229 protein-coding genes, 3 tRNA genes, 4 rRNA genes and 2 pseudogenes (2 of these 238 running past the window's edge) are annotated in these 227,689 nt (G+C 53.0%); 158 read left to right on the top strand and 80 right to left on the bottom strand.

Going from position 1 to position 227,689, the window contains the following annotated elements; genetic code table 11:
• The 9 genes from gntR to glgP form a co-directional block, all read left to right on the top strand.
• Positions 1-859, top strand: partial view of a gluconate operon transcriptional repressor GntR gene (gntR, locus tag AC6I4B_RS01620; RefSeq protein WP_497769012.1) — the 3' portion only. It extends 137 nt beyond the left edge of the window; only the last 859 of its 996 coding nucleotides appear in the window; its start codon lies off the left edge, out of view; the stop codon is at positions 857-859.
• Between the two features lie 146 nt (positions 860-1,005).
• Positions 1,006-1,539, top strand: coding sequence for a gluconokinase (gene gntK, locus AC6I4B_RS01625; protein ID WP_497769014.1), 534 nt, complete (start codon positions 1,006-1,008; stop codon positions 1,537-1,539).
• Positions 1,536-2,876 (top strand): gluconate transporter, encoded by a 1,341-nt coding sequence (gene gntU / locus AC6I4B_RS01630; protein ID WP_497769015.1) that lies wholly within the window; start codon positions 1,536-1,538, stop codon positions 2,874-2,876. The genes gntK and gntU overlap by 4 nt, the downstream gene beginning before the upstream one ends.
• A 281-nt stretch (positions 2,877-3,157) precedes the next feature.
• The gene (asd, locus tag AC6I4B_RS01635) at positions 3,158-4,264 is read left to right on the top strand and encodes an aspartate-semialdehyde dehydrogenase (RefSeq protein WP_497769017.1); all 1,107 of its coding nucleotides are present in this window, start codon (positions 3,158-3,160) and stop codon (positions 4,262-4,264) included.
• Positions 4,265-4,520: 256 nt separating this feature from the next.
• Positions 4,521-6,707 (top strand): 1,4-alpha-glucan branching enzyme, encoded by a 2,187-nt coding sequence (glgB, locus tag AC6I4B_RS01640; protein ID WP_497769018.1) that lies wholly within the window; start codon positions 4,521-4,523, stop codon positions 6,705-6,707.
• A gap of 2 nt (positions 6,708-6,709) precedes the next feature.
• On the top strand, positions 6,710-8,686 hold the full coding sequence (gene glgX / locus AC6I4B_RS01645; protein WP_497772313.1) for a glycogen debranching protein GlgX: 1,977 nt from the start codon (positions 6,710-6,712) through the stop codon (positions 8,684-8,686).
• A 14-nt stretch (positions 8,687-8,700) separates the two neighbouring features.
• The gene (gene glgC / locus AC6I4B_RS01650; protein ID WP_497769020.1) at positions 8,701-9,996 is read left to right on the top strand and encodes a glucose-1-phosphate adenylyltransferase; all 1,296 of its coding nucleotides are present in this window, start codon (positions 8,701-8,703) and stop codon (positions 9,994-9,996) included.
• A complete protein-coding gene (gene glgA, locus AC6I4B_RS01655; protein ID WP_497769021.1) occupies positions 9,996-11,429 on the top strand; it encodes a glycogen synthase GlgA in 1,434 nt (477 codons plus the stop codon). Before glgC ends, glgA begins: the two co-directional genes overlap by 1 nt.
• A 16-nt stretch (positions 11,430-11,445) precedes the next feature.
• On the top strand, positions 11,446-13,893 hold the full coding sequence (gene glgP / locus AC6I4B_RS01660; protein ID WP_497769023.1) for a glycogen phosphorylase: 2,448 nt from the start codon (positions 11,446-11,448) through the stop codon (positions 13,891-13,893).
• A 63-nt stretch (positions 13,894-13,956) separates the two neighbouring features.
• Here glgP and glpD read toward each other — a convergent pair whose 3' ends face one another.
• Entirely contained in the window at positions 13,957-15,465 is a 1,509-nt protein-coding gene (gene glpD, locus AC6I4B_RS01665) for a glycerol-3-phosphate dehydrogenase (protein ID WP_497769024.1), read from the bottom strand.
• Between the two features lie 201 nt (positions 15,466-15,666).
• Between glpD and glpE the strand changes: the two genes are divergently transcribed.
• From glpE to AC6I4B_RS01680, 3 genes are all read left to right on the top strand, one after another.
• Positions 15,667-15,996, top strand: coding sequence for a thiosulfate sulfurtransferase GlpE (gene glpE / locus AC6I4B_RS01670; protein WP_497769026.1), 330 nt, complete (start codon positions 15,667-15,669; stop codon positions 15,994-15,996).
• 114 nt (positions 15,997-16,110) lie between these two features.
• Positions 16,111-16,941: a rhomboid family intramembrane serine protease GlpG gene (gene glpG / locus AC6I4B_RS01675; RefSeq protein ID WP_497769027.1), complete on the top strand. Its 831-nt coding sequence runs from the start codon at positions 16,111-16,113 to the stop codon at positions 16,939-16,941.
• Positions 16,942-16,958: 17 nt separating this feature from the next.
• Complete coding sequence (locus AC6I4B_RS01680) at positions 16,959-17,717, top strand: DeoR/GlpR family transcriptional regulator (RefSeq protein ID WP_497769028.1); 759 nt, start codon at positions 16,959-16,961, stop codon at positions 17,715-17,717.
• Positions 17,718-17,911: 194 nt separating this feature from the next.
• Here AC6I4B_RS01680 and malT read toward each other — a convergent pair whose 3' ends face one another.
• Positions 17,912-20,617 (bottom strand): HTH-type transcriptional regulator MalT, encoded by a 2,706-nt coding sequence (gene malT, locus AC6I4B_RS01685; RefSeq protein WP_497769030.1) that lies wholly within the window; start codon positions 20,615-20,617, stop codon positions 17,912-17,914.
• Between the two features lie 623 nt (positions 20,618-21,240).
• Between malT and malP the strand changes: the two genes are divergently transcribed.
• Together malP and malQ are read left to right on the top strand one after the other, a co-directional pair.
• Positions 21,241-23,631 carry a maltodextrin phosphorylase gene (gene malP / locus AC6I4B_RS01690; RefSeq protein WP_497769031.1) on the top strand — a complete coding sequence of 797 codons (2,391 nt, stop codon included), beginning with the start codon at positions 21,241-21,243 and terminating at the stop codon, positions 23,629-23,631.
• A gap of 10 nt (positions 23,632-23,641) precedes the next feature.
• Positions 23,642-25,723 carry a 4-alpha-glucanotransferase gene (gene malQ, locus AC6I4B_RS01695; RefSeq protein ID WP_497769033.1) on the top strand — a complete coding sequence of 694 codons (2,082 nt, stop codon included), beginning with the start codon at positions 23,642-23,644 and terminating at the stop codon, positions 25,721-25,723.
• 56 nt (positions 25,724-25,779) lie between these two features.
• Here the strand turns inward: malQ and gntT are convergent, their stop codons facing one another.
• The 3 genes from gntT to gntX all read right to left on the bottom strand — a co-directional run bounded on the left by gntT (position 25,780) and on the right by gntX (position 28,796).
• Entirely contained in the window at positions 25,780-27,096 is a 1,317-nt protein-coding gene (gntT, locus tag AC6I4B_RS01700; RefSeq protein ID WP_497769034.1) for a gluconate transporter, read from the bottom strand.
• A 391-nt stretch (positions 27,097-27,487) separates the two neighbouring features.
• Complete coding sequence (gene nfuA / locus AC6I4B_RS01705; RefSeq protein ID WP_497769035.1) at positions 27,488-28,063, bottom strand: Fe-S biogenesis protein NfuA; 576 nt, start codon at positions 28,061-28,063, stop codon at positions 27,488-27,490.
• A 58-nt stretch (positions 28,064-28,121) separates the two neighbouring features.
• Positions 28,122-28,796, bottom strand: coding sequence for a DNA utilization protein GntX (gntX, locus tag AC6I4B_RS01710; protein WP_497769037.1), 675 nt, complete (start codon positions 28,794-28,796; stop codon positions 28,122-28,124).
• A 38-nt stretch (positions 28,797-28,834) separates the two neighbouring features.
• Between gntX and bioH the strand changes: the two genes are divergently transcribed.
• Together bioH and AC6I4B_RS01720 are read left to right on the top strand one after the other, a co-directional pair.
• Positions 28,835-29,611, top strand: a complete 777-nt coding sequence (bioH, locus tag AC6I4B_RS01715; RefSeq protein ID WP_497769038.1) for a pimeloyl-ACP methyl ester esterase BioH — start codon at positions 28,835-28,837, stop codon at positions 29,609-29,611.
• Positions 29,612-29,727: 116 nt separating this feature from the next.
• A complete protein-coding gene (locus AC6I4B_RS01720; RefSeq protein WP_497769040.1) occupies positions 29,728-29,997 on the top strand; it encodes a YdgH/BhsA/McbA-like domain containing protein in 270 nt (89 codons plus the stop codon).
• Positions 29,998-30,045: 48 nt separating this feature from the next.
• Here AC6I4B_RS01720 and feoC read toward each other — a convergent pair whose 3' ends face one another.
• The 4 genes and pseudogenes from feoC to AC6I4B_RS01740 form a co-directional block, all read right to left on the bottom strand.
• Positions 30,046-30,282 carry a [Fe-S]-dependent transcriptional repressor FeoC gene (gene feoC, locus AC6I4B_RS01725; protein ID WP_497769041.1) on the bottom strand — a complete coding sequence of 79 codons (237 nt, stop codon included), beginning with the start codon at positions 30,280-30,282 and terminating at the stop codon, positions 30,046-30,048.
• A gap of 8 nt (positions 30,283-30,290) precedes the next feature.
• Positions 30,291-32,609: a Fe(2+) transporter permease subunit FeoB gene (gene feoB / locus AC6I4B_RS01730; RefSeq protein ID WP_497769043.1), complete on the bottom strand. Its 2,319-nt coding sequence runs from the start codon at positions 32,607-32,609 to the stop codon at positions 30,291-30,293.
• A 28-nt stretch (positions 32,610-32,637) separates the two neighbouring features.
• On the bottom strand, positions 32,638-32,865 hold the full coding sequence (gene feoA, locus AC6I4B_RS01735) for a ferrous iron transporter A (protein WP_497769044.1): 228 nt from the start codon (positions 32,863-32,865) through the stop codon (positions 32,638-32,640).
• A 486-nt stretch (positions 32,866-33,351) separates the two neighbouring features.
• Positions 33,352-33,510 (bottom strand): annotated as a pseudogene (locus AC6I4B_RS01740) (hypothetical protein); the annotation flags it as partial.
• On the opposite strand from AC6I4B_RS01740, the gene AC6I4B_RS01745 reads away from it, so the two are divergent.
• Positions 33,489-33,803, top strand: coding sequence for a hypothetical protein (locus AC6I4B_RS01745; protein ID WP_497772322.1), 315 nt, complete (start codon positions 33,489-33,491; stop codon positions 33,801-33,803). The pseudogene AC6I4B_RS01740 and the gene AC6I4B_RS01745 overlap by 22 nt on opposite strands.
• A gap of 206 nt (positions 33,804-34,009) precedes the next feature.
• On the opposite strand, the gene AC6I4B_RS01750 is transcribed toward AC6I4B_RS01745, so the two are convergent.
• Together AC6I4B_RS01750 and greB are read right to left on the bottom strand one after the other, a co-directional pair.
• Positions 34,010-36,343, bottom strand: coding sequence for a Tex family protein (locus tag AC6I4B_RS01750; protein WP_497769046.1), 2,334 nt, complete (start codon positions 36,341-36,343; stop codon positions 34,010-34,012).
• A 98-nt stretch (positions 36,344-36,441) separates the two neighbouring features.
• On the bottom strand, positions 36,442-36,915 hold the full coding sequence (gene greB, locus AC6I4B_RS01755) for a transcription elongation factor GreB (RefSeq protein ID WP_497769047.1): 474 nt from the start codon (positions 36,913-36,915) through the stop codon (positions 36,442-36,444).
• A 231-nt stretch (positions 36,916-37,146) separates the two neighbouring features.
• Between greB and ompR the strand changes: the two genes are divergently transcribed.
• Both ompR and envZ read left to right on the top strand, forming a co-directional pair.
• Positions 37,147-37,866 carry an osmolarity response regulator transcription factor OmpR gene (ompR, locus tag AC6I4B_RS01760; RefSeq protein WP_001157751.1) on the top strand — a complete coding sequence of 240 codons (720 nt, stop codon included), beginning with the start codon at positions 37,147-37,149 and terminating at the stop codon, positions 37,864-37,866.
• Positions 37,863-39,215 carry a two-component system sensor histidine kinase EnvZ gene (envZ, locus tag AC6I4B_RS01765; protein ID WP_497769048.1) on the top strand — a complete coding sequence of 451 codons (1,353 nt, stop codon included), beginning with the start codon at positions 37,863-37,865 and terminating at the stop codon, positions 39,213-39,215. The genes ompR and envZ overlap by 4 nt, the downstream gene beginning before the upstream one ends.
• Positions 39,216-39,259: 44 nt before the next feature.
• On the opposite strand, the gene pckA is transcribed toward envZ, so the two are convergent.
• On the bottom strand, positions 39,260-40,876 hold the full coding sequence (gene pckA, locus AC6I4B_RS01770; protein ID WP_497769050.1) for a phosphoenolpyruvate carboxykinase (ATP): 1,617 nt from the start codon (positions 40,874-40,876) through the stop codon (positions 39,260-39,262).
• A 377-nt stretch (positions 40,877-41,253) separates the two neighbouring features.
• Between pckA and AC6I4B_RS01775 the strand changes: the two genes are divergently transcribed.
• Positions 41,254-42,972 (top strand): DUF4153 domain-containing protein, encoded by a 1,719-nt coding sequence (locus AC6I4B_RS01775; RefSeq protein ID WP_497769051.1) that lies wholly within the window; start codon positions 41,254-41,256, stop codon positions 42,970-42,972.
• 97 nt (positions 42,973-43,069) lie between these two features.
• On the opposite strand, the gene hslO is transcribed toward AC6I4B_RS01775, so the two are convergent.
• From hslO to AC6I4B_RS01795, 4 genes are all read right to left on the bottom strand, one after another.
• Positions 43,070-43,948 (bottom strand): Hsp33 family molecular chaperone HslO, encoded by an 879-nt coding sequence (gene hslO / locus AC6I4B_RS01780; protein ID WP_497769053.1) that lies wholly within the window; start codon positions 43,946-43,948, stop codon positions 43,070-43,072.
• 23 nt (positions 43,949-43,971) lie between these two features.
• Positions 43,972-44,373, bottom strand: a complete 402-nt coding sequence (gene hslR / locus AC6I4B_RS01785; RefSeq protein WP_497769054.1) for a ribosome-associated heat shock protein Hsp15 — start codon at positions 44,371-44,373, stop codon at positions 43,972-43,974.
• 2 nt (positions 44,374-44,375) lie between these two features.
• A complete protein-coding gene (gene yrfG, locus AC6I4B_RS01790) occupies positions 44,376-45,053 on the bottom strand; it encodes a GMP/IMP nucleotidase (protein WP_497769055.1) in 678 nt (225 codons plus the stop codon).
• Positions 45,054-45,118: 65 nt separating this feature from the next.
• Positions 45,119-47,266: an intracellular growth attenuator family protein gene (locus tag AC6I4B_RS01795; protein WP_497769057.1), complete on the bottom strand. Its 2,148-nt coding sequence runs from the start codon at positions 47,264-47,266 to the stop codon at positions 45,119-45,121.
• Between the two features lie 303 nt (positions 47,267-47,569).
• Between AC6I4B_RS01795 and nudE the strand changes: the two genes are divergently transcribed.
• Positions 47,570-48,130: an ADP compounds hydrolase NudE gene (gene nudE / locus AC6I4B_RS01800; RefSeq protein ID WP_497769058.1), complete on the top strand. Its 561-nt coding sequence runs from the start codon at positions 47,570-47,572 to the stop codon at positions 48,128-48,130.
• Between the two features lie 77 nt (positions 48,131-48,207).
• Here the strand turns inward: nudE and mrcA are convergent, their stop codons facing one another.
• Positions 48,208-50,760 carry a peptidoglycan glycosyltransferase/peptidoglycan DD-transpeptidase MrcA gene (gene mrcA / locus AC6I4B_RS01805; RefSeq protein ID WP_497769059.1) on the bottom strand — a complete coding sequence of 851 codons (2,553 nt, stop codon included), beginning with the start codon at positions 50,758-50,760 and terminating at the stop codon, positions 48,208-48,210.
• Between the two features lie 117 nt (positions 50,761-50,877).
• Between mrcA and AC6I4B_RS01810 the strand changes: the two genes are divergently transcribed.
• The 12 genes from AC6I4B_RS01810 (at position 50,878) to trpS (ending at position 60,902) form a co-directional block, all read left to right on the top strand.
• Entirely contained in the window at positions 50,878-51,678 is an 801-nt protein-coding gene (locus AC6I4B_RS01810) for a pilus assembly protein (RefSeq protein ID WP_497769061.1), read from the top strand.
• Positions 51,662-52,198 carry a PilN domain-containing protein gene (locus tag AC6I4B_RS01815; RefSeq protein ID WP_497769063.1) on the top strand — a complete coding sequence of 179 codons (537 nt, stop codon included), beginning with the start codon at positions 51,662-51,664 and terminating at the stop codon, positions 52,196-52,198. Before AC6I4B_RS01810 ends, AC6I4B_RS01815 begins: the two co-directional genes overlap by 17 nt.
• Positions 52,185-52,637, top strand: coding sequence for a HofO family protein (locus tag AC6I4B_RS01820; protein WP_497769064.1), 453 nt, complete (start codon positions 52,185-52,187; stop codon positions 52,635-52,637). Before AC6I4B_RS01815 ends, AC6I4B_RS01820 begins: the two co-directional genes overlap by 14 nt.
• Positions 52,624-53,064, top strand: coding sequence for a HofP DNA utilization family protein (locus AC6I4B_RS01825; RefSeq protein WP_497769066.1), 441 nt, complete (start codon positions 52,624-52,626; stop codon positions 53,062-53,064). Before AC6I4B_RS01820 ends, AC6I4B_RS01825 begins: the two co-directional genes overlap by 14 nt.
• A complete protein-coding gene (gene hofQ / locus AC6I4B_RS01830) occupies positions 53,015-54,172 on the top strand; it encodes a DNA uptake porin HofQ (protein ID WP_497769068.1) in 1,158 nt (385 codons plus the stop codon). Before AC6I4B_RS01825 ends, hofQ begins: the two co-directional genes overlap by 50 nt.
• 280 nt (positions 54,173-54,452) lie before the next feature.
• Positions 54,453-54,974, top strand: coding sequence for a shikimate kinase AroK (gene aroK, locus AC6I4B_RS01835; RefSeq protein WP_035892101.1), 522 nt, complete (start codon positions 54,453-54,455; stop codon positions 54,972-54,974).
• A gap of 57 nt (positions 54,975-55,031) precedes the next feature.
• Positions 55,032-56,126, top strand: a complete 1,095-nt coding sequence (aroB, locus tag AC6I4B_RS01840; RefSeq protein WP_497769070.1) for a 3-dehydroquinate synthase — start codon at positions 55,032-55,034, stop codon at positions 56,124-56,126.
• A gap of 84 nt (positions 56,127-56,210) precedes the next feature.
• Positions 56,211-57,500, top strand: a complete 1,290-nt coding sequence (gene damX / locus AC6I4B_RS01845; RefSeq protein ID WP_497769072.1) for a cell division protein DamX — start codon at positions 56,211-56,213, stop codon at positions 57,498-57,500.
• Between the two features lie 105 nt (positions 57,501-57,605).
• Positions 57,606-58,439, top strand: coding sequence for an adenine-specific DNA-methyltransferase (dam, locus tag AC6I4B_RS01850; protein WP_497769073.1), 834 nt, complete (start codon positions 57,606-57,608; stop codon positions 58,437-58,439).
• A gap of 34 nt (positions 58,440-58,473) precedes the next feature.
• On the top strand, positions 58,474-59,151 hold the full coding sequence (gene rpe / locus AC6I4B_RS01855; protein WP_497769075.1) for a ribulose-phosphate 3-epimerase: 678 nt from the start codon (positions 58,474-58,476) through the stop codon (positions 59,149-59,151).
• The gene (gene gph, locus AC6I4B_RS01860) at positions 59,144-59,905 is read left to right on the top strand and encodes a phosphoglycolate phosphatase (RefSeq protein ID WP_497769076.1); all 762 of its coding nucleotides are present in this window, start codon (positions 59,144-59,146) and stop codon (positions 59,903-59,905) included. Before rpe ends, gph begins: the two co-directional genes overlap by 8 nt.
• Positions 59,898-60,902 carry a tryptophan--tRNA ligase gene (trpS, locus tag AC6I4B_RS01865; protein ID WP_497769078.1) on the top strand — a complete coding sequence of 335 codons (1,005 nt, stop codon included), beginning with the start codon at positions 59,898-59,900 and terminating at the stop codon, positions 60,900-60,902. Before gph ends, trpS begins: the two co-directional genes overlap by 8 nt.
• A gap of 66 nt (positions 60,903-60,968) precedes the next feature.
• Here trpS and AC6I4B_RS01870 read toward each other — a convergent pair whose 3' ends face one another.
• The 5 genes from AC6I4B_RS01870 to tsgA all read right to left on the bottom strand — a co-directional run bounded on the left by AC6I4B_RS01870 (position 60,969) and on the right by tsgA (position 67,203).
• Positions 60,969-61,142 carry a DUF4223 family protein gene (locus AC6I4B_RS01870; protein ID WP_497769079.1) on the bottom strand — a complete coding sequence of 58 codons (174 nt, stop codon included), beginning with the start codon at positions 61,140-61,142 and terminating at the stop codon, positions 60,969-60,971.
• A gap of 230 nt (positions 61,143-61,372) precedes the next feature.
• Entirely contained in the window at positions 61,373-62,746 is a 1,374-nt protein-coding gene (cysG, locus tag AC6I4B_RS01875) for a siroheme synthase CysG (protein ID WP_497769081.1), read from the bottom strand.
• Between the two features lie 148 nt (positions 62,747-62,894).
• Complete coding sequence (gene nirD, locus AC6I4B_RS01880; protein ID WP_497769083.1) at positions 62,895-63,221, bottom strand: nitrite reductase small subunit NirD; 327 nt, start codon at positions 63,219-63,221, stop codon at positions 62,895-62,897.
• The gene (gene nirB, locus AC6I4B_RS01885; RefSeq protein WP_497769084.1) at positions 63,218-65,761 is read right to left on the bottom strand and encodes a nitrite reductase large subunit NirB; all 2,544 of its coding nucleotides are present in this window, start codon (positions 65,759-65,761) and stop codon (positions 63,218-63,220) included. The genes nirD and nirB overlap by 4 nt, the downstream gene beginning before the upstream one ends.
• Positions 65,762-66,021: 260 nt before the next feature.
• Positions 66,022-67,203, bottom strand: a complete 1,182-nt coding sequence (gene tsgA / locus AC6I4B_RS01890) for an MFS transporter TsgA (protein WP_497769085.1) — start codon at positions 67,201-67,203, stop codon at positions 66,022-66,024.
• Positions 67,204-67,478: 275 nt separating this feature from the next.
• On the opposite strand from tsgA, the gene ppiA reads away from it, so the two are divergent.
• The 3 genes from ppiA to argD all read left to right on the top strand — a co-directional run bounded on the left by ppiA (position 67,479) and on the right by argD (position 70,017).
• A complete protein-coding gene (ppiA, locus tag AC6I4B_RS01895; protein WP_497769087.1) occupies positions 67,479-68,051 on the top strand; it encodes a peptidylprolyl isomerase A in 573 nt (190 codons plus the stop codon).
• Positions 68,052-68,151: 100 nt separating this feature from the next.
• The gene (gene pabA / locus AC6I4B_RS01900; RefSeq protein ID WP_497772314.1) at positions 68,152-68,715 is read left to right on the top strand and encodes an aminodeoxychorismate synthase component 2; all 564 of its coding nucleotides are present in this window, start codon (positions 68,152-68,154) and stop codon (positions 68,713-68,715) included.
• A gap of 84 nt (positions 68,716-68,799) precedes the next feature.
• Positions 68,800-70,017: a bifunctional acetylornithine/succinyldiaminopimelate transaminase gene (argD, locus tag AC6I4B_RS01905; RefSeq protein ID WP_497769088.1), complete on the top strand. Its 1,218-nt coding sequence runs from the start codon at positions 68,800-68,802 to the stop codon at positions 70,015-70,017.
• On the opposite strand, the gene AC6I4B_RS01910 is transcribed toward argD, so the two are convergent.
• The gene (locus AC6I4B_RS01910; RefSeq protein WP_497772315.1) at positions 70,010-72,085 is read right to left on the bottom strand and encodes a YccS/YhfK family putative transporter; all 2,076 of its coding nucleotides are present in this window, start codon (positions 72,083-72,085) and stop codon (positions 70,010-70,012) included. The two genes, argD and AC6I4B_RS01910, sit on opposite strands and share 8 nt — an antisense overlap.
• Before the next feature lie 48 nt (positions 72,086-72,133).
• Entirely contained in the window at positions 72,134-72,766 is a 633-nt protein-coding gene (crp, locus tag AC6I4B_RS01915) for a cAMP-activated global transcriptional regulator CRP (protein WP_000242758.1), read from the bottom strand.
• Positions 72,767-73,070: 304 nt separating this feature from the next.
• Here crp and AC6I4B_RS01920 point away from each other — a divergent pair, with 304 nt between their 5' ends.
• Positions 73,071-73,475 (top strand): OsmC family protein, encoded by a 405-nt coding sequence (locus tag AC6I4B_RS01920; RefSeq protein ID WP_497769090.1) that lies wholly within the window; start codon positions 73,071-73,073, stop codon positions 73,473-73,475.
• Between the two features lie 49 nt (positions 73,476-73,524).
• Here the strand turns inward: AC6I4B_RS01920 and AC6I4B_RS01925 are convergent, their stop codons facing one another.
• The 3 genes from AC6I4B_RS01925 to AC6I4B_RS01935 form a co-directional block, all read right to left on the bottom strand.
• Complete coding sequence (locus AC6I4B_RS01925; RefSeq protein ID WP_497769091.1) at positions 73,525-74,394, bottom strand: phosphoribulokinase; 870 nt, start codon at positions 74,392-74,394, stop codon at positions 73,525-73,527.
• Positions 74,395-74,456: 62 nt separating this feature from the next.
• Complete coding sequence (locus AC6I4B_RS01930) at positions 74,457-74,675, bottom strand: YheU family protein (protein ID WP_497769093.1); 219 nt, start codon at positions 74,673-74,675, stop codon at positions 74,457-74,459.
• Positions 74,672-75,694 (bottom strand): hydrolase, encoded by a 1,023-nt coding sequence (locus AC6I4B_RS01935; protein WP_497769094.1) that lies wholly within the window; start codon positions 75,692-75,694, stop codon positions 74,672-74,674. Before AC6I4B_RS01935 ends, AC6I4B_RS01930 begins: the two co-directional genes overlap by 4 nt.
• Positions 75,695-75,942: 248 nt before the next feature.
• On the opposite strand from AC6I4B_RS01935, the gene mdcA reads away from it, so the two are divergent.
• From mdcA to mdcH, 8 genes are all read left to right on the top strand, one after another.
• The gene (gene mdcA, locus AC6I4B_RS01940; protein WP_497769096.1) at positions 75,943-77,598 is read left to right on the top strand and encodes a malonate decarboxylase subunit alpha; all 1,656 of its coding nucleotides are present in this window, start codon (positions 75,943-75,945) and stop codon (positions 77,596-77,598) included.
• Positions 77,598-78,455, top strand: coding sequence for a triphosphoribosyl-dephospho-CoA synthase (locus AC6I4B_RS01945; protein ID WP_497769097.1), 858 nt, complete (start codon positions 77,598-77,600; stop codon positions 78,453-78,455). The genes mdcA and AC6I4B_RS01945 overlap by 1 nt, the downstream gene beginning before the upstream one ends.
• Positions 78,456-78,464: 9 nt before the next feature.
• A complete protein-coding gene (gene mdcC / locus AC6I4B_RS01950) occupies positions 78,465-78,764 on the top strand; it encodes a malonate decarboxylase acyl carrier protein (RefSeq protein ID WP_497769098.1) in 300 nt (99 codons plus the stop codon).
• Positions 78,757-79,590: a biotin-independent malonate decarboxylase subunit beta gene (locus AC6I4B_RS01955; protein ID WP_497769100.1), complete on the top strand. Its 834-nt coding sequence runs from the start codon at positions 78,757-78,759 to the stop codon at positions 79,588-79,590. Before mdcC ends, AC6I4B_RS01955 begins: the two co-directional genes overlap by 8 nt.
• Positions 79,590-80,390, top strand: coding sequence for a biotin-independent malonate decarboxylase subunit gamma (gene mdcE / locus AC6I4B_RS01960; protein ID WP_497772317.1), 801 nt, complete (start codon positions 79,590-79,592; stop codon positions 80,388-80,390). The genes AC6I4B_RS01955 and mdcE overlap by 1 nt, the downstream gene beginning before the upstream one ends.
• 174 nt (positions 80,391-80,564) lie before the next feature.
• Entirely contained in the window at positions 80,565-81,524 is a 960-nt protein-coding gene (locus AC6I4B_RS01965; protein WP_497769101.1) for an AEC family transporter, read from the top strand.
• Positions 81,525-81,527: 3 nt separating this feature from the next.
• Positions 81,528-82,145, top strand: coding sequence for a malonate decarboxylase holo-ACP synthase (locus AC6I4B_RS01970; protein WP_497769103.1), 618 nt, complete (start codon positions 81,528-81,530; stop codon positions 82,143-82,145).
• On the top strand, positions 82,146-83,042 hold the full coding sequence (gene mdcH, locus AC6I4B_RS01975) for a malonate decarboxylase subunit epsilon (RefSeq protein ID WP_497769104.1): 897 nt from the start codon (positions 82,146-82,148) through the stop codon (positions 83,040-83,042).
• Between the two features lie 86 nt (positions 83,043-83,128).
• Here mdcH and AC6I4B_RS01980 read toward each other — a convergent pair whose 3' ends face one another.
• Positions 83,129-84,061, bottom strand: coding sequence for a LysR family transcriptional regulator (locus AC6I4B_RS01980; RefSeq protein WP_497769106.1), 933 nt, complete (start codon positions 84,059-84,061; stop codon positions 83,129-83,131).
• A 17-nt stretch (positions 84,062-84,078) separates the two neighbouring features.
• Positions 84,079-85,983: an ABC transporter ATP-binding protein gene (locus AC6I4B_RS01985; RefSeq protein ID WP_497769107.1), complete on the bottom strand. Its 1,905-nt coding sequence runs from the start codon at positions 85,981-85,983 to the stop codon at positions 84,079-84,081.
• Positions 85,984-86,153: 170 nt separating this feature from the next.
• Between AC6I4B_RS01985 and kefG the strand changes: the two genes are divergently transcribed.
• The 4 genes from kefG (at position 86,154) to slyD (ending at position 89,416) form a co-directional block, all read left to right on the top strand.
• A complete protein-coding gene (kefG, locus tag AC6I4B_RS01990) occupies positions 86,154-86,708 on the top strand; it encodes a glutathione-regulated potassium-efflux system ancillary protein KefG (protein ID WP_497769109.1) in 555 nt (184 codons plus the stop codon).
• The gene (kefB, locus tag AC6I4B_RS01995) at positions 86,708-88,513 is read left to right on the top strand and encodes a glutathione-regulated potassium-efflux system protein KefB (RefSeq protein WP_497769110.1); all 1,806 of its coding nucleotides are present in this window, start codon (positions 86,708-86,710) and stop codon (positions 88,511-88,513) included. Before kefG ends, kefB begins: the two co-directional genes overlap by 1 nt.
• A 10-nt stretch (positions 88,514-88,523) precedes the next feature.
• Positions 88,524-88,724: a YheV family putative zinc ribbon protein gene (locus AC6I4B_RS02000; RefSeq protein ID WP_497769112.1), complete on the top strand. Its 201-nt coding sequence runs from the start codon at positions 88,524-88,526 to the stop codon at positions 88,722-88,724.
• Positions 88,725-88,819: 95 nt separating this feature from the next.
• Positions 88,820-89,416 carry a peptidylprolyl isomerase gene (slyD, locus tag AC6I4B_RS02005; RefSeq protein WP_497769114.1) on the top strand — a complete coding sequence of 199 codons (597 nt, stop codon included), beginning with the start codon at positions 88,820-88,822 and terminating at the stop codon, positions 89,414-89,416.
• 111 nt (positions 89,417-89,527) lie between these two features.
• On the opposite strand, the gene AC6I4B_RS02010 is transcribed toward slyD, so the two are convergent.
• On the bottom strand, positions 89,528-89,746 hold the full coding sequence (locus AC6I4B_RS02010; protein WP_106925167.1) for a protein SlyX: 219 nt from the start codon (positions 89,744-89,746) through the stop codon (positions 89,528-89,530).
• 231 nt (positions 89,747-89,977) lie between these two features.
• On the opposite strand from AC6I4B_RS02010, the gene fkpA reads away from it, so the two are divergent.
• The 11 genes from fkpA to bfr all read left to right on the top strand — a co-directional run bounded on the left by fkpA (position 89,978) and on the right by bfr (position 98,183).
• On the top strand, positions 89,978-90,799 hold the full coding sequence (fkpA, locus tag AC6I4B_RS02015) for an FKBP-type peptidyl-prolyl cis-trans isomerase (RefSeq protein WP_497769115.1): 822 nt from the start codon (positions 89,978-89,980) through the stop codon (positions 90,797-90,799).
• Positions 90,800-90,964: 165 nt separating this feature from the next.
• Positions 90,965-91,687 (top strand): helix-turn-helix transcriptional regulator, encoded by a 723-nt coding sequence (locus AC6I4B_RS02020; protein ID WP_213749766.1) that lies wholly within the window; start codon positions 90,965-90,967, stop codon positions 91,685-91,687.
• Positions 91,687-92,073 (top strand): sulfurtransferase complex subunit TusD, encoded by a 387-nt coding sequence (gene tusD, locus AC6I4B_RS02025; RefSeq protein ID WP_497769117.1) that lies wholly within the window; start codon positions 91,687-91,689, stop codon positions 92,071-92,073. The genes AC6I4B_RS02020 and tusD overlap by 1 nt, the downstream gene beginning before the upstream one ends.
• Complete coding sequence (gene tusC, locus AC6I4B_RS02030) at positions 92,073-92,432, top strand: sulfurtransferase complex subunit TusC (RefSeq protein ID WP_497769118.1); 360 nt, start codon at positions 92,073-92,075, stop codon at positions 92,430-92,432. Before tusD ends, tusC begins: the two co-directional genes overlap by 1 nt.
• Before the next feature lie 7 nt (positions 92,433-92,439).
• A complete protein-coding gene (gene tusB / locus AC6I4B_RS02035; protein WP_497769120.1) occupies positions 92,440-92,727 on the top strand; it encodes a sulfurtransferase complex subunit TusB in 288 nt (95 codons plus the stop codon).
• Positions 92,728-92,850: 123 nt separating this feature from the next.
• Positions 92,851-93,225, top strand: coding sequence for a 30S ribosomal protein S12 (gene rpsL / locus AC6I4B_RS02040; protein ID WP_000246815.1), 375 nt, complete (start codon positions 92,851-92,853; stop codon positions 93,223-93,225).
• A 95-nt stretch (positions 93,226-93,320) separates the two neighbouring features.
• Positions 93,321-93,791 carry a 30S ribosomal protein S7 gene (rpsG, locus tag AC6I4B_RS02045; RefSeq protein WP_013364441.1) on the top strand — a complete coding sequence of 157 codons (471 nt, stop codon included), beginning with the start codon at positions 93,321-93,323 and terminating at the stop codon, positions 93,789-93,791.
• Between the two features lie 96 nt (positions 93,792-93,887).
• The gene (gene fusA / locus AC6I4B_RS02050) at positions 93,888-96,002 is read left to right on the top strand and encodes an elongation factor G (RefSeq protein WP_497769210.1); all 2,115 of its coding nucleotides are present in this window, start codon (positions 93,888-93,890) and stop codon (positions 96,000-96,002) included.
• A 70-nt stretch (positions 96,003-96,072) separates the two neighbouring features.
• Positions 96,073-97,257 (top strand): elongation factor Tu, encoded by a 1,185-nt coding sequence (gene tuf, locus AC6I4B_RS02055; protein ID WP_003031109.1) that lies wholly within the window; start codon positions 96,073-96,075, stop codon positions 97,255-97,257.
• Positions 97,258-97,439: 182 nt separating this feature from the next.
• Complete coding sequence (gene bfd, locus AC6I4B_RS02060) at positions 97,440-97,634, top strand: bacterioferritin-associated ferredoxin (RefSeq protein ID WP_035894970.1); 195 nt, start codon at positions 97,440-97,442, stop codon at positions 97,632-97,634.
• A 72-nt stretch (positions 97,635-97,706) separates the two neighbouring features.
• Positions 97,707-98,183: a bacterioferritin gene (gene bfr / locus AC6I4B_RS02065; RefSeq protein WP_497769213.1), complete on the top strand. Its 477-nt coding sequence runs from the start codon at positions 97,707-97,709 to the stop codon at positions 98,181-98,183.
• On the opposite strand, the gene AC6I4B_RS02070 is transcribed toward bfr, so the two are convergent.
• A complete protein-coding gene (locus AC6I4B_RS02070) occupies positions 98,167-98,640 on the bottom strand; it encodes a prepilin peptidase (RefSeq protein ID WP_497772318.1) in 474 nt (157 codons plus the stop codon). The genes bfr and AC6I4B_RS02070 overlap by 17 nt on opposite strands.
• Positions 98,641-99,023: 383 nt before the next feature.
• Here AC6I4B_RS02070 and rpsJ point away from each other — a divergent pair, with 383 nt between their 5' ends.
• From rpsJ to AC6I4B_RS02225, 31 genes are all read left to right on the top strand, one after another.
• Complete coding sequence (rpsJ, locus tag AC6I4B_RS02075; protein ID WP_001181005.1) at positions 99,024-99,335, top strand: 30S ribosomal protein S10; 312 nt, start codon at positions 99,024-99,026, stop codon at positions 99,333-99,335.
• 32 nt (positions 99,336-99,367) lie between these two features.
• Positions 99,368-99,997: a 50S ribosomal protein L3 gene (gene rplC / locus AC6I4B_RS02080; RefSeq protein WP_332696875.1), complete on the top strand. Its 630-nt coding sequence runs from the start codon at positions 99,368-99,370 to the stop codon at positions 99,995-99,997.
• Between the two features lie 10 nt (positions 99,998-100,007).
• Positions 100,008-100,613 carry a 50S ribosomal protein L4 gene (gene rplD, locus AC6I4B_RS02085; RefSeq protein ID WP_000424395.1) on the top strand — a complete coding sequence of 202 codons (606 nt, stop codon included), beginning with the start codon at positions 100,008-100,010 and terminating at the stop codon, positions 100,611-100,613.
• Positions 100,610-100,912 (top strand): 50S ribosomal protein L23, encoded by a 303-nt coding sequence (gene rplW / locus AC6I4B_RS02090; protein WP_000617546.1) that lies wholly within the window; start codon positions 100,610-100,612, stop codon positions 100,910-100,912. The genes rplD and rplW overlap by 4 nt, the downstream gene beginning before the upstream one ends.
• A gap of 17 nt (positions 100,913-100,929) precedes the next feature.
• Entirely contained in the window at positions 100,930-101,751 is an 822-nt protein-coding gene (gene rplB, locus AC6I4B_RS02095) for a 50S ribosomal protein L2 (RefSeq protein ID WP_049033778.1), read from the top strand.
• A gap of 16 nt (positions 101,752-101,767) precedes the next feature.
• Positions 101,768-102,046, top strand: a complete 279-nt coding sequence (rpsS, locus tag AC6I4B_RS02100) for a 30S ribosomal protein S19 (protein ID WP_001138115.1) — start codon at positions 101,768-101,770, stop codon at positions 102,044-102,046.
• A 14-nt stretch (positions 102,047-102,060) separates the two neighbouring features.
• Positions 102,061-102,393: a 50S ribosomal protein L22 gene (gene rplV, locus AC6I4B_RS02105; protein WP_497769215.1), complete on the top strand. Its 333-nt coding sequence runs from the start codon at positions 102,061-102,063 to the stop codon at positions 102,391-102,393.
• 17 nt (positions 102,394-102,410) lie between these two features.
• Entirely contained in the window at positions 102,411-103,109 is a 699-nt protein-coding gene (rpsC, locus tag AC6I4B_RS02110; protein WP_006817277.1) for a 30S ribosomal protein S3, read from the top strand.
• Between the two features lie 12 nt (positions 103,110-103,121).
• Positions 103,122-103,532: a 50S ribosomal protein L16 gene (rplP, locus tag AC6I4B_RS02115; RefSeq protein ID WP_035894979.1), complete on the top strand. Its 411-nt coding sequence runs from the start codon at positions 103,122-103,124 to the stop codon at positions 103,530-103,532.
• Entirely contained in the window at positions 103,532-103,723 is a 192-nt protein-coding gene (gene rpmC, locus AC6I4B_RS02120; RefSeq protein WP_002919754.1) for a 50S ribosomal protein L29, read from the top strand. Before rplP ends, rpmC begins: the two co-directional genes overlap by 1 nt.
• A complete protein-coding gene (gene rpsQ / locus AC6I4B_RS02125) occupies positions 103,723-103,977 on the top strand; it encodes a 30S ribosomal protein S17 (protein WP_497769217.1) in 255 nt (84 codons plus the stop codon). The genes rpmC and rpsQ overlap by 1 nt, the downstream gene beginning before the upstream one ends.
• Positions 103,978-104,142: 165 nt before the next feature.
• Positions 104,143-104,514 carry a 50S ribosomal protein L14 gene (rplN, locus tag AC6I4B_RS02130; RefSeq protein WP_000613954.1) on the top strand — a complete coding sequence of 124 codons (372 nt, stop codon included), beginning with the start codon at positions 104,143-104,145 and terminating at the stop codon, positions 104,512-104,514.
• 10 nt (positions 104,515-104,524) lie between these two features.
• Positions 104,525-104,839 carry a 50S ribosomal protein L24 gene (rplX, locus tag AC6I4B_RS02135; protein WP_003031122.1) on the top strand — a complete coding sequence of 105 codons (315 nt, stop codon included), beginning with the start codon at positions 104,525-104,527 and terminating at the stop codon, positions 104,837-104,839.
• 14 nt (positions 104,840-104,853) lie between these two features.
• The gene (gene rplE, locus AC6I4B_RS02140; RefSeq protein ID WP_064541635.1) at positions 104,854-105,393 is read left to right on the top strand and encodes a 50S ribosomal protein L5; all 540 of its coding nucleotides are present in this window, start codon (positions 104,854-104,856) and stop codon (positions 105,391-105,393) included.
• Between the two features lie 14 nt (positions 105,394-105,407).
• Positions 105,408-105,713, top strand: coding sequence for a 30S ribosomal protein S14 (rpsN, locus tag AC6I4B_RS02145; protein ID WP_497769219.1), 306 nt, complete (start codon positions 105,408-105,410; stop codon positions 105,711-105,713).
• 33 nt (positions 105,714-105,746) lie between these two features.
• Positions 105,747-106,139, top strand: coding sequence for a 30S ribosomal protein S8 (gene rpsH / locus AC6I4B_RS02150; RefSeq protein ID WP_497769220.1), 393 nt, complete (start codon positions 105,747-105,749; stop codon positions 106,137-106,139).
• 12 nt (positions 106,140-106,151) lie between these two features.
• Positions 106,152-106,685: a 50S ribosomal protein L6 gene (gene rplF, locus AC6I4B_RS02155; RefSeq protein ID WP_000091939.1), complete on the top strand. Its 534-nt coding sequence runs from the start codon at positions 106,152-106,154 to the stop codon at positions 106,683-106,685.
• Positions 106,686-106,694: 9 nt separating this feature from the next.
• Complete coding sequence (gene rplR, locus AC6I4B_RS02160; protein ID WP_000358960.1) at positions 106,695-107,048, top strand: 50S ribosomal protein L18; 354 nt, start codon at positions 106,695-106,697, stop codon at positions 107,046-107,048.
• Positions 107,049-107,062: 14 nt separating this feature from the next.
• Positions 107,063-107,566, top strand: a complete 504-nt coding sequence (gene rpsE / locus AC6I4B_RS02165; protein WP_015962744.1) for a 30S ribosomal protein S5 — start codon at positions 107,063-107,065, stop codon at positions 107,564-107,566.
• A gap of 3 nt (positions 107,567-107,569) precedes the next feature.
• Positions 107,570-107,749 carry a 50S ribosomal protein L30 gene (gene rpmD, locus AC6I4B_RS02170; RefSeq protein WP_003863301.1) on the top strand — a complete coding sequence of 60 codons (180 nt, stop codon included), beginning with the start codon at positions 107,570-107,572 and terminating at the stop codon, positions 107,747-107,749.
• A gap of 3 nt (positions 107,750-107,752) precedes the next feature.
• Positions 107,753-108,187, top strand: coding sequence for a 50S ribosomal protein L15 (gene rplO, locus AC6I4B_RS02175; RefSeq protein WP_497769227.1), 435 nt, complete (start codon positions 107,753-107,755; stop codon positions 108,185-108,187).
• Positions 108,188-108,194: 7 nt separating this feature from the next.
• Positions 108,195-109,526 carry a preprotein translocase subunit SecY gene (gene secY / locus AC6I4B_RS02180; protein WP_035894987.1) on the top strand — a complete coding sequence of 444 codons (1,332 nt, stop codon included), beginning with the start codon at positions 108,195-108,197 and terminating at the stop codon, positions 109,524-109,526.
• Between the two features lie 31 nt (positions 109,527-109,557).
• The gene (gene rpmJ, locus AC6I4B_RS02185) at positions 109,558-109,674 is read left to right on the top strand and encodes a 50S ribosomal protein L36 (protein WP_000868187.1); all 117 of its coding nucleotides are present in this window, start codon (positions 109,558-109,560) and stop codon (positions 109,672-109,674) included.
• A gap of 146 nt (positions 109,675-109,820) precedes the next feature.
• Positions 109,821-110,177, top strand: a complete 357-nt coding sequence (rpsM, locus tag AC6I4B_RS02190) for a 30S ribosomal protein S13 (protein ID WP_052284892.1) — start codon at positions 109,821-109,823, stop codon at positions 110,175-110,177.
• Between the two features lie 16 nt (positions 110,178-110,193).
• A complete protein-coding gene (gene rpsK, locus AC6I4B_RS02195; protein WP_025491959.1) occupies positions 110,194-110,583 on the top strand; it encodes a 30S ribosomal protein S11 in 390 nt (129 codons plus the stop codon).
• A gap of 33 nt (positions 110,584-110,616) precedes the next feature.
• Positions 110,617-111,237 (top strand): 30S ribosomal protein S4, encoded by a 621-nt coding sequence (gene rpsD, locus AC6I4B_RS02200; protein WP_038158499.1) that lies wholly within the window; start codon positions 110,617-110,619, stop codon positions 111,235-111,237.
• Between the two features lie 25 nt (positions 111,238-111,262).
• Entirely contained in the window at positions 111,263-112,252 is a 990-nt protein-coding gene (locus AC6I4B_RS02205) for a DNA-directed RNA polymerase subunit alpha (protein WP_001162092.1), read from the top strand.
• Between the two features lie 40 nt (positions 112,253-112,292).
• On the top strand, positions 112,293-112,679 hold the full coding sequence (rplQ, locus tag AC6I4B_RS02210) for a 50S ribosomal protein L17 (RefSeq protein WP_002919206.1): 387 nt from the start codon (positions 112,293-112,295) through the stop codon (positions 112,677-112,679).
• 107 nt (positions 112,680-112,786) lie between these two features.
• On the top strand, positions 112,787-113,155 hold the full coding sequence (locus AC6I4B_RS02215; RefSeq protein ID WP_497769229.1) for a DnaJ family domain-containing protein: 369 nt from the start codon (positions 112,787-112,789) through the stop codon (positions 113,153-113,155).
• 2 nt (positions 113,156-113,157) lie between these two features.
• On the top strand, positions 113,158-113,583 hold the full coding sequence (gene zntR, locus AC6I4B_RS02220; RefSeq protein WP_497769230.1) for a Zn(2+)-responsive transcriptional regulator: 426 nt from the start codon (positions 113,158-113,160) through the stop codon (positions 113,581-113,583).
• A 58-nt stretch (positions 113,584-113,641) separates the two neighbouring features.
• On the top strand, positions 113,642-113,857 hold the full coding sequence (locus tag AC6I4B_RS02225) for an alternative ribosome-rescue factor A (protein ID WP_497772320.1): 216 nt from the start codon (positions 113,642-113,644) through the stop codon (positions 113,855-113,857).
• Here the strand turns inward: AC6I4B_RS02225 and mscL are convergent, their stop codons facing one another.
• The 5 genes from mscL to def form a co-directional block, all read right to left on the bottom strand.
• Positions 113,858-114,271: a large-conductance mechanosensitive channel protein MscL gene (mscL, locus tag AC6I4B_RS02230; protein ID WP_497769232.1), complete on the bottom strand. Its 414-nt coding sequence runs from the start codon at positions 114,269-114,271 to the stop codon at positions 113,858-113,860. It lies immediately after the preceding gene.
• A gap of 150 nt (positions 114,272-114,421) precedes the next feature.
• Entirely contained in the window at positions 114,422-115,798 is a 1,377-nt protein-coding gene (gene trkA / locus AC6I4B_RS02235) for a Trk system potassium transporter TrkA (protein WP_497769233.1), read from the bottom strand.
• A 21-nt stretch (positions 115,799-115,819) separates the two neighbouring features.
• Complete coding sequence (gene rsmB / locus AC6I4B_RS02240; protein ID WP_497769235.1) at positions 115,820-117,109, bottom strand: 16S rRNA (cytosine(967)-C(5))-methyltransferase RsmB; 1,290 nt, start codon at positions 117,107-117,109, stop codon at positions 115,820-115,822.
• Positions 117,110-117,162: 53 nt separating this feature from the next.
• Positions 117,163-118,110 (bottom strand): methionyl-tRNA formyltransferase, encoded by a 948-nt coding sequence (gene fmt, locus AC6I4B_RS02245; protein ID WP_497769236.1) that lies wholly within the window; start codon positions 118,108-118,110, stop codon positions 117,163-117,165.
• Positions 118,111-118,124: 14 nt separating this feature from the next.
• A complete protein-coding gene (gene def / locus AC6I4B_RS02250; RefSeq protein WP_497769237.1) occupies positions 118,125-118,634 on the bottom strand; it encodes a peptide deformylase in 510 nt (169 codons plus the stop codon).
• Between the two features lie 130 nt (positions 118,635-118,764).
• On the opposite strand from def, the gene dprA reads away from it, so the two are divergent.
• From dprA to AC6I4B_RS02280, 6 genes are read left to right on the top strand one after another with little or no spacing between them, the layout of a single operon-like run.
• Positions 118,765-119,889: a DNA-protecting protein DprA gene (dprA, locus tag AC6I4B_RS02255; protein ID WP_497769239.1), complete on the top strand. Its 1,125-nt coding sequence runs from the start codon at positions 118,765-118,767 to the stop codon at positions 119,887-119,889.
• On the top strand, positions 119,861-120,334 hold the full coding sequence (gene smg / locus AC6I4B_RS02260) for a DUF494 family protein Smg (protein WP_497769240.1): 474 nt from the start codon (positions 119,861-119,863) through the stop codon (positions 120,332-120,334). The genes dprA and smg overlap by 29 nt, the downstream gene beginning before the upstream one ends.
• Positions 120,335-120,360: 26 nt before the next feature.
• Positions 120,361-120,915 (top strand): DNA topoisomerase family protein, encoded by a 555-nt coding sequence (locus AC6I4B_RS02265; protein ID WP_497769242.1) that lies wholly within the window; start codon positions 120,361-120,363, stop codon positions 120,913-120,915.
• On the top strand, positions 120,908-121,480 hold the full coding sequence (tsaC, locus tag AC6I4B_RS02270) for an L-threonylcarbamoyladenylate synthase type 1 TsaC (protein WP_497769244.1): 573 nt from the start codon (positions 120,908-120,910) through the stop codon (positions 121,478-121,480). Before AC6I4B_RS02265 ends, tsaC begins: the two co-directional genes overlap by 8 nt.
• A 3-nt stretch (positions 121,481-121,483) precedes the next feature.
• Positions 121,484-122,302: a shikimate dehydrogenase gene (gene aroE, locus AC6I4B_RS02275; protein WP_497769245.1), complete on the top strand. Its 819-nt coding sequence runs from the start codon at positions 121,484-121,486 to the stop codon at positions 122,300-122,302.
• Positions 122,299-122,556: a DUF1488 family protein gene (locus AC6I4B_RS02280; protein ID WP_497769247.1), complete on the top strand. Its 258-nt coding sequence runs from the start codon at positions 122,299-122,301 to the stop codon at positions 122,554-122,556. Before aroE ends, AC6I4B_RS02280 begins: the two co-directional genes overlap by 4 nt.
• Here the strand turns inward: AC6I4B_RS02280 and AC6I4B_RS02285 are convergent.
• The gene (locus tag AC6I4B_RS02285) at positions 122,532-123,086 is read right to left on the bottom strand and encodes a gamma carbonic anhydrase family protein (protein ID WP_497772321.1); all 555 of its coding nucleotides are present in this window, start codon (positions 123,084-123,086) and stop codon (positions 122,532-122,534) included. The two genes, AC6I4B_RS02280 and AC6I4B_RS02285, sit on opposite strands and share 25 nt — an antisense overlap.
• A gap of 470 nt (positions 123,087-123,556) precedes the next feature.
• Here AC6I4B_RS02285 and AC6I4B_RS02290 point away from each other — a divergent pair.
• The 6 genes from AC6I4B_RS02290 (at position 123,557) to rrf (AC6I4B_RS02315) (ending at position 128,838) form a co-directional block, all read left to right on the top strand.
• Positions 123,557-125,096 (top strand): 16S ribosomal RNA (locus tag AC6I4B_RS02290).
• A gap of 85 nt (positions 125,097-125,181) precedes the next feature.
• A tRNA-Glu gene (locus AC6I4B_RS02295) sits at positions 125,182-125,257 on the top strand.
• A 219-nt stretch (positions 125,258-125,476) separates the two neighbouring features.
• Positions 125,477-128,382, top strand: a 23S ribosomal RNA gene (locus AC6I4B_RS02300).
• 94 nt (positions 128,383-128,476) lie between these two features.
• A 5S ribosomal RNA gene (gene rrf / locus AC6I4B_RS02305) occupies positions 128,477-128,592 on the top strand.
• Between the two features lie 14 nt (positions 128,593-128,606).
• Positions 128,607-128,682 (top strand) — tRNA-Thr (locus AC6I4B_RS02310).
• 40 nt (positions 128,683-128,722) lie between these two features.
• Positions 128,723-128,838, top strand: a 5S ribosomal RNA gene (gene rrf / locus AC6I4B_RS02315).
• Together the 16S, 23S and 5S rRNA genes with 2 tRNA genes alongside form the textbook arrangement of a ribosomal RNA operon.
• 439 nt (positions 128,839-129,277) lie before the next feature.
• On the opposite strand, the gene AC6I4B_RS02320 is transcribed toward rrf (AC6I4B_RS02315), so the two are convergent.
• The 3 genes from AC6I4B_RS02320 to AC6I4B_RS02330 form a co-directional block, all read right to left on the bottom strand.
• Entirely contained in the window at positions 129,278-129,499 is a 222-nt protein-coding gene (locus AC6I4B_RS02320; protein WP_035891258.1) for a lipoprotein, read from the bottom strand.
• 318 nt (positions 129,500-129,817) lie between these two features.
• On the bottom strand, positions 129,818-132,928 hold the full coding sequence (locus tag AC6I4B_RS02325; RefSeq protein ID WP_497769249.1) for an efflux RND transporter permease subunit: 3,111 nt from the start codon (positions 132,926-132,928) through the stop codon (positions 129,818-129,820).
• Between the two features lie 12 nt (positions 132,929-132,940).
• Positions 132,941-134,080: an efflux RND transporter periplasmic adaptor subunit gene (locus AC6I4B_RS02330; protein WP_497769250.1), complete on the bottom strand. Its 1,140-nt coding sequence runs from the start codon at positions 134,078-134,080 to the stop codon at positions 132,941-132,943.
• Positions 134,081-134,139: 59 nt separating this feature from the next.
• Between AC6I4B_RS02330 and AC6I4B_RS02335 the strand changes: the two genes are divergently transcribed.
• From AC6I4B_RS02335 to AC6I4B_RS02345, 3 genes are all read left to right on the top strand, one after another.
• Positions 134,140-134,280, top strand: a complete 141-nt coding sequence (locus AC6I4B_RS02335) for a hypothetical protein (protein WP_497769252.1) — start codon at positions 134,140-134,142, stop codon at positions 134,278-134,280.
• 157 nt (positions 134,281-134,437) lie between these two features.
• Entirely contained in the window at positions 134,438-135,073 is a 636-nt protein-coding gene (gene envR / locus AC6I4B_RS02340) for an acrEF/envCD operon transcriptional regulator (protein ID WP_497769253.1), read from the top strand.
• A 121-nt stretch (positions 135,074-135,194) separates the two neighbouring features.
• On the top strand, positions 135,195-136,037 hold the full coding sequence (locus AC6I4B_RS02345) for an MBL fold metallo-hydrolase (protein ID WP_497769254.1): 843 nt from the start codon (positions 135,195-135,197) through the stop codon (positions 136,035-136,037).
• Positions 136,038-136,108: 71 nt separating this feature from the next.
• Here AC6I4B_RS02345 and fis read toward each other — a convergent pair whose 3' ends face one another.
• From fis to AC6I4B_RS02380, 7 genes are all read right to left on the bottom strand, one after another.
• Positions 136,109-136,405 carry a DNA-binding transcriptional regulator Fis gene (gene fis / locus AC6I4B_RS02350; RefSeq protein WP_000462905.1) on the bottom strand — a complete coding sequence of 99 codons (297 nt, stop codon included), beginning with the start codon at positions 136,403-136,405 and terminating at the stop codon, positions 136,109-136,111.
• 24 nt (positions 136,406-136,429) lie between these two features.
• Positions 136,430-137,395, bottom strand: a complete 966-nt coding sequence (dusB, locus tag AC6I4B_RS02355) for a tRNA dihydrouridine synthase DusB (protein ID WP_497769256.1) — start codon at positions 137,393-137,395, stop codon at positions 136,430-136,432.
• A gap of 360 nt (positions 137,396-137,755) precedes the next feature.
• Positions 137,756-138,637, bottom strand: coding sequence for a 50S ribosomal protein L11 methyltransferase (gene prmA, locus AC6I4B_RS02360; RefSeq protein WP_497769257.1), 882 nt, complete (start codon positions 138,635-138,637; stop codon positions 137,756-137,758).
• Between the two features lie 11 nt (positions 138,638-138,648).
• Positions 138,649-140,100, bottom strand: coding sequence for a sodium/pantothenate symporter (gene panF / locus AC6I4B_RS02365; RefSeq protein WP_497769259.1), 1,452 nt, complete (start codon positions 140,098-140,100; stop codon positions 138,649-138,651).
• Entirely contained in the window at positions 140,090-140,332 is a 243-nt protein-coding gene (locus AC6I4B_RS02370) for a YhdT family protein (RefSeq protein WP_497769260.1), read from the bottom strand. The genes panF and AC6I4B_RS02370 overlap by 11 nt, the downstream gene beginning before the upstream one ends.
• Before the next feature lie 91 nt (positions 140,333-140,423).
• The gene (locus AC6I4B_RS02375) at positions 140,424-141,362 is read right to left on the bottom strand and encodes a sugar kinase (RefSeq protein ID WP_497771903.1); all 939 of its coding nucleotides are present in this window, start codon (positions 141,360-141,362) and stop codon (positions 140,424-140,426) included.
• Positions 141,363-141,393: 31 nt separating this feature from the next.
• On the bottom strand, positions 141,394-142,227 hold the full coding sequence (locus tag AC6I4B_RS02380; protein WP_497771905.1) for a DeoR/GlpR family DNA-binding transcription regulator: 834 nt from the start codon (positions 142,225-142,227) through the stop codon (positions 141,394-141,396).
• Between the two features lie 335 nt (positions 142,228-142,562).
• Between AC6I4B_RS02380 and AC6I4B_RS02385 the strand changes: the two genes are divergently transcribed.
• The 6 genes from AC6I4B_RS02385 to AC6I4B_RS02410 are packed head-to-tail and all read left to right on the top strand — an operon-like array spanning position 142,563 to position 148,919.
• Positions 142,563-143,417, top strand: coding sequence for a tagatose bisphosphate family class II aldolase (locus AC6I4B_RS02385; protein ID WP_497771906.1), 855 nt, complete (start codon positions 142,563-142,565; stop codon positions 143,415-143,417).
• 34 nt (positions 143,418-143,451) lie between these two features.
• Positions 143,452-144,342 (top strand): substrate-binding domain-containing protein, encoded by an 891-nt coding sequence (locus AC6I4B_RS02390; protein ID WP_497769262.1) that lies wholly within the window; start codon positions 143,452-143,454, stop codon positions 144,340-144,342.
• A 60-nt stretch (positions 144,343-144,402) separates the two neighbouring features.
• On the top strand, positions 144,403-145,902 hold the full coding sequence (locus AC6I4B_RS02395) for a sugar ABC transporter ATP-binding protein (RefSeq protein WP_497769263.1): 1,500 nt from the start codon (positions 144,403-144,405) through the stop codon (positions 145,900-145,902).
• Positions 145,903-146,892, top strand: a complete 990-nt coding sequence (locus tag AC6I4B_RS02400) for an ABC transporter permease (protein WP_497769265.1) — start codon at positions 145,903-145,905, stop codon at positions 146,890-146,892.
• Positions 146,893-146,913: 21 nt separating this feature from the next.
• Positions 146,914-147,876: a sugar kinase gene (locus AC6I4B_RS02405; protein WP_497769266.1), complete on the top strand. Its 963-nt coding sequence runs from the start codon at positions 146,914-146,916 to the stop codon at positions 147,874-147,876.
• Positions 147,873-148,919: an aldose 1-epimerase family protein gene (locus AC6I4B_RS02410; RefSeq protein WP_497769268.1), complete on the top strand. Its 1,047-nt coding sequence runs from the start codon at positions 147,873-147,875 to the stop codon at positions 148,917-148,919. Before AC6I4B_RS02405 ends, AC6I4B_RS02410 begins: the two co-directional genes overlap by 4 nt.
• An 86-nt stretch (positions 148,920-149,005) precedes the next feature.
• Here the strand turns inward: AC6I4B_RS02410 and accC are convergent, their stop codons facing one another.
• From accC to acuI, 6 genes are all read right to left on the bottom strand, one after another.
• Positions 149,006-150,355, bottom strand: a complete 1,350-nt coding sequence (accC, locus tag AC6I4B_RS02415; RefSeq protein ID WP_497769270.1) for an acetyl-CoA carboxylase biotin carboxylase subunit — start codon at positions 150,353-150,355, stop codon at positions 149,006-149,008.
• Positions 150,356-150,365: 10 nt separating this feature from the next.
• Positions 150,366-150,821, bottom strand: a complete 456-nt coding sequence (accB, locus tag AC6I4B_RS02420) for an acetyl-CoA carboxylase biotin carboxyl carrier protein (RefSeq protein ID WP_497769271.1) — start codon at positions 150,819-150,821, stop codon at positions 150,366-150,368.
• A 22-nt stretch (positions 150,822-150,843) separates the two neighbouring features.
• Positions 150,844-151,296: a type II 3-dehydroquinate dehydratase gene (gene aroQ, locus AC6I4B_RS02425; RefSeq protein WP_497769273.1), complete on the bottom strand. Its 453-nt coding sequence runs from the start codon at positions 151,294-151,296 to the stop codon at positions 150,844-150,846.
• 234 nt (positions 151,297-151,530) lie between these two features.
• A complete protein-coding gene (gene msrQ / locus AC6I4B_RS02430; RefSeq protein ID WP_497769274.1) occupies positions 151,531-152,130 on the bottom strand; it encodes a protein-methionine-sulfoxide reductase heme-binding subunit MsrQ in 600 nt (199 codons plus the stop codon).
• Positions 152,130-153,128, bottom strand: coding sequence for a protein-methionine-sulfoxide reductase catalytic subunit MsrP (gene msrP, locus AC6I4B_RS02435; RefSeq protein WP_497769276.1), 999 nt, complete (start codon positions 153,126-153,128; stop codon positions 152,130-152,132). The genes msrQ and msrP overlap by 1 nt, the downstream gene beginning before the upstream one ends.
• A 76-nt stretch (positions 153,129-153,204) precedes the next feature.
• On the bottom strand, positions 153,205-154,179 hold the full coding sequence (gene acuI, locus AC6I4B_RS02440) for an acrylyl-CoA reductase (NADPH) (RefSeq protein WP_497769278.1): 975 nt from the start codon (positions 154,177-154,179) through the stop codon (positions 153,205-153,207).
• Positions 154,180-154,398: 219 nt separating this feature from the next.
• On the opposite strand from acuI, the gene csrD reads away from it, so the two are divergent.
• The 8 genes from csrD (at position 154,399) to tldD (ending at position 166,697) form a co-directional block, all read left to right on the top strand.
• Positions 154,399-156,339, top strand: coding sequence for an RNase E specificity factor CsrD (csrD, locus tag AC6I4B_RS02445; RefSeq protein ID WP_497769280.1), 1,941 nt, complete (start codon positions 154,399-154,401; stop codon positions 156,337-156,339).
• Positions 156,340-156,641: 302 nt separating this feature from the next.
• Positions 156,642-157,685, top strand: coding sequence for a rod shape-determining protein MreB (gene mreB, locus AC6I4B_RS02450; protein ID WP_000913396.1), 1,044 nt, complete (start codon positions 156,642-156,644; stop codon positions 157,683-157,685).
• 67 nt (positions 157,686-157,752) lie between these two features.
• Positions 157,753-158,763 carry a rod shape-determining protein MreC gene (gene mreC / locus AC6I4B_RS02455; protein ID WP_497769311.1) on the top strand — a complete coding sequence of 337 codons (1,011 nt, stop codon included), beginning with the start codon at positions 157,753-157,755 and terminating at the stop codon, positions 158,761-158,763.
• Positions 158,763-159,251 (top strand): rod shape-determining protein MreD, encoded by a 489-nt coding sequence (mreD, locus tag AC6I4B_RS02460; RefSeq protein ID WP_497769313.1) that lies wholly within the window; start codon positions 158,763-158,765, stop codon positions 159,249-159,251. The genes mreC and mreD overlap by 1 nt, the downstream gene beginning before the upstream one ends.
• 7 nt (positions 159,252-159,258) lie before the next feature.
• Complete coding sequence (locus AC6I4B_RS02465; protein ID WP_497769315.1) at positions 159,259-159,852, top strand: Maf family protein; 594 nt, start codon at positions 159,259-159,261, stop codon at positions 159,850-159,852.
• Positions 159,842-161,311 (top strand): ribonuclease G, encoded by a 1,470-nt coding sequence (rng, locus tag AC6I4B_RS02470; RefSeq protein ID WP_497769316.1) that lies wholly within the window; start codon positions 159,842-159,844, stop codon positions 161,309-161,311. Before AC6I4B_RS02465 ends, rng begins: the two co-directional genes overlap by 11 nt.
• Positions 161,312-161,344: 33 nt before the next feature.
• Positions 161,345-165,151 carry an AsmA2 domain-containing protein YhdP gene (yhdP, locus tag AC6I4B_RS02475; RefSeq protein WP_497769318.1) on the top strand — a complete coding sequence of 1,269 codons (3,807 nt, stop codon included), beginning with the start codon at positions 161,345-161,347 and terminating at the stop codon, positions 165,149-165,151.
• A gap of 100 nt (positions 165,152-165,251) precedes the next feature.
• Positions 165,252-166,697 (top strand): metalloprotease TldD, encoded by a 1,446-nt coding sequence (gene tldD, locus AC6I4B_RS02480; protein WP_497769319.1) that lies wholly within the window; start codon positions 165,252-165,254, stop codon positions 166,695-166,697.
• A gap of 72 nt (positions 166,698-166,769) precedes the next feature.
• Here the strand turns inward: tldD and aaeR are convergent, their stop codons facing one another.
• Entirely contained in the window at positions 166,770-167,711 is a 942-nt protein-coding gene (aaeR, locus tag AC6I4B_RS02485; RefSeq protein WP_497769321.1) for an HTH-type transcriptional activator AaeR, read from the bottom strand.
• A 131-nt stretch (positions 167,712-167,842) separates the two neighbouring features.
• On the opposite strand from aaeR, the gene aaeX reads away from it, so the two are divergent.
• The 5 genes from aaeX to AC6I4B_RS02510 all read left to right on the top strand — a co-directional run bounded on the left by aaeX (position 167,843) and on the right by AC6I4B_RS02510 (position 172,826).
• The gene (aaeX, locus tag AC6I4B_RS02490) at positions 167,843-168,046 is read left to right on the top strand and encodes a p-hydroxybenzoic acid efflux pump operon protein AaeX (RefSeq protein ID WP_497769322.1); all 204 of its coding nucleotides are present in this window, start codon (positions 167,843-167,845) and stop codon (positions 168,044-168,046) included.
• Between the two features lie 7 nt (positions 168,047-168,053).
• Positions 168,054-168,986 (top strand): p-hydroxybenzoic acid efflux pump subunit AaeA, encoded by a 933-nt coding sequence (gene aaeA / locus AC6I4B_RS02495; protein ID WP_497769324.1) that lies wholly within the window; start codon positions 168,054-168,056, stop codon positions 168,984-168,986.
• 5 nt (positions 168,987-168,991) lie between these two features.
• Positions 168,992-170,959: a p-hydroxybenzoic acid efflux pump subunit AaeB gene (aaeB, locus tag AC6I4B_RS02500; RefSeq protein WP_497769326.1), complete on the top strand. Its 1,968-nt coding sequence runs from the start codon at positions 168,992-168,994 to the stop codon at positions 170,957-170,959.
• A 110-nt stretch (positions 170,960-171,069) separates the two neighbouring features.
• Complete coding sequence (locus AC6I4B_RS02505; protein WP_497769327.1) at positions 171,070-172,524, top strand: NAD-dependent succinate-semialdehyde dehydrogenase; 1,455 nt, start codon at positions 171,070-171,072, stop codon at positions 172,522-172,524.
• Between the two features lie 26 nt (positions 172,525-172,550).
• Positions 172,551-172,826 carry a barstar family protein gene (locus AC6I4B_RS02510; RefSeq protein WP_497769329.1) on the top strand — a complete coding sequence of 92 codons (276 nt, stop codon included), beginning with the start codon at positions 172,551-172,553 and terminating at the stop codon, positions 172,824-172,826.
• Positions 172,827-172,879: 53 nt separating this feature from the next.
• On the opposite strand, the gene yhcN-B is transcribed toward AC6I4B_RS02510, so the two are convergent.
• The 3 genes from yhcN-B to argR all read right to left on the bottom strand — a co-directional run bounded on the left by yhcN-B (position 172,880) and on the right by argR (position 174,365).
• Entirely contained in the window at positions 172,880-173,146 is a 267-nt protein-coding gene (gene yhcN-B, locus AC6I4B_RS02515; protein WP_497769331.1) for a DUF1471 family stress response protein YhcN-B, read from the bottom strand.
• Between the two features lie 111 nt (positions 173,147-173,257).
• On the bottom strand, positions 173,258-173,521 hold the full coding sequence (yhcN, locus tag AC6I4B_RS02520; RefSeq protein WP_497769332.1) for a peroxide/acid stress response protein YhcN: 264 nt from the start codon (positions 173,519-173,521) through the stop codon (positions 173,258-173,260).
• 373 nt (positions 173,522-173,894) lie between these two features.
• Complete coding sequence (argR, locus tag AC6I4B_RS02525; RefSeq protein WP_497769334.1) at positions 173,895-174,365, bottom strand: transcriptional regulator ArgR; 471 nt, start codon at positions 174,363-174,365, stop codon at positions 173,895-173,897.
• Positions 174,366-174,998: 633 nt separating this feature from the next.
• Between argR and mdh the strand changes: the two genes are divergently transcribed.
• Positions 174,999-175,937 (top strand): malate dehydrogenase, encoded by a 939-nt coding sequence (gene mdh, locus AC6I4B_RS02530; RefSeq protein ID WP_497769335.1) that lies wholly within the window; start codon positions 174,999-175,001, stop codon positions 175,935-175,937.
• Between the two features lie 55 nt (positions 175,938-175,992).
• On the opposite strand, the gene degS is transcribed toward mdh, so the two are convergent.
• From degS to zapG, 3 genes are all read right to left on the bottom strand, one after another.
• Positions 175,993-177,060 carry an outer membrane-stress sensor serine endopeptidase DegS gene (gene degS, locus AC6I4B_RS02535; protein ID WP_497769337.1) on the bottom strand — a complete coding sequence of 356 codons (1,068 nt, stop codon included), beginning with the start codon at positions 177,058-177,060 and terminating at the stop codon, positions 175,993-175,995.
• Between the two features lie 158 nt (positions 177,061-177,218).
• Positions 177,219-178,580 carry a serine endoprotease DegQ gene (degQ, locus tag AC6I4B_RS02540; protein WP_497769338.1) on the bottom strand — a complete coding sequence of 454 codons (1,362 nt, stop codon included), beginning with the start codon at positions 178,578-178,580 and terminating at the stop codon, positions 177,219-177,221.
• A 138-nt stretch (positions 178,581-178,718) separates the two neighbouring features.
• Positions 178,719-179,117, bottom strand: coding sequence for a Z-ring associated protein ZapG (zapG, locus tag AC6I4B_RS02545; protein WP_497769340.1), 399 nt, complete (start codon positions 179,115-179,117; stop codon positions 178,719-178,721).
• A gap of 198 nt (positions 179,118-179,315) precedes the next feature.
• Here zapG and zapE point away from each other — a divergent pair, with 198 nt between their 5' ends.
• The 11 genes from zapE (at position 179,316) to nanQ (ending at position 188,665) form a co-directional block, all read left to right on the top strand.
• The gene (gene zapE / locus AC6I4B_RS02550; RefSeq protein ID WP_497769342.1) at positions 179,316-180,440 is read left to right on the top strand and encodes a cell division protein ZapE; all 1,125 of its coding nucleotides are present in this window, start codon (positions 179,316-179,318) and stop codon (positions 180,438-180,440) included.
• A gap of 291 nt (positions 180,441-180,731) precedes the next feature.
• On the top strand, positions 180,732-181,160 hold the full coding sequence (gene rplM / locus AC6I4B_RS02555; RefSeq protein ID WP_103779803.1) for a 50S ribosomal protein L13: 429 nt from the start codon (positions 180,732-180,734) through the stop codon (positions 181,158-181,160).
• A 15-nt stretch (positions 181,161-181,175) separates the two neighbouring features.
• A complete protein-coding gene (gene rpsI, locus AC6I4B_RS02560) occupies positions 181,176-181,568 on the top strand; it encodes a 30S ribosomal protein S9 (RefSeq protein WP_000829815.1) in 393 nt (130 codons plus the stop codon).
• A 367-nt stretch (positions 181,569-181,935) separates the two neighbouring features.
• Positions 181,936-182,574 (top strand): stringent starvation protein SspA, encoded by a 639-nt coding sequence (gene sspA, locus AC6I4B_RS02565; RefSeq protein WP_497769344.1) that lies wholly within the window; start codon positions 181,936-181,938, stop codon positions 182,572-182,574.
• A gap of 4 nt (positions 182,575-182,578) precedes the next feature.
• A complete protein-coding gene (sspB, locus tag AC6I4B_RS02570; RefSeq protein ID WP_497769346.1) occupies positions 182,579-183,076 on the top strand; it encodes a ClpXP protease specificity-enhancing factor in 498 nt (165 codons plus the stop codon).
• Between the two features lie 93 nt (positions 183,077-183,169).
• Positions 183,170-183,961, top strand: a complete 792-nt coding sequence (gene nanR, locus AC6I4B_RS02575; RefSeq protein WP_497769347.1) for a transcriptional regulator NanR — start codon at positions 183,170-183,172, stop codon at positions 183,959-183,961.
• 132 nt (positions 183,962-184,093) lie between these two features.
• Positions 184,094-184,987, top strand: coding sequence for an N-acetylneuraminate lyase (gene nanA / locus AC6I4B_RS02580; protein WP_497769349.1), 894 nt, complete (start codon positions 184,094-184,096; stop codon positions 184,985-184,987).
• Positions 184,988-185,102: 115 nt separating this feature from the next.
• Complete coding sequence (locus AC6I4B_RS02585; protein WP_497769350.1) at positions 185,103-186,587, top strand: MFS transporter; 1,485 nt, start codon at positions 185,103-185,105, stop codon at positions 186,585-186,587.
• A 52-nt stretch (positions 186,588-186,639) separates the two neighbouring features.
• On the top strand, positions 186,640-187,329 hold the full coding sequence (locus AC6I4B_RS02590) for an N-acetylmannosamine-6-phosphate 2-epimerase (RefSeq protein ID WP_497769352.1): 690 nt from the start codon (positions 186,640-186,642) through the stop codon (positions 187,327-187,329).
• Positions 187,326-188,201: an N-acetylmannosamine kinase gene (gene nanK, locus AC6I4B_RS02595; RefSeq protein ID WP_497769353.1), complete on the top strand. Its 876-nt coding sequence runs from the start codon at positions 187,326-187,328 to the stop codon at positions 188,199-188,201. The genes AC6I4B_RS02590 and nanK overlap by 4 nt, the downstream gene beginning before the upstream one ends.
• Complete coding sequence (gene nanQ, locus AC6I4B_RS02600) at positions 188,198-188,665, top strand: N-acetylneuraminate anomerase (protein WP_497769355.1); 468 nt, start codon at positions 188,198-188,200, stop codon at positions 188,663-188,665. The genes nanK and nanQ overlap by 4 nt, the downstream gene beginning before the upstream one ends.
• A 59-nt stretch (positions 188,666-188,724) precedes the next feature.
• Here nanQ and AC6I4B_RS02605 read toward each other — a convergent pair whose 3' ends face one another.
• The 4 genes and pseudogenes from AC6I4B_RS02605 to gltB all read right to left on the bottom strand — a co-directional run bounded on the left by AC6I4B_RS02605 (position 188,725) and on the right by gltB (position 196,136).
• On the bottom strand, positions 188,725-190,005 hold the full coding sequence (locus tag AC6I4B_RS02605) for a cytosine deaminase (protein WP_497769356.1): 1,281 nt from the start codon (positions 190,003-190,005) through the stop codon (positions 188,725-188,727).
• A pseudogene (gene codB / locus AC6I4B_RS02610) lies at positions 189,992-190,141 on the bottom strand (cytosine permease); the annotation flags it as partial. The gene AC6I4B_RS02605 and the pseudogene codB, both read right to left, overlap by 14 nt.
• Before the next feature lie 106 nt (positions 190,142-190,247).
• Positions 190,248-191,666 (bottom strand): glutamate synthase subunit GltD, encoded by a 1,419-nt coding sequence (gene gltD, locus AC6I4B_RS02615; protein ID WP_497769358.1) that lies wholly within the window; start codon positions 191,664-191,666, stop codon positions 190,248-190,250.
• Between the two features lie 9 nt (positions 191,667-191,675).
• The gene (gene gltB / locus AC6I4B_RS02620; protein WP_497769360.1) at positions 191,676-196,136 is read right to left on the bottom strand and encodes a glutamate synthase large subunit; all 4,461 of its coding nucleotides are present in this window, start codon (positions 196,134-196,136) and stop codon (positions 191,676-191,678) included.
• Between the two features lie 683 nt (positions 196,137-196,819).
• On the opposite strand from gltB, the gene mnmL reads away from it, so the two are divergent.
• The 3 genes from mnmL (at position 196,820) to mtgA (ending at position 201,218) form a co-directional block, all read left to right on the top strand.
• On the top strand, positions 196,820-197,746 hold the full coding sequence (gene mnmL / locus AC6I4B_RS02625; protein ID WP_497769362.1) for a tRNA modification radical SAM protein MnmL/YtqA: 927 nt from the start codon (positions 196,820-196,822) through the stop codon (positions 197,744-197,746).
• Between the two features lie 188 nt (positions 197,747-197,934).
• Positions 197,935-200,274: an aerobic respiration two-component sensor histidine kinase ArcB gene (gene arcB, locus AC6I4B_RS02630; RefSeq protein WP_497769363.1), complete on the top strand. Its 2,340-nt coding sequence runs from the start codon at positions 197,935-197,937 to the stop codon at positions 200,272-200,274.
• A 230-nt stretch (positions 200,275-200,504) separates the two neighbouring features.
• Positions 200,505-201,218, top strand: coding sequence for a monofunctional biosynthetic peptidoglycan transglycosylase (gene mtgA, locus AC6I4B_RS02635; protein ID WP_497769365.1), 714 nt, complete (start codon positions 200,505-200,507; stop codon positions 201,216-201,218).
• 98 nt (positions 201,219-201,316) lie between these two features.
• Here the strand turns inward: mtgA and npr are convergent, their stop codons facing one another.
• From npr to AC6I4B_RS02690, 11 genes are read right to left on the bottom strand one after another with little or no spacing between them, the layout of a single operon-like run.
• Positions 201,317-201,589 carry a PTS phosphocarrier protein NPr gene (npr, locus tag AC6I4B_RS02640; RefSeq protein ID WP_497769366.1) on the bottom strand — a complete coding sequence of 91 codons (273 nt, stop codon included), beginning with the start codon at positions 201,587-201,589 and terminating at the stop codon, positions 201,317-201,319.
• Entirely contained in the window at positions 201,586-202,440 is an 855-nt protein-coding gene (gene rapZ / locus AC6I4B_RS02645; protein ID WP_052283607.1) for an RNase adapter RapZ, read from the bottom strand. Before rapZ ends, npr begins: the two co-directional genes overlap by 4 nt.
• 33 nt (positions 202,441-202,473) lie before the next feature.
• On the bottom strand, positions 202,474-202,962 hold the full coding sequence (gene ptsN, locus AC6I4B_RS02650) for a PTS IIA-like nitrogen regulatory protein PtsN (protein ID WP_497769368.1): 489 nt from the start codon (positions 202,960-202,962) through the stop codon (positions 202,474-202,476).
• 56 nt (positions 202,963-203,018) lie between these two features.
• A complete protein-coding gene (hpf, locus tag AC6I4B_RS02655) occupies positions 203,019-203,306 on the bottom strand; it encodes a ribosome hibernation promoting factor (RefSeq protein ID WP_497769369.1) in 288 nt (95 codons plus the stop codon).
• Between the two features lie 22 nt (positions 203,307-203,328).
• Positions 203,329-204,762: an RNA polymerase factor sigma-54 gene (rpoN, locus tag AC6I4B_RS02660; RefSeq protein ID WP_497769371.1), complete on the bottom strand. Its 1,434-nt coding sequence runs from the start codon at positions 204,760-204,762 to the stop codon at positions 203,329-203,331.
• A gap of 45 nt (positions 204,763-204,807) precedes the next feature.
• A complete protein-coding gene (lptB, locus tag AC6I4B_RS02665) occupies positions 204,808-205,533 on the bottom strand; it encodes an LPS export ABC transporter ATP-binding protein (RefSeq protein WP_035891167.1) in 726 nt (241 codons plus the stop codon).
• A gap of 6 nt (positions 205,534-205,539) precedes the next feature.
• Entirely contained in the window at positions 205,540-206,094 is a 555-nt protein-coding gene (gene lptA, locus AC6I4B_RS02670) for a lipopolysaccharide ABC transporter substrate-binding protein LptA (RefSeq protein WP_497769373.1), read from the bottom strand.
• The gene (gene lptC, locus AC6I4B_RS02675; RefSeq protein WP_497769375.1) at positions 206,063-206,638 is read right to left on the bottom strand and encodes an LPS export ABC transporter periplasmic protein LptC; all 576 of its coding nucleotides are present in this window, start codon (positions 206,636-206,638) and stop codon (positions 206,063-206,065) included. The genes lptA and lptC overlap by 32 nt, the downstream gene beginning before the upstream one ends.
• On the bottom strand, positions 206,635-207,201 hold the full coding sequence (gene kdsC, locus AC6I4B_RS02680) for a 3-deoxy-manno-octulosonate-8-phosphatase KdsC (protein WP_497769377.1): 567 nt from the start codon (positions 207,199-207,201) through the stop codon (positions 206,635-206,637). The genes lptC and kdsC overlap by 4 nt, the downstream gene beginning before the upstream one ends.
• Before the next feature lie 15 nt (positions 207,202-207,216).
• The gene (kdsD, locus tag AC6I4B_RS02685; protein WP_497769378.1) at positions 207,217-208,203 is read right to left on the bottom strand and encodes an arabinose-5-phosphate isomerase KdsD; all 987 of its coding nucleotides are present in this window, start codon (positions 208,201-208,203) and stop codon (positions 207,217-207,219) included.
• A gap of 14 nt (positions 208,204-208,217) precedes the next feature.
• A complete protein-coding gene (locus AC6I4B_RS02690; RefSeq protein WP_497769379.1) occupies positions 208,218-209,192 on the bottom strand; it encodes a calcium/sodium antiporter in 975 nt (324 codons plus the stop codon).
• 188 nt (positions 209,193-209,380) lie between these two features.
• Between AC6I4B_RS02690 and mlaF the strand changes: the two genes are divergently transcribed.
• The 7 genes from mlaF to murA all read left to right on the top strand — a co-directional run bounded on the left by mlaF (position 209,381) and on the right by murA (position 214,203).
• Positions 209,381-210,193: a phospholipid ABC transporter ATP-binding protein MlaF gene (mlaF, locus tag AC6I4B_RS02695; protein WP_497769381.1), complete on the top strand. Its 813-nt coding sequence runs from the start codon at positions 209,381-209,383 to the stop codon at positions 210,191-210,193.
• Positions 210,194-210,200: 7 nt separating this feature from the next.
• Complete coding sequence (gene mlaE / locus AC6I4B_RS02700; protein WP_497769383.1) at positions 210,201-210,983, top strand: lipid asymmetry maintenance ABC transporter permease subunit MlaE; 783 nt, start codon at positions 210,201-210,203, stop codon at positions 210,981-210,983.
• A gap of 4 nt (positions 210,984-210,987) precedes the next feature.
• On the top strand, positions 210,988-211,542 hold the full coding sequence (mlaD, locus tag AC6I4B_RS02705; RefSeq protein WP_497769385.1) for an outer membrane lipid asymmetry maintenance protein MlaD: 555 nt from the start codon (positions 210,988-210,990) through the stop codon (positions 211,540-211,542).
• A gap of 18 nt (positions 211,543-211,560) precedes the next feature.
• Positions 211,561-212,196 (top strand): phospholipid-binding protein MlaC, encoded by a 636-nt coding sequence (gene mlaC, locus AC6I4B_RS02710; RefSeq protein ID WP_497769387.1) that lies wholly within the window; start codon positions 211,561-211,563, stop codon positions 212,194-212,196.
• On the top strand, positions 212,196-212,486 hold the full coding sequence (gene mlaB, locus AC6I4B_RS02715) for a lipid asymmetry maintenance protein MlaB (protein WP_497769388.1): 291 nt from the start codon (positions 212,196-212,198) through the stop codon (positions 212,484-212,486). The genes mlaC and mlaB overlap by 1 nt, the downstream gene beginning before the upstream one ends.
• Positions 212,487-212,623: 137 nt before the next feature.
• Positions 212,624-212,878 carry a BolA family iron metabolism protein IbaG gene (gene ibaG, locus AC6I4B_RS02720; RefSeq protein WP_497769390.1) on the top strand — a complete coding sequence of 85 codons (255 nt, stop codon included), beginning with the start codon at positions 212,624-212,626 and terminating at the stop codon, positions 212,876-212,878.
• Positions 212,879-212,943: 65 nt separating this feature from the next.
• Positions 212,944-214,203: a UDP-N-acetylglucosamine 1-carboxyvinyltransferase gene (gene murA / locus AC6I4B_RS02725; RefSeq protein WP_497769391.1), complete on the top strand. Its 1,260-nt coding sequence runs from the start codon at positions 212,944-212,946 to the stop codon at positions 214,201-214,203.
• Positions 214,204-214,255: 52 nt separating this feature from the next.
• Here murA and sfsB read toward each other — a convergent pair whose 3' ends face one another.
• Positions 214,256-214,528: a DNA-binding transcriptional regulator SfsB gene (sfsB, locus tag AC6I4B_RS02730; RefSeq protein WP_497769392.1), complete on the bottom strand. Its 273-nt coding sequence runs from the start codon at positions 214,526-214,528 to the stop codon at positions 214,256-214,258.
• 189 nt (positions 214,529-214,717) lie between these two features.
• Positions 214,718-215,689 (bottom strand): octaprenyl diphosphate synthase, encoded by a 972-nt coding sequence (ispB, locus tag AC6I4B_RS02735; protein WP_497769393.1) that lies wholly within the window; start codon positions 215,687-215,689, stop codon positions 214,718-214,720.
• 256 nt (positions 215,690-215,945) lie between these two features.
• Between ispB and rplU the strand changes: the two genes are divergently transcribed.
• The 4 genes from rplU to cgtA all read left to right on the top strand — a co-directional run bounded on the left by rplU (position 215,946) and on the right by cgtA (position 218,792).
• Positions 215,946-216,257 carry a 50S ribosomal protein L21 gene (rplU, locus tag AC6I4B_RS02740; protein WP_000271401.1) on the top strand — a complete coding sequence of 104 codons (312 nt, stop codon included), beginning with the start codon at positions 215,946-215,948 and terminating at the stop codon, positions 216,255-216,257.
• Positions 216,258-216,276: 19 nt separating this feature from the next.
• Positions 216,277-216,534 (top strand): 50S ribosomal protein L27, encoded by a 258-nt coding sequence (rpmA, locus tag AC6I4B_RS02745; RefSeq protein WP_497769430.1) that lies wholly within the window; start codon positions 216,277-216,279, stop codon positions 216,532-216,534.
• Positions 216,535-216,632: 98 nt separating this feature from the next.
• On the top strand, positions 216,633-217,598 hold the full coding sequence (locus AC6I4B_RS02750; protein WP_497769432.1) for a DMT family transporter: 966 nt from the start codon (positions 216,633-216,635) through the stop codon (positions 217,596-217,598).
• A 15-nt stretch (positions 217,599-217,613) separates the two neighbouring features.
• Entirely contained in the window at positions 217,614-218,792 is a 1,179-nt protein-coding gene (gene cgtA / locus AC6I4B_RS02755; protein ID WP_497769434.1) for an Obg family GTPase CgtA, read from the top strand.
• A 130-nt stretch (positions 218,793-218,922) separates the two neighbouring features.
• Here the strand turns inward: cgtA and dacB are convergent, their stop codons facing one another.
• Complete coding sequence (gene dacB, locus AC6I4B_RS02760) at positions 218,923-220,356, bottom strand: serine-type D-Ala-D-Ala carboxypeptidase (protein ID WP_497769435.1); 1,434 nt, start codon at positions 220,354-220,356, stop codon at positions 218,923-218,925.
• Between the two features lie 245 nt (positions 220,357-220,601).
• Here dacB and greA point away from each other — a divergent pair, with 245 nt between their 5' ends.
• Positions 220,602-221,078 carry a transcription elongation factor GreA gene (gene greA, locus AC6I4B_RS02765; RefSeq protein WP_497769437.1) on the top strand — a complete coding sequence of 159 codons (477 nt, stop codon included), beginning with the start codon at positions 220,602-220,604 and terminating at the stop codon, positions 221,076-221,078.
• Positions 221,079-221,232: 154 nt separating this feature from the next.
• On the opposite strand, the gene yhbY is transcribed toward greA, so the two are convergent.
• A complete protein-coding gene (gene yhbY, locus AC6I4B_RS02770) occupies positions 221,233-221,526 on the bottom strand; it encodes a ribosome assembly RNA-binding protein YhbY (RefSeq protein WP_497769438.1) in 294 nt (97 codons plus the stop codon).
• A gap of 126 nt (positions 221,527-221,652) precedes the next feature.
• On the opposite strand from yhbY, the gene rlmE reads away from it, so the two are divergent.
• From rlmE to AC6I4B_RS02800, 6 genes are all read left to right on the top strand, one after another.
• Entirely contained in the window at positions 221,653-222,282 is a 630-nt protein-coding gene (rlmE, locus tag AC6I4B_RS02775) for a 23S rRNA (uridine(2552)-2'-O)-methyltransferase RlmE (protein WP_123651659.1), read from the top strand.
• 100 nt (positions 222,283-222,382) lie between these two features.
• Positions 222,383-224,317: an ATP-dependent zinc metalloprotease FtsH gene (ftsH, locus tag AC6I4B_RS02780; protein WP_497769440.1), complete on the top strand. Its 1,935-nt coding sequence runs from the start codon at positions 222,383-222,385 to the stop codon at positions 224,315-224,317.
• Positions 224,318-224,411: 94 nt separating this feature from the next.
• Positions 224,412-225,260, top strand: a complete 849-nt coding sequence (folP, locus tag AC6I4B_RS02785) for a dihydropteroate synthase (protein ID WP_497769441.1) — start codon at positions 224,412-224,414, stop codon at positions 225,258-225,260.
• Positions 225,253-226,590, top strand: coding sequence for a phosphoglucosamine mutase (gene glmM, locus AC6I4B_RS02790; protein WP_497769443.1), 1,338 nt, complete (start codon positions 225,253-225,255; stop codon positions 226,588-226,590). Before folP ends, glmM begins: the two co-directional genes overlap by 8 nt.
• 225 nt (positions 226,591-226,815) lie before the next feature.
• Complete coding sequence (gene secG / locus AC6I4B_RS02795; RefSeq protein ID WP_497769444.1) at positions 226,816-227,148, top strand: preprotein translocase subunit SecG; 333 nt, start codon at positions 226,816-226,818, stop codon at positions 227,146-227,148.
• A gap of 13 nt (positions 227,149-227,161) precedes the next feature.
• Positions 227,162-227,248, top strand: a tRNA-Leu gene (locus tag AC6I4B_RS02800).
• 211 nt (positions 227,249-227,459) lie between these two features.
• Here AC6I4B_RS02800 and argG read toward each other — a convergent pair.
• On the bottom strand, positions 227,460-227,689 hold the 3' portion of the coding sequence (argG, locus tag AC6I4B_RS02805) for an argininosuccinate synthase (protein WP_497769446.1). Its footprint extends 1,114 nt past the window's final position; 230 of the gene's 1,344 nt are visible here — the last part of the coding sequence; its start codon lies beyond the right edge, outside the window; the stop codon is at positions 227,460-227,462.

Here is a 227,689-nt window from a genome sequence, read left to right on the forward strand (position 1 = left end):
TTTGGGTTACATCCCCAATCGGGCTCCCGATATTCTCTCTAACGCCACTAGCCGCGCTATTGGTGTGCTTTTACCGTCGTTAACCAACCAGGTTTTTGCCGAAGTGCTGCGTGGCGTAGAAAGCGTCACCGATGCCTACGGCTACCAGACCATGCTGGCGCACTACGGCTATAAGCCGGAAATGGAACAGGAACGCCTGGAGTCGATGCTCTCCTGGAATATTGACGGTCTTATCCTCACCGAACGTACCCACACCCCCCGCACCCTAAAGATGATTGAAGTCGCCGGTATTCCGGTGGTTGAGCTGATGGATAGCCAATCTCCGTGTCTCGATATTGCGGTAGGCTTTGATAACTTTGAAGCGGCGCGGCAGATGACAGCAGCGATTATCGCGCGCGGTCACCGCCATATCGCCTATTTAGGGGCGCGTCTTGATGAACGTACTATCATCAAACAGAAAGGCTACGAGCAAGCGATGCTGGACGCTGGGTTAACGCCTTACAGCGTGATGGTTGAGCAGTCGTCGTCGTACACTTCGGGTATCGAACTGATGCGCCAGGCTCGACGCGAATTTTCGCAGTTGGACGGCATTTTCTGTACCAACGATGACCTGGCCGTTGGCGCGGCGTTTGAATGCCAGCGTCTGGGGCTTAAAATTCCAGACGATATTGCTATCGCGGGTTTCCACGGTCATGACATCGGTCAGGTGATGGAACCGCGTCTCGCCAGCGTATTGACGCCGCGTGAACGTATGGGGCGCATTGGCGCAGAGCGCCTGCTTGCCCGCATCCGTGGTGAAACAGTTACGCCAAAAATGTTAGATTTAGGTTTCACTTTGTCACCGGGCGGTTCTATTTAGCCCTAACAAATTTGAACTAGATCACACAAATTCATTTATAAATCCCTGGTGGCACGTTTGGTGATTGCTTATCCATTTACTCAGCATGACAATGTTACCGATAACAGTTACCCGTAACAAATTTTAGTGCCCAACAGGAGGACGCCTTGAGCACGACTAACCACGATCACCATGTCTATGTACTGATGGGCGTATCTGGCAGCGGAAAATCTGCCGTCGCTAGCGAAGTTGCACATCGCTTAAATGCGGCATTTCTGGACGGCGACTTCCTGCATCCGCGCTGCAACATCGTCAAAATGTCCTCTGGCGAACCGCTGAACGACGACGATCGTAAACCGTGGTTGCAGGCGCTGAACGACGCGGCATTTGCGATGCAACGTACTAACAAAGTTTCGCTGATTGTTTGCTCCGCGCTGAAAAAAGCGTACCGCGACATTCTGCGTGAAGGTAATCCGAATCTTTCTTTCGTGTACCTGAAAGGGGATTTCGAGGTGATTGAAAGCCGCCTGAAGGCGCGTAAAGGTCACTTCTTCAAAACTCAGATGCTGGTGACTCAGTTCGAAACGCTGCAAGAGCCAGACGCTGACGAACGTGACGTGCTGGTGGTTGATATCGATCAGCCGCTGGATGGCGTCATTGAGAGCACGATTGAAGTCATTAACAAAGGCAGCCACGCGTGACAACTCTAACCCTGGTTTTAACAGCGGTCGGTTCAGTATTGCTGCTGCTGTTTTTAGTCATGAAGGCGCGTATGCACGCCTTCCTGGCGCTGATGGTGGTTTCTATTGGTGCTGGCCTTTTCTCTGGGATGCCGCTGATTAAGATCGCGCAGACCATGGAAAAGGGGATGGGCGGTACGCTGGGCTTCCTGGCTATCGTCGTCGCGCTGGGCGCGATGTTCGGCAAAATCCTGCATGAAACGGGCGCCGTTGATCAGATTGCCGTCAAGATGCTCAAATCCTTCGGGCATAGCCGTGCGCACTTCGCGATTGGCCTTGCGGGGCTTATCTGTGCGCTGCCGCTGTTCTTCGAAGTGGCTATCGTACTGCTGATTAGCGTCGCTTTCTCAATGGCGCGCCATACAGGGACGAACCTGGTTAAGCTGGTTATTCCACTGTTTGCGGGTGTTGCAGCGGCGGCGGCGTTCCTGTTGCCTGGGCCTGCGCCGATGCTGCTGGCATCGCAGATGCACGCTGATTTTGGCTGGATGATTCTGATTGGCCTGTGTGCGGCGATTCCTGGGATGCTGATTGCCGGGCCGCTGTGGGGCAACTTCATTGGTCGCTACGTTGAGCTGAACATTCCTGACGATATTACTGAGCCGCACCTGGGCGAGGGTAAAATGCCGTCTTTCGGCTTCAGCCTGTCGCTGATTCTGCTGCCGCTGGTGCTGGTTGGTCTGAAAACTATCGCTGCGCGCTTCGTTGCCGAAGGTTCTGAAGTTTATCAGTGGTTTGAGTTTATCGGTCACCCGTTCACTGCGATTCTGATTGCTTGTCTGGTGGCTATCTATGGCCTGGCGTTCCGTCAGGGGATGCCGAAAGATAAAGTCATGGAAATCTGCGGCCACGCGCTGCAACCTGCGGGCATCATCCTGCTGGTTATCGGGGCTGGTGGCGTGTTCAAGCAGGTGCTGGTTGACTCTGGCGTTGGCCCGGCTCTGGGCGAAGCCTTAACCGGTATGGGCCTGCCGATTGCGCTGACTTGCTTCATCCTGGCAGCCGCCGTGCGTATTATTCAGGGTTCTGCAACGGTCGCCTGTCTGACGGCGGTGGGTCTGGTCATGCCGGTGATTGAACAACTGAACTATAACGGTGCTCAGATGGCCGCGCTGTCTATCTGTATCGCGGGTGGGTCTATCGTGGTCAGCCACGTGAACGATGCCGGTTTCTGGCTGTTCGGTAAATTTACCGGCGCAACCGAAGCACAAACGCTGAAAACCTGGACCATGATGGAAACCATCCTGGGAACCGTGGGTGCGATTGTGGGCATGGTGGCATTCTCGCTGCTGAGCTAGGTTTGACTGAATCACGTTTAAAAAAGGGCTTCCATCTGGAAGCCTTTTTTGTTGGGAAAATGCCGGTAGCGCTGGGGAAATGCTCTTGATGGTTATCAGGAAAAGCGGCGTTCGATAAGAAGAAATGCGGCTCTCAAGGCAGGGGGAATAAGTTGCATTTCTGATTGCTTTGTCATCATTGATTAATTTCACTTGCGACTTTAGCTGCTTTTTGTAATGTGAAGGGATGCCCAGTGGAACTGGTAAGCACAAACAGCACACTTTTTGCAGGAAAACACGCTATGAAAAATGTTGGTTTTATCGGCTGGCGCGGTATGGTCGGCTCTGTACTCATGCAACGCATGGTGGAAGAGCGAGACTTTGACGCCATTCGCCCGGTCTTTTTCTCTACTTCCCAGCTCGGGCAAGCCGCACCAACATTCGGTGGTACTAGCGGTGGTACACTCCAGGATGCCTTTGATCTTGAGGCGCTGAAAGCACTCGATATTATCGTCACCTGCCAGGGCGGCGACTACACCAATGAAATTTATCCTAAGCTGCGCGCAAGCGGCTGGCAGGGCTACTGGATTGACGCCGCGTCTTCGCTGCGCATGAAAGATGACGCCATTATCATCCTCGACCCCGTCAACCAGCAGGTGATTACCGACGGTCTCAACAATGGCATTAAAACCTTTGTCGGCGGCAACTGTACGGTAAGCCTGATGCTAATGTCGCTGGGCGGCCTGTTTGCCAATGACCTGATCGAGTGGGCGTCTGTCGCCACTTATCAAGCGGCCTCCGGCGGCGGTGCGCGCCATATGCGTGAACTGCTGACCCAAATGGGGCAACTGCATCACCACGTGGCTGATGAGCTGGCGAACCCGGCATCGGCGATTCTGGATATCGAACGCAAAGTCACCGCGCTGACCCGCAGCGGCGACCTGGCGGTGGATAACTTTGGCGTGCCGCTGGCAGGCAGCCTGATCCCGTGGATCGACAAACAGCTCGATAACGGCCAGAGCCGTGAAGAGTGGAAAGGTCAGGCCGAAACCAACAAAATTCTCGCCACTTCGTCCGTTATCCCTGTTGACGGCCTTTGCGTGCGTGTCGGCGCATTGCGCTGCCACAGCCAAGCATTCACCCTGAAATTGAAAAAGGATATTTCCATTCAGTCAGTGGAGGAATTACTGGCAGCGCACAACCCGTGGGCGAAAGTTGTGCCTAACGATCGCGAGATCAGTATGCGTGAATTAACCCCTGCGGCAGTCACCGGCACACTGACCACGCCGGTTGGGCGCTTACGCAAGCTGAACATGGGGCCGGAATATCTGTCGGCGTTTACCGTCGGCGACCAGTTGTTGTGGGGCGCTGCGGAGCCGCTACGGCGTATGCTACGTCAGTTGGCTTAAACATTTAGTCATTTATGGGGGGTGGATCACCACCCCTTTTTTTTGCGTAATGCGTAATACAAGGAGTAAACGCAGCTACGCCTAATTTTATCTCAGGAGTCTGGCAAAGCGTTGACTATGCTTTAATCAAGGTCTGTCACCTTGACTGAAGGTTGAATGGAGCTGAGAGAGCACAAGGTTTAGTGCTGCACCGTTCAGGTCACATTTATCGCCATTACAGTGGATTGAGGCGATACAAAACTAAGGATGATGAAGCATGTCTGATCGTATTGATAGAGACGTGATTAATGCGCTGATTGCTGGCCATTTTGCAGACCCTTTTTCCATATTGGGAATGCACAGAACGGATTCTGGACTGGAAGTCCGGGCGTTATTGCCAGATGCTACCGATGTTTGGGTGATTGAACCTAAAACCGGGCGCAAAATCGGCAAGTTAGAGTGCATGGATGCGCGCGGTTTCTTTTGTGGTGTTCTGCCGCGTCGTAAGAATTTCTTTCGTTACCAGTTGGCTGTCATTTGGCATGGCCAACAAAATCTGATTGATGATCCCTACCGTTTTGGCCCATTGCTTCAGGAAATGGACGCCTGGCTGCTGTCTGAAGGGACGCATTTACGCCCGTATGAAAAACTGGGTGCACATGCGGACACAATGGACGGCGTAACCGGTACGCGTTTTGCCGTATGGGCACCGAATGCGCGCCGCGTTTCGGTCGTTGGGCAATTTAACTACTGGGATGGTCGCCGCCACCCGATGCGTCTGCGCAAAGAAACCGGCATTTGGGAGCTGTTTGTCCCTGGGGCGCACAACGGGCAGCTTTATAAATTTGAAATGGTGGATGCCAACGGTGCGCTGCGAGTCAAAGCCGACCCATATGCTTTTGAAGCGCAAATGCGCCCGGAAACCGCGTCGCTGATTTGCGGCTTGCCGCCGAAGGTTAAGCAGAGCGAGGAGCGGAAAAAGGCCAACCAGTTTGACGCGCCTATCTCTATCTACGAGGTGCATCTGGGTTCCTGGCGCCGCCATACCGACAACAACCACTGGCTGAGCTACCGCGAGCTGGCTGACCAACTCGTGCCCTACGCCAAATGGATGGGCTTCACCCATCTGGAGCTGTTACCGGTTAACGAGCACCCGTTCGACGGCAGTTGGGGTTATCAACCCACGGGGTTGTACGCGCCAACTCGCCGCTTTGGTACGCGCGAAGACTTCCGCTACTTCATCAACGCCGCCCATGCGGCAGGCCTGAACGTCATTCTTGATTGGGTTCCGGGGCACTTCCCATCGGACGATTTCGCCCTTGCCGAGTTTGATGGCACTAACCTGTACGAGCACAGCGACCCGCGCGAAGGCTATCACCAGGACTGGAATACCCTGATTTACAACTATGGCCGCCGCGAAGTGAGCAACTTCCTCGTCGGTAATGCGCTGTACTGGGTGGAACATTTCGGTATTGATGCGCTGCGTGTCGATGCCGTTGCTTCGATGATTTACCGCGACTACAGCCGCAAAGAGGGCGAATGGGTACCTAATGAGTTTGGCGGGCGCGAAAACCTTGAAGCCATTGAGTTTCTGCGCACCACCAACCGTGTGCTGGGCGAGCAAGTGCCCGGCGCGGTGAGTATGGCGGAAGAATCGACCGACTTTGCGGGCGTCTCGCGCCCAGCGGATATCGGCGGCCTGGGCTTCTGGTTTAAGTGGAATCTGGGCTGGATGCACGACACCCTCGATTACATGTCACTCGACCCTATCCACCGCCAGTATCACCACGACAAAATGACCTTCGGTATGCTCTACAACTACACGGAAAACTTCGTGTTGCCGTTGTCGCATGACGAAGTGGTTCATGGCAAAAAATCCATTCTTGACCGTATGCCTGGCGACGCATGGCAGAAATTTGCCAACCTGCGCGCCTATTACGGCTGGATGTTCGCCTTCCCGGGCAAAAAGCTGCTGTTCATGGGCGATGAATTTGCCCAAGGGCGCGAATGGAACTTTGACGGCAGCCTCGACTGGCATCTGCTCGACGGCAATGATAACTGGCATCACGGCGTACAGCGCCTGGTGCGCGACCTTAACCATACCTATTGCCACCACAAAGCCATGCATGAGCTGGATTTCGACCCTTACGGCTTTGAATGGCTGGTGGTAGACGATCACGCTCGCTCGGTGCTGGCTTTTGTGCGCCGCGATAGCGCCGGTAATGAAGTCCTTGTGGTGAGCAACTTTACGCCGGTTCCGCGCCATGATTATCGCCTCGGCATCAACCAGCCAGGGCGCTGGCGTGAAGTGTTAAACACAGACTCGACGCATTATCACGGCAGCAATGCCGGTAACGGTGGCGCGGTGCACAGCGACGACATTGCCAGCCACAACCGGCCACAGTCGTTGAGCCTGACCTTACCGCCGCTCTCAACGCTTTGGCTTATCCGGGAAGGGGAATGAGTATGGTGTCACTTGCCGTTGGGAAACCTGCGCCACTGGGCGCTAGCTATGACGGCGAGGGGGTGAACTTTACGCTTTTCTCGGCTCATGCGCAGCGCGTTGAACTCTGTCTATTTGATCAACAAGGCAATGAGTCGCGCTACGACTTACCCGCCCGTAGCGGTGATATCTGGCATGGCTATTTGCCACAGGCGCGTCCGGGCTTGCGCTACGGTTATCGGGTGCACGGCCCGTGGCAGCCGCAGCAAGGGCATCGTTTTAACCCTGCGAAATTGCTGCTCGATCCTTGTTGTTTCCAGGCGCAAGGTGACCTGCCCGACGACCCGCGTTTTCACGGCGGTTACGATGCGCCAGACCCACAGGACACCGCTGATATCGCGCCTAAATCCGTGGTTGTCGCGCTGGATTACGACTGGCAGGACGACGCTCCGCCGCGCACTGCGTGGGGCAAAACCGTTATCTATGAAGCGCATGTCAAAGGGCTGACCTATCGGCATCCTGGGCTGCCGGAGGAGATTCGCGGCACTTACAAAGCGCTCGGTCATCCGGTGATGATTGACTACTTCAAACGGCTGGGGATCACCGCGCTGGAGCTGCTACCGGTGGCGCATTTTGCCAACGAAGTGCGGCTGCAACGGATGGGGCTGAGTAATTACTGGGGCTACAACCCGCTGGCGATATTTGCGCTGGCGCCGCGCTATGCTTGCGCGCCAGAGCAGGCGTTGGATGAGTTTCGCGATGCCGTCAAAGCGCTACATCAGGCGGGCATTGAGGTGATCCTGGATATCGTGCTGAACCACAGCGCCGAGCTGGATTTGCATTGCCAGACCTTCTCGCTGCGGGGGATCGATAACCGTAGCTATTATTGGTTAAGAGACGATGGCGACTATCACAACTGGACGGGCTGCGGTAACACGCTGAATCTCAGCCATCCTGGTGTGGTGGAGTATGCCCGCCAGTGCCTACGCTTTTGGGTCGATGTATGCCATATCGACGGTTTTCGTTTTGACTTAGCCTCTGTGATGGGTCGCACGCCGGGATACCGGCAGGATGCGCCGCTGTTTAGCGCCATCCACGCAGACCCCGTGCTGTCGGCGGTCAAACTGATTGCCGAGCCGTGGGATATTGGCGAAGGCGGCTATCAGGTGGGCAATTTTCCGCCTACGTTTATGGAGTGGAACGATCATTTCCGTGACGCCATACGCCGCTTTTGGCTTGAAGAATCGCTCTCGCTGGGGGATTTTGCCCAGCGTTTCGCCGCCTCAAGCGATCTGTTTCAGCATCAGCAACGTCGCCCCAGCGCCGCGATTAACCTGCTCACTGCGCACGACGGTTTCACCCTGCGTGACTGTGTCAGTTTTAACAATAAACACAATGACGCCAACGGTGAGGAAAATCGTGACGGAACGAACAATAACCATGCTAATAATTATGGTACAGAAGGATTAGAAGCCAGCCCTGATGTCATGGCGCGTCGGCAGGCAAGCGCTCAGGCGCTGCTAACTACGCTATTGCTTTCGCAGGGGACCCCGATGCTGCTGGCTGGTGATGAACACGGTCACAGCCAGCAGGGGAACAACAATGCGTATTGTCAGGACAACGCATTGACCTGGCTTGACTGGGACAGTGCAGACGTTGCGTTGACGCAGTTTACCGCCGCCTTAATCCATTTACGCCAGCAGATCCCGGCATTAACCGACGATCGCTGGTGGCAGGATGCAGACGGCAACGTGCAGTGGCTCAATCAGGATGGGCAGCCGCTGTGCGCTGAGGAGTGGCAGCACGGCCTTCACCGGATGCAGATTCTGCTTTCCGGGCGTTGGCTTCTTACGCTCAATGCGACGCAAGACGTGGCGAACCTGACATTACCCGAGGGGGAATGGCGTGCCGTTGCCCCCTTTACCGCAGATGATAATCCGGCGGTAAGTACTGTCTGGCACGGGCCCGCGCACGGAGTGTGCGTATTTCAAAGGTCATAAAAAAGGAGTTGATTATGGTTGGGTTAGAAAAACACGATCCGTTGATGTTGGCACGTCAGTTGCCCATCAAGTCCGTCGCCCTCATTCTTGCCGGTGGACGAGGCTCTCGCCTGAAGGATTTAACCAATAAACGTGCCAAGCCAGCGGTTCACTTTGGCGGCAAATTTCGCATTATCGATTTTGCATTATCCAACTGTGTGAACTCCGGGATTCGCCGCATTGGCGTTATTACGCAATATCAATCGCATACATTAGTACAGCATATTCAACGGGCATGGTCGTTCTTCAATGTAGAGATGAACGAATTCGTTGATCTTTTGCCTGCCCAACAGCGCATGAAAGGGGAAAAATGGTACAGCGGAACCGCTGATGCGGTTACCCAGAACCTCGATATTATTCGCCGTTACAACGCTGAGTATGTGGTGATCCTCGCCGGTGACCACATCTACAAGCAAGACTACTCGCGAATGCTTATCGACCACGTCGAAAAAGGTGCGCGTTGTACCGTGGCTTGTATGCCCGTGCCAATTGAAGAAGCCAGTGCGTTTGGCGTGATGGCGGTCGATGAAAATGAAAAAATTATCGATTTTGTCGAAAAACCGGAAAACCCACCGGCCATGCCGCACGATCCAAGCCGATCGCTGGCCAGTATGGGGATCTACGTCTTTGATGCGGATTATCTGTATGAGTTGCTGGGTGAAGATGATGGCAATAACAAGTCCAGCCATGATTTCGGCAAAGATTTGATCCCAAAAGCGACTCGCGATGGTTTCGCGTATGCGCATCCTTTCCCGCTCTCCTGCGTACAGTCAGATCCTGACGCTGAGCCTTATTGGCGCGATGTTGGAACTCTGGAAGCGTACTGGAAAGCGAACCTTGACCTGGCGTCTGTCGTCCCTGAATTGGATATGTACGATAAAAGATGGCCAATTCGTACCTATAATGAATCATTACCGCCAGCGAAGTTTGTTCAGGATCGCTCCGGTAGCCACGGCATGACGCTCAACTCGCTGGTTTCGGGGGGCTGTGTTATCTCGGGATCGGTGGTCGTGCAATCTGTTTTGTTCTCGCGCGTCCGCGTGAATTCATTCTGTAACATTGATTCGGCAATTTTATTACCTGAGGTCTGGGTGGGTCGTTCCTCGCGCTTGCGCCGCTGTGTTATCGACAGAGCCTGTGTCATCCCGGAAGGTATGGTGATTGGCGAGGATGCACAAGAAGACGCGCGCCGTTTTTACCGCTCAGAAGAGGGGATCGTGCTGGTAACGCGCGAGATGTTGCGCAAACTGGGGTACCAACAGGAGCGATAATGCGGGTTTTACACGTTTGTTCTGAGATGTTTCCGTTATTAAAAACGGGTGGTCTTGCTGATGTGATTGGCGCGCTACCGGCGGCACAAATTGCCGAAGGTACTGATGCGCGTGTGTTATTGCCTGCGTTCCCGGATATTCGCCGTGGAATAAAAGACGCTCAGGTTGTTAGCCGTCGCGACACCTTTGCTGGGCGCATTACGCTACTGTTCGGTCACTACAACGGTGTCGGTATTTATTTAATTGATGCCCCGCATCTCTACGATCGCCCCGGTAGCCCGTATCACGATGGCAACCTCAACAGCTATGCGGACAACGTGCTGCGCTTTGCGCTGCTAGGCTGGGTGGGCAGTGAAATGGCCTGTGGCCTTGACCCATTCTGGCGTCCAGATGTGGTACATGCCCATGACTGGCACGCAGGGTTAGCTCCGGCTTATCTGGCGGCGCGCGGCAACCCAGCCAAATCGGTCTTTACCGTGCATAACCTGGCGTATCAGGGGCTGTTTTACGCCCATCATATGGAAACGCTCCAGCTTCCAGCCTCCTTCTACAATATGCACGGGCTGGAATTTCATGGGCAGATCTCATTCCTGAAGGCGGGGCTTTATTACGCCGATCACATTACGGCGGTCAGCCCGACTTACGCGCGTGAAATTACCGAACCGCAGTATGCGTATGGCATGGAAGGCTTGTTGCGTCAGCGGCATCAGGAAGGGCGCCTGTCGGGCATCCTGAACGGCGTTGATGCCAACATCTGGAGTCCAGAAAAGGACATGCTGCTGCCAGCGCGCTATGACCGCGATACTTTAGAACTGAAAGCCGAAAACAAACGCCAACTGCAAACGGCGATGGGGTTGAAAGTGAGCGATACCGCGCCGCTGTTTGCCGTGGTGAGCCGTTTAACCAGCCAAAAAGGGTTGGATCTGGTGCTGGAAGCGTTGCCGGGCTTGTTAGAGCAGGGGGGGCAACTGGCGCTACTGGGCGCGGGTGATCCTGTACTACAGGAAGGTTTCCTGGCCGCGGCGGCGGAGCATCCGGGGCAGGTCGGCGTTCAGATTGGCTATCACGAAGCATTCTCCCACCGCATTATCGGTGGCGCGGATGTCATTCTGGTGCCCAGCCGCTTTGAGCCATGCGGCTTAACGCAACTCTACGGTCTGAAGTATGGCACGCTGCCGCTGGTGCGTCGTACCGGTGGTTTGGCGGATACCGTTGCGGACAGCTCTCTGGAGAACTTAGCTGATGGCATGGCCAGCGGCTTTGTCTTTGAAGACAGCAATGCCTGGTCGCTGCTCAGAGCTATCCGTCGTGCTTTCGTATTATGGTCTCGTCCATCACTTTGGCGTTATGTACAGCGCCAGGCGATGAACATGGATTTCAGTTGGCAAGTTGCGGCGCACTCATACCGTGAACTTTACCAACGCCTGATATAACAACTGGGCCCTCATTATGAATGCACCTTTTACCTATGCATCACCGACGCTGAGCGTCGAAGCGCTGAAGCACTCTATTGCCTATAAGCTGATGTTCACTATCGGGAAGGATCCGGCAGTCGCCAACAAACACGAATGGCTGAACGCCACTTTGTTCGCCGTTCGCGATCGCATGGTAGAGCGCTGGCTGCGCTCTAACCGCGCACAGCTTTCCCAGGAAACGCGGCAGGTTTACTACCTGTCAATGGAGTTTCTGATTGGTCGTACGCTGTCCAATGCGTTGTTATCGTTAGGGTTGTATGACGACGTGAAAGATGCGCTCGATGGGATGGGGTTAGACCTTGAAGAACTGATCGACGAAGAAAACGACCCTGGTTTAGGCAACGGTGGTTTAGGTCGACTGGCGGCCTGCTTCCTCGACTCTTTAGCAACGCTTGGCTTGCCGGGGCGTGGCTACGGTATTCGCTATGACTATGGGATGTTCAAACAGAACATTGTTAATGGTCAGCAGAAAGAATCGCCAGATTACTGGCTGGAATACGGCAACCCGTGGGAATTTCCTCGCCATAACAAACGCTATAAAGTCCGTTTCGGCGGGCGTGTGCAAATGGAAGGCAAAACCAGCCGCTGGCTGGAAACCGAAGAGATTATCGCAGAAGCGTACGATCAAATCATTCCTGGCTATAACACTGACGCGACCAATACGCTGAGGCTGTGGAACGCGCAAGCCAGCAACGAAATCAACCTGGGGAAATTTAACCAGGGGGATTACTTTGCGGCGGTAGAAGATAAAAACCACTCGGAAAACGTTTCCCGCGTGCTGTACCCAGACGACTCCACCTATTCAGGGCGTGAGTTGCGTTTGCGCCAGGAGTATTTCCTGGTTTCCGCGACGGTTCAGGATATTCTCAAGCGCCATTACCAATTACATAAAACGTATGACAACCTGGCGGATAAAATCGCCATCCACCTTAACGACACGCACCCCGTGCTGTCGATTCCTGAACTGATGCGCCTGCTGATTGATGAGCACAAATTCAGTTGGGATGATGCGTTTATGGTGGCGTGTCAGGTCTTCTCCTACACCAACCACACCTTGATGAGTGAAGCGTTGGAAACCTGGCCGGTGGACATGCTGGGCAAAATTCTGCCGCGCCATCTGCAAATTATCTTCGAGATTAACGACTACTTCCTGAAAGTGGTGCAGACCCAATATCCTGGCGATACTGGGCTGTTGAGCCGCGTGTCGCTGATTGATGAATCCAATGGCCGCCGTGTACGCATGGCGTGGCTGGCGGTGGTGGTGAGCCATCGGGTTAACGGGGTATCTGAACTGCACTCCAACCTGATGGTGCAGTCGCTGTTTGCCGATTTTGCCCGCATTTTCCCAACGCGTTTTACCAACGTGACCAACGGTGTGACGCCACGCCGCTGGCTGGCGCTGGCGAACCCGGCGCTCTCCGACGTGCTGGATGAAAATATCGGCATGACCTGGCGTTCTGATCTCAGCCAAATCGGTGAGCTAGAGCAGCATATTGATTATCCAAAGGTTAATCAGGCGGTACACCACGCCAAGCTGGAAAATAAAAAGCGCCTCGCGGCGTTTATTGCCCAGAACCTGAACGTGGTGGTGAACCCTCACGCGCTCTTTGATGTGCAGATTAAACGTATTCACGAGTACAAACGCCAGTTGATGAATGTGCTCCATGTGATCACCCGCTATAACCGCATTAAGGCGGATCCTGAAGCGGAATGGGTGCCACGAGTGAATATTTTCGCCGGTAAAGCGGCCTCGGCGTATTACATGGCGAAGCACATTATTCACCTGATCAACGATGTTGCTGATGTCATCAACAACGATCCGCAAATTGGCGACAAGCTGAAAGTGGTGTTTGTCCCGAACTACAGCGTAAGTCTGGCGCAGATGATTATCCCGGCGGCGGATCTCTCCGAACAGATCTCTCTGGCGGGGACAGAGGCTTCCGGCACCAGTAACATGAAGTTTGCGCTTAACGGCGCGCTCACCATTGGTACGCTGGACGGGGCTAACGTCGAGATGCTGGAGCATGTCGGGGCAGATAACATCTTCATCTTTGGCAACACCGCTGAAGAGGTCGAGGAGCTGCGCCGTCAGGGCTACAAACCGCGTGATTACTACGACAAAGACGAAGAGTTGCACCAGGTGCTGACGCAAATCGGCAGTGGGGCATTCAGCCCTGGTGAGCCTGGGCGCTACCGCGACCTGGTCGATTCACTGATTAACTTTGGTGACCACTATCAGGTGCTGGCAGACTACCGTAGCTACGTTGACTGTCAGGATAAAGTAGACGCGCTGTATTGTGAGCCTGAAGAGTGGACGACCAAAGCGATACTCAACATCGCGAACATGGGTTACTTCTCTTCTGACCGCACGATTCAGGAGTACGCCGACAATATCTGGCATATCAAGCCGGTCAGGCTGTAAGCGGATAAAGACGACAAAAGGGGCCAAATGGCCCCTTTTTTACTGCGGCTAGCGGTGCGAATTTTATGACGCCAGCGACAGCTCAGACTTTCCCAGCGTATTCACCAACCATTCGCTAATCCGTGATTGCTGCTCGGCATTCAGCCACATCCCCTGTTTGGTACGACGCCAGATAGCATCGTCCAGGCGGCGAACCCATTCATGTTTGACCAAATAACGCAGTTCAGCTTCGTAAAACTCATGGCCGAAATCTTCGCCCAGCCCGGCAAGATCGCGCGCCTCGCCGATAACCAACTCGCTATTGCTCCCGTAGGTGCGGGCATAGTGGCGCGCCAGCGACTCGCTGATAAACGGATAACGGCGGCGCAGTTTTGCTGCGTAGTCGTCACGGTCATTGCCAATCTCCCCGCCGGGTAACACCGCGCCTTTGGTCCATGCCGGGCCAACGCCGCTGTAGTACGGAGCCAGTTTTTCCAGCGCGTGTTCCGCCAGTTTGCGATAGGTGGTGAGCTTGCCGCCAAATACCGACAATAGCGGGGCTTTGCCGTTTTCATCGTGAATATCGAGGGTGTAATCACGGGTGATGGCCTGTGGAGAGTCAGATTCATCATCACACAGCGGGCGCACGCCGGAGTAAGTCCAGACGATATCTTCACGATTAAGCTGCTTTTTAAAGTGGCCGTTGTAGACCTTCAGCAGGTAATTGATTTCGCTCTCTTCAATTTCGACATTTTTCGGATCGCCGTGATATTCCACGTCGGTTGTACCGATTATCGAAAACTCGTCCATCCACGGAATCACAAACACAATACGCTTGTCTTCGTTTTGCAGGATGTAGGCCTGTTTCTGGTTGTGCACGCGTGGCACGACAATATGGCTACCTTTGATCAGGCGAATGCCGTACGGCGATGGCAAATGCATACCGTCGTCAAAGAACTGTTTCACCCACGGGCCGGTGGCGTTTACCAGCCCACGCGCCTGCCAGTGGAATTTCTCGCCGCTGTCGATATCTTCGGCCTCAACAATCCACAGGCCGTTTTCCCGTTTTGCCGAGATAGCGCGCGTTCGGGTTCGAACTTCACCGCCTTTTTGCACCACCATCTGAGCGTTAGCCAGCACCAGGCGCGCATCGTCTACCCAGCAGTCGGAATATTCGAAACCGCGCACGATTTCAGGTTTCAGCACCGACTCCGCGCCAAAACGCAAACCGCTAGAGGCGGGCAGGCTGGTGCGTTTACCCAGATGATCGTACATAAACAGACCGGTGCGAATCATCCACGCGGGGCGCAAATGCGGGCGATGCGGTAGGCGAAAGCGCATCGGGATCGCAATATGTGGCGCCATTTTCAGCAACACTTCACGCTCAGCCAGCGCTTCGCTCACCAGGCGGAATTCATAGTGCTCAAGGTAGCGCAGGCCGCCGTGGATCAATTTCGAGCTTGCGCTGGAGGTAGCGCAGGCCAAATCTCTGGCTTCCAGCATCAGAACGGATAAACCCCGCCCAGCGGCGTCTGCCGCAATGCCCGCACCGTTAATGCCGCCACCTATCACAATCAGATCTTTGGTTTCCATTATTGCTACCTCAGGGACTTTCGTTATAGCTCATTAATGTTCGATATCGCTCATAATAGCAAGTAAACGCGCTTTTGGTAACATAGAAAAAACATTTTAGAGTGATGCGCATAACATATTGGCGTTTACGTGCCGTGAAGACGTACACTTGACGCTAAAATGCCGTCAGCAAGACACATGCCATAACGATAAGAGAAGACCATGGATCAGTTTGAATGTATTAACGTAGAACAGGCGCACCAGAAGCTACAGCAGAACAACGCTGTGTTGGTGGATATTCGCGACCCGCAGAGCTTTGCTATGGGCCACACGCCGGGCGCGTTTCATCTGACCAACGATACGCTGGGTGCGTTTATGCGCGATAACGATTTTGAAACGCCAGTGATGGTGATGTGCTATCACGGCAACAGCAGCAAAGGCGCCGCACAGTACCTGCTGCAACAGGGCTACGACCAGGTTTACAGCGTCGATGGCGGCTTTGATGCCTGGCATCGTCATTTCCCGGCCGAGGTCGAACACGCCGCTTTCTGAGGCGACTGCGGATGCCGCCTCTTTGTAGGCGGAGATTGCGCGCCGCTGCAACCTATCCGTAAGGGTTTGGGTATATACTGTCCCCTTTTGTGTGGAATAGAAGCGACCTGCTGTATGTTGATGATCACCTCTTTTACTAACCCTCGCGTGGCCCAGGCCTTTGTTGACTATATGGCGACGCAGGGCGTTATTCTGACTATCCAGCAGCATACGCGTAGCGATGTCTGGCTTTCCGACGAAACGCAGGAAGACCGCGTTCGTGCGGAGCTGGAGCGTTTCCTGGATAACCCCGCCGACCCGCGATATCTGGCGGCGAGCTGGCAGTCCGGGCAGACCAACAGCGGCCTGCACTACCGTCGATTCCCCTTCCTCGCCACGCTAAAAGCGGGCGCAGGCCCGGTGACAATAGGCGTGATGGCGGCCTGCATTCTGGTGTTCATCCTGATGAACGTGATAGGCGATCAGCCGGTGATGCTGTGGCTAGCCTGGCCGTACGATGATTCGCTGAAATTTGAGTTCTGGCGCTACTTTACCCACGCGCTAATGCATTTCTCATTCGTCCATATCCTGTTCAACCTGCTATGGTGGTGGTATCTCGGCGGCGCGGTTGAGAAGCGTATTGGCAGCGGCAAACTAGTGGTTATCACCATTATCAGTGCATTGCTCAGCGGTTTTATCCAGCACCAGTTTAGTGGCCCGTGGTTTGGTGGGTTGTCCGGTGTCGTTTACGCTCTGATGGGTTACGCCTGGCTGCGCGGTGAGCGCGACCCACAAAGCGGTATTTACCTGCCGCGCGGGTTGATTATGTTCTCCCTTATCTGGCTGGTGGCCGGGTGGTTTAATGTTTTTGGTATGTCGATTGCGAACGGCGCACACATCACCGGGCTGGTGATAGGTTTGGCAATGGCCTTCGTCGATACGCTTAATGTGAGAAAACGAGCATAATTTTCCAGGGATTCATCATGAAACAAACACAACGTCATGACGCGATAATCGAGCTGGTAAAACTACAGGGTTACGTCAGCACCGAGGAGCTGGTAGAGCATTTCTCCGTCAGCCCGCAGACCATTCGTCGTGATTTAAATGACCTTGCGGATCAAAAAAAGATCCTCCGCCACCACGGCGGCGCGGCGCTGCCTTCTAGCGCGGTCAATACTCCCTGGCATGACCGCAAGGCCACGCAAACCGCAGAGAAAGAGCGTATCGCGCTGAAAGTGGCAAGCCAGATTCCGAACGGTTCTGCGCTGTTTATTGATATTGGTACGACGCCGGAAGCCGTCGCTCATGCGTTGTTGAACCATAGCGACCTGCGGATTGTGACCAATAACCTGAACGTCGCCAACACGCTGATGGTAAAAGAGGATTTCCGCATTATTCTGGCGGGCGGCGAGTTACGCAGCCGGGACGGCGGAATTATTGGTGAAGCGACGCTCGACTTTATTTCTCAGTTCCGCCTGGACTACGGCATTCTGGGGATTAGCGGCATTGATAGCGATGGCTCGCTGCTGGAGTTTGACTACCACGAGGTTCGCACCAAGCGCGCGATTATCGACAACTCTCGCCATGTCATTCTGGTGGTGGATCACTCGAAGTTTGGCCGTAACGCGATGGTGAATATGGGCAGTATCAGCATGGTGGATGCGGTGTACACCGATATTTTGCCACCGCCGGGCGTGATGCAGGTGATTGCCGAAAATGACGTGCAGCTTGAGCTGTGCTGACCGATAGCCACACGTTCAGATACCCCATGACGACATGAATATACCGTCGCCTTTTCATCGCCGGATGGCGGCTGCGCCTTATCCGGCCTACGGTTGTGATGTGCGGTGTTGCCGGATGGTGGCTAACGCCTTATCCGGCCTACGGGGAATGAGCTTGTAGGCCTGAGAAGCGCAGCGCCATCAGGCAATGGTAACTAAACCCCGTATCCCATCATCTTCAGCAATTCTTGCGCGTGCTGAACGGCATCCTGACGGTGTGCGACGCCCAACTTCTGATACAGATTGCGGATATGCGTTTTGATGGTCGTCGCCGCCACGTCCAGCTCCCCGGCAATCTGCTCGTTGCTGTAGCCGGAGTAGATAAGCCCCAGCACCTGCCACTCGCGCTGAGTCAACGGGCTGGTGCGGATAAGCTCCGGCACTTCCGGGTGGTTTAAGAGCCGCTCAACAAAACTTTCATCGAAGTGGGCAAATTTATGCCGATGATGCTGATTAATCTCACGCAGAATGCGCTGCGCGCGGTGCTGGTCAAGCTCTGGCAACGTATTCAGCTGAATTAACTGGCGTAACTGTTGCGCCACCGCCTCACCTTCAATCACAAAATGGCTGATAAAACCGGTGCGATTAGCGAGCTGAAGTGCCTCCAGTAACATCCGCTGGGCTTCATTTTTATTGCCCGCTTGCCAGTGCAACTGGTTGAGCAACAGCAGGTTACGGTTGAGATCGCTCATCAGACGCAGCGCTCTGGCGTTCTCGTTGAGTTCTTCAAGCACCATCTCCGCTGAATCAAACTCACCAAGCAGAATCTGGGCGCGGGCAATATTACGCCACTGGCCTTGCAGGAAATGGTTGTTAGCAAATTCTGGTTTTGGCGTGTGATGTAACCAGTTTGCCGCCGATTTTTTATCACCGACCATCTGCCAGTAAATCACCCGCACTTTATCGGCGTTGGAAACCCAATCGTTGTGATAAGCGCCGTTGCCAAGCAAATTCTCAAGGCGATTTAAATGGTTACGCGCGTTATCCAAATCACCGCGCGCCAGCGAACACTGCACCAACAACGTCAGACACTGTAGCTGCTGCTGTGGCTGGTAGCCGCTCAGCACTTCAATACCGGTACGCGCGGTGGTTTCGGCTTCATCAAGACGCGCCCACGCCCAGAGCAGTTGAGCACGAATACGCAGCAGAAATTCATGCATCGGCAACTGTTCAAGATGCTGATTGCGAATCAGCTGGAAGCCTTTTTCCTGGCTCTCCCAGGCGGCTTGCAGGAAGCCCTGGGCAAATAAAATTTCGCTCTGCTGGATAAGACTCCACAGCGCGTAGTGCCAGATATCGTGGCGGCGCGCCATCTGCTCGGTTTGTTGCATGACCGCAATCGACTGACTTAGCAACCCTTTGCAGTGCAGCACTTCACCGTGTACGGAGGTCGCAACGATACGGCTATAAAAATTGGCCAGCGGCAGCTCTTCAAGCGCGACCGTAGACAGACGCTCGGCTTCATCCTGGTCGCCGTCGTTAATTGCCACCTGGGCGCGCAGGGCGTTGAAATCACCGTGCAGCGAGGTGTCCATCTCGAAGGTCATCTCTTGCTCGGCGCGCGCCAGCAGAGTGTTTACCTCACTGTAGCGGTGCTGGCTTTGCATCAGCCAGGCCTGCAATAACACCAGGCGCGGGTTTTCCAGCAGGCTTTCCCACGGCAGCGCGGAGAGCGACTCTTCGAGTAGCGCAAGTTCGCTGTGGTGGAACAGCCCCCAGGCGTGGTTGAGCAGGATATCGCGCAGCATTTTCGGATCACCTGCGGCAAGCGCATGGTGAATGGCTTCGCTTGGGAAACCTTGCGCCATCCAGCTTTCAGCGGCGGCGCGGTGGATTTCTGGCAGTTCAGCCGCCAGCTCCCATTGGCAGCGCTGGCGCAGGAAGCTGCAAAACAGCGGATGATAGTTGAACCACTCGCCGGAGTTGTCCATGCGCTGGATAAATAGCCCCTGGCGCTCGATTTCTTCGAGGCGCATTTGGCCGTTTTCTTCACCGGTCACTCGCGCGATGAGCGAATCGTTCATCGAACGCAGCAGCGAGCTTTTGAGCAGGAAGTTACGCGTGTTGGAGTCAACGTTATCCAGCACTTCATCAACCAGATAATCCGACAGATGGCTGGCGTTGATACCGGCCAGGCGGCGCGCGGAATGCTGAGTCGCGTTGTTGCGTTGGCGTGCAGACAGCGCAATCAGTTGCAGCGCCGTCGCCCAGCCCGCCACGTCGTCGCACAGGCGGCTGCTTTCGGTGGCCTCGATGGGCGATGCCAGGCGGCAGTCGAAAAATTGTTTGGTTTCTGCGTGCGTAAAGGAAAGCTGTTGGCTGCCCACTTCGAGTAACTGGTCGCGAACTCGCAGGTTGGCGATACCCAACTGCGGCAGGTTGCGCGACAGCACGACGAGCGTCAGGTTTTCCGGCTGGTGGCGCAGGAAAAAGCGCATTGCATCGTGGATCACCGGGCTGGTAATCAGATGGTAGTCATCGATGACTAAATAAAGCGGGCGCTGCCATTCGCTAAGCTCAAAAAATAGCTGCGAGAAAAGCGAGCTAAGGCTAGCGTACTGGCGCTTTTGCACCATATTTTCGCTGGCTTCGCAATGACCGCCCGTCGCCTGCTGAATCGCGGCGATAAGGTAACTGGCAAAGCGCTCTTGCTGGTTATCACCTTCATCAAGCGAATACCATCCGAGGCCACTCATCCCAGCCGCCCATTGTGAAATAAGCGTTGTCTTTCCATAGCCAGCCGGGCTGGTTATTAGCGCCAGACGGTAATTGTTCGCGCCTGAAAGCTTCGCCAACAGCCGCTCGCGAACCACCGTGTGTTCAAGACGTACGGGGCGACTTAGTTTAGACGGAATCAACATAGCTAATCACTTCACTGTGAGGATTGGAAAATTTAGATTTTTTTTGCGCTTCGTAATTAATACATACAAAGGTCGGTCAAATAGCTATGTATTGCAAGTTATGTCCTGTTTTGATGTTTGCGAATTTGCTATATGTCACAGTTTTCTTAATTTAATACTATCTGTGTATAAAACCTCGCAGGGCGCGTCAGCTCTGGTGTTCGTAACGCTTTGTTGTGGCAGATTAAATAGAAATATGTTGATTTAGCGAATAACCGCCATTTAATCATCTTATATGCCCGATAAATTTCTTTAGAAACAATACGTATTAAATTGTTGCTTATTTTCGCGGCGTAATCATTTCCTTATTTACCTATTTTCGGCAAAACACCATTTCATTTTATGACATAGCGCGGAGATCTCTTTGCCGGGATCCGCGACACTCATTTCAGTACCAGGGATGGTGTGTGCGCGATGAAAACTGAGCGATTGTGCCGCCAGCGGCTAACGTTAAAGTGGCGACGATCACACTTTTCGCTCATCCCTGCGACTCCTCCCCGGCTAATCCTGGACGGGATGAGGAAGTCGCGCATTCAGCCAGGCACACTAATGCTAACGTTTATGCAAAAGGATTCGATTTCGCTATGTCACAGCCTACTTTCAATCTCGATTCATTCCAGGCTGCCCTGACGCGTCAGTGGCAGCGATTTGGTTTACAGACCGCTTGTGAAATGACGCCCCATCAATGGTGGCAGGCTGTGAGCGGCGCGCTGGCGGAACAGCTTTCCGCGCAGCCGGTAGCCAAGCCAGCGAAAGGCCAGCGCCATGTGAACTACATTTCGATGGAGTTCCTGATTGGCCGCCTGACCGGCAATAACTTACTCAACCTCGGTTGGTATGACGGTGTTAGCGACGCGCTGAAAGCGTATGACATCAACCTGAGCGACCTGCTGGAACAAGAAACCGACCCAGCGCTGGGCAACGGCGGTTTAGGGCGTCTGGCGGCCTGTTTCCTCGACTCGATGGCGACCGTCGGGCAGTCTGCGACAGGTTATGGCCTGAACTACCAATACGGCCTGTTCCGCCAGTCCTTTGTCGAGGGACACCAGATGGAAGCGCCCGATGACTGGCAGCGCGGCAGTTACCCGTGGTTCCGCCACAATGCGGCGTTAGATGTGCAGGTCGGTATTGGCGGGAAAGTGGTAAAAGGCGAATGGCAGCCTGCGTTCACGATGACCGGCGAAGCGTGGGATCTGCCGGTGCTTGGCTATCGCAATGGCGTCGCGCAGCCGCTGCGCCTGTGGCAGGCCAAACACGCCCAGCCGTTTAACCTGACTAAATTCAACGATGGCGATTTCCTGCGCGCGGAACAGCAAGGCATCGACGCCGAAAAACTGACCAAAGTGCTGTACCCGAATGACAACCATACCGCCGGTAAAAAGCTGCGCCTGATGCAGCAATATTTCCAGTGCGCTTGCTCGGTGGCCGATATTCTACGCCGCCATCATCTGGCGGGGCGTAAGCTGGTTGAGCTGGCGGATTATGAAGTGATCCAACTGAACGACACTCACCCGACGATTGCTATTCCTGAGCTGCTGCGCGTACTGCTTGATGAGCACCAGATGAGCTGGGACGATGCGTGGGCGATTACCAGCAAAACCTTCGCTTACACCAACCATACCCTGATGCCAGAAGCGCTGGAGTGTTGGGATGAGAAGCTGGTGAAAGCGCTACTGCCGCGTCACATGCAGATTATCAAAGAGATTAACGACCGCTTTAAAACGTTGGTGGATAAAACCTGGCCGGGCGATGACGCCGTATGGGCGAAACTGGCGGTGGTGCACAACAAACAGGTGCGCATGGCAAACATGTGTGTGGTCAGTGGCTTTGCTGTTAACGGCGTGGCGGCACTGCACTCTGACCTGGTGGTGAAAGACCTGTTCCCTGAATATCACCAACTGTGGCCGAACAAATTCCACAACGTCACCAACGGCATCACGCCGCGCCGCTGGATCAAACAGTGCAACCCCGCACTTGCCGCACTGCTGGATAAATCGCTGAAAAAAGAGTGGGCTAACGATCTCGACCAGCTTATCAACCTGGAAAAATACGCCGACGACGCCAAATTCCGCCAGCAATACCGCGACATCAAACTGGCGAATAAAGAACGGCTGGTGAAGTTTGTGAAAGCGCGCACTGGGATTGAAATCACCACTAACGCTATCTTTGATATTCAGATCAAACGCTTGCACGAGTACAAACGCCAGCACCTCAACCTGCTGCACATTCTGGCGCTGTATAAAGAGATTCGCGAAAACCCGCAGGCTGACCGCGTACCGCGCGTGTTCCTGTTTGGCGCGAAAGCTGCGCCGGGCTACTACCTGGCGAAGAATATCATTCTGGCTATCAATAAAGTGGCGGCGGTTATCAACAACGACCCGCAGGTGGGCGATAAGCTGAAAGTGGTGTTCCTGCCGGATTACTGCGTGTCGGCGGCAGAAATGCTGATCCCGGCGGCAGACGTTTCTGAGCAGATTTCCACTGCGGGTAAAGAAGCCTCCGGTACTGGCAACATGAAACTGGCGCTGAACGGTGCGTTGACCGTCGGTACGCTGGATGGCGCGAACGTTGAGATTGCCGAGAAAGTCGGTACTGAAAACATCTTTATTTTCGGCCATACCGTCGAGCAAGTTAAAGCGCTGAAAGCGAAAGGTTATGACCCGCTGAAATGGCGTAAAGCCGACAAACTGCTGGATGCGGTACTCAAAGAACTGGAGAGCGGTAAATACAGCGATGGCGATAAACACGCCTTTGACCAGATGCTGCACAGCATGGGCAAGCAGGGCGGCGACCCGTATCTGGTGATGGCGGATTTTGCCGCCTATGTTGAAGCGCAAAAGCAGGTAGATGTGCTGTACCGTGACCAGGAGGCCTGGACACGCGCCGCTATCCTGAACACCGCGCGCTGTGGCATGTTCAGCTCCGATCGCTCCATTCGCGATTATCAACAACGCATCTGGCAGGCTAAACGCTAAGGACACGCCAATGGACAGCAAACGTCTTGATAACGCCGCGCTGGCGGCGGGCATTAGCCCAAACTATATCAATGCCCACGGCAAACCACAGTCTATCGGTGCGGATACCAAGCGGCGTTTGCTTGATGCCATGCACTCTGTCGCCGCGCCAGCGGCGGCAACACCGCTGCCTAATGTGCAGGTGTGGACATACGGTAAAAAAATGGCTCTGACGGTTGATGGCAACGGTGAATTTAACTGGCTGCTGACGACCGAAGAGGGCAAACAGCATCAGGGGCAGGTCACTGGCGGTAAAACGCTGGTTCTGCCGTCACACTTGCCGGAAGGCTACCACTCGCTAACGTTGACGCAAGGTGAGCTGCGCTGGCACTGCCGGGTGATTATCGCCCCTGAACGCTGCTATGAACCCCAGGCGTTGAAAGAGGCGAAAAAACTGTGGGGAGCCTGCGTTCAGCTCTATACCCTGCGCTCCGAGCGCAACTGGGGGATTGGCGATTTTGGCGACCTGAAAGCGATGTTGCCAGAAATTGCTCACCGTGGCGGCGCGTTTATCGGCCTCAACCCGATTCACGCGCTGTATCCGGCGAACCCGGAAAGCGCCAGCCCGTATAGCCCGTCATCGCGCCGTTGGATGAACGTGATTTACATCGACGTGAACGCGGTAGAAGACTTTACGCTCAGCGATGAAGCGCAAACCTGGTGGCGCAAACCGGCGACGCAGCAAAAGCTCAAGGCGGCGCGTGACGTTGAGCAGGTGGACTACAGCGCCGTAACTGAACTCAAAATGACCGCGCTGCGCATGGCCTGGAAACACTTTGCTAAGCGCCGCGATGAACAGATGGCGGCATTCCGCGACTTCGTGGCAACCGAAGGCGAAAGCCTGTACTGGCAGGCGGCATTTGACGCGCTGCACGCCCATCAGGTGAAGGAAGATAAGCTGCGCTGGGGCTGGCCGGTTTGGCCGCAAGCCTACCAGAATATCGACAGCCCTGAAGTTCATGCATTTTGTAAAAAGCACGCCGACGAGGTCGATTTCTATCTTTGGCTGCAATGGTTGGCCTATACCCAATTTGCGGATTGCTGGGAAACCAGCCAGCGTGATGCCATGCCGATTGGTCTGTACCGCGACCTGGCGGTGGGTGTCGCTGAAGGGGGCGCAGAAACCTGGTGTGACCGTGAACTGTATTGCCTGAAGGCTTCCGTTGGCGCGCCGCCGGATATTCTTGGCCCACTGGGGCAAAACTGGGGGCTGCCGCCGATGGATCCGCATATCATCGTTGCACGCGCCTATGAACCGTTTATCGACCTGCTCCGCGCGAACATGAAAAACTGCGGCGCGTTGCGTATCGATCATGTGATGTCTGTGCTGCGCCTGTGGTGGATCCCGTACGGCGAAACCGCCGATCACGGCGCTTACGTGCAGTATCCGGTGGATGCGCTGCTGTCTATTCTGGCGCTGGAAAGCAAGCGCCATCGCTGCATGGTGATTGGTGAGGACTTAGGCACAGTGCCGGTCGAAATTGTCGGCAAGCTGCGCAAAAGCGGTGTCTACTCGTACAAAGTGCTCTATTTTGAGAACGACAGCGAGAAAACTTTCCGTTCGCCAAAAGCGTACCCAGAGCAGTCGATGGCGGTGGCGACAACGCATGACTTACCCACGCTGCGGGGTTATTGGGAAAGCGGTGATCTGACGCTGGGCAATGAACTGGGCTTGTACCCTGATGCCGATGTGCTGCGCGGGTTGTATCAGGATCGCGAGCGGGCAAAACAGGGGTTGTTGGATGCCCTGCATAAATACGGCGCGTTGCCAAAACGGGCAGGGCATAAGGCCGCGTTGATGTCGATGACCGCGACGCTCAGTCGGGGTATGCAGCGCTATATCGCCGACAGCAACAGTGCGCTGCTGGGGTTACAGCCGGAAGATTGGTTGCAGATGTCTTCGCCGGTGAATATCCCGGGCACTAGCACCGAGTACCCAAACTGGCGGCGCAAACTCTCCACCCCGCTTGAGGCGATGTTTGCCGATGATACGGTGAACAAGCTGATTAAAGATTTGGACAAGCGCCGTAAGGCAGCGGGTAAGAAGAAGTAAGACACCAATAAAAACGCCGGGGCAAGCCCCGGCGTTTTTATCTACTGGCGTGGGGGTTAAACCACCATGCCCAGCAACAGACAACCGACCAGACCGCAAACCGAGATAATGGTTTCCAGCATCGACCAGGACTTAATTGTCTCGCCGATAGTCAGGTTGAAATACTCTTTGAACAGCCAGAAACCGGGATCGTTCACGTGAGAGAAGATAACGGAACCGGAACCGACCGCGATAACCATCAGCTCTGGGCTAACGCCAGTGGTAGCAATCAGCGGTGCTGCGATACCACCTGCGGTGATAGCGGCAACGGTTGCAGAACCCAGCGCGATACGCAGTACTGCGGCGATAGACCAGGCCATGAACAGCGGAGAAACGTTGGACTCATGCATGATAGACGCAATGTACTTGTCCACGCCGCTATCAACCAGCACCTGCTTAAAAGCACCGCCGCCGCCGATGATTAACAGCATCATGGCGATAATTTTGATGGAGGAGGTCAACGTATCGTTGATTTGGTCCATGTTACGGCCACGGTTCAGGCCGAAGGTGAAGATAGCGATCAGGACGGCAATCAGCGTAGCCATCACTGGGTCGCCGAAGAATTCAGCGGCTGGCAGTAACGCGTGGCCTTTTGGCAGCACCATTTCTGCCACGGCACGCAGTGCCATCAGGATAACCGGAACCAGAGAAGTCCAGACGCTCACGCCGAAAGATGGCATCTCTTCATCGGTGAAGGTTTTCGGGTTATGCAGACCTTCCGGGATTGGCTTATCAATGCCTTTCAGGCAACGCGCGTAAACCGGGCCTGCCAGAATAACGGTAGGAATCGCCATCAGCGTACCGTACAGCAGGGTTTTACCCATATCGGCGTGGAAGATGGTCGCGATAGCCGTTGGGCCTGGGTGCGGCGGCAGGAAACCGTGAGTGACGGACAGCGCGGCAGCCATTGGCACACCTACATACAGCAACGGAATACGTGCAGAAGCGGCGATGGTAAATACCAGCGGCAGCAACAGAACGAAGCCCACTTCATAGAACAGCGCGAAGCCAACGGTGAAACCGGTCAGAACCACAGCCCATTGGATGTGCTTGCGACCGAATTTGTCGATAAGGGTGGTGGCAATACGCTGAGCGCCGCCGCAGTCGGCAAGCATTTTACCGAGCATTGCGCCGAAGCCCATGATTAGCGCCAGGCTGCCAAGAGTGCCGCCAACGCCGTTTTTAATCGAGACGATAACTTTGTCCAGGGGCATTCCCTGCATTAAACCGACGGCAAGTGCCACCAGGACCAAAGCGATAAATCCGTTCATTTTGAAACGGATCATCAGCAGGAGTAAGAGGATAACTCCGACAGCTACGATGATTAATGGCATAAATTTTCCAGCCTTTAATGTGTTATGGGTAACGTCACTGTTTCAACGACAACGTCCAATTGTCCCTACAGAGGGAATAGGTACTTACTTTTTCACGCCAACGTTAGGTTGTAAGAATTAGTCAAAGCGTAATTGGCTATTTTGTAACTCGCTGGCGTATGCCGCGAATGATACGGGTAACATTGGGTGATTGAGAATATCCCTGACAAAGTAAATGTTAAATATGCGACATCAGTCAAATTATTGCGGGGTTTTAGGCTGGTTTCAGAACAGGGAAATGACCGTCATGTTGCCCGGTAACATCATTTAAGGCGAAAAAAAACCGGATTCGGCGCAATTATGCGCCGTCCGGCTTATTTTACGACATCCGCGTGGCGGTTTTTGCCGTAACTTAGTAGTAAGAGTGCTCGCCGCGCTGGTGTTCAGTAAGGTCACGAACCCCTTTCAGTTCTGGGAATTCAGTCAGCAACTGCTTCTCAATACCTTCTTTCAGGGTGACGTCAACCATCGAACAGCCGTTACAGCCGCCGCCAAATTGCAGAATCGCGTAGCCTTCGTCGGTGATTTCCATCAGTGACACACGGCCACCGTGGCCCGCCAACTGTGGGTTGATCTGCGACTGCAACATGTACTCAACGCGTTCCATCAGCGGCGCATCGTCAGCCACTTTACGCATTTTGGCGTTCGGCGCTTTCAGCGTTAGCTGTGAACCGAGCTGGTCGGTGACAAAATCAATTTCCGCATCTTCCAGATACGGAGCGCTCAACTCATCGACATAGGCGGTAAGCTGTTCAAATTTCAGGGCAGTATCACTTGCTTCCACCGCATCCGGCGGGCAATAAGAAACGCCGCATTCTGCGTTAGGCGTACCGGGGTTAATCACAAATACCCGGATTTGTGTCCCTTCTTCCTGATTAAGCAGAAGTTTGGCAAAGTGCGCTTGTGCAGCATCGGAAATACGGATCATAGATTTGACCTAATAGTTGACTACTTTAGTTGGTTATAATACGCCCATAGATAGGGGTCTACAAGGTGCGACACAGACACCATACCTGAACGCTTGCCGCGCCATTTTGCAAAAGAAGGCGGGAAATCTCGGCAACAGTGCTGCCCGTCGTGACAACATCATCCACAATAACCATATGGCGTCCTTTGACGGGTAATTCAAGTTGGAACGCATTTTTCAGGTTGTGCTTACGCAGCCTGGCGCTGAGCTGACGCTGTGCGGCTGTCGGGCGGATGCGCGTTACCGCTTGCGATGAATAACGGCAGGGCAGCCATTTTGCCAGCGCCCGGCACAGCAACTCACTTTGATTATAGCCGCGCCGCCAGTGACGCCGCCGCCACAGCGGCACGCTGACGAATTGTTCGGGCGGCGGCAGCCCCGACGTGCGACGAGCTGCCAACAGTAGCAGGCGCGCCAGCGCCGGGGCCAGCTCCGCTTTACCGCTGAACTTAAAGTGATAAATCAACTGGGTGAGCGGCGGTTGATAATCGTTAACCGCCACTAGCCGCAGCCAGGGTGGAGGCTTTTGCAAGCAGCGCCCGCATGGCGTACCGATATCCGACGATGGTAATCCGCACTGTGGGCAGGTGTTTATCCGCTTAAATAGCGAGCCAGTACAACGCGAGCAGATGCCCCACGCGGGCAGCGCCAGCGGCATTTTGCATAGCCAGCATAAGCCGTGGACTGTTAGCATAATCCCCCCTTGAAACCATAAAACGAGAACGATAGCTGATGAACGACATCTGGTGGCAAACTACGGGCGAAGGCGATTGTCATCTTGTGCTGCTGCACGGATGGGGGCTGAATGCTCAGGTCTGGGATTGCATTACGCCGGAATTAGGCGCGCATTTTACATTGCATCGGGTGGATTTACCGGGCTATGGCCGCAGCGTGGGTTTTGGCGCGTTATCGCTTAACGAAATGGCCGAACGCGTGGTAGAAAAAGCGCCGCCGCAGGCTATTTGGTTGGGCTGGAGTTTGGGCGGGCTGGTGGCAAGCCAGGTTGCGCTTAGCCATCCGCAGCGGGTGCAAGCGTTGGTCACCGTGGCGTCGTCGCCTTGCTTTAGCGCTCACGACGAGTGGCCGGGCATTAAACCTGAAATCCTCAGCGGTTTTCAGCAGCAGCTTAGCGAAGATTTTCAGCGTACGGTTGAGCGCTTTCTGGCGCTGCAAACGCTGGGGACAGAAAGCGCGCGACAGGATGCGCGTGCGCTGAAGCAAACGGTGTTATCGCTGCCGATGCCCTCATCCGAGGTGCTAAACGGTGGGCTGGAGATCCTTAAAACGGCAGATTTGCGCCAGCCGTTGAGCGCGCTCAAGATGCCATTCCTGCGCCTGTACGGGCGGCTTGATGGCCTGGTTCCGCGCAAGATTGTGCCGATGCTGGATGCGCTGTGGCCGGAAAGTGAATCGCACATATTTGATAAGGCCGCCCACGCGCCGTTCATCTCGCATCCGCAGGCTTTTTGCGAGGCGCTGGTGGCGCTGAAGGCGCGGCTGAAGAATTAATTACGGGGCGACGTGGTAAAAAAGGCATTCATAGCAATACTTAAGCTGTCACGGCAGGTGATTGTTCCTCGCGGCCTCCGTGACGAATAAAAACAACCTTAAGGAGAGTACAGGCTATGAAATTTGTTACAGGTATTGTTGCATCTCTGGTGATTGGCTCGCTGTCTTTTGGTGCGTTTGCGGCGAAAGAGATTCAGAAAGATGATGTCGCGAAGATGAAGCTGACGGAAATAGGGTCGATCACGACGTCCAGAACCACCTCGCCAATGGATGCGAAGCGCGATCTGTCTAAAAAAGCGGATGAATTGGGCGGGAAGTACTACGTCATCATTGCGGGTGAGAAAAACGAAAGAACCGTTCACGGTAACGCGGACGTCTATAAATAATCGGTAGTGGATTACCCCGGCGCAAAAGACAGCGCCGGGGTATCGTATTTAACGCAATGCCCACCACTCTCGCAGACAGGCTTTACCTTCTGGGCAGCTTTTGCAGCTACCGGAAAGGCAGCCATCGGCGTCTTCGTTAATCTTCACCACTTTACCCATGGCTTCCAGGCGGCTGAGCATGGCGTTAATCATCGCTTGCGGCGTGTGCAATTGGGCGCTGAGCTGTGTGGCCTCCATGCGCCCTTGCAGGGCCAACATATCGCGAACTTCGATTAATGACGCCATAACAACTCCTAGTGGCAATCGCCAGTCGGGCTTGAGCAACAGGTTGTTGGTGTTTTACGCGTTGCCAACAGAGCCACATCGACACGGCTACGTGCACGGCGCAACAGGCCCAGCAGCACGATGTTGAACAACAATACCGCCAGAATACACACCAGGCTGTAGCGCGGATGCTGGTTAAAGCTCACCACCTGGTAGTACAGCGTAGACAGCGAGTAAGCAATGTCCAGACCCCACAGAATGGAGAATGACATCCAGCCTCGGCTGGATTCGCGGGCGATAGCCCCCATCACCGAGATGCACGGCACGTAAAGCAGAACGAAAATCAGGTAGCTGTATGCGGCGGCAGCGCTGCCAAACTTGCTGCTCATCACGCCCATCGCACCGGTTTCCATGACGCCGTCGCCTTTGCTGGCCTCAATTGGGTTTGCCAGTACGCTCAGGCTGAAGGTGTCTTTCAGGCTCTGCCAGGTTTCATCCGCAGCTTCCAGCAGTTCTTCACCGAGGTGGTATTCCTGCGGGTTGAACTCTTCGTTCTGGATATTTTCGGCGGTGTACAGGGTGTTCAGCGTACCGACCACCACTTCTTTCGCCATCGCTCCGGTAAACAGCCCGACGGTTGCCTGCCAGTTATCTTCATGCACACCAATTGGTTTAAATACCGGGGTGATGGCACGGCTGACGGAGGCCAGCGCCGAGTCATTGATGTTATCGACAATCTTGCCGTTGAGCGAGAAGCTGTTCAGCGCACTCAGGAAAATACTCACGATAACAATGACTTTACCTGCGCGCAGTACAAAGCCTTTCAGGCGTTGCCAGGTTTGGATAAGCAGGCTTTTAATGTGTGGCACGTGATAAACCGGCAGCTCCATCACGAACGGAGAGGCTTCGCCGCGCATAATCGTGTGTTTGAGCATCAGGCCGGTCAGGATAGCGATAACGATACCCAGCACATACAGCGAGAAGACCACCAGTGCGCCGCCCTGGCCAAAGAAGGCCGCAGCAAAGACCGCAAAGATAGCCAGACGCGCGCCGCAGGACATAAACGGAGCCATCATGATGGTCATCAGACGTTCGCGTGGCGCATCCAGCGTTCGAGCGCCCATCACCGACGGCACGTTACAGCCGAAGCCGACAATCAGCGGCACGAAGGATTTACCCGGCAGACCCAGCGATTGCATCAAACGATCCATCACGAAGGCGGCGCGCGCCATGTAACCGGAGTCCTCAAGGAAGGAGAGGAACAGGTACATCATGCCGATTTGCGGCACTAATGGCAGCACGGTGTTGATACCACCACCGATACCTTGCGCCAGGAACACGGTCAGCCAGTCCGGGAGATGCAGCATATAGCCGAGCCATTGCAGGCCGTGAACAAAGATAGCCACTGAACCACCGTCGAAAATCGGCTGCAACGCGCCACCGATGTTGATAGCCAGCAGGAACATCAGATACATAACAAACAAGAACACCGGCAGACCGAGAATGCGGTTGAGGACAATTTTGTCCAGCGCGGCGGTAAAGCGGCTTGGCTCAGCGGTCAGCGTGTTGCTGACGGCGTCGCAAATCGCGGCAATGCTTTGATAACGCGCATCAGCGATATGCAGCGCTGGATCTTCCATCTCGCCGCTCAGGTTCGCCAGAGCAATATCCAGTTTGTGTTCAGCCTCGCCGGAGTAAGCGCGGCTGTAGATATCGCCTTCCAGCATTTGCATACCCAGCCAGTGGCGTTGACGTTCAGGAATCTCCTGGGACATCTCTTTTGCCAGATTGTCGGCTTCGCGCAGCAGTGGCTGCGGATAATGCACTAACTCTTTCTCTTGATTACCCTGATGGCGGTCAATCGCGATTTTCAGCGCTTCAATGCCGCGCGCGCGAGTGGACACCAGCGGCACGACCGGGCAGCCAAGGCGAGCGGCGAGGGCATCGATATCAATACGGATTTGCTGCTTCTCAGCAATATCCAGCATGTTCAGCGCAACAATGCAGGGAATGCCCAGCTCAAGCAATTGCAGCGTCAGGTATAGGTTGCGTTCCAGATTGGAGGCATCGACCACGTTAATCAGCAGGTCGGCATCGCCGCTAAGAATATAGTGGCAGGCGATTTGCTCATCCAGCGAGGTCTGCGAGGAAATGGTGGTGAGAGAGTAAGTGCCAGGCAGATCGACCAGCGTGACCTGATGGTCTGTGGTGGCGAAAGCCCCCTCTTTACGCTCAACCGTAACCCCCGACCAGTTACCTACGCGCTGACGTGAGCCAGTGAGTTGGTTAAATAAGGTTGTCTTGCCGGAATTCGGGTTTCCTATTAGACCGATGGTTAATTTTTTCATATTTCAGACTCTTAGTACCGGGCCGGGGTTATTTTGCGACGGCTTCTAATTCAATTAGCGCGAGATCTTTTTTACGCAGAACCAGGCTAACGCGACGGGTTTCGATATGAATAGGATCGCCAAGCGGCGCAACGCGAACCACATTAAATGACGATCCCGGTAGCATCCCCAGTGACAGCAGTTTCTGACGATAAGCCGGGCTAATTTCGCGGGAGAAACCGACAATCTTCCACGCAGTATCAGGTGTAAATTGCATAGAACCTACTTGTATATCGCTAGCTGAACGAGGGAATACCCCGCGCACGGATGACAGCGGCAGGGATATCGTCAACGAATGAAGAGGAAATACTCATTGATGCAATGATAATGAGAATTGTTTTTATCAGCAATGCATAACATGCTATTGGACGTATTTTTGCCGAAAAATTTCACTTTTTTTTGATATGACTCAAGCTACTCATTGTAGCTATAAATGCATTAAACAATAATTTTCTCACTTAATGTTTAATTAAGGTTTCATTGGTTAACGAAATAAAACAAAGTGCGGCGAATTATTAAACGCAAATAAGAATTGGTATCGGTTAGAGGTGGTGAATTACGTATATTGCTGGATGGTAACGTGAAAATTTATCAGATCTGTGGATGTTATGTGGCAGGGTGCGATGTGTTGCCGGGTGGCGGCAACTGTGCCACGCCAAATATTGGCGTACAAACCCACGTAGGCCTGATAAGCGCAGCGCCATCAGGCAGAACGGTGCAGATTGCCGGATGGCGGCGTAAACGCTTTATCCGGCCTACAAACCTGTGCGATGCCAAATGGTGGCGTGCAAACCCGCGTAGGCCTGATAAGCGCAGCGCCATCAGGCAGAACGGTGCAGATTGCCGGATGGCGGCGTAAACGCCTTATCCGGCCTACAAACCTGTGCGATGCCAAATGGTGGCGTGCAAACCCGCGTAGGCTTGATAAGCGAAGCGCCATCAGGCAGAACGGTGCAGATTGCCGGATGGCGGCGCAAGCGCCTTATCCGGCCTACAAACCAGCGCCATGCCAAATGGTGGCGTGCAAACCCGCGTAGGCTTGATAAGCGAAGCGCCATCAGGCAGAACGGTGCAGATTGCCGGATGGCGGCGCAAGCGCCTTATCCGGCCTACAAACCAGCGCCATGCCAAATGGTGGTGTGCAAACCCACGTAGGCCTGATAAGCGTAGCGCCATCAGGCAGAATGGTGCAGATTGCCGGATGGCGGCGTAAACGCCTTATCCGGCCTACAAACCTGTGCGATGCCAAATGGTGGCGTGCAAACCCGCGTAGGCTTGATAAGCGAAGCGCCATCAGGCAGAACGGTGCAGATTGCCGGATGGCGGCGTAAACGCTTTATCCGGCCTGCGGGGTTGTGCAGTTAGCGTTTTTTGCCCATTGCGGCGGCCAACGCATCCATCATGGCGCTGTTGCCGGAAGGCTGAGCATCACGACCGCGCGGTTTCGCCGCTTTAGCCGCCGGGCGGTTATTGCCCTGGCTACGCTCGTTACCGCCGCCGCGACGGGCGTTGGTTTCGCCTGGCTGCTCGTCCAGACGCATGGTCAGCGCGATACGTTTACGCGGCAGATCCACTTCCAGCACTTTGACTTTGACGATATCGCCCGCTTTCACCACGGTGTGGGGATCTTCGACGAACTTATCCGCCAGCGACGAAATGTGTACCAGGCCATCCTGATGCACGCCGATATCCACAAACGCGCCAAAGTTGGTGACGTTTGTCACCGCACCTTCGAGGATCATCCCCGGCAGCAGGTCATTCATGGTTTCGACGCCATCAGCGAACTTCGCGGTTTTAAACTCAGGACGCGGGTCGCGGCCTGGTTTTTCCAGCTCTTTGATGATGTCGCTTACCGTTGGCACACCGAAACGCTCGTCGGTGAAGTCAGTCGCTTTCAGGTTCCTTAGCTCGCTGCTGTTGCCCATCAGGTCTTTCAGCGCCTGTTGGGTTGCGGCAAGAATGCGCTCTACCACCGGATATGCTTCCGGGTGAACGGTTGACGCATCCAGCGGGTTATCACCGTGGTTAATACGCAAGAAGCCTGCGCACTGCTCGAATGCTTTTGGCCCCAGACGGCTCACTTTCAGCAACTGTTGACGGTTCTGGAACTGGCCGTTCTCATCGCGCCAGGCAACGATGTTTTGCGCCATCATGCGGGTCAGACCGGCAACGCGGGTTAACAACGGCACGGAGGCAGTATTGAGGTCAACGCCGACGGCGTTCACACAGTCTTCGACGACGGCATCCAGTTTACGTGCTAACTGAGCCTGGCTAACGTCGTGCTGATACTGACCGACACCGATGGATTTCGGGTCGATTTTCACCAGTTCCGCCAGCGGGTCTTGCAGACGACGGGCGATAGACACCGCACCACGCAGGGAGACATCGAGATCCGGGAATTCCTGCGCCGCCAGTTCAGACGCCGAGTACACGGATGCGCCCGCTTCGCTGACGATAACTTTCTGCGCCGTGACTTGCGGGAACTGCTTTTGCACATCAAGGAAGAAGCGTTCAGTTTCGCGCGATGCCGTACCGTTACCGATAGCCACCAGCTCAACGTTGTGCTTCTCACACAGCGCGGCGACGACCACTGCGGCTTTGGCGGCTTGCCCCGTGTGCGGATAAATCGTGTCTGTCGCGACCAGTTTACCCGTGCCATCGACCACCGCGACTTTTACGCCGGTACGCAGGCCAGGGTCGAGGCCCATCGTTGCGCGCAGGCCAGCCGGTGCGGCCATCAGCAGGTCGTGCAGGTTACGGGCAAAGACGTTAATCGCTTCATCTTCTGCGCGTTCGCGCACAGTGCCCATCAGCTCGGTTTCGAGGTGCATCAGCACTTTGATGCGCCATGTCCAGCTCACCACGGCCCGACGCCAACTGTCTGCCGGCGCGTTGTTCAGGCGCAGACCCAGGTGGTCGATAATAATTTGCTCGCAGTAGCTCTCTTTTGGCGGCTCATCGAACTGAGGATCGGCATTCAGTGAGAGCTGCAAAATACCTTCATTGCGGCCACGGAACATCGCCAGCGCGCGGTGTGACGGCGTGGTGGAAATCGGTTCGTGGTGGTCGAAGTAGTCGCGGAATTTCGCGCCTTCCTCTTCCTTACCCGCGACAACGGTGGAAGTGATGTGGGCGTTTTTCCACAGATAATCACGCACTTTCGCCAGCAGCGCCGCGTCTTCTGCGAAACGCTCCATCAGAATGTAGCGTGCGCCATCAAGCGCGGCTTTGATGTCTGCAACGCCTTTATCGGCATCAATGAATTTGGCCGCTTCGGTTTCCGGGGTATGTTCTGGCGAGTTCCACAGCAGGTCTGCCAGCGGCTCCAGCCCGGCTTCGATGGCGATTTGCCCACGAGTGCGGCGTTTTTGTTTGTACGGCAGGTAGAGATCTTCCAACTCGGTCTTGCTGAGCGTGCCATTGATGGCTTTCTCCAGCGACTCGGTCAGTTTCCCTTGTTCGGTAATGGACTTGAGAATGGTCTGGCGACGGTCTTCTAGTTCACGTAAATAGCCCAGTCGGGTTTCCAGATTACGCAGCTGCGTGTCATCCAGACCGCCGGTGACTTCCTTACGATAACGTGCAATAAACGGCACGGTATTTCCATCATCAAGCAGTCGAACGGCGGCTTCCACCTGTTCGGCTCTGGCCTGAAGTTCACCCGCAATAATGCGGCAGAGCGAATCATTCATCATGTTTATGTCATCTGTTGGGTCAAAAAAATCAGGGGATAGTTATACGGATTGACTGGCAGAAATGCCAGTCATCAGCAGGGGCTTCGGATTGTTCCGGCTTATTTCACGTATTCAATCTCGTTGACGTACCAACTGGCTTCACCCGCAGGGGTGTTCACCACCGCCAAATCACCGACCTCTTTTTTCAATAGCGCGCGGGCCATCGGCGAGTCGATAGAGATGTAATCCTTGCGGCCAAAGATTTCATCGTAGCCGACAATGCGAAAACGCTTGGTGTCACCGTCGTCGTTTTCAATTTCAACCCAGGCGCCAAAGAACACTTTGCCTTCCTGCTGTGGCGAATAATCGACTATCTTCAGGTTCTCAAGGCATTTGGTTAAATAACGGACGCGGCGATCAATCTCTCTTAAGCGCTTTTTATTATACTGATAGTCAGCATTCTCACTGCGATCGCCAAGGCTCGCAGCCCAGGTCACTTTTTTGGTGACTTCCGGGCGCTCTTGACGCCAGAGATAATCCATCTCTTGTTTGAGCTTTTCGTACCCTTCGCGGGTGATTAAAGGTGTTTTCATCTTTAGCGTCTTACCTGGCTGCCGTGGACTGAATGCGCACGATACGTATTACGTAGGTGGACCGACAGAATAAATAATGTGAATTCAGATTCATTGTATACTTAACTCGCTGTTAAATATGCTTTGTAACAATTTAGCCTGGAATTTATACCAGATTTTGCTGGTGACCTGCTCAGGCTTTTTTGAGAATAGATGCTTATTAATTGTTGCGAACCTTTGGGAGTAAAAACAATGCAAGAGAATTATAAGATTCTTGTTGTGGATGACGATATGCGCCTGCGCGCGCTGCTAGAACGTTATCTGACCGAGCAGGGTTTCCAGGTTCGAAGCGTCGCTAACGCCGAACAGATGGACAGGTTGTTAACCCGCGAGTCGTTCCATCTGATGGTGCTGGATTTAATGCTGCCAGGCGAAGATGGTTTGTCTATCTGCCGCCGTCTACGCAGCCAGAGCAACCCGATGCCGATCATTATGGTGACGGCGAAGGGTGAAGAAGTTGACCGTATCGTTGGCCTGGAAATCGGTGCCGATGACTACATTCCTAAGCCGTTTAACCCGCGTGAACTGCTGGCCCGCATCCGTGCGGTACTGCGTCGCCAGGCTAACGAACTGCCGGGCGCGCCGTCACAGGAAGAGGCCGTGATTGCCTTTGGTAAATTCAAACTGAACCTCGGCACTCGCGAAATGTTCCGTGAAGATGAGCCGATGCCGCTGACCAGCGGTGAGTTTGCCGTATTAAAAGCGCTGGTGAGCCACCCGCGTGAACCGCTGTCACGCGATAAGCTGATGAACCTGGCGCGTGGCCGTGAATATTCCGCGATGGAACGCTCCATCGACGTACAGATCTCCCGCCTGCGTCGCATGGTGGAAGAAGATCCAGCGCACCCGCGTTATATTCAGACCGTTTGGGGGCTGGGCTACGTATTCGTACCGGACGGCTCTAAAGCATGAGGCGATTGCGCTTCTCACCACGAAGTTCGTTTGCTCGCACACTGCTGTTGATTGTCACCTTGCTGTTCGTCAGCCTGGTGACAACCTACCTGGTGGTGCTGAACTTTGCGATTCTGCCTAGCCTGCAACAGTTTAATAAGGTCTTAGCCTACGAAGTCCGTATGTTGATGACCGATAAACTGCAACTGGAGGACGGTACGCAGCTCGTCGTGCCGCCGGCGTTTCGTCGTGAGATTTATCGTGAACTGGGGATTTCCCTCTATTCCGATGAAGCAGCCGAAGACGCCGGTCTTCGCTGGGCGCAGCACTACGAGTTTTTAAGCCAACAGATGGCCCAGCAGTTGGGTGGGCCGACTGAAGTTCGCGTTGAAGTCAATAAAAGCTCCCCGGTGGTGTGGTTGAAAACGTGGCTGTCGCCCAATATTTGGGTGCGCGTGCCGCTGACGGAAATCCACCAGGGGGACTTCTCCCCGTTATTCCGATACACCCTGGCGATTATGCTGCTGGCGATAGGCGGCGCGTGGCTGTTTATCCGCATCCAGAACCGACCCTTAGTCGATCTGGAACATGCGGCGCTTCAGGTTGGTAAAGGCATTATTCCTCCGCCGTTGCGTGAATATGGGGCGTCGGAAGTGCGGTCGGTGACGCGTGCTTTTAACCATATGGCGGCGGGCGTAAAACAGCTTTCGGATGACCGAACTCTACTGATGGCAGGCGTGAGCCATGACCTGCGCACACCGCTCACGCGTATTCGTCTGGCGACCGAGATGATGGGCGAGCAGGATGGTTACCTTGCGGAATCTATCAATAAAGATATTGAAGAGTGCAACGCCATCATTGAGCAGTTTATTGATTACCTGCGTACCGGTCAGGAGATGCCGCTGGAATGCATCGACCTCAACACGGTGCTCGGCGAGGTGATTGCGGCAGAGAGCGGCTATGAGCGTGAAATTGATACCGACCTGCTCGACGAAGAGATCCCGGTGCGAGTGCATCCGTTATCCATCAAACGCGCGCTCGCCAATATGGTGGTGAACGCGGCGCGTTACGGCAACGGCTGGATTAAAGTCAGCAGTGGTCGTGAAGCGCATCGAGCCTGGTTCCAGGTTGAAGATAACGGCCCGGGCATTAAGCCTGAACAGCGTAAGCATCTGTTCCAGCCGTTTGTCCGTGGCGATAGTGCGCGCACCATTAGCGGCACTGGGCTGGGGCTGGCGATTGTGCAGCGCATTATTGATAACCACAACGGGCTAGTGGAGCTGGACACCAGTGAACGCGGCGGGCTATTGATTCGCGCCTGGCTACCGATACCGGTGACTCGCGTGCAGCATTCCACGAAAGAGGCATAAAAAAACGGGAGGCGATTAAGCCTCCCGTTTTTATGACGGGGTGATTACAGCTTTGGCCCCGCACTCACCAGTGCAGCACCGGCTGGCGTGTCGGTGTACTTCTCGAAGTTTTCAATAAACAGCTTCGCCAATTTCTCGGCTTTTTCCTGCCATTGCTCCAGTGAACAGTAGGTGTTACGCGGGTCAAGGATATGGGTATCAACGCCTGGCAAGGTGGTTGGGGTTTGCAGATTAAACATCGGCAGGGTGAAGGTTTCTGCGTTATCCAGAGAACCGTTGAGAATGGCATCGATAATCGCGCGCGTATCTTTAATGGAGATACGTTTGCCAGTGCCGTTCCAGCCGGTGTTGACCAGATACGCCTGCGCGCCTGCGGCCTGCATACGTTTAACCAGCACTTCTGCGTATTGCGTTGGGTGCAGCGACAGGAATGCCGCGCCAAAGCAAGCGGAGAAGGTTGGGGTCGGTTCCGTGACGCCGCGCTCAGTACCAGCCAGTTTAGCGGTAAAGCCAGACAGGAAGTGGTACTGCGTTTGGTCGGCGGTAAGGCGCGACACCGGCGGCAGAACCCCGAACGCATCAGCGGTCAGGAAGATGACTTTTGTGGCATGACCCGCTTTTGACACCGGCTTAACGATATTGTCGATGTGATTAATTGGGTAAGACACTCGCGTATTTTCGGTTTTGGAACCGTCGTCGAAATCAATTGTTCCGTCAGCCAGTACCACGACGTTTTCCAGCAGTGCATCGCGGCGAATCGCGCGGTAAATCTCAGGTTCAGCGGCTTCGGAAAGTTTAATGGTTTTCGCGTAGCAGCCGCCTTCAAAGTTAAACACGCCGTCGTCGTCCCAACCGTGCTCGTCATCGCCAATCAGGCGGCGTTTCGGGTCAGTGGAGAGGGTGGTTTTACCCGTACCGGACAGGCCGAAGAAGACCGCAACGTCGCCTTTTTCGCCGACGTTAGCCGAACAGTGCATGGAAGCAATGCCCTGCAACGGTAGCAGGTAGTTCATAATAGAGAACATCCCTTTTTTCATTTCGCCGCCGTACCACGTGCCGCCAATCAACTGGATACGCTCTGTCAGGTTAAAGGCGACAAAGTTTTCCGAGTTAAGGCCTTGCTCTTTCCACTGCGGGTTGGTGCACTTCGCGCCGTTCATTACGATGAAATCAGGCTCGAAGGTTTTCAGTTCTTCATCCGTAGGGCGGATAAACATGTTCTTCACAAAGTGCGCTTGCCAGGCCACTTCGGTAATAAAACGGACGGATAAACGGGTGTCCGCGTTCGCGCCGCAGAAGGCGTCAACGATGAACAGGCGTTTACCGGAAAGCTGTTGTGAAACCAGGCCTTTAAGATGTTGCCAAATTTCAGGTGACAGGGGTTTATTGTCGTTTTTACCATTACCCTTATCAGACCACCATACCGTATCGCGGGTTGTATCATCGCGGACGATATATTTATCTTTTGGGGAACGGCCGGTAAAAATACCGGTATCGACAGAAATTGCACCTAAGTTCGTCAGTACGCCGCGCTCATAACCTTCCAGGTTAGGGTCGAGTTCTTCTTGATACAATGTATCGTAATCGGGGTTGTAGACGATATCCTGTACGTCGTTGATACCATAAGCCTTGAGGTCCTGCGGGGTTAAACCGTTACGCATTTCACTGCTCCTTAGCCAATATGTATTGCCACAGATTCTATGGGGTTTTCAGGGATGTTGACCGCGACCAGGCTCATAGATTTACGTATCCCGACAAACGTCTTACTTACGAAAACATTGTGACTCCTGTCACGAAGCGACAGGGATTATGACAGGAAAAACCGCATATTTGGCGCGAATGTTCTTAAATGGTTACAAAATGGTTTAATGAACGGCATAAATGTGAAATTAATCGCATTTATGAAAGAAAGTTACGTAAGGCTTTCAGGAAATAAATCGATTCACCACGCTGGGCACTTTTCTGATTTTTACACATGATGACCGCAGCTTAAGGCAAAATGTGATGATCGCGAACCCGACTTTTAGTGGATACCAACATGGATAACGTTGAACTCTCTCTACCCACTCGCTGGGGAATGGTGGCTACTGGCTTAGTGCAGGGGCTGGCGTGTTATCTGCTGATAAGCTGGCTTTCGCCAATACAAAGTGACTGGATTTTCTATGGCATTCCGACCACGGTCGCCATCTCCTCCGTCCTTCTGTTTAGCGTTGTCTCATTTAAGCAAAAACGGTTATGGGGCTGGCTGGCTATTGTGGGCGCTGCGGTGTTAGCCATGAGTATTTGGCTGAAACGGCAGTCCACCGGAATGGATGCATGGGGAGTCGATAGCGTACTTTGGAATTACGGCAGCAGTTTGCTGCTGATGTCGATGTTACTGCTGCCGTGGATACAGCAACACCTTAACCCGCGTGAGCACACAAATCGCTATACGCAGTTTTACGGCTATATGTGGCAAAACGGGCTGACGCTACTGGTCATTTTTATCGCCAATCTATTGGTATGGCTGGTGCTGCTGTTGTGGGGCGAGCTGTTCAAATTAGTGGGCATTACCTTCTTTAATAACCTCTTTTTTGAAACGGATAGCTTTATTTGTATCGCGACAAGCCTGATTACGGCGGTGGCTGTTATTTTGGCGCGCACACAATTGCGGTTAATGGTGTCGATACAAAAGCTGCTGACGTTGATTGCCACCGGTCTGCTGCCGCTGGTATCACTGCTGACGCTGTTGTTTATCGCTACCTTGCCGTTTACCGGTGTCAGCACGATTTCCCGCCATGTTTCCGCCGCTGGTTTGCTCTCGACGCTGGCATTTTTGCTGCTAGCGCTGATGGCGGTTGTGCGTGACCCGCAAAAAAACTCGCTGCCGTATACCGGGGCATTACGCTGCTTGATTAAAACATCGCTGCTGGTTTCGCCGGTTTATGCATTGATTGCGGCCTGGGCGCTGTGGCTACGGGTGAGCCAATATGGCTGGACGCCGGATCGCCTGCACGGTGTACTGGCGGTTGCGGTGCTGTTGGTATGGTCGCTGGGCTATTGCATCAGCATGGTGCGGCGCAAAAAGCATAACCCACTGCGGCTACAGGGCTATGTGAATCTCACGGTTTCGCTGCTGGCGTTGGTGATTTTGGTGCTGTTGCATACCCCGCTGCTGGATAGCTGGCGCATCAGCGTTAACAGCCATATGGCGCGGTATCACAGCGGCAAAATTAAAGCCGATGACGTCACGCTGTCTATGCTGGAATACAGTGGACTCCCTGGCCGTGCTGCGCTGGAGTCGCTAAAGAACGACGCGCAGTTTATGCAAGATGCGAAGCGTAAGCGGAACCTGCTGATGGCGTTAAACGGCGGGCGAGAGCCTGTCTCGCAGATGTCTGCGGAGGTGCTTGCAAAACGTGTGCTGATTGCGCCAGGCAGCACGTCACCTGATATCGCATTCTGGCGTGTTGCGCTGGCATCTGGTGGCATTCAGAGAGCCTGCGAGGAGGGTAAATCTTGCATGCTGGTGAGCCAAGACTTAAACGACGACGGTCAGCCTGAGCAGATCCTATTTACCTTTACTGACGGCTTGGGTGCGGTGTTCGCTTATGATTCTGAGAAAAAAGCATGGAGCAGAAAAGCATCGACAAGTTTGCCTGAAGGGATGACGAAAGAGACATTGCTGCGCGCGATAAACGCCGGGGAACTGGAAGCGAAAGTGAAGCCGTGGCGCGACCTTTCCATTGGCGGTGAAAGGCTCGACATTCATTACTGATAGGGGCTAAAAAGCCCGGCGGCGCGATGGCGCTTACCGGGCCTACTGTTTACGTAAGCTGAACGCCGCCATCTGGCGGCGTAAGCGGGCTTGCGTATTAATGCACCTGCTGGTCAGCCGGAGAGGCGTCGTTACGGATCTCCGCGATATCCATCGCGTTGAACACGTAATGGCTGCCGCAGTAATCGCAATGCATGTCGATTTCGCCTTCTTCCGCCAGGATGCTGTTGATCTCTTCATCCGGCAGCGTTTTCAGCGCACCCGCGCAGCGTTCGCGAGAACAGGTACATTTGAACTCAACGCCCTGTGGTTCGTACAGGGTGACTTCTTCTTCGTGGTACAGACGCCACAGCACATCGTTTGCCGGTAGCGTAAACAGCTCCTCGGCTTTGATGGTGTCGGTCAGAGCCGCCAGGTGTTCGAAATCTTGCGCCTGTGCGTCCTGCGCTGGCATTACCTGCAACAGCATCCCGCCAGCCGCTGGTTTACCGTCGGACTCGCCGGTACGGATAACCAGACGGGTTGGTAGCTGTTCTGAACGCTGGAAGTAATCTTCCAGACATGCCGCCAGCGTATCGCCTTCCAGACCGACAACACCCTGATAACGCTCACCTTCCTCCGGAGAAATGGTGATAACCAGATAACCGTTACCGACCAGTGTTTTCAGGTCAGCGTCAGCCGGAACGTCGCCCTGCACGCGTGCAACACCGCGCAGTTGCTGGTGGTTGTTACCGTTAATCACGGCCAGCGTCATTGGGCCATCGCCTTGCAATTGGACGGTGATATCACCTTCGAACTTCAGGGTTGCGGTCAGCAGGCTGGTGGCAACCAGCAGTTCCGACAGCACTTTTTTGACCGGCTGCGGATAATTATGGTTAGCCAGAATCTGTTCGAGCGTTTCGGATACGGTGACCAGTTCGCCACGCACGGCATAGTTTTCAAACAGATAACGATGTAATTGATCGTGTTGAGTCATAATTTTCTCTCTTGGGGTGGCAGTTATTCACTGTCGCCGTATTTAAATCTCATCAGGTCGCGCCGCTCTTTTTTGTCCGGCCTTCTGTCCGGGTGCGGCATGGTCAGCGCATTAAGTTTGCGCGCCAGCGCGACTTTCTCGCGCTTTTCGATACTGTCCGCCGTCTCTTCATACAGCGCAGCGGCTTCGGTTGCTGGCCGCCGCTGCTCGGTGATGGCTTTAATCACCACGGTGCGCTCATCATTTCCCTGGCGAAGCGTGAGCTGTGCGTTCAGTTCGACCACTTTACTGGGCTTGCTGCGCTGCCCGTTATAGTGGACTTTACCGCCTTCAATCATCTCTCGTGCCAGAGCGCGGGTTTTATAAAAACGCGCAGCCCAGAGCCACTTATCCAGCCTGACGCCTTCGGTGGACTTCTCTTTCATGGTCACTCCTTCACGTTAAGTGAGGGGATCAAACGACGGTAATCGTTAAGCGCGGGATGACGCAGATACTGCTTTTCCGCAAGGCCCGAGTCGGGGTTGGTGACGCCGAGACAATAACGGATTCCGAATTGGGCGGCGGCATCCAGAATCGGTTCGCTATCGTCGATAAACAACGTGCGTTCGGCTTCCAGACCCGTATGTTCCGCTACTGCCCGCCATAACCGCTGATCCTCTTTCGGATAACCAAATGTATGGGTGGAAAGTAATAAATCAAGGTGTGCGTCGAGGCCGGTATGTTTCAGCTTCACCGCCAGGTTATGCGGATGCGCGTTGGTCAGCAGAATGCGCCGTTTACCGCAGGCCTTGAGGGCATCAAGAAATGGTACGGTATCGTCGCGCAGCACCGCGCGCGGGCCTTGCTCGCTGGTCATTGAGCAGATATCCAGCCCCAGACGTTCGCTCCAGTAATCCAGACAGTACCAGTTTAGCGTATGTTGCACCGCGTGGTACTCCTGGCGAATGGCTTCCTGCGCCGCCTGTGGGCTAATACCGTGCTTTGCGCCATAGGTTTCCGGCACCAGCTTTTGCCAAAAATAGTTATCGAAAGCGAGGTCGAGCAGCGTACCGTCCATGTCCAGAAGAACGGTATCTACCTCGCGCCAGGCGATATCAAAATGCATGGTGAGTCTCCAGACGGAAGAAATGCGCGACAGAGTAGCATACCTGTCGCGCAGTGTGATGGGGCTTAGTTCGCCGGGAAATCGGAGTTAAAGTTGTCCGGCGTTGAGAGCAGCACCGGGTTCGTGCAGCTTTCGTAGTATTTGTGGATTTGGGCTAAACGCTCGCGGTTGCGGCGATAGCGGCGCAGCGCCTGCACGCCGTTGTAAATGGCGCACACAATCATGGCAATCATCAGCAAAGTGGTAGCCAGATAATGCCACAGCCCGTTGCTGTCCGGCATCCGGTGCAGGTTAATGTGCTGTGTCCCGTTGGCGTCGGTAAAAATATTGGTGACGATACCTTCCGCGTGGAACGGCGTGCGCAGTAGCATTCCGGCCAGGCGCTGGAACTCGGCCCACTGCTCACGCGCTGGGTAATCATACAGGTTGGCGGTAGGGTAAGGCTGGGTGACCAGGTCGCTGCCTTCATCGCTGGTTATCAGGAAGCCACCGGGCGCAGGGCTGTTCAGTGACTGCGCCGCGCGAGCCGTTTCACGCAAAATAAACGGGGCGGTAGACGTATCAACCAGGTTATCCAGTGACTCGGCGCTCACTGGGCGCAATAGCACGTTTACGCCGTCGAGTTTGCCTGAGCTGGCGCGCTTTACCAGCGCATCCCAGTCGCGCGTGTTACCCAAATTCACCAACGCATTTTTCAGCCGCACACAATCATCAGCGGCAGAGCACAGATCTTTGGTTTTCAGCACGATATCGGCAAAGTCATCCAGCAGTACCATCCCGGATTTTTGAATCGCGGAGCGCAAGGCGGGGCTAACGCGCGAGTCATCATCAGGCGATGGATGTAATTGCCGACTGACCGCTTGCACCAGCGCGGTGGCTTTGTTGACGGTTTCAGACTCTGGTAACGGCAGGCGAGGGGCGTTGTTCCAGATGATTTGTGAGCAGTCAAACGGCAGGAATGGCGAGTTTTCCTGTGCCGTCCAGGTGCCTGGCGAATGGATATTACACATCCCGATGCCGCGAAGATGCAGCGTATCACCGACACGCACACCCGCCTGTTCTAACTGGCGCACGTTGGTAGCTTCGATAGTTTGCGCGCCTTTCAGCCACGACAACGTAAATTTAAATGGCATGTTCAGCGGCACGCTGACCCACATCATTACCACAATCAGCAGTGCGCCACCGGCGATAACCGTGCTACGCAGCCAGTGTTGCAGTGGGAAATTTTTGACTTCATCGTGCAGCGACAGGAAGCGGCCTTGACGGACAACATGCCGGTCGAGGTAGATATCAATATCGGTTTTTTGCCCCAGATCCTGGGCGACAAACGGCTGCCAGTGGCGTGGATAGATAAGGTCAATAATCCCCAACGAAATATTGTTGATCTGCTCCTGGTCGTTCTCGCCAAACAGCCCCCAACGCTTCGGAGTACCGCGCAAGCAGTGGATCTCGCGCAGTGACGATTTGGTCGGTGGCGCAAACAGCCCCCACAACCCCGCGCACAGCAAGAGCACCGCGCCGCCAATCACCCAGGGCGTAAAAACGGCAGGAGAGATCAGACTGCAATAAAACAGCAGGAATGCCGCGATAACCAGCACCGCTTCACGCAAGCCATCAGGGCGGCCAAGGGCGTGCTCTTCGTGCGTCTCCTGACGAATATTAAGCAGCTCAATTTGCTCGCTTTCTTCGCCGCGAATCGATGCCTGAGTCGAGGTTGTTGACTCCAGCGCGAACAATTTGTTTTCTTGCGAATAGGCTTTGAGCGTATGGCCATTCAGCGCGATGACCAGCGGCATATCGTCAGTGACAATCAGCTCAATGCTGTTTTCATCGGTAATGTACTGTTCCCAAAACGGCGGCAGATGCACTTCCACTGAATCGAGGAAGTAACGCCATTTATTGGGATCGTCAGTGGTGATGCCGTAGCGCGTAATGGATCGAACCAGCGTAAAAACGGTGTGGCTCTGGGCGTTTAGCGTCAGTACCGCAGGCGCAATGGTTGCGCCGGAGGCCGGAACCTGCCTGTCGCGGTTAAGATCGTCAAGATAATTTTCAACCCCCTGGCGCTCTTCGTCGCTGAGCTTACGCGTGGTAGCGCCCGGGAACAGGTGCAGCCACGGCAGATTCAGCCGTTTAGTGCGCCTGTGAAGTAGCCAACCGACCAACACGGCGCAGATCAGTATCGCTACGGTAGAGATCATCAGTGTGCCCATGCTTTTCCCATCATTCTAATTCTAGCGGTCTCTTGAGTTGCCTACTTTTGCCTACACCATTGGCATAAAATACAGTGCTCTCCCAGGGAGTCCATAGACTTTCGCAACCTATAAGCATATCAAACTCAAGATGCGCTAAGTATCAGTTAATTCCCAATTGTAATTCAACCTCTTGACATTTATCCATAAATGAGAGATGAGAACCAGTAAGTTACAGCAATGTAAATATAACGCTTTATACATTGCTGGAAGCGCATACCTATCGCACAATAATAAGAGACACTACTGCAAAGACCCGGCCCAATGAGCAAATCATTACAGAAACCCACCATTCTCCATGTTGAAACCGTCGCGCAGTCACGCCTTTTTAATGTCGAAAGCGTCGATTTAGAGTTCAGCAATGGCGTACGTCGTGTTTATGAACGTATGAAACCTTCCTCGCGCGAAGCGGTAATGATTGTGCCGATTGTTGACGATCATATTATTTTAATTCGCGAATACGCGGTGGGCACTGAGTCCTATGAACTCGGCTTCTCAAAAGGGCTTATCGATCCCGGCGAAACGGTGATGGAAGCGGCGAACCGCGAGCTGAAAGAAGAGGTCGGTTTTGGCGCGCATCAGATGGTGTTTCTCAAAAAGCTGAGTATGGCTCCGTCTTACTTTTCCAGCAAAATGAATATCGTGGTGGCGGAAAACCTCTATCCCGAATCGCTCGAAGGCGACGAACCGGAACCGCTGCCGCAGGTGCGCTGGCCGCTGGCGGACTTGATGGCGCTACTGGATGACCCCGATTTTACCGAAGCGCGCAACGTCAGTGCGCTGTTCCTGCTGCGCGAATGGTTGCAGCAGCAGGGAAGGCTGTAACCGGTTGGTCTGATACGCAAAACGCCATCAGGCACAGGCAATAAAAAAGGCACCGTCGGTGCCTTTTTTATTTTCTGTCAGAACAGTTCGTGGGTTTCCCCGTTATCGATAACCTCGGTTCCGACTTCGTGCACCGCCTGTTGTGTCGGCTGAGTGCCCTCGATGAAGTACTCCTGACGGCTGTTGCCACCGCTGGCTAACTGTCCGGTACTACGGTCGATATTCACCGTGACGATACCCGGCGGCGGTGTCAGTGGCTGTTCAGGCACACCGTCCAGCACGCTTTTCATAAACGCATCCCACGCTGGCTGTGCGCTTTTCGCGCCGCCTTCGTAGCCGGAAATCTGATCTTTAATCGCCCCGGATGCGGTTGTCCGTCCCAGGTTGCGACGGTGATCGTCAAAACCTATCCACACTGAAGTCACCACGTCAGGGCCGTAACCGGAGAACCACGCATCTTTTGAACTGTTGGTCGTACCGGTTTTCCCGCCGATATCACGACGCTGCAAATCGCGCCCAGCGCGCCAGCCTGTGCCTTGCCAGCCTGGTTCACCAAAGATATTGCTGTTCAACGCGCTTTTAATCAGGAACGACAGCGGCGTGTTGATAACGTGCGGGGCATATTCCTGCGCGCCGGTCTGCGCCACGAGCTGCTGATTCGCCGGTTCAATCGCGGGCATTGGCACGGTGGCGTTGTGCGGCTCTTGTGAAACGGCCACGTCTTCAACGTCGTTGTTATCCAACACGTTAGACTTCGGCGTGTCGCCGTAAATCACCGGAATATTACAGTTAGCACAGGCGATTTTAGGCTTCGCTTCAAACAATACGCCGCCCTGGTCGCTTTCAATCTTGCTGATGTAATACGGATCAACCAGGAAGCCGCCGTTCGCCATTACCGCATAGCCGCGTGCAACCTGGAGCGGTGTAAACGAGGCAGAACCCAGCGCCAGCGACTCGGTATGAACGATATTCTCCGCCGGGAAGCCAAAACGTTGCAGGTATTCCGCCGCGTAATCGACGCCCATTGCGCGCATCGCACGAACCATTACCACGTTTTTAGACTGCCCCAGCCCTTGACGCAGGCGAATGGGGCCAGCGTACTGCGCGGGGGAGTTCTTCGGTTGCCAGTCAGAACCCGCACCGGGGTCCCAACGCGAAATAGGCACATCGTTCAGGATGCTTGCGAGAGTTAAGCCCTTATCCATCGCGGCGGTATACAGGAACGGTTTGATGTTTGAACCCACCTGGCGCAGCGCTTGGGTAGCGCGGTTAAACTTGCTCAGGTTGAAGTCGAAACCGCCGACCAGCGCAATAATGGCGCCGTTTTGCGGGTTAACCGACACCAGCGCGGAGTTGACGTCAGGCACTTGCGCCAACCACCAACTGTCGCCGTTCTGGCGTACCCAAATTTGTTGCCCCGCCTGTACCACATCGTTAACCCGGCGTGGGGTTGGCCCTTGCGCCGTGTCAGAACGGTAAGGGCGCGCCCAGCGAACCCCTTCCATGGTCAACAGCACTGATGTGCCATTGGCCAGTTGTGCGGTAGCTTCCTGCGCGTTCGCAGCGGTAATCACGGCTGGCAGCAGTGGGCCGTAAGACGGCAGGGCGCGTAACGATGCACGAATCTTTTTGCTGTCCCACGGTGCTTCGCCCACTCTCCACAGCACATTCGACGGGCCACGGTAGCCGTGACGCATGTCGTAATCCATCACGTTATTGCGCAGCGCCTGTTGGGCGGCTTGCTGATTTTTACGGGTGATGGTGGTGTAAATGCGGTAACCGTCTTCGTAGGCCTGCTCGCCGTAGCGTTTCACCATATCCTGACGCACCATTTCCGTTAAATACGGAGCCGAGAACGCAATCTCCGGCGCATGGTAGTTGGCATCAATCGCTTCACTGCGCGCTTCAAAAAACTGCGTCTGGGTGATGTAGCCTTCGCTCAACATACGTGACAGCACCACATTGCGACGTGCGGTGGCGCGATCCAGCGAGTACAGAGGGTTAAAGGTTGATGGCGCTTTTGGCAGGCCAGCAATCACTGCGATTTCACTCAGCGTGAGTTGGTCTGCCGGTTTGCCAAAATAGACCTGGGCGGCAGCGCCCACGCCGTAAGCGCGGTAGCCGAGGTAAATCTTGTTCAGATACAGCTCAAGGATTTCGTCTTTACTCAGCAACTGCTCAATGCGGATAGCCAGGAACGCTTCCTTAATTTTACGCATCAGCGTCTTTTCCGGGCTAAGGAAGAAGTTACGCGCAAGCTGTTGGGTGATGGTACTCGCCCCCTGCGAAGCGTGACCAGAGAACAGTGCCACGCTTGCCGCACGGAAAATACCAATGGGATCGATACCGTGATGCTCGTAGAAACGGCTGTCCTCGGTGGCAATAAATGCCTTCACCATGACCGGCGGAATTTGGTCCAGTGTCATCGGAATACGACGTTTCTCGCCGTATTGCGCAATTAACTCGCCTTCCGCGCTATAGACCTGCATCGGCACCTGAAGGCGCACATCTTTGAGCGTAGCGACGTCAGGTAGCTGCGGCTCAATATACTTGTAGAGGCCATAAATCGAGCCTGCTCCCAGCAGAATGCAACAGACAGCAAGGATTAATAAATACTTTACGAACTTCACCGGAGAATTCCCATTGAGTGTCATTTGGGCAGTTTATAAACAAACGCGCGGTAGTATAAAGGCAAGCCTGATTCATTGATATAGCCGTTATTCTGGCGGCTTAAGGATAATCGTGAAATGGCTTTCAGATGCTGGCAACTGGGACTTCATCTTCAACAAGACAATGTCTTGATCGTCGCGCTTCAGGCAACCCGCCGTGGCTGGGCGCTAAAGCGCTGGTGGCAACTGCCCTTACCGCCAACTATTTCAGTCGCGCAGAGTGATGACGCCCTGCTTGCCGTGCTGACGCCGTGGCGGCGAGAACTGCCCTGGCAGCACTCTGCCAGCATCGCCTTTCCTGCCAGCCGAACGTTGCAAAAAAGCCTGCCCTGCGCGGCGATGTCGCTAGGCGAAAATGAACAAGCTCAGTGGATTGCCAGCGCGATGGCACAGCAGCTGGAGATGGCCAGTACTGCGCTGTGCTTTGATTATCATCTGGCGGAACCGCAAGGCGTGTGGAATGTGACCGCCGCTCAGCAGCAGGAGGTTGACCGGCTCCAGCATTTGGCGCACCGCCTGCGGTTACATATTTCCGCCATTACCCCAGACGCCTGTGCGCTACGGGCTTTTTTACCGTGGTTAAAGACGCGCGAAGCGTTGCTGGTTTGGCGCTATCAGGCGCAGTGGCTGTGGGCCAGCCGAGAAGGCTGGGGGCAGGTTACGCTGGATGACGCGCCAACGTTGCCGCAACTGAGCGAACGCCTGGGGGTTAGCCTGGACCAGTTGGTGTGCTGTACCGCGCAGACGGGCGAGTCTTTGTCTTTCGATCCCTGGAGTGCGCTGGTGCAAAAACAGCCGCCACTGCCCGCCAGTGGCGAGAGTTTTGCGGTGGCGATTGCATTGGCGATGGGGAGTGGAAACGATGCATACCGTGGTTAACTTTCTGCCGTGGCGGCGTGCGCTGTTTTATCGCCAACTGTGGCGCTGGGGGTTACTGGCCTGTGGCATCGTCCTGATTGCTGCCATAACCGCACTGGCGTTGCGTAGCCATTGGCAGTTGGAACGAGCCATAAACGACACGCAGGCGTCGGCACAACGGCAAATTAACCAGTTGCTTAGCCAACGAGAGCAGCAGCGTAATGCTCAGGCGAAGCGTAACGCGTGGGTTCTGCAACGGCTGGCGCGCAGGCAGGACACTCTCGAATGGTCGCAGCGCTTGCTGGAGATAGTGGAACGGCTACCCGCCCAGGCCTGGCTTGATGAGCTGAGCTTCCGTGACGGCGCACTGTGGTTATCAGGAACGCTAATACAGTTTAGTGCGCTGGCTACGCTCGATGATGGGCTACAGAACCTGCCGGGGTTTCAGCCGGGCAAGGCAGGGAAAATTCAGCGCGATAACGCCGGGCGCTGGCTATTTCAGTATCAACTGCAAAAGGGGGTAGCGAATGCGGCTCCCTGAGCGGTTGTGGCCTCTCTCCACGGCGATAAAAATTCGCAGCGTGGCGCTGATTGCGGCGCTGATTGGCATCCTGTGTTGCTATCAGTTGAGCTATCGGGAGTACCTCCATGCGTCGCACAGCCGCGAACAATGGCGCACGTTAAACACCCGCACCGCCGCCATCTGGCGTCGCCTACGGCTCTTTGTGCCAGAACCGACGCCAGACATTGCACCATTGTCATTTTCCCCAGCGTTGTTCCAGCGGTCGGGGGCAAAACTGGTGAGCTGGCTCCCCTCGGCAAAAGGGGGCGATATGGTGCTGGATACGCCGTGGCGGCAGGTGGCTCCCACGTTTGTCATGCTGGCGGAGCGCGACATGCAGGTTGCGGCGTTCTCGCTGGCCGCAGAAAACGGTGTGCTGCGCTTTAGCCTACAGTTGGTGCGCGATGACCAGTCTTAACCGCGCGTGGCTATTGCTGGCATTGCCGCTACTTGTCGCGATGCGTGACCCGTTTGCCCCAGTTATTGACCCGTGCCAGGCCGCACAGCTTTCGCAGTGGCACTTTCGTGGCGTTGTGCATTCTGGCTCCCGCATGATTGGCCTTATGCAAGGCACTGAAGGCCAATGGCGGCGTGTAGAAACGGGCACGCTGCTTAATGCGGGATGGCGAGTGATAGAAATTGCGGCAGATAGCCTGACAACCGATACCGGTATTGGCTGCGAGCCGCAGCGTTGGCAATGGAAAAGAGAAGGAACGCCTGATGATAAAAAGGAACTGTCTACTCATACTGCTCGCTCTGCCGTTACTGAGCCAGGCCAAAAACGTCAATCTGATCGTGGACGACGTCCCGGTAGCGCAGGTGCTGCAAAGCCTGGCCGATCTTGAGCAGAAAAATTTAGTCATCGCCCCGGGCGTTGAAGGTGTGATCTCTTTGCAACTGCGCAACCTGCCGTGGAGGCAAGCGCTGCAAACGGTCATCACCAGCACGGGGTTGGTGCTAAACCAGGACGGTAACGTGCTGTATGTATATACGCAGCGCTGGCGTGAGGAAAAACAAAGCCGCGCGCTGGCGGAAAAAGAGCAGCGCCAGCAGGCTTTGCCGCTCAGCAATAGCAGTATTGTGTTGCACTATGCTGATGCCAGCGAAGTGGCAAAGTCAGGAGGCAAACTGCTTAGCGCCCGTGGGGCGTTAACCGTCGATAAGCGCACCAATCGGCTGATTGTGCGTGATGACAGCGAGCATCTGCCTGCATTTGCCGTTTGGGCCAAAGAGATGGATCTCCCCGTCGGCCAGGTGGAACTGGCGGCGCATATTGTGACTATCAATGAAACAAGCCTGCGGGAACTGGGAGTTAAGTGGAACCTTGCCGATGCCCAAGGGGCGACCGGATTAGGCAAGATAACCAGCTTAAATAGCGATCTCTCGGTAGCGGCAGCGACAACGCGCGCTGGTTTTAACATTGGCCGCATTAATGGGCGACTGCTCGAAATGGAGCTTTCGGCGCTGGAACAAAAGCAGAAGGTGGATATTATTGCCAGCCCGCGTCTATTGGCCTCACATCTCCAACCCGCGAGTATTAAGCAGGGCAGCGAAATTCCCTATCAGGTTTCAAGCGGTGAGAGCGGAGCGACCTCGGTGGAGTTTAAAGAGGCGGTGCTTGGAATGGAGGTTACGCCGACGGTGCTGCAAAATAATCGTGTTCGTTTGAAGTTGCATATCAGCGAAAACATGCCGGGGCAGGTACTCCAGCAGGCGGATGGCGAGGTACTGGCCATCGACAAACAGGAAATAGAAACCCAGGTTGAAGTGTTGAGCGGCGAAACCATCGCGCTAGGGGGGATCTTTTCGCAGAAGAATAAAAATGCCAGCGACAGCATTCCACTTCTCGGCAATATCCCTTTGCTGGGCCATCTTTTTCGCCACGATGGCAAAGATAATGAACGACGTGAACTGGTCGTGTTTATTACGCCGCGCATTATTTCTGCGCAATAGCAGCCAGGAAACAGGCGAATTTGATAGGGAAGGTGTGCCCCAAGTTTGACGTGGAGACAGATTTAGCATACAAGGAGTACCGATTTGAGTGTCAGTGAACGCCGCTCTGTCTCCTGCAGTCTGCTGATTTAATCTGTTGCCAAACCAGCCGGAGTATTGAGATAATTTTCAGTCTGACTCTCGCTCTATTGCATAAGAGGTTTCAGTTCATGTCCTGCGACGTGCGAAGTTCTGCGGCGCGGATTTATCATTAACGAATAGTCTTAGTAGTACCAAAAAAATGGCAGAGAAACGCAATATCTTTCTGGTTGGGCCCATGGGTGCCGGCAAAAGCACTATTGGGCGACAGCTGGCTCAACAGCTCAATATGGAATTTTACGATTCTGATCAAGAGATTGAGAAACGAACAGGCGCTGACGTGGGCTGGGTCTTTGATGTCGAAGGCGAAGAAGGTTTCCGTGACCGCGAAGAAAAAATCATCAATGAGTTAACGGAAAAGCAGGGTATTGTTCTGGCGACAGGCGGTGGCTCTGTAAAATCACGTGAAACGCGCAATCGTCTCTCCGCTCGTGGCGTCGTTGTTTATCTGGAAACGACCATTGAAAAACAGCTAGCGCGCACTCAGCGTGACAAAAAACGCCCGCTGTTGCAGGTGGAAACACCGCCGCGCGAAGTGCTTGAAGCACTGGCTGATGAACGTAATCCGCTGTACGAAGAGATTGCCGACGTCACCATTCGCACTGACGATCAGAGCGCAAAAGTTGTTGCTAACCAGATTATTCATATGCTGGAAAGCAACTAATACTGGCCGAAAGGTAGAACGCCAGCGAATTTAAGCAACTAAGGTGGACGTCGCGTTATGGAGAGGCTTACTGTAACTCTCGGGGAACGTAGTTACCCGATAACCATCGCGGCTGGTTTGTTTAACGATCCAGCTTCCTTCTTACCGCTCAAGTCTGGCGACCAGGTTATGCTGGTCACCAACGAAACGCTGGCGCCGCTCTATCTCGACCAGGTTCGTTCCGTGCTGGAGCAGGCTGGCGTGAAGGTTGATAACGTCATTCTGCCGGACGGCGAACAGTACAAAAGCCTGGCGGTTATGGACACCGTTTTTACCGCGCTTCTGCAAAAACCGCATGGTCGTGATACCACTCTCGTTGCTTTAGGCGGCGGTGTGATTGGCGACTTAACCGGTTTTGCGGCGGCGAGCTATCAGCGCGGTGTGCGCTTTATCCAGGTTCCTACCACCTTGCTGTCGCAGGTGGATTCTTCGGTTGGTGGCAAAACTGCGGTCAACCATCCTCTCGGTAAAAACATGATCGGCGCATTCTGGCAGCCAGCCTCCGTGGTGGTTGACCTGAACTGCCTGAAAACGTTGCCAAAACGCGAGCTATCTTCCGGCCTGGCTGAAGTCATTAAATATGGCATCATCCTTGATGCGCCGTTCTTTGACTGGCTGGAAGAAAACATTGATGCGCTGATGGCGCTCGATGAAAAAGCCATGGCGTACTGCATTCGTCGCTGTTGTGAGCTGAAGGCCGATGTTGTGGCAGCCGACGAGCGCGAAACAGGGTTACGTGCTTTACTCAATCTTGGGCATACGTTTGGTCATGCCATTGAAGCCGAGATGGGCTACGGAAATTGGCTGCACGGTGAAGCGGTGGCTGCCGGTATGGTGATGGCAGCGCATACGGCTGAACGTCTTGGGCAGTTTGATGCCAAAGACACGCAGCGCATTATTGCTCTGCTCAAACGTGCGGGTCTGCCGGTTGCTGGCCCACATGAGATGTCGGCAGAAGCGTATCTGCCGCACATGATGCGAGATAAAAAAGTCCTGGCTGGCGAAATGCGTCTTGTGCTGCCGCTGGCTATCGGGAAAAGTGAGGTACGCGGTGGCGTATCCCACGATGTGGTTCTTGGTGCTATTGCTGATACTCAGCGAGCGCCACTATAAGAAAGGTCAAGCCGCGTTCGCGCGGTGTTTTAACTTCAGGCGATATGCAATTGTCGTGGCATAAGCCTTTTAGTGGGGTGTGAAATGGATGAATTTAAGCCAGAAGACGAGCTGAAACCCGATCCCAGCGATCGTCGTACTGGTCGTTCTCGTCAGTCTTCCGATCGTGACAACGAGCCACAGATCAATTTTGATGATGTGGATCTCGATGCTGATGAGCGTCGTCCGTCCCGTAGTCGTAAAGCGCGTGAAGACGTAGAACCGGAAGATGAATATGACGAATCTGCTGACGAATATGAAGGTGATGCAGAAGAAGTGGTAGAGCGTCGTCCGCGTAAACGTAAAAACGCTGCGCCGCGCAAACCGGCTTCTCGTCAGTACATTATGATGGGGCTGGGGGTTGTCGTGCTGGTGGTGCTGATTGTCGGCATCGGCTCAGCATTGAAAGCACCGTCTTCAAGCGATCAGAGCACTTCAACTGAAAAGAGCATTTCTCTTTCCGGTGATGCTACCGATCAGGCCAACACGACTCAACCTGCACAGGGCACTAACCCGCAGCAGGATGTCACTCTGCCGCCTATTTCCTCAACCCCAACTCAGGGCCAGGAAACCACTACGCCAGACGGCCAGCAGCGCGTAGAAGTTCAGGGTGACCTGAACAACGCGTTGACACAGCAGCAGGGTCAGATTGACACCGCTGTGGTGAACTCGACGCTGCCGACTGAACCAGCAACCGTTGCGCCAATCCGTAATGGTGCTCGCCCGGCTGTGACCGCGCCGGAAACGCCGCGTCAGACGACCGCGAACACCACTCGCCCGGAACGTAAGCATACGGTTATCGAAACCAAACCACAGCCAGTGGCGACGGCGAAAACCCAAAGCAAACCGGCTGTTGAAACGAAGCCCGTAACGACTGCGCCTAAACGCACTGAAACAGCGGCAACCACTGCGCCTGTGAAAACGCCAGCGACGACCGAAACGACAAAACCAGCCCCGACCGCAACGGCGACGACCTCGACCGCTGCGACGAAGGCTCCGGCAGCGACCAGCACCACGGCTCCTGCCGCAACAGCAACCGGTAAATCAGCAGGTGATGTCAACGCGCTGAAATCGGCATCTGGCTCACACTATACGTTGCAGCTCAGCTCTTCTTCTAACTACGACAACCTGAACGGTTGGGCGAAGAAAGAGAACCTGAAAAACTACGTAGTGTATGAAACCTCCCGTAACGGCCAGCCATGGTACGTTCTGGTTAGCGGTATTTACGCCTCTAAAGATGCGGCTAAAAATGCTGTTGCCACCCTGCCTGCTGACGTTCAGGCTAAAAACCCGTGGGCGAAACCGCTGCACCAGGTTCAATCTGACCTGAAATAATCGTTATCGACACAACCCTATCCGCGCTATGCGGATAGGGTGTGAAAGCGCAGGATGCTGTCGGAGCTTCTCCACAGCTGGAGATAGTGTAATTAGTCAGGCCGCATGAAAAAAAATCGCGCTTTTCTAAAATGGGCAGGGGGCAAGTACCCTCTGCTCGACGATATTAAAGATCATCTGCCGAAAGGCGATTGTCTGATTGAACCCTTCGTTGGTGCTGGATCGGTCTTCCTGAATACCGATTTTTCGCGTTATATTCTGGCTGATATCAACAGCGACCTCATTGAACTCTATAAGATAGTCAAAACGCGTTCTGATGAGTACGTTGAACAGGCCAGGGTGATGTTTGTACCCGAAACCAATAACGCCGAATGCTACTACCAACTGCGTGAAGAGTTTAACCGCAGCACAGACTTGTTCCGTCGAGCGGTGCTGTTTTTGTATCTCAACCGTCATGGTTACAATGGCCTATGTCGTTATAACCTGCGCGGTGAGTTCAACGTACCGTTTGGGCGTTACAAGAAGCCTTATTTCCCGGAAGCGGAGCTGCGTCACTTTGCCGAAAAGGCGCAGAATGCCGAGTTTTACTGCGAATCTTATGAAGATTGCATGACCCGTGCAGACGAGCGTTCCGTGGTGTATTGCGATCCGCCGTATGCCCCTTTGTCGGCAACGGCAAATTTTACGGCGTATCACACCAATAGCTTTAGCTTTGAGCAGCAGGCATTTTTGGCGCACAAAGCGGAAGAGTTGATGGCTCGGCGAATCCCGGTGTTGATTTCCAACCACCGTACGCCGCTGACGCTGGACTGGTATAAAAACGCTGCGGAGACGCATGTCGTAAAGGTGCGACGCAGTATTAGCCGCAACGGCGGCACACGTAAAAAGGTGGACGAACTGCTGGCGCTCTATCGCCCGCCTGGCAAAAAACAACGTTAAAGAGCCTAGCCCAGTAGGCTCTGAGGAGATGCGGATGAAACAGTACCTGATTGCCCCTTCAATTTTGTCGGCTGATTTTGCCCGCCTGGGGGAAGACACCGCCCGTGCGCTGGCCGCCGGGGCGGATGTGGTTCATTTCGATGTTATGGATAACCATTACGTTCCAAACCTGACTATCGGGCCGATGGTGCTCAAGGCGCTGCGTAATTACGGCATCACCGCACCGATTGATGTGCACCTGATGGTGAAGCCGGTTGACCGCATCGTCCCAGACTTTGCCGCCGCAGGCGCCAGCATCATCACCTTCCATCCAGAAGCCTCCGAGCACGTTGACCGCACCCTGCAACTGATTAAAGAGCACGGCTGTAAAGCAGGGCTGGTATTCAACCCAGCGACACCGCTGAGCTATCTCGATTACGTGATGGATAAACTGGACGTCATTTTGCTGATGTCGGTGAACCCAGGCTTTGGCGGCCAGTCCTTTATTCCACAGACGCTGGATAAGCTACGCGAAGTGCGTCGCCGCATTGATGAATCCGGCTACGATATTCGCCTGGAAGTGGATGGCGGCGTTAAGGTGAACAATATTAGCGAAATCGCGGCGGCAGGGGCAGATATGTTCGTCGCTGGCTCGGCGATTTTTGACCAACCAGACTACAAAAAAGTCATTGATGAAATGCGCAGTGAACTGGCAAAGGTAAGTCATGGATAAATTACAGACCATTCGCGGCGTTGCGTTTGACCTCGATGGCACGCTGGTAGACAGCGCGCCGGGGTTAACGGCGGCGGTGGATAGCGCGCTGTATGCGCTCGAACTCCCGGTTGCTGGCGAAGAGCGCGTTGTCACCTGGATTGGCAACGGGGCCGATGTCTTGATGGAGCGGGCATTGAACTGGGCCAGGCAAGAGCGCGCCTCGCAGCGCACCGCACAGGGCAAACCGTCCGTCGATAGCCAGGATATTCCGCAGGAAGAACAACTGCGTATGCTGCGCCGCCTGTTTGACCGCTACTACGCTGAATTTGCCGAAGAAGGCAGCTTCCTGTTCCCGCAGGTTGAGCAGACGCTGGCGGCGCTGCATGACAGCGGCCTGCCGCTGGCACTGGTGACTAACAAGCCGACGCCATTTGTCGCCCCGATTCTCGAATCACTGGGGATTGCGAACTACTTCTCGCTGGTGATTGGCGGCGATGATGTACAAAACAAAAAACCGCATCCAGAACCGCTGCTGAAAGTGGCGGAGAAGCTGGCGCTTGAGCCTGCTAATTTGCTGTTTGTCGGCGATTCTCGCAACGACATCCAGGCGGCGAAAGCGGCGGGTTGCCCGTCCGTTGGCCTGACCTACGGATACAACTACGGCGAAGCGATTACGCAAAGTGAGCCAGACGTTGTCTTTGACCATTTTAATGAACTCTTGCCCGCTCTCGGGCTTTTGAACACTGAACATCAGGAAGCAGAACATGACTAAGCCCATCGTATTCAGCGGCGCACAGCCTTCAGGTGAACTGACCATCGGTAACTATATGGGTGCGCTGCGTCAGTGGGTGAACATGCAGGACGACTATCACTGCATCTACTGCATCGTTGACCAACATGCCATCACCGTTCGCCAGGACCCGCAGGCGCTGCGTAAAGCAACCCTCGACACGCTGGCACTGTATTTGGCCTGTGGTATCGATCCAGAAAAAAGCACCATCTTCGTACAGTCTCACGTGCCGGAACATGCACAGTTGGGCTGGGCGCTGAACTGCTACACCTACTTCGGCGAGCTGAGCCGTATGACTCAGTTCAAAGATAAATCTGCCCGCTATGCCGAAAACATCAATGCGGGTCTGTTTGACTACCCGGTACTGATGGCGGCGGATATCCTGCTGTACCAGACCAATCAGGTTCCGGTAGGTGAAGATCAGAAACAGCACCTGGAATTGAGCCGCGATATCGCCCAGCGCTTTAACGCCATTTATGGCGAAGTATTTAAAGTGCCTGAGCCGTTCATTCCTAAATCCGGCGCGCGCGTGATGTCGTTGCTGGAGCCAACCAAGAAAATGTCTAAGTCTGATGACAACCGTAACAATGTTATCGGCTTGCTGGAAGACCCGAAATCGGTCGTTAAGAAAATCAAACGTGCTATGACCGACTCCGAAGAGCCGCCTGTAGTACGTTACGACCTGAAAGAGAAAGCGGGCGTTTCTAACCTGCTGGATATTCTATCTGGGGTGACTGGCCAGAGCATTCCTGAGCTGGAAAAACACTTTGAAGGCAAGATGTACGGCCACCTGAAAGGGGAAGTGGCGGAAGCGGTTTCCGGTATGCTGACCGAGTTACAAGGGCGCTATAATCTCTATCGTAACGATGAAGCGTTCCTGCAGAAGGTTATGAAAGACGGTGCGGAAAAAGCCAGCGCACGTGCTTCTCAGACACTGAAAGCGGTATACGAAGCAATTGGTTTTGTCGCCAAACCGTAATTCGCTCTAAAATAAAAAAACCGGGTATTCCCGGTTTTTTTATTTATTCAGTAAATAAATCTAAGATTATTTTACTGCTGCGGCATCACCGCACCCGCCAATAATCTTAGAAATAGAAATTGCTGGATGTAATAAATAATCGTAAGAGCAGTTTTTGTTTTTATTCTGGACGGAACCAGTACAAGCTGTCAGTGAGGACAGCACCAGCAGAACTGCGGCTGCTTTAAGCATGTTTTTCATTTAATAATCCCTATCAATTTTATAATCTAAAATATACATAATTCCATATGCTGTAAAAAACATTATTGAATTAGGCTGTTGCTATATAACCTGAAAATGAAATGTGCTGTCAACTATATTAACTATTCAATTAATTAAAAAATGAATTAAGAGTTGCTAATAAAGAGAGTATTTAAAATAAAAGTATGAGGGAAGACGTGCTATGCGGGAATACATAGCACGGAATGATATTAATGGTTAGAGAACCAATTCAGTTTTTCGCGTAGCCCCACAACGCGGCCAACAATAATCAGCGCTGGGCTTGCCATTTGTTGCGCCAGTTCGCCAAGCTGAGTTAATTGGCCATCGACCACGCGTTGGTTAATGGCCGTGCCGTTCTCGACGATAGCAACAGGCATATCAGCCTGCATACCGTGTTCAATAAGCTTCTGCTGGATGGTCGCAGCCTGGTTCAGCCCCATGTAAAACACCAACGTCTGTTTTTCTGCCGCCAGGTTTTCCCAATCTAACTCGCCGCCGGTTTTCAAATGACCGGTGACCAGGCGCACGCTTTGGGCGTAATCGCGATGGGTGAGCGGAATACCGGAGTAGGCCGAGCAACCCGACGCAGCGGTAATGCCGGGAACGACAGAGAACGGAATACCCGCGTCACACAGCGTTTCAAGTTCTTCGCCACCGCGACCAAAAATAAACGGGTCACCGCCTTTCAGCCGCACCACGCGTTTACCTTGCTGCGCTTCTCGCAGCAGAATCTGGTTAATTTCATCCTGTGGTACGCAGTGATAGCCCGCGCGTTTACCCACAAAGATGCGATCGGCATCGCGGCGTACCAGATTCATAATATCGTCAGACACCAGACGGTCGTAGACCACGACGTCCGCCTGCTGAATTTGCTGCAAACCTTTGAGCGTCAGCAGCCCGGCATCACCCGGCCCTGCGCCAACCAGCACCACTTCACCACGATGATCCAGCGGTGTGTTCAGGAGCTGTTCAGTTGCTTCATTAATGGCCTGGTTATCCTGGTTCGCCAGTGACTGGGCCAGGCGATCGTTCACAAACAGTTTTTCCCAGAAGCGGCGGCGCTCGGCCATAGTGGCGAACTGCTTTTTCACCCGTGCGCGCAGTTGCCCGGCATACGCGGCGACTTGCCCCAAATGTTGTGGCAGCATGGCTTCCAGTTTTTCGCGCAGCAGGCGCGCCAGCACCGGTGACGTACCGCCGGAGGATACCGCGACCATCAGCGGTGAACGGTCGATAATCGACGGCATAATGAAGCTGGCGGCTTTAGGCGCATCGACCACGTTACAGAAAATACGGCGCGCTTCCGCTTGCTCGCTAACCTGCTGGTTCACCCTGTCGTCGTCAGTGGCGGCAATCGCCAGCCAGCAAGGGTCGAGGAGGGCAGGTTGGAAATCGCCTTCAACCAGCGTCAGCATTCCTGCCTCTGCCCACACGTGAAACTGTGGGACGTACTCCCGCGCATTCACCGTCAGGCGAGCGCCAGCATCCAGCAGCAAGCGCGCCTTACGTTCGGCAACATCGCCACCGCCGACCAGCAAGCAGTCACGATCGCGCAGTTGGCAAAAGATGGGTAAGTGATCCACGGGGTAACCTCACGGAATTAACAAATAAATGCGGCGGGTGAATAATGCGGGTAAGGATAACAGCAGTTATCGTAGGGAATACACGATTTTTGCTGCTGTTACCCTCTGAAGGTCATAAGTTTTTGGTATTACTTATTCCCAAAAACAATCAGGCCTTCAACTGTACTTGACCCTCTTTGACGCGAGCCTCGTAGTGAGCGACAGAGTGGCTTTCGTCTTCCATGCACAGGCCGTCACGCAGGCGGAAGCGCTGTTTTTTGAGCGGGCTTGCCACCCATAGCTCGCCCTGATGTTCGGCAATCAGGCCACGTGAAAGCACACTCGACTCAAAGAACGGGTCGATGTTGCTGATGGCAAACACTTGGTTGTCGGCATACGGACGGAATATCGCTACCTGTTGGTCGCCCAGCAGGGCGCAAACGCCCGTTGCTGGCAGGATATCGTCAATCTTGCAGATATTTACCCACTGGCTCATGCGTTTTCCTCCACCAGAGTTACCGGAATACGTTCATACGGTGTCGCCGGACGGTGCTGTGCCCGCTCGGCCACCACTTGCACGTTCGGGTCGCGCTGCTCGCTGTTGATAAAGTGTTTGAAGCGAACTTGTGCTGCTGGGTCGTTGACCGTTTCAGTCCATTCACAGGCAAACGCTTCGCGCAGACGCGCAATTTCTTGTTCCAGCTGTTCGTTCAGGCCCAGTTTGTCGTCGATGATAACGGAACGCAGATAGTCGATACCGCCTTCCAGGTTATCCAGCCACGGCGCGGTACGCGTCAGCTTATCGGCGGTGCGGATGTAGAACATCATAAAGCGGTCGAGGTATTTGATCAGCGTTTCACGGTCGAGATCCGCTGCCAGCAGATCCGCGTGGCGCGGTTTCATGCCGCCGTTACCACACACGTACAGGTTCCAGCCTTTTTCGGTGGCGATGATGCCCACGTCTTTACCCTGCGCTTCCGCACATTCACGGGTACAGCCAGAGACGCCAAACTTCATTTTGTGTGGCGTACGGATGCCTTTGTAGCGGTTTTCTAGCTCAACGCCGAAGCCGACGCTATCGCCGACGCCGTAACGGCACCAGGTGCTGCCTACGCAGGTTTTCGCCATACGCAGCGCTTTGGCATATGCGTGACCGGTTTCGAAGCCCGCTTCAATCAACTGACGCCAGATTTCCGGCAGGTCATCTTTTTGTGCGCCGAACAGACCGATACGCTGTGAACCGGTAATCTTGGTGTAGAGATTAAATTCACGCGCGATACGGCCCACGGCAACCAGCCCTTCAGGGGTGATTTCACCGCCCGCAGAGCGTGGGATAATCGAGTAAGTACCGTCTTTCTGGATGTTTGCCAGGAAGTTGTCGTTGGTGTCCTGCAATGGCGTGTGCTGCGGTTTCAGGATGTATTCATTCCAGCAGGAAGCCAGCAGTGAGCCAACGGTTGGTTTACAGACTTCACAACCGTAGCCTTTGCCGTATTTCGCCAGCAGTTCGTCGAAGGTTTTGATGCCTTCCACGCGAATCAGGTGATACAGCTCCTGGCGGGTAAACGCGAAGTGTTCACACAGGTTGTTGTTCACCTCGATGCCCTGTTTCGCCAGTTCGGCGTTGAGCACTTGGGTAACCAGTGGGATACAACCGCCGCAGCCCGTACCGGCTTTGGTTTCCGCTTTCAGCGCCGCGACCGTGTGACAGCCTTTGTTGATGGCGGAAATCAGGTCGCCTTTGGTGACATCGAAGCAAGAGCAAATCTGCGCGCTGTCCGGCAGTTTATCCACGCCGATAGACGGTTTACCGCCGCTCGCGTGTGCAGGCAGGATCAGTGAGTCTGGGTGTTCCGGCAGTTCGATGGCGTTCAGCGCCAGTTGCAACAGGTTGCCGAAGTCGCTGGTGTCGCCCACCAGTACCGCACCCAGCAGTGTTTTGTTATCCGGGCTGACAATCAGGCGTTTGTAGACTTCTTTGCTTTCGTCGAGGTAAACGTAGCTGCGCGCGCCCGGCGTACGGCCATGCGCATCGCCAATACCGCCGACGTCAACGCCCAGCAGTTTCAGCTTGGCGCTCATATCCGCGCCCTGGAAGCTGTTTTCGCGGCCAATGATATGATCGACGGCGACCTGCGCCATTTTATAGCCAGGCGCGACCAGACCGTAGACGCGGTTTTTCCAGCTAGCGCATTCGCCAATAGCGTAGATATCCGGGTCAGAGGTTTGGCAGCTATCGTTGATCATGATGCCGCCGCGTGGAGCGACTTCCAGACCGCACTGAGTTGCCAGTTTATCGCGCGGGCGAATACCGGTAGAGAAGACGATAAAGTCAACTTCCAACTGGCTGCCGTCAGCAAAACGCATGGTTTTACGCGCGTTTTCGCCTTCTTGTACGATCTCTTTGGTGTTCTTGCTGGTGTGAACTTTCACGCCCATGCTTTCAATTTTGCGTTTTAGCTGTTCGCCGCCCATTTGGTCGAGCTGTTCTGCCATCAGCATTGGTGCAAATTCGATAACGTGAGTTTCGACACCGAGGTTTTTCAGCGCGCCAGCCGCTTCGAGGCCGAGCAGGCCGCCGCCAACCACCGCACCGCGCTTGCTGCGACGCGCGCAGGATTCAATCGCGTTGAGGTCTTCAATCGTGCGGTAAACGAAGCAATCCTGAGTATCAGAACCCTTAATCGGTGGGATCCACGGATACGAACCGGTCGCCATGATCAGCTTGTCGTAAAAGACGGTGCGACCCGCGCTGGAGTGGATAACCTTCTCTTTGCGGTTGATGGTGATGGCGCGTTCGCCGACCAGCACCTTCACGCCGTGCTTCTCATAGAAGCCTTCGCGCACCAGCGACAGCTCTTCGGCCGTGTGATGTGAGAAGTAGGAGGAGAGGTGGACACGGTCGTAGGCGATGCGGGGTTCTTCACAGAAGACGGTAATATCGAATTGGCTTGCGTCGGATTTATCGAGAAGATCCTCAATAAAACGGTGGCCGACCATGCCGTTACCGATAATTGCGAGTCTGACTTTGCTCATTTTTGCCTCGATTTCTATTCTAATACTGCCTACCTTAACGATTCAGCTTTTGGGATTATTGATTCAAATCAATTTAGGCTTTGTCTACCCCTTAATGGGTAGCGTAATGATTTTTAAGTATTTTTGTAAGTTGCGGAAAATACACAACTTTATGCGCTGCTGCTTTTGTGTACAAAAAGCGTAATTAAGCAGCGATTTTACGGCAGGGAAGAGAAGGGAAGAAAAACGCCCCTTTTCATGACGAAAAGGGGCGGTACGGATTAGTGAGAGGCTGTCGCCGCGTTCTGGCGGTGACGGCTCACAAAGCCGAGGATCAGACACATCACGAACACCACGGCATACAGCGCGTTGGCGGTGGTCAGCGCCGCCAGCGGCCCGCTGTGAGCCACAATCGGGCCGGTGACCACGAAGGTCAGCATAGTGCCGATGGTGCCGCAGGTCAGTACGAAGTTAACCAGTTTTGGCGAAGCCACTTTGGTTTGCAGAGAACCCAGCGTGATAATGGAGGTATAAATGGCGCTGGAGAAGAAGCCCAGTGTCAGAATAAACCATGCCAGATGCTGTGGTTCGCCGTGGTTGAACAGATACATCATTACGGTGGCGATACCCGCCAGTACGGTCAGAATGCGTTGCAGGTCGAAGAAACGCAGGATAAAGCTGAATGCCCACATGCCGAACATATAAGACATCCAGAAATCGCTTACCAGCGTACCGGCGTCATTCAGGCTCATGCCCAGACCTTTGGCGTATTCTGGAACCCAGGAGATAAAGCCCAACTGGCCGAGGATGTAGCACAAGGCGGCGATAGACAGGAACAGCACGCCAATGCCCCATTTTTCTTTCACTACCGGCTGGTCGTTGTTCTGCGCTTTTTTACCCAGCACAGGGAAATCGCAGCCGAAGGTCAGAATAAAGATAGCCACGTAGATCAGGCCGATGCAGGCGTATACCCAGTACCACTCAATGGTACGCGCCAGCAGCCAGGCGGCCAGCATGGGGAAAATCATCCCCGCCATACTAAAGAAAGAGTCAGTGAACAGCAGACGTGCGCCGCGCTGACGGCCTTCATACATATGGGTTACGAGGAAAGTACCAATCGACATGGTGATACCGCTGACCAGGCCCAGTACGAACATGGCGGCAGAGAACAGCGCCAGGCTATGGCTGGTCATTAACCCGATGACGGCCAGCACCATCAGGATAAAGCCAAAGCGCAACTGCGTTTTCAGCGGCACAATTTCCATCAGCCAGGCGTTCAGGAAGATGGAAATCAGAATCCCGGCGTTCAGGAAGGTGAAGGTGTTACTCATGCTGGAAACGGGCAGATTAAAGTAATCGGCAATATTTCCCATCACCATCCCGGTGACGATCACCAACGCGCCGGTCAGGGCGTAGGAGAAGAAGCTAATCCATGTGAGCTTGATACGGTTGCTGTTAGTCATGACTGGCCTGTGAATAGTTGTGTAAAGCGCGTTGACACTGCGCTGAGCGAGCAGATTTTAGTCATTGAAGTGATATATTCATAGTTTTATTGTGTAATAGATAAATCATTGCATACGTCAATGTGATTTGGATCACGGAAATGAGTGGGCCATTCTTACCCTGATCATTATAAATGTTACATCCGCGTAAACTTTGGTAAAGCGCTGGCCTGAGGGGCTAAGCCTCTTTAGAATCAAGCCACTTGCTTCTCTACTGCACCGTTAAAGGAATTCTCATGCTCAAATCAACTCTGGCGGCCATGGCGGCTGTTTTTGCTCTCTCGGCGATGGCTCCTGCGGCTTTAGCGGCTAAAAACGATCCGCATGTGTTGCTGACCACTTCTGCTGGCAACATTGAGCTGCAACTGGATAGCCAGAAAGCGCCAGTCTCCGTTGATAACTTCCTTAAATACGTCAACAGTGGTTTTTACAACAACACCACTTTCCACCGCGTTATTCCTGGCTTTATGGTTCAGGGCGGCGGTTTTAACGAGCAGATGCAGCAAAAGCAGCCGAACCCACCAATTAAAAACGAAGCAGACAACGGCCTGCGCAACACTCGTGGTACCATCGCGATGGCGCGTACTGCTGATAAAGATAGTGCAACCAGCCAGTTCTTCATTAACGTGGCGGATAACGCATTCCTCGACCACGGCCAGCGTGATTTTGGCTACGCCGTCTTTGGCAAAGTGGTGAAAGGCATGGACGTGGCAGACAAAATTTCCCAGGTGCAGACCCACAACGTAGGGCCGTACCAAAATGTTCCTTCTAAGCCTGTGGTTATCCTTTCCGCAAAAGTGCTGCCGTAAGCAATGATCTTTGGCGGCGTCTGGCATGAGGCCGCCGCCTTGATGCAGCTTGAATGATTTTATGTATAGAATGGCGGCAGATGAAATAACCGGAGCCGCCATGATCCTGCTGATTGATAACTACGATTCTTTTACCTGGAATCTGTACCAATATTTTTGCGAGTTGGGTGCGAGCGTGACGGTCAAGCGTAATGACGAAATCACGCTGGCAGACATCGCCCAGCTAGCGCCGGAAAAAATCGTTATCTCCCCCGGCCCTTGTACGCCGGATGAAGCCGGTATCTCCCTGGAGGTTATTCGCCACTATGCGGGCAAAATACCGCTGCTTGGCGTCTGCTTAGGCCATCAGGCGATTGCACAGGCGTTTGGTGCGCGCATCGTTCGTGCCGAAAAAGTCATGCATGGCAAAACCTCACCGATTACTCATCAGCAACAGGGCGTATTTCGCGGCCTGAATAACCCGCTGACCGTCACCCGCTATCACTCACTGTTGATTCAACCCGATACGCTGCCCGACTGTTTTGAAGTGACCGCGCGCACTGAAGCGGGGGAAATCATGGGGATTCGCCACCGCCAGTGGGATTTGGAAGGGGTGCAGTTCCATCCAGAGAGCATTCTCAGCGAGCAGGGACACGCGCTGCTGGCAAACTTCCTCCAGCGATAGTAGTTGCCACGCTGTGATTTTTTATGCATATTTTGTGTATAAATTCTCACAATCATTGCTTCATCGTTTGAAGAAGGGCATGACATGGAAACCAAACAACCTGCAATCACCCGCGCGACCTTTGATCAGGTCATTCTGCCCATTTATGCACCGGCGGAGTTTATCCCGGTGAAGGGTAAGGGCAGCCGCGTGTGGGATCAGCAGGGCAAAGAGTACGTTGATTTTGCAGGCGGTATCGCGGTGACGGCGCTGGGTCATTGTCACCCGGCACTGGTAGAGGCGCTGAAAAGCCAGGGTGAAACGCTGTGGCATACCAGTAACGTCTTCACCAACGAACCGGCGCTACGTCTGGGACAAAAGCTGGTGGATGCCACTTTTGCCGAGCGCGTGGTGTTTATGAACTCCGGGACGGAAGCCAACGAAACCGCCTTCAAGCTGGCGCGTTATTATGCATCCACTCGTCATAGCCCGTATAAAACCAAGATTATTGCCTTCCATAACGCTTTCCACGGGCGCTCGCTGTTCACCGTTTCGGTCGGCGGGCAGCCGAAATACTCCGACGGTTTTGGCCCAAAACCCGCCGATATCATCCACGTACCGTTCAATGACTTGCACGCAGTTGAAGCGGTGATGGACGACCATACTTGCGCTGTTGTGGTGGAGCCGATTCAGGGTGAAGGCGGCGTGATGGCGGCAACGCCGGAGTTTATCCAGGGGCTGCGAGCGTTGTGCGATAAACACCAGGCGCTGCTGGTATTTGATGAAGTACAAAGCGGCATGGGGCGTACCGGCTCTCTGTTTGCTTATATGCACTATGGCGTGACACCGGATATCCTGACCAGCGCCAAAGCGTTGGGTGGCGGCTTTCCGATAAGCGCGGTGTTAACCACCGAAGAGATTGCCAGCGCGTTCCACGTGGGTTCGCACGGCTCAACTTATGGCGGCAACCCGCTGGCCTGCGCTGTTGCCGGAGCCGCGTTCGACATCATCAATACCCCAGAAGTGCTGGACGGCGTGAAGTCCAGGCGTGAACGTTTTGTGCAGCATCTGCACGACATCAACGCGCAGTATGATGTGTTCAGCGATATTCGCGGTATGGGGCTGTTGATTGGCGCGGAGCTGAATGCGCAGTACAAAGGCCGCGCGCGCGATATTTTGTATGCCGCCGCAGAAGAGGGCGTGATGGTGCTGAACGCCGGGCCAGATGTGATGCGCTTTGCACCATCGCTGGTGATTGACGACGCGGATATCGATGATGGCCTGCAACGTTTTGCGCAGGCGGTGGCGAAAATCGTTAGCTAGCCTGCCGTTTTAACCAGCCGCCCTGCCGAGGGCGCTGACGCCAGGCCACCGACGAGATAGTGTGCATGGTGTTCAGATGCCCCAAAATACGCTGGAGATGCTGTTCCATCGTGCTAAGCGCACCGTGGGACAGCGCATCCGGCGACTCCATAATATTCACCTCGCCGCTACTTCCCGCCTCATCATATTCCAGACGCTGCTGACAGCGTTGCAGGGCAATTTCGCACGACTCCAGATACTGCTGCGCTAAATCCGGCGTAAGCATATTGTGCTCGCGCGCCAGCGTGGTCATGGCGTTGATATGCTCGACGATAAACTGGCTATGCGTTACCCACAGTTTCATATCGTCCAGATAACGCGAGTTAAAGCTCGGCTCCTGCATCGCCTGGTTTAAAGAGTTAAACAGCGTATTGTGCGCCTGGTTCACGCGCATCCGTTGATACGCCAGTTTTGGCGCCTGCGGGTCATCGCTGAGTATCAGGCGAATGGCGTCTTGATCCGCCTCCAGCGCCGCCTGGGCGTTTTGGCGCAGTAAGCCGCTTTGCCACTGCGGCCACAGCCATAGCATCCCGCCGAAGGCAATCAGGCAGCCGATAATGGTGTCGAGAAAACGGGCGACGATAAACTGCTCACCGTTCAGCGTGAGGATTTGCAGGGTGTATACCGCTGTGATGGTGAAGCCGACGGTCGCCCAACCATAGCTGCGGCGGATAATCAGATAACTCCCCAGCGTGATGAGCAGCATTCCGGTGAGCGCCAGCCCCTGCGGCGTGTGGAAGTGCAGGGCCACGGCGGCGATAACCAGACCCGCCAGCGTGCCCGCCGCACGGTGGAAAATGCGCACACGGGTCGCACCGTAACCGTTTTGCGTGACCAATAATATCGTCATTAAAATCCAGTACGGTTTAGGCAAATGCAGCGCCGCGCCCATCAGGCTGGCGATGCTCAGCATCACGCTTAACCGGGCGGCATTGCGCAGTGCGGGGGACTTCAGCGACAGATAGCTTTTTAACGCCTGCAACAGCGGCAGGCGGCGCTCTTTATCCGCCATCAGATTGCGCGGATACAGCGGCCTTTGGAAGCGCAGTACGCGAGCAATGCGGCTGAAATGCCAGGCACAGAACTGCCCAACCGGGTTATCCGGGTGCTGTTCGGTGATTTTCTCCAGCGCGCCAATCTGTTTTTTCATACTGAAACGGCTGGGATAGCGGTGATAGAGAATGTCATCCGCGAGCACCCGCAGGCGCGCGGCGACGGTCTGGGCATTCCAGCGGATCACCGCCTCAGCGTGGCTACGTTCGACCAGTTTTTGCACCTCCTCTGGCTGATGCAGACTCACCGAAATGTGCTCCTGTAGATCAAGGCCAATCTGGAAGGCGCGCAGCAGGCGTTTGTAATCGTTATTCTGGTTTGCCGCCAGCATGTGTAGCTGCTGATAACACTGAGAAATAAGGTCAACCACCTTTTGCTGGCGGCTTAAAAGCGGCGGCAGCGCGGTGTTGGGGTCGGTGTGCTGCGTCAGGAGGCTATATTTTGCTTCGCAATAGTCGGCGAGCTGGCGGTAGAGCAGGCTTAGTGACTCGCGCAGCGGCTGCTCGCGCCAAATCCAAAACCACCACCAGTTGAATAATCCATACCACAGCGTGCCGAGTGCGTAGATAAGCAGCGGCTGCCAAATGGGCATATTACCAGCCAGGCTGAGGGTAAAAATAGCGGCAATCAGCGAAGCCGGCAGCAGCCGCCCGTGCAGGGAGCTTATCTCCGCCGTTACGCCCAAAATCAGCGCCAGCCCGCTGAGAATCAACGGTAGCGGAACCTCGCGCGCCAGCAACAACTGAACGGCAAGACTGCATCCGGCGAACAGACAGCCGCCAATAATCAGGCGTTTGAAAAAACGTTTATGCGGGGTATCAAGACCGGCAATATTGCAGCAGGCGGGAACCAGCGAAAACAGCAGACCTTGTTGAAGATGGCCGAAGATAAGGCCAATGGCGACCGGCAAACATAACACCAGCGTTTGCCGCAGTGCATAGTTGACTTCCGGGTGGTAAATCAGCCTGCGCCACATAAGAGACAAAAACGGCGTACCGTTGGAACAATACGCCGTTTTAAAGGATTAGCGAGTACCGTAAACGACAATCGTTTTGCCGTGTGCGGAGATCAGGTTTTGATCTTCCAGCATTTTCAGAATACGGCCCACTGTTTCACGGGAGCAGCCCACGATCTGACCAATTTCCTGACGGGTGATTTTGATCTGCATACCGTCCGGGTGAGTCATGGCGTCCGGCTGTTTTGCCAGGTTCAGCAGCGTCTGTGCGATACGACCTGTCACGTCCAGGAATGCCAGGTTGCCGACTTTTTCAGACGTGACTTGCAGACGACGTGCCATTTGCGAAGAGAGACGCATCAGGATGTCTGGGTTAACCTGAATCAGCTGACGGAATTTTTTATAAGAGATTTCAGCAACTTCACAAGCGGTTTTTGCCCGTACCCACGCGCTGCGTTCCTGGCCTTCTTCAAACAGGCCTAACTCGCCGATAAAATCGCCCTGGTTAAGGTAAGAGAGGATCATCTCTTTCCCTTCTTCGTCCTTGATGAGTACAGCCACTGAGCCTTTGACGATGTAATACAGCGTTTCTGCTTTTTCACCCTGGTGAATCAGCGTGCTCTTCGAGGGGTACTTATGAATATGGCAATGAGACAAGAACCATTCGAGAGTCGGGTCTGTTTGCGGTTTGCCAAGCACCATGCGCGGTTATCCTCTGTTATAAGCTCTTTCCGGCGGCAAAAACATTGCAGCCACCGGTTGCAATAGTATCCTTCCCGTTACCTGGGAAGTCGGCTGTCGAATATTGCCGCAGCCTGTAATGTGATGTCCTCTGCATACATGCAGTACGTTTATGTATTACCGTAGCATCCTGACTGTTTTAGCATAGCTTGAGCCGTGTGTCTCCTGGTGTCTCGCTTCAGCATGACGGCGATCGCCTTCCGTTGCGAGATTTGTTATGTGCGCGTAATCTGGGAAGAAAATTGCAACCTGGGAGTTAAATATTATGCAAGCGCGTGTGAAATGGGTTGAGGGGATGACCTTCCTCGGTGAGTCGGCTTCTGGCCACCAAATTTTGATGGACGGCAACTCTGGCGATAAAGCGCCAAGCCCGATGGAAATCGTGCTAATGGCGGCCGGTGGTTGTAGCGCAATTGACGTGGTGTCTATTCTGCAAAAAGGCCGCTATGACGTTTCTGACTGCGAAGTAAAGCTCACTTCCGTACGCCGCGAAGAAGCACCGCGCCTGTTCACGCACATCAACCTGCACTTCATTGTGAGCGGTAAAGAGTTGAAAGATGCGGCTGTTGCACGCGCGGTTGACCTGTCGGCGGAGAAATACTGCTCAGTGGCGTTGATGCTGGGTAAAGCTGTCAACATCACGCACTCATACGAAGTGATTGAAGGCTGATATCCGTGATTGCCCGGCGGCGTCCTGCCTATCGGGCAATCGTGATGATTCAGGCGTTGTTCTTCTCTTCCACTAACCGCTGTACCAGCGGCATCATAATCAACTCCATCGCCAGCCCCATCTTGCCGCCGGGAACGACCAGCGTATTCATATGCGAGATAAACGAGCCTTGCAGCATCGCCAGCAGCCACGGGTAGTCAATCCCTTCCAGGTTGCGGAAGTGAATGACCACAAAACTCTCATCCAGTGATGGAATGCTTTTCGCAGCAAACGGGTTAGAGGTATCGACCGTTGGCACTCGCTGGAAGTTGATATGGGTGCGCGAGAACTGCGGAGTAATGTAGTTGATGTAGTCTTCCATTGAGCGCACTACGGAGTCCATCACCGCCTCACGCGAATGCCCACGCTCGCTGGTGTCGCGAATCATCTTCTGAATCCACTCCAGGTTGACGATAGGCACTACGCCAACCAGCAAATCAACATGACGTGCGACGTCATGCTGTGGCGTCACTACGCCGCCGTGCAGCCCTTCATAGAACAGGACATCGGTGGGTTCCGGCAATGGCTGCCAGGGGGTGAACGTCCCCGGTACTTGATCCCACGGTACGGCTTCATCGTAGGTATGCAGATATTTACGCGACTGCCCTTTACCGCTCAGGCCGTACTCTCGAAAGGTTTGTTCAAGCAGGCCGAAGTCATTGGCGTCCGGGCCGAAATAGCTGATATGACGGCCCAGATCACGAGCCTTACGAATGGCCATATCCATTTCTGGGCGGGTGTAACGATGGAAACTGTCGCCTTCAACTTCCGCTGAACGCAGGTTGAGCTGGGCAAATATTTTACGAAAGGCCAGGCTGGTGGTGGTGGTTCCCGCTCCGCTGGAGCCGGTAACAGCAATAACTGGATGTTTGGCAGACATGCGAATAACTCCCTGAACAGGCGACAGAACGCGAAAGCGCCTGCTGTCACCCGTCGTTATCGTTAACCGCGAAATTGGTTGCGGGGCATGATGTTGACCGTCTCGTGAAGTTCAGACCACACCAGCACCGCCTCGCCGCTTTTTAATTGCTCTTTAACATCGGCGACCTTTTGCGCAAGTGAGCGTTCATATTCACCATAATCGGTGCCTTCGCGCAAGACAAAGCTTTCCACGAGATTGTCGAGGGTTTCAGCCGGAATTTCTTGCCAGGGAATAATCATACTTTGCCTCCGAGCCTTGACATTAGCCACGCAGGGATGCGTTTTTCCAGCCACATCTCTGGGTGGAACAGTGTGCCACCGATAAACCCGACGTGGCCGCCGTGCTCCGTCAGTTGGTACTCCACGTTCTCCGGTAGCTCTTCTTGCGCGGGAATCGAGTGGTGATCCATAAAAGGATCGTCTTTCGCATGAATGATCAGCGTCGGTTTGGTGATTTTGCTCAACGTCGGCATTGCACTGCACTGGCGATAGTAGTCGATGGCATCGGCAAAGCCGTGAATCTTCGAGGTGATCGAATCATCAAATTCACGGATGTGACGCATACTTTTCAACTGGCGCAGATCCACCGGTAGCGAGCCTGGATAAGCCTTGAGCTTACGTGCGGCGTTGCCTTTCAGCAGGTTTAACAGATAGCGCTGGTAAACCCGCGAGAAGCCTTTGTCCATGTGGTAGCTACAGGCTTCGAGCATAAACGGCGCGGAGACAATCACCGCCGCATCAACCGGAATATCGTCACCTTCTTTTGCCAGCAGGCAGGCCAGCATGTTACCGCCGAGCGAATAGCCCACCGCTGCGGTTGGCGCGTCACCCATTTCCCGCTGTAGCCAGCGTAAAAACCATGTGCCGTCTTCCGTTTCGCCCGAATGGTAAATTCGGTTCAGACGATTAGGTTCACCGCTACAGCCGCGAAAATGCATCACTACGCCCAGCCAACCCTGCTGCCTGGCGGCGTTAATCAGGCCGTGCGCATAAGGACTGTGCAGACTGCCTTCCAGGCCATGAAACACCACCAGACGCGGTTTATGGCGCGCGCCAGCCGGGTCTTCACTCCACGCTAAATCAACGAAATCACCGTCTGGCAACTCAAGGCGTTGCCAGTGCGGGGTAAATTGCAGCTTTCGGCGAATCAGGCGTGGCAGCATCGTCTGAAGATGACAATTGCTGACGCCGCGCATTGGTACGAAGTCGTCGCTGCTTTGGGTGTCGATGTTGAAGTCGTGGTGGGTTGTTTCAGTCATAAATATGCGATGTGTCCAGTAATCTGCCGCCTACTATACCGCCACTTTGCCATCGTGTTTAAGAAAATGAGGCGTCGGTAGCCGTTTTTCTCCCGCCTGAATCAGATCCCTATCACAAATTGTTACTTCAATTATTACTCTTAGGCTAATGATTAGCACCTACGCTTAATTGATGACTTTCTCACCAGGGTGCACACTCTTTCTGGTGTTAAGCAATCAAAATGATTAGCTGAATCAGGAGGTTAATAATGTTATCTGGGCAAACGCCAGCACGAGTCTGGAACACCCGTCGCAGCGAAAAACAGCGGCGTCTGGCTTCTGTTCCGGTGCAGGGCAAGGTGCTGCCGACCGCAGACCTGACCGCAATGCTGGAAAAACTGATCGCCCCAGGCGATCGCGTGGTTTTGGAAGGGAATAACCAGAAGCAGGCAGATTTCCTGTCTCGTATGCTGGCTGAGGTTAACCCGCAGATTGTGCACGACCTGCATATGATTATGCCAAGCGTCGGGCGTAGCGAGCATCTGGATATCTTTGAAAAAGGTATCGCCCGCAAACTGGATTTCTCCTTCTCCGGCACTCAAAGCCTGCGTATCTCGCAACTGCTGGAAGATGGCTTGCTGGAAATCGGCGCGATTCACACCTACATCGAACTTTACTCCCGCCTGTACGTTGACCTGGCCCCGAATGTGGCGCTGATTGCCGGTTATAAAGCTGACCGCAAAGGCAACCTGTATACCGGGCCGAGTACCGAAGATACCCCAGCGCTGGTGGAAGCCGCCGCATTCCATGACGGCATTGTTATCGCACAGGTTAATGAACTGGTGGACGACGAATGCGACCTGCCGCGTGTTGATATCCCTGGTTCATGGATTGATTACGTGGTGGTTGCTGACAAACCGTTCTTTATTGAACCGCTGTTCACCCGCGACCCACGTCTGATTAAACAAGAACACATCCTGATGGCGATGATGGCGATTAAAGGCATCTACGCGGAGCATCAGGTGCAGTCGCTAAACCACGGTATCGGCTTTAACACTGCGGCGATTGAACTGCTGCTGCCAACCTACGGTGAGCAACTCGGCCTGCGCGGCAAAATCTGTAAACACTGGACGCTGAACCCGCATCCAACGCTTATCCCGGCAATTGAAAGCGGTTGGGTGGAAAGCGTGCACTGCTTCGGCGGCGAACTGGGGATGGAAGAGTATATCCGTGCCCGTCCTGATGTGTTCTTTACCGGCGCTGATGGCTCGATGCGTTCTAACCGCGCCTTCTGCCAGCTGGCAGGGCAGTATGCGGTTGATATGTTTATCGGCTCGACCTTACAGGTTGATGGCCTGGCGAACTCCTCCACGGTAACGCGTGGTCGCCTGTCTGGTTTTGGTGGCGCGCCAAATATGGGGCATGACCCGCATGGCCGCCGTCACGCCACTCCGGCCTGGCTGAACATGATTACCGAGCCAGACCCGATGCAGCGCGGTAAAAAACTGGTGGTGCAGATGGTCGAAACCTTCCAGGCCGGTGTTAAGCCTACCTTCGTAGAAAAACTGGATGCCGTCGAGGTGGCGAAAGCCTCTGGTATGCCGCTGGCTCCGGTGATGATCTATGGCGACGACGTGACCCACGTCCTCACCGAAGAAGGGATTGCCTACCTCTACCGTGCAGAAAGCCTGGAAGAACGTCGGGCGATGGTGGCGGCGGTTGCCGGTATTACCGATATCGGCCTGGGCGTGGATGCCAAACGCGTTGCGGCGCTGCGAAGCAGCGGCAAAGTGGTTTACCCGGAAGACATGGGCATTCGCCGTACTGATGCCACCCGTTCTCTGCTGGCGGCGGGTAGCGTTGCCGACCTGGTGGAATGGTCTGGCGGTCTTTATAACCCACCTGCGAAATTCCGGAGCTGGTAATGAAACTTCTGCCCCAGATTCAGGTTGAAGGCGGTGCCGAATGGCTGGCGCGAACCGCCACGCAGTGTCTGATTGACGAAGCACGATTAAGCCCGAAACCCGGTCTGGTGGACAGTCGGGGGAACGGCGCGCATCACGATTTATCGCTCGCGCTAATGGAGCGCTCGGCGCACAGCCTAACCCCCACGTTTCAGGCGCTGGCGCAACAAAGCTGGCAACGTCCGGCGGACATTGCGCTCAGACAAACCATTGGCCGATTGGGCCGCGAAGGTGAGCAACAGATGATGGCGGCAACCGACGGCGTGAACACTCACCGTGGCGCGATTTGGGCGCTGGGATTACTGGTGAGCGCCGTGGCGATGCAGGGCGGAACGGGCAACGCGCAGCAGGTGGCGACGACCGCCGCTGAACTGGCGAAACTGCCCGATGACGCCGCACCGAAAGTTTTCAGCAAGGGGCTTCGGGCTACGCATCGTTATCAGGTACCGGGCGCGCGGGAAGAAGCGCAGCAGGCGTTTCCGCACATTATGCAGCGTGCGCTGCCGCAGCTTCGGCTCAGCCGGTTGAACGGCAGCGGCGAAACGCACGCAAGGCTCGACGCACTGATGGCGATTATGACTTCGCTGACCGACACCTGCGTGTTGTCGCGCGCGGGCATGGAGGGGTTAGACGCCATGCAAGATGGCGCGCGCGCCGTACTGCGCGCCGGAGGCAGTGCGCACCCCGCAGGCCAGCAAGCGTTGGCGCAGCTAGACCAGCACATGCTGGCGCTGAATGCCTCGCCGGGCGGTGCGGCAGATTTACTCGCCGCCACGCTGTTTCTCGACCGCATCGAGTCGCCGTATTTAAAGCATTAAGAGGATGTTATGGAACACATTACGTTAACCGTACCGGCCAGCCGCACCTTAAGCGGCAAAGCGCTGGCAGGCGTTGTTGGCTCCGGGGATATGGAGGTGTTATTCACCGCCGACCAGAGCCAGACGTTAACCATTGATATCACCACTTCCGTCGATAACAGCCGTAGCCGTTGGGAAGCGCTGTTCAACCGCCTGCAAACGGTCAGCAGCCTGCCTGGCGGGACGTTGACTATCCACGATTTCGGTGCAACGCCCGGCGTGGCACGCATTCGTATCGAACAGGTTTTTGAAGAGGTGAGCTATGCGTGATGACCGCAGTTTTATCGAATTAAAAGCACGCCAACGTGCGCACGCGCTGCTGGATGAAGGCAGCTACCGCGAACTGCTCGACCCGTTTGAAGGCGTGATGTCACCGTGGCTGGGCGCGCAGGGCATTGTCCCGCAGGCCGACGATGGCATGGTGGTCGCGAAAGGGACTATCAACGGCAAACCGGCGGTAGTTGTAGCGATTGAAGGCGCATTCCAGGGCGGCAGTATGGGCGAAGTGTCCGGCGCCAAAATGGCGGCGGCGCTGGAGCTGGCGGCGGAAGATAACCGCAACGGCATCCCAACACAGGCGGTGCTGTGCCTGGAAACCGGCGGCGTGCGTCTGCAAGAGGCGAACCTGGGCCTGGCGGCGATTGCTGATATTCACGCGGCGATTGTTGACCTGCGTCGCTACACGCCGGTCGTCGGGATTGTTGCCGGTACGGTCGGTTGCTTTGGCGGGATGTCTATCGCGGCGGCGCTGTGTAGCTACCTGATTGTTACCCGTGAAGCGCGTCTGGGCTTGAACGGCCCGCAGGTTATTGAACAGGAAGCGGGCATTGAGGAGTACGACTCTCGCGACCGTCCGTTTATCTGGAGCATGACCGGTGGCGAAGTGCGTTATCAAAGCGGGTTGGTGGATGCGTTAGTCGGTGATGGCATCAATGCGGTGAAAGCGGCAATGCACGAGGCCCTGGCGAAAGGCGTCCCGCTGAAACATCGCACCGATAATTATGACGACTACCTTAACCGTCTGACGAACTTTGACACTCGCCAACAGGCGGATTCCGAACAGATTAAAGCGCTTTTTGCCCGGGAGGTGAAATGATGAGTCATTCAATAAGCCGTGGCGAATTATGGCTGAAAACCCTCGCCCCAAATGCTCAACGTCTGGCTGGCCTTTGCCCGTCCGTGCAGGCGGCTGACGGCGAACTTAACGGCGAAGCGGTGCGTTTTATCGCCGTAGTGCCGGATGCCAACAACCATTTCCCACGCGCTGCGCAAGGTGAAGTGGGGCTGCTGGAAGGCTGGACGCTGGCAAAAGTGGTTAGTGAAACCGTGGCTGCCGATGCCCATAAAGCCGTTAAGCGCCCAATCATTGCGGTGATTGATGTGCCAAGCCAGGCCTATGGTCGCCGTGAAGAGGGCTTTGGTATTCATCAGGCGCTGGCGGGGGCGGCAGCGGCGTATGCCAATGCGCGTCTGGCGGGGCATCCGGTGATCGGCCTTATCGTCGGTAAAGCGATGTCCGGCGCATTCCTGGCGCACGGCTACCAGGCTAACCGCCTGATTGCCTTCAACGACAAAGGGGTGCTGATTCACGCGATGGGCAAAGAATCTGCGGCGCGCATTACGCTGCGTACCGTCGAGGCGCTGGAAAAACTGGCGGCGACGATCCCGCCGATGGCCTACGACATCAGTAACTACGCCACGCTGGGGCTGCTTGCCAACCTGCTGGATATCAGCAACCCAGATGCGCCATCAAGCCACGATCTGGCGCAGGTGACAACCACACTGCAACAGGCGATCAACGATGCTCGTCAGGACACAACGCTGAAAAACCGTCTGGGTGCTGACAACCGCCGCAGCTCTGCTCTCGTACGCGAACGTATGCGAGCTAGCTGGTAAGTAAAAAAAGACCTGCCGGATGCACGACCGTGGGCGTAGCCGCTACGCCCACGCGGGTTACTGCATCTGAAAAATAATAATCATCGCGCCAGTGCTAAAGCACAACGTCATTCTGGCGGCATCAAGACGGCCTGAATGGCGAAGTGGTTTTCTTTTTTAGATTACAGGTGAAATATGACTTACGTAATTGTTCATGCTCTTGCTCCGATTTTCGTCATTATGCTGCTGGGATTTTGGGCCGGTAAGGCCAAAATGGTGGATAACAAAAACGTCTCCCTGCTCAATATCTTTGTTATGGACTTTGCTCTGCCCGCCGCATTGTTTAGTGCCACAGTACAAACTCCGTGGGTGGGTATCGTGGCGCAGTCGCCGCTGATTCTGGTGCTGACGCTGGCAATGTGGATTACCTACGCCGCGATTTATTTCCTCGCAACTGGCGTATTCAAAAAATCCCCGCAGGATGCCGCCGTGCTGACGCTGACGGTCGCCCTGCCAAACTATGCGGCGCTCGGCCTGCCTATTCTGGGCAGCGTACTGGGTGAAGGCCCATCAACCTCACTCTCCGTTGCTGTTTCTATTGCCTGTGGTTCTGTGCTGATGACGCCGTTCTGCCTGTTGATTCTGGAGCGTGAAAAAGCGCGTGCGGAAGGCGGTAATTCAGGTTCTACGCTTTCGATGCTGCCAGTGCTGATGTGGCGCTCGATTAAGAAACCGATCGTGATGGGGTCGCTGCTGGGGGTTATCCTCTCGGCGATTGGTATCAAAATGCCGGAACTGGTGCTGGCGGCGATTAAACCGCTGGGGCTGGCGGCAACGGCGGCGGCGCTGTTCCTGACTGGGGTGATCCTTTCTGCGCGTAAACTGCAAATCAACACGATGGTGATCACTTCGACTATCGCCAAACTGCTGATTCAACCTGCGATTGCCTGGGGTATTGTGCTGATTTTCGGCCTGCAAGGCTCGGTGGCGATTACTGCCATTCTGATGATTGCGCTGTCTGCCGGTTTCTTCGGCGTGGTGTTCGGTAACCGCTTTGGCGTGCAGTCGCCGGATGCGGAAGCCGTGCTGTTGTTAAGCTCCGTCCTGTGTATCCTGTCGTTGCCACTGTTTATCTCACTGACTTCAGGAATGTAAATCATGACCGCCACATTACGCCCGCACGACCTTATCTGGCTCACCGCGCGAGACGCGCTGGAAGGGATTACAGAATCCTGGGTGGATGACGTTTGGCATACCGGCCTGCCTGTGGTGGTGCGGCGTGATGTGGACGCGAAGGGGCGCATACCCGTCGGGGTGCGTGGAATGAAGCGCGACCAGCGTGCGGCGGGGTGGGCGAAAGCCAGCGCGGTTGCTCGCGTCTGTACGCCGGAATCGCTGGTTGAGCCATTAGCGCTACTGCGCTCGCCGTTTGTTTCTCAGCCGCCGGTTCAGGTGGCTGTGCTGTTGGCGCAACAGACGTGGCCGTGGCGGTGGGGAATTACCGGCAGTACAGGTTACGCGCTGGCGACGGGGATTCCGGTGATTCATGCCGCCAGTGATTTGGATTTGCTGATTCGCGCGCCGCAGCCGTTATCAACGCAATGGCTGGCAAAGTGGCAGCAACAGCTTGCGGGCGGGTTATGCCGGGCAGATACCCAGGTTGAAACGCCCTACGGCGCGTTTGCGCTCAATGAATGGCTGCGCGACGGCAAAGCGTTGTTGAAAACATCGCAGGGGCCGCGCCTGGTGCGCGACCCGTGGAGTAGGGAGGCGTAAATGAAAATTCTGTTTACCTTTCCGGGGCAGGGAACGCAGCATCCAGGGATGTTGCGCCTCCTTCCGGGAACGGAGTTCGCACAGGCGCGGGATGTGCTGGGCGCTGAAGCTGATGCGCTGGATTCCCCCGAATCATTAAAACACACGCGCGCGGTGCAGCTTTCGCTGCTGATTGCTGGCGTTGCCTGGGCGCGGGAGTTAGCGCGCCGTGGGGTGTCGCCTGATATCGTCAGTGGGTTGTCGATTGGCGCTTATCCGGCAGCCGTGGTGGCCGGAGCGCTGGATTTTCGCGATGCATTAACGCTGGTGGCGCTGCGTGGCGATTTGATGGAGCAGGCGTACCCGCAGGGTTACGGCCTGACGGCAATCATGGGGCTGACGTTGCCGCAGGTGGAAGCGTTGATGACGGATAGCGGAACCTATATCGCTAACCTGAATGCGGAAACGCAGATTGTTATCGCCGGTAGCGATGAGGCGATGGCGAATGTTGCGAAACGGGCGCTGGAGAAAGGGGCAAGCAAAGTGCATCGGCTGGCGGTGAGTGTGCCGTCGCACTGTGCGCTGTTGGCGGAACCCGCGCAAAAGCTGGCGGCGGCGTTTAGTCGCGTGACGCTTTCCCGCCCCCGCTGCGCGTATCTCAGTGGCAGTACCGGGCGCGTGCTGTGGCAACCGGAACGGATTGCTGAGGATTTAGCGATGAATATGGCGCGCACCGTGCGCTGGCAAGAGGCGGTGATTGCCGCCAATGAGCGCGAAGCCCGGCTGGCGATTGAAATGCCGCCTGGCGGAGTGTTGACTTGCCTGACGCGTCAGGCTGCGTGGGAAGGTGAGTCTGTTTCGCTGGAGCGTAGCGGTATCGATGTTGCCGTACATTTGGCGCGGCGGCTTCGCATGTGAGTGTGATTGCCCGATGGCGCTACGCTTATCGGGCCTACAAATCATCCGTAGGCCGGATAAGATGCGTTGGCATCGCCATCCGGCAATCAGACGGCGGAATGAATGCTGCGTGCGTACATGCGCCCTTCGGCCGCCAGCGCCAACAGGTTTGGGTCACGCTCGCGGTTGCGGGGCAGAACAATAGCGATAAGTTGCTGCATTTGGTACGGCTGCGACAGCTTTAACAACTGCACGGAATTCTCATACATCTTCTTCATTCGCCCCGGCATCAGGGTAAAACCGACACCCGCCTGCACTAGGCTGAGCATTGAGAAAATGTCATTCACGCGAGTGACAATTTCCGGCTCAAACCCCGCGATATGAAACGCGTCCTGAAAACCGGCGTAGGTGGCAAAACCTTCTGCCAGCGAGACAAACTTTTGATGGCGGTAATCGCGCAGATCGGCGGGTGATGACGTATCAAGAACGGCGCTCGCCGGAGCGGCAAGATAAATATCGTCGTGAAACAGTGGCAGCACTTCGAGGCTGTTGCGGTCGATGTCGCTTTCCGAGATGGAAATCAAAATCGCGTCCAGCGTGCCGTCTTCCAGCATCTTCAGCAGCGCCTCATTGGAACCCATCGTGAGATCCAGTTCCAGATCAGGGCGGCGCAGTTTCATCCCCATAATCAGGTGCGGCACGGTTTCCAGCGTCAGCGAGTACAGCGTACCCACGCGCAAACGGCCCTGACCGACGCCAGCGGTTTTACGCGCTTCTTCCAGCCCGCGCGTCATCAGTTGGCTGACTTCCTGGCAATACTCCAGCAGCGTCCATGCCGCCGGTTGGGCAATTAAATTGCGCCCTTTGTGGACAAACAGCGGGCAGCGGACGTTCTCTTCCAGCGTGTGCAGCGCCCGATGCACGCTGACGCCGCTGATATTCAGCGCTTCAGCGGTACGGGCGATGTTGCCCTTCTCCATAAACGTCATGAAGATGGTCAGCTTGCGGAAGGTTATGTCGTCGGTGATTGACAGATTCATCGTCCGGCCCTTCGCGGTTAGTCGTTTTGCATCATCTGTTCAAGCTGCTCTTGTGCGTCCAGCCAGGCCATTTCGGCCTCTTCCAGCCCAGATTTAGCACTGGCTTGTAGCTGCAAACACTCGGTCATTTCCGCTTTACGGCTTGGGTCGTACAGGCCGCTGTCGCCCAGTTTTTCTTCTGCCTGTGCCAACTGGGCGTTGAGTTTCTCCATCTCTTTTTCCAGACGGGCTATCTCTTTACGCAGCGGTTGCGTCAGGGTGCGCAGTTCGGCTTCGCGGCGTTTCTGATCTTTGCGTGACTGGGCGCTGTTAACGTTCTCTTTCGCCGGTTCGTCGCCCTGGTTTTCCTGCTTTTGCACGTCGCTCAGCCACTGCTGATAATCTTCCAGGTCGCCGTCGAACGGCTCCACTTTCTTGTCGTGCACCAGGTACAGGTCATCGGTGGTGGAGCGAATCAGGTGACGGTCGTGCGAAACCACAACCAGTGCGCCTTCGAAATCGATCAGCGCTTCGGTCAGCGCCTGGCGCATATCGAGGTCAAGGTGGTTGGTCGGTTCATCGAGCAGCAGCAGGTTCGGGCGCTGCCAGACGATCAGCGCGAGCACCAGACGCGCTTTTTCGCCGCCGGAAAAACGCATGGTCTGTTCGGTCACTTTGTCGCCCTGGAAACCGAAACCGCCTAAATAATCACGCAGTTTCTGCTCCAGCTCCTGCGGAGCCATTCGAGCCATGTGCTGCAACGGGGATTCATCGGCGCGCAGGAACTCCAACTGATGCTGGGCGAAGTAACCGAGTTTAATGCCTTTTGCCAGACCAATTTCGCCGTGCAGCGGTTCCAGCTCGCCAGCGAGTAGTTTAATCAGCGTCGATTTACCGGCTCCGTTACGCCCCAGCAGCCCAATGCGCGAACCGGGCACCAGGTTCAGTTTGATCGAGTCCAGAATGGTGCGATCGCCATAGCCCGCGCTGACTTTTTCCATTTTCAACAGTGGATTCGGCAGGCTTTCCGGTGCGCGGAAACTAAAGTGGAACGGGTTATCTACGTGCGCAGGGGCAATCAGCTCCATACGCTCCAGCATTTTTATACGGCTTTGCGCCTGTTTCGCTTTGGTGGCTTTAGCGCGGAAACGGTCGATATAGCTTTGCAGGTGCGCCACGCGCTCTTGCTGGCTTTCATACATCGACTGTTGCTGTGCCAGACGTGTCGCGCGCTGGCGCTCGAACGAGCTGTAGTTGCCGGTGTATTCGAACATTGTCTGCTGTTCGATATGAATAATTTTGTCCACTACCGGATCAAGGAAGTCGCGGTCATGGGAGATCAGAATCAGCGTGCCCTGGTAGCTTTTCAGCCATTTTTCCAGCCAGATAACCGCATCGAGGTCGAGGTGGTTAGTCGGTTCATCGAGCAGCAGCAGATCGGAGCGGCAAATCAGCGCCTGCGCCAGGTTAAGGCGCATACGCCAGCCGCCGGAAAAGTCGCTCACCGGGCGCTCAAGCTGTTCATTGCTGAAGCCCAGACCGTGCAGCAGGCTGGAAGCGCGCGAGCGGATTGTCCACGCATCAATGGCGTCCAGTTTGCCGTGCACGGTGGCGATAGCATGGCCATCGTTGCGCTCGTTGGCGTCGTCAAGCTGAGCTTCTAACTGGCGGAATTCACGATCACCGTCAATCACATAGTCCAGCGCAGGGCGCGGCAGGGCTGGTGTTTCCTGATTAACCCACGCCAGTTGCCAGGTGCTGGGGTAGGTAAAGTTGCCGCCATCGGCACTTATCTCGTTTTTCAGGAGCGCAAGCAGCGTGGATTTGCCGCAGCCGTTTTTCCCCACCAGGCCCACTTTCTGCCCAGGGTTGATGGTGGCCGTTGCGTTATCCAGCAGGACATTCACGCCGCGACGAATTTGTAACGAGGAGAAAACAATCATAAGACGCCGTATGTTCTGACTATGTTAAATTGTCATTGTGATAATGTAATGTGGTAAGCGAATCGCAATACCGGGCCGCAATGGTAGCCCAAAACAATGACTATACACAAAATCATTCAGGTTGCGTGTCACCAGCCCGAAAGAGGATGTGATTGACGCCCGGGAGGGGAATGATGACGCAGACGGCGAAAGTATTGCTGCTCTATGCCCATCCGGAATCACAGGACTCGGTTGCGAACCGGGTTTTGCTTAAACCGGCTTCGCAGTTAAGTAACGTCACGGTGCACGACCTTTACGCGCACTATCCTGACTTTTTTATCGATATTCCGCGAGAGCAGGCGTTGCTGCGCGAACACGATGTGATTGTGTTCCAGCATCCGCTCTACACTTATAGCTGCCCGTCGCTGTTAAAAGAGTGGCTGGATCGCGTGTTGAGCCGTGGATTTGCCAGCGGGATAGGGGGAAATCAGCTTGCGGGAAAGTATTGGCGTAGTGTTATCACCACTGGTGAACCGGAAAGCGCTTACCGACACGACGGCCTTAACCGTTACCCCATGAGCGATATTCTGCGCCCGTTTGAACTGACAGCGGCGATGTGCCATATGCATTGGCTCAGCCCGATTATCGTCTATTGGGCGCGCCGTCAGCCGCCCGATGAACTGGCAAACCACGCAAAAGCCTACGCCGACTGGCTGGCTGCGCCAACGATGGCGGGAGGGCGATAATGGAAGGGTCTGATTTATTACTGGCGGGGGTGCTGTTTCTCTTCGCGGCGGTGGCTGCGGTGCCATTGGCATCGCGGCTGGGGATTGGCGCGGTATTAGGCTATTTGCTCGCGGGGATTGCCATCGGCCCGTGGGGGCTGGGCTTTATCAGCGATGTTGACGAGATCCTTCATTTCTCCGAGCTGGGCGTGGTGTTCCTGATGTTTATCATCGGTCTGGAACTGAACCCTGCGAAGTTATGGCAACTACGCCGCCCCATTTTTGGCATTGGCGCGGCGCAAGTGATGCTCAGCGCCGCGATTCTCGGCGGGTTGCTGATGTTGACCGATTTCGCCTGGCAAGCGGCGGTGATTGGCGGAATAGGCCTCGCGATGTCGTCCACCGCGATGGCGTTGCAGCTGATGCGTGAAAAAAGCATGAGCCGCAGTGAATCCGGGCAGCTTGGTTTTTCGGTGCTGCTGTTCCAGGATTTGGCGGTGATCCCCGCGTTAGCATTAGTGCCGTTGCTCGCGGGTACGGTAGATGACCATTTTGACTGGAAAACCGTGGGCTTAAAGGTACTGGCGTTTGCCGGTATGTTGATTGGCGGGCGCTATTTGCTGCGCCCCGTGTTCCGCTTTATTGCCAGCTCCGGCGTGCGTGAAGTCTTTACCGCCGCCACGTTGCTGCTGGTGCTTGGCTCGGCGTTATTTATGGATGCGCTGGGGCTGTCGATGGCGCTCGGTACGTTTATTGCGGGCGTTCTGCTGGCAGAAAGTGAATACCGTCATGAACTGGAAATTGCTATTGAGCCGTTTAAAGGGCTGCTACTGGGGCTGTTTTTTATCTCCGTCGGGATGTCGCTGAACCTCGGTGTGCTTTACAGCCATCTGCTGTGGGTGATTGGCAGCGTGGCGGTGCTGGTGGCGGTGAAAACACTGGTGCTGTACCTGCTGGCGCGATTACACGGTTTACGCAGCTCCGAGCGGATGCAGTTTGCTGGGGTGCTAAGCCAGGGCGGTGAGTTTGCTTTTGTCCTTTTTTCGGCTGCCTCGTCGCTGAAAGTCTTTAAAGGCGACCAGATGTCGCTGCTGTTGGTGACGGTGACGCTCTCAATGATGACCACGCCGCTGCTGATGAAAGTGGTGGACTGGCGGCTCTCGCGACGCTTTAACGGCACGGAAGAAACAGATGAAGCGCCGTGGGTTGAGGATGATAAGCCGCAGGTTATCGTGGTCGGCTTTGGCCGTTTTGGCCAGGTGATAGGCCGATTGCTGATGGCCAATAAGCTGCGTATTACGGTGCTGGAGCGCGATATCAGCGCGGTGAACCTGATGCGTAAATATGGCTACAAGGTTTACTACGGCGATGCGACGCAGGTTGAACTGTTGCGCTCCGCTGGAGCCGAGCAGGCGCAGTCAATCGTTATCACCTGTAATGAACCGGAAGACACCATGAAGCTGGTGGAAATATGCCAGCAGCACTTTCCTCATCTGCATATTATGGCGCGAGCACGAGGGCGTGTGGAGGCGCACGAACTGTTGCAGGCAGGCGTGCTACAGTTTTCCCGTGAAACCTTCTCCAGTGCGCTGGAGCTGGGGCGTAAGGCGCTAATTTCCACCGGGATGCATCCTCATCAAGCGCAGCGCGCGCAACTGCATTTTCGTCGGTTAGATATGCGGATGCTGCGCGAGCTGATGCCGGTGCACAGTGATACCCAACAAATTTCGCGCGTGCGGGAAGCGCGACGCGAGCTGGAGGAGATTTTCCAGCGTGAAATGCAACAAGAGCGACGGCAGCTGGATGGTTGGGACGAATTTGAATAGAAGGTGAAGCATGGCGGTACGTAAACGTTTTATCGCGGGCGCAAAATGCCCGTCGTGTCAGGCGCAGGACTCTATGGCGATGTGGCGCGAAAATAATATTGATATTGTTGAATGCGTTAAGTGCGGGCACCAAATGCGGGAAGCCGATAAAGAAGTTCGCGAACACGTGCGCAAAGATGAACAAGTTATCGGGATTTTTCATCCCGAGTAGCGATCCGTGCAGTCTTTTTTTAAGCTTATTGGTACACGGGTGCAGAATTCCGCTACAATCTGCGCCACTAAATATTCCCATGCTCAGGAGATATCATGAAAGTAGCAAAAGACCTGGTGGTTAGCCTGGCCTATCAGGTACGTACAGAAGACGGTGTGTTGGTTGATGAGTCTCCGGTAAGTGCTCCGCTGGACTACCTGCATGGTCACGGTTCCCTGATCTCTGGCCTGGAAACGGCGCTGGATGGTCATGAAGTTGGCGATAAATTCGATGTTGCTGTAGGCGCGAACGATGCTTACGGCCAGTATGACGAAAACCTGGTGCAACGCGTTCCTAAAGACGTGTTCATGGGCGTTGACGAATTGCAGGTAGGTATGCGCTTCCTGGCGGAAACCGACCAGGGCCCAGTACCAGTAGAAATTACCGCAGTTGAAGACGACCACGTCGTTGTTGATGGCAACCACATGCTGGCTGGCCAGAACCTGAAATTCAACGTAGAAGTTGTTGCTATCCGCGAAGCGACCGAAGAAGAACTGGCTCACGGCCACGTTCACGGTGCGCACGGTCACGACCACGATCACGACCATGAAGGCTGCTGTGGCGGTCACGGTCATGACCACGGTCACGAGCACGGCGGCGAAGGCTGCTGCGGTGGCGGCGGTAAAGGCAACGGCGGTTGCGGTTGCCACTAATCGCTGTGATTGCCTGATGGCGCTATGCTTATCCGGCCTGACGCAGACCGGATAAGACGTTTACGTCGTCATTAGCACAAAAAAAGCGGGGAAACCCGCTTTTTTTACGTCTCAATAATGAGGCGGTGGCGTCTCTTCAGACTGGGACGCAATGTTGGATGGTTGGCTGGCTTTTAGCTTTTCTGTCAGCAGGCGCAGATGTTCGCGCAGTTTTGCCATTTCCATTTCATGGGCGGTGACCGTTTGGTTGAGGTCATCAATGGTGATTTCCTGGAAGGCCAGTCGGCTTTCAAGTTCAGCCAGACGCGCTTCGATTGTCGTTTCCTGCATGATGTCTCTCTCCACTGTTATCGCCAAAAGCGTTCCGACGCGGCGGATTCTACGCAACTTTTTTCCGCTATGCAGCACTGCTGTACGTGAGCGGAAACTAATTTAAACAAAAAGAGTCTGAAAAGAGTCGATATAGGAAGCGTGCGTATGTAGATTTCCTCTACAACGTTCTATAGTACGCTTCTCATTAAGTTAACATTGGGGCGAGAGGCCCCGGCCCTGGAGAGATGGATGAAATCACTGTTTAAAGTAACGCTTCTGGCAACTACGATGGCCGTCGCACTGAATGCGCCGCTGACCTTTGCTGCTGACACCGCCGCGAAAGCTGCTCCGGCTGCTGACAGCAAATCTGCATTCAAAAATGACGACCAGAAATCTGCCTATGCGCTGGGCGCATCGCTGGGTCGTTACATGGAAAATTCTCTGAAAGAGCAAGAGAAACTGGGCATCAAACTGGACAAAAACCAGCTGATCGCCGGTGTTCAGGATGCATTTGCAGACAAGAGCAAACTCTCTGATCAGGAAATCGAACAAACTCTGCAAGCGTTTGAAACTCGCGTGAAGACTTCTGCTCAGGCGAAGATGGAAAAAGACGCTGCGGATAACGAAGCGAAAGGCAAAGCCTTCCGTGACAAGTTCGCCAAAGAGAAAGATGTGAAAACCTCTAAAACTGGCCTGCTGTACAAAGTAGAGAAAGCCGGTACGGGTGAAGCGCCGAAAGATAGCGACACCGTGGTGGTTAACTACAAAGGTACGCTGATCGACGGTAAAGAGTTCGATAACTCTTACACCCGTGGCGAGCCTCTGTCCTTCCGTCTGGACGGCGTTATCCCAGGCTGGACTGAAGGCCTGAAAAACGTGAAGAAAGGCGGCAAAATTCAGCTGGTCATCCCACCAGACCTGGCTTACGGTAAAACCGGCGTTCCGGGTATCCCAGCTAACTCTACGCTGGTATTTGATGTTGAACTGTTAGACATCAAACCGGCTCCGAAAGCGGAAGCGCAGCCTGAAGCTGCACCGGCTGCGAAAGCGGCAGACGCCAGCAAAAAATAAGATAATCATAGCCGCCGCCCACTGGGCGGCGGCTTTTTATTATCCGCAGGGTATAATTAATGCTGGAAAGCGCCTTATGCGCTGTATTACTTTAGATGCCCCTAATAGTGATGAGCCTGCCCTGACAACATAACGACAGGCTCCTGAAAAGGAGTGCTTTTTTTCATGTCCAGGTCGCTTTTAACCAACGAAACCAGTGAACTCGATTTACTGGATCAACGTCCTTTTGATCAAACTGACTTCGATATCCTCAAATCCTACGAAGCGGTGGTGGACGGGTTGGCGATGCTCATTGGTTCCCACTGCGAAATCGTGTTGCATTCATTACAGGATTTGAAATGCTCGGCAATACGTATCGCGAACGGCGAACATACCGGGCGAAAAATCGGTTCTCCTATTACCGATCTTGCGCTACGTATGCTGCATGATATGACTGGGGCAGATAGCAGCGTTTCCAAATGCTATTTTACTCGCGCCAAAAGCGGCGTACTGATGAAGTCCGTCACCATTGCTATTCGCAACCGTGAGCACCGCGTCATCGGCTTGCTGTGCATCAACATGAATCTTGATGTGCCGTTCTCACAAATTATGAACACCTTTATCCCGCCAGAAACCCCAGAGGTGGGATCTGCGGTGAACTTTGCCTCCTCGGTTGAGGATCTGGTTACCCAGACGCTAGAGTTCACTATCGAAGAGGTGAATGCCGATCGTAACGTTTCTAATAACGCTAAAAATCGCCAGATCGTGCTTAACCTTTACGAGAAGGGAATCTTCGATATTAAAGATGCCATTAACCAAGTGGCTGACCGTCTGAATATCTCCAAGCACACCGTTTATCTCTACATTCGCCAGTTCAAGAGCGGCGATTTCCTGGGGCAAGATAAGTAATGCGTTTTGCCTTGATGGTGACAGGCCCCGCGTACGGCACACAACAGGCCAGCAGCGCGTTGCAGTTTGCGCAAGCGGTGTTGGCGGAAGGGCACGAGATAGCCTGTGTGTTTTTCTATCGCGAAGGGGTCTATAACGCCAATCAGTTGACCTCTCCGGCGAGCGATGAGTTTGATTTAGTGCGTGCGTGGCAGTCGCTGCATGATGTGCATGGCATTGCGCTGCATATCTGTGTGGCGGCAGCGCTGCGTCGCGGGGTGGCTGATGAGACGGAAGCTAACCGTTTGGGGCTAGCGGCGAGTAATCTGCAATCGGGCTTTTCCCTTAGTGGGTTAGGCGCGCTGGCGGAAGCGGCGTTAACCTGCGATCGCGTGGTACAGTTTTGATGAAACGAGTTGCATTTGTTTTTGCGAGTGCGCCGCACGGCAGTAGCGCCGGGCGTGAAGGGTTGGATGCGCTGCTCGCCACCTCGGCATTAAGTGAAGACCTCGGCGTCTTTTTCATTGGCGATGGGGTGTTTCAGCCGCTCAGCCAACAGCAACCGGGCGCTATCCTGGCGCGCGATTACATCGCGACCTTCAAACTGCTGGCGCTCTACGATATCGAGAACTGTTGGATTTGTGCGGCGTCATTGCGTGAACGTGGGCTTACTACGGATACCGCAATGGTGATGGATGTTGAACCGCTGGAACCTGATGCGCTGCGCCAACGGCTTAATGATTACGATGTGATTTTACGTTTCTGAGACTCTTATGCTGCATACGCTCAGTACCTCACCCTGGCATGTCGATATCTCGGCCATGCTGCGCCTGATGGATGACGGTGATGATTTATTGCTGCTCGCCGATGGCGTGCTGGCTGCGCTAGAGAATAGCCGCTTCCTTGAATTACTCCGTGCTGCCCCCATATCCATCCATGTGTTGAATGAAGATGTGCAGGCGCGCGGTCTTTGTGCTCAAATTTCGAGCGATGTCATCGTGGTCAGCTATACTGACTTCGTCAGGTTAACGGTAAAACACCCAGCTCAAATGGCCTGGTAATGTAAGACTGTTGTATATTTCTTGACACCCTTTCGGCATAGCCCTAAAATTTCGCGTCCTCATATTATATGAGGCGATTTATTACGTGTTTACGAAGCAAAAGCTAAAACCAGGAGCTATTTAATGGCAACAGTTAACCAGCTGGTACGCAAACCACGCGCACGCAAAGTTGCAAAGAGCAACGTGCCTGCGCTGGAAGCATGCCCGCAGAAACGTGGCGTATGTACTCGTGTATATACTACCACTCCTAAAAAACCGAACTCCGCACTGCGTAAAGTTTGCCGTGTGCGTCTGACCAACGGTTTCGAAGTTACCTCCTACATCGGTGGTGAAGGTCACAACCTGCAGGAGCACTCCGTGATCCTGATCCGTGGCGGTCGTGTTAAAGACCTTCCGGGTGTTCGTTACCACACCGTTCGTGGTGCGCTTGACTGCTCCGGCGTTAAAGACCGTAAGCAAGCACGCTCCAAGTACGGCGTGAAGCGTCCTAAGGCTTAATGGTTCTCCGTTAAGTAAGGCCAAACGTTTTAAATTAATGTCAAACTAAACTCTTTGAGTTTTGGACAATCCTGAATTAACAACGGAGTATTTCCATGCCACGTCGTCGCGTCATTGGTCAGCGTAAAATCCTGCCGGATCCTAAGTTCGGATCAGAACTGCTGGCTAAATTTGTTAACATTCTGATGGTTGATGGTAAAAAATCTACTGCAGAATCAATCGTATACAGCGCGCTGGAGACCCTGGCTCAGCGTTCTGGTAAAAATGAACTGGAAGCCTTCGAAGTTGCGCTCGAAAACGTGCGCCCAACTGTCGAAGTTAAGTCCCGCCGTGTAGGTGGTTCTACTTACCAGGTTCCAGTTGAAGTCCGTCCGGTTCGTCGTAATGCTCTGGCAATGCGTTGGATCGTTGAAGCTGCTCGTAAACGCGGTGATAAATCCATGGCCCTGCGTCTGGCGAACGAACTCACTGATGCTGCAGACAACAAAGGTACTGCAGTTAAGAAACGTGAAGACGTTCACCGTATGGCAGAAGCCAACAAGGCGTTCGCACACTACCGTTGGTAATCCCTTCGGAGTATTAGTCACCAGGCGGGCGCTTCAGGTAAGTCGCCCGTTCTGGATAACTTAACTGAACGCCTAAAGAGACAAACGAGGAATCAAATGGCTCGTACAACACCCATCGCGCGCTACCGTAACATCGGTATCAGTGCGCACATCGACGCCGGTAAAACCACTACTACCGAACGTATTCTGTTCTACACCGGTGTAAACCATAAAATCGGTGAAGTTCACGACGGCGCCGCTACCATGGACTGGATGGAGCAGGAGCAGGAGCGTGGTATTACCATTACCTCCGCAGCGACTACTGCATTCTGGTCTGGTATGGCTAAGCAGTATGAACCACACCGTGTAAACATCATCGACACCCCAGGGCACGTTGACTTCACTATCGAAGTAGAACGTTCCATGCGTGTTCTTGACGGTGCGGTAATGGTTTACTGTGCAGTTGGTGGTGTTCAGCCACAGTCTGAAACCGTATGGCGTCAGGCAAACAAATATAAAGTTCCACGTATCGCGTTCGTTAACAAAATGGACCGTATGGGTGCGAACTTCCTGAAAGTTGTTGGTCAGATCAAAACCCGTCTGGGCGCGAACCCTGTTCCGCTGCAGCTGGCAATTGGTGCTGAAGAAGCATTCACCGGTGTTGTTGACCTGGTGAAAATGAAAGCCATCAACTGGAACGAAGCTGATGCAGGCGTAACCTTCACCTATGAAGATATCCCAGCTGACATGCAGGAACTGGCCGAAGAATGGCACCAGAACCTGATCGAGTCCGCAGCGGAAGCATCTGAAGAGCTGATGGAGAAATACCTGGGTGGTGAAGAACTGACTGAAGAAGAGATCAAAAAAGCTCTGCGTCAGCGTGTTCTGAACAACGAAATCATCCTGGTAACCTGTGGTTCTGCGTTCAAGAACAAAGGTGTTCAGGCGATGCTGGATGCGGTAATTGATTACCTGCCATCCCCAGTAGACGTTCCTGCGATCAACGGTATCCTGGACGACGGTAAAGACACTCCGGCTGAGCGTCACGCAAGTGATGACGAGCCGTTTGCTGCTCTGGCGTTCAAAATCGCTACCGACCCGTTCGTAGGTAACCTGACCTTCTTCCGCGTGTACTCCGGTGTGGTTAACTCTGGTGATACCGTACTGAACTCCGTGAAAACTGCACGTGAGCGTTTCGGTCGTATCGTTCAGATGCACGCTAACAAACGTGAAGAGATCAAAGAAGTTCGCGCGGGCGATATCGCTGCTGCAATCGGTCTGAAAGACGTAACTACTGGTGACACCCTGTGTGACCCAGATGCGCCAATCATTCTGGAACGTATGGAATTCCCAGAGCCGGTAATCTCCATCGCAGTAGAACCGAAAACCAAAGCTGACCAGGAAAAAATGGGTCTGGCTCTGGGCCGTCTGGCTAAAGAAGACCCGTCATTCCGCGTATGGACTGACGAAGAATCTAACCAGACCATTATCGCAGGTATGGGTGAGCTGCACCTCGACATCATCGTTGACCGCATGAAGCGTGAATTCAACGTTGAAGCGAACGTCGGTAAACCTCAGGTTGCTTACCGCGAAGCAATTCGCGCGAAAGTTACCGATATCGAAGGTAAGCACGCGAAACAGTCTGGTGGTCGCGGTCAGTACGGTCACGTCGTTATCGACATGTACCCACTGGAGCCGGGCTCTAACCCTAAAGGTTACGAGTTCATCAACGACATCAAAGGTGGTGTAATTCCTGGCGAATACATCCCTGCCGTTGATAAAGGCATCCAGGAACAGCTGAAATCCGGTCCTCTGGCTGGTTACCCGGTTGTTGATCTGGGCGTTCGTCTGCACTTCGGTTCTTACCATGACGTTGACTCCTCTGAGCTGGCGTTTAAACTGGCCGCTTCTATCGCCTTCAAAGATGGCTTTAAGAAAGCGAAACCAGTTCTGCTTGAGCCTATCATGAAGGTTGAAGTAGAGACTCCAGAAGAGAACACCGGTGACGTAATCGGTGACTTGAGCCGTCGTCGTGGTATGCTCAAAGGTCAGGAATCCAACGTTACTGGCGTTGTGATCCACGCTGAAGTTCCGCTGTCCGAAATGTTCGGATATGCAACCCAGCTGCGTTCTCTGACCAAAGGCCGTGCTTCTTACTCCATGGAGTTCCTGAAGTACGACGATGCGCCGAACAACGTTGCTCAGGCCGTTATTGAAGCCCGTGGTAAATAAGCCACAGGATTAAAACCTAAGTCCCGTGCTCTCTCCAAGAGGGGAGAGCACTATAGTAAGGAATATAGCCGTGTCTAAAGAAAAATTTGAACGTACAAAACCGCACGTTAACGTCGGCACCATCGGCCACGTTGACCACGGTAAAACTACCCTGACCGCTGCAATCACCACCGTACTGGCTAAAACCTACGGCGGTGCTGCTCGTGCATTCGACCAGATCGATAACGCACCAGAAGAAAAAGCTCGTGGTATCACCATCAACACTTCCCACGTTGAATATGACACCCCGACTCGCCACTACGCGCACGTAGACTGCCCAGGGCACGCCGACTATGTTAAAAACATGATCACCGGTGCTGCGCAGATGGATGGCGCTATCCTGGTTGTTGCTGCGACTGATGGCCCTATGCCACAGACTCGTGAGCACATCCTGCTGGGTCGTCAGGTAGGCGTTCCGTACATCATCGTGTTCCTGAACAAATGTGACATGGTTGATGACGAAGAGCTGCTGGAACTGGTAGAAATGGAAGTTCGTGAACTTCTGTCTCAGTACGATTTCCCGGGCGACGACACTCCTATCGTTCGTGGTTCCGCGCTGAAAGCGCTGGAAGGCGAAGCTGAGTGGGAAGCAAAAATCATCGAACTGGCTGGCTTCCTGGATTCTTACATCCCAGAACCAGAGCGTGCGATTGACAAGCCGTTCCTGCTGCCAATCGAAGACGTATTCTCCATCTCCGGTCGTGGTACCGTTGTTACCGGTCGTGTAGAGCGCGGTATCATCAAAGTTGGCGAAGAAGTTGAAATCGTTGGTATCAAAGAGACTGCTAAGTCTACCTGTACTGGCGTTGAAATGTTCCGCAAACTGCTGGACGAAGGCCGTGCTGGTGAGAACGTAGGTGTTCTGCTGCGTGGTATCAAACGTGAAGAAATCGAACGTGGTCAGGTACTGGCTAAGCCAGGCTCTATCAAGCCGCACACCAAGTTCGAATCTGAAGTGTACATTCTGTCCAAAGACGAAGGCGGCCGTCATACTCCGTTCTTCAAAGGCTACCGTCCACAGTTCTACTTCCGTACGACTGACGTGACTGGTACCATCGAACTGCCAGAAGGCGTAGAGATGGTAATGCCGGGCGACAACATCAAAATGGTTGTTACCCTGATCCACCCAATCGCGATGGATGACGGTCTGCGTTTCGCAATCCGTGAAGGCGGCCGTACCGTTGGTGCGGGCGTTGTTGCTAAAGTAATGAGCTAATTATTTAATAATTAGTTTTGAGCTTAAAAAGGGCACTTCGGTGCCCTTTTTGCTTTTCTGAATATCCCCTTTGCTATTTTTCGCACGATTTGCTGTCTTATTTCGTGCGCATATTGTATTAGTCTGTTGTAATCATAATTATTCTCATTTACACTTTGTTCAGAAATTGAACGGGAGTGGTTATGTACGTTTGTCTTTGTAATGGCGTTAGCGATAAAAAAATTCGCCAGGCGGTACGCCAATTTCATCCGCAGTCTTTCCAGCAATTAAGGAAATGCATTCCTATTGGAAATCAATGTGGTAAGTGTGTTCGTGCTGCGCGGGAAGTGATGGAAGATGAATTAATGCAAATGCCCGAGTTCAAAGAGATTGCCTGACGGGATTTTCTTTTTTTGACATCCCTGTAGCCCGATCTACGCTTCAATAAGTGGAAGCGGAGGGTCTATATAATGAAAGGTGATGTTAAGATTATAAATTATCTCAATAAATTATTGGGAAACGAGCTTGTCGCAATCAACCAATACTTTCTCCATGCGAGAATGTTCAAAAACTGGGGCCTGATGCGCCTCAATGATATCGAATATCACGAGTCCATCGATGAAATGAAACATGCCGATCGTTATATCGAGCGTATTTTATTTCTTGAAGGTATCCCAAACTTACAGGATCTCGGCAAACTGCATATCGGTGAAGATGTCGAAGAGATACTGCAATCTGATTTGAAGCTGGAACTGGAAGGCGCGAAGGATTTGCGTGAAGCCATTGCTTATGCGGATAGCGTTCATGATTATGTGAGTCGCGATATGCTGATATCGATTCTTGCCGAAGAAGAGCACCACATCGACTGGCTGGAGACCGAACTGGATCTGATTGGGAAAATTGGCCTGCAAAATTATCTGCAATCACAGATCAAAGTCGAAGACTAACAGCTGGCATTGCCGCCGTGATGAACCCCGCTACTCCCAGAAATGGGCCAAATGGTAGCGGGTTTTTTATTTCTACCTTAGAACGTGTGAAGATTGCCTTACTGGTAATAAATGCGCAGGCAAGGGAAGTCGCTATCAGGATGAGTAAGGGGAGTGACTGCCAACCGTGCCATGCGCCCAATGCTGCAAAATACTTCACATCGCCGTAGCCTAACCCTTCCCGATGACGAATAGCCCTATATCCCCAATATAATAATGCCAAAGCTGCGTAGCCACTAATGGCTCCCCATACGGCGTCATTGAGGTGGGTTGGATACAGGCAGAGCTGAAATAACAAACCTATCCAGAGTAATGGGCAAGTAAGGCGGTTAGGTAACAGTCCGCTACGCACGTCATGCCAACTGAGCATAAGATTAAGCAGGGTATAGCAGAGAAAGAAAGGGAAGGCGGTGAGCAGCATATTAGAAAGACCGATTAGAAACGTGTCAGCGTAGTGTGTCTAGAGAGGCGTGGGGCCGCAAAGCCGATTGGCAACATTTGCGAAGCTCCGTCCAGGCTATCGCATCAAATTACAGTTGTAAGCATGCTCTTTGCGCAGAGATTCGCAAGATAGAGTGATTAATTTATAAACGCGGGTTGCTTCATGTGGTAATTTGTGTATAATGCGCGGGCTTGTCTAATATTGACAGCGGTTCGATATGAACCAACGGTACTGCGCAAGCGATACCAGACAATGTTCCCAATTGGGGAACTCTGTAAGAACGGTTACACTCTCCCATCAATCGTAATGGGTTTGAGGAGTAACTATTTCGTCTATAAAATAATTGGAGCTCTGGTCTCATGCAGAACCAAAGAATCCGTATCCGCCTGAAAGCGTTTGATCATCGTCTGATCGATCAATCAACCGCGGAAATCGTCGAGACTGCCAAGCGCACTGGTGCGCAGGTTCGTGGTCCGATCCCGCTGCCGACCCGCAAAGAGCGTTTCACCGTTCTGATCTCCCCGCACGTCAACAAAGACGCGCGTGATCAGTACGAGATCCGTACTCACAAGCGTCTGGTTGACATCGTTGAGCCAACTGAAAAAACCGTTGATGCTCTGATGCGTCTGGACCTGGCTGCCGGTGTAGACGTGCAGATCAGCCTGGGTTAATCAGGTCATCGAGCGATTGAGAGGTTGATACAATGATTGGTTTAGTCGGTAAAAAAGTGGGTATGACCCGCATCTTCACTGAAGATGGCGTATCTATCCCAGTAACCGTTATCGAAGTTGAAGCAAACCGCGTTACTCAGGTTAAAGATCTGGCTAACGATGGCTATCGCGCTGTTCAGGTTACCACCGGTGCTAAAAAAGCTAACCGCGTAACTAAGCCGGAAGCTGGTCACTTTGCTAAAGCTGGCGTAGAAGCTGGCCGCGGCCTGTGGGAGTTCCGTCTGGCAGATGGTGAAGAATACACCGTTGGTCAGAACATTAGCGTTGAACTGTTTGCTGACGTTAAAAAAGTTGACGTAACCGGTACCTCTAAAGGTAAAGGTTTCGCTGGTACCGTTAAGCGCTGGAACTTCCGTACCCAGGACGCTACTCACGGTAACTCCTTGTCTCACCGCGTTCCGGGTTCTATCGGTCAGAACCAGACTCCGGGCAAAGTGTTCAAAGGCAAGAAAATGGCAGGTCAGATGGGTAACGAACGTGTCACTGTTCAGAGCCTTGACGTAGTACGCGTTGACGCTGAGCGCAACCTGCTGCTGGTTAAAGGTGGTGTTCCGGGTGCAACCGGCTGCGACCTGATCGTTAAACCAGCTGTGAAGGCGTAAGGGGATAGCAATGGAATTAGTATTGAAAGACGCGCAGAGCGCGCTGACTGTTTCCGAAACTACCTTCGGTCGTGATTTCAACGAAGCGCTGGTTCACCAGGTTGTTGTAGCTTACGCAGCTGGTGCTCGTCAGGGTACTCGTGCTCAGAAGACTCGTGCTGAAGTAACTGGTTCCGGCAAAAAGCCGTGGCGCCAGAAAGGTACCGGCCGTGCGCGTTCAGGTTCTATCAAGAGCCCGATCTGGCGTTCAGGTGGCGTGACCTTCGCTGCGCGTCCACAGGACCACAGTCAAAAAGTTAACAAAAAGATGTACCGCGGCGCGCTGAAAAGCATTCTGTCCGAACTGGTACGTCAGGATCGTCTGATCGTTGTCGAGAAGTTCTCTGTTGAAGCGCCTAAAACTAAGCTGCTGGCACAGAAACTGAAAGACATGGCTCTGGAAGATGTGCTGATCATCACCGGTGAGCTGGACGAGAACCTGTTCCTGGCTGCGCGCAACCTGCACAAGGTTGACGTACGCGATGCAACTGGTATCGACCCGGTTAGCCTGATCGCCTTCGACAAAGTCGTAATGACTGCTGATGCTGTTAAGCAAGTTGAGGAGATGCTGGCATGATTCGTGAAGAACGTCTGCTGAAGGTGCTGCGCGCACCGCACGTTTCTGAAAAAGCGTCTACTGCGATGGAAAAAACCAACACCATCGTTCTCAAAGTTGCTAAAGACGCGACCAAAGCAGAAATCAAAGCTGCTGTGCAGAAACTGTTTGAAGTCGAAGTCGAAGTCGTTAACACCCTGGTAGTTAAAGGGAAAGTTAAACGTCACGGACAGCGTATCGGTCGTCGTAGCGACTGGAAAAAAGCTTACGTCACCCTGAAGGAAGGCCAGAATCTGGACTTCGTCGGCGGCGCTGAGTAAGTCGGAGGAGTAATACAATGGCAGTTGTTAAATGTAAACCGACATCTCCGGGTCGTCGCCACGTCGTTAAAGTGGTCAACCCAGAGCTGCACAAGGGCAAACCTTTTGCTCCGCTGGTTGAAAAAAACAGCAAATCCGGTGGTCGTAACAACAATGGCCGTATCACCACTCGTCACATCGGTGGTGGTCACAAGCAGGCTTATCGTATTGTTGACTTTAAGCGCAACAAAGACGGTATCCCGGCAGTTGTTGAACGTCTTGAGTACGATCCGAACCGTTCCGCGAACATCGCGCTGGTTCTGTACAAAGATGGCGAACGCCGTTACATCCTGGCCCCTAAAGGCCTGAAAGCTGGCGACCAGATTCAGTCTGGCGTTGATGCTGCAATCAAAGCAGGTAACACCCTGCCGATGCGCAATATCCCGGTTGGTTCTACCGTTCATAACGTAGAAATGAAACCAGGTAAAGGCGGTCAGCTGGCACGTTCCGCTGGTACTTACGTTCAGATCGTTGCTCGCGATGGTGCTTATGTCACCCTGCGTCTGCGTTCTGGTGAAATGCGTAAAGTCGAAGCAGACTGCCGTGCAACTCTGGGCGAAGTTGGCAATGCTGAGCATATGCTGCGCGTTCTGGGTAAAGCAGGTGCTGCACGCTGGCGTGGTGTTCGTCCTACCGTTCGCGGTACTGCGATGAACCCAGTCGATCACCCACATGGTGGTGGTGAAGGTCGTAACTTTGGTAAGCACCCGGTATCCCCGTGGGGCGTTCAGACCAAAGGTAAGAAGACCCGCAGCAACAAGCGTACTGATAAATTCATCGTACGTCGCCGTAGCAAATAATTTTAGAGGATAAGCCATGCCACGTTCTCTCAAGAAAGGTCCTTTTATTGACCTGCACTTGCTGAAGAAGGTAGAGAAAGCGGTGGAAAGCGGAGACAAGAAGCCCCTGCGCACTTGGTCCCGTCGTTCAACGATCTTTCCTAACATGATCGGTTTGACCATCGCTGTCCATAATGGTCGTCAGCACGTTCCGGTATTTGTTTCCGACGAAATGGTCGGTCACAAACTGGGTGAATTCGCACCGACTCGTACTTATCGCGGCCACGCTGCTGATAAAAAAGCGAAGAAGAAATAAGGTAGGAGGAAGAGATGGAAACTTTAGCTCAACATCGCCATGCTCGTTCTTCTGCTCAGAAGGTTCGCCTTGTTGCTGACCTGATTCGCGGTAAGAAAGTGTCGCAGGCCCTGGAAGTATTGACCTACACCAACAAGAAAGCGGCTGTACTGGTCAAGAAAGTTCTGGAATCTGCCATTGCTAACGCTGAACACAACGATGGCGCTGACATCGACGATCTGAAAGTTACGAAAATTTTCGTAGACGAAGGCCCAAGCATGAAGCGCATTATGCCGCGTGCAAAAGGTCGTGCAGATCGCATCCTGAAGCGCACCAGCCACATCACTGTGGTTGTGTCCGATCGCTGAGACTCTGGAGACTAGCAATGGGTCAGAAAGTACATCCTAATGGTATTCGCCTGGGTATTGTAAAACCATGGAACTCAACCTGGTTTGCGAACACCAAAGAATTCGCTGACAACCTGGACAGCGATTTTAAAGTACGTCAGTACCTGACTAAGGAACTGGCTAAAGCGTCTGTATCTCGTATCGTTATCGAGCGTCCGGCTAAGAGCATCCGTGTGACCATTCACACCGCTCGTCCGGGTATCGTTATCGGTAAGAAAGGTGAAGACGTTGAAAAACTGCGCAAGGTCGTAGCGGATATCGCTGGCGTTCCTGCACAGATCAATATCGCCGAAGTTCGTAAGCCTGAACTGGACGCTAAATTGGTTGCTGATAGCATCACTTCACAGCTGGAACGTCGCGTTATGTTCCGTCGTGCTATGAAGCGTGCTGTACAGAACGCAATGCGTCTGGGCGCTAAAGGTATTAAAGTTGAAGTTAGCGGCCGTCTGGGCGGCGCGGAAATCGCACGTACCGAATGGTACCGCGAAGGTCGCGTACCTCTGCACACTCTGCGTGCTGACATCGACTACAACACCTCTGAAGCGCACACCACTTACGGTGTAATCGGCGTTAAGGTATGGATCTTCAAAGGTGAGATCCTGGGTGGTATGGCTGCTGTTGAACAACCGGAACCGGCTGCTCAACCTAAAAAGCAGCAGCGTAAAGGCCGTAAATAAGGAGCGTCGCTGATGTTACAACCAAAGCGTACAAAATTCCGTAAAGTGCACAAAGGCCGTAACCGCGGTCTGGCGCAGGGTACGGATGTTAGCTTCGGCAGCTTCGGCCTGAAAGCTGTTGGCCGTGGTCGTCTGACTGCCCGTCAGATCGAAGCAGCACGTCGTGCAATGACCCGTGCAGTTAAGCGTCAAGGTAAGATCTGGATCCGTGTATTCCCGGACAAACCGATCACCGAGAAACCGCTGGCAGTGCGTATGGGTAAAGGTAAAGGTAACGTGGAGTATTGGGTTGCCTTGATTCAGCCGGGTAAAGTCCTGTATGAAATGGACGGTGTCCCGGAAGAGCTGGCCCGTGAAGCATTCGGCCTCGCTGCAGCGAAACTGCCGATCAAAACCACCTTTGTAACTAAGACGGTGATGTAATGAAAGCAAAAGAGCTGCGTGAAAAAAGCGTTGAAGAGCTAAACGCTGAGCTGCTGAACCTGCTGCGTGAGCAGTTCAACCTGCGCATGCAGGCTGCAAGTGGCCAGCTGCAACAGACTCACCTGCTGAAGCAGGTACGTCGTGATGTTGCACGCGTTAAGACTTTACTGACTCAGAAGGCGGGTGCGTAATGACCGATAAAATCCGTACTCTGCAAGGTCGCGTAGTTAGCGCAAAAATGGAGAAATCCATTGTTGTTGCTATCGAACGTATGGTGAAACACCCGGTATACGGCAAATTCATCAAACGTACGACCAAACTGCACGTACATGACGAGAACAACGAATGCGGTATCGGTGACGTGGTGGAAATCCGCGAATGCCGTCCGCTGTCCAAGACTAAATCCTGGACGCTGGTTCGCGTTGTAGAGAAAGCGGTTCTGTAATACAGTACTCGTTCTCGATACGAATAAACGGCTCAGCGATGGGCCGTTTATTTTTTCTACCCTTATCTTGAGAGTGGTGTTATAATGCCGCGCCCTCGATATGGGGCTTTTTAACGACCTGTTTTTTCGGGTCTCAGTAGTAGTTGACATTAGCGGAGCACTAAAATGATCCAAGAACAGACTATGCTGAACGTCGCCGACAACTCCGGTGCACGTCGCGTAATGTGTATCAAGGTTCTGGGTGGCTCGCACCGTCGCTACGCAGGCGTCGGCGATATCATCAAGATCACCATCAAGGAAGCAATTCCACGTGGTAAGGTCAAAAAAGGTGATGTGCTGAAGGCGGTAGTGGTGCGCACCAAGAAGGGTGTTCGTCGCCCGGACGGTTCTGTCATTCGCTTCGATGGTAATGCATGCGTTATTTTAAACAATAACAGTGAGCAACCTATCGGTACGCGTATTTTTGGGCCGGTAACTCGTGAACTTCGTAACGAGAAGTTCATGAAAATTATCTCTCTGGCACCAGAAGTACTCTAAGGAGCGAATCATGGCAGCGAAAATCCGTCGTGATGACGAAGTTATCGTGTTAACCGGTAAAGATAAAGGTAAACGCGGTAAAGTTAAGAATGTCCTGTCTTCCGGCAAGGTCATTGTTGAAGGTATCAACCTGGTTAAGAAACATCAGAAGCCGGTTCCGGCCCTGAACCAACCAGGCGGCATTGTAGAGAAAGAAGCAGCTATTCAGATCTCTAACCTTGCTATCTTCAACGCGGCAACCGGCAAGGCTGACCGTGTAGGCTTTAGATTCGAAGACGGCAAAAAAGTCCGTTTCTTCAAGTCTAATAGCGAAACTATCAAGTAATTTGGAGTAGTACGATGGCGAAACTGCATGATTACTACAAAGACGAAGTAGTCGCTAAACTCATGTCTGAGTTTAACTACAATTCTGTCATGCAAGTCCCTCGGGTCGAGAAGATCACCCTGAACATGGGTGTTGGTGAAGCGATCGCTGACAAGAAACTGCTGGATAACGCAGCAGCCGATCTGACAGCAATCTCCGGTCAAAAACCGCTGATCACCAAAGCACGCAAATCTGTTGCAGGCTTCAAAATCCGTCAGGGCTATCCGATCGGCTGTAAAGTAACTCTGCGTGGCGAACGCATGTGGGAGTTCTTTGAGCGCCTGATCACTATTGCTGTTCCACGTATCCGTGACTTCCGTGGCTTGTCCGCTAAGTCTTTCGACGGTCGTGGTAACTACAGCATGGGTGTCCGTGAGCAGATCATCTTCCCAGAAATCGACTACGATAAAGTCGACCGCGTGCGTGGTTTGGATATTACCATTACCACTACTGCGAAATCTGACGAAGAAGGCCGTGCTCTGCTGGCTGCCTTTGACTTCCCGTTCCGCAAGTAAGGTAGGGTTACTGAATGGCTAAGCAATCAATGAAAGCACGCGAAGTAAAGCGCGTAGCTTTAGCTGATAAATTCTTCGCTAAACGCGCTGAACTGAAAGCTATCATCTCTGATGTGAACGCGACCGACGAAGATCGTTGGAACGCAGTTCTGAAGCTGCAGTCTCTGCCGCGTGATTCCAGCCCGTCTCGTCAGCGTAATCGCTGCCGTCAAACTGGTCGTCCGCACGCTTTCCTGCGGAAGTTCGGGTTGAGCCGTATTAAGGTCCGTGAAGCCGCTATGCGCGGTGAAATCCCGGGTCTGAAAAAGGCTAGCTGGTAATTGTCACCAATTGAATCACGGGAGTAAAGACAGATGAGCATGCAAGATCCGATCGCGGATATGCTGACCCGTATCCGTAACGGTCAGGCCGCGAATAAAGCTGCGGTCACCATGCCTTCCTCCAAGCTGAAAGTGGCAATTGCCAACGTGCTGAAGGAAGAAGGTTTTATTGAAGATTTTAAAGTTGAAGGCGACACCAAGCCGGAACTGGAAGTAACTCTTAAGTACTTCCAGGGTAAAGCTGTTGTAGAAAGCATTCAGCGTGTCAGCCGCCCAGGTCTGCGCATCTATAAGAAAAAAGATGAGCTGCCAAAAGTTATGGCCGGCATGGGTATCGCAGTTATTTCTACCTCTAAAGGTGTTATGACTGATCGTGCAGCGCGCCAAGCTGGTCTTGGTGGCGAAATTATCTGCTACGTAGCCTAATCGGAGGAAAAAATGTCTCGTGTTGCTAAAGCACCGGTCGTTGTTCCTGCCGGCGTTGATGTAAAAATCAACGGTCAGGTTATTACGATCAAAGGTAAAAACGGCGAGCTGACTCGTACTCTCAACGATGCTGTTGAAGTTAAACATGCAGATAATGCTCTGACCTTCGGTCCGCGTGATGGTTACGCAGACGGTTGGGCTCAGGCTGGTACCGCGCGTGCCCTGCTGAACTCAATGGTTATCGGTGTTACCGAAGGCTTCACTAAGAAGCTGCAGCTGGTTGGTGTAGGTTATCGTGCAGCGGTTAAAGGGAATGTAGTAAACCTGTCTTTAGGTTTCTCTCACCCAGTTGACCATCAGCTGCCTGCAGGTATTACTGCTGAATGTCCGACTCAGACTGAAATCGTGCTGAAAGGCGCTGATAAGCAGGTGATCGGCCAGGTTGCAGCGGATCTGCGCGCCTACCGTCGTCCTGAGCCTTACAAAGGCAAGGGTGTTCGTTACGCCGACGAAGTCGTGCGTACCAAAGAGGCTAAGAAGAAGTAAGGTAACACTATGGATAAGAAATCTGCTCGTATCCGTCGTGCGACCCGCGCACGCCGCAAGCTCCAGGAGCTGGGCGCAACTCGCCTGGTGGTACATCGTACCCCGCGTCATATTTACGCACAGGTAATTGCACCGAACGGTTCCGAAGTTCTGGTAGCTGCTTCTACTGTAGAAAAAGCTATCGCTGAACAACTGAAGTACACCGGTAACAAAGACGCCGCAGCAGCTGTGGGTAAAGCTGTCGCTGAACGCGCTCTGGAAAAAGGCATCAAAGATGTGTCCTTTGACCGTTCCGGGTTCCAATATCATGGTCGTGTCCAGGCACTGGCAGATGCTGCCCGTGAAGCTGGCCTTCAGTTCTAAGGTAGAGGTGTAAGATGGCTCACATCGAAAAACAAGCTGGCGAACTGCAGGAAAAGCTGATCGCGGTAAACCGCGTATCTAAAACCGTTAAAGGTGGTCGTATTTTCTCCTTCACAGCTCTGACTGTAGTAGGCGATGGTAACGGTCGCGTTGGTTTTGGTTACGGTAAAGCGCGTGAAGTTCCAGCAGCGATCCAGAAAGCGATGGAAAAAGCCCGTCGCAATATGATTAACGTCGCGCTGAATACTGGCACCCTGCAGCACCCTGTTAAGGGTACTCACACGGGTTCTCGTGTATTCATGCAGCCGGCTTCCGAAGGTACCGGTATTATCGCCGGTGGTGCAATGCGCGCCGTTCTGGAAGTCGCTGGGGTTCGTAACGTTCTGGCTAAAGCATATGGTTCCACCAACCCGATTAACGTGGTTCGTGCAACTATTGATGGCCTGGAAAATATGAAATCCCCAGAAATGGTCGCTGCCAAGCGTGGTAAATCCGTTGAAGAAATTCTGGGGAAATAAACCATGGCAAAGACTATTAAAATTACTCAAACCCGCAGTGCAATCGGTCGTCTGCCGAAACACAAGGCAACGCTGCTTGGCCTGGGTCTGCGTCGTATTGGCCACACCGTAGAGCGCGAGGATACTCCTGCTGTACGTGGTATGGTCAACGCGGTTTACTTCATGGTTAAAGTTGAGGAGTAAGAGATGCGTTTAAATACTCTGTCTCCGGCCGAAGGTTCAAAACAGGCGGGTAAACGTCTGGGTCGTGGTATCGGTTCTGGCCTCGGTAAAACCGGCGGTCGTGGTCACAAAGGTCAGAAGTCTCGTTCTGGCGGTGGCGTACGTCGTGGTTTCGAGGGTGGTCAGATGCCTCTGTACCGTCGTCTGCCGAAATTCGGCTTCACTTCTCGCAAAGCAGCGATCACAGCGGAAATCCGTCTGTCTGACCTGGCGAAAGTGGAAGGCGGTATTGTTGACCTGAGCACGCTGAAAGCAGCTAACATTATCGGTGTCCAGATCGAGTTCGCGAAAGTGATCCTGGCTGGCGAAGTTTCTACTCCGGTAACTGTTCGTGGTCTGCGCGTGACTAAAGGCGCTCGTGCTGCTATCGAAGCTGCTGGCGGTAAAATCGAGGAATAAGTAGCAGATGGCTAAACAACCGGGATTAGATTTTCAAAGTGCCAAAGGTGGCTTAGGCGAGCTGAAACGCAGACTGTTGTTTGTAATCGGTGCGCTTATTGTGTTCCGTATTGGCTCTTTTATTCCGATCCCTGGTATTGATGCCGCTGTACTTGCCAAACTGCTTGAGCAACAGCGAGGCACCATCATTGAAATGTTCAACATGTTCTCTGGTGGTGCTCTCAGCCGTGCTTCAATCTTTGCCCTGGGTATAATGCCGTATATTTCGGCATCGATTATTATCCAGCTGCTGACGGTGGTTCACCCAACGCTGGCGGAAATCAAGAAAGAAGGGGAGTCTGGCCGTCGTAAGATTAGCCAGTACACCCGTTACGGCACTCTGGTGCTGGCGATATTCCAGTCGATCGGTATTGCTACCGGTTTACCGAATATGCCTGGTATGCAGGGCCTGGTAATTAATCCAGGCTTTGCATTCTATTTCACCGCTGTTGTGAGTCTGGTTACAGGGACAATGTTCCTGATGTGGCTCGGCGAACAGATTACTGAACGCGGTATCGGTAACGGTATCTCAATCATTATCTTCGCTGGTATCGTTGCGGGACTCCCGCCAGCCATTGCCCATACTATCGAGCAAGCGCGTCAAGGCGACCTGCACTTCCTCCTGTTGCTGTTGGTTGCAGTATTAGTGTTTGCAGTGACGTTCTTTGTTGTATTCGTTGAGCGTGGTCAACGCCGCATTGTGGTAAACTACGCTAAACGTCAGCAAGGTCGTCGTGTCTATGCTGCACAGAGCACACATTTACCGCTGAAAGTGAATATGGCAGGGGTAATCCCGGCAATCTTCGCTTCCAGTATTATTCTGTTCCCGGCGACCATCGCGTCATGGTTCGGGGGCGGTACCGGTTGGAACTGGCTGACAACAATTTCGCTGTATTTGCAGCCTGGGCAACCGCTTTATGTGTTACTCTATGCGTCTGCAATCATCTTCTTCTGTTTCTTCTACACGGCGTTGGTTTTCAACCCGCGTGAAACAGCAGATAACCTGAAGAAGTCCGGTGCATTTGTACCAGGAATTCGTCCGGGAGAGCAAACGGCGAAGTATATCGATAAAGTAATGACTCGCCTGACTCTTGTTGGTGCATTGTATATTACTTTTATCTGCCTGATCCCGGAGTTCATGCGTGATGCAATGAAAGTACCGTTCTACTTCGGTGGGACATCGTTACTGATCGTTGTTGTCGTGATTATGGACTTTATGGCTCAAGTGCAAACTCTGATGATGTCAAGTCAGTACGAGTCTGCATTGAAGAAGGCGAACCTGAAAGGCTATAGCCGCTAAAAGGTCGCTCGAGAAGTTACGGAGAGTAAAAATGAAAGTTCGTGCTTCCGTCAAGAAATTATGCCGTAACTGCAAAATCGTTAAGCGTGATGGTGTCATCCGTGTGATTTGCAGTGCCGAGCCGAAGCATAAACAGCGCCAAGGCTGATTTTTTCGCATATTTTTCTTGCAAAGTTGGGTTGAGCTGGCTAGATTAGCCAGCCAATCTTTTGTATGTCTGTGCGTTTCCATTTGAGTATCCTGAAAACGGGCTTTTCAGCATGGTGCGTACATATTAAATAGTAGGAGTGCATAGTGGCCCGTATAGCAGGCATTAACATTCCTGATCAGAAACATGCTGTGATCGCGTTAACCTCGATCTACGGCGTCGGTAAGACCCGTTCTAAGGCCATTCTGGCTGCAGCGGGTATCGCTGAAAATGTTAAGATCAGTGAGCTGTCTGAAGGACAAATCGACACGCTGCGTGACGAAGTTGCCAAATTTGTCGTTGAAGGTGATCTGCGCCGTGAAGTTAGCATGAGCATCAAGCGTCTTATGGATCTTGGTTGCTATCGCGGTTTGCGTCATCGTCGTGGTCTGCCAGTGCGCGGTCAGCGTACTAAGACCAACGCACGTACCCGTAAGGGTCCGCGCAAACCGATCAAGAAATAATCGGGGTGATTGAATAATGGCAAAGGCACCAATTCGTGCACGTAAACGTGTAAGAAAACAAGTCTCTGACGGCGTGGCTCATATCCATGCTTCTTTTAACAACACCATCGTGACTATTACCGATCGTCAGGGTAATGCGCTGGGTTGGGCAACAGCCGGTGGTTCCGGTTTCCGTGGTTCTCGCAAATCCACTCCGTTCGCAGCTCAGGTTGCAGCAGAGCGTTGCGCTGATTCCGTAAAAGAATACGGTATCAAGAATCTGGAAGTTATGGTTAAAGGTCCGGGTCCAGGCCGCGAATCTACTATTCGTGCTCTGAACGCCGCTGGTTTCCGCATCACTAATATTACTGATGTGACTCCGATCCCTCATAACGGTTGTCGTCCGCCGAAAAAACGTCGCGTATAACGCTACGTTTTCCAGGTTTGTTGGAGAAAGAAAATGGCAAGATATTTGGGTCCTAAGCTCAAGCTGAGCCGTCGTGAGGGCACCGACTTATTCCTTAAGTCTGGCGTTCGCGCGATCGATACCAAGTGTAAAATTGAACAAGCTCCTGGCCAGCACGGTGCGCGTAAACCGCGTCTGTCTGACTATGGTGTGCAGTTGCGTGAAAAGCAGAAAGTTCGTCGTATCTACGGCGTGCTGGAGCGTCAGTTCCGTAACTATTACAAAGAAGCAGCACGTCTGAAAGGCAACACTGGTGAAAACCTGTTGGCTCTGCTGGAAGGTCGTCTGGACAACGTAGTATACCGTATGGGCTTTGGCGCTACTCGTGCAGAAGCACGTCAGCTGGTTAGCCATAAAGCAATCATGGTAAACGGTCGTGTTGTTAACATCGCTTCTTATCAGGTTAAAGCGAATGACGTTGTTAGCATCCGTGAGAAAGCGAAAAAGCAATCTCGCGTTAAAGCCGCTCTGGAGCTGGCTGAACAGCGTGAAAAGCCAACCTGGCTGGAAGTTGATGCTGGCAAGATGGAAGGCACGTTCAAGCGTCAGCCTGAGCGTTCTGATCTGTCTGCGGACATTAACGAACACCTGATCGTCGAGCTTTACTCCAAGTAAAGCTTAGTACCAAAGAGAGGACACAATGCAGGGTTCTGTGACAGAGTTTCTAAAACCGCGCCTGGTAGATATCGAGCAAGTGAGTTCGACGCACGCCAAGGTGACCCTTGAGCCTTTAGAGCGTGGCTTTGGCCATACTCTGGGTAACGCACTGCGCCGTATTCTGCTCTCATCGATGCCGGGTTGCGCGGTGACCGAGGTTGAGATTGATGGTGTACTTCATGAGTACAGCACCAAAGAAGGCGTTCAGGAAGATATCCTTGAAATCCTGCTCAACCTGAAAGGGCTGGCGGTGAGAGTTCAGGGTAAAGATGAAGTTATTCTTACCTTGAATAAATCTGGCATTGGCCCTGTGACCGCAGCCGATATCACCCATGACGGGGATGTCGAAATCGTCAAGCCGCAGCACGTGATCTGCCACCTGACCGATGAGAATGCATCTATTAGTATGCGTATCAAAGTTCAGCGCGGTCGCGGTTATGTGCCGGCTTCTTCCCGAATTCATTCGGAAGAAGATGAGCGCCCGATCGGCCGTCTGTTGGTCGACGCCTGCTACAGCCCTGTAGAGCGTATTGCCTACAATGTTGAAGCAGCGCGTGTAGAACAGCGTACCGACCTGGACAAGCTGGTCATCGAAATGGAAACCAATGGCACAATCGATCCTGAAGAGGCGATTCGTCGTGCGGCAACCATTCTGGCTGAACAACTGGAAGCTTTTGTTGACTTACGTGATGTACGTCAGCCGGAAGTTAAAGAAGAGAAACCAGAATTCGATCCGATCCTGCTGCGCCCTGTTGACGATCTGGAATTGACTGTCCGCTCTGCTAACTGCCTTAAGGCAGAAGCTATCCACTATATCGGTGATCTGGTACAGCGTACCGAAGTTGAGCTTCTTAAGACGCCTAACTTGGGTAAAAAATCTCTTACCGAGATTAAAGACGTGCTGGCTTCCCGCGGACTGTCTCTGGGCATGCGCCTGGAAAACTGGCCGCCAGCAAGCATTGCTGACGAGTAACCGGATCACAGGTTAAGGTTTTACTGAGAAGGATAAGGTCATGCGCCATCGTAAGAGTGGTCGTCAACTGAACCGCAACAGCAGCCATCGCCAGGCTATGTTCCGCAACATGGCAGGTTCACTGGTTCGTCATGAAATCATCAAGACGACCCTGCCTAAAGCGAAAGAACTGCGTCGCGTAGTTGAGCCGCTGATTACTCTTGCCAAGACTGATAGCGTAGCTAATCGTCGTCTGGCATTCGCCCGCACTCGTGATAACGAGATCGTGGCAAAACTGTTTAACGAGCTGGGCCCGCGTTTCGCGAGCCGCGCCGGTGGTTACACTCGCATTCTGAAGTGTGGCTTCCGTGCAGGCGACAACGCGCCGATGGCATACATCGAGCTGGTTGATCGTGCTGAGCCGAAAGCAGAAGCAGCTGCAGAGTAATTTGCAGTAAAATAAAAAAACCCGCTTCGGCGGGTTTTTTTATATCCCCTCTTCCCCCATTTTTCTACAATAGCTGTACTCTTTTTGCTCATTTCTGGAGTTATCTCATGTGGCTATTGGACCAATGGGCTGAGCACCATATTAAAGATGCTCAGCGTAACGGCGAGTTTGATAATCTTGCTGGTGAGGGCAAACCGATTATTCTCGATGATGATTCGGCTGTGCCAGAAGAATTACGTTCAGGTTATCGTTTGCTGAAAAATGCGGGCTGTTTACCTCCTGAGCTAGAACAGCGGAAAGAGGCCGTGGCATTGCTCGACTTGTTAAAAGGCATTCGGGAAGACGATGAACGGCATAAGGAAATGAGTAAGCGGTTAGTATTGATAGAGCTTAAGCTCAGACAGGCAGGGTTAAGTACCGATTTTCTTCGTGGTGAGTATGCAGAAAAACTGTTCAACAACTTGAATGAGGAATAATTATGTACCGTATTGGTGAGTTGGCAAAGCTGGCAGGCGTTACGCCCGATACTATTCGCTATTACGAAAAGCAGCAGATGATGGATCATGAAGTTCGGACAGAAGGTGGATTTAGACTGTATACCGCAAATGACCTTCAGCGTCTGAAGTTTATACGTTATGCCAGACAGCTTGGTTTTACGCTGGAAGCGATCCGCGAATTATTGTCGATCCGCGTCGATCCAGAACATCATACCTGCCAGGAATCAAAGAGTATTGTTCAGGCTCGCCTAAGTGAAGTGGAGTCCAGAATCGAAGAACTGCAATCGATGCAGCGCTCGTTGAAGAAACTCAATGATGCATGTTGTGGTACTGCCCACAGTAGCGTGTATTGCTCCATACTTGAAACCCTGGAGCAGGGGGCTGATACCCATCCTAAAGGCTGTTGAAATTATCGTTGTTCGGATCTACACTCGCGCCGAATACGCCATCCATGAGGAGAAAATGATGAGCCGCTATCAACATACCAAAGGCCAGATAAACGATAATGCTATTGAGGCACTGCTACATGACCCACTGTTCAAGCAGCGAGTAGAGAAAAATAAGAAAGGGAAAGGAAGTTATCTGCGTAAGGCAAAATATGAAAAAAGAGGTAACTGGGAGGCCAGTGGCAAACAAGCAAATTGCTTTTTTACCACTGGCTTTCTACTTTTAGCGGCCTGATTAAGAACGGTTGTTTTGTTCTTTCAGCAGGTCACGAATTTCTGACAGCAGCACTTCTTCTTTGCTTGGGGCTGGAGGTGCAGCAGCCGGTTCTTCTTGTTTACGGTTCAGCTTGTTCATTAGCTTAATAGCCATAAAGATAGCGAACGCCACGATAATAAAATCAAAAATATTCTGAATGAAAACGCCGTAGTGCATGACGACTGCCGGGATGTCTCCCTGCGCATCACGTAGTGTGACTGCAAACTGTTTGAAATCAATCCCGCCAATTAACAGCCCTAGCGGTGGCATGATGATATCCGCCACTAACGACGATACAATCTTGCCAAACGCCGCACCAATAATGACACCCACTGCCAAATCGACAACATTTCCCCGCATCGCGAATTCGCGAAACTCTTTAATAATGCTCATTTTATTCTCCCTTGTGCTAGCTGACGTTTATAAGTTTAACAAATGTTTATCTAATTTCCATTGGTGATAATAAATATGGACGTATTTATTACCCCTTAATAAATAAAGGGTTAATAGAAAAAGGCGCTCTGTTGAGCGCCTTGGGGGGAATTAAAGGAAGAAAGGACTTGGTTGGAACAGACGTTCTACATCAGAAATATATTTTTTATCTGTGAGGAACATAATCACGTGATCGCCTTGCTCAATGCGTAAATTGTCATTGGCAATCATGACGTCATTTCCACGTACAACCGCGCCAATGATTGTGCCTGGCGGCAGCTTGATTTCATCTATAACCCGACCAACGACTCGTGAAGTGCTTTCGTCACCGTGTGCAACCGCTTCAATCGCTTCGGCAACCCCACGGCGTAAAGAGGACACGCCGACAATATCGGCTTTACGTACATGGCTTAATAATGCCGAGATTGTCGCTTGTTGTGGGGAGATCGCAATATCGATAACACTGCCCTGTACCAGATCGACATAGGCCCGACGTTGAATCAGCACCATAACTTTTTTGGCGCCCATCCGCTTGGCGAGCATTGCTGACATAATATTGGCTTCGTCATCGTTAGTGACGGCAATAAACAGATCAACCTGATCAATATGCTCTTCTGCCAGCAGTTCTTGATCCGATGCATCACCAAAGAACACTATGGTGTTTTGAAGTTTCTCCGCTAGCTCTGCCGCACGTTGCTGATTACGTTCAATCAGCTTCACGCTGTAATCTTTTTCTAACTGACGTGCTAGCCCTGCGCCGATATTCCCACCGCCAACCAGCATGATGCGTTTATAGGGTTTTTCCAGGCGCTGGAGTTCACTCATTACCGCACGGATATGCTGCGATGCGGCAATAAAGAAGACTTCATCACCAGCCTCCACAATGGTGGAACCTTGCGGGCGAATTGGCCTGTCGTGGCGGAAAATGGCGGCGACGCGGGTGTCAATGTGTGGCATATGCTCGCGCATAGTCGAAAGCGCATTCCCGACTAGCGGACCACCATAGTAGGCTTTCACCACCGCCAGGCTGACTTTTCCTTCAGCAAAGTTCACCACCTGCAATGCACCTGGATACTCAATCAGGCGGTAGATGTTATCGATAACTAATTGCTCGGGGGCGATCAGATGGTCAATCGGCACAGCATCGCTGTGGAAAAGTTTATCGGCGTCGCGGACATAATCTGGCGAGCGGATGCGCGCAATACGGTTTGGCGTATTGAATAATGAGTAGGCCACCTGGCAGGCGACCATGTTGGTTTCATCTGAACTGGTCACGGCGACCAGCATGTCGGCATCATCGGCACCCGCCTCACGCAGTACACGGGGATGGGAAGCGTGGCCCTGAACAACACGCAGGTCGAACTTATCCTGTAGACCGCGCAGGCGCTCGCCGTTGGTATCGACAATTGTGATGTCGTTATTTTCCCCGACCAGGTTTTCTGCCAGCGTACCGCCGACTTGCCCGGCGCCCAGAATGATAATTTTCATCAGTTGCGACCCGTTATCTCATCACTTTTTGATTAGCTTAGCGTAGAAGAAGCCATCGCCTTCTTCCGCACCTGGTAAATTCTGCTGACCTGGTTGTTCCGGCGTTCCCGTTTCACTGAGCACAGCATCTGGAGTGCGCTGCAAGAATGCTGCGATTTGCTGTTGGTTCTCTTCCGGCAGAATGGAACAGGTAGCATATACCAGCGTGCCACCAGGTTTGAGGTGTGACCAAGTTGCGTCAAGAATTTCAGCCTGCAATTGCGCCAGTTCGGCAATATCCCGATCGCGGCGTAACCATTTGATATCCGGATGGCGGCGAATGACCCCAGTCGCGGAGCATGGCGCATCCAACAGAATGCGATCGAACTGCTGCTCGCCGCACCACTGCTGTGGATATCGACCATCACCCTGTTTTACAGTTGCTTTCATGCCCAAGCGCTTGAGGTTGTCGTAGACCCGTGACAAACGCTTGTCATCCACATCCACGGCCATCACGTCTGCATTCGGCGCCACTTCAAGAATGTGCGTGGTCTTTCCGCCTGGAGCGGCGCACAGGTCGAGTATTTGTTCACCATTTTGTGGTTGTAGGTAGCTCATACAACCTTGCGCGGATGCATCCTGTACAGTCACCCAGCCCTGCTCGAAACCAGGTAAAGCCTGAACGGAGGCGGGCGTTTCCAGACGCACGGCATCGGGGTAATCGGAATGTGGGAAGCCGGTAAGGCCAGCTTCAGCAAGCAGCTCCAGCCAGGCATCACGAGAGTGGTGATTACGGTTAACGCGCAGCCACATTGGAGGACGTTGGTTATTTGCATCAAGGATGGCTTCCCACTGTTGTGGATAGGCATTCTTGATGCGTTTCACTAGCCAGGATGGGTGCATGAACCGCAGTTCGCTTTGTGTAAACTCAGTTAACAGTTCTTCCTGGCGGCGCTGGAATTGGCGCAGCACACCATTAATCAGGCCTTTAAGCTGCGGACGCTTGATAACGACTGCGCCTTCAACGGTTTCGGCCAATGCGGCATGTGGTGGAATACGGGTATACAGCAGTTGGTAAAAGCCAACCATAATCAGATAGTGAACCGTGCGTTGCTTGCCCGTCATCGGGCGTTCCATCAGTTGTTTAATCATCCATTCCAACTGGGAGAGGGTGCGCAGCACCCCGAAGCATAGCTCTTGCAGCAGGGCTTTATCTTTATCGGACACTTTCTGCTGCATAGCAGGCAGCACATTGCTTAACGACTGCCCCTTTTCAACGACCTGCTCGACGGCTTGAGCCGCCATACTGCGTAAATTAAGATGTTTTTTCATAACCGCAAAAATAAAAATGCCCGGAGACTCCGGGCTTGAAAAAGTATGGACCGTCAGAGAAGACGGTTTCCGGGCTCGAACCACTCCCGGCGTGAGTTCAGTAAGTCTTGTGCGCTCATGGCTTTCTTACCCGCAGGCTGCAAAGACACAAGATTCAGAATACCGTCACCTGTTGCTACCTGAATTCCCTGGCGGGTAGCTTCGAGAATAGTTCCTGGTTCCGCACTCGTAGGCTTATCGATAACCGTTGCCTGCCAGATTTTGACTGGCTGCTCGTCAATTACGATGTAGCTCATCGGCCACGGGTTAAACGCGCGGATACAGCGTTCTAACTGCGTGGCGCTGAGCGTCCAGTCTATCCGAGCTTCTTCTTTGCTCAGTTTTTCCGCATAGCTTACCAGCGTCTCATCTTGAACTTCAGGTTGAGCCGTGCCGGTAGCCAGAAGGTGCAGCGTATGCAGTAAGCCTTGTGGGCCTAATTCAGCAAGTTTATTGTACAGGCTAGCACTGGTGTCTTCGGCGGTAATCGGGCAAGCGAGTTTGTGCAGCATATCTCCGGTATCAAGGCCAACGTCCATCTGCATGATGGTCACACCGGTTTCTGTGTCGCCAGCCCACAGTGAGCGTTGAATTGGTGCCGCGCCGCGCCAGCGAGGAAGCAGAGAACCATGGACGTTGATGCAACCGAGTCTTGGCATCGCCAGTACTGCTTTTGGCAAAATCAGTCCATAAGCGACAACCACCATGACATCGGCCTGTAAGTCAGCAACCAGCTGTTGATTTTCTGCTGGGCGCAGAGACGCAGGCTGGAAAACAGGTATCCCTTTTTCTTCTGCCAACATTTTTACTGGGCTTGGCATCAGCTTCTTACCGCGGCCTGCCGGGCGGTCGGGTTGGGTGAATACGCCAACAACCTGATGCTCAGACGACAACAGCGCGTCGAGATGACGCGCTGCAAAATCAGGGGTGCCCGCAAAAATAATACGTAGTGAATCTGACACGTTAATCCTTATCCTTAGGCACGCGCGTTCAGGCGATCCAGTTTTTCAACTTTCTGACGAATACGTTGCTGTTTTAACGGAGAAAGATAATCGATAAACAGCTTGCCGACTAAGTGATCCATCTCATGCTGAATACAGATAGCCAATAGGCCATCAGCTTCAAGCTCAAACGGTTTACCGTTGCGGTCAATTGCGCGGATCTTCACACGCTCGGCACGGGGCACTAACGCCCGCTGCTCAGGAATAGACAGGCAACCTTCTTCAATCCCAGTATCACCATCTTTTTCCAACAGCTCAGGGTTGATCAGTACCAGTTGTTCGTCACGATTCTCAGAGACATCAATAACGATAATGCGCTGATGGATATCCACCTGCGTTGCTGCCAGACCAATACCTTCTTCGGCGTACATCGTTTCGAACATATCATCCACGATACGCTGAATTTCTGCATTCACTTCTTCAACCGGTTTAGCGACTTTGCGAAGACGCTCGTCCGGAATGTGTAACACTTGCAAAACTGCCATAAATCTCCAGAGTTCTGTTCAGGAGTTGGAAAGATTATTACCTCTATTCTAGACAAAACCCCCTCCAATTGACAGCATCAGTGACCAATCGCAAGGATTGCTGATGCCGTATGTGGCAGGGGAGAAAACGATGTCACCCGAAGAAATCGCCTTCCGCCTGATGAAGGTGAATGATTTACATGGCGATGGCATGTTGTCCGTGCTGCGTCAGTTATCTCAGGTTGCGGAAGTTAACCGCCAGGCGCTGCATACGCTGCGTTTCAGTACTAAGCAGAGTGAGCGTTTTTTTTCCTTAACGCCGGCTGAGATGGGAGCCGCTAACCAGTGGCTTTCAGCTCAGGATAATCATCTTCTGTTCGCTGACTCTCCGTGGTATCCCGAGTCGCTGCGCGCCATCAGTGATTACCCAGCAGTGCTTTGTGTGCGTGGCAATGTACAGCTACTGAATACGCCACAGCTTGCCGTTGTAGGGAGTCGTCAACATTCACTCTACGGTGAGCGTTGGGGAGGCTATTTTTGTGAGTCGTTGGCAGCACAGGGTGTCACCATTACCAGTGGGTTGGCGCTGGGAATCGATGGCATTGCTCATCGCAGCGCATTACGAGCGGGGGGCGGGACAATTGCTATCCTCGGCAGTGGCCTGAACCATATTTATCCGCATCGCCATCGCGCATTGGCTGAAAATATTGTTGAGAACGGCGGTGCGTTGGTTTCAGAATTTTCTCTGGCAGCAACACCCGTGGCTTATCATTTCCCACGGCGAAATCGCATTATCAGCGGGTTGAGTCGTGGCGTTCTGGTGGTAGAAGCGGCTATACGCAGCGGGTCTTTGGTTACGGCGCGTTGTGCGCTGGAGCAAGGGCGGGATGTTTTTGCTATTCCTGGCCCGTTGGGGCATCCGGGGATGGAAGGGCCTCATTGGCTCATTAAGCAAGGCGCAATTATGGTCACCGAACCCGAGGATATCCTGGCGTATTTCTCTGACATAAACAGGCCATTGCCCGATAACGCTGAAATGACAAATTATTGTGCAGATAAGGAATCAGTAGCATTGCCATTTCCTGAGCTCCTGGCTAACGTAGGAGATGAGGTAACACCTGTTGACGTCGTCGCTGGACGTGCCGGCCAACCTGTGCCAGTAACCGTGGCTCAGCTACTTGAACTGGAGTTAGCAGGGTGGATCGCAGCTGTACCCGGCGGCTATGTCCGATTAAGGAGGGCAGGCCATGTTCGACGTACTAATGTATTTGTTTGAGACCTACATCCATAACGAAACGGAAATGCGCGTCGATCAGGACAAACTGACTCGGGATTTAACCGATGCAGGATTCGAACGTGAAGACATTTTCAACGCACTGATGTGGCTTGAAAAGCTCGCCGACTATCAGGAAGGCCTCGTAGAACCGATGCAGCTTGCGTCTGACCCTCTCTCTGTGCGCATTTTCACAGAGGAAGAGAGCCAACGACTGGATGCCAGTTGCCGGGGGTTCCTGTTATTCCTTGAGCAGATTCAGGTGCTGAACCTCGAAACGCGGGAAATGGTGATTGAACGCGTGATGGCTTTGGATACCGCAGAGTTTGAGCTGGAAGAGTTGAAATGGGTCATCCTGATGGTGCTTTTCAATCTTCCGGGCTGTGAAAACGCCTATCAACAAATGGAAGAATTACTCTTCGAGACGAATGAAGGTATGCTGCATTAATTATTTATGTGGCGGCAAGAGTGGTTATGGTCAAATCAGCACTATTTTCGGTGCGTAAAAATGAGCCCTGCCCGCAGTGCGGGGCTGAACTGGTTATACGGTCCGGTAAACACGGGCCGTTTCTGGGCTGTTCCCATTATCCGGAATGTGATTATGTTCGTCCCCTAAAAAACCAGGCAGATGGGCATATCGTTAAAATTCTGGAGGGACAGCCGTGCCCTGTGTGCGGTGAGGTATTAGTGCTGCGACAGGGGCGCTTTGGTATGTTCATCGGGTGTAGTCAGTATCCTAAATGTGAACATACTGAGGTTATTGATAAACCAGACGAAACGGCAATCTGCTGTCCTGCATGTCAGCAGGGGCATTTAGTGCAACGTCGCTCTCGTTTTGGCAAAACCTTTCATTCCTGCGATCGCTACCCGGAATGTCAGTTTGTCATTAACTTCACACCGGTAGCGGGGGAATGCCCCGAATGCCATTACCCGCTGCTTATCGAAAAGAAAACGGCGCAGGGCGTGAAATGTTTTTGTGCCAGTAAACAATGTGGAAAGCCGGTACCGGCGAAACAAATCAGTGAATAAAAACCTGCCATCAGAGGCCGTACAACGTGCGGTAATTGCTCTGAATAATAAAGAAGTCATCGCGTATCCCACCGAAGCTGTGTTTGGCGTAGGCTGCGATCCCGACAGTGAAGAAGCGGTTATGAGCCTGCTGGCGTTAAAACAGCGCCCGGTAGACAAAGGCTTGATCCTGATAGCCGCCAACTTTGATCAACTGAAACCCTATATTGACGACAGTATGCTCAGCGAAGAGCAGCGCGCTACGGTATTTAGTCGCTGGCCAGGGCCGGTTACGTTTGTCTTCCCGGCAAAGAACACCACTCCGGGCTGGCTGACTGGGCGTTTTCACTCGCTGGCGGTGCGCGTTACAGATCATCCAGTGGTCATTGAACTGTGTCAGGCATACGGCAAACCACTGGTTTCAACCAGTGCGAACCTCAGCGGTCAGCCCCCTTGCCGTACGACGGCTGAAGTTCTTGCCCAGTTTGGTGATGATTTCCCTGTTGTCGATGCGCAAACCGGTGGGCGGCTGAATCCGTCAGAAATTCTTGATGCCCTGACGGGCGAACGTTTTCGCCAGGGGTAGTCGATGGAAAGTTACGCCGTTTTTGGCAACCCAATAGCACACAGCAAGTCACCTTTTATTCATCAACAGTTTGCTACGCAGTTGCAAATTGCTCATCCTTATGGACGAGTGTTAGCGCCGCTTGATAGCTTTGTTGATACGCTCAATACCTTCTTCAAGCAGGGGGGAAAGGGAGCTAACGTAACCGTCCCCTTTAAAGAAGATGCGTTTGCCCGCGCAGATGAACTGACCGAACGTGCGGCACTAGCGGGAGCGGTTAATACGCTGAAGCTGCTTGATGATGGACGAATCCTGGGTGATAACACTGACGGTATTGGTTTGTTGAGTGACCTGGAACGGCTAGCGTTAATTAAACCTGGATTCCGTGTGCTGCTGATTGGCGCAGGTGGTGCGGCTCGTGGCGTATTGCTGCCACTGCTTTCCCTGGATTGCCATGTCACCATTACTAACCGCACTCACGTGCGAGCGCAGACACTGGCTGAACTGTTTCGCCACACGGGCAGTGTGGATGCAGTACCTATGTCTGCACTAGAGGGTCATGAGTTCGACCTCATTATTAATGCCACGTCTAGTGGGATAGCCGGTGAAATCCTGCCTATTCCGGCCTCGTTAATTAATGCACGAGTTTGCTGTTACGACATGTTTTACCAGAAAGGCAATACCGCATTTCTTACGTGGTGTATTCAACATGGCGCGAAACGCTATGCGGATGGGCTAGGAATGCTGGTGGGGCAAGCCGCACATGCTGTTCTTCTATGGCACGGTATTTTGCCAGAGGTTGAACCGGTGATTAGTGCACTGAAATGTGAGTTAGGTGCATGAACCAGGCTATTCAATTTCCCGATCGCGAAGAGTGGCGTACAGATATGCAGGCGGTTTGTTTCCCGGCGTTGGTTAATGGGATGCAACTGATGTGTGCTATCAACGCTGAAGTAATGAAACGTCGCTTTGGTGGTGAGCAACCACAGCAATGGTTGGCACTGTTTCAAGATAATCGCTGGGATCTCGAAGAAGAGGCCAGCGATCTGATTCGTGATCAGCAGGAAGATGCTCAAGGTTGGGTTTGGTTATCCTGATTCAGGTAATCATCTTTCCATTTCACGTAGTTGTTAGCTGAATACTTCAGCCCTTCAAGTTCGGACTCTTTCAGTGGGCGGATCTGTTTTACTGGGCTGCCCAAATAGAGATAGCCACTTTCCAGCCGCTTGTTCTGCGGCACCAGGCTACCGGCTCCAATCATCACATCATCTTCGACGACGACACCATCTAATAGAATAGAACCCATGCCCACAAGAACTCGATTACCCACGGTGCAGCCGTGCAACATCACTTTATGGCCGACGGTAACATCGTCACCGATAACCAGTGGGTTGCCTTCTGGGTTATGTGCCGATTTATGTGTGACGTGAAGGACGCTGCCATCCTGAATATTGCTGCGCTTGCCTATCTGCACATAGTTCACATCGCCACGGATAGCGACTAACGGCCAGATGCTGACATCATCGGCTATACGAACGTCGCCGATCACCACACTGGTGGGGTCAATCAGCACGCGAGTGCCAATATTGGGGTAAAGATCTTTATAGCGGCGTAAATCTGCGGCCATGGTTACCTCTTTAAAAGGATCTTTGGGAATGTAGGCCGTCATTATTGCCCTGATTTGGCGGTTTCTCACCTCAAAATTTAAGCAAATTGTGCAGTTAGAACACAAAAAGTTTGAAAAAACAGCAGTCAGGAAAAAAGATCTAAAAAGGGCTTGTGCTAAGAAGATAACTCCCTATAATGCGCCTCCATCGACACGGCGGATGTGAATCACTTCACACTAAATAGCCGGTTCGGTTGAAGAGAAAAAAATCCTGAAATTCAGGGTTGACTCTGAAAGAGGAAAGCGTAATATACGCCACCTCGCAACGGTGAGCTTAACGCCGCGTTGCACTGCTCTTTAACAATTTATCAGACAATCTGTGTGGGCACTCAATGATACGGATTCTTAACGTCGCAAGACGAAAAATGAATACCAAGTCTCTGAGTGAACACGTAATTCATTACGAAGTTTAATTCACGAGCATCAAACTTAAATTGAAGAGTTTGATCATGGCTCAGATTGAACGCTGGCGGCAGGCCTAACACATGCAAGTCGAACGGTAGCACAGAGAGCTTGCTCTCGGGTGACGAGTGGCGGACGGGTGAGTAATGTCTGGGAAACTGCCCGATGGAGGGGGATAACTACTGGAAACGGTAGCTAATACCGCATAACGTCGCAAGACCAAAGTGGGGGACCTTCGGGCCTCACACCATCGGATGTGCCCAGATGGGATTAGCTAGTAGGTGGGGTAATGGCTCACCTAGGCGACGATCCCTAGCTGGTCTGAGAGGATGACCAGCCACACTGGAACTGAGACACGGTCCAGACTCCTACGGGAGGCAGCAGTGGGGAATATTGCACAATGGGCGCAAGCCTGATGCAGCCATGCCGCGTGTATGAAGAAGGCCTTCGGGTTGTAAAGTACTTTCAGCGAGGAGGAAGGTGTTGTGGTTAATAACCGCAGCAATTGACGTTACTCGCAGAAGAAGCACCGGCTAACTCCGTGCCAGCAGCCGCGGTAATACGGAGGGTGCAAGCGTTAATCGGAATTACTGGGCGTAAAGCGCACGCAGGCGGTTTGTTAAGTCAGATGTGAAATCCCCGGGCTCAACCTGGGAACTGCATTTGAAACTGGCAAGCTTGAGTCTCGTAGAGGGGGGTAGAATTCCAGGTGTAGCGGTGAAATGCGTAGAGATCTGGAGGAATACCGGTGGCGAAGGCGGCCCCCTGGACGAAGACTGACGCTCAGGTGCGAAAGCGTGGGGAGCAAACAGGATTAGATACCCTGGTAGTCCACGCTGTAAACGATGTCGACTTGGAGGTTGTGCCCTTGAGGCGTGGCTTCCGGAGCTAACGCGTTAAGTCGACCGCCTGGGGAGTACGGCCGCAAGGTTAAAACTCAAATGAATTGACGGGGGCCCGCACAAGCGGTGGAGCATGTGGTTTAATTCGATGCAACGCGAAGAACCTTACCTACTCTTGACATCCACGGAATTTAGCAGAGATGCTTTAGTGCCTTCGGGAACCGTGAGACAGGTGCTGCATGGCTGTCGTCAGCTCGTGTTGTGAAATGTTGGGTTAAGTCCCGCAACGAGCGCAACCCTTATCCTTTGTTGCCAGCGGTTCGGCCGGGAACTCAAAGGAGACTGCCAGTGATAAACTGGAGGAAGGTGGGGATGACGTCAAGTCATCATGGCCCTTACGAGTAGGGCTACACACGTGCTACAATGGCATATACAAAGAGAAGCGACCTCGCGAGAGCAAGCGGACCTCATAAAGTATGTCGTAGTCCGGATTGGAGTCTGCAACTCGACTCCATGAAGTCGGAATCGCTAGTAATCGTAGATCAGAATGCTACGGTGAATACGTTCCCGGGCCTTGTACACACCGCCCGTCACACCATGGGAGTGGGTTGCAAAAGAAGTAGGTAGCTTAACCTTCGGGAGGGCGCTTACCACTTTGTGATTCATGACTGGGGTGAAGTCGTAACAAGGTAACCGTAGGGGAACCTGCGGTTGGATCACCTCCTTACCTTAAAGAAACGTTTGTTGAAGTGTCCACACAGATTGTCTGATGAAAAGTAAATAGCAAGGCGTCTTGCGATTGAGACTTCAGTGTCCCCTTCGTCTAGAGGCCCAGGACACCGCCCTTTCACGGCGGTAACAGGGGTTCGAATCCCCTAGGGGACGCCACTTGCTGGTATGTGTGAGTGAAAGTCGCCGACCGTCATATCTCAAAACAGACTCACGAGTCTTGTTTGAGATATTTGCTCTTTAAAAATCTGGATCAAGCTGAAAATTGAAACGACACACTGTGTCTGTTCTCCGTAATAAGAACAGATAAGCGGTGTGTTCGAGTCTCTCAAATTTTCGCAACACGATGGTGTTTTACGAAACATCTTCGGGTTGTGAGGTTAAGCGACTAAGCGTACACGGTGGATGCCCTGGCAGTCAGAGGCGATGAAGGACGTGCTAATCTGCGAAAAGCGTCGGTAAGGTGATATGAACCGTTATAGCCGGCGATGTCCGAATGGGGAAACCCAGTGCAATTCGTTGCACTATCGTTAACTGAATACATAGGTTAACGAGGCGAACCGGGGGAACTGAAACATCTAAGTACCCCGAGGAAAAGAAATCAACCGAGATTCCCCCAGTAGCGGCGAGCGAACGGGGAGCAGCCCAGAGTCTGAATCAGCTTGTGTGTTAGTGGAACGGTCTGGAAAGTCCGACGGTACAGGGTGATAGTCCCGTACACCAAAATGCACAGGTTGTGAACTCGAAGAGTAGGGCGGGACACGTGGTATCCTGTCTGAATATGGGGGGACCATCCTCCAAGGCTAAATACTCCTGACTGACCGATAGTGAACCAGTACCGTGAGGGAAAGGCGAAAAGAACCCCGGCGAGGGGAGTGAAACAGAACCTGAAACCGTGTACGTACAAGCAGTGGGAGCCTCTTTATGGGGTGACTGCGTACCTTTTGTATAATGGGTCAGCGACTTATATTCTGTAGCAAGGTTAACCGAATAGGGGAGCCGAAGGGAAACCGAGTCTTAACTGGGCGTTAAGTTGCAGGGTATAGACCCGAAACCCGGTGATCTAGCCATGGGCAGGTTGAAGGTTGGGTAACACTAACTGGAGGACCGAACCGACTAATGTTGAAAAATTAGCGGATGACTTGTGGCTGGGGGTGAAAGGCCAATCAAACCGGGAGATAGCTGGTTCTCCCCGAAAGCTATTTAGGTAGCGCCTCGTGAACTCATCTTCGGGGGTAGAGCACTGTTTCGGCTAGGGGGTCATCCCGACTTACCAACCCGATGCAAACTACGAATACCGAAGAATGTTATCACGGGAGACACACGGCGGGTGCTAACGTCCGTCGTGAAGAGGGAAACAACCCAGACCGCCAGCTAAGGTCCCAAAGTCACAGTTAAGTGGGAAACGATGTGGGAAGGCTCAGACAGCCAGGATGTTGGCTTAGAAGCAGCCATCATTTAAAGAAAGCGTAATAGCTCACTGGTCGAGTCGGCCTGCGCGGAAGATGTAACGGGGCTAAACTGTGCACCGAAGCTGCGGCAGCGACACTATGTGTTGTTGGGTAGGGGAGCGTTCTGTAAGCCGTTGAAGGTGAACTGTGAGGTTTGCTGGAGGTATCAGAAGTGCGAATGCTGACATAAGTAACGATAATGCGGGTGAAAAACCCGCACGCCGGAAGACCAAGGGTTCCTGTCCAACGTTAATCGGGGCAGGGTGAGTCGACCCCTAAGGCGAGGCCGAAAGGCGTAGTCGATGGGAAACAGGTTAATATTCCTGTACTTGGTGTTACTGCGAAGGGGGGACGGAGAAGGCTATGTTAGCCGGGCGACGGTTGTCCCGGTTTAAGCATGTAGGCGGAGGTTCCAGGTAAATCCGGAACCTTATTAACGCTGAGGTGTGATGACGAGGCACTACGGTGCTGAAGTAACAAATGCCCTGCTTCCAGGAAAAGCCTCTAAGCATCAGGTAACATCAAATCGTACCCCAAACCGACACAGGTGGTCAGGTAGAGAATACCAAGGCGCTTGAGAGAACTCGGGTGAAGGAACTAGGCAAAATGGTGCCGTAACTTCGGGAGAAGGCACGCTGATGGTAGGTGAAGCGACTTGCTCGTGGAGCTGAACTCAGTCGAAGATACCAGCTGGCTGCAACTGTTTATTAAAAACACAGCACTGTGCAAACACGAAAGTGGACGTATACGGTGTGACGCCTGCCCGGTGCCGGAAGGTTAATTGATGGGGTTAGCGGTAACGCGAAGCTCTTGATCGAAGCCCCGGTAAACGGCGGCCGTAACTATAACGGTCCTAAGGTAGCGAAATTCCTTGTCGGGTAAGTTCCGACCTGCACGAATGGCGTAATGATGGCCAGGCTGTCTCCACCCGAGACTCAGTGAAATTGAACTCGCTGTGAAGATGCAGTGTACCCGCGGCAAGACGGAAAGACCCCGTGAACCTTTACTATAGCTTGACACTGAACACTGGTCCTTGATGTGTAGGATAGGTGGGAGGCTTTGAAGCGTGGACGCCAGTCTGCGTGGAGCCAACCTTGAAATACCACCCTTTAATGGCTGGTGTTCTAACGTAGACCCGTAATCCGGGTTGCGGACAGTGTCTGGTGGGTAGTTTGACTGGGGCGGTCTCCTCCTAAAGAGTAACGGAGGAGCACGAAGGTTAGCTAATCCTGGTCGGACATCAGGAGGTTAGTGCAAAGGCATAAGCTAGCTTGACTGCGAGAGTGACGGCTCGAGCAGGTGCGAAAGCAGGTCTTAGTGATCCGGTGGTTCTGAATGGAAGGGCCATCGCTCAACGGATAAAAGGTACTCCGGGGATAACAGGCTGATACCGCCCAAGAGTTCATATCGACGGCGGTGTTTGGCACCTCGATGTCGGCTCATCACATCCTGGGGCTGAAGTAGGTCCCAAGGGTATGGCTGTTCGCCATTTAAAGTGGTACGCGAGCTGGGTTTAGAACGTCGTGAGACAGTTCGGTCCCTATCTGCCGTGGGCGCTGGAGAATTGAGGGGGGCTGCTCCTAGTACGAGAGGACCGGAGTGGACGCATCACTGGTGTTCGGGTTGTCATGCCAATGGCATTGCCCGGTAGCTAAATGCGGAAGAGATAAGTGCTGAAAGCATCTAAGCACGAAACTTGCCCCGAGATGAGTTCTCCCTGACTCCTTGAGAGTCCTGAAGGAACGTTGAAGACTACGACGTTGATAGGTCGGGTGTGTAAGTGTAGCGATACATTGAGCTAACCGATACTAATGAACCGTGAGGCTTAACCTTACAACGCCGAAGATGTTTTGGCGAAAGAGACATCGAAATTCAGCTTGATACAGATAACATCAGAACGTGAAAAACGGTCTGATAACAGAATTTGCCTGGCGGCAGTAGCGCGGTGGTCCCACCTGACCCCATGCCGAACTCAGAAGTGAAACGCCGTAGCGCCGATGGTAGTGTGGGGTCTCCCCATGCGAGAGTAGGGAACTGCCAGGCATCAAATTTAGCGTGCTGATATGGCTCAGTTGGTAGAGCGCACCCTTGGTAAGGGTGAGGTCCCCAGTTCGACTCTGGGTATCAGCACCACTTTATTGTGGATAAAGTTCGGCAGTTAGAAAAGAATTTGTCTGGCGGCTGTAGCGCGGTGGTCCCACCTGACCCCATGCCGAACTCAGAAGTGAAACGCCGTAGCGCCGATGGTAGTGTGGGGTCTCCCCATGCGAGAGTAGGGAACTGCCAGACATCAATTAGTGAAAAAGCCCATCCGTCAGGATGGGCTTTTTTGCGTGTGTGGAACAAACTTAAAATCACTTATCCACCCCGAATATATCCCTGTAGGCACTGATAAGTGTCGCGCCATCAGGCACAACTGCCGGATGGTGGCGTAAACGACTTATTCGGCCTACAACACAGTGCCACCAGGCTCCACCAGCGTACAAATTATCCAGATGGCGAAGTAGCCACCTTATCTGGTCTACACATAAATCTTACGATGGTGGTAATTAAGCCACTTGGTAGGAAATATTTTAATTTAAGAAGAGGTTAAGCATCTGGCCGGAATAAGCCATTTGCTCTTAATCCTTAATTATCCGTAAGACAATCAAAGGCTGAAGGGAATGAAACGGAGTACTTACTTGCACATAAAAAGAAGGCCATAGAAATAACTCCTCTGGCCGTTGGTTTATTTCGTCAGGGCAACGATACCCAGCGTCAGGCCAGCCAGCGCGGCGGCACCGCCTGCAATGGCTCCTGCTGTTTCCCAATTATCCTGAGTCGTGCCTTTCATGCAGGTATTGGTGTGAACTAAACGGCCCTGGTCGTCATACACCGGTACGCAAGGGGAGTCATGCGCACAGCCTGCAAGCAATGTTGCAAGCAGTGTCACCAGAATGAATTTTTTCATGATGTTGCCTCTAGATAATCCGTCTTATTACGGAAAAATATACCGCATTACGGAATGGCTCATCATACCACTCGTGACCCCGTATCCTGATAGGGGAAATAATCTCAATTTATGTGTTACGTAAATATCATGGAGAACGGTTCCTGATATCTGCTGAATCATGTAGAAATGATGCAGAGGAAAATAAGGAAGTAAACCTACGCACAGCATAATTGGCTCAAGACAAGATAATGCATTGAGTCTTAATGATTGTTTTTCTTATTATTAGCGTATAAAAAAAGGTGCCCGTAGGCACCTTCAGCATGGAACAACACTCAGTTACTCGATGTGGCGACCAAAACGACGTCTGACAACCACGAAGAAGACTGGCACGAAGAAGATTGCCAGCAATGTTGCTGTTATCATCCCACCCATAACACCGGTTCCTACAGCGTTCTGTGCGCCACTACCAGCACCACTGCTGATAACCAGAGGCATAACACCAAGAATAAAGGCTAATGAGGTCATCAGAATAGGTCGCAGGCGCATACGAGATGCTTCAAGCGTTGCTTCGATAATCCCTTTCCCTTCTTTATCCATCAGATCCTTCGCGAACTCGACGATCAAAATGGCGTTTTTCGCCGATAGACCGATCGTTGTCAGCAACCCAACCTGGAAATACACGTCATTGTTCAGCCCACGTAGTGAAGCCGCCAGCAGCGCGCCGACAACACCAAGCGGAACGACCAACATGACCGAGAATGGAATCGACCAGCTCTCATACAGGGCGGCCAGACACAGGAAGACGACAATCAGTGAGATAGCGTAAAGTGCCGGCGCCTGGTTTCCTGATAAACGTTCCTGATAAGACATTCCTGTCCAGTCAAAACCGATCCCCGCCGGTAGTGTTCCAGCTAGTTGCTCCATTAACGCCATTGCTTCACCGGTGCTTTTTCCTGGTGCTGCCTCGCCAAGTATTTCCATTGAAGGTAAGCCGTTGTAGCGCTCCAGACGTGGTGAGCCATACATCCAACGAGAGGTGGTGAAGGCTGAGAATGGTACCATCTCACCGTTAGTGCTACGCACATACATATTGTTCACGTTGCTCGGCAGCATACGGAACTTCGCATCAGCCTGAACGTATACCTTCTTCACGCGACCATGATCGATAAAGTCGTTAACGTAGCTGCCGCCTAACGCCGCAGAGATCGTCTCATTTACATCCGATAACGAAACACCCAGTGCCTGTGCTTTCTCCTGATCGACATCAAGTTTAAATTGTGCGGTATCTTCCAGGCCATTTGGGCGTGCACGTACTATCTGATCGGGATGTTGCCGCACCATACCCAAAAGCTGATTACGTGCTCGTGTCAATTCCGTATGCCCTAGGTTTCCCTGGTCAACGAGCTGGAAGTCGAAACCGGTCGCAGTACCCAGCTCGATAATTGCAGGCATGTTGAATGGGAATACCATTGCGTCTTTAATTTGGCTGAATGCTATTGTGGCGCGTTTGATAACAGACTCTGCGCTATTTTCCTCACCCTTTCGCTCATCCCAGGGCTTCAGGCTGACGAACGCCACCCCGGCGTTTTGCCCCTGGCCACTAAAGCTGAAACCGTTGACGGTGAAGACACTCTTAACGTTAGCCTTCTCGTTATTTAAATAATACTGCGTCACAGCATCGAGAACTTTTTGTGTGCGCTCCTGTGTTGCCCCTGCGGGCAATTGGGCCATAGTCATAAACACACCCTGATCTTCTTCTGGTAAGAAGGACGTTGGCAGGCGTAAAAACAATACCGCCATACCCACGACAATTAGCAGATAGACAACCAGATAGCGCCCAGTGTTACGCAGAATACCGCTGACGCTCTTGGTATAGTGATCAGTGCTTGCATCGAAGCGAGTGTTAAACCAACCGAAGAAACCTTTCTTTTCATGATGTTCGGCAGAAACTGGTTTTAGCAGCGTAGCACAGAGCGCGGGCGTCAGAATTAATGCCACCAGTACCGACAGCGCTATAGCCGAAACGATAGTGATTGAGAACTGGCGATAAATAGCCCCGGTCGATCCGCCAAAGAAGGCCATTGGCACAAATACTGCCGATAGCACCATCGCAATGCCTACTAGCGCCCCCTGGATTTGCGACATCGACTTCTCGGTTGCTTCGGTAGGCGATAGCTTCTCTTCCGCCATAACACGCTCGACGTTTTCCACGACCACAATCGCATCATCGACCAATAGGCCTATTGCGAGCACCATACCAAACATGGTGAGTGTGTTAATTGAGTATCCAAACGTTGCCAGTACAGCAAAGGTTCCCAGCAGCACAACCGGCACTGCGATGGTCGGGATTAACGTCGCGCGGATATTTTGTAGGAACAGATACATGACGAGGAAAACGAGAAGGATCGCTTCAAGCAGTGTTTTCACAACTTCATTAATAGAAAGCGTAACGAACGGGGTGGTGTCGTAGGGATAAACCACCTGCATCCCTTGCGGGAAAAATGGTTGCAGCTCTGCCAGTTTCGCTTTTATTGCGTTTGCGGTATCCAGGGCATTCGCACCTGTTGCAAGCTTAATACCTAAACCAGAAGCCGGTTTGCCATTGATTCGCGCCACCGTATTGTAGTTTTCACCTCCCAACTCAATACGAGCTACATCGCTCAAACGCACGATCGAACCATCGGTGTTCACGCGTAGCGTCACTCTGCCAAATTCAGTGGGATCTTTCAGGCGAGTTTGGGCAATGATCGAGGCGTTAAGCTGCTGGCCTTGCACCGACGGCGTGCCACCTAACTGACCTGCGGCAATCTGGTTGTTTTGTATTCTCAGTTGATTGATAACGTCAACTGGCGTCAGGCTGTATTTATTCAACAGATTATTATCGAGCCAAATACGCATAGCATACTGAGCACCAAACAGTTGGACATCACCCACACCGTTGAGACGGCCGATGGGGTCTTTCACGTTTGACGCCACGTAGTCCGAAATATCATCCTGAGTTGTTTGTGGGTTATCGGAGACAAAACCAGCGACCATCAAGAAGCTACTGCTTGATTTCTCAACGCTTATCCCCTGTTGCTGCACTTCCTGCGGCAGTAATGGCGTTGCGAGTTGCAGTTTATTCTGCACTTGAACCTGGGCGATATCTGGGTCGGTGCCTGATTCAAAGGTCAGCGTAATGGTTACCGAGCCTGCAGAATCACTGGTAGAAGACATATACATCAGGTTGTCTATACCGTTCATATTCTGTTCGATAACCTGCGTTACCGTATCCTGCACGGTCTGCGCATCCGCCCCTGGATAGACGGCGGAAATAGCGACCGCAGGCGGCGCAATCGTTGGGTACTGGGCGATAGGCAGTTGTAAAATCGCAAGACCGCCCGCAATCATCATAATGATTGCCAGTACCCAGGCAAACACCGGTCGATGGATAAAAAATGTAGACATAAGATCGGTACCTTATTGCGCGGCTGGAGCAGCGGTATCTTCTTCAACCTTGACGGTTGCGCCTGGGGCTACTTTCTGTAGACCGCTGACGATGACTTTATCGCCCGCTTTTAATCCGCTACTGATAAGCCATTGATTGCCAATAGCCTGAACGGCAACAACGGGACGTGTTTCGACCTGGTTTTTATCGTTCACCAGCAGCACTGTGGCGTCGCCGCGTGGTGTACGGGTGAGGCCTTGCTGTGGAACTAGCATGGCACTAGGGTTAACGCCCTCATCAATACGCGCGCGGACAAACATCCCTGGCAGTAATGTGTGCTGTGGGTTGGGGAAAATCGCCCGCAGCGTGATGGATCCCGTACTCTCATCAACGGTGACATCAGAAAATTGCAGTGAGCCTTTCTGCGCATAGATCTGGCCGTCTTCCATTACCAGCTGTACGCTTTTGGCCTCGCCACCTTGCTGTAAACTCTCTTGTTGCAGGCGCATAAAGTCACTACTGGATTGGGTAACATCGACGTAGATAGGGTCAAGTTGTTGCACCGTTGCCATTGCATTTGACTGGCCATTAGTGACCAGCGCGCCTTCGGTTACATTGGTTTTGCCAATACGTCCGCCTATTGGCGAGGTCACTTTGGTATAGGCAAGATTAATGCGCGCGCTCTCGACAGCGGCTTTGGCCGCGATAACGTCGGCATCGGCCTGGCGAGCAGTTGCGACCGCTTGGTCATAGTCTTGTTGGCTAATGTATTTTGTGCCCAGCAGTGGGACATAGCGTTTCACCGTTAGGTGAGCGATAGCGGCAGCCGCTTCGGCTTTCGACTGGTCGCCTTTGGCGCTGTTATAGGCTGCCTGGTAGGTCGCTGGGTCGATTTGGTATAGTGACTGCCCAGCCTGGACATCACTGCCTTCGACAAAATTCCGTTTAAGAATGATGCCGCTGACCTGTGGGCGAACCTCTGCGACGCGAAATGCAGAAGTGCGTCCCGGTAGTTCAGTGGTTATCGACAATGGCGCATTGCTGACCACATGAACAGTAACCTGAGGCGTGGGGGCATGTGCTTGCTGACCTCCTGAATTATCGCAACCATTCAATAATGTCGCAGAGATGATTAAGCCGGATAAAAGTGTAACTCTGGCATGACTCGTCATTGTTGTTCCTTGTAGATTTATAGCCAGATATCGCTCTCTACTAGTGTAAGAAGAGAGAAATGAAAAGCGGTTTGTTATCCTACAAACAAATATCAATGGATGTAAGGGGGCTTATTTTTAGATGCTCATCAATGGCACGGAAAAGCAAAAAAAACAAGGTTGCTGCATTTGATGTTGAGGGTGTTTTTTATTTAAATTGATTGTGTGAATATAAATGTGAAATACATTTATATTTTGGATGATTTAATTTTTAAGCACCGTCGGTCTTTTGGGTGAGCAGAAAGTATGTAGAATGATAGATTGAATAGAATTGTACATTTTTAATCACCGACATCTTTACGACAAGCGATATCCAATATGGCAAGAAGGACGAAAGAAGACGCGCTTAAGACTCGTCAGCAACTGCTAGACTCCGCGATTGAGCTGTTTGCGTCGCGTGGGGTGGGAAGCACCACATTGACTGATATTGCTGATGCTGCAGGGGTGACCCGTGGTGCGGTTTATTGGCATTTCACCAGCAAAAGTGAATTATTTAATGCGATATGGCAGGAGCAATTGCCGCTTAGTGATTTAATTCATCATCAATTGATTGCGATAGCGACAGGAAATCCGCTTGTTGACTTGAGAAATAGATATGTTGTCGGCTTGCAATATATTGCGAAAAACCCACGACAGCATTCACTGATGCAAATTCTATATCATAAGTGTGAATTTAATAGCGATATGATGTCTGAAAGTGAAATTAGGAAAGAAATAGGATTTAACTATGATTTTGTGCGAGGAATATTACAGCTATGTATCTGTAATCAAATACTACCCGCAGAAACTAATATCGAAATTATACTGATTGTATTGTATAGCGCATTTAGCGGGATCATTAAAAACTGGTTGATGGAACCTCAGCTATTTGATCTCTACCAGCAAGCCCCGTTGCTGGTGGACAATGTGATGACCACGTTGGGTATACAGCGCTTCTGTACGGTATCGTCCTGATGGGAACTCGCCCTGGCGAGTGATGCCTGAAGATAATTCATTTAGCGAACACGGCTCTGTTCAGCACCTCTGGCTTCTGTCATTTTATTCCTCTATTCATCATTATCTTATTGGGGTATTTATGGCTCAGCGGTCTTTTATCTCCCGTCAGGTTGGCGATTTTCAGGTTACAGCGCTCAGTGACGGCAATATGTCAGCCAGTCTGTCGTTGTTATCGGGAATAGACACCACCGATGCCGGTGAGATACAACGCAGCGCTGGTATCTTCGAGCCTGAGGATATTCATATTTACGCGTATGTTATTCGTGGTCGTGGCAAAACTATTCTGGTGGATACCGGTACTGGTGGGGTGAATAACGTTGGCGGGCAACTAAAAGCTAATCTGCTCGCTTTTGGCATTCAGCCAGGTGAGGTGGATATCCTGCTATTGACGCACGGGCATCCTGATCATGTCGGTGGGTTGTTGAATGATGAGGGTGAGGCAGTGTATCCCAACGCGCAACTTTATCTGCATCCTCTTGAAGCGCAGTTCTGGCAGGATGATGAAGCGCTTGAACGGGCGAATGAGCGTGTGCAGCGTAACTTTGCGCTCATACGGTGTACGTTGGCGGCCTATGGGGAGCGAGTCCGTATTTTGGATGAACAACCGGTCATTGAAGGCATACGTACCGTTCCGCTCCCAGGCCATACACCGGGGCATACTGGGTTCTGTATTGGCTCAGCAGGTGAAAAACTGCTTATCTGGGGAGATATCGTTCACTACCCGCATATTCAGACAGCACATCCTGATGTCGCGATTGCGTTTGATTTTGACTCACAGCAGGCGAAAGCATCACGCAAAATGATATTGGCAAAGGCTGCTGAGGAAAAATTGCTGGTGGCGGGGATGCACTTTGGCGGGACAGGGTTTGCACAGGTTGTTGCAAGCGGGCAGGGCTACCGTATCGTCTACGCAACGGCATAAAAAGAGCAATAAAAAAGGCGCTTCCCCATGCCGAGTAGCGCCTTCAAAATTAAGCAATTAACTGATGAGAATCAGTTCATGCCATATTTTTTCAGTTTCTTACGCAGAGTACCACGGTTGATGCCCATCATCAGGGCAGCGCGGGTCTGGTTACCACGGGTGTATTGCATCACCATGTCCAACAGGGGCTGTTCTACTTCAGCCAGTACCAGCTCATACAGATCATTAACATCCTGACCATTCAGTTGAGCAAAATAGTTCTTCAGTGCCTGTTTAACCGAGTCACGCAGGGGTTTTTGGGTTACCTGATCCTGAGAGTTAACGGTAGAAACGGTCAGTACGTCAGAATTTACGCGTTGTTCGAACATAGTTCTGTCAGCTCTTTATTTCTATTACGCAAAATTTTCGAAGTATGCCTCCAACGCCTCCAGCTGTTCGCTGGTATCTTCAATGGCGTTGAATGTGCGCCGAAACTGGTCATTTGGAGCGTGTTCCTGGAGATACCAGGATACGTGTTTACGTGCAATTCGGTACCCTTTTGCGTGACCATAAAAGTCATGCAATTCCCGAACGTGCGCGCAAAGCAAGCGCTTCACCTCTGCCAGAGGCAGCGGGGGCAGCAGCTCCCCAGTGTCCAGATAGTGCTGGATTTCCCGAAAGATCCAGGGTCTTCCCTGAGCCGCACGTCCTATCATCAGGGCATCAGCCCCCGTATAGTCGAGTACAGCTCTGGCTTTAAGCGGGTCAGTAATGTCGCCATTCGCGATAATCGGAATGGAAACGTTCTGCTTAACTGCCCGAATGCTGTCGTACTCAGCTTCTCCGTTAAACAAGCAGGCGCGAGTGCGTCCGTGAATAGTCAGAGCCTGAATGCCACAGTCTTCAGCCAGTTGGGCAATTTCTACACAGTTACGGTGCTCAGGAGCCCAGCCAGTGCGAATCTTAAGTGTGACAGGAACGTCCACCGCCTTTACAACCGCGCTCAGGATAGCCTTCACCTGATCTGGGTATTGCAGTAGGGCTGAGCCTGCGAGCTTGCGATTCACCTTTTTTGCCGGACAGCCCATATTGATATCAATAATTTGAGCGCCGCTTTCCACATTAATGCGGGCGGCTCCGGCCATCTCTTCAGGATCGCTACCGGCAATTTGCACGGTTCGAATACCTGGTTCATCAACGTGCACCATCCGTAGACGAGATTTATCACTCTCCCACACCTGTGGGTTGGAGGACATCATCTCAGAAACGGTTAAGCCTGCTCCCATCTCGTAGCACAACGTCCTGAATGGTCTGTCAGTAATGCCAGCCATGGGCGCTGCGATCAGGCGATTTCTAAGCTGGTGTTGTCCGATGCGCATGAGTTAAGAAATGACCATACTGTGACTGCAAGGCGGCGTATATTACGCATTTTTTGCACGAGATGAAAGGCCAAACTTTGAGCAATCCGATGTTGTAGATCAATGAATCTCGGTGCTGGGAGCTAATCACAAATAAATATCTATATTAATCATCATATTAAATAAAAGTGGATGATTTGTGCGCATTAAGAAAATCATAAAACTTCTCGCGCTTTCTTCTGCGCGGCATGGTCTGCATCTCGGAAAAGGGTGATTTTATGAACGAAAACGCAACAAGAAATGCGATCTGCTTCGCATTTATGGTGAAGATAGGGAGACTTACAGGGGAAAATGCGGCCCGTAGGCCGCATTGAAGAGGGATTATTTTTTGCGCCCGGTGATTCGACACCATTCTTCTTTCTCAACGACAGCATCGAGAGAGAAAAGGTCGGCGTAGGCTTCACAAACGCTCTCAGCCTGGCTTGCCAGAATACCAGACAGGCCCAGCAGGCCGCCTGTAACTGGCAGCACGCTGATTAATGGTGCAAGCTCGCGTAATGGGCCTGCCAGGATGTTAGCGACCACCACGTCGGCTTTCATTGCTTCTGGCTGATCCTGCGGCAGGTACAGCTCCAGGCGCTCGGAAACACCGTTACGCTCAGCGTTATCACGGCTGGCTTGAATCGCCTGCGGATCAATATCGATCCCGATAGCTTTTTCTGCCCCCAGCTTCAGCGCAGCGATCGCCAGGATCCCAGAGCCACAACCAAAGTCGATAACCGTTTTACCGGCCAAATCCAGCCCGTCGAGCCATTGCAGGCACAGAGAGGTGGTTGGGTGAGTACCCGTACCAAACGCCAGACCAGGGTCGAGCATCACGTTGACCGCGTTGACGTCTGGCACATCGCGCCAGCTTGGGCAGATCCACAGACGCTCGCCAAAACGCATCGGATGGAAGTTGTCCATCCACTCGCGTTCCCAGTCTTTATCTTCCAGTTGTTCGATTTTGTGCGCAAAGCCTGCGCCCAACAGCGGATGCTGTTCAAGCAGCGAAACAACCGCCTTCATGTCGGTTTCTGCATCGAACAGGCCGATAACGTCGGTATCGCCCCACAGGCGAGTTTCGCCCGGCAGCGGCTCAAATACCGGCGTGTCATGCGTATCCTGGAAGGTGATAGAAACCGAACCGGCCTCCATCAGCGCATCGCTAAGATCTTCGGCATTTTCGCCGGTAGTGTTCAGTTTTAGTTGGATCCACGGCATGGCAAAACTCTTTATTTATCAGTAGAAATTACGGCAGCCTGTGGCACGGGTTGACCAAAACGGTTCCCGACCACAAACGCCAGCAAACTTAGCAGTAACGAAGGCACAATTGGATGGAAGCCCAGATACTGAATATTAAACGTCGCCAGCACGGCGTACAGTACGCCGCCGACAATCATGGCGCTGAGCGCTCCGGCCGCATTGGCGCGTTCCCAATAAAGCCCCAGCACTAACGGCCACAGGAATACCGCTTCCAGGCCACCGAATGCCAGCAGGTTCAGCCAGATAATCATCTCTGGCGGGCGCCATGCAGCCAGCATCATCAAAATCCCCAGCACCAGCGTGGTCCAGGTCGAGATGCGTTTCAGATGGCGCTCATTCTCCATTTTAGCCGGACGCGCGCTAAGCCACAGATCTTTAATGATTGTCGCTGAAGCTTGCAACAGGTGGGCGTTTACGTTCGACATAATAGCCGCCATCGGCGCGGCAAGGAACAAACCCGCCGCCCACGGCGGCAATACCTGCACCATTAACGTTGGGATAACCAAGTCCGGCACGGTCAGATGTGGTAATACAGCGCGGCCCAGCGCGCCTGCCAGGTGCATCCCCAGCATCAACAGCGCGACGACGATAGTGCCGATAATAATCCCACGATGAACAGCCTTGCTGTCCTTATAGGAGATGCAGCGAACGGCGGTATGCGGCAGGCCAATAACCCCAAAACAAACCAGCACCCAGAACGAGGTCATAAAGGTGGGCGTGAGAATATCGTCAGCCCCGTGAGGCGATACCAGCTGTGGGTTTATCTGTTCCAGGGTTTCTACGGCATTATGAAGCCCGCCCGCCGCATGAACGACGCCAACCAGCAGCACGATTGTACCAATCAGCATCACCATTCCCTGCATCGTATCGTTCAGCACACTGGCACGGAACCCGCCAAAAGCGGTATACAGTGCGATGGTAATGCCGAAGATAAGCAGCCCGGTTTCGTATTTGATGCCTGCGGCGGTTTCGAGCAGGCGCGCGCCGCCAATAAACTGCACGGCAATCGCACCCACAAATGCGACCAGCAGGCTGATACTGGCAATCCACACCACGGCGCGGTTCTGATAACGCGCTTGCAGCATATCGTTGAGGGTTATCGCGTTATAGCGTCGTGCCAAAATAGCGAACTTTTTACCCAGCACGCCCAGCGAAAGCCAGATGGTAGGCACCTGGATCATTGCCAGAAGTACCCAACCCAACCCGTATTTATACGCCGCGCCAGGCCCGCCGATAAACGAGCTTGCGCTGATATAGGTGGTGGTCAGCGTCATCGCCAGCACCAGCCCGCCCATAGAACGGCTGCCGAGGAAATATTCGCTGAGGAACGTGCCGGTACTGCGTTTACGCATGGCGTACAGCGACAGGCCAAACACCACGACCAAATACAGCACCAGCACGATGATAATTTCAGTTTGCATCGCTATCCTCCAGCGGGATGTCACGGAAGATAAAGCGCACCATTAACCAGCACAGCAAAATAAAAATCAGCGGCATCAGCAGGCAAGCCATCTCAAACCAGTGCGGTAGGCCGGTGAAGCCCTGCGCCGAGCCTGGTATGTAAGCACTTGCTAACCATGCAGCAAGATAGAGAAGGGTTAGCCCCAGCGCCCAGCGCGCCTCTTTATGGGCCTGAACAAAACGTTTGTCCACGGAAGGTTTCCTCCTCATGGGGAATGCGAGAAACGGGCAATTCTACGGCAACTCACCAGGCAGGGAAAATAATCTGACAGAAAATTGCTGGTTAACGTTGGCGTTGTAAGAAATTCTCGATATCGGCGAGGGATGAAATCCCCTCCATGGGGCCTTGTTGCATAACGGCGAGAGCGCCACTGGCATTGGCATATTGCAGTGCTTTCTGTGCTGAGAATCCTGACAGCAATAGCGTTACAAAGGTGGCGCCAAAACAGTTACCGGCGCCCGTTGGGTCGATAACTTCTATAGCGTGACCGGGAACATGCAGACTATGCAAGGTGCCATTTTGCCGTTGGTAATAGCTTGCTCCCCGCTGACCTCGTTTTATTGCAACATGTTTGACGCCGCTGTGAAGGAGGTCACTAACAATCTGTGTTTCTGATAGGTTTTTGTGGCGAGCGAAGAAAGGTAGCTCACTTTCGCTGGGTAGGAAGATATCCGTATACTCGATCAAATAGTCGAGCGCTTGCTCCATTTCGGGAATATTGAGCATCTCTTTACGTATGTTTGGGTCGAAAGAGATAGTCCCCCCGGCAGCTTTTATGACTGAAATAGCTTTGCGCATTGCGTCAATCATTCGGAAAGAGAATAACGATGACCCCATAATGTGAAGATGGCGGCATTGCTGTAGTAACTCTTTATCAATGTGCTCGGCGGTAAATAAGCCGCAGGCGCTGTTAGGGATATTAAAGACGAAATCACGTTTTTGTTCGTTTTGATAACTGACAAATGCTGTGCCGGTCACGGCATTGTTCATGACGTGAATACCATCGGTAATGACGCCTTCATGGCGGAGTCTTTCAATGTTTAAACGACCAAAATCATCACTACCGACACAACCAAAAACGATCGCCCGATGAGCTAGCTTTGCAACTTGAGCCGCAAAAATTGCCGGCGCTCCGCTGGGAAATGGGCCGATGAACTCACCCGGTTGAGTGAACTTTTGTTGTGGGCTGCGGGACAAAAACTCGACCAACAATTCGCCCATGGTGCAGATAGTTAATGTCACAAACGCCCTCTCATTCCTTAAGTTTTTCGCGATTAGACCAGGTAAAGCACTCATTGCTGGTATAAAGAATAACAAAATCAGCGCCATGAAATTGTTGCTGATATTGCTCACTCACGCTGCGGTAAGCAATCACATAGTCTGCTTGATCGAGATGTCCTATTGCCGCTGTGGATGATGCGGCATCTGCGGTGACGATAATCGTTTTGTTCTGCGCATGGTCAAAACAGAGTTGCCAGGCGGGAGCGAGTCTGGGGGTATTAATGTTTAGCGTACCATCTGCGTCAAGATGGCTGACTTCCAGGATACTGTGGGTAATCGTGTAATGCTGGAGTGCTTGCTCCAATGATTTTCCCGCCAGTATGGTGTCTGGACGTAGCATTTCACTGCCAACAAGAATGATTTCCCCATCGATAAACTGATTCGCCAGAAGAGCATGTTCTGGATCGTTGGTGATCAGCCGCAGTTTTTTCACTTCACTTAATAGCGGGATTAACTTGCGGCAGACGCTACCGTGACCGAGAAACAGAGTGTCCCGATCGTGTATAAGCCTGACGCAATGCCGCGCAATTTCCATTTGTTGCGACAGCGACAACATCGCAATCTGCTGAACAGACTCTATCTCTCCCGGTAAGGCTGGAGTGGCGATGGCACCGCCAAATGAACGTTTTAAATATCCTTGCTGTTCCAGATAACTCAAATCACCACGGATGGTGACACCAGAGACCCCCAGTTGAGCTGATAGGTCATCAACCTTTATCTCTCCTTGGGTGGCGACGATTTCAGCAATTTTTAATCTACGTTTCAGAAGATTAGATGATTTTCTTGGCACGTTAACACTCATTATTGTCCTGCAATGCGAATACTATAGCCCCTTGTTTTTTTCTTTGAAAGTTATCGTCGGCAATATCTACATTTTGAAATGTGCCTTACATTGATGCTTAAGCTCATTATTTTTTAATTTGTTGAAATATATAGATATATTTATTTAGTCATCATCGCGACAATGCTTTTCTCTTTCGATGTGAAAACGATTTTTAATTTTGTTTTGAAAGTTATTTTTTGACGATTTGAGATTGATCACGCTTTATGGGGCTTTTACTGTGCTAGTTTCCTTACAAAATGAAAGTAAAGTTATTCATTCTTCGTTTTGTAAGACAAACGCGAAAGCCAGGAGAAGAGATGTACATCATTTCAAGCAAAAACATGCTGAAGAAAGCTCAGCTTGGGGGATATGCCGTTCCCGCGTTCAACATCCATAACCTTGAAACCTTACAGGTGGTGGTTGAAACCGCTGCACAACACCGTTCCCCGGTAATGTTGGCAGGAACTCCCGGTACTTATCACTATGGTGGGGTCGAAAATTTAATCTCGCTGGTCAAAGCGCTGGCTCATGAGTATCAATTACCGCTGGTGCTACATCTTGATCATCATGAGAAACGTGATGATATCTTTAGCAAAGTGCGTGCAGGGGTTCGCTCTGTGATGATTGATGGCTCTCATCTGCCATTTGAAGAGAACGTTGCGTGCGTTAAAGAAGTTACCTCGTTTTGCCACTCCTTCGATGTCAGCGTTGAAGCCGAGCTGGGTCGATTGGGCGGGCAGGAAGATGACCTGGTGGTTGATGCCAAAGATTCTGCTTATACCTCACCTGAAGCGGCGGCCGAGTTTGTTCATCGCACACAGATTGATTCTCTGGCTGTTGCCATCGGCACTGCGCACGGCCTCTATACACAGGAGCCTCGCCTGGACTTTGAGCGTTTAGCGCTTATCCGTCAGCGAGTAGACATTCCTTTGGTTTTGCATGGTGCATCAGGTTTAGCAGAGCAAGATGTGCAAAAGTGTATCCAGCTTGGTATTTGCAAAGTGAATGTTGCGACGGAATTAAAAATAGCCTTCGCGGATGCATTAAAAGGTTATTTCCACAATAACCCCACGGCCAACGACCCTCGCCATTATATGCAACCCGCTAAGGCAGCAATGAAAGACGTTGTTACTCGTATTATTGGCGTCTGCGGTAGTGAAGGAAAAATTTAATGCGACGTACCCTACAACACAATAAGGATTGTTTATGAAAAAAATTAAATTACTTGGTTCAGCCATGTTGGTAAGTTTGGCACTATTCTCTCAAAGCTCATTTGCAAAAGAATATAAAATTGGTGCTTCATTATTAACACAGCAGCATCCATTTTATATTGATCTGGCTAATGCAATGAAAGCAGAGGCTAAGAAAGATAATGTTCAACTAAGTGTTTCCATTGCCAACCAGGATCTAAACAAACAGCTTTCTGATGTGGAAGATTTCATCACGAAAAAAGTAGATGCTATTATTATATCCCCTGTTGATTCTAAAGGAGTTCAGGCGGCTATTATTAAAGCGGATAAAGCAGGTATTCCAGTAATAACCGTTGATGTTGCCGCTGAGGGTGTTCCTGTTGTAACTCATGTGGCGACAGATAACTATGCTGGTGGTGTTGAGGCCGGTAAATTAATGGGTGAACTGTTAAAAGGTAAAGGTACGGTTGCTATTATTTCCTATCCTGCACTGCAATCTGTTGTCGCACGAGTGGAAGGCTTTAAGAAAGGATTAAGCAGTACCCCTGATATTAAAATTGTCGCAGAGCAACCAGGCATTACGCGTGCAGAGGCGTTAACTACAGCACAAAACATCATGCAGGCAAATCCAAATCTCGGTGGGTTGTTTGGCTTTGGTGATGATGCGGCGCTGGCGGCGGTAATTGCTGCGAAATCTGCCCGTAACGATAATATCAAAATCATCGGCTTTGACGGGATGAAAGAAGCACGTGATGCCGTAGACAGTGAAAAGACATTTGCCGCCGTGATCAGGCAGTATCCAGATCAAATGGGAGCTAAAGCTGTTGATGCCGCCGTTGATCATCTCAATGGTAAACCGGTAGAAAAAATTATTCCGGTACAGCCTGGCGTGTACACAGGGAAATAAAAATTATCTTCACCTCACAACAAAGCGCTATTTGCGTTTTGTTGTGACACTGAGGTAACTATGACGGATGTTATTCTTGATGTTTCGCATATTGCGAAGGCATTTGGTCACGTTCAAGCGTTAAAGGATATTACTCTTACCATTCGCAAAGGGCGTGTGCATACATTATTGGGTGAAAATGGTGCTGGGAAATCTACTTTGATGAAGATTCTCGCCGGTGTTTACCCTCCAACTCAGGGAAGGATTATATTACGAGGAAAGGAAGTTGCGATTAATAACCCTCAGCACTCACGCCAGCTTGGTATTGCTATAATTTTTCAAGAGCTTAGTCTGAGTAATAATATGACTGTGGCGGAAAATATTTACGCTAATAATGAACCGATACGTTTTGGCGTTATTAATGATAAAAAGATGCTCGCTGACTGCAAGCATTTATTAACTGAATTGGGGATCCCATTAGAACCACAGGACATTGTGGGCGATATGTCGATGGCACATCGACAATTAGTTGAAATAGCTAAGGCTTTAAGCTACCCCGCAGATGTAGTGATAATGGACGAACCGACCTCTTCGCTAAGTGATAATGAAGCAGAGATCCTATTTGGCATTATCGAAAAGCTAAAGCAACGAGGTAGCGCGGTAATCTATATTTCACATCGCATGGATGAAATTATGCGGATCTCGGATGATATTTCTGTTATCCGCGATGGTGAATATATTGCTACGCATGAGAAGAAGAACAGTAATATTCAACAATTGATTGCTCAGATGGTTGGGCGAGAAATGAAAAATATCTGGCCTCCACGTATTGGCGAAAAACCTGACGAAAGTGTTATGGCAAAACTTGAGGTTAAAAATCTTACTCATCCTTCGCTCTTTCAGCAGGTTAATTTTGTTGTCCGTCCCGGAGAAGTCCTTGGATTTTTTGGGCTGGTGGGAGCCGGGCGATCGGATGTATTGAAAGCTTTATTTGGCCTGGTTTCTTATCAGGGAACCCTTCTTATTGATGGTAAAGAGGTCTCGCTCTCGAGCCCGAAAGCGGCTATCGATCATGGCATTGCTTTTGTGACGGAAAATCGTAAAGAAGAAGGGCTAGTACTGATGCACGATGTAAATATGAATACCCATCACGTTGCGTTTCAGTATAACGCGTCAAAAATGGGGCTAATAAACCATCGTGAAGAGGAAGTGCGAACGCGCAAGTCGATAGAAAGAATGAATACCAAAATCAGTTCTATTCATCAACCAGTAGGGGCGTTAAGTGGTGGGAATCAGCAGAAAATAGTGTTGTCGAAATGGTTAGAAAAAACACCACGAATTCTATTACTGGATGAACCTACACGCGGTGTTGATGTAGGGGCGAAATTCGAAATTTACAACGTGATACGCCAACTTGCGGCAGCGGGGACTGCAATTATCCTGGTTTCCTCTGAGTTACCGGAGGTCATGGCGCTAAGCGATCGCCTGGTTGTTATGCGAAATAAAACGATTGCAGAAATCTATTCATGTGAAAATTTAACGCAGACACAAGTAATGACCGCTGCGACAGGAGTTCGTTAAATGACTGAGAAGACTATTCCGATGTTGGAAAAATCGGGAGTACCCGTGGTGAATGGATTTAAAAAAGTCTTTAAGCAATATGGCGGTATTCTGAGTGGCATGGTGGTGTTGATTGTCCTATTCAGCTTTATGAATGACAGTTTCTTCACTGCTAATAATATTACAAATATTATTCTTCAGGTTTCAATTATTGCTATTACCGCCTATGGTATGACCTATGTATTACTGCTTGGTGACATTGATTTATCAGTAGGTTCAACCATCGCACTGATTGGCACTTTTGCAGCCCTTGGCGCATCGTGGGGAATACCGTTTATCTTTTTAATTCCGTTGTCAATCATTGCTGCATTAGTTTTAGGCGCAATTAATGGCGGGTTAACTGCACTAGCAGGAATACCTTCTTTTATTGTCACGGTAGCGACTATGGGGATATTTCGTGGCGTTGCCTATATTGTGACTGATGGTACTCCTATTATGATCAAGGATGATGCTTTCCTAGCGCTGGGTAATAGTGAGTTTTTATATATCCCTATACCTATCTGGATCTTGCTGGTTTTACTATTAGTTAATCATTTCATTCTGACTAAAACGGCGTTTGGACGTAAAATTTATATTACCGGTGGTAATAAAGAAGCAGCAATCTATTCTGGTATTAATGTTGTTCGCTTAAAGATTAAAGTCTTTATGATTACGGCGGTACTGGCGGGTATTAGCGGTATGATTCTTGCCTCACGGCTTTATTCAGGGCAACCCAATTCAGCGCTGAGCTATGAGCTAGATGCCATTGCGGCAGCAGTGCTTGGAGGCACAAGCCTAAACGGTGGTTACGGTACGGTAGTCGGAACCATGATTGGGGCATTAACTATTGGTGTTATCAACAATGGTATGAACTTAATGAATGTTCCTTATTTCTACCAAATGGTGGTTAAAGGGCTAGTCATTTTGGTCGCGGTCTATGTCGATGTCAGAAATAAAAGAAAACGCAGCTAATTATTTCAAGGGATTAATAATATGAGTAAGGTTTTCACGATTGGAGAAATTCTGGTTGAAATTATGGCGAGCAAAACCGGTCAGCCATTTGATCAACCTGGGGTGTGGAATGGGCCGTATCCTAGCGGTGCACCTGCGATCTTTATCGACCAGGTGACACGCCTTGGAGTGCCATGCGGTATTATTAGTTGCGTAGGGAATGATGGTTTTGGTGATATTAATATACATCGACTAGAGGCCGATGGCGTAGATATTCGCGGTATTTCAGTATTACCGCTGGAAGCTACCGGTAGTGCATTCGTGACGTATCATAAATCAGGAGACCGTGATTTTATCTTTAATATTAAGAATGCAGCTTGTGGTAAGTTATCCGCTCAGCATGTAGATGAAAACCTGCTAAATGATTGCACGCATTTTCATATTATGGGCTCATCATTATTTTCGTTTCATATGGTCGATGCAGTAAAAAAAGCGGTGACAATAGTAAAAGAAAATGGTGGTGTTATTTCTTTCGATCCCAATATCCGCAAAGAGATGCTTGATATCCCTGAAATGCGTGATGCATTACATTTTGTTCTGGAATTAACCGATATTTATATGCCCAGTGAGAGTGAAGTCTTACTGTTATCACCACACTCAACGCCAGAGCGTGCTATTGCCGGTTTCCTTAATGATGGGGTTAAAGAAGTCATTGTGAAGCGTGGTAATAAAGGGGCAAGTTACTACTCTGCGCTAGAGCATTTTCACGTTGATAGTTATTCGGTACAAGAAATCGACCCGACCGGAGCGGGAGATTGCTTCGGTGGCGCATATATTGCCTGCCTCCAGCTCGGGTTTGATGCTCGTCGGGCTTTGCGATATGCCAATGCTTGCGGTGCACTGGCGGTAACGCGTCGTGGCCCTATGGAAGGCACTTCCCTGCTTCAGGATATCGAGGCGTTTATCGGTCATAATAATACGGCCACGCAGGAGGCTAAGCTATGAAAAGCGATATTTGGCCGTGGATTGGCGATCTCTCTCAAGTGGCGGGTATTAAGCACTATGAATTGTGTAGCGGCAGAGCTAAAGGGACGGAAGCGTTTGATGTTCGCACTGGAGCTGGATTGGCTTTTACCGTTGTGAAAGATCGTGCACTGGATATTGCCTGGGCCAGCTATAAAGACACATCTCTTTCATTTATTACACCTAACGGTATGGTTTCACCGACGTTCTTTGAGCCGCAGGGCAATGGTTTTTTACGTAGTTTCTATGCGGGCTTACTCACGACGTGTGGGCTGAGTTATATAGGAACACCCTGTGAAGATAACGGTGAAATGCTTGGGCTACATGGGCGCTTAGCTGCAACTCCTGCTGAAGAGGTGGGATACCGAACTGAGCGAACTGAGCAAGGTATTGAGTTTATTATTAATGGCAAGGTACGCGAAACACGGCTGTTTGGTGAGAACCTAACGTTGGAGAGAACAATCCGCTGCGTTTATGGTAAGAATATTCTGCATATAAAGGATAAAGTCACCAATAATGGGTTTTCCGAGCAGCCGTTGCAGATTTTGTATCACTTCAATTATGGTTGGCCGTTGTTGTCGCCGGATGCAGAGATTCTCCTGTCGGCCAAAAGTGTCATACCACGTACGCCAAGGGCGGAAGACGGGTTGAGCGAACATCTGAATATTAGCGCGCCACAGCCTGGGTTTGCGGAGCAGGTTTATTACATGACACTCAACGGTGATAGCGAGGGAATGAGTAAGGTCGCGCTAATTAACCGTCAGCTAGGCTGGGGGATCTATGAGAAATTCAGCACCCGGCAATTACCTAATTTTATTCAATGGAAAAATTTAGCTGCCGGCGAATATGTCATGGGACTTGAAGTTAGCAATAGCTTCCCTGATGGGCGCGATCAAGAACGTGCTCAAGGACGTCTGGCATTCATCAAGCCTGGTGAAGCAATAGAATATAATTTTGAATTGGGAATTGTAGAAGGTGATGACGCGATAACATCGCTGGAAGAAGAAATTGCCAGTTACCGCTAATACCAATAAAAACGCCGGACCTTCATAAGAGAGCCCGGCGTTGTGTTATCTAATTATTCGTACCGGCAGATTACCGATATCAATAATTATTTTTCCTGCAATCCGAGTTTTTTCTCCAGGTAGTGGATGTTAGTCCCACCATGCTGGAAGTTCTCGTCGCTCATAATACGCATCTGCAAATCAACGTTGGTTTTGATACCGTCGATGATCAGCTCTTGCAGCGCATTCTTCATGCGAGAAATCGCGATATCACGGGTTTCACCGTAGCAGATAAGTTTGCCGATCATTGAGTCATAGTACGGTGGCACAGTGTAGCCCGCGTAAATATGAGACTCCCAACGAACGCCAAAACCGCCTGGTGCGTGGAAACGCGTGATTTTACCTGGGCTTGGCAGGAAGGTGTCCGGGTCTTCGGCGTTGATACGGCATTCCACCGCATGGCCGCGAACGTGCACTTCTTCTTGCTTGATAGACAGCGGCTGACCAGCAGCAATACGCAGCTGCTCTTTGATAAGGTCTACGCCGGTGATCATCTCGGTAACCGGGTGCTCTACCTGAATACGGGTGTTCATTTCAATGAAATAGAACTCGCCGTTTTCGAACAGGAACTCGAAAGTACCCGCGCCACGGTAGCCGATATCCACACACGCTTTCGCGCAGCGTTCGCCGATGTAGCGACGCAGTTCCGGGGTAATGCCCGGTGCTGGTGCTTCTTCGACGACTTTCTGGTGGCGACGCTGCATGGAGCAGTCACGTTCAGCCAGATAGATAGCGTTGCCCTGACCATCGGCCAATACCTGAATCTCGACGTGGCGAGGATTTTCCAGGTATTTCTCCATGTACACCATGTCGTTGTTGAATGCAGATTTTGCTTCCGCTTTCGTCATGGAGATAGACTGCGCCAGTTCAGCGTCGCTGCGCACTACGCGCATACCGCGACCGCCACCGCCACCGGAGGCTTTGATGATAACCGGGTAGCCGATGCGTTTAGCATGAGCGCGGTTAGCATCCATATCGTCGCCCAGCGGGCCGTCGGAGCCTGGTACGGTTGGGACGCCCGCTTTTTTCATCGCGGTAATCGCAGACACTTTATCGCCCATCAGGCGGATAGTGTCGGCTTTCGGGCCGATGAAGATAAAGCCTGAGCGTTCAACCTGCTCGGCAAAGTTGGCGTTCTCAGAGAGGAAGCCATAGCCAGGGTGAATAGCTACTGCCCCGGTAATCTCAGCGGCGCTGATAATCGCCGGGATGTTCAGATAGCTTTTTACGGATGGAGCCGGCCCAATACAAACCGTCTCATCCGCCAGTAATACGTGTTTTAAATCGCGATCCGCAGTGGAGTGCACAGCGACAGTCTTGATGCCCAGTTCTTTACAGGCACGAAGAATACGCAGAGCAATCTCGCCACGGTTGGCGATAACAATTTTATCCAGCATCTTCGCCTCGTTACTCGATGACGACCAGAGGCTCGTCAAATTCAACCGGTTGACCGCTTTCTACCAGGATTGCTTTCACAGTACCTGCTTTATCGGCTTCGATCTGGTTCATCATTTTCATTGCTTCAACGATGCACAGGGTGTCGCCAACGTTAACTTTCTGACCAACTTCCACGAATGCTTTCGCGTCCGGGCCTGGGGTGCGATAGAAAGTACCAACCATCGGGGAACGTACGATGTGACCACTGATTTCAGCTGTAGCCGTGGCTTCAACTGCGGCTGGTGCGGCGGCAGGTGCCTGCTGTTGCATTACAGGCGCTGCATAAGCCTGCTGCATCACTGGAATGCCGGTGTTCGGTGCTGCGCGGCTGATGCGCACAGACTCTTCGCCTTCAGAAATTTCCAGTTCGTTGATGCCAGACTCTTCGACCAGCTCGATCAGTTTTTTAATCTTACGAATATCCATGAGTGGGTTCCGTACTCTTTGTTTAGTGTGATTGTGACAGGCGTTTTACGACCGTCTGTAAAGCGTATGAATAACCGTCAGCTCCTAGCCCACAGATAACGCCAGTCGCGATATCAGAGAGGTACGAGTGATGACGGAACGGCTCACGCGCATGTACGTTGCTGAGGTGAATCTCGATAAACGGGATGCTCACCGCCAACAACGCATCGCGAATAGCAACACTTGTGTGCGTAAACGCGGCCGGATTGATCAGGATATAGTCCACATTGTCTTTAGCCTGATGAATTCGGTCGATGATTGCGTACTCGGCGTTAGATTGCAGGTGCTCAAGCGAGACATTTAGCGCTTCGGCTTCCGTATTTAAGCGGCTAACGATCTGGGAAAGCGTCAGCGTGCCGTACTTCTCTGGCTCGCGGGTGCCTAACATATTCAGGTTCGGGCCGTTCAAAAGCAAAATGCGAAACTTGTCAGTCATTGTGCTGCTATCTCCTGCAATTCTCGGGTAAAAAACAAAATATACCTTCGATGCGCGATTGTCACCTTTCCAGGGAGCTAAAATCCCTGTCAGGTAAACCAAGGTCGCACATTATAACTATTTCGTAGCATTTGGCAGCTAAATACTGGTCTTATCAGGGAAGATTATCAACCGCTATCGTGTAAAGAACATCTAACGATAAGAGAATTGCGGTAAACCGCACATATCACGAAACTAGCGCCACCATTGGCGAAACTTCTTATATCTGAACGCTAACAGCACGATTGCGCACCCGGCATAAAGCAGTGGTTGCGGCGAGATAATCTTCACTGACCACAAGAAATGTATCGGCGCGAGAATCGCCACCAGATAGACGAAGTTATGCAAAAGTTGCCAACGTCGGCCCAGTTTTCGCTGCATAGTCTGTGTCGATGTGACCGCCAGTGCCAGCAGAATGAGCCAGCAGGCAAATCCCAGCAGCAAATAAGGACGCGATACAATCTCCTGCCCTAATAGCGGCAGGTTCTGAATGCCCAGCTCAAGTAAGCTGTAGCTCGTAAGATGCAGGGTCGCCCACGCAAAACACCATAGCCCCAGTAATCGGCGGGTACGGATCAACAGCGGTTGCTTAGCGTAGCGCGCCAAAGGGGCGACTAACAAGGTCGCCAATAGCAATTTCAGAGCCATCCTACCGGTAAAGTGTTGAATATCTTTAGCCGGGTCGGCGCTGAGTTGCCCTTGTGAGGCAGCCCAAAATAGCCAAACAAACGGTAAGAAGGCTGCAAGATGCAGCAAAACCTTCAGCCAGGTCACCTGTTTGAGCGTCAAACGCATTAAAAATTCTCCCGTAAATTAAGCCCGTGATACAGCGATGCTACCTCATCGGCATAGCCATTAAACAGCAATGTTGGCTGACGCTGGACATCAAGAATGCCGCCCGCGCCAATAAAACGCTCGGTTGCCTGTGACCAGCGTGGATGGTCAACGTGTGGGTTCACATTAGCGTAAAAACCGTATTCATCCGGTGCGGCCAGGTTCCAGGTGGAGTCTGGCTTTTCACGTGTGAGCATAATACTGACTATCGACTTAATGCCTTTAAAACCGTATTTCCACGGCACGGTGAGACGGATGGGCGCGCCATTTTGTGGCGGCAGCGCTTTACCGTACACGCCAACGGTTAGCAATGTTAGCGGATGCATCGCCTCGTCGAGGCGCAGCCCTTCTACATAAGGATAAGCAAGGCCGCCGCCGATAAATCGGTCCTTCTGTCCGGGCATATTTTCCGGCGAATAGAGCGTTTTAAACGCCACATATTTGGCGTTGCTGGTGGGTTCTACGGCGGCGAGCAGTTTATGTAATGGGAAACCAATCCATGGTACGACCATTGACCAGGCTTCGACGCAGCGCATCCGGTAGATTCGTTGCTCCAGCGGGAAACGTTTAGTCAGGTCGTCGTAATCGAGTGTCAGGGGTTTTGCCACCTCGCCGCCGATGGTCAACGTCCAGGGATTGACCGGTAGACTCCCGGCATTGGCGGCAGGGTCGGCCTTATCAAGGCCAAACTCATAGAAGTTGTTATAGCCGGTGACTTTATTTTCCGGTGTTTGCACCAGCGTGTTCTGCCATTCGGCGGGCTTGGTAAAGGTTAACGGCGGGCCAGAGGGCGCGGCAGGGCGATCGTTGCCTTTAAACCAGTCGGTCAGGCTGGAGGCGTGCAGGGGGAGCGCCGCCGTGGCGGTGCTGATACCCAGAATCTTCAGGATTTGGCGACGTTGCAGCATAAAAACGGACTCTGCCGTTACGTCTGCTTCAGTCAATTTACGGGCTTTCATAACATCCTCCGTCAGGTTTTTTCTAATCATGACGGAGGAGTGCGATTATCGCGAGTTCACCTTGCAAAATAAGTGATTAGGCGATTTTCACCAACGTGCGGCCTTGAATTTGATTATTGATAATTTTGTCTGCAAATTCAGGTGCTTGAGCGAGTTTTATCTCGGTTGCGCTCTGCGCGAAGAAGCTCTCCGGCAAATCAGTAACCAAACGTTGCCACGCCTGAGTGCGGCGCGCGGCTGGCGTCATCACCGAGTCAACGCCCTGTAAACGCACGTTACGCAGAATAAATGGCATCACAGTCGTCGGCAGCGCGAAGCCACCGGCCAGGCCGCAGGCCGCGACGCAACCGCCGTAGCTCATCTGCGCCAGCACTTTGGCTAACACTTTATCGCCCACGGTATCGACCGCGCCCGCCCAAATCTGTTTTTCCAGTGGGCGTGTTTCAGCGAACTCGTCGCGGCCGAGAATGCGGTTCGCGCCCAGCGCGCGTAAATAGTCGTGGGTGCTTTCGCGACCGGATACCGCCACCACCTGGTAGCCCAGTTTGTGCAGCAGAGCAATCGCCGTGCTGCCTACGCCGCCGCTTGCGCCGGTAACCACAATTTCACCGTCTTCAGGGCGAATACCGGCATCTTCCAGCGCCATGACGCACAGCATGGCGGTAAAGCCAGCAGTGCCGATAATCATTGCTTTACGCCCATCAAGGCCCGCAGGCAGCGAAACCAGCCAGTCACCATTGACGCGCGCACGTTCAGACAAGCCGCCCCAATGGTTTTCACCTACGCCCCAGCCGGTCAGCAACACTTGCTGGCCAGGAGTAAAGCGCGCATCGTCGCTGGCGTGAACCGTCCCAGCGAAATCAATCCCTGGTACCATCGGGAAATTACGGATGATTTTCCCTTTACCGGTGATGGCCAATGCATCTTTATAGTTCAGGCTAGACCATTGAATATCGACGGTCACATTGCCCTGAGGCAGCAGACTGTCGTCAACGGCCTTCACTGCGGCGATGGTTTTGCCATCCTGCTGTTCTAAGAGGAGTGCCTGCATAACCCTTCCTTACATGGACTGATAGTGAAAAAATTTACCCAGGACTATACTCGCTTATCATAATTTGATGGCGATTTGGCGCAATAAATTGCCAGTTCTGCCAGGTTTGGTAGTATGCCGACCTTGTTTGATAGGTTAGTGCTTACTTATGGTAAGACACGGACGACGACGCCCGATACGCCATCAAGGAACGAATTAACCCATGGAGTTAACTCAGGGATGCGATTAACGACCAAGTTTTCAGCTTTTTTCACGCTTCTGACCGGGCTTACTATCCTGGTGACGTTAATCGGCTCCTCGTTGAGTTTTTATAATGGCATACAGTATAAGACAGCGAAACGAGTGCAGGCAGTGGCGACGGTGCTTGATAACCGTCTCATTAATACCCCATTTGATAAGCTAGACGGTCAGCTTGATGAAATGATGGCACCGCTGGATATTGTGCGCGTCGATTTCACACTGCACGGCAAAACGCTGCTTCACCATATCCGTAACAGTAGTTACCTGCCGATGGGAAGTCACCAGCAGCACCGCGAAATAGCCGTGCCCTCGGTGAAGCATCCGGGTATGGTCATCCATCTGCTCTATCTGGATCCGATGGCCAACTATTTCCGCTCATTAATGACCACTGCGCCGCTGACTATCGCGATCGCCTTTATGGTGCTGGTGGTCTTTATCGCCGTTCGTTGGCTGCGTCGGCAGTTGGCGGGGGAAGAGTTACTGGAGATGCGCGCTATTCGCATTCTTAACGGCGAGCGCGGGGCGAAAGCAAAAGGCAACATTCATGAATGGCCTGCGCGCACCAGCAGCGCGCTGGATGTGCTATTGTCGGATGTTCAGTTTGCCAGCGAACAGCGCAGCCGCCTGGATACGCTTATTCGCGCTTATGCGGCGCAAGACTCCAAAACCGGCCTCAGCAACCGGCTGTTTTTCGATAACCAACTGGCGACGCTGCTCGATGACCAGGAAAACGTCGGCGCGCACGGTATTGTGATGATGATTCGCCTGCCAGATTTCGACTTCCTGCGCGATAACTGGGGGCGAGCGGCGGCGGAAGAGCATGTCTTCACGCTGATAAACCTGCTTTCTACCTTTATTATGCGCTACCCCGGCGCACTGCTGGCGCGCTATCGCCGTAGCGACTTCAGCGTTCTGTTGCCGCACCGCACATTAAAAGAGGCCGACAGCATTGCCGGGCAATTATTAAAAGCGGTTGATGGGTTGCCGCTGACCAAAATCCTCGACCGTGACGACATGATGCATATTGGTATCTGCGCGTGGCGTAGCGGGCAGTCCACCGAGCAGGTGATGGAACATGCCGAAGCCGCAGTACGGAATGCGGTGTTACAGGGTAGCAACAGTTGGTCCATTTATGACGATTCATTGCCGGAAAAAGGGCGCGGGAACGTTCGCTGGCGCACGTTGATTGAGCAAATGCTGAGCCGTGGCGGCCCGCGTATTTACCAAAAGCCCGCGGTTACGCTTGAAGGGAAAGTACATCACCGAGATCTTATGTGCCGCGTCTTTGATGGTAAGGATGAGGTGATTGCCGCCGAATATATGCCTATGGTGTTGGAGTTTGGCCATGGCGAGGAGTATGACCGTCAACAAATCTCGCGGCTGATCCCTTTCCTCAGTTTTTGGCCGGAAGAAAACCTGGCGATTCAGGTCACCGTTGAGTCGCTTATCCGCCCGCGTTTTCAACGCTGGCTGCGTGATACATTAATGCAGTGCGAAAAATCGCAACGTCGACGGATTATTTTTGAACTTGCAGAGGTAGATGTTTGTCAACATATCACGCGTTTGCAACCGGTCGTTCGTTTAATACATGCTTTAGGTGTTAGGGTGGCGGTAACGCAGGCAGGTTTAGCCTTAGTAAGTACTAGCTGGATTAAGCAGCTTGAGATTGAACTTATTAAGGTTGATCCGGTATTAGTGCGTAATATTGAAAAGCGTAGTCAAAACCAGTTGCTGGTGCAAAGCCTGGTCGAAGCCTGTAAAGGAACGTCAATACAGGTTTTTGCCGCAGGCGTCCGCAGCCGGGGCGAGTGGCAAGTATTGACTGAATGTGGAGTTTTCGGCGGTCAGGGCGATTTTTTTGCTGCTTCACAGCCTCTTGACTCAAATGTGAAAAAATATTCGCAAAGATATTCGGTTTGACCTGCTGTTTAACGTGTTTATCACGTAGAATAACGCGCGCGGTTTTTTCCGGGAGTGTGCATGTCTGCTCGCTGGTAAAAGACGCATCATGCATGTGACGACCTTTGACAGGTACAAATTCAGGAAGGAGCGGCAGTAAGTCTCCCTGCACTGAAGGAGTCAGGTTGAATTTGTAATAAAGGTAACGAACTGCACTAATTTTCACCGTTGCAGATGATTTTTGCGCCTTGTCGCTGCTGCGTGTGGTTGGTAAAGTAAGCGGATTTTGTTTTCCGCCCCAGCTTTCAGGATTATCCCTTAGTATGTTGAAAAAATTTCGTGGCATGTTTTCCAATGACCTGTCCATTGACCTGGGTACCGCGAATACCCTGATTTATGTGAAAGGACAAGGCATCGTATTGAATGAGCCTTCCGTGGTCGCCATTCGTCAGGATCGTGCTGGGTCGCCGAAAAGCGTTGCCGCTGTCGGTCATGACGCCAAGCAGATGCTGGGTCGTACACCTGGTAACATCGCAGCTATTCGCCCGATGAAAGACGGCGTTATCGCCGACTTCTTCGTGACCGAAAAAATGCTCCAGCACTTCATCAAACAGGTTCACAGCAACAGCTTTATGCGCCCAAGCCCGCGCGTACTGGTTTGTGTACCGGTGGGCGCTACTCAGGTAGAGCGTCGTGCAATCCGTGAATCCGCACAGGGCGCTGGCGCTCGTGAAGTCTTCCTGATTGAAGAGCCTATGGCTGCGGCAATTGGTGCAGGTCTGCCAGTCTCTGAAGCAACCGGCTCTATGGTTGTGGATATCGGTGGTGGTACGACTGAAGTTGCGGTTATCTCTCTGAACGGCGTGGTGTACTCCTCTTCCGTGCGTATCGGTGGCGACCGTTTCGACGAAGCTATCATTAACTACGTACGCCGTAACTACGGTTCCCTGATTGGTGAGGCGACCGCAGAACGTATCAAGCATGAAATCGGTTCTGCTTACCCAGGCGACGAAGTACGTGAAATCGAAGTCCGTGGCCGTAACCTGGCAGAAGGTGTTCCGCGTGGCTTTACGCTGAACTCCAATGAAATTCTCGAAGCGCTGCAAGAACCGCTGACCGGTATCGTAAGCGCGGTGATGGTTGCACTGGAACAGTGCCCGCCAGAACTGGCTTCCGACATCTCCGAGCGCGGTATGGTGCTGACCGGTGGTGGCGCGCTGCTGCGTAACCTCGACCGCCTGTTAATGGAAGAAACCGGTATTCCAGTTGTCGTTGCTGAAGATCCGCTGACCTGCGTAGCGCGCGGCGGCGGCAAGGCGCTGGAAATGATCGACATGCACGGCGGCGACTTGTTTAGCGAAGAGTAGTCAGCCTGAGTCCGGGGTAGCTTTCGGGCTGCCCTTGATTCCACTGACACGAGAATACGCATAGCCTATGAAGCCCATTTTTAGCCGTGGCCCATCGCTACAGATTCGCCTAATTCTGGCGGTGCTGGTGGCGCTGGGGGTCATCATCGCCGACAGCCGCCTGGGTATGTTCAGCCAAATTCGAACATACATGGATACTGCCGTCAGTCCTTTCTACTTTGTTTCTAATGGTCCCCGTGAATTGCTGGATAGCGTTTCGCAAACGCTGGCTTCACGCGATCAGCTCGAATTCGAAAACCGTGCATTACGTCAGGAACTGTTGTTGAAAAACAGTGACCTGCTGATGCTGGGTCAGTACAAACAGGAAAACGCCCGTTTACGTGAACTGTTAGGTTCACCGCTGCGCCAGGACGAACAGAAAATGGTGACGCAGGTGATCTCAACGGTTAACGATCCTTATAGCGATCAAGTTGTTATCGACAAAGGTAGCGTCAACGGCGTTTATGAAGGTCAGCCGGTTATCAGTGATAAAGGCGTCGTCGGTCAGGTTGTTGCTGTGGCAAAACTGACCAGCCGCGTGTTGCTGATTTGCGACGCGACCCATGCATTGCCGATTCAAGTTCTGCGTAACGATATTCGCGTGATTGCTGCCGGTAACGGCTGCACCGACGACCTGCAACTGGAGCATCTTCCGGCCAATACCGACATTCGTGTGGGTGATGTGCTGGTGACCTCTGGTCTGGGCGGGCGCTTCCCGGAAGGTTATCCGGTGGGCGTGGTGTCATCCGTGAAGTTGGATACGCAGCGTGCGTACACCGTGATTCAGGCGCGCCCAACGGCGGGTTTACAGCGTTTGCGTTATCTTCTGCTGCTATGGGGTGCTGACCGCAACGGTACTAACCCGATGACGCCAGAAGAAGTGCATCGTGTCGCCAATGAACGTCTGATGCAGATGATGCCTCAGGTACTGCCGTCGCCGGATGCCATGGGGCCGCCGGTTCCAGCTCCAGCCACGGGGATTGCCACCCCAGCCCCTGCGGGTACTACGCCACCTAAGCTCCCTTCAGGAGGGCAATAGTGGCAAGTTACCGCAGCCAGGGACGCTGGGTCATCTGGCTCTCGTTTCTCATCGCACTGTTGTTACAGGTCATGCCATGGCCGGATGACCTGAGCGTTTTCCGGCCAAATTGGGTTCTGCTTATTCTGCTTTACTGGGCGCTGGCGCTGCCGCACCGGGTGAATGTGGGGACGGGCTTCGTGATGGGTGCCATACTGGATCTGATCAGTGGTTCAACGCTCGGCGTGCGCGCGCTGTCGTTGAGTATTGTGGCGTATCTGGTGGCGCTTAAATATCAGCTATTTCGTAACCTGGCGCTTTGGCAACAGGCGCTGGTGGTCATGCTGCTCTCGCTCGCAACGGATATTATTGTTTTCTGGGCAGAGTTTTTAGTGATCAACGTCTCTTTCCGACCTGAAGTGTTCTGGAGTAGTGTAGTAAACGGTGTGCTCTGGCCGTGGATATTTCTTCTGATGCGTAAAGTTCGCCAGCAATTTGCCGTTCAATAAGGTCGTTATGGTATCTCTCTATCTTGCTTCTGGTTCCCCACGTCGTCAGGAACTTCTTACTCAGCTTGGCATAACGTTTGAGCAAGTGGTTCCCGGTATTGAAGAACTGCGCCGCCCGCAAGAGTCGGCTCAGCAATACGTGACGCGCCTGGCGCGCGAGAAAGCGCAGGCGGGTGTTGCCTTGACCCGTCAGGATCTCCCCGTTCTTGGGGCGGATACGATCGTTATCCTCAACGGTGAAGTGCTGGAAAAACCGCGTGACCCTGCTCATGCAGCAGCGATGTTGCGTCGGCTTTCAGGAAATACCCACCAGGTCATGACCGCCGTGGCGCTGGCCGATAGCCAGTATACGCTCGACTGTCTGGTCGTCACCGAAGTGACGTTTCGGGCACTCTCTGACGAGGACATCGCAGGCTATGTTGCGAGCGGAGAACCTTTAGATAAAGCAGGTGCATACGGTATTCAAGGGCTAGGTGGCTGTTTCGTCAGGAAGATAAATGGCAGCTATCACGCCGTAGTCGGCTTACCGCTGGTGGAAACGTATGAGTTGCTGAATAACTTTAACTCGCTACGTGAGAAAAGGGATCAACATGACGGCTGAACTGTTAGTAAACGTGACGCCATCGGAGACGCGGGTGGCGTACATCGATGGCGGCATTTTGCAGGAAATTCATATTGAGCGTGAAGCGCGACGCGGAATAGTAGGCAATATCTACAAAGGTCGTGTCAGTCGAGTCTTGCCGGGTATGCAGGCGGCTTTTGTAGATATTGGTCTGGAGAAGGCAGCGTTCCTTCATGCGTCCGATATTATGCCGCATACCGAATGCGTGGCCGGTGAAGAGCAAAAACAGTTCACCGTTCGCGATATCTCTGAGCTGGTGCGTCAGGGGCAAGATCTGATGGTACAGGTGGTGAAAGATCCGCTTGGTACTAAAGGCGCTCGCCTGACGACTGATATCACCTTGCCGTCTCGTTACCTGGTGTTTATGCCAGGGGCCTCCCACGTGGGCGTTTCGCAGCGTATTGAAAGCGAAGCTGAACGTGAGCGCTTGAAAAAAGTGGTGTCTGAATACTGCGACGAACAGGGCGGCTTTATTATCCGCACTGCGGCAGAAGGGGTGTGTGAAGAGGATTTAGCCTCTGATGCGGCCTATCTGAAGCGCGTCTGGACCAAAGTCATGGAGCGCAAGAAACGCAACCAAACCCGCTATCAAATGTACGGTGAGCTGGCGCTGGCGCAGCGTGTGCTGCGTGATTTTGCCGACGCACAGCTGGATAAAATTCGCGTCGATTCGCGTCTAACCTACGAAGCGCTGCTGGAATTTACCGCCGAATACATCCCGGAAATGACCCGCAAGCTGGAACATTACAGCGGTCGCCAACCTATTTTCGACCTCTATGATGTCGAAAACGAAATTCAGCGCGCGCTGGAGCGCAAGGTTGAGCTGAAGTCTGGCGGTTATCTGATAATCGACCAAACGGAAGCGATGACCACCATCGACATTAATACCGGGGCGTTTGTTGGCCACCGTAATCTCGATGACACCATTTTCAATACTAATATTGAAGCGACGCAGGCGATTGCGCGTCAACTGCGCCTGCGCAACCTCGGCGGTATCATTATCATCGACTTTATCGATATGAATAATGAAGATCACCGTCGTCGCGTTCTACACTCTTTGGAGCAGGCGCTGAGCAAAGACCGGGTGAAAACCAGCGTTAACGGCTTCTCACCGCTGGGGCTGGTGGAGATGACCCGCAAACGCACCCGCGAGAGCGTTGAACACGTGCTCTGCACCGATTGCCCAACCTGCCACGGGCGCGGCACGGTGAAAACCGTCGAAACGGTGTGCTACGAAATCATGCGTGAAATTGTGCGAGTACATCATGCTTATGATTCCGATCGTTTCCTGGTGTACGCCTCCCCATCCGTCGCCGAAACGCTGAAAGGCGAAGAGTCTCACGCGTTGGCGGAAGTTGAAATTTTTGTCGGCAAGCAGGTCAAAGTACAGATTGAACCGCTCTATAACCCGGAGCAGTTTGATGTGGTTATGATGTAATTACGCAGCCTGCTGCAACCCAAGGAGAGATGCGTGAGGCGATTGCCGGGGATTTTACTGCTCACCGTAGCTACACTGATTGTCATTGTCGCGCTGCTGGTGAGTGGCCTGCGTCTCGCCTTGCCGCATCTGGATAAATGGCGTCCGGCGCTGCTTTCAAAAATTGAGACGGCCACCGGGCTGCCGATATCCGCTTCCCAAATTCAGGCGAGCTGGCAAACTTTTGGCCCGACGCTCGATGTGCGTGACATTAAAGCGGGCTTAAGCGACGGCGGTAAGCTGTCCATCAAACGTGCCTCGATGGCGCTCGACGTTTGGCAAAGTCTGCTGCACATGCGCTGGCAGTTCCGCGAGCTGACCTTCTGGCAGCTCCAGATCCACACCAATACCCCTTTGCAAAAAAACAAGGGCGGCGATGGCCTGAAAGGCGATCGCATCAGCGACCTGTTTCTGCGCCAGTTTGACCACTTCGTCTTGCGTGACAGTCATCTCAGCTTCCTGACGCTTTCCGGCCAGCGCGCTGAGTTGGCCATTCCGCAACTGACGTGGGTGAACGATAAAAACCGTCACCGCGCTGAAGGCGAACTGAGCCTTTCCAGCCTCACCGGCCAGCACGGGGTGATGAAAGTGCGCATGGATTTGCGCGATGAAAGTGGGCTGTTGAATAAAGGCCGCCTGTGGTTGCAGGCCGACGACATCGACGTTAAGCCGTGGCTGAACCGCTGGATGCAAGACAACATCGCGCTGACCCGCGCGCGCTTTAGTCTTGAAGGCTGGGCATCGCTGGATAACGGAGAAATTGCCAGCGGCGATGTGTTGCTGAAACAGGGCGGGGCAAGCTGGGAAGGCGACCAGCGCACGCACCAGTTGGCGGTAGACAACCTCACTGCGCACCTGTCGCGAGAAAAAGAGGGTTGGGAGCTTCGTATTCCTGACACGCGCATCACCATTGACGATACACCGTGGCCGCGCGGGGCGCTGGCGTTGGCGTGGGTTCCGGCACAAGAAGTGGGCGGGGCAAACCATCAGCGTAGTGATGAACTGCGTCTGCGCGCCAGCCACCTGTCGCTGGCTGGGCTGAACGGCCTGCTGCCGATTGCGGAAAAATTATCTCCGCAGGTCGCCGATATTTGGCGCACCACGCAACCCAGCGGCATGATTGATGCGCTGGCGATGGACATCCCATTACAGGACACCGGCAAAACCCGCTTTAATGCCCGCTGGGACAACCTGGCCTGGAAGCAGTGGGAGCTACTGCCGGGCGCAGAGAACGTGTCTGGCAGCATTAGCGGGAGTGTCGAAAACGGTGAGCTACAGGTTGCCGTGCAGGACGCGCGGATGCCGTATGAACATGTGTTCCGTGCGCCGCTGGAAATCGCCAACGGCGCTGCCACGCTGAGCTGGCAGAACAACGATAAAGGTTTCATGCTGGATGGGCGCAATATCGACGTACAGGCGACGGGTGTTCGCGCCAGCGGCGGTTTCCGCTACCTCCAGCCTGCGGATGATCAACCGTGGTTGGGTATCCTGGCGGGGATCAGCACCGACGACGGCGGTCAGGCGTGGCGTTACTTCCCGGAAAACCTGATGGGCAGCAAGCTGGTTGACTACCTGAGTGGTGCGATTAAAGCCGGAAAAGCCGAGAATGCCACGCTGGTTTACGGCGGTAATCCGCACTTGTTCCCTTATAAGCACAACGAAGGCCAGTTCCAGGTGTATGTACCGCTGCGCGATGCCACCTTTGCCTTCCAGCCGGACTGGCCTGCGTTGAGCAATCTGGACATTGAGTTAAATTTCATCAACGACGGCCTGTGGATGAAGGCGGATAAAGCGACGCTCGGCGGTGTGACTGCCAGCAATCTTAACGCGTCGATTCCTGACTACAGCAAAGAGAAGCTGCTGATTGATGCCGATATTAACGGCCCGGGTAAAGCGGTTGGCCCTTATTTCAAAGAGACGCCGCTTAGCGCGTCATTAGGCGCAACGCTCGACGAGCTTCAGCTTGATGGTGATGTGAGTGCTTGCTTACATCTCAATATTCCGCTGGATGGCGAGCTGGTGAGCGCCAAAGGCGACGTCGCGCTGAATAACAACAGCCTGTATATCAAGCCGCTGGATAGCACGTTGCACAACCTGAAAGGCAAATTCAGCTTTGATAACGGCAACCTGACCAGCGCACCGCTGACCGCGACCTGGTTTAACCAGCCGCTGAACGTGGACTTCACCACCACCGAAGGCGCGAAAGCGTATCAGGTTGGGGTGAATCTTCAGGCCGATTGGCAGCCCGCGCGTACCGGTGTGCTGCCAAAACAGCTCAACGACGCGCTGAAAGGTAGCGTACCGTGGAAAGGCAATGTCTCCATTGAATTGCCGTATCACGGCAGCGCCACTTACAAAATTGGCATTACCGGTGATCTGCAAAATGTGAGCAGTAACTTACCGTCTCCGGCTAATAAAACTGCGGGGCAGCCGTTGCCGCTGAAGCTTAACGTTGACGGCAACCTGCATCGTTTTGACCTTACCGGTAACGTCGGCGCGGAAAACCATCTCAACAGCCGCTGGCTGCTGGGTAACAAACTGCGGTTAGAAAGCGCTATCTGGACGTCAGAAAGCCGCACGATCCCTCCGTTGCCGCAAACGCCGGGCATTGAGTTGAATTTACCGCCGATGGACGGCGCGCAGTGGCTGGCGCTATTCCAGCACGGCGCGGCAGATGGTGTCAGTTCTGCTGCCGCCTTCCCGCAGAATATTACGCTGCGAACGCCATCTCTGGCTCTGGGCGGGCAGCAGTGGAATAACCTGAGTATCGTTTCACAACCCACGACGGATGGTACGCGGGTTGAAGCGCAAGGGCGGGAAATTAACGCCAGCCTGACGATGAAAAACAACGCGCCGTGGCAGGCTGCGGTGCGCTATCTGTACTACAACCCGTCGGTAAGCCCGTTGGCGGCAGCGGCTTCAACACCGACGGATAACGTCGTTTCGGGCAACAACACCGTGGATTTCCACGGCTGGCCTGACCTGCAACTGCGCTGTGCTGAATGCTGGCTGTGGGGGCAAAAATATGGCCGCATTGACGGTGATTTTACGGTTAAAGGCGACACCCTCATGCTGGCGAATGGCCTGGTGGATACGGGCTTCGGGCGCTTAACCGCCGATGGCATGTGGGTTAACGCGCCTGTCGGGCAGCGCACCTCGCTGAAGGGTAAAATCCACGGCAACAAGATTGACGATGCGGTAACGTTCTTTGGCGCCTCGACGCCGATTCGCGATTCTTCCGTTGATATCGACTACGATTTACACTGGCGCAATAAACCGTGGCAGCCGGATATCGCATCGCTGAACGGTATTTTGAAAGCGCACGTAGGCAAAGGGCAGTTTACCGATTTATCGACCGGCCATGCCGGGCAGTTGCTGCGTCTGCTGAGTGTCGATGCGCTGCTGCGTAAGCTGCGTTTTGACTTTAGCGACACCTTTAGCGAAGGGTTCTATTTTGACTCGATTCGCAGCACCTCATGGATTAAAGACGGGGTGCTGAATACCGACGACACGCTGGTGGATGGCCTGGAGGCGGATATCGCCATGAAAGGCTCCGTTAACCTGGTGCGCCGTGAGCTGAACATGGAAGCGATTGTCGCGCCAGAAATCTCGGCGACAGTCAGCGTTGCCACCGCTTTTGCGGTTAACCCGATTATCGGCGCAGCGGTTTTCGCTGCCACCAAAGTATTGGGGCCGCTGTGGAGCAAAGTATCCATTCTGCGTTATCGCATCACTGGCCCTATCGACAAGCCACAAATTAACGAAGTGCTGCGCCAGGAGCGTAGCGATAAAAAGCCATGATTTGACGCAAGCTTTGAATTGCCTCAATCTCATAACACAAACACCCGGAATTCAGGCCCGAAATGCGTGAGACGCACGGGCATCAACGAGTAGCGAAATAATGAGTTTAAATCTGGTAAGTGAACAATTGCTGGCGGCGAACGGCCTGAATCATCAGGATCTGTTTGCCATTCTTGGTCAACTCACAGAGCGCCGTCTTGATTATGGCGATCTCTATTTTCAGTCCAGCTATCACGAATCCTGGGTTCTCGAAGACCGCATCATTAAAGATGGTTCTTACAATATCGACCAGGGCGTCGGGGTTCGTGCGGTGAGCGGTGAGAAAACCGGTTTCGCCTACGCCGACCAAATTAGCCTGCTGGCATTACAGCAGAGCGCACAGGCTGCGCGCACCATCGTGCGTGACGCTGGTGATGGCAAAGTTCACACGCTGGGCGCGGTAGAGCATCCGGCGCTGTATACCTCGCTTGACCCGCTGCAAAGCATGACGCGTGAAGAGAAACTGGACATTCTGCGCCGCGTGGATAGCGTAGCGCGTGCTGCCGACTCTCGCGTGCAAGAAGTGAGCGCCAGCCTGACCGGCGTTTATGAGCTGATTTTAGTGGCGGCGACCGACGGTACGCTGGCTGCCGATGTGCGTCCACTGGTGCGTCTGTCGGTGAGCGTGCAGGTTGAAGACAACGGCAAGCGCGAACGTGGCGCAAGCGGCGGCGGTGGCCGTTTTGGTTATGACTATTTCCTCGCAGACCTCGACGGCGAAGTGCGCGCCGATGCATGGGCGAAAGAAGCCGTGCGAATGGCGCTGGTGAATCTGTCGGCAGTTGCCGCTCCGGCGGGTACGCTGCCGGTGGTGCTGGGCGCAGGCTGGCCTGGCGTTCTGCTGCACGAAGCGGTAGGCCACGGTCTGGAAGGTGATTTCAACCGTCGCGGCACGTCAGTATTCAGCGGGCAAATGGGCCAACAGGTGGCATCTGAGCTGTGCACCATCGTTGATGACGGAACCATAACCGATCGCCGTGGTTCAGTAGCTATCGACGATGAAGGTACGCCGGGTCAGTACAATGTGCTGATCGAAAACGGCGTCCTGAAAGGCTATATGCAGGATAAACTCAACGCGCGTCTGATGGGCGTTGCGCCAACCGGTAATGGCCGTCGTGAATCTTACGCGCACCTGCCGATGCCGCGAATGACCAATACCTACATGCTGGCAGGTAAATCCACGCCGCAGGAAATTATTGAATCCGTGGAGTACGGCCTGTATGCGCCGAACTTTGGCGGCGGCCAGGTGGATATCACCTCCGGTAAGTTCGTGTTCTCCACCTCGGAAGCCTACCTGATTGAAAACGGTAAAGTGACCAAACCGGTGAAAGGCGCGACGCTGATTGGCTCTGGTATCGAAACCATGCAGCAGGTATCGATGGTAGGTAATGACCTGAAGCTGGATAACGGCGTCGGCGTGTGCGGTAAAGAAGGGCAGAGCTTGCCGGTTGGCGTAGGCCAGCCAACGCTGAAGGTTGATAACTTGACCGTGGGCGGCACTGCGTAATTTCGTCCTGCCGGATGGTGGCTGCGTCTTATCTGACCTACGAGGTTCGTAAGCGTAGCCCCTCCGGCAAAATCATTTCACTCGTTTGCCCGTTTCGCCTTTGTCGCGCATTCCCTGATATAAGCTCGCCACCTCAACAAAATAGTCGGTCAGGTAGTTGATACAGACCTGCACCTTCAGCGGTAGTTTATCTTTCTCTGTGTAGAGCGCGTAAACCGGTCGCGGATCGGACTGATAGCGCGGCAGCAGGATCTCCACATCGCCCCGATTGATCTCCTCGATGACCCACATTAATGGCACGTAGGCGATCCCTGCTCCGGCAGAGATCCAGCGGCCTAATGTCATCGGATCGTTAGTGACAAAGCGCCCTTCTGGTGCGAACCGTGTCGTCTGGCCTTCTGGCGCAATTAACTCAAATTCATTATGCGGGCGAACGCTGTATTCCAGCCAGGAGTGGTTCACCAGGTCGGCCGGTTTTTCCGGCACGCCCGCCTGTTGCAGATAGCTTTTGGCGGCACAGATAACCATGGGCATTGAGCCTAAGCGGCGGGAGAACAGGCTGGAATCCTGGAGCGCGCCGACGCGGATGACGACATCAAGCCCATCGGCAATCAGGTCTGGTGAGGGAATTCCGGTCACTAAATTTACCGTCAGACCTGAATACTCTTTCAACATCTCGGCGGTTATCCTGGCGAGAACATTTTGTGCCATAGTTGAAGAACAGCCCACGCGCAGCGTACCGATAGGCGTGTTGTTGAAAGCGTAAAGCTGCTCGTGCACGTCCTTCACTTCAAACAACATGCGGCGGCAGCCCTGATAGTAAATTTTACCGGCTTCGGTCAGGCCAATGCTGCGAGTGCTGCGGTTGAGGAGCTTAACTTGTAGTTCATCTTCCAGTTTAGAGACAGTCTGGCTGATGGAGGAAACGCTCATTTTTAGCTGTCGTGCCGCGGCGGTAAAGGAGCCTTGCTCAACAACTTTGGCAAATACCGACATCCGTTTTAATCGTTCCATTATTCACTCTGGCTTAAAAGTGATTTGCATCACATTATGTAGATAACAGGATAACAGTTACGTTAAAATACTGTTAGTTGCATAACTAAAAATCCAAATCTTACCTGCACGCTAGTCTAGCAAAGGTCAACATGAGTCTGTTTCCTGTCATCGTGATTTTCGGTCTTTCATTTCCGCCGATCTTCTTTGAGCTGTTGTTATCGCTCGCCATTTTTTGGTTGGTGCGTCGAATGCTGACGCCAACCGGGATCTATGATTTTGTTTGGCATCCCGCGTTGTTCAACACGGCGCTGTACTGCTGCCTGTTTTATTTGATATCACGTTTGTTCGTTTGAGGTAGATGTGAAAACACTAACAAGAAAAATCTCCCGTACTGCCGTTACGGTGATTCTGGTTGCCCTGGCTTTCATCGCGATTTTCCGTGCATGGGTCTATTACACCGAATCGCCGTGGACGCGTGACGCCCGCTTTAGTGCCGATGTGGTGGCAATTGCGCCTGACGTTTCAGGTTTGATTACGCAAGTTGCGGTGAAAGATAACCAACTGGTCACGAAAAACCAGGTGCTGTTTGTGATTGACCAGCCGCGCTATCAAAAAGCGCTGGCTGAGGCGGAAGCCGATGTCTCCTATTACCAGGCGTTGGCGGATGAAAAACGTCGTGAAGCCAGCCGACGAAATCAACTGGGCGTCAACGCAATGTCGCGCGAAGAGATTGACCAATCTAATAACGTGCTGCAAACCGTGTTGCACCAAATGGCGAAAGCACAAGCCACGCGTGACCTGGCGCGCCTCGATCTTGAACGCACGGTTATCCGCGCGCCAGCCGATGGGTGGGTTACCAACCTGAATGTCTATGCCGGTGAGTTTATTACTCGTGGCTCCACCGCCGTTGCGTTGGTAAAACAGCATTCGTTCTACGTCGTGGCTTACCTCGAAGAGACAAAGCTTGAAGGTGTACGCCCTGGCTACCGTGCGGAAATTACCCCGCTGGGCAGCAACCATGTGATTAAAGGAACGGTTGATAGCGTCGCTGCGGGTGTCACGAACGCCAGCAGCAGCGTTGACAGCAAAGGCATGGCGACCATCGACTCCAACCTGGAGTGGGTGCGTTTGGCCCAGCGCGTGCCGGTACGTATCCGTCTGGATGAAGAAACGGGCAACCAGTGGCCTGCCGGAACAACCGCCACGGTGGTGATTACCGGTGCGAAAGACCGCGACGCAAGTCAAATGACCTTCTTCCAGAAATTGGCGCTGCGCCTGCGCGAATTCGGTTAATCGTCATGGGCATTTTCAGCATTGCCAACCAGCACATCCGCTTTGCCGTCAAACTGGCCAGCGCCGTGGTGCTGGCGCTGTTTGTCGGCTTCCACTTTCAGCTTGAAACACCACGCTGGGCGGTGCTGACTGCGGCTCTCGTGGCGGCTGGCCCCGCTTTTGCGGCGGGCGGCGAACCTTACGCGGGGGCTATTCGCTATCGCGGAATGTTGCGTATTGTCGGCACGTTTATCGGCTGTATCGCGGCACTGGTGATTATTATCATCATGATTCGCGCGCCGCTTTTAATGCTGCTGGTGTGCAGTATCTGGGCCGGTTTTTGTACGTGGGTATCTTCACTGGTGCGGGTGGAAAACTCCTACGCGTGGGGGCTTTCTGGTTACACGGCGCTGATTATTATCGTCACCATACGGGCCGAGCCGCTGCTTACCCCGCAATTTGCCGTAGAGCGCTGTAGCGAGATAGTGATCGGGATTGTCTGTGCGATCGTCGCCGATCTATTGTTCTCACCGCGCTCGATTAAAAAAGAGATCGATCACGAGCTGGACGCGATGTTGCTCGATCACTATCGCTTAATGCAGTTAGGTATTCAGCATGGTGATAGCGACGAAATAGACCGTGCCTGGCACGCGCTAGTGCGCCGCGCGACTGCGCTGGAAGGGATGCGTACTAATCTGAATATGGAGTCGTCACGCTGGACGCGAGCCAACCGCCGCCTGAAAGCGCTGAACACTGTGTCGCTGACCATGATTACCCAGGCCTGCGAAACGTTTATTATGCAGAACTCGCGACCGGAGCTGGTGACCGACACTTACCGTGAACTGTTTGCTGAGCCGGTTGAAACTGTGCAGGATGTGCATCGCCAGCTTAAGCGTATGCGCCGAGTGCTGGCGTGGACTGGCGAGCATGACACGCCGGTGACCATTTATAGCTGGGTAGGGGCGGCGACGCGCTATCTGCTGTTGAAACGTGGGGTGATTGGCAACACCAAAATCAACGCCCGCGAAGAAGAAATTCTGCAAAGTGAAGTGGTGGTACGCCCGGAATCTGCCGAGCGCCATCACGCGATGGTCAACTTCTGGCGTACAACGTTGTCCTGCGCATTGGGTGTTCTTTTCTGGCTGTGGACAGGCTGGACATCCGGTAGCGGGGCGATGGTGATGATTGCAGTGGTCACTTCGTTGGCGATGCGCTTACCAAACCCACGAATGGTGGCGATTGATTTCATCTATGGCACGATTGCCGCGTTACCGCTGGGCGCACTGTATTTTCTGCTGATTATCCCCGCCACTCAGCAAAGCATGTTGCTGCTGTGTATTAGCCTGGCGGTAATGTGCTTCTTCCTGGGAATTGAGGTACAGAAACGGCGGCTGGGTTCGATGGGGGCGTTAGCCAGTACCATTAATATTTTGGTGCTGGATAACCCGATGACGTTCCACTTTAGCCAGTTTCTCGATAGTGCACTGGGGCAAATCGTCGGCTGTTTTATGGCGTTTATCGTTATCCTGCTTATCCGCGATAACTCCCGCGCACGAACCGGTCGAGTGCTGCTGAACCAATTCGTGTTTGCTGCGGTTTCCGCAATGACCACCAATATGGCGCGGCGCAAAGAAAACCATCTGCCCGCGTTGTACCAGCAACTGTTTTTACTGCTCAACAAATTCCCTGGCGATATCGCTAAATTCCGCCTGGCGCTGACGTTGATTATTGCCCATCAGCGCCTTCGCGATGCGCCTATTCCAGTGAATGACGATCTTTCGGCGTTTCACCACCAACTGCGTCGTACTGCCGACCGGGTAATTTCCGCCAGAAGTGACGATAAACGGCGTTATTACTTCACGCAGTTGCTGGGCGAGCTTGAGGTATATCAGCAGAAATTACAAACCTGGGAGGCGCCCGATCAGGTGACTGAACCGGTTGGCCGGCTGGTGGCGATGCTGCATAAATACCAGGGTGCGCTAACCAGTAGTTAACTTTCACGCCCGGCGCCGATAACGCGCCGGGTGTTTTCATTTGCCGCAAATTCCCCCCGCTTCAGTACACCTGCCTATACTTACAAAGACTCACTTCACAGGAGGGTGTAATGACCACGCAAGTATGGCAAGACAATGATCTCTTTCAGACAGGCTATCTGGTGAATGGCGAATGGCATCACCTTGAGACCACTTTTGAGGTGTTAAACCCCGCCACAGGCGAGGTGGTAGCCAAAGTGGCTAAGGCTGGGAAAAAAGAGACTGAACTGGCGATTGCCGCCGCTGCGCGAGCGTTTCCACTGTGGCGAGCAAAAACGGCAAAAGCACGCTCAGAGTTACTGTACCGCTGGTATCACCTGATCATTGAACATAAAAGCTGGCTGGCGCATCTGATGACCGTCGAGCAGGGCAAGCCGCTGAAAGAGGCCGAAGGTGAGGTGGAGTACGCCGCGAGCTTTATCCAATGGTTTGCTGAGCAGGGAAAACGGGCGAATGGTGAAATCATTCCGCCGGTAAAATCCGGCTCGCGTATTTTGGCCACCCGTGAACCGATTGGCGTCGTCGCGGCGATTACGCCGTGGAACTTCCCTATGGCGATGCTCACTCGCAAGCTCGGCCCCGCGCTCGCCGCTGGGTGTACTGGGGTCATTAAACCCGCGAATAATACGCCGCTGTGTGCCTTTGCGTTGTTGGTGCTGGCGAAAAAAGCCGGTATTCCTGACGGCGTGTTGAATGCGGTGGCGGGTAATACCCAGGAGATTAGCGATGCCATAATGGCGAGCCATGATGTTCGTAAAATTTCCTTCACCGGCTCCACGGCGGTGGGGAAAACGCTGGTTCGCAATGCCGCAGAAACCATGAAAAAAGTTTCAATGGAACTGGGTGGTAACGCACCGTATATCGTTTTCGAAGATGCTGATATCGACGCCGCAGTACAAGGGGCGATGGCTAACAAATTCCGTAACGCTGGGCAGGTGTGCGTCAGCGTTAACCGCTTCTATATCCACGATAGCGTGTATGAAAGTTTTGTTAGCCAACTTAGCGCCGCCGTGAAGGCGTTGAAAGTGGGCAATGGGCTGGACGAAGGGGTTATTGTCGGGCCATTGATTGAAGCATCGGCGGTGAAAAAGGTACGTGAGCATGTTGAAGATGCGTTAGCTAAAGGTGCGACCGTGCTTGCGGGAGGCCAGCCGCACGCGCTGGGCGGGAATTTCTGGCAGCCGACGGTGCTGGGTGAGTGCCAGGAGAATATGCTGCTGGCGCAAGAAGAGACATTTGGCCCACTGGCGGCCTGTTTCCGTTTCCGCGATGAAGACGAAGTGATTCAACGGGCAAACAATACACCGTATGGCCTGGCGGCCTACTTCTACAGCCAAAATTTGTCCCGTGTTTTCCGCGTCTCGCAGGCGTTAGAGAGCGGGATGATTGGCATTAACGAATGCGCCGTTTCAACCGAGCTGGGGCCGTTTGGCGGCGTGAAAGAGTCCGGGCTGGGGCGTGAAGGATCGGTGCTGGGTTTAGAGGAGTACCTTGAGGTGAAAACGCTACACATTGGGGGACTTTAGTCTTGTTGGCGGGAAGGGGGCAGACAATGAAAATCTATACTTTTGATTTCGATGAGATAGAGGATCAGGGCGATTTTTACCGGGAGTTTGCCCGACTCTTTGCCCTCGAAAAAGACAGCATCCATGACCTGGACACGCTGTGGGATGTGGTTACCAGCCCGCAGATGCCGCTGCCGCTAGAGATAGAATTCAGCCATCTTGATGACAAACAGCGTCGGCGCTACGGCGCGCTGATTCTGCTGTTTGATGAGGCCGAAGAGGAGCTGGAAGGGATGCTGCGCTTTAACGTACAACGCGGATGAAAAAAGCCCTCGCGTAAGGGCGAGGGCAAGTCGTCGGACAAGACGACGAGGGTTTATTTGTACAGTTCAGCCGTTGCGTGCCAATGGTCGCCGGTACGCGCTTCAATGATGCGGTAGCTGCTGGCACCTTCTTTTTCTGCTTTTGCGGCTAACTGACTGCTCATATCCATTGGGGCACTGCCGATTTGAGAGACAGAGATAGTGCCCATGGGTTGCAGGTTCTGCGCCTGGTCGGCGGTGACTTGATGTACTGCGGCGCTTGCGCCGAAAGAGAGTACGGATGCCAGACCAAGGGATGCGATAATCATTGCGCTTTTCATATTTTTTACTCCTCACCTTATTTTTCAGCGGTGAGAGGATATGTTTTCTAATTCCTGAGACCGCTGTGGTAATTCATTTTTTTTTACTGCCGACGTATTGCTTCACACGACTTATTTGTACAGTTCAGCCGTTGCGTGCCAGTGGTCACCAGTACGTGCTTCAATCACACGATATGACGACGCACCTTGTTCTTCCGCTTTCTTGTTCAGCATTTCATGCATATCCATTGGGGACGAACCCACGGAGCCAACAGATACAGTGCCGATAGGCTGACGGTTTTGCGCTTGAGCGCTGTTGATAGAATCTGCGGCGAACGCACCAAATGAGATAACGGACAGGATGCTCAGAGCGGCAACAGTTGTTTTGATTTTCATGATACTCACCTCGTCGAATTTTTTTGAAGGGCCTTTGTTTTGTGACCCTCATCACGAAATTAAGTATACACTAATCACATAAAATATTAATACCTAACTAATGGTTTCGTGTGTAATTACATGTCAAGAATCGTCATTTTTAGAACAAATACGTATAAAAAATCACATAATCTGGCTAAGTATTCGGCTAATAATGCGTAAAATCAAAAAGATAGATGAATTTGATATTTTGTGCGCTTAAGACAGGATATATTCACTGAATATATGTATTTGGCTGAAAAATCGCACTAAATGCTAACGAAGCGGTAGTTGAAGCTGCGGGAATGATGGGGAAGGGCAGACTCCTCTGGAAGCCCAGAGGAGAAAAGAGGGGTTACAGTTCTTGTTCGAACAGAACCTGAATAGCCTCGTAGAGATCTTTAACCGTGAACCCTCGCGCTGGGGTGGTGAAGATGGTGTCATCACCAGCAATGCTGCCGAGGATACCTTCCGCTTTGCCCAGTGAGTCCAGCAGGCGGGCTATCAACTGTGCGGCCCCTGGGCTGGTATGGATAACGACAACGGCATCGTTATAGTCAATATCCAGCACCAGATTCTTCAGCGGGCTGCTGGTTGTCGGAACGCCAAGCTCTGCGGGCAGGCAATAAACCATCTCCATTTTGGCATTGCGTGTACGCACAGCGCCAAACTTCGTCAGCATACGAGAAATCTTGGATTGGTTGATATTATCGAAGCCTTCTTCTTGCAAGGCCTGAACAATTTCGCCCTGAGAGCTAAATTTTTCTTCCTTCAGCAACGCTTTAAAGGCTTTAACTAATTCTTCTTGTTTAGTTGGACTTCGCATATGTCACCTGGTTATAGGGGTGAAATTAACATTATTATGCATATAGGTGATTATTCTATGCAAAATAATTTATCCCAAAAGACTGGGCCAAATAGAGAAAGGCAAGATTTTATCAAAATTTAGACCTAAGAAACATGTCTATGTCACGGGATCTAAATAAGTTAAAAGTAAATGAAATGTTATTGAATTGATGTTGTTTTATACAACATGCTGACTATATTGTAATCGATAGTTGATGAAAATTTGGTTTCGTAGATATACACATCATCTTTCAAGCGGCTTCTGTGTTGGCTGCACTTGCTGACACGAACCTGAATGATTTTGTGTGTATGCCCGTCATACTTCGAGTTGCTTGGGTGTTGGCTGTTTTCACTCACCCCCTGGGGTTTCGCTCAGTCACCGCCTACAAGCAACTCAAATTATTTTGGGTATAGATCTTTTTTCGGGAGTTGTGCGGAGACCGTCAGCAATGCTGTTGGATAGTCTGCATGCTGTAATGCATTACTATTGTAATTATTTACCCAGTGAATTAAGGTCGCCGCAATGGAGTCGCAAAGGGTATCTCCTGCGTTGGTAATGCGGTCCACAGCAGGTTATTACCTGAATGTCATTAACCATAATAAGGAGTTTAGGATGAAAGTCGCAGTCCTTGGTGCCGCCGGCGGTATTGGCCAGGCACTTGCCCTACTACTAAAGACCCAACTGCCTTCTGGTTCAGAACTCTCTCTCTATGATATTGCCCCCGTCACGCCTGGCGTGGCCGTAGATCTTAGCCATATCCCGACGGATGTTAAAATCAAAGGGTTCTGCGGTGAAGATGCCACACCTGCGCTGGAAGGGGCTGATGTTGTGCTGATTTCTGCCGGGGTTGCGCGTAAGCCCGGGATGGATCGCTCCGATCTCTTTAATGTTAATGCCGGGATTGTGAAAAACCTGGTACAACAAATTGCTAAAACTGCGCCGAAAGCCTGCATTGGTATTATTACCAATCCGGTTAACACCACCGTGGCGATTGCCGCCGAGGTGCTGAAAAAAGCGGGCGTGTACGACAAAAATAAACTGTTCGGCGTCACCACGCTGGATATTATCCGCTCCAATACGTTTGTCGCTGAGCTTAAAAGCAAAAACTGTGGCGATATTGAAGTACCGGTGATTGGCGGCCACTCTGGCGTCACGATTCTGCCTTTATTATCACAAATCCCTGGCGTGAGTTTCTCCTCTCAGGAAGTGAATGATTTAACCAAACGCATCCAGAACGCGGGTACTGAAGTGGTGGAAGCGAAGGCGGGTGGCGGGTCGGCAACGCTGTCGATGGGCCAGGCGGCTGCACGCTTTGGTCTGTCGCTGGTTCGCGCGTTACAGGGCGAGAAAGGCGTTGTTGAGTGCGCGTATGTTGAAGGCGACGGCGAATACGCCCGTTTCTTCTCACAGCCGCTGCTGTTGGGTAAAAATGGCATTGAAGAGCGCCGCGCTATTGGCACGCTGAGCGCCTATGAACAACAGGCGTTAGAAGGGATGCTGGAGACGCTGAGAAAAGATATTCAGCTCGGCGAAGAGTTCATCAATAAATAAGGCTAAGGCCTTAATGTCACAAAGGGGCCATTGGCCCCTTTGCTATTTGTGTGGCTTAGTTTGACGCCGGATATTCCTGAATCGTTACCTGCATCGTGAGTTTTTTGTCATCACGCATTACGACCACCGGGATAACCGAACCAGGACGAATTTCCGCCACCTGATCCATGGTTTCCAGCGCCGAGATGGCGGGTTTGCCATTGACCGAAATAATCACGTCATTGGTCTGAAGACCGGCCTGCGCCGCTGGGCCGTCAGGCGCAACCTCGTTAACCACAATGCCTTGCAGCTGGTCGATACCACCACTCTGCGAGTGGATTGGCGCAATTTCTCGTCCACTGATACCGATAAAGCCACGAATAACGCGCCCGTCGCGAATTAGCTTATCCATAATTTTGGTTGCCAACTGGAACGGAATCGCAAAGCTCAGCCCTTCAGGCGTCTCGCCATCGTTGCTCTTATCAAAAGATAGCGTGTTGATGCCCATCAGCTCGCCCAGCGAGTTCACCAGCGCGCCGCCGGAGTTACCGTGGTTAATCGAGGCGTCAGTTTGCAGGAAATTCTGGCGACCACTTGGGTTCAGGCCGATGCGCCCGGTGGCGCTGATAATCCCCTGAGTAATGGTCTGCCCGAGGTTGTATGGATTACCAATCGCCAGAACGACGTCGCCAATATGCGGCACGCGGCTTGGGTTAATTGGGATAACCGGCAGGCCGCCGGTGGCGCTAATCTTCAGTACCGCCAGATCGGTCAGGCTATCAGAGCCGACTAACAGCGCTTCAAACACACGGCCATCTTGCAGCGCGACAATAATTTGGTCGGCATTATTGATAACGTGTTTATTGGTAATGATATAGCCGCGCTCGTCCATGATAACGCCTGAACCGAGCGTTTTAATCTCAAGCTGATTGTTGCTGCTACTGTTCAAGCTGCGGTTGTAAACGTTAACTACCGCAGGCGCAGCGCGGCGCACCGCCGGATTATAGCTGGCGTGAGTCTCATCCGTGCTATTAAAGCGCGGCGTAGATAATGGATTCCACTGGCGTAAAGAGGGGACGGTAGCAATCAATATGCCGCCGACCAGTAAACCCAGTGCGACCGAACGTAAGAGCTTTAGAAGCATGATACAGGCATCGTTGATAAGGAAACTGCGGGAAGCATACCACGAGTCAAGCGGACATATACATGCCGCGTTCTCGTTGATAGCGCGCGCGGACTAATGGTGTTGTTGGGGGGATTCATGAGAGACATCCCCGTCTCTCATGAATTGAACTTCGCGGCTTAACGCAGAAGCAGGTAAATGCTCTCGCCACCGCGCATGACGTTAAGCGCAATCACCGCCGGTTTGGCTTCCAGCACTTTACGCAGATCGGCAATAGACGGCGTTGGCTGGCGGTTAATCCCGATGATCACATCATCTTGATGCAGGCCAATTTGCGCCGCAGGGCTGCCTTTCTCAATGCTGGAAATCACCACGCCTTTACCGCCCGCTTTGGTTTGCCCATCGCTCAGCGTTGCGCCTTCCAGCGCCGGGATAATCAACTGAGCGCTGGCGGTAGACGAGGTGCTCTTATCCAGCGTGACTTCCACTTCCTGCGGTTTGCCGTCGCGCAGCAGGCCGAGCTTAACCTTCGAGCCGGGTTCGGTGGTTGCAATACGTGAACGCAGCTCGGCAAAGCTGTTGAGCGGTTTACCGTTCAGGCTAGTTATCACATCGCCGGACTTAATGCCCGCCTTTGCCGAGCCGGAACCCGGCAGCACTTCGCTAACAAACGCCCCGCGCTGTACGTTGAGATTAAATGCTTTGGCGATATCCGCGCTCATCTCCATGCCACGAATACCCAACAGACCACGCTTAATTTCACCAAACTGGATCAGTTGCTGTGCCAGGGTTTGCGCCATATTGGCAGGGATAGCAAAACCAATCCCGATGCTACCGCCGCCAGGGGCGAGAATTGCCGTGTTGATCCCAATCAGCTCGCCATTGAGGTTGAGCAGCGCGCCGCCGGAGTTGCCACGGTTAATTGCGGCATCGGTCTGAATAAAGTTCTCCAGCCCTTCGAGGTTCAGCCCACTACGTCCCAGCGCGGAAACAATGCCGGAAGTCACGGTCTGCCCGAGGCCGAAAGGGTTGCCTACCGCCACGGCGAAATCACCAACGCGCAGTTTATCGGAGTCGGCAATGGCGATTTGCGTCAGGTGCGTTGCTTTCTGGATTTGCAGCAGTGCGATATCACTTTGATCATCGCTGCCGATGAGCTTAGCGTCGTATTCGCGGCCATCGTTCAACTGCACGCTGATTTTCTGTGCATCGCTGATCACGTGGTTATTGGTCAGCACATAGCCTTTAATGGCGTCGATGATGACGCCAGAGCCTAGCCCTTCAAACTGCTGGCTGGGGCCGTTACCGCCCTCATCGCCAAAGAATTTCTTCAGATCTTCAGGAACCTGCGGATTAGCCGGTGCGGTCCCTTCAACCTGTACGCTCACCACGGCGGGGAGAACTTTCTCCAACATTGGCGCGAGGCTAGGTAAGGAACCCTGTCCCGGAACCTGCGTTGGCAGCGATGCCAGCGCCGGGGCGGCAAGAGATAATCCGACGCTTAACGCTAATGCACTTAACAGCAAAGTAGGTTTATTCATTTAGTGCTGGCCCTCATGACCCTGGATACAAGGACAATGCTTCCCGAAAGACTGATGTTATTGCAGTAAATATAGTCGGCGTGTGCAGAAGAGGACGGGCGCATGGTCTGCGCCCGTAAAATATTTATGAAATGCGGATTAGTCGCGTTTTACACCGCTGCGCAGCAGGCCGGAAGCGCCTTCAGAATAGTCGCGCGGCATCTGCACTGGTGCCTGGTCGTTACCGGCTTCGGATTCTGCCAGGCGGTTACGGAATGGATTGGCTTCTGGCGCCATGCCCGGCAGCAGGCTGCTGGAGCTTTTCGCCATGTGCTGATAAATCTGGCGATAGTCGTCTGCCATGTTATCGAGCAGCTCTGCGCTGCGGGCAAAGTGGCTGACCAGCTCTTCACGGTACTCTTCCAGCTCGGCTTTGTTTTTCTCCAGCTCATATTGCAGCGCCTGCTGCTGGCGTAATTTACTATTGCCGAAACGCATGGCTACGGCACCAATGATGATACCGACAACTAACCCAATTAGCGCGTATTCCCAGGTCATGAACATCTCCCATTGTTTTGTTGTTCCGTAGGGTATTGGCAGCTTCAGCAACTCCGTGCTTGCGCCCGATAGTGCCACTATAACCGCTAATCCCGTAGAAGTGGAATCCTGACGCATCATCGCGTAGTGTAGAACGGACTTTTTTTGGTCAATCGTGAAGTAAGACTTACCGGTTTTCAAAGGAATAACAATTAGATCATGCAAAGCCTGTCCCCCACATCGCGCTATCTTCAAGCCCTTGAAGAGGGCAGTCATCAACCTGATGACGTCCAGCGTGAGGCGGTCAATCGCCTCGACACCATCTACCAGGAACTGCAACACAAAGCGACCGCACCTACCCCAAGCGGCGGCCTGAAGGCGCGTTTTGGCAAGCTCCTGGGTAAGAAAGCGACCGAAACGCCGGTCGCCGTTCGTGGCCTCTATATGTGGGGCGGCGTCGGGCGCGGTAAAACCTGGCTGATGGATATGTTCTATCAAAGCCTGCCGGGTACGCGTAAACAGCGTTTGCACTTCCACCGCTTTATGCTGCGAGTGCATGAAGAACTAGGTGAATTACAGGGGCATAGCGACCCGCTGGAAATTGTCGCAGAACGTTTTAAGGCCGAAACCGACGTGCTCTGTTTCGACGAATTTTTTGTCTCTGATATCACCGATGCCATGCTGCTGGGCGGCCTGATGAAAGCGCTGTTCGCGCGGGGTATTACGCTGGTGGCAACCTCCAACATTCCGCCTGATGAATTGTACCGCAACGGTCTGCAACGGGCGCGCTTCCTTCCGGCTATCGAGGCCATTAAAGAGCATTGCGACATCATGAATGTCGATGCCGGTATCGATTACCGCTTGCGCACGCTAACACAGGCGCATTTGTGGCTCTCGCCGCTGAATAGCGAAACGCGCCAGCAGATGGATAAACTGTGGCTGGCGCTGGCGGGTACGCCGCATTACAACGAAACGACGCTGGAAATTAACCATCGTCCGTTGCCCGCGCTGGGGGTGGAAAACCAAACGCTGGCCGTCTCCTTTAATACGCTGTGCGTTGATGCGCGCAGTCAGCACGACTACATCGCGCTCTCGCGCCTGTTCCATACCGTGATGCTATTCGACGTACCGGTGATGACGCCGATGCTGGAGAGCGAAGCGCGGCGCTTTATTGCTTTAGTGGACGAGTTCTATGAGCGCCATGTCAAGCTGGTGGTCAGTGCTGAAGTTGCGCTGTACGACATTTACCAGGGTGAGCGGTTGAAGTTTGAATTCCAACGCTGCCTGTCGCGTTTACAGGAGATGCAAAGCGAAGAGTATCTGAAACGCCAGCATATGCCATAAATGCCACTCTCTCCCTGTGGGAGAAGGGCTGGGGGTTAGGGCATCAGGTCGCACAAACCCAAACCCCCGAAAAACCCAATTTGAATCACATTTAAGGGTCGATCTTTGACCTCAACTTCTCTATAATCTTGCGACCCCACGTTACAAGAGAGTTTTTTTCCCGAAACTTTCTCTGCGCCGGCATAGGCTATTCGAAGGGGTAGGTTTGCTGGACAATGTCGTGTGAACCTCAACTGACTAAACGTTTGGGTGTTCACCAACGTGTAACTTATTTATTTGGGTAAGCTTTTAATGAAAACTTTTACAGCTAAACCAGAAACCGTAAAACGCGACTGGTATGTTGTTGACGCGACCGGTAAAACTCTGGGCCGTCTGGCTTCCGAACTGGCTCTGCGCCTGCGCGGTAAGCACAAAGCGGAATACACTCCGCACGTAGATACCGGTGATTACATCATCGTTCTGAACGCTGACAAAGTTGCTGTAACCGGCAACAAGCGTACTGACAAAGTGTACTATCACCACACCGGTCACATCGGTGGCATCAAAGAAGCGACCTTTGAAGAGATGATTGCTCGCCGTCCTGAGCGTGTGATTGAAATCGCGGTTAAAGGCATGTTGCCAAAAGGCCCGCTGGGCCGTGCTATGTTCCGTAAACTGAAAGTTTACGCAGGTAACGAGCACACCCACGCGGCACAGCAACCGCAAGTTCTTGACATCTAATCGGGATTATAGGCAATGGCTGAAAATCAATACTACGGCACTGGTCGCCGCAAAAGTTCCGCAGCTCGCGTGTTCATCAAACCGGGCAACGGCAAAATCGTAATCAACCAACGTTCTCTGGAACAGTACTTCGGTCGTGAAACTGCCCGCATGGTAGTTCGTCAGCCGCTGGAACTGGTCGACATGGTTGAGAAACTGGATCTGTACATCACTGTTAAAGGTGGTGGTATCTCTGGTCAGGCTGGTGCGATCCGTCACGGTATCACCCGCGCTCTGATGGAGTACGACGAATCCCTGCGTGGCGAACTGCGTAAAGCTGGCTTCGTTACTCGTGATGCTCGTCAGGTTGAACGTAAGAAAGTCGGTCTGCGTAAAGCACGTCGTCGTCCTCAGTTCTCCAAACGTTAATTGGTTTCTGCTTCGGCAGAGCTCAATTTGCGAAAAAACCCGCCTCGGCGGGTTTTTTTATATCCGGCGTTTGCCTGATACCTTACCCCGCGCAATGCGCCGGAACACGGGGCGAGCAAGCTATTCGCATAGCGATATAGAAACCGGCATCCTGGCTCTTTTTCTGCATTTCAGGAATCCACTCACCACAAGCCGTTCAAAATCTGGTAGACTATCTTCCAATTTTCTGCCCAATTGCGCGCGATTGTTCATTTTTTGTTTAGTTTCTGAACGGAAATGTCACCCACGTGTAGATGAGGCTTTTCATCTGGCTAGCCGCTATTGTGGCTGGTAGCAGTACAAATTCTGATTATACCTGGAGGTTTTCATGGCTGTCGCTGCCAACAAACGTTCGGTAATGACGCTGTTTTCTGGTCCTACTGACATCTATAGCCATCAGGTCCGCATTGTGCTGGCCGAAAAAGGTGTCAGCTTTGAGATAGAGCACGTGGAAAAGGACAATCCACCGCAGGATCTGATTGACCTCAACCCGAATCAAAGCGTCCCGACACTGGTGGATCGCGAGCTGACCCTATGGGAATCTCGCATCATTATGGAATATCTGGACGAGCGTTTCCCTCATCCACCGCTAATGCCGGTTTACCCGGTTGCGCGTGGTGAAAGCCGCCTGTACATGCATCGTATCGAAAAAGACTGGTACTCGCTGATGCACACCGTGATGAACGGTTCCGCAGCGCAGGCCGATGCGGCGCGTAAACAACTGCGTGAAGAATTGCTGGCGATTGCGCCGGTCTTCACTCAGAAGCCGTTCTTCCTGAGCGATGAGTTCAGCATCGTTGACTGCTATCTGGCTCCACTGCTGTGGCGTCTGCCGGTTATGGGCATTGAACTGGTCGGTGCGGGCGCGAAAGAGCTGAAAGGCTACATGACTCGCGTCTTCGAACGTGACTCTTTCCTCGCATCCTTAACGGAAGCCGAGCGCGAAATGCGCCTTGGCCGGGGTTAATTGAATGGAAGTTTCACAACTTTCTCCACGTCGCCCGTATTTGCTGCGCGCGTTTTATGAGTGGCTGCTGGATAACCAACTGACGCCGCACCTGGTGGTTGATGTCATGCAACCAGGGATAAACGTGCCAATGGAATACGCGCGCGATGGTCAGATTGTGCTGAACATTGCGCCACGCGCAGTGGGCAACCTTGAATTGACCAACGACGAAGTGCGTTTTAACGCGCGCTTTGGCGGCGTACCGCGTCAGGTTTCTGTTCCTCTGGCCGCTGTGTTGGCTATCTACGCCCGTGAAAACGGCGCCGGTACGATGTTTGAACCGGAAGCCGCCTACGATGCCGGTGCTGAAGGCTTCAACGACGATAACGCTGAAACCAGCGGCAGCGAAACGGTCATGTCGGTGATTGATGGTGATAAGCCAGATAGCGACGACAATGACAGCCCGGATGACACGCCGCCGCCACCTCGTGGTGGGCGCCCGGCGCTACGCGTTGTGAAATAAAATCAAACAGGCCCTTTCGGGCCTGTTCTATCATCTCGCCAAAATTCTTGTGTTAAGATGGAATGACCGTCACGTGCTGTCACAAATCACACAATGGCCTCTATGAACGCATTTGATCCACAAGCAGAAGATTCTCCCACCCTCATCGGTAATAGCCTGAGGCGTCGCCCATTGGCGCGCAAAAAGCTCTCTGAAATGGTGGAAGAAGAACTGGAGCAGATGATCCGTCGCCGTGAGTTTGGCGAAGGTGAACAGTTGCCGTCTGAACGGGAACTGATGGCGTTCTTTAACGTTGGCCGCCCTTCGGTTCGTGAGGCGCTGGCGGCGTTGAAGCGTAAGGGCCTGGTGCAAATTAACAACGGCGAACGCGCCCGCGTATCGCGCCCTTCGGCGGATACCATCATTGGCGAGCTTTCCGGTATGGCGAAAGATTTCCTCTCGCACCCTGGTGGTATCGCTCACTTTGAACAGCTACGCCTGTTCTTTGAATCAAGCCTGGTACGTTACGCGGCAGAGCACGCAACCGATGAGCAAATCAGCAAGCTGGTGAAAGCGCTGGAAATCAACAGCCAGTCGCTGGACAACAATGCGCAGTTCATTCGCTCCGACGTTGATTTCCACCGCGTGCTGGCGGAAATCCCCGGTAACCCAATCTTTATGTCTATCCACGTTGCGCTGCTGGACTGGCTGATTGCCGCCCGACCCAAGGTCGCCGAGCAAGAGCTTCACGAACACAATAACGTTAGCTATCAACAGCATATTGCGATAGTCGATGCGATCCGCGCCCGCGATCCTGATGAGGCCGATCGCGCACTGCAAGATCACCTCAACAGCGTTTCCGCGACCTGGCATGCCTTCGGCAAAGCCAAAAAATCCCGTAAGTGATCCCCGCAAGTCGATCGATTTAGTGAAGTCGATCGCACAATAAGATTTCTGTATTACGCTGCTGCAAAAACGATCTGGTATAACAGGTATAAAGGTATACAGTTAATTCGAAAACATCACTACGAGGTATTTATGGCAAGCAATTTACGTGGCGTGATGCCCGCACTCCTGACCCCTTTCGATGACCAACAAAACATCGATACAGAGAGTCTGCGCCGCTTGGTACGTTTCAATATTGAACAGGGAATGAATGGGCTTTATGTCGGGGGTTCCACCGGTGAAGCCTTCGTACAAAGCATCGCTGAACGTGAAAAAGTGCTGGAAATCGTGGCCGAAGAGGGCAAAGGCAAAATCACGCTGATAGCCCATGTCGGTTGCGTAAGCACCGCAGAAAGCCAGCATCTGGCCAGTGCCGCTAAACGCTACGGCTTTGATGCGGTTTCCGCGGTGACGCCGTTCTACTACCCGTTTAGTTTTGAAGAACATTGCGATCACTATCGCGCAATTATCGACTCGGCTGATGGATTACCGATGGTGGTCTACAACATTCCGGCGCTGAGTGGCGTAAAACTGACGCTGGATCAGATCAACACCCTGGTCACGCTACCTGGGGTAGGGGCATTAAAACAAACCTCCGGCGATCTTTATCAAATGGAACAGATCCGCCGCGAGCACCCGGATCTGGTGTTGTATAACGGTTATGACGAGATCTTCGCCTCTGGCCTGCTTGCTGGGGCGGATGGCGGTATCGGCAGTACTTACAACATTATGGGGTGGCGCTATATGGGGATCGTTAACGCCTTGAAAGAAGGGGATATCGCCAAAGCGCAACAACTCCAGTGCGAATGCAACAAAGTTATCGACTTGCTGATTAAAGTCGGTGTCTTCCGTGGCCTGAAAACGGTACTGCATTACATGGATGTGGTGGCAGTGCCGCTGTGCCGCAAGCCATTCGCGCCAGTGGATGAGAAATTCCTGCCGGAACTGAAAGCGTTAGCCCAGCAGCTAATGCAGGAGCGCGGCTAATCTCTGCGGGATGGTGCGGCGTTTATTACCCTACACCCGTTGCACCATCCGACAACCCTGAAAGACCCTATTCATACCAAAGCGCGTGGGCATCGCCCACTGCGGGAGACTCACAATGAGTACAACGACCCAGAATATCCCGTGGTATCGCCATCTCAATCGGGCGCAGTGGCGGGCATTTTCCGCTGCCTGGCTGGGATATTTGCTCGATGGTTTTGACTTTGTCTTAATCGCCCTGGTGCTGACCGAAGTACAAGGCGAATTTGGTTTAACCACGGTTCAGGCGGCCAGTTTAATCTCCGCTGCCTTCATTTCTCGCTGGTTTGGCGGCCTGGTGCTGGGCGCGATGGGTGACCGCTATGGCCGCCGCCTGGCAATGGTCACCAGTATCGTGCTCTTTTCTGCCGGTACGCTGGCCTGCGGTTTTGCTCCTGGCTACACCTCTTTGTTTATCGCCCGCCTGGTTATCGGCATGGGCATGGCGGGGGAGTACGGTTCCAGCGCGACCTATGTCATTGAAAGCTGGCCAAAGCATTTACGTAACAAGGCCAGCGGCTTTTTAATCTCCGGCTTTTCGGTCGGCGCGGTCATTGCGGCTCAGGTGTATAGCTGGGTTGTGCCAGTCTGGGGCTGGCGTGCGCTATTTTTTATCGGCATTGTGCCTATCGTTTTTGCTCTCTGGCTGCGTAAAAACATCCCGGAAGCAGAAGACTGGAAACAAAAACATCAGGGCAAAGCGCCGGTTCGCACAATGGTTGATATTCTCTACCGTGGCAAATATCGGGTGATGAATATCCTGATGACCTGCGTGGCTGGGGCGTCGCTGTGGTACTGCTTTGCTGGTGAGGCGCGCATTGCTGGGCTGGTGGCTCTGCTGGGGCTGCTCAGTGCCATTATTTTTATCAGCTTTATGGTGCAAAGCAGCGGCAAACGCTGGCCTACCGGCGTGATGCTGATGGTGGTGGTGCTGTTCGCATTCCTCTACTCCTGGCCTATTCAGGCGCTGTTGCCAACCTATCTGAAAACCGAGCTGGCCTATGATCCGCACACCGTGGCGAACGTGCTGTTCTTTAGTGGCTTTGGTGCGGCGGTGGGCTGCTGTGTTGGCGGCTTCCTCGGTGACTGGCTCGGCACGCGCAAAGCCTATGTCTATAGCCTGCTGGCATCACAGCTGCTGATTATTCCGGTCTTTGCGATTGGTGGCTCCAGCGTGTGGGTGCTTGGCTTCCTGCTTTTCTTCCAACAAATGTTAGGCCAGGGGATCTCCGGCATTCTGCCGAAACTTATCGGCGGCTATTTCGATACTGACCAACGCGCTGCAGGCTTGGGTTTCACCTATAACGTCGGTGCGCTGGGTGGTGCGGTTGCCCCGGTGATGGGGGCGCTGATTGCCCAACGTCTCGATCTGGGAACGGCGCTGGGTTCGCTCTCATTTGGCTTAACCTTCGTCGTTATCTTGCTGATTGGTCTGGATATGCCCACGCGCGTCCAGCGCTGGATTCGCCCGGAAGCGGTGCTTACCCACGATGCGATTGATGGCAAACCTTTCAGTGGCGCAGTGCCGTTTGGTAGCAGCAAAAGTGGATTAATTAAAAACTAAGCTCTTTAGCCCAGCGTCTGCGCTGGGCTAACGTGTGATTCAGGGAGTTATTATGTCTTTGCTTGAACAACTCGATGCGCGCATTCGTGCGAACGGTGGATTGATTGTCTCCTGCCAGCCGGTTCCTGATAGTCCACTTGATAAACCTGAGATTGTCGCCGCGATGGCGCTGGCGGCAGAGCAGGCGGGCGCGGTGGCGGTGCGGATTGAAGGCGTGGCAAATCTACGAGCGACTCGCGCGCTGCTCTCGATTCCGATTATTGGTATTCTCAAGCGCGACCTCGATGATTCTCCGGTACGGATAACGCCGTACCTTGATGATGTGGATGCGTTGGCGCAGGCCGGGGCCGATATTATCGCTGTCGATGGTACTGACCGCATTCGCCCCGCCGCCGTTGAGGCACTGCTGGCGCGTATTCATCATCATGGCTTGCTGGCGATGGCGGACTGTTCCTCTTTTGAGGATGGTATGGCTTGCCAGCGCCTTGGTGCCGAAATTATCGGTACTACGCTTTCGGGATATACCGGTGATGACGTGCCGAATGACCCCGACCTACCGCTGGTCAGCGCGTTGCACAATGCGGGGTGTCGGGTCATTGCCGAAGGGCGCTATAACTCGCCAGAACAAGCCTCACAAGCGATGTGCCACGGTGCATGGGCGGTCACAGTCGGCTCGGCGATTACACGGTTGGAGCATATTTGTCAGTGGTACAACACCGCGCTTAAAAAGGCGGTGCTATGACGACGCTCGCCATCGATATCGGCGGCACTAAACTGGCTGCCGCGCTGGTGGACGATGCGCATCATCTCCATCAGCGGTGTGAATCACCAACGCCTGCCAGTAAAACGCCGGAGGCATTGCGAGCGGCGTTGCAGGATCTGGTATCCCCGCTTTTCCCACATGCGCAGCGGGTGGCGATTGCCTCGACGGGGATTGTCCGCGATGGCGAGCTACTGGCACTGAACCCGCATAACCTGGGTGGATTGCTGCATTTCCCTCTGGTGCAGGCACTGCACGAGATAACCGCCCTGCCGACCCTGGCTATCAACGATGCCCAGGCCGCCGCGTGGGCGGAATACCACGCGCTGGGCGGCAATATTCGCGATATGGCGTTTATCACGGTATCGACGGGCGTTGGCGGCGGCATCATCAGTAACGGTCAACTGCTTACCGGCACTGGCGGTCTTGCGGGGCATCTTGGCCACACACTGGCTGACCCCAACGGGCCGCTGTGTGGCTGTGGGCGTCGAGGCTGTGTGGAAGCCATTGCTTCTGGGCGTGGGATGGCGGCAGCCGCGCAGGGCGAGCTTGCCGGATGCGATGCCAAAACACTGTTTGCCCGCGCAAGGCAGGGCAATGAGCAGGCGAAACAGCTTATTCAGCGCTCCGCACGCGCATTGGCTGGGCTGATAGCCGATGTGAAAGCGACGACTGACTGTCAACGCGTGGTGATTGGCGGCAGCGTCGGGCTGGCAGAAGGGTATCTGGCGCTGGTGGAACAATGCCTGGCACATGCGCCATCGGCTTATCACGTGACCTTAAGTGCGGCACATTACCGGCATGACGCCGGGTTACTGGGAGCCGCGTTGCTGGCTCAGGGAGACACATTATGATGATGGGCGAAGTACGGTCGCTGGCAGCGGCGGGGCTACATGCAGTGTTGCGCGAAGCGCTGGCGTTGGCGGTTGCAGAGAAACCGCAAGATATGGAACCCGGCAGTTATCCCTTACAGGGTGACGATATCTTTATGAATATCATGCAGTTTATGACGCAGAGTCCGGCTAGCAAGAAAGCGGAGTTGCACGAGCGTTATATCGATATCCAACTGCTGCTAGCTGGAGAAGAACGTATTGTGTTTGGTATGTCGGGGGCCGCGCGGCAATGCGAAGAGTGGCACGCCGAGGATGACTATCAGTTGTGCTGCGAGATAGCGGATGAACAGGCGGTGACGTTGAAAGCGGGGCGGTTTGCGGTGTTTATGCCGGGCGAGCCGCATAAACCAGGCTGTGTCGTGGAGGCTCCGGCGGAAATCAAAAAGGTTGTGATTAAGGTGCGCGCCAACTTATTAAACGCCTGATAACAAGGCGACGGTGTCGGATGGCTACGCAAGCGCCATCCGACACGGCATTGAGCAACCTATCGCTTAAACGTTACCGCTTCTGGCTGCGCCAGATGCAGCGTGGTTTGGCTTGGCACGGTTTCGGCAATGACTCGCCCGTGGCGAATAGAATAACGCGCAGACGTCTGGCGACGAACCGCGTCAAAGCCATTTTCGGCAGGCAAAATGACCAGGTTTGCGGAGTTGCCTTCGCTCAGGCCGTAGTCCTGTAGGTGCAGAGTTTTCGCGCTGTGGGTGGTGATAAGGTTCAGCCCATCGTTGATTTGCCCGTATCCCATCAACTGACACACGTGTAACCCCATGTGCAGCACCTGTAGCATATTGGCGGTTCCCAATGGATACCACGGATCAAAGACGTCATCATGACCAAAGCAGACGTTGATCTCCGCTTCCAGCATCTCTTTGACACGCGTTACGCCGCGACGCTTGGGATAGGTATCAAAACGCCCTTGCAGGTGAATATTCACCAACGGGTTGGCGACGAAGTTAATGCCAGACATTTTCAACAGGCGGAAAAGTCGGGAAGCATACGCGCCATTATAGGAGTGCATGGCGGTAGTATGGCTGGCGGTCACGCGTTCACCCATGCCATCGCGGTGCGCGAGCGCTGCGACGGTTTCGACAAAGCGTGATTGCTCATCATCAATTTCGTCGCAGTGCACGTCGATAAGTCGGTCGTACTTCTGCGCCAGCGCGAAAATTTTATGCAGCGACTCAACGCCATATTCTCGCGTAAATTCAAAGTGGGGGATCGCGCCAATAGCGTCGGCGCCCAAACGCACGGCTTCTTCTAACAGCGCTTCTCCGTTGGGATAAGACAGAATACCTTCTTGCGGAAACGCGACAATTTGCAGCTCTACCCACGGCGCGACCTCTTGCTTCACCTCCAGCATGGCTTTGAGTGCTGTGAGCGTAGGATCGGAAACGTCAACGTGAGTACGAACATACTGGATGCCGTTGGCCATCTGCCACTTCAGGGTTTGCATGGCGCGCGCTTTTACGTCTTCGTGAGTCAGCATCGCCTTACGTTCGGCCCAGCTCTCGATACCCTCAAACAACGTGCCAGACTGGTTCCAGCTCGGCTCTCCCGCCGTTTGCGTCGTGTCCAGGTGGATATGTGGCTCTACGAACGGGGGAATGGCCAGGCCGCCATCAGCATCCAGCACCGCGCCCTGCGGCAATGCGGCTGCTTCCTGAGGCTCAATGCGGCTAAAACGACCGTTTTCAATCGTGAGTTGCCATAGACCTTCGCGCCCTTGTAAACGCGCTTGGCGAATGGTGATGTTATTGTTCTGCATGGCTAACCTCCGGAGATTTAGCAAGGCTGCGATTGAAAAATGGATTCAGCAGGATATAGCTGAATACGCCGCCGAGTGCGGCGTTGACTGGGATGATACCGGGAATATAGTGACCGGAGGCGATATCCAGTGCGACTGGGCTGGATTACATCCATTTTCAGCCATAACTGCGAGCGGCTTTCGAAGAATAGTGCGGCGGAGAGCAGGCTCCCCATCCCTGAGAATGGGGAGCCTGAAAGGCATTACACTTCCAGATAATTCATAATCCCGTCAGCCGCTTTACGGCCTTCGGCAATCGCCGTGACCACCAGATCGGAACCGCGAACAATATCGCCACCGGCGAAGATTTTCGGGTTGCTGGTCTGGAAGGCGTTTTCGTGACCTTCTGGTGCAATGATTCGCCCCTGCGAATCCAGCTCAACGCTGTGTTTCGCCAGCCACTCCATGCTGTGTGGACGGAAACCAAACGCCATCACTACCGCATCAGCAGGAACAACGTGTTCGGAACCGGCGACAATCTCCGCGCGACGGCGGCCTTTTGCATCCGGCTGGCCCATTTCGGTGCGCGCCATTTTCACGCCGCACACTTTGCCGTTGGCATTCACTTCAATGCCCAGCGGCTGCACGTTGAACTGGAACTCAACGCCCTCTTCACGGGCGTTTTTCACTTCGCGGCGCGAGCCTGGCATGTTCTCTTCATCACGGCGATAGGCACAGGTCACGTGCGTCGCGCCCTGGCGAACGGAGGTACGTACGCAGTCCATCGCGGTGTCGCCACCGCCAAGAACCACCACGCGCTTGCCTTCCATGTTGATGTACGGCTCGTCGTTATTCTCGCCAAAGCCCATAATCTGGCGGGTATTGGCAATCAGGAACGGCAGCGCATCAAACACGCCGGAAGCGTCTTCATTTTCCAGCCCACCGCGCATTGACTGATACGTGCCGACGCCGAGGAACACCGCATCGTAATCGTTCAGTAACTCGTCGAGCTGTACGTCGCGGCCCACTTCGACGTTGAGTTTGAACTCAATGCCCATGCCGGTGAAGATTTCACGGCGGCGGGTCATCACCTCTTTTTCCAGCTTAAAGGCAGGAATACCGAAGGTCAGCAGGCCGCCGATTTCTGGATGGCGGTCAAATACCACCGCTTTCACACCGTTGCGGGTCAGCACATCGGCACACGCCAGGCCCGCCGGGCCAGCGCCGATAATGGCGACTTTCTTGCCGGTCTGCTTCACGCCGGTCATGTCTGGACGCCAGCCCATTTCAAACGCTTTATCGTTGATATAGCGCTCGATGTTGCCGATGGTGACAGCGCCAAACTCGTCGTTCAGTGTACAGGAACCTTCGCATAGCCTGTCCTGTGGGCAGACGCGGCCGCAAACTTCCGGCAGGGTGTTGGTTTGATGCGACAGTTCAGCCGCTTCAAAAATACGCCCCTCATTGGCGAGCTTCAGCCAGTTTGGGATGTAGTTATGCACCGGGCATTTCCACTCGCAGTATGGGTTGCCGCAGGACAGGCAGCGGTCTGCCTGTGCTTTGGCCTGGCCTTCTGAGAACGGCTCGTAAATTTCAACAAATTCAATTTTACGGATCTTCAGCGCTTTCTTTGCCGGATCTACACGCTGCAAGTCGATAAATTGATACACATTCTGACTCATGATGACCCCTTACTGCGCCTGCACCCGCAGCTCGGCTGCGGAACGACTACGGTGACCCAACAGTGCTTTGACATCGCTGGACTTTGGCTTAACCAGAGCAAATTTCGCGGAGAAAGCAGGCCAGTTCGCCAGGATCTCTTCGCCGCGTTGTGAGCCCGTTAGCTGCACATGTTCGGTGATTAACCCGCGCAGATGTTCTTCATGAATCGCCAGGTCGTCAACGCTTAACACTTCAACCAGCTCTGGGTTTACGCGTTTGCGGAAATCGCCGTCTTCATCGAGCACGTAGGCGAAACCGCCCGTCATACCCGCGCCGAAGTTGACGCCCGTTTTACCCAGAATGCAGACAATGCCGCCAGTCATATATTCACAGCCGTTATCGCCAATGCCTTCTACCACGGTGATAGCGCCGGAGTTACGCACCCCGAAACGCTCGCCCGCGCGGCCAGCGGCGTACAGGCGACCACCGGTCGCGCCGTACAGGCAGGTGTTGCCGATAATACTGGCCTCATGGCTGCGGAATGCTGAACCTACCGGAGGACGGATGGCGATCAGGCCGCCCGCCATGCCTTTACCAACGTAGTCGTTAGCATCGCCGGTCAGGTGCAGCTCAACGCCGCCTGCGTTCCACACGCCAAAGCTCTGGCCTGCGGTTCCGCTGAAGTGCGCTTTGATAGGATCGGACGCCAACCCTTGATCGCCGTGCGTTTGCGCGATGTAGCCAGAGAGCGATGCACCAACAGAACGGTCGGTGTTGCGAATATCAAACCAGAAAGTTTTGCTCTGGCGATCGTCAACGAACGGTTTTGCCTGTTGCAGCAACTGCGCGTTCAGCACGCCGTTATCGAACGGCGGGTTGTTCTCGGTGCAGTACAGCGCTTTACCCGGATGCGGTTCAGCGGTTTCCAGCAGGCGAGACAGTTCCAGTTTCTGTTGCTTCGCGGTGTAACCATCCAGCTCTTTCAGCAGGTCGGTACGGCCAATCAAGTCTACCAGGCGTTTCACGCCCAGAGACGCCATCAGCTCGCGGGTTTCACGGGCGATAAAGTCAAAGTAGTTGGTGACTTTGAACGGCAGGCCGTGATAGTGGTTCTTACGCAGTTTCTCGTCCTGAGTTGCCACGCCTGTCGCACAGTTATTCAGGTGGCAAATACGCAGATATTTACAACCCAGCGCGACCATTGGGCCAGTACCAAAGCCGAAACTTTCCGCTCCCAGGATCGCCGCTTTGATGATATCGACGCCAGTTTTCAGGCCGCCATCGACCTGCAAACGAATCTTATGACGCAGGCCGTTTGCCACCAGCGCCTGTTGGGTTTCCACCAGCCCTAATTCCCACGGGCAACCGGCGTATTTCACGGACGACAGTGGGCTTGCGCCAGTACCGCCGTCATAGCCCGCAATGGTGATTAAATCGGCGTAGGCTTTTGCCACACCGGTGGCGATGGTGCCGACGCCTGGTTCGGAAACCAGTTTGACGGAGATCATCGCCTTCGGGTTGACCTGTTTTAAGTCGAAAATCAGCTGCGCTAAATCCTCGATAGAATAAATATCGTGGTGCGGCGGCGGGGAGATAAGCGTCACGCCGGGGACTGAATAACGCAGTTTGGCGATATACGGGGTGACTTTATCACCCGGCAACTGACCGCCTTCGCCAGGCTTCGCGCCCTGAGCGACTTTAATCTGGATAACATCGGCATTGACCAGGTACGCTGGAGTCACGCCAAAGCGACCGGAAGCGACCTGCTTGATGCGCGACACTTTGTTGGTGCCGTAACGTGCTGGGTCTTCGCCGCCTTCACCGGAGTTAGAGTTGCCGCCGATGCTGTTCATCGCCTCAGCCAGAGCTTCGTGTGCTTCTGGGCTTAACGCGCCGATAGACATTGCGGCGGTATCAAAGCGTTTGAACAGATCAGTGGCGGGTTCAACGTCATCCAGGCTAACGACATCGCCATTCGGGTTGATAGCCAACAGATCGCGCAGCGTCGCCGCTGGGCGCTCGTTAACTAACTTCGCGTACTCTTGATAATCACGGTATTCGCCGCTTTGCACCGCCTGTTGCAGGGTGCGTACCACGTCCGGGTTGTAGGCGTGATATTCACCGCCGTGGACATACTTCAGCAGGCCGCCTTGATCCAGCGGTTTACGAGCCAGCCAGGCACGTTTCGACAGATTCAGCAGATCCTGCTGGAAGTCGTCAAAACTTGCGCCACCGATCCGGCTAACCACGCCCTGGAAGCACAGGTTCACGACATCGTCATGCAGGCCGACGGCTTCGAACAGCTTCGAGCAGCGGTATGAGGCGATAGTCGAAATGCCCATTTTGGACATGATTTTGTACAGGCCTTTGTTGATGCCGTTACGGTAGTTCAGCATCACCGTGCGGTAGTCTTTCTCAATGGCGTGAGTATCGACCAGACGCCCCAGCGTTTCATACGCCAGATATGGGTAAATGGCCGTCGCGCCAAAGCCCAGCAGCACCGCAAAGTGGTGCGGGTCACGGGCGCTTGCGGTTTCGACGATGATGTTGGCATCGCAGCGCAGGCTCTTATCAACCAGACGGGCTTGCACCGCACCAACCGCCATTGGTGCAGGAACCGGCAGGCGATTCTTGCCAATGTTGCGGTCAGACAGCACCAGCAGCACCGTACCATCGCGCACCATTTTCTCGGCTTTATCGCACAGCGCATTAACCGTCGCCTCAAGGCTGGTTTCGGTGACATCGTAGGTGATATCCAGCGTGTCGGCGCGATAGTGCTCTTCCTGCATGGTGGTGAGCTGGGTGAAATCAGAGTACAGCAGAATCGGTGATTTAAAGCTCAGGCGGTGCGCCTGGCCTTCCGCTTCACAGAAGACGTTCATCTCACGACCAATGCTGGTGGCAAGCGACATCACATGCGCTTCACGCAGCGGGTCGATTGGCGGGTTGGTGACCTGCGCAAACTGCTGGCGGAAGTAGTCATAAATAATGCGCGGCTGGCTGGAAAGCACAGCGAACGGGGTGTCGTCACCCATTGAGCCGACGGCTTCCTGGCCGTTTTCACCCAGCACGCGGATAACCGAATCTAACTCTTCGGCGCTGTAGTTAAACTGCTTCTGGTAGCTGGCGAGCGTGTCGTCGTCCAGTTCGCGGCTGCCCACTTGATCGTCTGCCAGGTCTTCAAACGGCACCAGGCGACGAACGTTTTTCTCCATCCACTCTTTGTACGGATGGCGGCTTTTCAGGTCGTTATCGGTTTCAGCCGAGTGCAGAATACGCCCGCTGCGGGTATCGATAACCATCAGTTCGCCTGGGCCGACGCGGCCTTTCTCAACCACTTCGTCAGGCTGGTAATCCCAGATACCGACTTCCGAGGCGCAGGTGATGAGCTTATCTTTGGTGATGACATAGCGCGCCGGGCGCAGGCCGTTACGGTCAAGGTTACAGGCAGCGTAGCGGCCGTCCGACATCACAATCCCTGCCGGGCCATCCCACGGCTCCATGTGCATGGAGTTAAAGTCGAAGAATGAACGCAGGTCTGGGTCCATGTCTGGGTTGTTCTGCCAGGCTGGTGGCACTAGCAGACGCATCGCGCGGATAATATCCATCCCGCCCGCCAGTAACAATTCCAGCATGTTATCCATTGAGCTGGAGTCAGAGCCGGTTTCATTAACGAACGGCGCGGCATCGTGCAGGTCAGGGATCAGTGGCGTCTGGAATTTATAGGTACGGGCGCGCGCCCACTGGCGGTTACCGGTGATGGTGTTTATTTCGCCGTTGTGCGCCAGGTAGCGGAACGGCTGCGCCAGCGGCCAGCGCGGAACAGTGTTGGTGGAGAAGCGCTGGTGGAACAGACAAATCGCTGATTCCAGACGCAAGTCCGCGAGGTCCAGGTAGAAGCGCGGCAAATCCGCCGGCATACACAGACCTTTATAAATGTTGACCAGGTTAGACAGGCTGCAAACATAGAAGTCTTTATCGTCCTGGAGGCGTTTTTCGATACGGCGACGGGCGATAAACAGGCGGCGTTCCATATCGCGCGGACGCCAGCCCGCAGGAGCGTTAACAAAAATTTGCTCAATGCGCGGCAGCGAGGAGAGGGCGATTTCACCCAGCACGCCTTCGTTGGTTGGCACATCGCGCCAGCCGACGATCGACAGGGTTTCACGCTGTAGTTCTTCTTCTACAATGCGGCGGGCGACGGCGGCCAGCTCAGGGTCTTTATTCAGGAACAGCATCCCGACGGCATAGTTTTTGGCTAAGCGCCAGCCGCGCTCTTCGGCGACAATGCGAAAGAAACGGTCAGGTTTTTGTAACAGCAGACCACAACCGTCGCCGGTTTTGCCATCGGCGAGGATTGCCCCACGGTGCTGCATTCGGGCCAGTGCGTGAATAGCGGTACGCACTACCTTGTGGCTAGGTTCGCCTTCTATGTGGGCGATCAGGCCGAAACCACAGTTATCCCTCTCAAGGGATTTATCGTACAACATATCAGTGAACCTCCCCAGGCTCTACGGGACGCCCCCTTAATCGATTGCGCGCAAGGCACAGCAAGAGCATGGCGACGGGGTATGGCACTCTTTGCCTACCTCGCATTCGCCCTCTTTTATCCTTTTCGCGTAGGTCGCACAAGTTTGAGGACTTGCTTAAGAGGGAATCTCAATTACTGCATAAATATGATGAGCAGACTGCTCATCCAGAAAGCTTCCAGCGGATTCCCAACTTATCGGGAATCCATACATAGGTCAAATGGCAATCTTATTTATACAGAAATGTGCTACGGCACAATTAACTATATGAATATTAAGATAAACATGCTGTTTTTATCGTGTGTTGACTTAATGGAAGGGGGTTAGCGAGTGTGATCTGTCTCACTATCTGAAAGCACGGTTTTAATAGACATGATCTGTATTTTCTTTGAAAAGCAGCATTTAACACTGGCAAAGAGTGTAGGGGTATATGATCGCTCTGTTTTTCAACGGCAGGCGGATTATTGCAAATAAGCACGTGAACATAAGCAAAAATAATCGCATTGGCGATGAATGAAATTGCAGTAATTTTGATTTTTTATGCAATGAGATAAAAGGTCTACATGACGATTGATCCAGGTCATCGCCGATCGAGACTAAAAATGGCAGGCTTGGCCCCTTTCTTGAGGCCGGTCTATCAGATTATGCAGTTACAAAAATTAGTCAATATGTTTGGTGGGGATCTTTCGCGTCGCTATGGCGAAAAGGTTCATAAACTGACGCTGCATGGTGGCTTTAGCTGCCCGAATCGTGATGGCACCATTGGCCGTGGCGGCTGCACCTTCTGCAATGTGGCCTCGTTTGCCGATGAAGAACAACAGCACCGCTCGATTGCCGAACAACTTGAACACCAGGCGCATCTGGTAAACCGCGCCAAACGCTATCTGGCCTATTTCCAGGCCTACACCAGTACCTTTGCAGAAGTGCAGGTGCTGCGTTCGATGTATCAACAGGCCGTCAGCCAGGCCAATATCGTCGGGCTGTGCGTTGGTACTCGCCCGGATTGCGTGCCGGAAGCGGTGCTGGATCTGCTGAGCGAATATAAAGATCAGGGCTATGAGGTGTGGCTGGAGCTGGGGCTACAGACGGCGCACGATAAAACGCTACACCGCATAAACCGTGGCCATGATTTTGCCTGCTATCAGAACACCACACGGCTGGCGCGTGAACGCGGGCTGAAAGTGTGCTCGCATTTAATTGTCGGGCTGCCGGGGGAAGGGCAGGATGAATGTCTGGAAACACTGAAACGCGTGGTCGATACTGGCGTTGACGGCATTAAGCTGCACCCGCTGCATATTGTGAAGGGCAGTATTATGGCGAAAGCGTGGGAAGCCGGGCGCTTGAACGGCATTGAGCTGGATGATTATACGGTGACCGCCGGAGAGATGATTCGCCATACGCCGCCGGAGGTGATTTTCCACCGTATCTCCGCCAGCGCTCGCCGCCCGACGCTGCTAGCGCCGCTGTGGTGTGAGAACCGCTGGACGGGGATGGTCGAGCTGGATAAATACCTTAATGAACACGGCGTACAAGGCTCAGCCCTGGGAACGCCGTGGGTAGCGCCCGTTTAAGCTCACGCCCCTCGCCATATTGCCGGATGGCGGCGTAAACGCCTTATCCGGCCTACAAGTGATCATCCCGTAGGCCTGATAAGCGTAAGCGCCATCAGGCAACGCGATTCACGCATTTTTCACACAACCTTCAACGCATTGCTCAGAATTGGGTATTATTGAGCAATGTTGTCGTGAAGGAACTCCCTATGAAGCAAATTCGTATGCTGGCGCAGTATTACGTCGATCTAATGATGAAGTTAGGTCTGGTGCGTTTTTCCCTGTTGCTGGCGCTTGCGCTGGTGGTATTGGCGATTGTCGTGCAAATGGCGGTGACCATGGTGCTGCATGGCCAGGTCGAAAGTATTGATGTTATTCGCTCTATCTTCTTCGGCCTGCTGATAACCCCGTGGGCGGTCTATTTTCTCTCGGTGGTGGTGGAACAGCTTGAGGAGTCACGGCAACGACTCTCCCGCCTGGTTGAAAAACTGGAGGAGATGCGCGAGCGTGACCTGAAGCTCAACGTGCAGCTCAAAGATAATATCTCGCAGCTAAACCAGGAAATTAGCGACCGCGAAAAAGCGGAGGCGGAGCGTCTGGCGACGCTTGAGCAACTGAGAATTGAGGTGCAGGAGCGTGAAGAAACGCAGATTCGCCTTGAGCAACAGTCCTCTTTCCTGCGTTCTTTCCTCGATGCTTCACCGGATTTAGTTTTCTATCGTAATGAAGATAAAGAGTTTTCTGGCTGTAACCGCGCAATGGAATTGCTGACCGGCAAAAGCGAAAAGCAACTGATTCACCTGCATCCTGAAGAGGTTTACACCCCAGAGGCCGCCGCGAAGGTGATTGAAACCGATGAGAAAGTCTTCCGCCACAATGTCTCTCTGACCTATGAACAGTGGCTGGATTATCCAGACGGGCGCAAAGCCTGCTTTGAAATTCGTAAAGTGCCGTACTACGACCGTGTCGGTAAACGTCATGGTTTGATGGGCTTTGGTCGCGACATTACCGAGCGTAAGCGCTATCAGGACGCGCTCGAACGCGCCAGCCGTGATAAGACCACCTTTATCTCGACCATCAGCCATGAACTGCGTACCCCGCTGAATGGCATCGTTGGCTTAAGCCGTATTTTGCTCGACACCAACCTGACCGCTGAGCAAGAGAAATACCTGAAAACCATCCACGTTTCGGCGGTGACGCTGGGTAATATCTTTAACGATATTATCGATATGGACAAAATGGAACGCCGTAAAGTGCAACTGGATAACCAGCCTGTTGACTTCACCGGCTTCCTGGCTGACCTCGAAAACCTGTCTGGACTACAGGCGCAGCAAAAAGGGCTGCGCTTCGTGATGGAACCCACGCTACCGTTGCCGCACAAAGTGATTACCGACGGCACGCGTCTGCGACAGATTTTGTGGAACCTGATCAGCAATGCGGTGAAATTTACCCAGCAGGGCAGCGTGGTGGTACGCATACGCTACGACGCGGGCGATATGCTGCACTTTGAGGTTGAAGACTCCGGTATCGGTATTCCGCAGGAAGAGCAGGACAAAATCTTCGCCATGTATTATCAGGTGAAAGACAGCCAAGGCGGCAAACCTGCCACCGGCACGGGAATTGGGCTTGCGGTTTCGCGCCGTCTGGCGAAAAGCATGGGCGGCGATATCGAAGTGGCAAGCCAGGCTGGTCACGGCTCTACCTTTACTCTGACGGTTCATGCTCCGGCGGTGGCAGAAGAAGTGGAAGATGCGTTTGAAGACAATGAAATGCCGCTGCCAGCGCTACACGTCCTGCTGGTAGAAGATATCGAACTGAACGTGATTGTGGCTCGCTCGGTGCTGGAAAAACTGGGCAACAGCGTGGATGTCGCGATGACCGGGAAAGACGCGCTGGAGATGTTTACCCCCGGCGAATACGACCTGGTGCTGCTGGATATTCAACTGCCGGATATGACTGGGCTGGATATCGCGCGTGAGCTGACCCGTAAATACCACGCTGATGACCTGCCGCCGCTGGTGGCGCTAACCGCTAACGTTCTGAAGGATAAAAAAGAGTATCTCGATGCGGGCATGAATGATGTGCTGAGCAAGCCGCTGTCGGTTCCGGCCCTGACGGCGATGATTAAAAAGTACTGGGATACCGCTGAAGATGAAGAGGAGATCACCGTGACCCCTGTCGATCAAAGCAAATCGCAGCAGTTGCTGGATATTCCAATGCTGGAGCAGTACCTCGAACTGGTAGGGCCAAAACTGATTACCGATGGCCTGGCGGTGTTCGAGAAGATGATGCCGGGGTATCTGGCGGTGCTGGAGTCTAATCTGACCGCGCGTGACCAGAAAGGCATCGTGGATGAAGGGCACAAAATTAAAGGGGCAGCGGGTTCGGTTGGCCTGCGTCATCTGCAACAGCTTGGACAGCAAATTCAGTCACCGGATCTCCCTGCCTGGTGGGATAACGTTGGTGAATGGGTTGAAGAGATGAAAACCGAGTGGCAGCAGGATGTGGCGTTACTCAAAGCGTGGGTAGCGAATGCCCATAAAAAATGACCCCGGCTTGACCGGGGTGCGCTAATACTGCGCCAACACCAGGGAACGGGTGGCTGCGTCAGATGATTGGCATGATTCTGTTTTATGACACAACCTGAAATACGATTGCTCGCTCAATAAGATAGCAAATCTTAAATTGTTTGTTACGTGAATCAGTGAAATGTGTGAAGCATAGCGGCTTAATCAAAAATATTAATCGGCGTCAGAGGGTTAGCGTGAGGAAGAAGGCTTTGAAAAGAGTCGTGTGGCTAAAACGTCTGGTAGTGCGGCTGTTGTTATTGCTGGTGCTAATCTGGGGTGGCGGCATTGCGGTATTCAATATTTTACCGGTTCCATTCTCCGCAGTGATGATTGAGCGTCAGGTCAGCGCTTGGTTTACGGGAAACTTTAGCTACGTTGCGCATTCGGATTGGGTCGGTATGGATGCGATTTCGCCGTGGATGGGGTTGGCGGTTATTGCCGCTGAAGATCAGAAATTCCCGGATCATTGGGGTTTTGATGTCTCAGCCATTGAGAAAGCGCTGGCGCACAACGAGCGGAACGAGAACCGCATTCGCGGGGCGTCTACGCTGTCGCAGCAGACTGCGAAAAATCTGTTTCTGTGGGATGGTCGTAGTTGGCTGCGTAAGGGGCTGGAGGCGGGATTAACGCTGGGTATTGAGACGGTCTGGAGCAAGAAACGGATCCTGACCGTGTATCTTAATATTGCAGAGTTTGGCCATGGGGTATTTGGCGTGGAAGCCGCGTCGCAACGTTATTTCCATAAACCGGCAAGTCAGCTGACGATGGCGGAAGCCGCGCTGCTGGCCGCTGTGTTGCCGAATCCTCTGCGTTTTAAGGCGAATGCGCCATCGGGATATGTGCGCAGCCGTCAGGTGTGGATTTTACGCCAGATGCGCCAGTTGGGCGGGGACGAATTTATGCGTGAGAATAAGCTGTATTAACCGGTGAGCTACTGCCGGATGGCGGCGTAAACGCCTTATCCGGCCTACAAGTTCGCACATCGTAGGCCTGATAAGCGCAGCGCCATCAGGCATAGTGGCTAGTCTTCGTCAAACCCAGCGTTAAACAGCGCAATCACCGCCGCTAACGCTTCCACTTCCTGCGGGCCGGTGGCTTCCACTTCAATCTGGCGGCCTTTGGCAGAATCCAGCATCAGCAACGCAATCACGCTATTGGCTTCCGCTTCGGTGCCTTCGTCGTTACGCAACAACACTTCCGCATCGTAATCTTGCATCAGTTCAAACAGCTTCATCGCTGGGCGCGCGTGCATACCCAGCTTATTGGTGATTTCAACGGTCTGCTTTACGGTCATGATTTACGTTTTTCCAGCGTGCGATGACGAGACTGCACGTTCTTACCGCGTGAGCGGAAGTAGTCAGCCAGCTGCTCGGCAACGTACACCGAACGGTGTTTACCGCCGGTACAACCAATCGCTACCGTCAAATAGCTACGATTATTGGTTTCCAGCATCGGTAACCATAGCTCAAGATAGCTGCGAGTCTGGTAAATAAAGTTGTGCACTTCGGTGTGACGGTCGAGGAACGCCGCCACCGGCTTGTCGAGGCCGGTCATTGGGCGCAGTTTTGGGTCCCAGTGCGGGTTTGGAAGGAAACGCACGTCAAAGACGTAGTCGGCATCAATCGGAATCCCGTGTTTGAAGCCGAAAGATTCGAACACCATCGTCAGCTCACGCTCGCGTTTACCCAGCAGACGGGTACGCAGCATTTCTGCCAGCTCGTGGACGGACATTTCAGAGGTGTCAACAATCAGGTCAGCGCGGGAACGCAGCGGCTCCAGCAGATTGCTCTCTTCATCAATGGCGCTTTCCAGCGACAAATTCTTGCTGGAGAGTGGGTGCAAACGGCGGGTGTCGCTGTAGCGGCGAATCAGAGTATTACGGTCGGCATCAAGGAACAGCAACTGTGGGGAAAAGTTCTCCGGGAGATTTTCCATTGCCCGTTCAAAGATTTCCGGGGACTCCGGCATGTTACGCACGTCAATGCTGACGGCGGCCGATATTTCGCGGTCGGCGAGCGTTTTTGCCAATTCAGGCAACAGCACGACCGGAAGGTTATCGACACAATAAAAACCCATGTCTTCCAGCGCTCGCAGGGCGACGGATTTGCCTGAGCCAGAGCGGCCGCTGACGATCATCAGTACCATGTACCGTTTCTCCTCAGTACGATGTGATGTCCATTAAGCATCATCGTTGGTTTCCGTATCGGTGATGATTTGATACAGCTCTTCGTCGCTCTGCGCAGCGCGCAGGCGGCGACAAATGGTTTTATCCGCCAGACGTTTCGCCACCAGAGACAGCGTATGCAGGTGGGTTTTGGTCTGGTCTGCCGGAACCAGTAAAGCAAACAGTAAATCAACAGGCTGATTGTCGATGGCATCAAAGGCTATCGGGGTTTCCAGTTGTACAAAAACGCCGACCGCACGCAGCGTATCCTCTTCCAGCTTGCCGTGAGGAATGGCGATGCCGTTGCCGATGCCGGTACTGCCCATTTTTTCACGCGTCAGAATCGCTTCAAACACCACCTGCGGTGGCAGGCTGAGCTGTTTAGCGGCTAACTCGCTGATAATTTCCAGCGCACGTTTTTTACTCTGACAGTGCACAGCACTGCGGGTACATTCCTGGTTAAGGACATTGCTCAGTTGTAGAGCCAAATCATTATTTGTCATAATTTCACCTAAGCGTCGCCCGCTATGCCGGGCATTCCGGGCGACCGCTCGGACAATCAATGTTGTTTTAGTTTATCTTTGTGTTTGGTTAACTGTCGCGCCAGTTTATCGATCAAACCGTCGATGGCGGCATACATGTCTTGCCCTTCCGCGCTGGCATGAAGTTCGCCCCCATTAACGTGCAATGTAGCATCCGAGATGTGCGTCAATTTCTCCACTTTCAACACAATATAGACCTGATTGATCCTCTCGAAATACTGTTCGAGCTTAACGAATTTCGCATTGATAAATTCGCGCATCGCATCGGTAATTTCGACGTTGTGTCCAGTGATGTTGAGCTGCATAGTGTCTTCCTTATCAGTAGAGTCAGACCAGTTGTTTACGCTGGTTAGACGGCGGGATGGATAAAGACTCTCGGTACTTTGCAACGGTGCGCCGGGCCACCATGATACCCTGTTCAGAGAGCAGGGTGGTCAGTTTACTGTCGCTCAGTGGTTTCGCGGGGTTTTCCGCGGCAATTAACTTCTTAACCAGCGCACGAATCGCCGTGGACGAGGCTTCGCCGCCGCCCTCGGTGCTCACATGGCTGGAGAAGAAATATTTAAGCTCGAAAATGCCTCGTGGGCTATGCAAATACTTCTGCGTGGTAACACGCGAAATGGTGGACTCATGCATCTCGACGGTCTGGGCGATGTCCGCCAGCACCATCGGTTTCATATATTCTTCGCCAAGATCGAAAAAAGCCTGTTGCTGTTCAACGATGCAGCGGCTAACGCGTAGCAGCGTATCGTTGCGGCTTTCCAGGCTTTTAATCAGCCACTTTGCGTCCTGAAGATTACTGCGAATAAACTGGCTGTCGGCATCGTTACGGGCGTTGTTGCACATCCCCGCATAGTGTTGGTTTATCTGCAAACGCGGAATGCTGTCGGCGTTAAGCTCTACCATCCAACGATCGTTGACCTTGCGTACCAGTACGTCTGGAATGACATATTCCGGTTCACCGGTTTGGATCGACTGACCTGGGCGGGGATCTAATGACTGGATCAGATCGACAGCTTCTTTGAGCACATCTTCTTTCAGACGCGTAACGCGCATCAGCGAGCGGAAGTCATGGTTGGCAAGCAAGTCGAGATGATCGCTGATAATTAGCCGCGCTTCGTCGATACGCGGGGTATCAGGGGAGAATTGCGACAACTGGATCAACAAACAGTCTCGCAGATCTTTAGCGGCCACACCGACCGGATCAAAGCGTTGAATCCGCTTGAGCACCGCTTCAACTTCATCAAGACCGATGTCGTCATTGCCAATGCTTTCACGAATATCTTCAAGCGTGACGGTGAGATAGCCGGTGTCATCCACGGCATCAACGATTGAAGTCGCAATGGCTCGGTCGGTATCGGTAAACGGGGTGAGTTCCACCTGCCACATCAGGTAATCCTGAAGTGTCTGGGTCGTTTCGCCCTGATAAACCGGCAGCTCGTCATCCTGGTAATCGACGCCCGTTCCAGAAGGCGTACCTGCCGTGTAGATTTCATCCCAACTGGCGTCGAGCGGCAGCTCTTCAGGCATATCCGGTTTTTCTAATGCGTCAACGCTGTCCAGCGTTTCGTTATCGACGGTTTCCTGAGTCTCTACTTCATCGTGAAGATCGGTTTGCTCAAGCAGGGGATTACTCTCCAGCGCCTGCTGGAGTTCCTGCTGAAGTTCCAGCGTAGACAGCTGCAACAGGCGAATGGCCTGCTGTAACTGCGGCGTCATGGCAAGCTGTTGGCTGAGCCTTAATTGCAAACCTTGCTTCATGTTCAGAACGAATATCTCCCGCTAACGTCGGTAACCATTACCCTATCAGAGTCTGAAGTCTTCCCCAAGATACACGCGTTTAACATGTTCGTCTTGTAGGATCTCTTGCGGGGTTCCATGGGCAATCAGGTGCCCCTGGCTAACGATATAGGCGCGTTCGCACACGGCTAATGTCTCGCGAACGTTGTGGTCTGTTATCAGCACACCGAGGCCACTGTCGCGCAGGTGCTCGATAATACGTTTAATGTCGATAACCGAGATAGGGTCAACGCCAGCAAACGGTTCATCCAACAGGATAAATTTCGGGTTTGCCGCCAGTGCGCGGGCGATTTCAACGCGGCGGCGTTCACCGCCGGAAAGCGCCTGACCCAGGCTGTCGCGCAGGTGCTCGATGTGGAACTCTTCCATCAGCTCTTTCGCGCGATCTTCACGCTGTTCGTTGCTGAGATCGTCACGAATCTGGAGCACCGCCATCAGGTTGTCGTAAACGCTCAGGCGACGGAAGATAGACGCTTCTTGCGGCAGATAGCCAATACCACGACGCGCACGCGCGTGTAACGGCAGCAGGCTGATGTCTTCATCATCAATGATGATATTACCCGCGTCGCGCGGCACGATACCCACTACCATGTAGAAGGTGGTGGTTTTACCCGCGCCGTTTGGCCCAAGCAGGCCCACAATCTCACCGGAGTTGACGGTCAGACTGACATCTTCTACCACGCGGCGGCCTTTGTAGGCCTTCGCCAGATTTTTTGCAGTTAATGTCGCCATAACGAATTAGTTACTCTTTTTCTGGGCCGGGGCCTGACTTTTGGATTTGTCCTGAATCTGCGACGGAACCAGTACGGTGGTGACGCGTTTGCCTTTGTCGCTAAACGCCTGCATTTTCTGCTCTTTCACCAGGTAGGTAATTTTGTCGCCCTTGATGTTGCTATCTAGCTGCTCCAGGTAGGCGTTGCCCGTTAGTACCACGAAATCGTTCTGCAATTCATAATGCATTTTCGACGCGTGGCCTTTTACTGGTTTGCCGTTGTCTTGCATCTGATAGAACGTGGCCGGGTTACCATAACCGTCGATCACTTCTTTGCCCTTTTCGTTCGCCGGACGAGTCACGACCACTTTATCGGCATTAATTTTGATAGTGCCCTGGGTGACCACGACGTTACCGGTGAAAGTGACGATGTTACCCTGCATATCCAGCGACTGCTGATCGGATTCAATATGAATCGGCTGATCGGTATCACCGGTAAGCGCCATTGCAGGCAGACTGGCGGCCAGCAAGGAACCGGCGAGAGCCAGCTTAAGGCTGAGTTTGTTTGTTCTGAATTTCATAAGAGGTTCTAACCTTTTCAATCAGCTCGGCGGTTTTGCTGCGTAAATTGCCGCGCATTTTCAGGCCGCTGGAATTAAATGTTGTTCCGTATAACGTCACCAGATCGTCCGAGGATACGTCCTGAGTTGTCAGGTTTACCTGGGCATTATCTGTCGTAATCTTACGCAGTTGTGCGTCTTCTGTCAGCGCGTTGATTTCAACGTGCCCGTAGAGGTACAACATGCGATCGTTGGTCAGCTTGGCTTTATCGGCTTTAATCGACCAGGTTGGCACCTTATTGGCGTCAAAGGTTGTCAGTACCGGATTGGTAAACCATGACACCGCCTGATCGGAAAAATACTCCACATGTTCGGCGATTAACCGGTAGCTGAGTGCGCCTTCGGGGCTGTACACCACGGTATCGGTATGTTCGCTTTTGTAGGTTGGATCGTTGGCATTGATAACCGCCTGGCTGCTGTCGTCCTTATCGGCAAGATTAAGGCCGATCAGCACCAGCGCCACCAGTGCTAGCAAAATGATAACCCAACGTCTGGTTTTACTCATATCGATTGCCCTTTGGCTTCATCCAGCTTGCCTTGCGCCAGCAGTAGCAGGTCGCAAACTTCACGAACCGCGCCACGGCCACCGGCAATGCGCGTGACGTAATCGGCGCGCGGCAAGAGCAGCGGGTGCGCGTCGGCGACCGCAACGCTAAGGCCGATTTCAGCCATCACCGGCCAGTCAATCAGATCATCGCCGACGTAGGCCACTTCGTCCGGCTGAAGATTCAGCGTGGCGAGCAGCTCGCGGTAGGCTATCAGTTTATCGGATTGCCCCTGATAAAGATGGGTTATCCCAAGCGTAGCGCAACGGTCTTCTAACAGTTTAGCTTTTCGCCCAGTAATAATCGCCACATCGATACCTGAGGTAAGGGCGCAACGAATACCGTAGCCGTCGCGCACGTTGAAGGCTTTCAGCTCTTCACCGTTATTGCCCATATAAATAAGGCCGTCGGAAAGCACCCCGTCAACATCGAGGATCAACAGGCGGATTTTCTCCGCCCGGGCAATAAATTGTGGACTCACCGGGCCGTAACAGGTAGCGACCGAGGCGACAGCATTACTCATTCTTTATATCCTTGATTACACTACGCCTGCGCGCAGTAAGTCGTGCATATGTATCACACCCAGGAGATGGTCGCCATCGGCAACCAGCACACAGGTGATATGACGTGATTGCATCAGGTTCAGCGCATCGACTGCCAGCATCCCTGGACGAATACGAATACCACCAGGTGTCATCACATCGGCAATACCGAGACTGCGCACGTCAACGCCGTTATCGAAGATGCGGCGCAGGTCACCATCGGTGAATATCCCTTTAATCTGCATATTGTCATCGCAGATAGCCGTCATCCCTAAATTCTTACGGGTAATTTCCAGCAGCGCGTCGCGCAGTGAAGCGTCCTCGCTAACATGCGGAATTTCATCACCCGTATGCATGATATCGTTAACACGCAGTAACAATTTGCGACCGAGTGCGCCGCCAGGGTGTGACAGGGCAAAATCTTCGGCGGTAAAGCCACGGGCTTTCAGCAGTGCAACCGCCAACGCATCGCCCATGACTAATGCGGCGGTGGTGCTGGTAGTTGGCGCCAGCCCCAGCGGGCACGCCTCGCGCGGGACTTTCACGCAGAGGTGAATATCTGCCGCGCGCCCCATGCTGCTTTCCGGCTTACTGGTTATACAGATAAGCGGAATCTGTTGTCGTTTGAGCACCGGGATCAGCGCCAGAATTTCGTTAGACTCGCCGGAGTTAGACAGCGCAATCACCACGTCCTGCGGCGTCACCATGCCTAAGTCACCGTGAGCGGCTTCGCCTGGGTGCACAAAGAAGGACGATGTTCCGGTACTGGCAAAGGTGGCCGCCATTTTACGCCCAATATGCCCGGATTTTCCCATCCCCATAACCACGACTTTACCGCCACAGTAGAAAATCTTCTCACAGGCGGCAGCAAAATCCTGATTAATGTATTGATCGAGCTGTTGCAGCCCTTCCCGTTCAATTTCCAGAACTTCTCTTCCGGCCTGCAGGAAGTCGAAATTTGGCTGCAAATCTATTTGCGACATAGTGTAATCCCGATTCATTCGATGAAGAGCGGCGTTGCCCAGTAGAGCAGCGCCAGCCATACAACAAACCCGCCGATTAACAGTAAACCTACGCCACGGCCAATTTGGCGGCGACGCCAGCACAGCAGGGCAACAATTACGCTCACCAGAACCATTACGCCATAATCCCGGCTGAACGCGAGGGGGTTAAACGCCCCTGGCGCGATGAGGGCGGGGATGCCGAGCACGATGGCCATATTAAAGAAATTTGAGCCAATGATATTGCCGACTGCAATATCATTTTCGCCTTTGCGAACGCCAGCAATAGCGGTCGCAAGCTCCGGCAGGCTAGTGCCCAGTGCGATAACCGTTAGCCCAATGGTCAGTTCGCTCATGGCGAAATAGTGGGCGAAGACCGTGGCGTTATCTATCACCATTCGGGTCGCCATGGGCATGATAATCAGTGCGACGCCTAGCCACAGGCAGGCGACGGGCAGCGAGCCATCGCGCGGCAATTCCGCCAGCTGCTCTTGCGTGAATGTGTCATTCCCCTGGCGCTCGACCAGGCGCGTTATTTTAATGGTAAACAACAGCCACAAGGCGGCCAGCGCAAATAAAAACAGGCCGTCAACGAACGACAGTTCACCATCATACAGCACACATCCTGCCATTAGGCTCACGACCAACATTAGCGGGATTTCGTGGCGCAGGATATCAGAATGCACGGTAAAGGGGTGGAACAGGGCGGTTAGCCCAAGAATCAACAAAATGTTGATGATATTGGAACCGACGGCGGTGCCAATGGCGAGATCAACCTGACCATGCAGTGACGCGGCAGCAGATACGATGATTTCAGGTAATGATGTCCCGATACTGACTACGGTAATTCCGATAATCAATGGCGGGACACCTAAAGCACGACACAGAATAGAGGCGGAATACACGAGGCGGTCAGCGCTATACACCACCAGAAGCAAACCAATAATCAACAGAGCCGTGGCTAAAAGCATCTAAAGTCCTTTATTAAGGTATAATCGCCAGTCCGTACGTCTGAACGTAACGAATTCTTAATTTTGACTTTATGCGCAGGAAAAGTAAAACAAATGCCAGATTTCGTTAACTTGGGCGGCAAGGATTCTGTAAGAATGCGGGGTCAAGCAGGAGTTTGATCCATTTAAGGACCTGGAAAGGTAAGCCTATGAGCCAAAATATAGCGAATTTAGTCGATGTGCGTGATGTGACGTTCTCGCGTGGCAATCGCGTTATTTTCGACAATATCTCGCTGTCGGTGCCGCGTGGCAAAATCACCGCCATTATGGGGCCGTCAGGGATTGGCAAGACCACACTGTTGCGCCTTATCGGCGGGCAAATTCCCCCGGACAGCGGGGAAATCCTTTTTGATGGCGAGGACGTGCCAAAAATGTCGCGTTCCCGCCTGTATACCGTGCGTAAACGCATGAGTATGCTATTTCAGTCTGGTGCGCTGTTCACCGATATGAACGTGTTTGATAACGTGGCGTATCCGATTCGCGAACACACCTGTTTGCCTGAGCCGTTGCTGAAAAGTACGGTGATGATGAAACTGGAAGCCGTCGGGTTACGCGGGGCCGCGAAGCTAATGCCATCTGAGCTTTCTGGCGGTATGGCACGTCGCGCCGCGCTGGCGAGGGCGATTGCGCTGGAGCCAGATCTCATCATGTTTGATGAACCGTTCGTCGGCCAAGACCCGATCACCATGGGCGTATTGGTAAAGTTGATTTCTGAACTCAACAGTGCGCTGGGTGTCACCTGTATTGTGGTTTCTCATGACGTGCCGGAAGTGTTGAGCATCGCTGATTACGCTTACATTGTGGCAGACCAGAAAATCGTTGCTCATGGCAGCGCCTCATCGTTGCAGGAAAACGCGGATCCTCGGGTGCGTCAATTCCTCGACGGTATCGCCGACGGCCCCGTGCCGTTCCGTTATCCTGCGGGCGACTATCGTCACGATCTCATCGGCACAGGGAGCTAATCTACTCATGCTGTTAAATGCACTGGCAGCGCTTGGACATCGCGGGATTAAGACCATCGCGACGTTTGGGCGAGCTGGGTTAATGTTATTCAATGCCGTTATTGGCAAGCCAGAGTTTCGTAAGCATGCGCCGTTGCTGGTGCGTCAGCTCTACAACGTTGGCGTGCTTTCAATGGTTATCATCATTGTGTCGGGCGTGTTTATCGGCATGGTGCTGGGGTTGCAGGGCTACCTGGTGTTGACGACCTACAGCGCGGAGACCAGTCTTGGAATGCTGGTGGCGCTGTCGCTGCTGCGTGAGCTGGGGCCGGTTGTCGCCGCGCTGCTGTTTGCCGGTCGTGCCGGGTCGGCGTTGACCGCCGAAATTGGCCTGATGCGCGCCACCGAACAGCTTTCCAGTATGGAAATGATGGCGGTTGACCCGCTGCGCCGTGTGATTTCTCCGCGCTTTTGGGCCGGCGTTATTTCACTGCCGCTGCTGACGATTATGTTCGTCGCGGTGGGCATCTGGGGCGGTTCGCTGGTCGGCGTAAGCTGGAAAGGCATTGATGCCGGGTTCTTCTGGTCGGCAATGCAAAATGCGGTGGACTGGCGTCTTGATCTGGTGAACTGCCTGATCAAGAGCGTTGTTTTCGCCATTACGGTGACATGGATTGCGTTATTTAATGGTTACGATGCGATCCCCACTTCTGCCGGAATCAGCCGCGCGACCACTCGTACCGTGGTACATGCATCGCTGGCGGTTCTTGGGCTGGACTTTGTGCTGACGGCACTGATGTTTGGGAATTGAGTAAATGCAAACGAAAAAGAGTGAAATCTGGGTCGGTATTTTTTTGTTGGTTGCCCTGCTGGCGGCACTGTTTGTGTGTCTGAAAGCGGCAGATGTGTCGTCGATTAAGTCTGAACCAACGTACCGCATTTACGCCACCTTTGATAACATCGGCGGCCTGAAAAACCGTTCACCGGTGCGTATTGGCGGCGTTGTTATTGGGCGAGTGGCTGACATCACCCTTGATCCGAAAACTTATCTACCGCGCGTGGCTATCGACATCGAAGACCGCTACAACCAAATCCCCGATACCAGCTCGCTGGCTATTCGTACCTCGGGCCTGCTCGGTGAGCAGTATCTGGCGCTGAACGTTGGTTTTGAAGATCCTGAGCTGGGAACGTCTATCCTTAAAGATGGTGGCACAATTCAGGACACTAAATCGGCGATGGTGCTGGAAGATCTTATTGGCCAGTTCCTTTACAACAGTAAAGGTGGTGACAATCAGAATTCAGGCGATGCGCAAAGTGCGCCAGATGGACATACTGGTACGACAACGCCTGCAACTGGCTCGACGAATTAACCTCAGGAGATACTCGACATGTTTAAACGTTTACTGATGGTCGCCATGCTGGTGATTGCCCCGTTAACGGCAGCGACAGCGGCAGACCAATCTAACCCTTACAAGCTGATGGACGAAGCGGCACAGAAAACCTTCGATCGCCTGAAGAATGAACAGCCCAAAATTCGTTCTAACCCGAACTATCTGCGTGATGTGGTTGACCAGGAACTGCTGCCGTATGTGCAGGTAAAATACGCCGGTGCGCTGGTTCTGGGCCGTTACTATAAAGATGCCACCCCAGCGCAGCGTGATGCTTACTTCGCAGCTTTTCGCGAATACCTGAAACAAGCTTACGGTCAGGCGCTGGCGATGTATCACGGTCAGACTTACCAGATTGCCCCTGAAAAACCGTTGGGCGACGCGACTATCGTGCCTATCCGCGTGACAATTATTGACCCGAATGGCCGCCCACCGGTACGCCTGGATTTCCAGTGGCGTAAAAATACCCAAACCGGCAACTGGCAGGCGTACGACATGATTGCGGAAGGGGTTAGCATGATCACCACCAAACAGAACGAGTGGAGCGACCTGCTGCGTACCAAAGGTATCGACGGCCTGACCGCGCAGCTGAAATCCATCTCAGCGCAGCCGATCACTTTGGATCAGAAAAAATAATGAGCGAACAGCTAAGCTGGACGCGCGACGGCGAGCGCCTGGCGCTGCACGGTGAACTGGATCAAGACTTTCTGGTTCCCCTGTGGGATGCCAGAAACGATGCCACGCAAGGCGTCTCGGTTATCGACCTCAATGGCCTGAGCCGCGTTGACACGGCCGGGCTGGCGCTGTTGATTCATTTGACTGACCTGATTCGTTCTCAGGGCCGGACGGTACGCCTTGAGGGCGTCAGTGAAAAACTCGCCACACTGAAAGGTTTATATAATCTCCCTGAAGAGATGATCCCTTAAAAATTTCAGTGCGTTATTGTTCTCGCTATGAATCAAGCCCTATCAATCTCGATGATGGGGCTTTTTGCTTGTTTAAGACTGCGCCACTTTCCTCTAAGATGTGGGGCTGTTTTCACTCTCAACTGAAATGCGAACCTATGGAAAATAATGAAATTCAGACCGTGCTGATGAATGCACTCTCCCTTCAGGAAGTTCTCGTTTCTGGCGATGGCAGCCACTTCCAGGTGATTGCCGTGGGTGAGATGTTTGATGGCATGAGCCGGGTTAAGAAGCAGCAGACTATCTATGCCCCGCTGATGGAATACATTGCGGACAACCGCATCCATGCCCTGTCGATCAAAGCGTATACCCCGCAAGAATGGGCACGCGATCGCAAACTCAACGGTTTTTGAGTCAAGGGAGAGGTGAATCCACTTCTCCAGTGACGAATGTGAATACTTAACAGAGATTAGATTTGATGGATAAATTTCGTGTGCAGGGGCCAACCCGCCTTCAGGGCGAAGTGACGATTAGCGGCGCTAAAAACGCGGCTCTTCCGATTCTGTTTGCTGCTTTGCTGGCTGAAGACCCGGTTGAAATCCAGAACGTACCGAAGCTGAAAGACGTTGATACTTCCATGAAGCTGCTGAGCCAGTTGGGTGCGAAGGTTGAACGTAACGGTTCGGTATGGGTTGACGCAGGTCCGGTAAACGTATTCTGTGCACCTTACGAGCTGGTGAAAACCATGCGTGCTTCTATCTGGGCACTTGGCCCATTGGTGGCGCGTTTTGGTCAGGGGCAGGTTTCTCTGCCTGGCGGCTGCACTATTGGTGCGCGTCCGGTCGATCTGCACATCTCCGGTCTTGAGCAGCTGGGTGCTGAAATCAAGCTGGAAGAAGGCTACGTGAAAGCATCCGTCAATGGTCGCCTGAAAGGCGCGCATATCGTTATGGACATGGTCAGCGTCGGCGCGACCGTGACTATCATGACCGCCGCAACGCTTGCGGAAGGGACTACCGTCATTGAAAACGCCGCGCGCGAGCCGGAAATTGTGGACACGGCGAACTTCCTCAACGCGATGGGCGCGAAAGTGACAGGTCAGGGGACCGATCGCATTACCATCGAAGGCGTGAAGCGTCTGGGCGGCGGTGTTTACCGCGTTCTGCCAGACCGTATCGAAACCGGTACTTTCCTGGTGGCAGCCGCAATCTCTGGCGGCAAAATTGTCTGCCGCAATGCCCAGCCGGATACGCTGGATGCGGTGCTGGCGAAGCTGCGCGAAGCTGGTGCGGATATCGAAGTCGGTAGCGATTGGGTTAGCCTGGATATGCACGGCAAGCGCCCGAAAGCGGTGAATGTACGTACGGCTCCGCATCCGGCGTTCCCGACCGACATGCAAGCACAGTTCACGCTGCTGAACCTGGTCGCGGAAGGCACGGGTGTGATCACTGAAACGGTGTTTGAGAACCGCTTCATGCATATCCCGGAACTGATTCGTATGGGCGCACGTGCGGAAATTGAAAGCAATACCGCGATTTGCCACGGCGTTGAGAAACTGTCCGGTGCTCAGGTAATGGCAACCGACCTGCGCGCATCTGCAAGCCTCGTGCTGGCTGGCTGTATCGCACAGGGTACGACCGTTGTTGACCGTATCTATCACATCGATCGCGGCTATGAGCGCATTGAAGATAAACTGCGTGCGTTAGGCGCTAATATCGAGCGTATCAAAGGCGAGTAATCGTCTGCCGTTAAAAACGCCCTCCAGTTCGCCTGGAGGGTGGTTAATCGCGTTATTTATCCTTTCTTGGCTGGCGTATCGCCCGCGTTCTATCAATAAATTCATGCGTTAGCGGGTCGTGATAGCGTGACGGCCAGATAATCCATGGCTCCGTTTCAAGCACCCTGGCAATAATCATTTCTCCCTTCGGCCAGGAGCGCGAAAGGACATTGGCTAGTGTGGATGAGCTAAGGCCATTTTTACGCGACTCTGCGGCCATTGATGTGCCTTTTTTGCGCAGCCCGGCGATAATGTCTGCCGGATGCCAGTCGATAAAGTTCTCCATACTTCCTCCCTGAGAGCGGTGTTTAAATCGTCAGATTGAGTGAAGAACGTACTTTACCCCTCTTTTCATCAATATTCTAAAAGGTTCATGTAAGTTTTTCTAAATTAGGAAAACGTCAATTTTTAGGCGTAAAAAGCCGCGAAAAAGAATTTTTAAGAACTTTCCCGCGCAGGGCCGCGCGGGAAGGGATTAACGATCGCGCTGAACGGCGATATGGGCGAGGCCGATGAGGGCGTCACGCCATTGTGAATCCGGCAGCGGAGCCAGGGCGGCAATCGCTTTGTCGGCTTCTTCCTCGGCGCGCTGACGCGTCCACTCCAGCGAGCCGCAGGCCGCCATGGCTTCGAGCACCGGTTCCAGCAGATGGCGGCCGTTGCCTTGCTCAATCGCGCTCCGAATCAGTTGCGTTTGCTCTGGCGTACCGTTACGCATCGCATGAAGCAGCGGCAATGTTGGTTTGCCTTCGTTGAGGTCATCACCGACGTTTTTACCCAGCGTTTCGCCATCAGCGCTGTAGTCGAGTAAATCGTCAATTAGCTGGAAAGCCGTACCCAGATAGCGACCATAATCCTGCAACCCTTTTTCCTGCTCAGGCGTACAGTCTGCGAGCAGGCCAGAGCACTGGGCTGCGGCTTCAAACAGGCGCGCGGTTTTGCTGTAAATTACCCGCATGTAGTTTTCTTCAGTGATATCCGGGTCATTGACGTTCATCAACTGAAGCACTTCGCCTTCAGCTATCACGTTCACCGCTTCAGACATTACTGCCAGCACTTTCAGCGAGCCGAGGCTGGTCATCATCTGAAATGCACGGGTGTAGATGAAATCGCCCACCAGTACGCTGGCAGCGTTGCCAAAAGCCGCATTTGCCGTCGCCTTGCCGCGACGCATATCCGACTCATCCACCACGTCATCGTGCAGCAGCGTCGCGGTATGAATAAATTCGATCAGCGCAGCGATGGTGACATGGGCATTTCCCTGATAGCCAACGGCGCGGGCCGCCAAAACGGCGATCATTGGACGAATCCGTTTCCCACCGCCGCTGACGATGTAATAGCCAAGCTGGTTGATCAACTGGACGTCCGAGTTGAGCTGCTCAAGAATCGTCGCATTGACACCCGCCATATCCTGCGCGGTTAACTCATTGATTTTTTGTAAATTCATCGCAAAAGCCGGGCTTAATGTCCTGTTTACCACTTATCCATATGGGATAACGAAGGTTATACGTTAGCGTTGTAAGTCTGATTGTACTGAAAAAACGGCTCAGATAAACGTTGCCGTGTACGTTGTATTTTTTTTCTGCGTCTATTGATGCTAGCACTTGTCAAAGGCTCGTGTTTTGCGTAATATTCGCGCCCTATTGTGAATATTTATAGCGCACTCTGAATCACACGAAGATGTGCGCGGAAGCGGAGTTTATATGTACGCGGTTTTCCAAAGTGGTGGTAAACAACACCGAGTAAGCGAAGGTCAGACCGTTCGCCTGGAAAAGCTGGACATCGCAACTGGCGAAACTGTTGAGTTCGCTGAAGTTCTGATGATCGCAAACGGTGAAGAAGTCAAAATCGGCGTTCCTTTCGTTGATGGCGGCGTTATCAAAGCTGAAGTTGTTGCTCACGGTCGTGGCGAGAAAGTTAAAATTGTTAAGTTTCGTCGTCGTAAACACTACCGTAAGCAGCAGGGCCATCGTCAGTGGTTCACTGATGTGAAAATTACTGGCATCAGCGCTTAAGTTAAGGGGAGCAGATTAAATGGCACATAAAAAGGCTGGCGGCTCGACTCGTAACGGTCGCGATTCAGAAGCTAAACGTCTGGGCGTAAAACGCTTTGGCGGCGAAACAGTTCTGGCTGGTAGCATCATCGTTCGTCAACGTGGTACTAAATTCCACGCTGGCACCAACGTTGGTTGCGGCAAAGACCACACTCTGTTTGCTAAAGCAGACGGTAAAGTGAAATTTGAAGTTAAAGGTCCGAATAACCGTAAATTTATCAGCATCGTTGCTGAATAAGTTATTCGCGTCCCGGTAACGGATAAAAGCCCCGCAACGTGTTGCGGGGCTTTTTACATTCGACGCCAGGTAAACACCGTCCAGGTAGGTCATCCGGTATGAAGCAGCAGGCGGGCATCGGCATTATATTGGCGCTCACTACAGCGGTCTGCTGGGGGGCGTTACCTATTGCCATGAAACAGGTTCTGGAAGTGATGGAACCGCCTACCATTGTGTTCTATCGGTTCTTAATGGCGGGCTGTGGCCTTGGCGTCATTCTGTTGTGGAAGCGTAAACTGCCTCCGGTACAGATTTTTCGTAACCCCCGTTGGCTGGTGCTCTTACTGATTGCCACTGGGGGGCTGTTCGGTAACTTCGTGCTGTTTAGTTCATCGCTTCAGTACGTTAGCCCAACGGCATCGCAGGTGATTGGTCAACTTTCACCTGTCGGCATGATGATTGCCAGCGTTTTCATCCTTAAAGAGAAGATGCGTGGCACGCAGGTAGTCGGCGCTATCATGCTTATCTGCGGCTTACTGATGTTTTTTAACACCAGTTTGATTGAGATATTTACCCGCCTGACTGACTACACCTGGGGCGTTATCTTCGGTGTTGGGGCGGCAACGGTCTGGGTGAGTTACGGTGTCGCGCAAAAGGTGTTATTGCGGCGTCTGGCCTCACAGCAGATCCTTTTTTTGCTGTACACTTTATGTACGATTGCACTGCTGCCGTTAGCAAAGCCTGAAGTGATTGGGCAACTGAGCGACTGGCAGCTAGCCTGCCTGATCTTCTGTGGTCTGAACACATTGGTCGGTTATGGGGCGCTGGCGGAAGCCATGGCGCGCTGGCAGGCGGCACAGGTAAGCGCGCTGGTGACGCTTACTCCCTTGTTTACATTGTTATTTTCAGATCTATTATCAATGGCCTGGCCCGATTTCTTCGCCAGACCGATGTTGAACCTTTTAGGTTACCTCGGTGCGTTTGTCGTGGTTGCGGGCGCGATGTATTCCGCCATTGGTCATCGTCTTTGGGGGCGGTGGCGTAAGCGTGAAGCGGTTGTTCCGTTACCCCGCGCAGGCGAATGATTTACGGAGAGTAAAATGAAGTTTGTTGATGAAGCAACGATCCTGGTCGTAGCAGGTGATGGCGGTAATGGTTGCGTTAGCTTCCGCCGTGAAAAATATATTCCGAGAGGCGGCCCAGACGGCGGCGACGGTGGTGATGGTGGTGACGTATGGATGGAAGCCGACGAGAACCTGAACACCCTGATTGACTACCGTTTCGAGAAGTCCTTCCGCGCTGAGCGTGGTCAGAACGGCGCAAGCCGCGACTGCACCGGTAAACGCGGTAAAGATGTGACTATCAAAGTGCCGGTTGGTACACGAGTTATCGACCAGGGTACTGGCGAAACCATGGGCGACATGACCAAACACGGTCAGCGTCTGATGGTGGCGAAGGGCGGTTGGCACGGTCTGGGTAACACCCGTTTTAAATCGTCTGTGAACCGTACTCCGCGTCAAAAAACGATGGGTACGCCGGGCGACAAACGTGACCTTCAGCTTGAACTGATGCTGTTGGCGGACGTTGGGATGCTGGGGATGCCGAACGCCGGTAAATCCACCTTTATCCGCGCCGTTTCTGCGGCAAAACCGAAAGTGGCAGACTATCCGTTTACCACATTGGTTCCAAGCCTGGGCGTAGTGCGTGTCGATAACGAGAAGAGCTTTGTGGTTGCCGATATCCCAGGTCTGATTGAAGGGGCATCGGAAGGCGCTGGCTTAGGTATTCGCTTTCTGAAACACCTTGAGCGTTGCCGCGTACTGCTGCACATTATCGATATCGACCCGATTGACGGTTCCGATCCGGCGGAAAACGCGCGCATCATCATTGGCGAGCTGGAAAAATACAGCGATAAACTGGCCGGTAAACCACGTTGGTTGGTGTTCAACAAAATTGACACCATGGATAAAGCCGCCGCTGAAGAAAAAGCGAAAGCGATCGCTGAAGCAATGGGTTGGGAAGGCAAGTACTACCTGATCTCTGCGGCAAGCCAGATTGGCGTGAAAGATCTGTGCTGGGATGTGATGAACTTTATCATCGAGAACCCAATTGTTCAGGCTGAAGATGCGAAACAGCCAGAAAAAGTTGAGTTCATGTGGGATGACTATCATCGCCAGCAGCTTGACGAAGTCGCCGCAGAAGCGGAAGACGACGAAGATTGGGATGACGACTGGGATGAAGACGACGAAGAAGGTGTCGAGTTCATTTACAAACGTTAATCCTGAAGCCGGATGGCGACGCTAACGCGTTTTATCCGGGCAACAATATAAAACGGGCTGCATTTGCGGCCCGTTTTGTTATGTGTGTTATAGGCCGGATACGCGCAAGCGCCATCCGGCAACATCACTCTCAGTTGTTCTGATAAATATCTTTGTACAACCGACTCTCAAAGCGCACTAGCGGAATACGACGATTGCGCTGGTCAGCCGGCTCCACGGCATAGCCGGAAAGATATTGCACAAAAGCCATCCGCTGCCCGCTGGCGGTGGTGATAAAGCCTGCCAGGTTGTAGACGCCCTGTAGTGAACCGGTTTTCGCCGATACTTTGCCATCGACCCCGGCCTGATGCAGACCCGCGCGGTATTGCAGCGAACCATCGTGACCGGCAAGCGGCAGCATAGAGATAAAATCCAGCTCGTTATCGTGCTGTGCGATGTACTGTAATGCCTGCATCATGGTGGCAGGAGCAATCAGGTTATGTCGCGACAGGCCAGAACCATCAGCGATAATCGTATTGCCTAAATTCACGCCTGCCTGCTGGCGCAGGATCTGCCGTACGGCATCGGAACCCGCCCGCCAGGTTCCCGGAACGCCAAAGCGCGCATGACCAATCATGCGGAATACGGTATCGGCTATCATGTTGTCTGATTTTTTCAGCATGATTTTGAGCAGGTCGTGCAATGGTGCGGATTGCTTACTGGCAATCACCGTTCCCGGTTCGTTGACCAGCGTTTGGCGCAGCAATGTGCCGCTGTAGGTGATACCCGCTTGCTTAAGCTCATCTTTGATAATCGCCCCGGCATAGCTCGCGCCGTCCTGAATGGCGAACGCCAGCGGTAGCGGATCTGAGCGCTGCGGTAGGCAGCCGGTAAGCGTATAACGGTTCAGGTCACCCGGTACGACGTCCAGTTCACAATATTGTGCCTCTGGTGAGCCTTTGGCTAATGTGCGCACCTGGCTAAACATCGTCACCGGATAGTAAGACGCGATGCGGATAAACGCCAAATCATTGGCTTTCTGGGCGCTGTAGAGCGAAATAGAGAAACAGTTACGGTCAATAATGGCCGCCGCCGGAGGGGCGCTAAAGCACTGCGTCATATCGTTCCACGGCCAGCCAGGGGCTTTATCGTGGCTGGCAAAAATGGAGGTATCAATAAGCACGTTGCCGTCGATACTCTGCACGCCCGCTTTTTTCAGCGCCGCCACCATATTACGAATATCCTGACGTTTTAGCGTCGGATCGCCGCCAAATCGTGCAATAAGGTCGCCTTTGAGCGTCCCGTTATCCACGCTGCCTTTGCTTTCCAACGTGGTGGTAAAGCGAAAATCCGGGCCGAGTTGGAGCAAGGCCGCCAGTGCAGTGAGTACCTTTTGGGTACTGGCTGGCAGAGCCATCTGTTGGCCGTGGTAATCGATCAGTGGCGCAGGTGCGCCCACTTTCTGCACCAAAAGCGCGAGGTTGGCCCCAGCAGGAAGCTGATTGATATATTCATCAACATTCGCGGCTTGAACGCTAAACGCTATACTGGTGGTCAATCCGATGATAAATCTGGAAAATCGCATAATCTCGCGCTAACAACCTGGAAACGAGCCGTCATACTACGGCGCAACGCCCTGTAAAGTAAACGATGACCCGTAGTGAACTTCGCGGTAAAATACGTATCAAATGAAAAATTACTGCTGACCTGGGGCTTTGTACCCGGGTCGGTTTTCTTTTGCTTCTGGCCTGGTGTTGATAGCGACCCAGGCGGGCTTAGCGGCCGGAGTGGGTGAAGTACTCCCAACAGGAATGTTCAAGAGGTATAACAATGCAAGCTATTCCGATGACCCTTCGTGGTGCAGAAAAACTGCGTGAAGAACTGGATTTTCTGAAATCCGTACGTCGTCCTGAAATCATCGCATCGATCGCTGAAGCGCGCGAACACGGCGACCTGAAAGAAAACGCTGAGTATCACGCGGCACGTGAACAGCAGGGTTTCTGTGAAGGGCGTATCAAAGATATCGAGGCGAAGCTGTCTAATGCGCAGGTTATTGATATCACCAAGATCCCTAACAATGGGCGTGTGATTTTCGGTGCGACCGTGAAAGTATTGAACCTGGATAACGACGAAGAACAGACTTATCGCATCGTGGGCGATGACGAGGCGGATTTCAAACAGAACCTGATTTCTGTGAACTCGCCAATCGCACGCGGCCTGATTGGCAAAGAGCAGGATGATGTCGTGACCATCCGCACGCCAGGCGGTGAAGTTGAGTTCGAAATCATCAAAGTGGATTATCTGTAATATTTGTTCAACACTGAAAATGTTGAGTGAGTGTAAAGATAAGAAAAAGGCCGCATAGCGGCCTTTTATCAAGCATAAGAGCGTGGCATGTTGCTAGCCCTCGAGAAGAAAATCCCTCATTTAACACAATGTTGTGTCAAAAATTAGGATATTCTTAACGTGGCAACGAGATTTTGCGTTCTTTACCAGGGCGATAAAGCACCAGCATTTTACCGATGACCTGTACGTTACAGGCACCGGTTTCACGCACGATAGCGTCCACGATCAAGGCTTTAGTCTCCCTGTCTTCCGAGGCGACTTTCACCTTGATAAGCTCATGGTGCTCTAACGCTTGTTCAATCTCGGCCAGTACCCCTTCGGTCAAACCATTGTTGCCAAGCATTACTACCGGCTTGAGCGGATGTGCCAGACCTTTTAGGTGCTGTTTTTGTTTAGTACTCAGATTCATCGTATATTTTTGCTTACCTTGGGATTGAAAACGGGTCATTCTACCGCCATCTCCCATATATCGCCAAATGGCGCGTAGATATTTACGCCAAAAGGTTACGATGAACTGCCCCGATGGGAATGTTAAATGACAGGTAAAAAGCGTTCTGCCAGTTCAAGCCGCTGGCTTCAGGAACACTTTAGCGATAAATATGTTCAAGAGGCACAGAAAAAAGGGTTACGTTCCCGTGCCTGGTTTAAACTTGATGAAATACAGCAAAGTGACAAACTTTTTAAGCCGGGGATGACGGTTGTTGACCTCGGTGCCGCTCCAGGAGGCTGGTCACAGTACGTGGTCACGCAGATTGGTGGCAAAGGCCGCATCATTGCTTGCGATCTTTTACCTATGGATCCAATCGTTGGTGTGGACTTCCTTCAGGGCGATTTTCGTGATGAACTCGTCATGAAGGCATTACTGGAACGCGTAGGTGACAGTAAAGTACAAGTTGTCATGTCCGATATGGCACCAAACATGAGCGGAACACCGGCGGTTGATATTCCCCGGGCCATGTACTTGGTGGAACTGGCGCTCGAAATGGCTCGTGATGTGCTGGCGCCAGGCGGTAATTTTGTAGTGAAAGTGTTCCAGGGCGAAGGCTTCGATGAGTATCTAAGGGAAATTCGCTCCCTGTTTACGAAGGTTAAAGTTCGTAAGCCGGACTCTTCGCGTGCACGTTCGCGTGAAGTGTACATTGTAGCGACCGGGCGAAAATCATAGACGGTGCTTTTTCAAACGAAAGTTTGAAAGACGCTGGATATAGAGTATCCTGACGCTGTTTTTAACACAGTTGTAATAAGAGGTTAATCCCTTGAGTGACATGGCGAAAAACCTAATACTCTGGCTGGTCATTGCCGTTGTGCTGATGTCAGTATTCCAGAGCTTTGGGCCCAGCGAATCGAACAGCCATAAGGTGGATTATTCTACCTTCCTGCAAGAGGTCAATAACGACCAGGTTCGCGAAGCGCGTATCAACGGACGTGAGATCAACGTTACCAAGAAAGATAGTAACCGTTACACGACTTACATCCCGGTTAACGATCCGAAGCTGCTTGACAACCTGCTGACGAAAAACGTCAAAGTGGTTGGCGAGCCGCCTGAAGAGCCAAGCCTGCTGGCTTCTATCTTCATTTCCTGGTTCCCGATGCTGCTGCTGATCGGTGTCTGGATCTTCTTCATGCGTCAAATGCAGGGCGGCGGTGGCAAAGGTGCCATGTCGTTCGGTAAGAGCAAAGCGCGCATGTTGACGGAAGACCAGATTAAAACCACTTTTGCTGATGTTGCTGGTTGCGACGAAGCAAAAGAAGAAGTGGCGGAACTGGTTGAATACCTGCGTGAACCGAGCCGTTTCCAGAAATTGGGCGGTAAAATTCCGAAAGGCGTCCTGATGGTCGGCCCTCCGGGTACCGGTAAAACGCTGCTGGCGAAGGCTATCGCTGGCGAAGCTAAAGTGCCGTTCTTTACGATTTCCGGTTCTGACTTCGTGGAAATGTTCGTCGGTGTCGGTGCATCTCGTGTGCGTGATATGTTCGAACAAGCCAAGAAAGCGGCTCCGTGCATCATCTTCATCGATGAAATCGACGCCGTAGGCCGCCAACGTGGCGCGGGTCTGGGCGGTGGTCACGATGAACGTGAACAGACGCTGAACCAGATGTTGGTTGAGATGGATGGTTTCGAAGGTAACGAAGGTATCATCGTTATCGCTGCGACTAACCGTCCTGACGTACTTGACCCAGCGCTGCTGCGTCCTGGCCGTTTCGACCGTCAGGTTGTGGTTGGTCTGCCGGACGTACGTGGTCGTGAACAGATTCTGAAAGTGCACATGCGTCGCGTACCGCTGTCTCCAGATATTGATGCAGCCATCATCGCTCGTGGTACTCCTGGCTTCTCCGGTGCAGACCTGGCGAACCTGGTGAACGAAGCGGCACTGTTTGCAGCGCGTGGTAACAAACGTGTTGTCTCAATGGTTGAGTTCGAGAAAGCGAAAGACAAAATCATGATGGGTGCGGAACGTCGCTCCATGGTGATGACGGAAGCGCAGAAAGAGTCTACCGCGTATCACGAAGCTGGCCACGCGATTATCGGTCGCCTGGTGCCGGAACACGATCCGGTGCATAAAGTGACGATTATCCCACGTGGTCGTGCGCTGGGTGTGACGTTCTTCCTGCCTGAAGGCGACGCGATTAGCGCCAGCCGTCAGAAGCTGGAAAGCCAGATCTCGACCCTGTACGGTGGTCGTCTGGCTGAAGAACTTATCTACGGTGCAGAACATGTTTCCACCGGTGCGTCGAACGATATTAAAGTTGCGACTAACCTGGCGCGTAACATGGTGACCCAATGGGGCTTCTCCGACAAACTCGGCCCGCTGCTTTACGCAGAGGAAGAGGGTGAAGTGTTCCTGGGGCGTTCTGTCGCCAAAGCGAAACACATGTCTGATGAAACAGCACGTATCATCGACCAGGAAGTGAAAGCGCTTATCGAACGTAACTACGGCCGTGCGCGTCAGCTCCTGAACGACAACATGGATATTCTGCATGCAATGAAAGATGCGCTCATGAAATATGAAACCATCGATGCACCGCAGATTGACGACCTGATGGCTCGCCGCGAAGTGCGTCCGCCAGCGGGTTGGGAAGAACCTGGTTCATCCAACAATAACTCTGGCAGCACTGGCAAACCAAGTGCGCCGCGTCCAGTTGATGAACCACGTGCACCGGACTCTGGCACCATGTCAGAGCAACTGGGCGACAAATAAGTTCTCCCTCGTGGAAGACTGTGCTTCACCTAAAACCCTGGGGCTTGCTCCGGGGTTTTTTCTATTCAAAAACGCATAACAAAAAGGAATCGCTATGAAACTCACCGCCCAGGGCTCAATCCTGGATCTCTCCCATCCGCACGTTATGGGGATACTCAACGTTACGCCAGACTCTTTTTCCGATGGCGGTACACATAACACGCTGGTTGAGGCGGTGAAACATGCGAACCTGATGATTAACGCTGGGGCGACGATTGTCGATGTTGGCGGCGAATCTACGCGACCTGGCGCGCTGGATGTTAGCGTTGAAGAGGAACTGGAGCGCGTTATTCCCGTGGTTGAAGCCATCGCCCAGCGCTTTGAAGTCTGGATTTCTGTTGATACCTCCAAGCCGGAAGTGATTCGAGAATCGGCTCGCGCGGGTGCGCATATCATTAACGACATCCGATCATTGAGCGAGCCGGGTGCGCTGGAAGCGGCGGCAGAAACCGGGCTGCCGGTTTCATTGATGCATATGCAGGGCAACCCGAAAACTATGCAGGATGCGCCAAAGTATGACGATGTCTTTGCGGAAGTGAATCGCTACTTTGTTGAACAGATTGCGCGCTGTGAACGGGCAGGAATCTCAAAAGACAAATTGTTACTCGACCCTGGGTTCGGTTTCGGTAAAAATCTCTCCCATAACTATGCATTATTGGCTCGCCTGGCAGAATTTCATCATTTTGGGCTACCGCTGTTTGTCGGGATGTCGCGGAAATCGATGATTGGTCAGTTGCTGAACGTAGGACCGTCTGAACGACTCAGCGGCAGTCTGGCGTGTGCGGTAATTGCAGCCATGCAGGGCGCGCATATTATTCGCGTCCATGATGTTAAAGAAACTGTTGAAGCGATGCGCGTGGTTGAAGCCACCTTGTCTGCGAAGGGAAATAAACGTTATGAGTAATCGCAAGTATTTTGGTACCGATGGGATTCGTGGTCGTGTAGGCGATGCGCCAATTACCCCTGATTTTGTCCTGAAGCTCGGCTGGGCGGCAGGCAAAGTACTGGCAAGCCACGGCTCGCGCAAAATCATTATCGGCAAAGACACCCGTATTTCGGGCTATATGCTGGAGTCGGCTTTGGAAGCCGGTCTGGCTGCAGCAGGGCTGTCGGCCTCGTTTACGGGCCCAATGCCAACACCAGCAGTGGCTTACCTGACGCGCACTTTCCGCGCTGAAGCCGGTATCGTTATCTCCGCATCGCATAACCCGTTTTACGACAACGGCATCAAGTTCTTCTCTATCGACGGCACCAAACTGCCGGATGAAGTTGAAGAAGCTATCGAAGCGGAAATGGAAAAAGAGATCACCTGCGTTGACTCCGCCGAGCTGGGTAAAGCGAGCCGTATTGTTGATGCGGCGGGTCGTTATATCGAGTTTTGCAAAGGCACGTTCCCGAACGAGCTGAGCCTTAACGAGCTGAAAATTGTGGTTGATTGTGCCAATGGCGCAACCTACCACATCGCGCCGAACGTGCTGCGTGAGCTGGGTGCGAATGTTATCGCTATTGGCTGCGAGCCGGACGGTGTCAATATTAACGAAGAAGTTGGCGCTACCGATGTGCGTGCGCTACAGGCGCGTGTACTGGCTGAAAAAGCCGATGTTGGTATCGCGCTGGATGGCGACGGCGACCGCGTGATTATGGTTGACCACGAAGGTAATAAAGTCGATGGTGACCAGATCCTTTACATCATTGCCCGTGAAGCGTTGCGTCAGGGTCAACTGCGCGGTGGCGCGGTAGGGACGCTGATGAGCAACATGGGGCTTGAAGTTGCGCTCAAACAGCTGGGCATTCCGTTTACTCGCGCGAAAGTGGGCGACCGCTACGTGCTGGAAAAAATGCAGGAGAAAGGCTGGCGTATCGGTGCGGAAAACTCCGGGCACGTTATCCTGCTGGATAAAACCACCACTGGTGATGGTATCGTTGCGGGCTTACAAGTTGTGGCGGCGATGGTGCGTAACCATATGAGCCTGCATGATCTGTGCAGTGGCATGAAAATGTTCCCGCAGATTCTGGTGAATGTGCGCTACACCGCTGGCAGTGGCGATCCGCTAGCAAATGAAACGGTGAAAGCCGTTATGGCGGAAGTCGAGGCTGCACTGGGTAACTCCGGGCGCGTACTGCTGCGTAAATCAGGTACTGAGCCGTTGATTCGCGTGATGGTGGAAGGCGAAGACGAAGCACAGGTTACCGAATTTGCCCATCGGATTGCCGATGCTGTAAAAGCAGTATAACGCCACGCTAAGTGACTAAAAAGGCGGCGCTTGCCGCCTTTTTATTAATGACGATTCGTGGTTTTGCTGTTTTTTTCCGCAGTTGATACAATGTATGGAAATTGCCCTTGCGAAGGTGATTCGCTTTGGTTAGTATTCACACCCGCTTAAGTGGGAAATATAAGCATCCCACTTTATTGGTCGAAGCACTTGGTACGCGGTGTCCCCGCAAGGAACAGGTTGATTATGTACGAAGCTCTTTTAGTTGTTTTCCTTATTGTGGCGATTGGCCTTGTGGTTCTCGTTATGCTACAGCAAGGTAAAGGCGCTGATATGGGAGCCTCCTTCGGAGCAGGCGCTTCCGCTACACTGTTTGGTTCTAGTGGTTCTGGTAACTTCATGACCCGCATGACCGCTGTGTTTGCGACGCTGTTCTTCATCATCAGTCTGGTACTGGGCAACATCAACAGTAACAAGACGACCAAAGGAAGCGAGTGGGAAAATCTGACTGCACCGGCGAAATCCGAGCAGACTCAGCCAGCGACTCCGGCGCAGCCGACTAGCGATATCCCACACTAATAGTAGTATCTGTGCTGAGGTGGTGGAATTGGTAGACACGCTACCTTGAGGTGGTAGTGCCCTAACGGGCTTGTGGGTTCGAGTCCCATCCTCAGTACCAATATTCCGAAAGAAAGACGCTGAAAAGCGTCTTTTTTTTCGTCTGTAGAAAATGTGTCGATCGGGTAAGGTCATTGGCCGGATAAGGCATTTATGCCGCCATCCGGCAGATGCCTGATGGCGCTACGCTTATCAGGTCTACGAGAGTATCTACTGCAAATTCTGTACATAAAAAAGCCGCTTGCGCGGCTTTTTACATACTGTGCTGGCGATTACTTCGCTTTACTCTCCAGGTTCTCAACCTGCGGCACACCGGTGGCGGCAGAGGAAGAGAGCAGGCCAGTTTTGGCATAGCCAAACAGCTTCTCACGTGTATCAGTGATGTCCAGGTTACGCATGGTCAACTGACCAATACGGTCATCTGGGGAGAATACGGAATCGCCTTTCTCCATGGTCAGACGCTCTGCTTTGTAAGTCAGGTTGTCAGACACGGTGTTCAGAA

This window comes from Kluyvera fluvialis (assembly GCF_059725275.1).

Excerpts from the sequence above, each read along its gene's own strand:
- AC6I4B_RS01870 (WP_497769079.1), bottom strand. The coding sequence starts at position 61,142 with ATGAAAAACATGCTTAAAGCAGCCGCAGTTCTGCTGGTGCTGTCCTCA.
- AC6I4B_RS02410 (WP_497769268.1), top strand. The coding sequence starts at position 147,873 with ATGAAAAGCGATATTTGGCCGTGGATTGGCGATCTCTCTCAAGTGGCG.
- dam (WP_497769073.1), top strand. The coding sequence starts at position 57,606 with ATGAAAAAAAATCGCGCTTTTCTAAAATGGGCAGGGGGCAAGTACCCT.
- rlmE (WP_123651659.1), top strand. The coding sequence starts at position 221,653 with ATGACAGGTAAAAAGCGTTCTGCCAGTTCAAGCCGCTGGCTTCAGGAA.
- npr (WP_497769366.1), bottom strand. The coding sequence starts at position 201,589 with ATGACCGTAAAGCAGACCGTTGAAATCACCAATAAGCTGGGTATGCAC.
- aroB (WP_497769070.1), top strand. The coding sequence starts at position 55,032 with ATGGAGAGGCTTACTGTAACTCTCGGGGAACGTAGTTACCCGATAACC.
- gntX (WP_497769037.1), bottom strand. The coding sequence starts at position 28,796 with ATGCTAACAGTCCACGGCTTATGCTGGCTATGCAAAATGCCGCTGGCG.
- AC6I4B_RS01985 (WP_497769107.1), bottom strand. The coding sequence starts at position 85,983 with ATGATTGTTTTCTCCTCGTTACAAATTCGTCGCGGCGTGAATGTCCTG.
- rpsK (WP_025491959.1), top strand. The coding sequence starts at position 110,194 with ATGGCAAAGGCACCAATTCGTGCACGTAAACGTGTAAGAAAACAAGTC.
- AC6I4B_RS02205 (WP_001162092.1), top strand. The coding sequence starts at position 111,263 with ATGCAGGGTTCTGTGACAGAGTTTCTAAAACCGCGCCTGGTAGATATC.
- rpe (WP_497769075.1), top strand. The coding sequence starts at position 58,474 with ATGAAACAGTACCTGATTGCCCCTTCAATTTTGTCGGCTGATTTTGCC.
- hslR (WP_497769054.1), bottom strand. The coding sequence starts at position 44,373 with ATGAAAGAGAAGTCCACCGAAGGCGTCAGGCTGGATAAGTGGCTCTGG.
- malQ (WP_497769033.1), top strand. The coding sequence starts at position 23,642 with ATGGACAGCAAACGTCTTGATAACGCCGCGCTGGCGGCGGGCATTAGC.
- AC6I4B_RS02505 (WP_497769327.1), top strand. The coding sequence starts at position 171,070 with ATGACCACGCAAGTATGGCAAGACAATGATCTCTTTCAGACAGGCTAT.
- kdsC (WP_497769377.1), bottom strand. The coding sequence starts at position 207,201 with ATGAGTAATGCTGTCGCCTCGGTCGCTACCTGTTACGGCCCGGTGAGT.
- AC6I4B_RS01910 (WP_497772315.1), bottom strand. The coding sequence starts at position 72,085 with ATGTGGCGCAGGCTGATTTACCACCCGGAAGTCAACTATGCACTGCGG.
- gltD (WP_497769358.1), bottom strand. The coding sequence starts at position 191,666 with ATGAGTCAGAATGTGTATCAATTTATCGACTTGCAGCGTGTAGATCCG.
- dusB (WP_497769256.1), bottom strand. The coding sequence starts at position 137,395 with ATGCGCATCGGACAACACCAGCTTAGAAATCGCCTGATCGCAGCGCCC.
- rpsQ (WP_497769217.1), top strand. The coding sequence starts at position 103,723 with ATGACCGATAAAATCCGTACTCTGCAAGGTCGCGTAGTTAGCGCAAAA.
- gph (WP_497769076.1), top strand. The coding sequence starts at position 59,144 with ATGGATAAATTACAGACCATTCGCGGCGTTGCGTTTGACCTCGATGGC.
- mreC (WP_497769311.1), top strand. The coding sequence starts at position 157,753 with ATGAAGCCCATTTTTAGCCGTGGCCCATCGCTACAGATTCGCCTAATT.
- AC6I4B_RS02225 (WP_497772320.1), top strand. The coding sequence starts at position 113,642 with ATGAGCCGCTATCAACATACCAAAGGCCAGATAAACGATAATGCTATT.
- secG (WP_497769444.1), top strand. The coding sequence starts at position 226,816 with ATGTACGAAGCTCTTTTAGTTGTTTTCCTTATTGTGGCGATTGGCCTT.
- rplU (WP_000271401.1), top strand. The coding sequence starts at position 215,946 with ATGTACGCGGTTTTCCAAAGTGGTGGTAAACAACACCGAGTAAGCGAA.
- rpsG (WP_013364441.1), top strand. The coding sequence starts at position 93,321 with ATGCCACGTCGTCGCGTCATTGGTCAGCGTAAAATCCTGCCGGATCCT.
- prmA (WP_497769257.1), bottom strand. The coding sequence starts at position 138,637 with ATGCCGTGGATCCAACTAAAACTGAACACTACCGGCGAAAATGCCGAA.
- yhcN (WP_497769332.1), bottom strand. The coding sequence starts at position 173,521 with ATGAAAATCAAAACAACTGTTGCCGCTCTGAGCATCCTGTCCGTTATC.
- glgP (WP_497769023.1), top strand. The coding sequence starts at position 11,446 with ATGAATGCACCTTTTACCTATGCATCACCGACGCTGAGCGTCGAAGCG.
- rplP (WP_035894979.1), top strand. The coding sequence starts at position 103,122 with ATGTTACAACCAAAGCGTACAAAATTCCGTAAAGTGCACAAAGGCCGT.
- csrD (WP_497769280.1), top strand. The coding sequence starts at position 154,399 with ATGCGATTAACGACCAAGTTTTCAGCTTTTTTCACGCTTCTGACCGGG.
- glgX (WP_497772313.1), top strand. The coding sequence starts at position 6,710 with ATGGTGTCACTTGCCGTTGGGAAACCTGCGCCACTGGGCGCTAGCTAT.
- glgC (WP_497769020.1), top strand. The coding sequence starts at position 8,701 with ATGGTTGGGTTAGAAAAACACGATCCGTTGATGTTGGCACGTCAGTTG.
- rsmB (WP_497769235.1), bottom strand. The coding sequence starts at position 117,109 with ATGAAAAAACATCTTAATTTACGCAGTATGGCGGCTCAAGCCGTCGAG.
- AC6I4B_RS01750 (WP_497769046.1), bottom strand. The coding sequence starts at position 36,343 with ATGATGAATGATTCGCTCTGCCGCATTATTGCGGGTGAACTTCAGGCC.
- nanK (WP_497769353.1), top strand. The coding sequence starts at position 187,326 with ATGACGACGCTCGCCATCGATATCGGCGGCACTAAACTGGCTGCCGCG.
- rplF (WP_000091939.1), top strand. The coding sequence starts at position 106,152 with ATGTCTCGTGTTGCTAAAGCACCGGTCGTTGTTCCTGCCGGCGTTGAT.
- aroK (WP_035892101.1), top strand. The coding sequence starts at position 54,453 with ATGGCAGAGAAACGCAATATCTTTCTGGTTGGGCCCATGGGTGCCGGC.
- AC6I4B_RS02285 (WP_497772321.1), bottom strand. The coding sequence starts at position 123,086 with ATGGCCGCAGATTTACGCCGCTATAAAGATCTTTACCCCAATATTGGC.
- mlaB (WP_497769388.1), top strand. The coding sequence starts at position 212,196 with ATGAGCGAACAGCTAAGCTGGACGCGCGACGGCGAGCGCCTGGCGCTG.
- acuI (WP_497769278.1), bottom strand. The coding sequence starts at position 154,179 with ATGCAGGCACTCCTCTTAGAACAGCAGGATGGCAAAACCATCGCCGCA.
- rpsL (WP_000246815.1), top strand. The coding sequence starts at position 92,851 with ATGGCAACAGTTAACCAGCTGGTACGCAAACCACGCGCACGCAAAGTT.
- envZ (WP_497769048.1), top strand. The coding sequence starts at position 37,863 with ATGAGGCGATTGCGCTTCTCACCACGAAGTTCGTTTGCTCGCACACTG.
- AC6I4B_RS02330 (WP_497769250.1), bottom strand. The coding sequence starts at position 134,080 with ATGACGAGTCATGCCAGAGTTACACTTTTATCCGGCTTAATCATCTCT.
- feoB (WP_497769043.1), bottom strand. The coding sequence starts at position 32,609 with ATGAAAAAATTAACCATCGGTCTAATAGGAAACCCGAATTCCGGCAAG.
- argD (WP_497769088.1), top strand. The coding sequence starts at position 68,800 with ATGGAAACCAAACAACCTGCAATCACCCGCGCGACCTTTGATCAGGTC.
- crp (WP_000242758.1), bottom strand. The coding sequence starts at position 72,766 with ATGGTGCTTGGCAAACCGCAAACAGACCCGACTCTCGAATGGTTCTTG.
- glpD (WP_497769024.1), bottom strand. The coding sequence starts at position 15,465 with ATGGAAACCAAAGATCTGATTGTGATAGGTGGCGGCATTAACGGTGCG.
- def (WP_497769237.1), bottom strand. The coding sequence starts at position 118,634 with ATGGCAGTTTTGCAAGTGTTACACATTCCGGACGAGCGTCTTCGCAAA.
- nfuA (WP_497769035.1), bottom strand. The coding sequence starts at position 28,063 with ATGATCCGTATTTCCGATGCTGCACAAGCGCACTTTGCCAAACTTCTG.
- rplW (WP_000617546.1), top strand. The coding sequence starts at position 100,610 with ATGATTCGTGAAGAACGTCTGCTGAAGGTGCTGCGCGCACCGCACGTT.
- AC6I4B_RS01945 (WP_497769097.1), top strand. The coding sequence starts at position 77,598 with ATGAAACTTCTGCCCCAGATTCAGGTTGAAGGCGGTGCCGAATGGCTG.
- damX (WP_497769072.1), top strand. The coding sequence starts at position 56,211 with ATGGATGAATTTAAGCCAGAAGACGAGCTGAAACCCGATCCCAGCGAT.
- rplE (WP_064541635.1), top strand. The coding sequence starts at position 104,854 with ATGGCGAAACTGCATGATTACTACAAAGACGAAGTAGTCGCTAAACTC.
- AC6I4B_RS01680 (WP_497769028.1), top strand. The coding sequence starts at position 16,959 with ATGAAACAAACACAACGTCATGACGCGATAATCGAGCTGGTAAAACTA.
- bfd (WP_035894970.1), top strand. The coding sequence starts at position 97,440 with ATGTACGTTTGTCTTTGTAATGGCGTTAGCGATAAAAAAATTCGCCAG.
- AC6I4B_RS01980 (WP_497769106.1), bottom strand. The coding sequence starts at position 84,061 with ATGAATCTGTCAATCACCGACGACATAACCTTCCGCAAGCTGACCATC.
- rng (WP_497769316.1), top strand. The coding sequence starts at position 159,842 with ATGACGGCTGAACTGTTAGTAAACGTGACGCCATCGGAGACGCGGGTG.
- envR (WP_497769253.1), top strand. The coding sequence starts at position 134,438 with ATGGCAAGAAGGACGAAAGAAGACGCGCTTAAGACTCGTCAGCAACTG.
- ftsH (WP_497769440.1), top strand. The coding sequence starts at position 222,383 with ATGGCGAAAAACCTAATACTCTGGCTGGTCATTGCCGTTGTGCTGATG.
- AC6I4B_RS02325 (WP_497769249.1), bottom strand. The coding sequence starts at position 132,928 with ATGTCTACATTTTTTATCCATCGACCGGTGTTTGCCTGGGTACTGGCA.
- pckA (WP_497769050.1), bottom strand. The coding sequence starts at position 40,876 with ATGCGTAACGGTTTAACCCCGCAGGACCTCAAGGCTTATGGTATCAAC.
- trkA (WP_497769233.1), bottom strand. The coding sequence starts at position 115,798 with ATGAAAATTATCATTCTGGGCGCCGGGCAAGTCGGCGGTACGCTGGCA.
- nudE (WP_497769058.1), top strand. The coding sequence starts at position 47,570 with ATGAGCAAATCATTACAGAAACCCACCATTCTCCATGTTGAAACCGTC.
- lptB (WP_035891167.1), bottom strand. The coding sequence starts at position 205,533 with ATGGCGACATTAACTGCAAAAAATCTGGCGAAGGCCTACAAAGGCCGC.
- cgtA (WP_497769434.1), top strand. The coding sequence starts at position 217,614 with ATGAAGTTTGTTGATGAAGCAACGATCCTGGTCGTAGCAGGTGATGGC.
- aaeR (WP_497769321.1), bottom strand. The coding sequence starts at position 167,711 with ATGGAACGATTAAAACGGATGTCGGTATTTGCCAAAGTTGTTGAGCAA.
- rplD (WP_000424395.1), top strand. The coding sequence starts at position 100,008 with ATGGAATTAGTATTGAAAGACGCGCAGAGCGCGCTGACTGTTTCCGAA.
- AC6I4B_RS01810 (WP_497769061.1), top strand. The coding sequence starts at position 50,878 with ATGGCTTTCAGATGCTGGCAACTGGGACTTCATCTTCAACAAGACAAT.
- bioH (WP_497769038.1), top strand. The coding sequence starts at position 28,835 with ATGAACGACATCTGGTGGCAAACTACGGGCGAAGGCGATTGTCATCTT.
- lptA (WP_497769373.1), bottom strand. The coding sequence starts at position 206,094 with ATGAAATTCAGAACAAACAAACTCAGCCTTAAGCTGGCTCTCGCCGGT.
- AC6I4B_RS02585 (WP_497769350.1), top strand. The coding sequence starts at position 185,103 with ATGAGTACAACGACCCAGAATATCCCGTGGTATCGCCATCTCAATCGG.
- bfr (WP_497769213.1), top strand. The coding sequence starts at position 97,707 with ATGAAAGGTGATGTTAAGATTATAAATTATCTCAATAAATTATTGGGA.
- AC6I4B_RS01930 (WP_497769093.1), bottom strand. The coding sequence starts at position 74,675 with ATGATTATTCCCTGGCAAGAAATTCCGGCTGAAACCCTCGACAATCTC.
- rplV (WP_497769215.1), top strand. The coding sequence starts at position 102,061 with ATGGAAACTTTAGCTCAACATCGCCATGCTCGTTCTTCTGCTCAGAAG.
- fkpA (WP_497769115.1), top strand. The coding sequence starts at position 89,978 with ATGAAATCACTGTTTAAAGTAACGCTTCTGGCAACTACGATGGCCGTC.
- AC6I4B_RS01720 (WP_497769040.1), top strand. The coding sequence starts at position 29,728 with ATGAAATTTGTTACAGGTATTGTTGCATCTCTGGTGATTGGCTCGCTG.
- rpoN (WP_497769371.1), bottom strand. The coding sequence starts at position 204,762 with ATGAAGCAAGGTTTGCAATTAAGGCTCAGCCAACAGCTTGCCATGACG.
- AC6I4B_RS01965 (WP_497769101.1), top strand. The coding sequence starts at position 80,565 with ATGACTTACGTAATTGTTCATGCTCTTGCTCCGATTTTCGTCATTATG.
- AC6I4B_RS02345 (WP_497769254.1), top strand. The coding sequence starts at position 135,195 with ATGGCTCAGCGGTCTTTTATCTCCCGTCAGGTTGGCGATTTTCAGGTT.
- AC6I4B_RS02510 (WP_497769329.1), top strand. The coding sequence starts at position 172,551 with ATGAAAATCTATACTTTTGATTTCGATGAGATAGAGGATCAGGGCGAT.
- gntT (WP_497769034.1), bottom strand. The coding sequence starts at position 27,096 with ATGCCATTAATCATCGTAGCTGTCGGAGTTATCCTCTTACTCCTGCTG.
- hslO (WP_497769053.1), bottom strand. The coding sequence starts at position 43,948 with ATGACTCAACACGATCAATTACATCGTTATCTGTTTGAAAACTATGCC.
- AC6I4B_RS02590 (WP_497769352.1), top strand. The coding sequence starts at position 186,640 with ATGTCTTTGCTTGAACAACTCGATGCGCGCATTCGTGCGAACGGTGGA.
- AC6I4B_RS02395 (WP_497769263.1), top strand. The coding sequence starts at position 144,403 with ATGACGGATGTTATTCTTGATGTTTCGCATATTGCGAAGGCATTTGGT.
- rpmD (WP_003863301.1), top strand. The coding sequence starts at position 107,570 with ATGGCAAAGACTATTAAAATTACTCAAACCCGCAGTGCAATCGGTCGT.
- rpsC (WP_006817277.1), top strand. The coding sequence starts at position 102,411 with ATGGGTCAGAAAGTACATCCTAATGGTATTCGCCTGGGTATTGTAAAA.
- mlaF (WP_497769381.1), top strand. The coding sequence starts at position 209,381 with ATGAGCCAAAATATAGCGAATTTAGTCGATGTGCGTGATGTGACGTTC.
- rplB (WP_049033778.1), top strand. The coding sequence starts at position 100,930 with ATGGCAGTTGTTAAATGTAAACCGACATCTCCGGGTCGTCGCCACGTC.
- AC6I4B_RS02690 (WP_497769379.1), bottom strand. The coding sequence starts at position 209,192 with ATGCTTTTAGCCACGGCTCTGTTGATTATTGGTTTGCTTCTGGTGGTG.
- AC6I4B_RS02215 (WP_497769229.1), top strand. The coding sequence starts at position 112,787 with ATGTGGCTATTGGACCAATGGGCTGAGCACCATATTAAAGATGCTCAG.
- rpsS (WP_001138115.1), top strand. The coding sequence starts at position 101,768 with ATGCCACGTTCTCTCAAGAAAGGTCCTTTTATTGACCTGCACTTGCTG.
- ompR (WP_001157751.1), top strand. The coding sequence starts at position 37,147 with ATGCAAGAGAATTATAAGATTCTTGTTGTGGATGACGATATGCGCCTG.
- rpsJ (WP_001181005.1), top strand. The coding sequence starts at position 99,024 with ATGCAGAACCAAAGAATCCGTATCCGCCTGAAAGCGTTTGATCATCGT.
- aroE (WP_497769245.1), top strand. The coding sequence starts at position 121,484 with ATGGAAAGTTACGCCGTTTTTGGCAACCCAATAGCACACAGCAAGTCA.
- glpE (WP_497769026.1), top strand. The coding sequence starts at position 15,667 with ATGGATCAGTTTGAATGTATTAACGTAGAACAGGCGCACCAGAAGCTA.
- sfsB (WP_497769392.1), bottom strand. The coding sequence starts at position 214,528 with ATGGAGAACTTTATCGACTGGCATCCGGCAGACATTATCGCCGGGCTG.
- nanR (WP_497769347.1), top strand. The coding sequence starts at position 183,170 with ATGGCCTCTATGAACGCATTTGATCCACAAGCAGAAGATTCTCCCACC.
- malP (WP_497769031.1), top strand. The coding sequence starts at position 21,241 with ATGTCACAGCCTACTTTCAATCTCGATTCATTCCAGGCTGCCCTGACG.
- smg (WP_497769240.1), top strand. The coding sequence starts at position 119,861 with ATGTTCGACGTACTAATGTATTTGTTTGAGACCTACATCCATAACGAA.
- AC6I4B_RS02465 (WP_497769315.1), top strand. The coding sequence starts at position 159,259 with ATGGTATCTCTCTATCTTGCTTCTGGTTCCCCACGTCGTCAGGAACTT.
- pabA (WP_497772314.1), top strand. The coding sequence starts at position 68,152 with ATGATCCTGCTGATTGATAACTACGATTCTTTTACCTGGAATCTGTAC.
- AC6I4B_RS01795 (WP_497769057.1), bottom strand. The coding sequence starts at position 47,266 with ATGGGCACACTGATGATCTCTACCGTAGCGATACTGATCTGCGCCGTG.
- accC (WP_497769270.1), bottom strand. The coding sequence starts at position 150,355 with ATGCTGGATAAAATTGTTATCGCCAACCGTGGCGAGATTGCTCTGCGT.
- ispB (WP_497769393.1), bottom strand. The coding sequence starts at position 215,689 with ATGAATTTACAAAAAATCAATGAGTTAACCGCGCAGGATATGGCGGGT.
- rapZ (WP_052283607.1), bottom strand. The coding sequence starts at position 202,440 with ATGGTACTGATGATCGTCAGCGGCCGCTCTGGCTCAGGCAAATCCGTC.
- aroQ (WP_497769273.1), bottom strand. The coding sequence starts at position 151,296 with ATGACTGACAAGTTTCGCATTTTGCTTTTGAACGGCCCGAACCTGAAT.
- zntR (WP_497769230.1), top strand. The coding sequence starts at position 113,158 with ATGTACCGTATTGGTGAGTTGGCAAAGCTGGCAGGCGTTACGCCCGAT.
- mreB (WP_000913396.1), top strand. The coding sequence starts at position 156,642 with ATGTTGAAAAAATTTCGTGGCATGTTTTCCAATGACCTGTCCATTGAC.
- rpmC (WP_002919754.1), top strand. The coding sequence starts at position 103,532 with ATGAAAGCAAAAGAGCTGCGTGAAAAAAGCGTTGAAGAGCTAAACGCT.
- AC6I4B_RS02335 (WP_497769252.1), top strand. The coding sequence starts at position 134,140 with ATGAAAAGCGGTTTGTTATCCTACAAACAAATATCAATGGATGTAAGG.
- murA (WP_497769391.1), top strand. The coding sequence starts at position 212,944 with ATGGATAAATTTCGTGTGCAGGGGCCAACCCGCCTTCAGGGCGAAGTG.
- AC6I4B_RS02405 (WP_497769266.1), top strand. The coding sequence starts at position 146,914 with ATGAGTAAGGTTTTCACGATTGGAGAAATTCTGGTTGAAATTATGGCG.
- aaeB (WP_497769326.1), top strand. The coding sequence starts at position 168,992 with ATGGGCATTTTCAGCATTGCCAACCAGCACATCCGCTTTGCCGTCAAA.
- AC6I4B_RS01820 (WP_497769064.1), top strand. The coding sequence starts at position 52,185 with ATGCGGCTCCCTGAGCGGTTGTGGCCTCTCTCCACGGCGATAAAAATT.
- AC6I4B_RS01920 (WP_497769090.1), top strand. The coding sequence starts at position 73,071 with ATGCAAGCGCGTGTGAAATGGGTTGAGGGGATGACCTTCCTCGGTGAG.
- arcB (WP_497769363.1), top strand. The coding sequence starts at position 197,935 with ATGAAGCAAATTCGTATGCTGGCGCAGTATTACGTCGATCTAATGATG.
- sspA (WP_497769344.1), top strand. The coding sequence starts at position 181,936 with ATGGCTGTCGCTGCCAACAAACGTTCGGTAATGACGCTGTTTTCTGGT.
- tusD (WP_497769117.1), top strand. The coding sequence starts at position 91,687 with ATGCGTTTTGCCTTGATGGTGACAGGCCCCGCGTACGGCACACAACAG.
- AC6I4B_RS02010 (WP_106925167.1), bottom strand. The coding sequence starts at position 89,746 with ATGCAGGAAACGACAATCGAAGCGCGTCTGGCTGAACTTGAAAGCCGA.
- mlaD (WP_497769385.1), top strand. The coding sequence starts at position 210,988 with ATGCAAACGAAAAAGAGTGAAATCTGGGTCGGTATTTTTTTGTTGGTT.
- AC6I4B_RS02750 (WP_497769432.1), top strand. The coding sequence starts at position 216,633 with ATGAAGCAGCAGGCGGGCATCGGCATTATATTGGCGCTCACTACAGCG.
- mdcH (WP_497769104.1), top strand. The coding sequence starts at position 82,146 with ATGAAAATTCTGTTTACCTTTCCGGGGCAGGGAACGCAGCATCCAGGG.
- rpsI (WP_000829815.1), top strand. The coding sequence starts at position 181,176 with ATGGCTGAAAATCAATACTACGGCACTGGTCGCCGCAAAAGTTCCGCA.
- msrQ (WP_497769274.1), bottom strand. The coding sequence starts at position 152,130 with ATGCGTTTGACGCTCAAACAGGTGACCTGGCTGAAGGTTTTGCTGCAT.
- feoA (WP_497769044.1), bottom strand. The coding sequence starts at position 32,865 with ATGCAATTTACACCTGATACTGCGTGGAAGATTGTCGGTTTCTCCCGC.
- rplX (WP_003031122.1), top strand. The coding sequence starts at position 104,525 with ATGGCAGCGAAAATCCGTCGTGATGACGAAGTTATCGTGTTAACCGGT.
- tusB (WP_497769120.1), top strand. The coding sequence starts at position 92,440 with ATGCTGCATACGCTCAGTACCTCACCCTGGCATGTCGATATCTCGGCC.
- slyD (WP_497769114.1), top strand. The coding sequence starts at position 88,820 with ATGAAAGTAGCAAAAGACCTGGTGGTTAGCCTGGCCTATCAGGTACGT.
- AC6I4B_RS01775 (WP_497769051.1), top strand. The coding sequence starts at position 41,254 with ATGGATAACGTTGAACTCTCTCTACCCACTCGCTGGGGAATGGTGGCT.
- glgA (WP_497769021.1), top strand. The coding sequence starts at position 9,996 with ATGCGGGTTTTACACGTTTGTTCTGAGATGTTTCCGTTATTAAAAACG.
- AC6I4B_RS02000 (WP_497769112.1), top strand. The coding sequence starts at position 88,524 with ATGGCGGTACGTAAACGTTTTATCGCGGGCGCAAAATGCCCGTCGTGT.
- tsgA (WP_497769085.1), bottom strand. The coding sequence starts at position 67,203 with ATGACTAACAGCAACCGTATCAAGCTCACATGGATTAGCTTCTTCTCC.
- rpsH (WP_497769220.1), top strand. The coding sequence starts at position 105,747 with ATGAGCATGCAAGATCCGATCGCGGATATGCTGACCCGTATCCGTAAC.
- yhbY (WP_497769438.1), bottom strand. The coding sequence starts at position 221,526 with ATGAATCTGAGTACTAAACAAAAACAGCACCTAAAAGGTCTGGCACAT.
- AC6I4B_RS02020 (WP_213749766.1), top strand. The coding sequence starts at position 90,965 with ATGTCCAGGTCGCTTTTAACCAACGAAACCAGTGAACTCGATTTACTG.
- mdh (WP_497769335.1), top strand. The coding sequence starts at position 174,999 with ATGAAAGTCGCAGTCCTTGGTGCCGCCGGCGGTATTGGCCAGGCACTT.
- fis (WP_000462905.1), bottom strand. The coding sequence starts at position 136,405 with ATGTTCGAACAACGCGTAAATTCTGACGTACTGACCGTTTCTACCGTT.
- AC6I4B_RS02375 (WP_497771903.1), bottom strand. The coding sequence starts at position 141,362 with ATGGGCGAATTGTTGGTCGAGTTTTTGTCCCGCAGCCCACAACAAAAG.
- mnmL (WP_497769362.1), top strand. The coding sequence starts at position 196,820 with ATGCAGTTACAAAAATTAGTCAATATGTTTGGTGGGGATCTTTCGCGT.
- rplC (WP_332696875.1), top strand. The coding sequence starts at position 99,368 with ATGATTGGTTTAGTCGGTAAAAAAGTGGGTATGACCCGCATCTTCACT.
- mlaE (WP_497769383.1), top strand. The coding sequence starts at position 210,201 with ATGCTGTTAAATGCACTGGCAGCGCTTGGACATCGCGGGATTAAGACC.
- glgB (WP_497769018.1), top strand. The coding sequence starts at position 4,521 with ATGTCTGATCGTATTGATAGAGACGTGATTAATGCGCTGATTGCTGGC.
- AC6I4B_RS02280 (WP_497769247.1), top strand. The coding sequence starts at position 122,299 with ATGAACCAGGCTATTCAATTTCCCGATCGCGAAGAGTGGCGTACAGAT.
- rpsD (WP_038158499.1), top strand. The coding sequence starts at position 110,617 with ATGGCAAGATATTTGGGTCCTAAGCTCAAGCTGAGCCGTCGTGAGGGC.
- AC6I4B_RS02390 (WP_497769262.1), top strand. The coding sequence starts at position 143,452 with ATGAAAAAAATTAAATTACTTGGTTCAGCCATGTTGGTAAGTTTGGCA.
- panF (WP_497769259.1), bottom strand. The coding sequence starts at position 140,100 with ATGCAAACTGAAATTATCATCGTGCTGGTGCTGTATTTGGTCGTGGTG.
- nanQ (WP_497769355.1), top strand. The coding sequence starts at position 188,198 with ATGATGATGGGCGAAGTACGGTCGCTGGCAGCGGCGGGGCTACATGCA.
- mlaC (WP_497769387.1), top strand. The coding sequence starts at position 211,561 with ATGTTTAAACGTTTACTGATGGTCGCCATGCTGGTGATTGCCCCGTTA.
- kefB (WP_497769110.1), top strand. The coding sequence starts at position 86,708 with ATGGAAGGGTCTGATTTATTACTGGCGGGGGTGCTGTTTCTCTTCGCG.
- mdcC (WP_497769098.1), top strand. The coding sequence starts at position 78,465 with ATGGAACACATTACGTTAACCGTACCGGCCAGCCGCACCTTAAGCGGC.
- AC6I4B_RS01925 (WP_497769091.1), bottom strand. The coding sequence starts at position 74,394 with ATGTCTGCCAAACATCCAGTTATTGCTGTTACCGGCTCCAGCGGAGCG.
- dacB (WP_497769435.1), bottom strand. The coding sequence starts at position 220,356 with ATGCGATTTTCCAGATTTATCATCGGATTGACCACCAGTATAGCGTTT.
- zapE (WP_497769342.1), top strand. The coding sequence starts at position 179,316 with ATGCAAAGCCTGTCCCCCACATCGCGCTATCTTCAAGCCCTTGAAGAG.
- yhcN-B (WP_497769331.1), bottom strand. The coding sequence starts at position 173,146 with ATGAAAAGCGCAATGATTATCGCATCCCTTGGTCTGGCATCCGTACTC.
- trpS (WP_497769078.1), top strand. The coding sequence starts at position 59,898 with ATGACTAAGCCCATCGTATTCAGCGGCGCACAGCCTTCAGGTGAACTG.
- AC6I4B_RS02605 (WP_497769356.1), bottom strand. The coding sequence starts at position 190,005 with ATGCAGAACAATAACATCACCATTCGCCAAGCGCGTTTACAAGGGCGC.
- hpf (WP_497769369.1), bottom strand. The coding sequence starts at position 203,306 with ATGCAGCTCAACATCACTGGACACAACGTCGAAATTACCGATGCGATG.
- kefG (WP_497769109.1), top strand. The coding sequence starts at position 86,154 with ATGATGACGCAGACGGCGAAAGTATTGCTGCTCTATGCCCATCCGGAA.
- mscL (WP_497769232.1), bottom strand. The coding sequence starts at position 114,271 with ATGAGCATTATTAAAGAGTTTCGCGAATTCGCGATGCGGGGAAATGTT.
- rpmJ (WP_000868187.1), top strand. The coding sequence starts at position 109,558 with ATGAAAGTTCGTGCTTCCGTCAAGAAATTATGCCGTAACTGCAAAATC.
- rplO (WP_497769227.1), top strand. The coding sequence starts at position 107,753 with ATGCGTTTAAATACTCTGTCTCCGGCCGAAGGTTCAAAACAGGCGGGT.
- AC6I4B_RS02385 (WP_497771906.1), top strand. The coding sequence starts at position 142,563 with ATGTACATCATTTCAAGCAAAAACATGCTGAAGAAAGCTCAGCTTGGG.
- aaeX (WP_497769322.1), top strand. The coding sequence starts at position 167,843 with ATGAGTCTGTTTCCTGTCATCGTGATTTTCGGTCTTTCATTTCCGCCG.
- lptC (WP_497769375.1), bottom strand. The coding sequence starts at position 206,638 with ATGAGTAAAACCAGACGTTGGGTTATCATTTTGCTAGCACTGGTGGCG.
- rplR (WP_000358960.1), top strand. The coding sequence starts at position 106,695 with ATGGATAAGAAATCTGCTCGTATCCGTCGTGCGACCCGCGCACGCCGC.
- gltB (WP_497769360.1), bottom strand. The coding sequence starts at position 196,136 with ATGTTGTACGATAAATCCCTTGAGAGGGATAACTGTGGTTTCGGCCTG.
- secY (WP_035894987.1), top strand. The coding sequence starts at position 108,195 with ATGGCTAAACAACCGGGATTAGATTTTCAAAGTGCCAAAGGTGGCTTA.
- accB (WP_497769271.1), bottom strand. The coding sequence starts at position 150,821 with ATGGATATTCGTAAGATTAAAAAACTGATCGAGCTGGTCGAAGAGTCT.
- degS (WP_497769337.1), bottom strand. The coding sequence starts at position 177,060 with ATGCTTCTAAAGCTCTTACGTTCGGTCGCACTGGGTTTACTGGTCGGC.
- degQ (WP_497769338.1), bottom strand. The coding sequence starts at position 178,580 with ATGAATAAACCTACTTTGCTGTTAAGTGCATTAGCGTTAAGCGTCGGA.
- sspB (WP_497769346.1), top strand. The coding sequence starts at position 182,579 with ATGGAAGTTTCACAACTTTCTCCACGTCGCCCGTATTTGCTGCGCGCG.
- rplQ (WP_002919206.1), top strand. The coding sequence starts at position 112,293 with ATGCGCCATCGTAAGAGTGGTCGTCAACTGAACCGCAACAGCAGCCAT.
- nirD (WP_497769083.1), bottom strand. The coding sequence starts at position 63,221 with ATGAGCCAGTGGGTAAATATCTGCAAGATTGACGATATCCTGCCAGCA.
- feoC (WP_497769041.1), bottom strand. The coding sequence starts at position 30,282 with ATGGCGTCATTAATCGAAGTTCGCGATATGTTGGCCCTGCAAGGGCGC.
- ppiA (WP_497769087.1), top strand. The coding sequence starts at position 67,479 with ATGCTCAAATCAACTCTGGCGGCCATGGCGGCTGTTTTTGCTCTCTCG.
- kdsD (WP_497769378.1), bottom strand. The coding sequence starts at position 208,203 with ATGTCGCAAATAGATTTGCAGCCAAATTTCGACTTCCTGCAGGCCGGA.
- argR (WP_497769334.1), bottom strand. The coding sequence starts at position 174,365 with ATGCGAAGTCCAACTAAACAAGAAGAATTAGTTAAAGCCTTTAAAGCG.
- rpsN (WP_497769219.1), top strand. The coding sequence starts at position 105,408 with ATGGCTAAGCAATCAATGAAAGCACGCGAAGTAAAGCGCGTAGCTTTA.
- folP (WP_497769441.1), top strand. The coding sequence starts at position 224,412 with ATGAAACTCACCGCCCAGGGCTCAATCCTGGATCTCTCCCATCCGCAC.
- fusA (WP_497769210.1), top strand. The coding sequence starts at position 93,888 with ATGGCTCGTACAACACCCATCGCGCGCTACCGTAACATCGGTATCAGT.
- AC6I4B_RS02400 (WP_497769265.1), top strand. The coding sequence starts at position 145,903 with ATGACTGAGAAGACTATTCCGATGTTGGAAAAATCGGGAGTACCCGTG.
- rplN (WP_000613954.1), top strand. The coding sequence starts at position 104,143 with ATGATCCAAGAACAGACTATGCTGAACGTCGCCGACAACTCCGGTGCA.
- AC6I4B_RS02320 (WP_035891258.1), bottom strand. The coding sequence starts at position 129,499 with ATGAAAAAATTCATTCTGGTGACACTGCTTGCAACATTGCTTGCAGGC.
- ptsN (WP_497769368.1), bottom strand. The coding sequence starts at position 202,962 with ATGACAAATAATGATTTGGCTCTACAACTGAGCAATGTCCTTAACCAG.
- greA (WP_497769437.1), top strand. The coding sequence starts at position 220,602 with ATGCAAGCTATTCCGATGACCCTTCGTGGTGCAGAAAAACTGCGTGAA.
- nanA (WP_497769349.1), top strand. The coding sequence starts at position 184,094 with ATGGCAAGCAATTTACGTGGCGTGATGCCCGCACTCCTGACCCCTTTC.
- greB (WP_497769047.1), bottom strand. The coding sequence starts at position 36,915 with ATGAAAACACCTTTAATCACCCGCGAAGGGTACGAAAAGCTCAAACAA.
- mdcA (WP_497769096.1), top strand. The coding sequence starts at position 75,943 with ATGTTATCTGGGCAAACGCCAGCACGAGTCTGGAACACCCGTCGCAGC.
- rpsE (WP_015962744.1), top strand. The coding sequence starts at position 107,063 with ATGGCTCACATCGAAAAACAAGCTGGCGAACTGCAGGAAAAGCTGATC.
- nirB (WP_497769084.1), bottom strand. The coding sequence starts at position 65,761 with ATGAGCAAAGTCAGACTCGCAATTATCGGTAACGGCATGGTCGGCCAC.
- rplM (WP_103779803.1), top strand. The coding sequence starts at position 180,732 with ATGAAAACTTTTACAGCTAAACCAGAAACCGTAAAACGCGACTGGTAT.
- tldD (WP_497769319.1), top strand. The coding sequence starts at position 165,252 with ATGAGTTTAAATCTGGTAAGTGAACAATTGCTGGCGGCGAACGGCCTG.
- zapG (WP_497769340.1), bottom strand. The coding sequence starts at position 179,117 with ATGACCTGGGAATACGCGCTAATTGGGTTAGTTGTCGGTATCATCATT.
- AC6I4B_RS01815 (WP_497769063.1), top strand. The coding sequence starts at position 51,662 with ATGCATACCGTGGTTAACTTTCTGCCGTGGCGGCGTGCGCTGTTTTAT.
- glpG (WP_497769027.1), top strand. The coding sequence starts at position 16,111 with ATGTTGATGATCACCTCTTTTACTAACCCTCGCGTGGCCCAGGCCTTT.
- AC6I4B_RS01970 (WP_497769103.1), top strand. The coding sequence starts at position 81,528 with ATGACCGCCACATTACGCCCGCACGACCTTATCTGGCTCACCGCGCGA.
- AC6I4B_RS01935 (WP_497769094.1), bottom strand. The coding sequence starts at position 75,694 with ATGACTGAAACAACCCACCACGACTTCAACATCGACACCCAAAGCAGC.
- AC6I4B_RS01825 (WP_497769066.1), top strand. The coding sequence starts at position 52,624 with ATGACCAGTCTTAACCGCGCGTGGCTATTGCTGGCATTGCCGCTACTT.
- mdcE (WP_497772317.1), top strand. The coding sequence starts at position 79,590 with ATGAGTCATTCAATAAGCCGTGGCGAATTATGGCTGAAAACCCTCGCC.
- glmM (WP_497769443.1), top strand. The coding sequence starts at position 225,253 with ATGAGTAATCGCAAGTATTTTGGTACCGATGGGATTCGTGGTCGTGTA.
- AC6I4B_RS01955 (WP_497769100.1), top strand. The coding sequence starts at position 78,757 with ATGCGTGATGACCGCAGTTTTATCGAATTAAAAGCACGCCAACGTGCG.
- tusC (WP_497769118.1), top strand. The coding sequence starts at position 92,073 with ATGAAACGAGTTGCATTTGTTTTTGCGAGTGCGCCGCACGGCAGTAGC.
- rpmA (WP_497769430.1), top strand. The coding sequence starts at position 216,277 with ATGGCACATAAAAAGGCTGGCGGCTCGACTCGTAACGGTCGCGATTCA.
- asd (WP_497769017.1), top strand. The coding sequence starts at position 3,158 with ATGAAAAATGTTGGTTTTATCGGCTGGCGCGGTATGGTCGGCTCTGTA.
- msrP (WP_497769276.1), bottom strand. The coding sequence starts at position 153,128 with ATGAAAGCCCGTAAATTGACTGAAGCAGACGTAACGGCAGAGTCCGTT.
- dprA (WP_497769239.1), top strand. The coding sequence starts at position 118,765 with ATGTCACCCGAAGAAATCGCCTTCCGCCTGATGAAGGTGAATGATTTA.
- yrfG (WP_497769055.1), bottom strand. The coding sequence starts at position 45,053 with ATGCATTTTGATATCGCCTGGCGCGAGGTAGATACCGTTCTTCTGGAC.
- AC6I4B_RS02265 (WP_497769242.1), top strand. The coding sequence starts at position 120,361 with ATGGTCAAATCAGCACTATTTTCGGTGCGTAAAAATGAGCCCTGCCCG.
- malT (WP_497769030.1), bottom strand. The coding sequence starts at position 20,617 with ATGTTGATTCCGTCTAAACTAAGTCGCCCCGTACGTCTTGAACACACG.
- ibaG (WP_497769390.1), top strand. The coding sequence starts at position 212,624 with ATGGAAAATAATGAAATTCAGACCGTGCTGATGAATGCACTCTCCCTT.